Source organism: Bradyrhizobium sp. 61 (assembly GCF_023073075.1).
In the GTDB taxonomy this organism is placed as follows: Bacteria; Pseudomonadota; Alphaproteobacteria; order Rhizobiales; family Xanthobacteraceae; genus Bradyrhizobium; species Bradyrhizobium barranii.
Genome location: NZ_JADPIU010000014.1, coordinates 1 through 212378 on the forward strand (window position 1 = coordinate 1; position 212378 = coordinate 212378).

Annotated in this window: 182 protein-coding genes and 4 pseudogenes; 93 read left to right on the plus strand and 93 right to left on the minus strand. The window is 64.7% G+C overall.

All coding sequences use genetic code 11. The features are described from left to right. Positions 1-312 precede the first annotated feature (312 nt). Complete coding sequence (locus IVB46_RS06075) at positions 313-759, plus strand: SgcJ/EcaC family oxidoreductase (RefSeq protein ID WP_157790160.1); 447 nt, start codon at positions 313-315, stop codon at positions 757-759. Between the two features lie 205 nt (positions 760-964). On the opposite strand, the gene IVB46_RS06080 is transcribed toward IVB46_RS06075, so the two are convergent. From IVB46_RS06080 to IVB46_RS06090, 3 genes are all read right to left on the minus strand, one after another. Next, complete coding sequence (locus IVB46_RS06080; protein WP_247309134.1) at positions 965-2596, minus strand: alpha/beta fold hydrolase; 1632 nt, start codon at positions 2594-2596, stop codon at positions 965-967. Positions 2597-2746: 150 nt separating this feature from the next. Beyond that, positions 2747-3781 carry a neutral zinc metallopeptidase gene (locus IVB46_RS06085; RefSeq protein WP_247342314.1) on the minus strand — a complete coding sequence of 345 codons (1035 nt, stop codon included), beginning with the start codon at positions 3779-3781 and terminating at the stop codon, positions 2747-2749. 378 nt (positions 3782-4159) lie between these two features. Further along, positions 4160-4405, minus strand: a complete 246-nt coding sequence (locus IVB46_RS06090; protein WP_014493934.1) for an Lrp/AsnC family transcriptional regulator — start codon at positions 4403-4405, stop codon at positions 4160-4162. Positions 4406-4533: 128 nt separating this feature from the next. Here IVB46_RS06090 and thiD (IVB46_RS06095) point away from each other — a divergent pair, with 128 nt between their 5' ends. The 4 genes from thiD (IVB46_RS06095) (at position 4534) to IVB46_RS06110 (ending at position 8467) form a co-directional block, all read left to right on the plus strand. Next, complete coding sequence (gene thiD, locus IVB46_RS06095) at positions 4534-5334, plus strand: bifunctional hydroxymethylpyrimidine kinase/phosphomethylpyrimidine kinase (protein WP_071912115.1); 801 nt, start codon at positions 4534-4536, stop codon at positions 5332-5334. A 215-nt stretch (positions 5335-5549) separates the two neighbouring features. Beyond that, positions 5550-6362: a UDP-2,3-diacylglucosamine diphosphatase gene (locus tag IVB46_RS06100; protein WP_028153339.1), complete on the plus strand. Its 813-nt coding sequence runs from the start codon at positions 5550-5552 to the stop codon at positions 6360-6362. A 13-nt stretch (positions 6363-6375) separates the two neighbouring features. Next, entirely contained in the window at positions 6376-7419 is a 1044-nt protein-coding gene (locus tag IVB46_RS06105) for a glycosyltransferase family 1 protein (RefSeq protein WP_247309138.1), read from the plus strand. Between the two features lie 64 nt (positions 7420-7483). Further along, positions 7484-8467, plus strand: coding sequence for a threonine/serine dehydratase (locus tag IVB46_RS06110; protein WP_028153337.1), 984 nt, complete (start codon positions 7484-7486; stop codon positions 8465-8467). 275 nt (positions 8468-8742) lie between these two features. Here IVB46_RS06110 and IVB46_RS06115 read toward each other — a convergent pair whose 3' ends face one another. Beyond that, positions 8743-10542: a caspase family protein gene (locus tag IVB46_RS06115; protein WP_247309139.1), complete on the minus strand. Its 1800-nt coding sequence runs from the start codon at positions 10540-10542 to the stop codon at positions 8743-8745. 148 nt (positions 10543-10690) lie between these two features. On the opposite strand from IVB46_RS06115, the gene IVB46_RS06120 reads away from it, so the two are divergent. Beyond that, on the plus strand, positions 10691-10900 hold the full coding sequence (locus IVB46_RS06120) for an RbsD/FucU domain-containing protein (RefSeq protein ID WP_247309140.1): 210 nt from the start codon (positions 10691-10693) through the stop codon (positions 10898-10900). On the opposite strand, the gene IVB46_RS06125 is transcribed toward IVB46_RS06120, so the two are convergent. Then, positions 10893-11276 carry a glyoxalase gene (locus IVB46_RS06125; protein WP_247309141.1) on the minus strand — a complete coding sequence of 128 codons (384 nt, stop codon included), beginning with the start codon at positions 11274-11276 and terminating at the stop codon, positions 10893-10895. The two genes, IVB46_RS06120 and IVB46_RS06125, sit on opposite strands and share 8 nt — an antisense overlap. 149 nt (positions 11277-11425) lie before the next feature. On the opposite strand from IVB46_RS06125, the gene IVB46_RS06130 reads away from it, so the two are divergent. Both IVB46_RS06130 and IVB46_RS06135 read left to right on the plus strand, forming a co-directional pair. Beyond that, positions 11426-11785: a hypothetical protein gene (locus tag IVB46_RS06130; protein WP_247309142.1), complete on the plus strand. Its 360-nt coding sequence runs from the start codon at positions 11426-11428 to the stop codon at positions 11783-11785. A 126-nt stretch (positions 11786-11911) separates the two neighbouring features. After that, entirely contained in the window at positions 11912-12682 is a 771-nt protein-coding gene (locus IVB46_RS06135) for an SDR family oxidoreductase (protein WP_247309143.1), read from the plus strand. 219 nt (positions 12683-12901) lie between these two features. Here IVB46_RS06135 and IVB46_RS06140 read toward each other — a convergent pair whose 3' ends face one another. Then, positions 12902-14227 (minus strand): hypothetical protein, encoded by a 1326-nt coding sequence (locus tag IVB46_RS06140; protein ID WP_247309145.1) that lies wholly within the window; start codon positions 14225-14227, stop codon positions 12902-12904. Between the two features lie 75 nt (positions 14228-14302). On the opposite strand from IVB46_RS06140, the gene IVB46_RS06145 reads away from it, so the two are divergent. Further along, complete coding sequence (locus tag IVB46_RS06145; protein WP_247309147.1) at positions 14303-15499, plus strand: major facilitator superfamily domain-containing protein 6; 1197 nt, start codon at positions 14303-14305, stop codon at positions 15497-15499. Here the strand turns inward: IVB46_RS06145 and dgcA (IVB46_RS06150) are convergent. Continuing rightward, positions 15469-16464, minus strand: coding sequence for an N-acetyl-D-Glu racemase DgcA (gene dgcA / locus IVB46_RS06150; protein WP_247342319.1), 996 nt, complete (start codon positions 16462-16464; stop codon positions 15469-15471). The genes IVB46_RS06145 and dgcA (IVB46_RS06150) overlap by 31 nt on opposite strands. Positions 16465-16607: 143 nt before the next feature. On the opposite strand from dgcA (IVB46_RS06150), the gene IVB46_RS06155 reads away from it, so the two are divergent. Genes IVB46_RS06155 through IVB46_RS06165 form a run of 3 tightly spaced genes read left to right on the plus strand, consistent with a single transcriptional unit; the run spans position 16608 to position 19424 of the window. Then, positions 16608-17741 carry an ABC transporter permease gene (locus IVB46_RS06155; protein WP_247309151.1) on the plus strand — a complete coding sequence of 378 codons (1134 nt, stop codon included), beginning with the start codon at positions 16608-16610 and terminating at the stop codon, positions 17739-17741. A gap of 2 nt (positions 17742-17743) precedes the next feature. Next, the gene (locus IVB46_RS06160) at positions 17744-18526 is read left to right on the plus strand and encodes an ABC transporter ATP-binding protein (RefSeq protein ID WP_063982229.1); all 783 of its coding nucleotides are present in this window, start codon (positions 17744-17746) and stop codon (positions 18524-18526) included. 16 nt (positions 18527-18542) lie between these two features. Further along, positions 18543-19424, plus strand: a complete 882-nt coding sequence (locus IVB46_RS06165) for an MlaD family protein (protein ID WP_166090184.1) — start codon at positions 18543-18545, stop codon at positions 19422-19424. 179 nt (positions 19425-19603) lie between these two features. Here IVB46_RS06165 and IVB46_RS06170 read toward each other — a convergent pair whose 3' ends face one another. After that, the gene (locus IVB46_RS06170) at positions 19604-25312 is read right to left on the minus strand and encodes a negative regulator of septation ring formation (RefSeq protein WP_247342322.1); all 5709 of its coding nucleotides are present in this window, start codon (positions 25310-25312) and stop codon (positions 19604-19606) included. Between the two features lie 395 nt (positions 25313-25707). Between IVB46_RS06170 and IVB46_RS06175 the strand changes: the two genes are divergently transcribed. Together IVB46_RS06175 and IVB46_RS06180 are read left to right on the plus strand one after the other, a co-directional pair. Beyond that, positions 25708-26082 carry an Hpt domain-containing protein gene (locus IVB46_RS06175; protein WP_247309157.1) on the plus strand — a complete coding sequence of 125 codons (375 nt, stop codon included), beginning with the start codon at positions 25708-25710 and terminating at the stop codon, positions 26080-26082. Positions 26083-26248: 166 nt separating this feature from the next. Further along, complete coding sequence (locus tag IVB46_RS06180) at positions 26249-26569, plus strand: 2Fe-2S iron-sulfur cluster-binding protein (RefSeq protein WP_014493954.1); 321 nt, start codon at positions 26249-26251, stop codon at positions 26567-26569. A 15-nt stretch (positions 26570-26584) separates the two neighbouring features. On the opposite strand, the gene IVB46_RS06185 is transcribed toward IVB46_RS06180, so the two are convergent. Further along, positions 26585-27052: a thioesterase family protein gene (locus IVB46_RS06185; RefSeq protein ID WP_247309159.1), complete on the minus strand. Its 468-nt coding sequence runs from the start codon at positions 27050-27052 to the stop codon at positions 26585-26587. A 181-nt stretch (positions 27053-27233) separates the two neighbouring features. Here IVB46_RS06185 and IVB46_RS06190 point away from each other — a divergent pair, with 181 nt between their 5' ends. Continuing rightward, the gene (locus IVB46_RS06190) at positions 27234-28262 is read left to right on the plus strand and encodes an NAD(P)/FAD-dependent oxidoreductase (protein ID WP_247309161.1); all 1029 of its coding nucleotides are present in this window, start codon (positions 27234-27236) and stop codon (positions 28260-28262) included. Between the two features lie 107 nt (positions 28263-28369). Beyond that, on the plus strand, positions 28370-28981 hold the full coding sequence (locus IVB46_RS06195) for a DUF2147 domain-containing protein (protein WP_028148559.1): 612 nt from the start codon (positions 28370-28372) through the stop codon (positions 28979-28981). 115 nt (positions 28982-29096) lie between these two features. Here the strand turns inward: IVB46_RS06195 and IVB46_RS06200 are convergent, their stop codons facing one another. Further along, positions 29097-30197 (minus strand): hypothetical protein, encoded by a 1101-nt coding sequence (locus IVB46_RS06200; protein WP_247309163.1) that lies wholly within the window; start codon positions 30195-30197, stop codon positions 29097-29099. Positions 30198-30596: 399 nt separating this feature from the next. On the opposite strand from IVB46_RS06200, the gene IVB46_RS06205 reads away from it, so the two are divergent. Next, positions 30597-30953, plus strand: coding sequence for a hypothetical protein (locus IVB46_RS06205; RefSeq protein ID WP_175618040.1), 357 nt, complete (start codon positions 30597-30599; stop codon positions 30951-30953). Positions 30954-31063: 110 nt separating this feature from the next. Here the strand turns inward: IVB46_RS06205 and IVB46_RS06210 are convergent, their stop codons facing one another. Together IVB46_RS06210 and IVB46_RS06215 are read right to left on the minus strand one after the other, a co-directional pair. After that, positions 31064-33328 carry a TonB-dependent siderophore receptor gene (locus tag IVB46_RS06210; protein ID WP_247309165.1) on the minus strand — a complete coding sequence of 755 codons (2265 nt, stop codon included), beginning with the start codon at positions 33326-33328 and terminating at the stop codon, positions 31064-31066. A 267-nt stretch (positions 33329-33595) separates the two neighbouring features. Continuing rightward, a complete protein-coding gene (locus IVB46_RS06215) occupies positions 33596-34012 on the minus strand; it encodes a helix-turn-helix domain-containing protein (RefSeq protein WP_208087729.1) in 417 nt (138 codons plus the stop codon). Positions 34013-34171: 159 nt separating this feature from the next. Between IVB46_RS06215 and IVB46_RS06220 the strand changes: the two genes are divergently transcribed. Further along, positions 34172-35365 carry a major royal jelly family protein gene (locus IVB46_RS06220; RefSeq protein ID WP_247342325.1) on the plus strand — a complete coding sequence of 398 codons (1194 nt, stop codon included), beginning with the start codon at positions 34172-34174 and terminating at the stop codon, positions 35363-35365. A 48-nt stretch (positions 35366-35413) separates the two neighbouring features. Here IVB46_RS06220 and IVB46_RS06225 read toward each other — a convergent pair whose 3' ends face one another. The 3 genes from IVB46_RS06225 to IVB46_RS06235 form a co-directional block, all read right to left on the minus strand. Further along, positions 35414-35683, minus strand: coding sequence for a hypothetical protein (locus IVB46_RS06225; RefSeq protein ID WP_247309171.1), 270 nt, complete (start codon positions 35681-35683; stop codon positions 35414-35416). Positions 35684-35875: 192 nt separating this feature from the next. Further along, entirely contained in the window at positions 35876-37240 is a 1365-nt protein-coding gene (locus IVB46_RS06230) for a HAMP domain-containing sensor histidine kinase (RefSeq protein WP_247309173.1), read from the minus strand. Then, positions 37237-37917: a response regulator transcription factor gene (locus tag IVB46_RS06235; protein WP_071912145.1), complete on the minus strand. Its 681-nt coding sequence runs from the start codon at positions 37915-37917 to the stop codon at positions 37237-37239. The genes IVB46_RS06230 and IVB46_RS06235 overlap by 4 nt, the downstream gene beginning before the upstream one ends. Positions 37918-38265: 348 nt before the next feature. Here IVB46_RS06235 and IVB46_RS06240 point away from each other — a divergent pair, with 348 nt between their 5' ends. Then, positions 38266-39159 (plus strand): MipA/OmpV family protein, encoded by an 894-nt coding sequence (locus IVB46_RS06240; RefSeq protein WP_247309174.1) that lies wholly within the window; start codon positions 38266-38268, stop codon positions 39157-39159. Between the two features lie 6 nt (positions 39160-39165). Continuing rightward, the gene (locus IVB46_RS06245; protein WP_247309176.1) at positions 39166-39906 is read left to right on the plus strand and encodes a hypothetical protein; all 741 of its coding nucleotides are present in this window, start codon (positions 39166-39168) and stop codon (positions 39904-39906) included. Positions 39907-39923: 17 nt separating this feature from the next. Here the strand turns inward: IVB46_RS06245 and garD (IVB46_RS06250) are convergent, their stop codons facing one another. The 8 genes from garD (IVB46_RS06250) to IVB46_RS06285 form a co-directional block, all read right to left on the minus strand. Further along, entirely contained in the window at positions 39924-41465 is a 1542-nt protein-coding gene (gene garD / locus IVB46_RS06250; RefSeq protein ID WP_247309178.1) for a galactarate dehydratase, read from the minus strand. A 129-nt stretch (positions 41466-41594) separates the two neighbouring features. Further along, entirely contained in the window at positions 41595-43043 is a 1449-nt protein-coding gene (locus IVB46_RS06255; RefSeq protein WP_247342328.1) for an aldehyde dehydrogenase family protein, read from the minus strand. 19 nt (positions 43044-43062) lie between these two features. Further along, complete coding sequence (gene gudD / locus IVB46_RS06260) at positions 43063-44406, minus strand: glucarate dehydratase (RefSeq protein WP_247309182.1); 1344 nt, start codon at positions 44404-44406, stop codon at positions 43063-43065. A gap of 26 nt (positions 44407-44432) precedes the next feature. After that, complete coding sequence (kdgD, locus tag IVB46_RS06265) at positions 44433-45377, minus strand: 5-dehydro-4-deoxyglucarate dehydratase (RefSeq protein ID WP_247309184.1); 945 nt, start codon at positions 45375-45377, stop codon at positions 44433-44435. Between the two features lie 130 nt (positions 45378-45507). Next, positions 45508-46413 carry a LysR substrate-binding domain-containing protein gene (locus IVB46_RS06270; protein ID WP_063982246.1) on the minus strand — a complete coding sequence of 302 codons (906 nt, stop codon included), beginning with the start codon at positions 46411-46413 and terminating at the stop codon, positions 45508-45510. A gap of 122 nt (positions 46414-46535) precedes the next feature. Beyond that, positions 46536-47891 carry an MFS transporter gene (locus IVB46_RS06275; protein ID WP_247309186.1) on the minus strand — a complete coding sequence of 452 codons (1356 nt, stop codon included), beginning with the start codon at positions 47889-47891 and terminating at the stop codon, positions 46536-46538. A 381-nt stretch (positions 47892-48272) separates the two neighbouring features. Further along, entirely contained in the window at positions 48273-50222 is a 1950-nt protein-coding gene (locus tag IVB46_RS06280; RefSeq protein WP_247309191.1) for a hypothetical protein, read from the minus strand. A 90-nt stretch (positions 50223-50312) separates the two neighbouring features. Continuing rightward, positions 50313-51395: a YbhN family protein gene (locus IVB46_RS06285; RefSeq protein ID WP_247309192.1), complete on the minus strand. Its 1083-nt coding sequence runs from the start codon at positions 51393-51395 to the stop codon at positions 50313-50315. A 444-nt stretch (positions 51396-51839) separates the two neighbouring features. Here IVB46_RS06285 and IVB46_RS06290 point away from each other — a divergent pair, with 444 nt between their 5' ends. From IVB46_RS06290 to IVB46_RS06300, 3 genes are all read left to right on the plus strand, one after another. After that, the gene (locus IVB46_RS06290) at positions 51840-52346 is read left to right on the plus strand and encodes a ferritin-like domain-containing protein (RefSeq protein WP_247309193.1); all 507 of its coding nucleotides are present in this window, start codon (positions 51840-51842) and stop codon (positions 52344-52346) included. 141 nt (positions 52347-52487) lie between these two features. Continuing rightward, entirely contained in the window at positions 52488-53921 is a 1434-nt protein-coding gene (locus tag IVB46_RS06295; RefSeq protein WP_247309194.1) for an MFS transporter, read from the plus strand. A 104-nt stretch (positions 53922-54025) separates the two neighbouring features. Then, complete coding sequence (locus IVB46_RS06300; protein ID WP_247309195.1) at positions 54026-56425, plus strand: EAL domain-containing protein; 2400 nt, start codon at positions 54026-54028, stop codon at positions 56423-56425. 3 nt (positions 56426-56428) lie between these two features. On the opposite strand, the gene IVB46_RS06305 is transcribed toward IVB46_RS06300, so the two are convergent. Further along, entirely contained in the window at positions 56429-56863 is a 435-nt protein-coding gene (locus tag IVB46_RS06305) for a hypothetical protein (RefSeq protein WP_028148540.1), read from the minus strand. 79 nt (positions 56864-56942) lie between these two features. Between IVB46_RS06305 and IVB46_RS06310 the strand changes: the two genes are divergently transcribed. Both IVB46_RS06310 and IVB46_RS06315 read left to right on the plus strand, forming a co-directional pair. Next, positions 56943-57530, plus strand: a complete 588-nt coding sequence (locus IVB46_RS06310; RefSeq protein ID WP_247309196.1) for a hypothetical protein — start codon at positions 56943-56945, stop codon at positions 57528-57530. A 62-nt stretch (positions 57531-57592) separates the two neighbouring features. Further along, a complete protein-coding gene (locus tag IVB46_RS06315) occupies positions 57593-58192 on the plus strand; it encodes a YdcF family protein (protein WP_247342331.1) in 600 nt (199 codons plus the stop codon). 70 nt (positions 58193-58262) lie between these two features. Here IVB46_RS06315 and IVB46_RS06320 read toward each other — a convergent pair whose 3' ends face one another. Further along, on the minus strand, positions 58263-59606 hold the full coding sequence (locus IVB46_RS06320; RefSeq protein WP_014493975.1) for a PLP-dependent aminotransferase family protein: 1344 nt from the start codon (positions 59604-59606) through the stop codon (positions 58263-58265). Positions 59607-59791: 185 nt separating this feature from the next. On the opposite strand from IVB46_RS06320, the gene IVB46_RS06325 reads away from it, so the two are divergent. Next, the gene (locus IVB46_RS06325) at positions 59792-60028 is read left to right on the plus strand and encodes a DUF1127 domain-containing protein (RefSeq protein WP_071912174.1); all 237 of its coding nucleotides are present in this window, start codon (positions 59792-59794) and stop codon (positions 60026-60028) included. A 150-nt stretch (positions 60029-60178) separates the two neighbouring features. Here the strand turns inward: IVB46_RS06325 and IVB46_RS06330 are convergent, their stop codons facing one another. Both IVB46_RS06330 and IVB46_RS06335 read right to left on the minus strand, forming a co-directional pair. Beyond that, positions 60179-60604, minus strand: a complete 426-nt coding sequence (locus IVB46_RS06330) for a universal stress protein (RefSeq protein WP_071917342.1) — start codon at positions 60602-60604, stop codon at positions 60179-60181. A gap of 60 nt (positions 60605-60664) precedes the next feature. Beyond that, entirely contained in the window at positions 60665-61201 is a 537-nt protein-coding gene (locus IVB46_RS06335) for a histidine phosphatase family protein (RefSeq protein ID WP_247309197.1), read from the minus strand. A 93-nt stretch (positions 61202-61294) separates the two neighbouring features. On the opposite strand from IVB46_RS06335, the gene IVB46_RS06340 reads away from it, so the two are divergent. The 9 genes from IVB46_RS06340 (at position 61295) to IVB46_RS06380 (ending at position 74980) form a co-directional block, all read left to right on the plus strand. Beyond that, positions 61295-62731, plus strand: a complete 1437-nt coding sequence (locus tag IVB46_RS06340) for an FAD-binding oxidoreductase (protein ID WP_247309198.1) — start codon at positions 61295-61297, stop codon at positions 62729-62731. Between the two features lie 108 nt (positions 62732-62839). Further along, on the plus strand, positions 62840-63352 hold the full coding sequence (gene msrB, locus IVB46_RS06345) for a peptide-methionine (R)-S-oxide reductase MsrB (protein WP_247342334.1): 513 nt from the start codon (positions 62840-62842) through the stop codon (positions 63350-63352). Between the two features lie 291 nt (positions 63353-63643). Further along, positions 63644-65923: a flagellar hook-basal body complex protein gene (locus IVB46_RS06350; protein ID WP_247309199.1), complete on the plus strand. Its 2280-nt coding sequence runs from the start codon at positions 63644-63646 to the stop codon at positions 65921-65923. 34 nt (positions 65924-65957) lie between these two features. Continuing rightward, complete coding sequence (flgK, locus tag IVB46_RS06355; protein ID WP_247309200.1) at positions 65958-67841, plus strand: flagellar hook-associated protein FlgK; 1884 nt, start codon at positions 65958-65960, stop codon at positions 67839-67841. Positions 67842-67860: 19 nt separating this feature from the next. Then, positions 67861-69735: a flagellar protein gene (locus IVB46_RS06360; RefSeq protein WP_247342337.1), complete on the plus strand. Its 1875-nt coding sequence runs from the start codon at positions 67861-67863 to the stop codon at positions 69733-69735. A 72-nt stretch (positions 69736-69807) separates the two neighbouring features. Next, positions 69808-70590, plus strand: coding sequence for a hypothetical protein (locus tag IVB46_RS06365; RefSeq protein WP_247309202.1), 783 nt, complete (start codon positions 69808-69810; stop codon positions 70588-70590). Next, positions 70580-72229, plus strand: a complete 1650-nt coding sequence (locus IVB46_RS06370) for a hypothetical protein (RefSeq protein ID WP_247309203.1) — start codon at positions 70580-70582, stop codon at positions 72227-72229. Before IVB46_RS06365 ends, IVB46_RS06370 begins: the two co-directional genes overlap by 11 nt. Position 72230: 1 nt before the next feature. After that, positions 72231-73484 carry a hypothetical protein gene (locus tag IVB46_RS06375; protein ID WP_247309204.1) on the plus strand — a complete coding sequence of 418 codons (1254 nt, stop codon included), beginning with the start codon at positions 72231-72233 and terminating at the stop codon, positions 73482-73484. Beyond that, positions 73481-74980, plus strand: coding sequence for an aspartate aminotransferase family protein (locus IVB46_RS06380; protein WP_247309205.1), 1500 nt, complete (start codon positions 73481-73483; stop codon positions 74978-74980). The genes IVB46_RS06375 and IVB46_RS06380 overlap by 4 nt, the downstream gene beginning before the upstream one ends. Positions 74981-75059: 79 nt before the next feature. On the opposite strand, the gene flbT (IVB46_RS06385) is transcribed toward IVB46_RS06380, so the two are convergent. Next, the gene (flbT, locus tag IVB46_RS06385; protein WP_063982266.1) at positions 75060-75485 is read right to left on the minus strand and encodes a flagellar biosynthesis repressor FlbT; all 426 of its coding nucleotides are present in this window, start codon (positions 75483-75485) and stop codon (positions 75060-75062) included. Positions 75486-75808: 323 nt separating this feature from the next. Here flbT (IVB46_RS06385) and IVB46_RS06390 point away from each other — a divergent pair, with 323 nt between their 5' ends. The 3 genes from IVB46_RS06390 (at position 75809) to flaF (IVB46_RS06400) (ending at position 79923) form a co-directional block, all read left to right on the plus strand. Further along, positions 75809-77413, plus strand: a complete 1605-nt coding sequence (locus IVB46_RS06390; protein WP_247309206.1) for a flagellin — start codon at positions 75809-75811, stop codon at positions 77411-77413. 243 nt (positions 77414-77656) lie between these two features. Then, positions 77657-79264: a flagellin gene (locus IVB46_RS06395; RefSeq protein WP_071912196.1), complete on the plus strand. Its 1608-nt coding sequence runs from the start codon at positions 77657-77659 to the stop codon at positions 79262-79264. A gap of 290 nt (positions 79265-79554) precedes the next feature. Beyond that, positions 79555-79923, plus strand: a complete 369-nt coding sequence (flaF, locus tag IVB46_RS06400; protein WP_014493991.1) for a flagellar biosynthesis regulator FlaF — start codon at positions 79555-79557, stop codon at positions 79921-79923. Positions 79924-79976: 53 nt separating this feature from the next. Here the strand turns inward: flaF (IVB46_RS06400) and IVB46_RS06405 are convergent, their stop codons facing one another. The 4 genes from IVB46_RS06405 to IVB46_RS06420 form a co-directional block, all read right to left on the minus strand. After that, entirely contained in the window at positions 79977-80339 is a 363-nt protein-coding gene (locus tag IVB46_RS06405) for a hypothetical protein (protein WP_028148520.1), read from the minus strand. 158 nt (positions 80340-80497) lie between these two features. Continuing rightward, entirely contained in the window at positions 80498-80995 is a 498-nt protein-coding gene (locus IVB46_RS06410) for a hypothetical protein (RefSeq protein ID WP_247309207.1), read from the minus strand. Positions 80996-81006: 11 nt separating this feature from the next. Further along, a complete protein-coding gene (gene flgJ, locus IVB46_RS06415; protein ID WP_247309208.1) occupies positions 81007-81375 on the minus strand; it encodes a flagellar assembly peptidoglycan hydrolase FlgJ in 369 nt (122 codons plus the stop codon). After that, positions 81375-82499, minus strand: a complete 1125-nt coding sequence (locus tag IVB46_RS06420; RefSeq protein WP_028148517.1) for a flagellar basal body P-ring protein FlgI — start codon at positions 82497-82499, stop codon at positions 81375-81377. The genes flgJ (IVB46_RS06415) and IVB46_RS06420 overlap by 1 nt, the downstream gene beginning before the upstream one ends. 270 nt (positions 82500-82769) lie before the next feature. On the opposite strand from IVB46_RS06420, the gene IVB46_RS06425 reads away from it, so the two are divergent. Further along, a complete protein-coding gene (locus IVB46_RS06425; RefSeq protein ID WP_247309216.1) occupies positions 82770-83183 on the plus strand; it encodes a flagellar assembly protein FliX in 414 nt (137 codons plus the stop codon). A gap of 3 nt (positions 83184-83186) precedes the next feature. On the opposite strand, the gene IVB46_RS06430 is transcribed toward IVB46_RS06425, so the two are convergent. After that, positions 83187-83558, minus strand: a complete 372-nt coding sequence (locus tag IVB46_RS06430) for a helix-turn-helix domain-containing protein (protein WP_028148515.1) — start codon at positions 83556-83558, stop codon at positions 83187-83189. Positions 83559-83722: 164 nt separating this feature from the next. On the opposite strand from IVB46_RS06430, the gene IVB46_RS06435 reads away from it, so the two are divergent. Beyond that, a complete protein-coding gene (locus IVB46_RS06435) occupies positions 83723-84334 on the plus strand; it encodes an NAD(P)-dependent oxidoreductase (protein ID WP_247309218.1) in 612 nt (203 codons plus the stop codon). Between the two features lie 213 nt (positions 84335-84547). Further along, complete coding sequence (gene dksA, locus IVB46_RS06440; RefSeq protein ID WP_008554760.1) at positions 84548-84913, plus strand: RNA polymerase-binding protein DksA; 366 nt, start codon at positions 84548-84550, stop codon at positions 84911-84913. A 297-nt stretch (positions 84914-85210) separates the two neighbouring features. Here dksA (IVB46_RS06440) and IVB46_RS06445 read toward each other — a convergent pair. Beyond that, positions 85211-85608: pseudogene (locus tag IVB46_RS06445) on the minus strand (helix-turn-helix domain-containing protein). 93 nt (positions 85609-85701) lie between these two features. On the opposite strand from IVB46_RS06445, the gene IVB46_RS06450 reads away from it, so the two are divergent. Together IVB46_RS06450 and IVB46_RS06455 are read left to right on the plus strand one after the other, a co-directional pair. Continuing rightward, positions 85702-86730: an aldehyde reductase gene (locus IVB46_RS06450; protein ID WP_247309220.1), complete on the plus strand. Its 1029-nt coding sequence runs from the start codon at positions 85702-85704 to the stop codon at positions 86728-86730. A gap of 97 nt (positions 86731-86827) precedes the next feature. After that, a complete protein-coding gene (locus tag IVB46_RS06455) occupies positions 86828-87607 on the plus strand; it encodes a fumarylacetoacetate hydrolase family protein (RefSeq protein WP_247309222.1) in 780 nt (259 codons plus the stop codon). 147 nt (positions 87608-87754) lie between these two features. Here the strand turns inward: IVB46_RS06455 and flgH (IVB46_RS06460) are convergent, their stop codons facing one another. The 4 genes from flgH (IVB46_RS06460) to flgF (IVB46_RS06475) are packed head-to-tail and all read right to left on the minus strand — an operon-like array spanning position 87755 to position 91241. After that, the gene (flgH, locus tag IVB46_RS06460; RefSeq protein WP_063982276.1) at positions 87755-88519 is read right to left on the minus strand and encodes a flagellar basal body L-ring protein FlgH; all 765 of its coding nucleotides are present in this window, start codon (positions 88517-88519) and stop codon (positions 87755-87757) included. 3 nt (positions 88520-88522) lie between these two features. Continuing rightward, a complete protein-coding gene (gene flgA / locus IVB46_RS06465; RefSeq protein WP_247309224.1) occupies positions 88523-89665 on the minus strand; it encodes a flagellar basal body P-ring formation chaperone FlgA in 1143 nt (380 codons plus the stop codon). Positions 89666-89674: 9 nt separating this feature from the next. Beyond that, a complete protein-coding gene (flgG, locus tag IVB46_RS06470) occupies positions 89675-90463 on the minus strand; it encodes a flagellar basal-body rod protein FlgG (RefSeq protein ID WP_014494004.1) in 789 nt (262 codons plus the stop codon). Positions 90464-90479: 16 nt separating this feature from the next. Continuing rightward, on the minus strand, positions 90480-91241 hold the full coding sequence (gene flgF / locus IVB46_RS06475) for a flagellar basal-body rod protein FlgF (RefSeq protein ID WP_247309226.1): 762 nt from the start codon (positions 91239-91241) through the stop codon (positions 90480-90482). Positions 91242-91622: 381 nt separating this feature from the next. Here flgF (IVB46_RS06475) and fliL (IVB46_RS06480) point away from each other — a divergent pair, with 381 nt between their 5' ends. The 5 genes from fliL (IVB46_RS06480) (at position 91623) to IVB46_RS06500 (ending at position 95417) form a co-directional block, all read left to right on the plus strand. Next, positions 91623-92123, plus strand: a complete 501-nt coding sequence (gene fliL / locus IVB46_RS06480; RefSeq protein WP_247309228.1) for a flagellar basal body-associated protein FliL — start codon at positions 91623-91625, stop codon at positions 92121-92123. Positions 92124-92142: 19 nt separating this feature from the next. Beyond that, positions 92143-93345: a flagellar motor switch protein FliM gene (fliM, locus tag IVB46_RS06485; protein WP_063982279.1), complete on the plus strand. Its 1203-nt coding sequence runs from the start codon at positions 92143-92145 to the stop codon at positions 93343-93345. Then, entirely contained in the window at positions 93342-93788 is a 447-nt protein-coding gene (locus IVB46_RS06490) for a DUF6468 domain-containing protein (protein WP_063982280.1), read from the plus strand. The genes fliM (IVB46_RS06485) and IVB46_RS06490 overlap by 4 nt, the downstream gene beginning before the upstream one ends. A gap of 9 nt (positions 93789-93797) precedes the next feature. Beyond that, the gene (locus IVB46_RS06495; RefSeq protein ID WP_014494009.1) at positions 93798-94559 is read left to right on the plus strand and encodes a hypothetical protein; all 762 of its coding nucleotides are present in this window, start codon (positions 93798-93800) and stop codon (positions 94557-94559) included. A gap of 660 nt (positions 94560-95219) precedes the next feature. Beyond that, complete coding sequence (locus IVB46_RS06500) at positions 95220-95417, plus strand: hypothetical protein (protein WP_247309230.1); 198 nt, start codon at positions 95220-95222, stop codon at positions 95415-95417. Between the two features lie 21 nt (positions 95418-95438). Here IVB46_RS06500 and IVB46_RS06505 read toward each other — a convergent pair whose 3' ends face one another. Then, positions 95439-98852 carry a VCBS domain-containing protein gene (locus IVB46_RS06505; protein WP_247309232.1) on the minus strand — a complete coding sequence of 1138 codons (3414 nt, stop codon included), beginning with the start codon at positions 98850-98852 and terminating at the stop codon, positions 95439-95441. A gap of 371 nt (positions 98853-99223) precedes the next feature. Here IVB46_RS06505 and IVB46_RS06510 point away from each other — a divergent pair, with 371 nt between their 5' ends. The 5 genes from IVB46_RS06510 (at position 99224) to IVB46_RS06530 (ending at position 105351) form a co-directional block, all read left to right on the plus strand. Then, the gene (locus IVB46_RS06510; RefSeq protein WP_247309234.1) at positions 99224-99916 is read left to right on the plus strand and encodes a FecR family protein; all 693 of its coding nucleotides are present in this window, start codon (positions 99224-99226) and stop codon (positions 99914-99916) included. A 54-nt stretch (positions 99917-99970) separates the two neighbouring features. Continuing rightward, positions 99971-100834, plus strand: a complete 864-nt coding sequence (locus IVB46_RS06515; RefSeq protein WP_247342341.1) for a tetratricopeptide repeat protein — start codon at positions 99971-99973, stop codon at positions 100832-100834. Positions 100835-100870: 36 nt separating this feature from the next. Beyond that, on the plus strand, positions 100871-101065 hold the full coding sequence (locus tag IVB46_RS06520; protein ID WP_247309238.1) for a hypothetical protein: 195 nt from the start codon (positions 100871-100873) through the stop codon (positions 101063-101065). Positions 101066-101298: 233 nt separating this feature from the next. After that, positions 101299-105033 carry a tetratricopeptide repeat protein gene (locus IVB46_RS06525; protein WP_247309240.1) on the plus strand — a complete coding sequence of 1245 codons (3735 nt, stop codon included), beginning with the start codon at positions 101299-101301 and terminating at the stop codon, positions 105031-105033. Positions 105034-105114: 81 nt separating this feature from the next. Then, positions 105115-105351 (plus strand): hypothetical protein, encoded by a 237-nt coding sequence (locus IVB46_RS06530; protein ID WP_028148501.1) that lies wholly within the window; start codon positions 105115-105117, stop codon positions 105349-105351. Between the two features lie 162 nt (positions 105352-105513). Here the strand turns inward: IVB46_RS06530 and fliP (IVB46_RS06535) are convergent. Beyond that, positions 105514-106194, minus strand: a pseudogene (gene fliP, locus IVB46_RS06535) (flagellar type III secretion system pore protein FliP); the annotation flags it as partial. On the opposite strand from fliP (IVB46_RS06535), the pseudogene fliP (IVB46_RS06540) reads away from it, so the two are divergent. Then, positions 106185-106865: pseudogene (gene fliP / locus IVB46_RS06540) on the plus strand (flagellar type III secretion system pore protein FliP); the annotation flags it as partial. The pseudogenes fliP (IVB46_RS06535) and fliP (IVB46_RS06540) overlap by 10 nt on opposite strands. Positions 106866-107027: 162 nt before the next feature. Here the strand turns inward: fliP (IVB46_RS06540) and IVB46_RS06545 are convergent. The 5 genes from IVB46_RS06545 to IVB46_RS06565 all read right to left on the minus strand — a co-directional run bounded on the left by IVB46_RS06545 (position 107028) and on the right by IVB46_RS06565 (position 113155). Next, positions 107028-107264: a hypothetical protein gene (locus tag IVB46_RS06545; protein ID WP_028148501.1), complete on the minus strand. Its 237-nt coding sequence runs from the start codon at positions 107262-107264 to the stop codon at positions 107028-107030. An 81-nt stretch (positions 107265-107345) separates the two neighbouring features. Further along, entirely contained in the window at positions 107346-111080 is a 3735-nt protein-coding gene (locus tag IVB46_RS06550; RefSeq protein ID WP_247309240.1) for a tetratricopeptide repeat protein, read from the minus strand. Between the two features lie 233 nt (positions 111081-111313). Continuing rightward, positions 111314-111508 (minus strand): hypothetical protein, encoded by a 195-nt coding sequence (locus IVB46_RS06555; protein ID WP_247309238.1) that lies wholly within the window; start codon positions 111506-111508, stop codon positions 111314-111316. 36 nt (positions 111509-111544) lie between these two features. Further along, positions 111545-112408, minus strand: a complete 864-nt coding sequence (locus IVB46_RS06560) for a tetratricopeptide repeat protein (protein WP_247342341.1) — start codon at positions 112406-112408, stop codon at positions 111545-111547. 54 nt (positions 112409-112462) lie between these two features. After that, positions 112463-113155, minus strand: a complete 693-nt coding sequence (locus tag IVB46_RS06565) for a FecR family protein (RefSeq protein ID WP_247309234.1) — start codon at positions 113153-113155, stop codon at positions 112463-112465. 371 nt (positions 113156-113526) lie between these two features. Here IVB46_RS06565 and IVB46_RS06570 point away from each other — a divergent pair, with 371 nt between their 5' ends. After that, positions 113527-116940 (plus strand): VCBS domain-containing protein, encoded by a 3414-nt coding sequence (locus IVB46_RS06570; RefSeq protein ID WP_247309232.1) that lies wholly within the window; start codon positions 113527-113529, stop codon positions 116938-116940. 21 nt (positions 116941-116961) lie between these two features. Here IVB46_RS06570 and IVB46_RS06575 read toward each other — a convergent pair whose 3' ends face one another. The 5 genes from IVB46_RS06575 to fliL (IVB46_RS06595) form a co-directional block, all read right to left on the minus strand. Further along, positions 116962-117159 (minus strand): hypothetical protein, encoded by a 198-nt coding sequence (locus tag IVB46_RS06575; protein ID WP_247309230.1) that lies wholly within the window; start codon positions 117157-117159, stop codon positions 116962-116964. A gap of 660 nt (positions 117160-117819) precedes the next feature. Next, complete coding sequence (locus tag IVB46_RS06580; protein ID WP_014494009.1) at positions 117820-118581, minus strand: hypothetical protein; 762 nt, start codon at positions 118579-118581, stop codon at positions 117820-117822. A gap of 9 nt (positions 118582-118590) precedes the next feature. After that, positions 118591-119037 carry a DUF6468 domain-containing protein gene (locus tag IVB46_RS06585; protein ID WP_063982280.1) on the minus strand — a complete coding sequence of 149 codons (447 nt, stop codon included), beginning with the start codon at positions 119035-119037 and terminating at the stop codon, positions 118591-118593. Then, complete coding sequence (gene fliM / locus IVB46_RS06590; protein WP_063982279.1) at positions 119034-120236, minus strand: flagellar motor switch protein FliM; 1203 nt, start codon at positions 120234-120236, stop codon at positions 119034-119036. The genes IVB46_RS06585 and fliM (IVB46_RS06590) overlap by 4 nt, the downstream gene beginning before the upstream one ends. Positions 120237-120255: 19 nt before the next feature. Beyond that, entirely contained in the window at positions 120256-120756 is a 501-nt protein-coding gene (gene fliL, locus IVB46_RS06595; RefSeq protein ID WP_247309228.1) for a flagellar basal body-associated protein FliL, read from the minus strand. A gap of 381 nt (positions 120757-121137) precedes the next feature. Between fliL (IVB46_RS06595) and flgF (IVB46_RS06600) the strand changes: the two genes are divergently transcribed. Genes flgF (IVB46_RS06600) through flgH (IVB46_RS06615) form a run of 4 tightly spaced genes read left to right on the plus strand, consistent with a single transcriptional unit; the run spans position 121138 to position 124624 of the window. Continuing rightward, entirely contained in the window at positions 121138-121899 is a 762-nt protein-coding gene (flgF, locus tag IVB46_RS06600) for a flagellar basal-body rod protein FlgF (RefSeq protein ID WP_247309226.1), read from the plus strand. 16 nt (positions 121900-121915) lie between these two features. Beyond that, complete coding sequence (flgG, locus tag IVB46_RS06605; RefSeq protein ID WP_014494004.1) at positions 121916-122704, plus strand: flagellar basal-body rod protein FlgG; 789 nt, start codon at positions 121916-121918, stop codon at positions 122702-122704. A gap of 9 nt (positions 122705-122713) precedes the next feature. Then, on the plus strand, positions 122714-123856 hold the full coding sequence (gene flgA, locus IVB46_RS06610; protein ID WP_247309224.1) for a flagellar basal body P-ring formation chaperone FlgA: 1143 nt from the start codon (positions 122714-122716) through the stop codon (positions 123854-123856). 3 nt (positions 123857-123859) lie between these two features. Further along, positions 123860-124624, plus strand: a complete 765-nt coding sequence (gene flgH, locus IVB46_RS06615; RefSeq protein ID WP_063982276.1) for a flagellar basal body L-ring protein FlgH — start codon at positions 123860-123862, stop codon at positions 124622-124624. 147 nt (positions 124625-124771) lie between these two features. On the opposite strand, the gene IVB46_RS06620 is transcribed toward flgH (IVB46_RS06615), so the two are convergent. Both IVB46_RS06620 and IVB46_RS06625 read right to left on the minus strand, forming a co-directional pair. Next, positions 124772-125551 carry a fumarylacetoacetate hydrolase family protein gene (locus tag IVB46_RS06620; RefSeq protein WP_247309222.1) on the minus strand — a complete coding sequence of 260 codons (780 nt, stop codon included), beginning with the start codon at positions 125549-125551 and terminating at the stop codon, positions 124772-124774. Between the two features lie 97 nt (positions 125552-125648). Further along, the gene (locus IVB46_RS06625) at positions 125649-126677 is read right to left on the minus strand and encodes an aldehyde reductase (RefSeq protein WP_247309220.1); all 1029 of its coding nucleotides are present in this window, start codon (positions 126675-126677) and stop codon (positions 125649-125651) included. Positions 126678-126770: 93 nt separating this feature from the next. Here IVB46_RS06625 and IVB46_RS06630 point away from each other — a divergent pair. Beyond that, positions 126771-127168: pseudogene (locus IVB46_RS06630) on the plus strand (helix-turn-helix domain-containing protein). Between the two features lie 297 nt (positions 127169-127465). Here IVB46_RS06630 and dksA (IVB46_RS06635) read toward each other — a convergent pair. After that, positions 127466-127831 (minus strand): RNA polymerase-binding protein DksA, encoded by a 366-nt coding sequence (gene dksA / locus IVB46_RS06635; protein ID WP_008554760.1) that lies wholly within the window; start codon positions 127829-127831, stop codon positions 127466-127468. Positions 127832-128044: 213 nt separating this feature from the next. Further along, entirely contained in the window at positions 128045-128656 is a 612-nt protein-coding gene (locus IVB46_RS06640) for an NAD(P)-dependent oxidoreductase (protein WP_247309218.1), read from the minus strand. 164 nt (positions 128657-128820) lie between these two features. Here IVB46_RS06640 and IVB46_RS06645 point away from each other — a divergent pair, with 164 nt between their 5' ends. Further along, a complete protein-coding gene (locus tag IVB46_RS06645; protein ID WP_028148515.1) occupies positions 128821-129192 on the plus strand; it encodes a helix-turn-helix domain-containing protein in 372 nt (123 codons plus the stop codon). Positions 129193-129195: 3 nt separating this feature from the next. Here the strand turns inward: IVB46_RS06645 and IVB46_RS06650 are convergent, their stop codons facing one another. Then, positions 129196-129609, minus strand: a complete 414-nt coding sequence (locus IVB46_RS06650) for a flagellar assembly protein FliX (RefSeq protein ID WP_247309216.1) — start codon at positions 129607-129609, stop codon at positions 129196-129198. A 270-nt stretch (positions 129610-129879) separates the two neighbouring features. Here IVB46_RS06650 and IVB46_RS06655 point away from each other — a divergent pair, with 270 nt between their 5' ends. The 4 genes from IVB46_RS06655 to IVB46_RS06670 all read left to right on the plus strand — a co-directional run bounded on the left by IVB46_RS06655 (position 129880) and on the right by IVB46_RS06670 (position 132402). Further along, positions 129880-131004 carry a flagellar basal body P-ring protein FlgI gene (locus IVB46_RS06655; protein WP_028148517.1) on the plus strand — a complete coding sequence of 375 codons (1125 nt, stop codon included), beginning with the start codon at positions 129880-129882 and terminating at the stop codon, positions 131002-131004. Continuing rightward, positions 131004-131372, plus strand: a complete 369-nt coding sequence (gene flgJ / locus IVB46_RS06660; RefSeq protein ID WP_247309208.1) for a flagellar assembly peptidoglycan hydrolase FlgJ — start codon at positions 131004-131006, stop codon at positions 131370-131372. Before IVB46_RS06655 ends, flgJ (IVB46_RS06660) begins: the two co-directional genes overlap by 1 nt. A gap of 11 nt (positions 131373-131383) precedes the next feature. Beyond that, positions 131384-131881 carry a hypothetical protein gene (locus tag IVB46_RS06665; RefSeq protein ID WP_247309207.1) on the plus strand — a complete coding sequence of 166 codons (498 nt, stop codon included), beginning with the start codon at positions 131384-131386 and terminating at the stop codon, positions 131879-131881. A 158-nt stretch (positions 131882-132039) separates the two neighbouring features. After that, positions 132040-132402, plus strand: coding sequence for a hypothetical protein (locus tag IVB46_RS06670; RefSeq protein WP_028148520.1), 363 nt, complete (start codon positions 132040-132042; stop codon positions 132400-132402). A gap of 53 nt (positions 132403-132455) precedes the next feature. Here the strand turns inward: IVB46_RS06670 and flaF (IVB46_RS06675) are convergent, their stop codons facing one another. From flaF (IVB46_RS06675) to IVB46_RS06685, 3 genes are all read right to left on the minus strand, one after another. After that, positions 132456-132824 (minus strand): flagellar biosynthesis regulator FlaF, encoded by a 369-nt coding sequence (gene flaF, locus IVB46_RS06675; RefSeq protein WP_014493991.1) that lies wholly within the window; start codon positions 132822-132824, stop codon positions 132456-132458. A 290-nt stretch (positions 132825-133114) separates the two neighbouring features. Beyond that, entirely contained in the window at positions 133115-134722 is a 1608-nt protein-coding gene (locus IVB46_RS06680) for a flagellin (protein ID WP_071912196.1), read from the minus strand. 243 nt (positions 134723-134965) lie between these two features. After that, on the minus strand, positions 134966-136570 hold the full coding sequence (locus tag IVB46_RS06685; RefSeq protein ID WP_247309206.1) for a flagellin: 1605 nt from the start codon (positions 136568-136570) through the stop codon (positions 134966-134968). A 323-nt stretch (positions 136571-136893) separates the two neighbouring features. On the opposite strand from IVB46_RS06685, the gene flbT (IVB46_RS06690) reads away from it, so the two are divergent. After that, complete coding sequence (gene flbT / locus IVB46_RS06690) at positions 136894-137319, plus strand: flagellar biosynthesis repressor FlbT (RefSeq protein ID WP_063982266.1); 426 nt, start codon at positions 136894-136896, stop codon at positions 137317-137319. 79 nt (positions 137320-137398) lie between these two features. On the opposite strand, the gene IVB46_RS06695 is transcribed toward flbT (IVB46_RS06690), so the two are convergent. The 9 genes from IVB46_RS06695 to IVB46_RS06735 all read right to left on the minus strand — a co-directional run bounded on the left by IVB46_RS06695 (position 137399) and on the right by IVB46_RS06735 (position 151084). Next, positions 137399-138898 (minus strand): aspartate aminotransferase family protein, encoded by a 1500-nt coding sequence (locus IVB46_RS06695; protein WP_247309205.1) that lies wholly within the window; start codon positions 138896-138898, stop codon positions 137399-137401. Beyond that, positions 138895-140148: a hypothetical protein gene (locus tag IVB46_RS06700; protein ID WP_247309204.1), complete on the minus strand. Its 1254-nt coding sequence runs from the start codon at positions 140146-140148 to the stop codon at positions 138895-138897. The genes IVB46_RS06695 and IVB46_RS06700 overlap by 4 nt, the downstream gene beginning before the upstream one ends. 1 nt (position 140149) lies before the next feature. After that, entirely contained in the window at positions 140150-141799 is a 1650-nt protein-coding gene (locus IVB46_RS06705; RefSeq protein ID WP_247309203.1) for a hypothetical protein, read from the minus strand. Continuing rightward, entirely contained in the window at positions 141789-142571 is a 783-nt protein-coding gene (locus tag IVB46_RS06710) for a hypothetical protein (protein ID WP_247309202.1), read from the minus strand. The genes IVB46_RS06705 and IVB46_RS06710 overlap by 11 nt, the downstream gene beginning before the upstream one ends. 72 nt (positions 142572-142643) lie before the next feature. Beyond that, the gene (locus IVB46_RS06715) at positions 142644-144518 is read right to left on the minus strand and encodes a flagellar protein (protein WP_247342337.1); all 1875 of its coding nucleotides are present in this window, start codon (positions 144516-144518) and stop codon (positions 142644-142646) included. Between the two features lie 19 nt (positions 144519-144537). Beyond that, on the minus strand, positions 144538-146421 hold the full coding sequence (gene flgK / locus IVB46_RS06720; protein WP_247309200.1) for a flagellar hook-associated protein FlgK: 1884 nt from the start codon (positions 146419-146421) through the stop codon (positions 144538-144540). A gap of 34 nt (positions 146422-146455) precedes the next feature. Beyond that, positions 146456-148735 (minus strand): flagellar hook-basal body complex protein, encoded by a 2280-nt coding sequence (locus IVB46_RS06725; RefSeq protein WP_247309199.1) that lies wholly within the window; start codon positions 148733-148735, stop codon positions 146456-146458. 291 nt (positions 148736-149026) lie between these two features. Then, positions 149027-149539, minus strand: coding sequence for a peptide-methionine (R)-S-oxide reductase MsrB (gene msrB, locus IVB46_RS06730; RefSeq protein WP_247342334.1), 513 nt, complete (start codon positions 149537-149539; stop codon positions 149027-149029). Positions 149540-149647: 108 nt separating this feature from the next. Next, positions 149648-151084, minus strand: a complete 1437-nt coding sequence (locus IVB46_RS06735; protein ID WP_247309198.1) for an FAD-binding oxidoreductase — start codon at positions 151082-151084, stop codon at positions 149648-149650. Between the two features lie 93 nt (positions 151085-151177). On the opposite strand from IVB46_RS06735, the gene IVB46_RS06740 reads away from it, so the two are divergent. Beyond that, positions 151178-151714, plus strand: coding sequence for a histidine phosphatase family protein (locus IVB46_RS06740; RefSeq protein ID WP_247309197.1), 537 nt, complete (start codon positions 151178-151180; stop codon positions 151712-151714). A gap of 60 nt (positions 151715-151774) precedes the next feature. Then, a complete protein-coding gene (locus IVB46_RS06745; protein ID WP_071917342.1) occupies positions 151775-152200 on the plus strand; it encodes a universal stress protein in 426 nt (141 codons plus the stop codon). 150 nt (positions 152201-152350) lie between these two features. Here IVB46_RS06745 and IVB46_RS06750 read toward each other — a convergent pair whose 3' ends face one another. Further along, on the minus strand, positions 152351-152587 hold the full coding sequence (locus IVB46_RS06750) for a DUF1127 domain-containing protein (RefSeq protein WP_071912174.1): 237 nt from the start codon (positions 152585-152587) through the stop codon (positions 152351-152353). Between the two features lie 185 nt (positions 152588-152772). Between IVB46_RS06750 and IVB46_RS06755 the strand changes: the two genes are divergently transcribed. Then, positions 152773-154116, plus strand: coding sequence for a PLP-dependent aminotransferase family protein (locus IVB46_RS06755; protein ID WP_014493975.1), 1344 nt, complete (start codon positions 152773-152775; stop codon positions 154114-154116). A gap of 70 nt (positions 154117-154186) precedes the next feature. Here the strand turns inward: IVB46_RS06755 and IVB46_RS06760 are convergent, their stop codons facing one another. Then, positions 154187-154786, minus strand: coding sequence for a YdcF family protein (locus IVB46_RS06760; RefSeq protein WP_247342331.1), 600 nt, complete (start codon positions 154784-154786; stop codon positions 154187-154189). 62 nt (positions 154787-154848) lie between these two features. After that, positions 154849-155436 (minus strand): hypothetical protein, encoded by a 588-nt coding sequence (locus IVB46_RS06765; RefSeq protein WP_247309196.1) that lies wholly within the window; start codon positions 155434-155436, stop codon positions 154849-154851. A gap of 79 nt (positions 155437-155515) precedes the next feature. Between IVB46_RS06765 and IVB46_RS06770 the strand changes: the two genes are divergently transcribed. Continuing rightward, on the plus strand, positions 155516-155950 hold the full coding sequence (locus IVB46_RS06770) for a hypothetical protein (protein WP_028148540.1): 435 nt from the start codon (positions 155516-155518) through the stop codon (positions 155948-155950). Between the two features lie 3 nt (positions 155951-155953). Here the strand turns inward: IVB46_RS06770 and IVB46_RS06775 are convergent, their stop codons facing one another. The 3 genes from IVB46_RS06775 to IVB46_RS06785 form a co-directional block, all read right to left on the minus strand. Beyond that, positions 155954-158353 (minus strand): EAL domain-containing protein, encoded by a 2400-nt coding sequence (locus IVB46_RS06775; protein ID WP_247309195.1) that lies wholly within the window; start codon positions 158351-158353, stop codon positions 155954-155956. A 104-nt stretch (positions 158354-158457) separates the two neighbouring features. After that, the gene (locus IVB46_RS06780; RefSeq protein ID WP_247309194.1) at positions 158458-159891 is read right to left on the minus strand and encodes an MFS transporter; all 1434 of its coding nucleotides are present in this window, start codon (positions 159889-159891) and stop codon (positions 158458-158460) included. A 141-nt stretch (positions 159892-160032) separates the two neighbouring features. Beyond that, the gene (locus tag IVB46_RS06785) at positions 160033-160539 is read right to left on the minus strand and encodes a ferritin-like domain-containing protein (RefSeq protein ID WP_247309193.1); all 507 of its coding nucleotides are present in this window, start codon (positions 160537-160539) and stop codon (positions 160033-160035) included. 444 nt (positions 160540-160983) lie between these two features. On the opposite strand from IVB46_RS06785, the gene IVB46_RS06790 reads away from it, so the two are divergent. The 8 genes from IVB46_RS06790 (at position 160984) to garD (IVB46_RS06825) (ending at position 172455) form a co-directional block, all read left to right on the plus strand. After that, positions 160984-162066: a YbhN family protein gene (locus tag IVB46_RS06790; protein ID WP_247309192.1), complete on the plus strand. Its 1083-nt coding sequence runs from the start codon at positions 160984-160986 to the stop codon at positions 162064-162066. Positions 162067-162156: 90 nt separating this feature from the next. Beyond that, positions 162157-164106: a hypothetical protein gene (locus IVB46_RS06795; protein WP_247309191.1), complete on the plus strand. Its 1950-nt coding sequence runs from the start codon at positions 162157-162159 to the stop codon at positions 164104-164106. Between the two features lie 381 nt (positions 164107-164487). Beyond that, positions 164488-165843: an MFS transporter gene (locus IVB46_RS06800; RefSeq protein ID WP_247309186.1), complete on the plus strand. Its 1356-nt coding sequence runs from the start codon at positions 164488-164490 to the stop codon at positions 165841-165843. 122 nt (positions 165844-165965) lie between these two features. Continuing rightward, entirely contained in the window at positions 165966-166871 is a 906-nt protein-coding gene (locus IVB46_RS06805) for a LysR substrate-binding domain-containing protein (protein WP_063982246.1), read from the plus strand. Between the two features lie 130 nt (positions 166872-167001). Further along, complete coding sequence (gene kdgD, locus IVB46_RS06810; RefSeq protein WP_247309184.1) at positions 167002-167946, plus strand: 5-dehydro-4-deoxyglucarate dehydratase; 945 nt, start codon at positions 167002-167004, stop codon at positions 167944-167946. Positions 167947-167972: 26 nt separating this feature from the next. Next, positions 167973-169316, plus strand: coding sequence for a glucarate dehydratase (gene gudD / locus IVB46_RS06815; RefSeq protein ID WP_247309182.1), 1344 nt, complete (start codon positions 167973-167975; stop codon positions 169314-169316). A 19-nt stretch (positions 169317-169335) separates the two neighbouring features. Continuing rightward, positions 169336-170784, plus strand: coding sequence for an aldehyde dehydrogenase family protein (locus tag IVB46_RS06820; protein ID WP_247342328.1), 1449 nt, complete (start codon positions 169336-169338; stop codon positions 170782-170784). A 129-nt stretch (positions 170785-170913) separates the two neighbouring features. Then, a complete protein-coding gene (garD, locus tag IVB46_RS06825; protein ID WP_247309178.1) occupies positions 170914-172455 on the plus strand; it encodes a galactarate dehydratase in 1542 nt (513 codons plus the stop codon). Between the two features lie 17 nt (positions 172456-172472). Here garD (IVB46_RS06825) and IVB46_RS06830 read toward each other — a convergent pair whose 3' ends face one another. Both IVB46_RS06830 and IVB46_RS06835 read right to left on the minus strand, forming a co-directional pair. Beyond that, a complete protein-coding gene (locus IVB46_RS06830) occupies positions 172473-173213 on the minus strand; it encodes a hypothetical protein (protein WP_247309176.1) in 741 nt (246 codons plus the stop codon). Between the two features lie 6 nt (positions 173214-173219). Further along, the gene (locus tag IVB46_RS06835) at positions 173220-174113 is read right to left on the minus strand and encodes a MipA/OmpV family protein (RefSeq protein ID WP_247309174.1); all 894 of its coding nucleotides are present in this window, start codon (positions 174111-174113) and stop codon (positions 173220-173222) included. Between the two features lie 348 nt (positions 174114-174461). On the opposite strand from IVB46_RS06835, the gene IVB46_RS06840 reads away from it, so the two are divergent. From IVB46_RS06840 to IVB46_RS06850, 3 genes are all read left to right on the plus strand, one after another. Further along, positions 174462-175142, plus strand: a complete 681-nt coding sequence (locus tag IVB46_RS06840) for a response regulator transcription factor (RefSeq protein WP_071912145.1) — start codon at positions 174462-174464, stop codon at positions 175140-175142. Then, positions 175139-176503 (plus strand): HAMP domain-containing sensor histidine kinase, encoded by a 1365-nt coding sequence (locus IVB46_RS06845; protein ID WP_247309173.1) that lies wholly within the window; start codon positions 175139-175141, stop codon positions 176501-176503. The genes IVB46_RS06840 and IVB46_RS06845 overlap by 4 nt, the downstream gene beginning before the upstream one ends. Before the next feature lie 192 nt (positions 176504-176695). After that, the gene (locus tag IVB46_RS06850; protein ID WP_247309171.1) at positions 176696-176965 is read left to right on the plus strand and encodes a hypothetical protein; all 270 of its coding nucleotides are present in this window, start codon (positions 176696-176698) and stop codon (positions 176963-176965) included. A 48-nt stretch (positions 176966-177013) separates the two neighbouring features. Here IVB46_RS06850 and IVB46_RS06855 read toward each other — a convergent pair whose 3' ends face one another. After that, positions 177014-178207 carry a major royal jelly family protein gene (locus IVB46_RS06855; protein ID WP_247342325.1) on the minus strand — a complete coding sequence of 398 codons (1194 nt, stop codon included), beginning with the start codon at positions 178205-178207 and terminating at the stop codon, positions 177014-177016. A 159-nt stretch (positions 178208-178366) separates the two neighbouring features. Here IVB46_RS06855 and IVB46_RS06860 point away from each other — a divergent pair, with 159 nt between their 5' ends. After that, positions 178367-178783 carry a helix-turn-helix domain-containing protein gene (locus IVB46_RS06860; protein WP_208087729.1) on the plus strand — a complete coding sequence of 139 codons (417 nt, stop codon included), beginning with the start codon at positions 178367-178369 and terminating at the stop codon, positions 178781-178783. Positions 178784-179050: 267 nt separating this feature from the next. Continuing rightward, complete coding sequence (locus IVB46_RS06865; RefSeq protein ID WP_247309165.1) at positions 179051-181315, plus strand: TonB-dependent siderophore receptor; 2265 nt, start codon at positions 179051-179053, stop codon at positions 181313-181315. Positions 181316-181425: 110 nt separating this feature from the next. Here IVB46_RS06865 and IVB46_RS06870 read toward each other — a convergent pair whose 3' ends face one another. Further along, complete coding sequence (locus IVB46_RS06870; RefSeq protein ID WP_175618040.1) at positions 181426-181782, minus strand: hypothetical protein; 357 nt, start codon at positions 181780-181782, stop codon at positions 181426-181428. 399 nt (positions 181783-182181) lie between these two features. Between IVB46_RS06870 and IVB46_RS06875 the strand changes: the two genes are divergently transcribed. Then, on the plus strand, positions 182182-183282 hold the full coding sequence (locus tag IVB46_RS06875; protein WP_247309163.1) for a hypothetical protein: 1101 nt from the start codon (positions 182182-182184) through the stop codon (positions 183280-183282). Positions 183283-183397: 115 nt separating this feature from the next. On the opposite strand, the gene IVB46_RS06880 is transcribed toward IVB46_RS06875, so the two are convergent. Together IVB46_RS06880 and IVB46_RS06885 are read right to left on the minus strand one after the other, a co-directional pair. Further along, positions 183398-184009, minus strand: coding sequence for a DUF2147 domain-containing protein (locus tag IVB46_RS06880; protein WP_028148559.1), 612 nt, complete (start codon positions 184007-184009; stop codon positions 183398-183400). 107 nt (positions 184010-184116) lie between these two features. Further along, positions 184117-185145, minus strand: coding sequence for an NAD(P)/FAD-dependent oxidoreductase (locus tag IVB46_RS06885; RefSeq protein ID WP_247309161.1), 1029 nt, complete (start codon positions 185143-185145; stop codon positions 184117-184119). Positions 185146-185326: 181 nt separating this feature from the next. On the opposite strand from IVB46_RS06885, the gene IVB46_RS06890 reads away from it, so the two are divergent. After that, positions 185327-185794, plus strand: a complete 468-nt coding sequence (locus IVB46_RS06890) for a thioesterase family protein (protein ID WP_247309159.1) — start codon at positions 185327-185329, stop codon at positions 185792-185794. A gap of 15 nt (positions 185795-185809) precedes the next feature. Here the strand turns inward: IVB46_RS06890 and IVB46_RS06895 are convergent, their stop codons facing one another. Together IVB46_RS06895 and IVB46_RS06900 are read right to left on the minus strand one after the other, a co-directional pair. Next, entirely contained in the window at positions 185810-186130 is a 321-nt protein-coding gene (locus IVB46_RS06895; RefSeq protein WP_014493954.1) for a 2Fe-2S iron-sulfur cluster-binding protein, read from the minus strand. 166 nt (positions 186131-186296) lie between these two features. Further along, positions 186297-186671 carry an Hpt domain-containing protein gene (locus IVB46_RS06900; RefSeq protein WP_247309157.1) on the minus strand — a complete coding sequence of 125 codons (375 nt, stop codon included), beginning with the start codon at positions 186669-186671 and terminating at the stop codon, positions 186297-186299. A 395-nt stretch (positions 186672-187066) separates the two neighbouring features. Here IVB46_RS06900 and IVB46_RS06905 point away from each other — a divergent pair, with 395 nt between their 5' ends. After that, positions 187067-192775, plus strand: a complete 5709-nt coding sequence (locus IVB46_RS06905; protein WP_247309153.1) for a negative regulator of septation ring formation — start codon at positions 187067-187069, stop codon at positions 192773-192775. 179 nt (positions 192776-192954) lie between these two features. Here IVB46_RS06905 and IVB46_RS06910 read toward each other — a convergent pair whose 3' ends face one another. The 3 genes from IVB46_RS06910 to IVB46_RS06920 are packed head-to-tail and all read right to left on the minus strand — an operon-like array spanning position 192955 to position 195771. After that, on the minus strand, positions 192955-193836 hold the full coding sequence (locus IVB46_RS06910) for an MlaD family protein (RefSeq protein ID WP_166090184.1): 882 nt from the start codon (positions 193834-193836) through the stop codon (positions 192955-192957). Between the two features lie 16 nt (positions 193837-193852). Further along, positions 193853-194635 carry an ABC transporter ATP-binding protein gene (locus tag IVB46_RS06915; protein ID WP_063982229.1) on the minus strand — a complete coding sequence of 261 codons (783 nt, stop codon included), beginning with the start codon at positions 194633-194635 and terminating at the stop codon, positions 193853-193855. 2 nt (positions 194636-194637) lie between these two features. After that, positions 194638-195771 carry an ABC transporter permease gene (locus tag IVB46_RS06920; RefSeq protein ID WP_247309151.1) on the minus strand — a complete coding sequence of 378 codons (1134 nt, stop codon included), beginning with the start codon at positions 195769-195771 and terminating at the stop codon, positions 194638-194640. A gap of 143 nt (positions 195772-195914) precedes the next feature. On the opposite strand from IVB46_RS06920, the gene dgcA (IVB46_RS06925) reads away from it, so the two are divergent. After that, positions 195915-196910: an N-acetyl-D-Glu racemase DgcA gene (dgcA, locus tag IVB46_RS06925; RefSeq protein ID WP_247309149.1), complete on the plus strand. Its 996-nt coding sequence runs from the start codon at positions 195915-195917 to the stop codon at positions 196908-196910. Here the strand turns inward: dgcA (IVB46_RS06925) and IVB46_RS06930 are convergent. Beyond that, positions 196880-198076, minus strand: coding sequence for a major facilitator superfamily domain-containing protein 6 (locus IVB46_RS06930; protein ID WP_247309147.1), 1197 nt, complete (start codon positions 198074-198076; stop codon positions 196880-196882). The two genes, dgcA (IVB46_RS06925) and IVB46_RS06930, sit on opposite strands and share 31 nt — an antisense overlap. Positions 198077-198151: 75 nt before the next feature. Here IVB46_RS06930 and IVB46_RS06935 point away from each other — a divergent pair, with 75 nt between their 5' ends. Further along, a complete protein-coding gene (locus IVB46_RS06935; protein WP_247309145.1) occupies positions 198152-199477 on the plus strand; it encodes a hypothetical protein in 1326 nt (441 codons plus the stop codon). A gap of 219 nt (positions 199478-199696) precedes the next feature. On the opposite strand, the gene IVB46_RS06940 is transcribed toward IVB46_RS06935, so the two are convergent. Continuing rightward, positions 199697-200467, minus strand: a complete 771-nt coding sequence (locus IVB46_RS06940) for an SDR family oxidoreductase (RefSeq protein WP_247309143.1) — start codon at positions 200465-200467, stop codon at positions 199697-199699. A gap of 126 nt (positions 200468-200593) precedes the next feature. Further along, positions 200594-200953, minus strand: a complete 360-nt coding sequence (locus IVB46_RS06945) for a hypothetical protein (RefSeq protein ID WP_247309142.1) — start codon at positions 200951-200953, stop codon at positions 200594-200596. A gap of 149 nt (positions 200954-201102) precedes the next feature. On the opposite strand from IVB46_RS06945, the gene IVB46_RS06950 reads away from it, so the two are divergent. Then, the gene (locus tag IVB46_RS06950) at positions 201103-201486 is read left to right on the plus strand and encodes a glyoxalase (protein WP_247309141.1); all 384 of its coding nucleotides are present in this window, start codon (positions 201103-201105) and stop codon (positions 201484-201486) included. Here the strand turns inward: IVB46_RS06950 and IVB46_RS06955 are convergent. Further along, the gene (locus IVB46_RS06955; RefSeq protein ID WP_247309140.1) at positions 201479-201688 is read right to left on the minus strand and encodes an RbsD/FucU domain-containing protein; all 210 of its coding nucleotides are present in this window, start codon (positions 201686-201688) and stop codon (positions 201479-201481) included. The two genes, IVB46_RS06950 and IVB46_RS06955, sit on opposite strands and share 8 nt — an antisense overlap. Before the next feature lie 148 nt (positions 201689-201836). Between IVB46_RS06955 and IVB46_RS06960 the strand changes: the two genes are divergently transcribed. Continuing rightward, entirely contained in the window at positions 201837-203636 is a 1800-nt protein-coding gene (locus IVB46_RS06960) for a caspase family protein (RefSeq protein ID WP_247309139.1), read from the plus strand. Positions 203637-203911: 275 nt separating this feature from the next. Here the strand turns inward: IVB46_RS06960 and IVB46_RS06965 are convergent, their stop codons facing one another. From IVB46_RS06965 to thiD (IVB46_RS06980), 4 genes are all read right to left on the minus strand, one after another. Further along, positions 203912-204895 carry a threonine/serine dehydratase gene (locus IVB46_RS06965; RefSeq protein ID WP_028153337.1) on the minus strand — a complete coding sequence of 328 codons (984 nt, stop codon included), beginning with the start codon at positions 204893-204895 and terminating at the stop codon, positions 203912-203914. Between the two features lie 64 nt (positions 204896-204959). Continuing rightward, positions 204960-206003 (minus strand): glycosyltransferase family 1 protein, encoded by a 1044-nt coding sequence (locus IVB46_RS06970; RefSeq protein ID WP_247309138.1) that lies wholly within the window; start codon positions 206001-206003, stop codon positions 204960-204962. Positions 206004-206016: 13 nt separating this feature from the next. Then, complete coding sequence (locus IVB46_RS06975; protein ID WP_028153339.1) at positions 206017-206829, minus strand: UDP-2,3-diacylglucosamine diphosphatase; 813 nt, start codon at positions 206827-206829, stop codon at positions 206017-206019. Positions 206830-207044: 215 nt separating this feature from the next. Next, complete coding sequence (gene thiD / locus IVB46_RS06980) at positions 207045-207845, minus strand: bifunctional hydroxymethylpyrimidine kinase/phosphomethylpyrimidine kinase (RefSeq protein WP_071912115.1); 801 nt, start codon at positions 207843-207845, stop codon at positions 207045-207047. 128 nt (positions 207846-207973) lie between these two features. Here thiD (IVB46_RS06980) and IVB46_RS06985 point away from each other — a divergent pair, with 128 nt between their 5' ends. The 3 genes from IVB46_RS06985 to IVB46_RS06995 all read left to right on the plus strand — a co-directional run bounded on the left by IVB46_RS06985 (position 207974) and on the right by IVB46_RS06995 (position 211414). Further along, positions 207974-208219: an Lrp/AsnC family transcriptional regulator gene (locus IVB46_RS06985; RefSeq protein WP_014493934.1), complete on the plus strand. Its 246-nt coding sequence runs from the start codon at positions 207974-207976 to the stop codon at positions 208217-208219. A 378-nt stretch (positions 208220-208597) separates the two neighbouring features. Then, positions 208598-209632, plus strand: a complete 1035-nt coding sequence (locus tag IVB46_RS06990; protein ID WP_247342314.1) for a neutral zinc metallopeptidase — start codon at positions 208598-208600, stop codon at positions 209630-209632. A gap of 150 nt (positions 209633-209782) precedes the next feature. After that, complete coding sequence (locus IVB46_RS06995; protein WP_247309134.1) at positions 209783-211414, plus strand: alpha/beta fold hydrolase; 1632 nt, start codon at positions 209783-209785, stop codon at positions 211412-211414. Between the two features lie 205 nt (positions 211415-211619). Here the strand turns inward: IVB46_RS06995 and IVB46_RS07000 are convergent, their stop codons facing one another. After that, a complete protein-coding gene (locus IVB46_RS07000; RefSeq protein ID WP_157790160.1) occupies positions 211620-212066 on the minus strand; it encodes an SgcJ/EcaC family oxidoreductase in 447 nt (148 codons plus the stop codon). Between the last annotated feature and the right edge of the window lie 312 nt (positions 212067-212378).

A 212378-nucleotide genomic window follows, 5' to 3' on the forward strand; every position in this document is an offset into this window, starting at 1 on the left:
GATGTGGCGGCCAGGCGTTGACCACGGACAGAAGCATGAGTTCGGCGGCGTGACGTTCACTCGGGAGGCTTGACATCATCGGGCCCATTACAGAAGGGCGTGTATTCCTAAGGCGATAAATATCGCCCCATTAGGCCGCAGCCGCCGAGTGCCGTATTCATGTCCGCTATTGGAGAACAGGCTGACCAATTTCAAACGCCAACTCGTCGGACAGGGCAACGGTTTACGACCGCTACTGACCTTCCATACCTGTGGTGCAAGGCGAACGTTGTTCAAGTATGTTACAGAACTCGATGAAACCTGGAGGCTATGATGAAATTTCTGGCGCTGGCGTTTTGTTTCTTGTTTGGCGCTTCTGGAACGGTTGCGTTTGCGGGGCCTGCAGAAGAGGCCAACGCTGTGATCGATCAATGGTCAGCGACGTATAGTGCAAACGACCGCGACGCGCTCGTAGGTCTATACGCCCCCGACGCGGTTTTGCTTGGAACGACAAGCCCGGCAATTTCCGAAGGAACAGAGGGGATACGGAAATATTTTCAGGAATTGCCGGGAAGCGGTCGCAAGAACTCGATTGTCGAGATACGAACGCTCGTCCTCAGCGAGACATCCGTCTTGGGAATCGGATTTTACAATTTTGCTCGAGCTGCAGAGAACGATACACCCCGGCCATCACGCTTTACTTTCGTGCTTGTGAAGCGCGACGGTCGATGGATGATCGCGCACCACCATTCGTCACCGCTGTCGGCCGCGCGTCAGTAGCTGTCGGAATTTTGGGAGACATCCTGCAACGATAGCAAGCGAGTGCTCATGGCCGCTAACGGGCTCGGCCGCGGTTCGGACCGATGTCAGCTAAATGGCCCCAACTCGGACCATAAGTGGATCCGCCTTTGCGCCGCTGCCGAGCCATAGTGGACATCGAAGGGGACTGATCTACGCATCGCGATTTATGAAAACGCGCCCTAGTCTAGGGTATGTAGCGGAAGTACGCGGCTTTTTGGGGAGGCTCAGGGAAGCCCCGGATTTCAATTAGCCGTGGTGGAGGCTTGCCTTCCATAAGTAGTATCGCAAGATCGTTAAGCACATTTCGTGTTGTGGCGAACGTGTTATGATTTAGTCCGAACAGTTCATCTCCAATTAGACTGACATCAATCGTCCAAAGTCCAGGCAAAACAACTGGCCCGGCATCAGGTACATCTCCTGCGCGCGGGATACCTCCGGCAATACGCTTCGATAGCTGCAGGGCCTTGTCGTTCTTGGATGCGTAAAGTGTAAGCCCCTTAGTGACCTTTGCAACGCCGGAAATGTCTTGAACAAACATGTCTCGGTCCACATCGGGGGCGACCATAATCAGCTGCGCGATAGCCGTGGGTGATCGTGTCGCGGCGCTATTTGATAGGGCCTCAACTGCGATCAAGTTCCCCATACTGTGAGCTATCACATCGATGTCGTCATATCCGGCTTTGTAAAGATCGTCGATCACGCGAAGAAAGGCCGTGCGCGAAGCCAACGCGCTTTCTTTGTCATAGAGATAGTCCGCGATATCCCCGCGAGACGGCCATGAGAATAAGATTGTGGTGCCTCTGAACTGAAGATCCCAAGTTATCTGCGCTGCCCGGAAGACGGCGTCGCGGAATTTGGTATTGAAGCCATGGACAAACACGAGAGCCTTTTTCTTCTTCGTTGACGCTAGCGTTTTTATCCATTTCGCTTCGTCTGTTTTCTCGATGCTGCGAATAGTAAAATGCTTCGTTGGGTCAAGTGTGTCTCTTCTCAACTCAAATCCGAAGAGCTTAAGGCTCGGGGGCAATTCTATGTTTCCGATGTGGTGTCCTTCAGGCACCCGGACGCGAACGATCCCGACACTCAGATCAGGGTTGCGCTCGCCTGTGTAGCCGCTGACAGCGGTCCAGCCGTTTGAGCTGTAGACAGGAGGTCCGTCGCTTGTGAATGCGGGCTGGGGATGGCCTTCGACATCGGGGGGAGTGTCCGACTGTTTGCGGTTCGTTGCATAGAAAAACTCAACGATACGTGTGTCGATTCTGGAGTCTTGCGCTGCGCTTTCTACGGATTTGTCCGTATCTTTAGCCCCGCTCGCTGTACTTTGATTCCCTTTCTGAATCGCGCCGCCTTGGATATCCGGGTCTATTTTGGTGCCGCCGGGTTTAATCGTTGGCCTGATCGGGGCTGCTATCACGTCAAAAGGCGCGCGCCATGGCTCATCATCTGCCAGCGTGACGGGCCTAAACCTCTCGATAGAAATCCATTGAACTGAGTTGGAGTCAGTGAGGAACTTCCAGTAACTCTCATACCGTGTGTTCTGAATCAAAAAAGTCACGCTATTTGGTTCACGCTCGCGCTCCGCTGCCGATAGGCAGCCTCGTAGCCGGTCCGAAAAGCGAGCGTATCTCCCAACGAAATTTTTGGCAGCTTCCGGCTGAACAATTGCCGGCATTCGCTCTGGGGCCTTCCGCGAAAACGCTTCGCAAATTTGAAGGACGTCTCGCTCGGCGACGATCGGTTGCGCGTAGCTGCTCCCGAAGCCCGTTGCGAAAGCAATTGACCAAACAGCTAGGTATTTCAACCAATGCTGGGGCACGGCACTCCCCTCAAAATGAAAATGCAAGAGACCGGGCAGGCGTTCGTCGCGGAGTTTCTCTTCGTCCAGTGGGGGCTCCCCAGCGGGCCCCGCTCGGTAGTACGCAGTCGTCGTCGGACATCGGCTGTTGAGAGTCGGGAAGGTCGGGCCTCATTGCCGCGCTCCAGCAAAGGTGTTGCAGCTCTTCACCAATCCAGTCGCGTAACCGACATCGAACCAATGATGGCGCTGCGCAGCGCTGCCATGAGTGAACGAGTCAGGCACTACGTACCCCAAGGCACTTTTCTGCAGGGTGTCATTGCCTAGTGCTTCTGTCGTTCGAATTGCCGCTGCTATGTCGCTCGCGTTGACCTTCGCTTTCTCTTTAATTTTACGCGCCCAAATGCCGGCGAGACAATCGGCCTGCAATTCGAGACGAACTTGTAACCGGTTTCTCTCCGCCTCCGTTTCCATGCTCCCTTGAAGCTCGCGCACTTTTGGCATAATTCCCAGCAAGTTCTGAACGTGGTGTCCGATTTCGTGGGCTATCACATAGGCCTGAGGAAGTTGACAGTCGGCGCCGCTCGAATCGCAGGCGTGAAGGTCAGTCTGCATCTCTTGGAAGAACGAAAGGTCGAGGTAGACTTTCTGATCATCAGGACAATAGAATGGTCCCATGATTTTCTCGGCTAATCCGCAGGCCGCGTAGGTGGCGCTTGTGTACAGGACGAGACGGGGTGGCCGATAAGTTAGGCGATCGGATGCGAAGATTGCCTGCCAGACCTCCTCCGTGCTGCCCAGAACTCGCGAAACGAAGAGATACATTTTGTCGCGCGGTGCACCGGTCTGGTCGCCCGACTTCGCTGGAAGCTCAGCATAAAGCCACGCGGCTTGCGCGTCATCGCTACTCGTTGTTGCCGTGAATCCTTCACCGAATAGGCGAGCCCGCATGAAGCTGCCAACCTCGATCTGTTCAGTTTGAGCCACGCCATGACGTTGGTGCGGCCGGACGGTTATTGGCTCCTGATAGCCGACCGTCATTTCCGTCGGAGGATTAAAGACAACTGAACCCGGACCAATCTTGTCGACTTGGTTACGGAGGATGGCAGCGGGGTCTATCGCTGCTGGGCGAACCGCCCAGGCTAAGCCGTCTGTGCAAAGCACCCAGACAGCCACTGCTATCGAAACAAGCGGTCCTTTGGGCATTGCCGGCCCCCGGCGCTCACGATCCGTGCGAAAAGAGCATTCCAGGGTTGTATGTTCAATGAAATATTTCACACTTTGCGCGCGGCATAGGTGCAAGCGATCGGGCCGCCGAATTGTTCCTCCGCGGACCTAAGCGCGTGGGCTACGATGCAAAGGCCCCAACCACTTGGAGACTATCCGTTTTTTGACCGGACATTGGCGCGATGTCGACGCGGCCGTCATCGATGAAGCGCGTTGGGCCTTGCCAGTGCGAGAGGGTGTCGAGCGCTGGATGATGTGCGCGATGGTTAAAATCCGAAGAACTCACTTTGAGTACAATTGGTCCGCTGCGCTGTCTCGGAAGCGTACTTCCCATCCGGCCCTCTGTGAGTGCACACCCTAGCTCGCGCCAAACGCCTTGAAGGTGATGATGGTCAGGGTGTCCTGGATGCCCGGCAGCACCTGCACCTTCTCGTTGATGAAGTGGCCGATGTCGGTGTCCTTATCGACGTAGAACTTTACCAGCAAATCGTAATGGCCGGCCGTGGAGTAGATCTCGGAGGCGATCTCGGCTTCGGCAAGCGCGTTGGCGACCGTGTAGGACTGGCCGAGCTTGCATTTGATCTGGACGAAAAAAGGAACCATTGCAGTCACTCCGAAGCTTATCTGGCGGCTAATAGGCCAAAATCGGCCGGATTTAGCAAGCGAACTTGCGGGCCACCGGGGTGCGCGCTAGGACGGGCGATGGTCTCAAAAACGCGGAAAATCGCCCCATGACGACGCCCGTGGCGCTCACCATCGCCGGCTCCGATTCGAGCGGCGGCGCCGGCATCCAGGCCGACCTGAAGACCTTTGCCGCGCTCGGCGTCTATGGCGCCTCCGCGATCACGGCCCTGACCGCGCAGAACACGCGCGGCGTCACCGGCATCCACGCGGTGCCCGCCGACTTCGTCACCGCGCAGATCGATGCCGTGTTTTCCGATCTCGAGGTCGGCGCGGTGAAGATCGGCATGGTGGCGCAGGCCGCCAGCATCGATGCGATCGCAGCGGCGCTGTCGCGCTGGAAGCCCGAGCATATCGTGCTCGATCCCGTGATGGTCGCAACCTCCGGCGATCGCCTGCTCGCCGCGGAGGCGGTGGAAGCCCTGCGCAAGAAACTGATGCCGCTGGCGTCGGTGATCACGCCTAATCTGCCCGAGGCCGCGGCTCTGCTCGACGAGCCCGTCGCGACACGCGAGGCCGAGATCGAGAGCCAGGGACGCCGGCTGCTGGCGCTGGGCTGCCGCGCGGTCCTGATCAAGGGCGGGCACGGCGAGGGCGCCGAAAGCATCGACTATCTCGTCGAGGCCGAGAACACGATCGCGCTTGCGGCGCCGCGCGTCGCCACCCGCAACACCCACGGCACGGGGTGCTCGCTGTCCTCGGCCGTCGCGGCGGGGCTTGCCAGGGGCGAGGATCTCGAGCGCGCCGTGCGGAACGCCAAGGCCTGGATCAGCGCAGCGATCGCGGCCGCCGACCGCTTCAGCGTCGGCCACGGCCACGGGCCGGTCCATCATTTCCACAAATTTTACTGATCCGGGCCGCCAGCGGCGCGCGGGACCGCTGCCGTTAACCTGATCAGCCATCGGTTCCGGGGTCTTGCGGAGGCCGTTGCGGCGTCATGTCGCCTGATTGTCGCATGCGACTGATATTCGCGGGACGGGCGAGGCGAGGTTTGATTCGTATCCGAGGGTGCCTCAAAGGTTCATTGGTCATCCCCCTGTCACGGGATATTGTTACAGGCTGTCGCATGGGAAGTTACGATGTGAGTGACGAGAGCCCTGAAAGGCGCTTTCGCACGTTGTTCATCTCCGACGTTCATCTCGGAGCCCGCGGTTCTCAAGCCGACCTGCTGCTCGACTTCCTGCGATACCACGATGCCGACACGATCTATCTCGTCGGAGACATCGTCGACGGCTGGGCGCTGAAATCGAGCTGGCACTGGCCGCAATCGCATAACGACCTGGTCCAGAAGCTGCTGCGCAAGGCGCGCAAGGGCGCCAAGGTCATCTACATTCCCGGCAATCACGACGAGTTCCTGCGCAACTATTACGGCACGCATTTCGGCGGCATCGACGTGGTCGAGAACACCGTCCACACCGGCGTGGACGGCAAGCGCTATCTCGTTATCCACGGCGACATCTTCGACCTCGTGGTGCAGAACGCGCGCTGGCTCGCCCATCTCGGCGACAAGGCCTATGACTTCGCGATCCAGATGAATCGCTTCGTCAACTTCTTCCGGCGCATGTTCAAGGTGCCCTATTGGTCGCTGTCGCAATGGGCCAAGCAGAAGGTCAAGAACGCCGTCAACTATATCGGCGCGTTCGAGCAGGCGCTCGCCGCCGAGGCGCGGCGCCACGACGCCGACGGCGTGATCTGCGGCCACATCCACTACGCCGTGATCCGCGACGAGGGCGGCATCCGCTACATGAATTGCGGCGATTGGGTCGAGAGCTGCACGGCGCTGGTCGAGCATGACGACGGTCATTTCGAGATCATCACCTGGGCGGATCAGGCGCGGAAGCCGGCACAGGTCCCGCAGGTCGCAGCCAGAGCTGCATAACAAGGGCCCCTTGATGCGCATCCTGGTCGCGACCGACGCCTGGCACCCGCAAGTCAACGGTGTGGTTCGGACGCTGACCAAGCTCGCTGACGCCGCCAAGGGGCTCGACGTCGAGTTCACGTTCCTGACGCCGCAATCGTTCCGCACCTTCGCGATGCCGAGCTACCGCGACGTGCGGCTCGCCATGCCGCGCCCGGCGCGAATCGCGAAGCTGATCGAAGAGGCGCGCCCCGACAGCATCCACATTGCGACGGAGGGGCCGATCGGCCTGATGGTCCGCCGCTACTGCCGCCAGCGCAAGCTGCCGTTCACGACCAGCTTCCACACCCGCTTTCCCGAATATGTCCGCGCCCGCGTGCCGGTTCCGGAATCCCTGATCTGGCGGGCGCTGCGCCGATTTCACGCGCCCAGCCGCGCCGTGATGGCGGCAACGCCGGCGCTCGCCCGCGAGCTTGGCGAACGCGGCTTCGACAACGTCGTGCTGTGGCCGCGCGGCGTCGACACCAGCCTGTTCCACCCCCGTGGGATCGACCTCTGCCTGCCGGCGCCGGTGTTTCTCTCGGTCGGCCGGGTTGCGGTGGAGAAGAATCTCGAGGCGTTTCTCGATCTCGATCTGCCCGGCACCAAGGTGATCGTCGGCGACGGCCCGGCGCGGGTCGCACTGGAAGAAGCCTATCCGGATGCGATCTTCCTGGGCGAGAAGCACGGCGAGGCGCTGGCGGCAATCTATGCGGCGGCCGACGTGTTCGTGTTCCCCAGCAAGACCGACACGTTCGGCCTGGTCCTGCTGGAAGCGCTCGCCAGCGGCCTGCCGGTTGCGGCGTTCCCGGTGAAGGGCCCCCGCGACGTGATCGGCGATGCACCGGTCGGCGCCCTCGACCACGATCTGCGCAACGCCTGCTTCGCTGCGCTCGACGTGTCCCGGCAGGACTGCGTCGAATTTGCCGCCAATTACACCTGGGAGGCCTCGGCGAGGGCTTTCGTCGATAGCATCAGGGCGGTCGGAGCGGTGCTTCCAGGCAGGAATGGGGCGGAGCCGGTTAGTTTCGTAGCCTGAAAACCAAGGTTCATCGCGCGCAGGTGTCTTGCCCCGCGCCTCGTCCGGCGCGATAACATTAGGCATGACCGAACAGCTCCTCCCGATCGGCCCTGCCGATATCGATGCAGCAGCACGCGTGATCGCGCCCTTCGCCATCCGCACCCCGCTGTTGTCCTTTCCCGTGCTCAACGAGCGCGTCGGCGCAAAGGTCTTCCTGAAGCCGGAGATGCTCCAGCGCACCGGCTCCTTCAAGTTCCGCGGCGCCTTCAACAAGGTCGCCTCGATCCCGCAGGATAAGCGCGCCGGCGGCGTCGTCGCGTTCTCGTCCGGCAACCACGCCCAGGGCGTGGCGGCGGCTGCCAAGATCCTCGACATGCACGCGACCATCGTGATGCCCGCGGATGCGCCGCTGTCGAAGCGCGAGCGCACCAAATCCTATGGCGCCGAGGTGGTGCTGTACGATCGCGATCGCGACGACCGCGAGGCGATCTCGCGCGGCATCGCCGAGAAGCGCGGCGCGACGCTGGTCAGGCCCTATGACGATCCGTTCGTGATCGCGGGGCAGGGCACCGCAGGTCGCGAAATCGCGGAGGACATGGCTGCGCTCGGCCTCAGTCCCGACATCGTGGTGGCGCCGGCCTCCGGCGGCGGCCTGATCGCGGGTGTCGCCACGGCCGTGAAGGCGCGCTATCCGCTCGCCGAGATCGTGGTGGCCGAGCCCGAGGCGTTCGACGATCACGGCATTTCGCTGACCGCCGGCCACCGCGAGCCGCATGGGCCTGCGGGCCGCACCATCTGCGATGCGCTGATGGCCCTGATCCCCGGCGAGATGACCTTTGCGATCAACAGCAAGCTCTTGGCGCGCGGCGTGACGGCATCCGACAAGGAAGTCGGCGCTGCCGTGGCGTTTGCCTATCGCGAGTTGAAGCTCGTGGTCGAGCCAGGCGGTGCTGTCGGTCTTGCCGCGCTGCTTGCGGGACGTCTCGACGTCGCCGGGAAGAACGTCGTCATCGTGCTCTCCGGCGGCAATGTCGATGCGGATCTGTTTGCCGAACTGGTGGCCTGAGAGCGGTTTCCCCGTAGCCCATCCTTCGAGACGCCCGCTTCGCGGGCTCCTCAGGATGAGGTCGGAATGCGCGGCAGAAGTTTCAACCGGCACCGATGCTGATGAGCCTCATCCTGAGGAGACCGCGAAGCGGTCGTCTCGAAGGACGAGGCGCGCGCTCGGGCCGCGCCACGAGGTAAGGACTGGCTGCAGTCGAGCTGATCGTGTCTATTCCTCGGCATGAAGAAGGGGCAGAGCGTCACCGCTCCGCCCCTTTGTCGTTTCGCTTGTGGCGATCAGCGCATGAAGCCGCGGTGATTGTTGCCGCTGCCCATGGAGGGCGCCTGGTTCATCGACTGCCGGAAGTTGTTGCCGCCGTTGTTGACCACACGGTTGGTCGCATTGAATTGCGGGCGGTTGTTCTGCTGGTTGTTCTGGACCTGCACCTTGTTCACCGGGTTGTTGTTGAGCTTCACGCCGTTGTTGACGCGGATCGGGTTGTTCTGCGTCTGAACGACCGGCTTCGTATCGACAGTCGTGCCACCCTTGCCGACATTCACCGGCATGCTGACGATCTTGCCAGGCGTGCCTTTGGTCGTACCGTTATTATTGCTGCCGCCGCTCTGCGTATTGTTGGTCGCGGGCAGCGTCACGATCTTGCCCGTGCCGCCATTGGTGTTGGTCGGCGCAGGCAGGGTGACGATCTTGCCCGGGGTCTGCGACGGCGTGCCGTTCGGCTGGTTGTTGCCCGCCGGCAGGTTGACGACCTGACCGCCATTGCCGAGCTTGCCGATGACGTTGCTGTCCACCGGCTTCTGCACGACCGGCAGATTGCCATTCATCTGCCCACCGCCATTGCCCTGCTGCATCAGCGGCATGTATTTGGGCTGGCCGAGATTGCCGACCTTGAACGTCGGAGCAATGTTCTGCGGCGCCAGGAACTTGGTCGCCTGCATCAGGGGGATCAGCTTTGGCTGCACCTGGAGCTTCAGCGCGGATTGCGCATAGGAGCTGTTGCCGTAGCTGTCATAGAAGCTCTTGTAGCCGAGCGGGGAGTTCGCGAGCACCGCCTTGTGCCAGGCCTGCGTGATCAGCAGGTTCGAGAGCAGCCAGCGGATGTGGTCGCACAGCGGGTCGTGCGGGTACATCTGGATGAACTCCTGATAGTACTCCGGACGTCCCTCGGACACGACGTAGTCATAGGCCTGGCGCGTCGAACGGCTCGGCAGGTTGGAGGCCACCTGCACGACCGACGCATTCACCGGCGCGCGGGTGGCGGCGACGGCGGTGTCGCCGAAGAAGGTGAAGTCCGAGGTCAGCGACGAGCTTTCCCACGGGATCTGCGCGCCGCTGGTGGTCTGGTTCACTTCGAGGCGCACGCGCTTGAACAGCTGCTCGATCGGCACGTTGGGTTCGCGCGCGACGTTGAGGAAGGCCTGGGTGTAGGGGCTGTGGCCGTTGGTGCCGTCCTGTGCTTCCGCACCCGGCGCGGTCGAGTAGCCGACGATCGAGCCGTTCGGCGCATCGACGATGGCCAAGCCGCGGCCGGCGTCGTTGACATCAGGGAACGGATTGTTGCGGCAGGCATCGAGGATGACGATGCGCATGCGGCTTGGGATCGTCTCCAGCGTCGACATCACGTCGACCAGGCGCACTGAGTTGCTCACGAGCTCGGTGGGGTTCGAAACCTTGGCATCGACAGGAACGAGATAGTTCTCGCCGGCGAGCTGCACGCCGTGACCGGCGTAGTAGACCATGGCGACAGTGTTCGGACCCCGCGCGGAAACCTTGGCGGAAAAGTCCTGGACGACGCGGAGCATGTCGTTCTGGGTCAGGTCGGTCGCGGCGACCACCTCGAAGCCGGCGGAGTTCAGAAACTGCGCCATCGACTCCGCGTCATTGTCGGGATTTTGGAGCTGCGGCGCGTTCTTGTAGTTGGAATTGCCGATCACCAGCGCGAGCCGCTGCTCCGGCCCTTGCAGCGCGGTCGGGGCAGGCTGGGCCGGGGCGACTTGCGCGGAAGCAGGGCCGCAGGCGAAGCCGAACAGGCTTCCCACGAGGCTAGCCGTCATCAGGAAAGGCTTTAGGCGGAACATGGCGTGCTCCTCTGGCACTCATCTCGATGCGAGATTGGTTGCGAGGAAGCCTGGCCGCGTTCGAGCCCGTGGTCCGTGATCGCAATCACCGTGGTAAGCTGCGTGATCTGAATCACGCTTCGGAACCGATCCCGATCCGGTGCGCGTGATGGCGCCGGTCGACGATCCCGATCGCGTTCCCGACGTGCAGCGCGCGGTGCTGGCGGAAATCGAGCGCGCGGTTGGCCGCGCCGTCAGTCCCGGCAAGCTCTCGCGCCCGGAAATCTATCGCGCGGCGGCGGCGGGGTTTGGTGTCGTGCAGGTCGGCGACAGCAGGGGGTATGGATGCTTCCTGATCCGGAAGGGCGTGATCAGCTAGGGCGATGCATCAGCTCTGACGGCCAGCCGATCCTGACGAGAAGACCGTCAGGTCCGTTGATGCCCACCTCATACATCCCCCATTCGCGGTGACGCAGCACGCCACCGGGGCGGATGATCAGATCGTCCACGCGCGCGGCGATGGCCTCGACGTGGGGCGTGCGAATGAAGACGCCGAAGGGATTGTGCTCGGGCACGCGCCACGGGCCATCGCCGGCTTGCGTGAGATGCACCTCGCAGCCCCAACCGGTCATGATCACGTAGTCGGCGTCACCGCCCGCGCGCGCAAAGCCGAGGCGTTCCCAGAACGGAATCGCTGCGGCAAGGTCGTTGCTGGGAACGATGGCGAATGCGCCGACGGGCGGGGTTTCAGACATCCGCTCACTCCGGAATATGCAAATTTCACGCGCAGCCCTCATGCTGCGCTAAGCGAGCTTATCGGGAGAAGCCAATGAGTCGAAGCGGCGAAAAGTCTCGCACTCGGATTTGAATGGCCTTCTCGCAAGCGCCTGTCTATGGTCGGTTCATGTCGCGCCTTATGTGTCTATCTATTGCTGTCATCCTGTCCCTGCTGCCCGCCGTCGCGCCGGCTGCATCAGTTCAAAAACGCCCCAAACAGGCCTGGCATGGCTACGGCTTCCTGCCGGGCTATCGCCAGCCGCTGAGCAACAGCATTCCGCTCTACAAGCAGAAGGAAGCGATGCGGCGCCTGTCGCGCAGCGATCGCCGTCATTGGTACATCGATCCGGTCCCGCAGTATTACGGCTGGGATGGCGAATGGCGCTATTTCGGCCGGCCCGGCTTCGGCGGCGGCCGCTACAATGGCGGCAGCTTCGGTCCGTGCTGGACGCGGACCCCGATCGGCGCGGTCTGGAACTGCGGCTGATCGGCCTCGCATCGCTTCGTGCGACAGATTTCAATCGTAACCGAATCCGGTTCGGCTGAAACCGGGCTGTCTTTCCGGTGTCCTAGCTCTTGTCCGGACCTTGCGGTTTCGGATGGAGTTATTGGCATGAATGATCGGTTCAGGGATAAAGTCGTCATCGTTACCGGCGCCGGCAGCGGCATCGGCGCCGCAGCCGCAAGGCGCTTTCACGGCGAAGGCGCCATTGTCGTGCTGAACGGGCGCCGGGAGGTCAAGCTGGCTGAAGTCGCTGCCGAACTCGGCACCGATCGCTGCATGATCCGATCCGCCGACGTTTCGATCGTCGCAGATGTCGAGCGCCTGGTCGCCGACGTGGTCCTTCAATTCGGCAGGATCGACATTCTCGTCAACAATGCCGGGACGGGCGCACTGATCGATTTCCTGGGCTCGCCGGTCCAGCTGTGGCGAGATCTCTTCGCGGTCAATGTCGACGGTGTCCTCTACATGACGCGCGCCGCGCTTCCGCACCTGATCGAAAGCGGCGGCTCGATCGTCAACGTGTCGTCTCTCAGCGGGCTTGGCGGCGATCGGGGCTTGAGCTTCTACAACGCCACGAAGGGGGCCGTCAGCAATCTGACACGCAGCCTGGCGCTCGACTTTGGCCCGAGAGGCGTGCGCATCAATGCGGTGTGCCCATCATTGACCCTCACCGACTTGACGACGCCGATCATGGAGCAATATCCGGAATTGTTCGCGAAGCTGGTGGAACGTATCCCCCTGGGGCGCGGAGCCCGGTCCGAGGAAGTTGCGAGCGTCATCGCATTTCTCGCAAGCGACGACGCCAGCTTCGTGAATGGGGTGAACCTGCCGGTCGACGGCGGCGTCGACGCATCGACCGGGCAGGCCCCCTTCGCGTAGCGCGGTTAGGTTTGCGAGAGCACCCGTGCAACAGCCTGGGTCCCGGCTCTGCGCCGCAACGCGTGCGCGTTGCAGCTTGTCCGGGACACGAGAGAGGGTGCGGTGATTCACCTTGCTCCGTCATTGCGAGCGCAGCGAAGCAATCCAGAATCTCTCCGCGGAAAGACTCTGGATTGCTTCGCTGCGCTCGCAATGACGATGTGGAGAGCGCGCGCCCCCTTACGAGAAGAACGCGATCTTCTCGGCCTGGGTCATGCGGCGGATTGGCGCCATGGGGTCGTTGGCCGCCGCGCGGGGCTTTTGCAGGATGCCGCTGGCGAGGATGGTGGCGCCGAGCGAGGGCTCGGGCAAGGAGGCGGACAAGGGCGAGGGCATCGGAAGCGTCGCGGTCGGGGCAGCACCGAATGTCGCGGCGGCCGCCATGGCCGGGGCCGGCTGCTCCATCACTTCGGCGGCGGCCTCCGCAATGGCGTCGGTGAGGCGCGCGAGCGAGTCCATCGCGATCGGTGCGTCTTCGGCGGGCTCCTCCGCGACTGCGGTGACGGCCGGCTCGGCTGCGACCGGCTCCGGAAGCTCTGCTGCAATCGGGGCTGCGACCTCCGCGGCCATCGGCTCCGGAATGGCCGCTTCCAGCTCGACCGGTTCGGTGATCTCGTCGAACTCCGGATCGGGCGCGGCCATTTCCAGCGCGATGGCATCGAGTATGGCTTCGTCCTCGGCTTCCGCGGCCGCGTCGAGCGAGACCCCGTCAGTCACCTCTGTGAAGGCGGCGGCCTCTGCGACCTCCTCTTCGGGGCCGACGTGATTGCCGGCGATGAGCTCCGGCTCGGTGGCGACGTCGATTGCCTCCTCGCCAACGGCGCGTGCTTCGGCGACGCTGGCCTCGACCGCTGCTTCGGGCGCGGGAGTCGCTGCGATGTCCTGCGGCGCCTCCGTAAAAGCCACCGGTGCTTCGGTGGCCATCGCAGCAGGCGCGGGATGCACCGCCGCTTGCGGCGCTGTGTCGCCGTCACCATCAAGCTGCTCGACCCGATCCCTGAGCAAATCGAATGCGGCCTTGAGCTCGGCGCGGGGGTCGATGGTCGATAGCTGGCCGCAAGCGGCCTCGATGGAGGCGAGCTGCGAATCAATGAGATCGCAGATTCGCCCGTCGGCGCCGATCTCGCGCCAGCGCCAGGAGATCTCCTTGATGATGCGCACGCCGCGCGGAATCGGCGCGAGGCTGGCCTCGATCGCCGCAGGATCGAAGGCGGCGATCGCGATGGTCTCGGCTTCGCGGATGGCGCGGCGGATCTCGACCAGCGCCTCGGGCAGGCGATCCTCGACGACCGGTAGTCGCTGTGCCGCAAGGGTTTCTTCGATTTTCGCGACCGCATCGAGCACCATGCGGGTATCCGCATTGCGGTTGCGCTTGGCATATTCGCCGAGGAACCAGCGGCCGCGCGCGGTCTCCATGAAGGCTTCGCGGATCGCGTCGTAATCCTGCTCGTTCGGCTCGGCCGCACGGGCAGACATAGGCGAGAGGGCGAATGCTTCGTTGGCCATGACAATCTCGTCGCGCAAATCACTACGCGTTACTGTAACGATCACCACGATATCGACCGAATCGCAATTGGTTTGATGGCAGGCGAATCACAAATCCCCACGCAAGCCGCCGTGAAGCGGCGATTCGCCGTGAGTCTGGCGCTGTTCTATTCGGCGGTCTTCGCGGTGTCCGGCACGCATCTGCCGTTCTTTCCGCTCTGGCTGAAGGCGATCGGCATCGACGCAAGCTGGATCGGCCTCATCAATGCGCTGCCGGCGATCACGCGCTTCACCACGCTGCCGCAGATCACCGCCCTTGCCGAAAGACGACATGCCATTCGCGCCGGCATGATGGTGTCGGTGCTGGCAACCGCGATCGGGTTCACAGCGGTCGGCTTGCAGCAGCAGCCGCTGGCGCTGTTCCTGATCTATGCGCTGACCTGTATGATGTGGACGCCGACGACCCCGCTGACCGATGCCTATGCGCTGCGCGGCGTCGCCCGCTACGGGCTCGACTACGGACCGTTGCGGCTGTGGGGCTCGGCGGCCTTCGCCGCGGGCTCGCTCGCCTGCGGCTTTCTCGTCGACCACATCGCGGCGCGCGATCTGATCTGGATCATCGTCGCGTGGGCCGTCGTTGCGGTCGCCGCCAGCCTGCTGCTCCAGCCGCTCGACGATGTCAGGCGAAGGACGACGGAGACGCATGCCGGCAAGGCCTTGCTGCGCGATGGCGGCTTCTGGGCCGTCATCGCGTCGGCCGCGCTGATCCAGGGCAGCCACGTCGCCTATTACACGTTCTCGGCCATCAACTGGCAGCTCCATGGCTTCGGCGGGCTGACGATCGCGGGCCTCTGGACGCTGGGTGTGATCGCCGAGATCGTCGTCTTCGCGCTGTCGCCGCGGTTCTCGCTGCATCCGTCCACGCTGATCGCAATCGGCGGCGTGAGCGCCGTGGTGCGCTGGATCGTCACCGCGCAGGAGCCGCCGCTGGCGCTGCTCGTGATCGTGCAGCTCGGCCACGGCCTTACCTTCGGCATGACCATCGTCGGCACAATGAACCTTCTGGTGCAGCGCGTGCCATCGCATCAGATCGCGCGGGGGCAGGGCTATTATGCCGCGTGCAACGGGTTGCTGGGTGCAGCGACGTCGATCGCGTCAGGTGCGATCTACGCCCGCATCGGCGACAGCTTGTACTACGTCATGGCAGCGATGGCCGCGGCCGGCGCGCTCGTGATCTGGTCGGCGCGGCATCGGCTCAAGGCTCATCCCCAGAGCGAGGTATCAGGCGGATAGACCAGACTGTCGTCGTAGCGCAGCCCGTGATCGCGATCGCGCGCCAGCAGCAGTGGGCCGTCGAGATCGACGAAGCGCGCCTGCGGCGTCACCAGCATTGCGGGTGCCATCGACAGCGAGGTCGCGACCATGCAGCCGATCATGATCTCGAAGCCGAGCGCCTGCGCCGCGTCGGCCATCGCGAGCGCCTCGGTGAGGCCGCCGGTCTTGTCGAGCTTGATGTTCACGGCGTCGTAGCGCTCGCGGAGCGGCGCGAGCGAAGGGCGGTCATGCACGCTCTCGTCGGCGCAGACCGCGAGCGGCCGCTTGATCCGCGCCAGCGCGCCATCCTTCCCGGCCGGCAGCGGCTGCTCGACCAAGGTGACGCCGACGGCGTCGCAGGCGGCGAGATTCTGCTCCAGATTGGCCTCGGTCCAGGCCTCGTTGGCATCCACGATCAGTTCGGATTCGGGGGCGGCCTTGCGAACCGCCGCGATCCGCAGCGGATCGCCGTCGCCGCCGAGCTTGATCTTGAGCAATGGCCGGTGCGCGGCCCTGGCCGTCGCCGCCGCCATCGCCTCGGGGGTGCCCAACGAAATCGTGAAGGCGGTGGTGCGCTCGCCCGGCACCGGGCGGTCCAGCAGGTTCCAGGCCCGCAGGCCGGTCGCCTTGGCCTCGAGGTCGATCAGGGCGCAATCCAGCGCGTTACGGGCCGCTCCCGGCGGCATGGCGGCTTGCAGGGCCTCTCGCGAGAGGCCGCCCGCGACGGCCGCCTGCATGGCCTGGATGGCCGCAAGGGTCGCCTCGGGGGTCTCGCCATAGCGCGGATAGGGGACGCATTCGCCGCGGCCGGTGAGGCCGTTCCGGCTCACTTCGGCCACGACGGTCACGGCCTCGGTCTTGGCGCCCCGGCTGATGGTGAAACTGCCGGCGATGGGAAATCGCTCGATTCGCGCCGCGAGGGCCGGAACTTTGCTGGAAGTCATTTTGAACTCTGGCGAAATCTGAACCTGCTAGTTACCTCTAGCAACTAACATTAACCAGTTGGGGATACCTTCTCCGGGTAAGGGCGTGTGCACAACCATCTGATTCTATCCGTTTCTCGCGCCCCAGCACGGGAGCGGAGACCTTGAGCGGCGATCCGAAGCTGGAACGGATTGCCAAGGGCAACGCGCTGGCACTCTGCGCCACCGGAACCTGGACCGCGAGCTTCGCGCCGGTCCTGGAGCGGATGGTGGCTGACGCCGAGAAGCTCGCCGGCAGTTCGCAAAGCATCTTCATCGACGTCTCCGAGGTCGCCAAGCTCGACACCTTCGGCGCCTGGCTGATCGAGCGGCTGCGCCGCAGCCTGACCCAGGGCGCCGTCGAGGCGCAGATCGCGGGGCTCTCCGCCAATTATTCGAGCCTCGTGGACGAGGTGCGGCGGGTCAGGGCGACGCCGGTCGTCGACAGCAGCGCGGTCACCATCACCGGCATGCTGGAGCAGATCGGCCGGGCCATGGCCGGGGTCGCCGGCACGGTTGCGGGCCTCGTCGACATGCTCGGCGCGGTGCTCGCGGCGGGGTTTCGCGTGTTGATCCACCCGCGCTCGTTCCGCCTGACCTCGACCGTGCACCACATGGAGCAGGTCTGCTGGCGCGCGGTGCCGATCATCGTGCTGATCACGTTCCTGATCGGCTGCATCATCGCCCAGCAGGGCATTTTTCATTTCCGCAGGTTCGGCGCCGACATCTTCGTCGTCGACATGCTCGGCGTGCTGGTGCTGCGCGAGATCGGCGTCCTCCTGGTCGCGATCATGGTCGCGGGGCGCTCGGGCAGCGCCTACACGGCCGAGCTCGGCTCGATGAAGATGCGCGAGGAGATCGACGCGCTGCGCACGATGGGTTTCGACCCGATCGAGGTCCTGGTGCTGCCGCGCATGCTGGCGCTGGTGCTGGCGCTGCCGATCCTCGCCTTCCTCGGTGCCATGGCCGCGCTTTATGGCGGCGGCCTCGTCGCCTGGCTCTATGGCGGCGTCGATCCCGAAGCCTTCCTGCTGCGCCTGCGCGACGCCATCTCGATCGACCATTTCATCGTCGGCATCGTCAAAGCACCGGTGATGGCGGCCGTGATCGGCATCGTCGCCTGCGTCGAGGGGCTCGCCGTGCAGGGCAGCGCGGAATCTCTCGGACAGCACACCACGGCCTCCGTGGTGAAGGGCATCTTCTTCGTCATCGTCATGGACGGCGTGTTCGCCATCTTCTTCGCCTCGATCGGGATGTGACGATGGCGCAAGAAACTCAAAACGCGATTCAAGATCCGATCATCCGCGTTCGCGACATCACCGTGCAGTTCGGCGCGACGCGCGTGCTCGACGGCCTCAACCTCGACGTCAAGCGCGGCGAAATCCTCGGCTTCGTCGGCCCATCCGGTGCCGGCAAGTCGGTGCTGACGCGCACCATCATCGGCCTCGTGCCGAAGGTCGCGGGCTCCATCGAGGTGTTCGGCGTCGACCTCGATTCCTCCAGCACCTCGCAGCGCCGCAGCGTCGAGCGCCGCTGGGGCGTGCTGTTTCAGCAGGGCGCGTTGTTCTCCTCGTTGACCGTGCGGCAGAACATCCAGTTTCCGATGCGCGAATATCTCCGGGTCTCGCAGCGGCTGATGGACGAGATCACACTGGCCAAGCTCACCATGGTCGGGCTCAAGCCGGAAGTCGCGGATCGCTTTCCCTCGGAACTGTCGGGCGGCATGATCAAGCGCGTGGCGCTGGCGCGCGCGCTGTCGCTCGATCCGGATCTCGTGTTCCTCGACGAGCCGACCTCGGGCCTCGATCCGATCGGCGCCGGCGATTTCGACGAGCTGGTCAGGACGCTCCAGCGTACTTTGGGCCTGACCGTTTTCATGGTAACGCACGACCTCGACAGCCTTTACACAGCCTGCGACCGCATCGCCGTTTTAGGGAACGGTAAGATCATTGCGGCAGGGTCGATCGCCGACATGCAGGCCTCGCAGCATCCCTGGCTGAGACAATATTTCCACGGCAAGCGCGCCCGTGCGGTGATGGGCTGAGGTGCCGGAGTAGCTGATGGAAACGCGGGCCAATTACGTACTGATCGGATCGTTCACGCTGGCGGTGATCGCCGCGGCGATCGGCTTCGTGCTGTGGTTCCAGTCGCTGCACACCACCAAGCAGCGCAGCCCCCTGCGCGTCGTGTTCGAGGGCCCGGCGGCGGGCCTGCGCAACGGCGGCAGCGTCAACTTTAACGGTATCCGGGTAGGTGAGGTGGTCTCAGTGAAGCTCGACAACCCGCGGCGGGTTGTCGCACTCGCCATGGTCGAGAACAACACCCCGCTCCGCAAGGACACCCTGGTCGGCCTCGAATTCCAGGGCCTGACCGGCGTCGCCGCGATCTCGCTCAAGGGCGGCGAGGAGGCGGCGCCTCCGCCGCCGCTCGATGAGGACGGCATCCCGTCGCTGACGGCCGATCCCAACAAGCTCCAGGACGTCACCGAGGCGATCCGCGGCACGCTCCAGAACATCAACAAGATCGTCGCGGACAACCAGGAGTCGGTGAAGAACTCGCTGAAGAACCTCGAGACCTTCACCAACTCGCTCGCGCGCAACTCCGAGAAGATCGACGGCGTGATGGCCAAGGTCGACGGCGTCATGCACAAGGCCGACAGCCTCATGTTCGGCCTCAACACGCTCGCCGGCGGCAAGGACGGCGGCGAGCTGTTCCAGGCGGTGAAGTCGATCCGCGAGCTGGCCGAGGATTTCGACAAGCGCTCCGGCGCATTGATGACCGACGGCCGCCGCACGCTCGGCGACATCAGCCGCGCCGTGAACAATTTCGATCGCAACCCGACCCGCGTGCTGTTCGGCGCCAGCAACAGCGCGCCAGCGGCCGCGCCGCCGCCGGCCGAACCGCCGAGGCCGGCGCCCGCCGCGAGCGGCAGGCGGCAGTAGGCGTTTAGTACACGGACGTCACCTCGTCATTGCGAGCGTAGCGAAGCAATCCAGATCGTCTCCGCGGAAGCAGTCTGGATTGCTTCGTCGCAAGGACTCCTCGCAATGACGGGCTCAAATAAAAACGGAGGCCGTGAGGCCTCCGTTCTCATTCGCTATTCGTTGTCGCTACGGGCTGATCACCCGAGCCGACCCGCGGCGTGTGCGAGCAGGGTGTAGACCAGACCCGTCTCCGAGGTCAGGTGGCTGCGCAACTCCTGCGGACCACGGCCGTCGCGGGCGACTTCGTCGAGCAGACGCTCGAACTCGGCGACGTAGCGGTCGACCGTGCCCTTGAAGTTGCGGTCGGCGCGGTACTTGCGGGCGACCTCGTCAAAGGCCTTCTGGCCGGCGGGCGTGTAGAGGCGCTTGGTGAAGGCCTTGTTCTCGCCGCGCTGGTAGCGGTCCCACATCTCGGCGGCGAGGTTGCGGTCCATCAGGCGGCCGATGTCGAGCGACAGCGACTCCAGCGGATTGCTGCCACCCTGCGGAGCCTGCGGCTGCGGCGCGGGTGCCGCGCGGCCACGTGGGGCCTCACGTCCGGTCGGAGCACCCTGGTTGGCGTCCGTGCGGTTCAGGAGGTCCGACAGCCAGCCGTCGCGGCCCTGGTCGTTGCCCGCGGGCGCGACCGGCGGCGCTTCGGTGCGGCGCGAGGAGGCGGGCATGCCGAGGTCCGGCGGCGGCAGCGTCGAGGCGCTGCCGGTGTCGCGGCCGCGCGTCTCGGTGTTGCGCGTGCCGACGGCTGCCAGCAACGGCTCTTCCTGGCGCTGCGCGCTGGCGCGGCCCGTCGTGGAGACGTCGAGGCCACGGCCATGCTGGGCCACGATGCGGTTGAGCTCGGCGAGGGCCTCGATCTGGTCGACGATCACCTTGCGCATCTGCGCAGTGCTCTCGGCGGCCTCCTGCGGCATCTCGAGCACGCCGCGGCGCAGCTCGTTGCGGGTGGCTTCGAGCTCGTTGTGCATCTCGAACGCCATCTGCTTCATGCTGGAGACGAGGTTGGTGAACTTCTCGGTCGACTGCTTGAACATCGTATCCGCCTCGTCCGTGGTCTGGCGGTAGATGTCGTGCATGGCCTCGATGGTCTGGCGGTGCTCCTCCTCGGACGCCACGCGCACCGCCTCGAACTGGCGGGTGATCGCGGCGGAACCTGCGCCGGCGGTCTCCGCGACGACGCGGGCGATGTCGCGGGCACGCTCTTCGGCGGCTGCCAGCGATTCATCGAGCAGGCCGGTGAAGCGCGACAGACGCTGGTCGAGATCGGCCGTGCGCAGGTCGATGGTCGTGACGAGCGATTCCAGCGCCTGCTTGCGTTCGGCGAGGGAAGCGGTGGTGTTCTTGTTGCTCACCTCGACGACCTGCGCGGCCTCGACCAGCGCCTTGCCGTGCGCGTCGAACTGGGTCGACAGCTCGCCGAGGTCCTGCAGCGCCCGCGTGGTCTTCGTATTGAAGACGTTGAGCTGGTCTTCCAGGTTCTGCGTCGCAGCGCCGTTGCGCGAGGTGACGTCGTTCATCGCCGAGACGAAGTCGGCGACGCGCGTCACCAGCGCCCGCTCGAGCGAGTTGAGGTTGTCGTGCGCACCGGTCAGCACCTCCTGGAGCAGGATGTTGCCTTCGCGCAGACGCTCGAACAGGGCCACCGTGTCGGTACGCAGGATCTTGCTGGTCTCCTGCATCTCGGTGACGGCCGCAATCGAGACCTGGCGCGACTGGTCGATCGCCGAGCGGGAGGCCTGCTCGAGGTCCTTGAGCGACTTGCCGACCGCGCCCGTGGCCATCTCGCTCGCCGCGTTGATGGTGCGGGCGACTTCGGAGCCGTTGCCCATCATCGTCTGCGAGAACGCATGACCGCGTGTCTCGATCGACTTCAACGCATCCGAGTTGACGCGGTCGATGTCGAGCGTGAGCTGGCTGGTCTTCGAGCCGATCGCATCGACCAGCGCGCCGCGCTTGGAGTCGATCATGTTCGACAGACGGTCGGCCTGCTGCTGCACGTAGGTGACGATCTCGTCGGTCTTGCCGGTCATGGCCTGGCCGAAGCTGCTGCTGGCGGCGAGCACCGAACGCTCGACGTCGGCCGAGCTCGACTTGACGCGCGAGCTTGCCTCGTTGGAGGCGTTGATCAGCGCGTTCTGGGCGTTGAGCGCGCTGGTCTGGATGTCGTTGGTGGCGTTGGTCGTCGCCGTGCTCAATACGCGCTCGATCTCGGTCGAGATCGTGCGGATCTGGCTTGCGGCATCCGCCGACGTCGACGTCAGCGAGGTCTGCGCCTCACGCGCGCTGTTGAGGATGGTCGAGGCGGTGTCGGCGCCGACCGAGGTCAGCGTGCGCTCGATGTCCGTGGTCAGCGACTTGATCTGGCTTGCCGCGTCCGTCGAGGCGGTGATCAGCGTGCCCTGGGCCTCGCGCACGCCGCTGGTGAGCGCCTCGATGGTGGCGCCGCCGGCGGTCGCCAGCGCGCGCTGCATCTCGGCCGCCAGCGAACGGACCTGGCTGGTCTGTTCGGCCGAGACGGAGAGCAGGGTGCTCTGGGCGTCGCGGGCGCTGGTCGTGATCGTCTCGGCGGTCGACTGGCCGACCTGCGAGAGCGACCGATGCACTTCGACCGCGAGCGACTTGACCTGGGTCGCCGCATCCGAGGACGCGTTGACGAGCGTGGTCTGGGCTTCGCGGGCGCCGGTCATGATGGTCTCGGCCGTCGAGGTGCCGGCCATCGAGAGCGAGCGCTGCACGTCCGAGGACAGCGCCTTGATCTGGTTGGCGGTCTCGGTCGAGGCCGCGATCAGCGCGCTCTGCGCATCGCGGGCGCCGGCGGTGATCGATTCCGCCGTGGTGGCGCCGGCCAGCGACAGCGAACGCTGCACGTCGGCGGTGAGGGTCTTGACGTGGTTGGCCGCGTCCGAAGACGCCGTGACGAGCGTGGTCTGCACCTCGCGGGCGCCGGCCAGGATCGAGGCCGCGGTGGCAGAACCGGCCGCCGACAGCGTGCGTTCGACGTCGACCGCGAGCCCCTTGATCTGGTTGGAGGCATCGCCCGAGGCCGCGACCAGGGTCGACTGCGCCTCGCGGGCGCTGCTCAGGATCGAGTTCGCAGCACCGGTGCCGACCGCGGTCAGCGCGCGCTCGACCTCGGTGGAGGTCATCTTGAGCTGGGCGTTGACGTCGGAGGAGACCGTCATCAGCGACTGCTGGGCGGTGCGCGCACCGGTCTGGATCGTTTCGCTGGTGTTGACGACGAGGTTGGTGAGCGAGCGTTCGGCGTCCTCGACATGCGAGCGGATCGCGGTCGAGATCATCTCGGCGCGGGACATCATGTCCTCGCTGGCCTGACGGCCGCTGCTCTCGATGCGGCCGGCGACGGCTTCGACACGCGAGCCGAGCAGGTCCTCGAACTGCGCTACGCGCACGTCGATGTCGTTGGCGACCGAGCCGACCTTGGTCTCGATAGCCTGGTGGATGTCCTGGAAGCGCGCCGTGACCGTGTCGGTCAGGTGCGTGCTGCGGCCGTCGATCATCTCGGCGACGCCGGTGATGCGGCGGTCGACCGCCTCGATCGCCTGCGCGGTGCCGTCCGTGAGCGTCGAGGTCAGGAGGGTGAGGCGCGTGTCGATCGACTGCACGGCCTGCGAGGCGCCATTCGTCACCGCAGTCGTCAGGTAGGTGAGGCGCGTGTCGATGGATTCGAGCGCCTGCGAGGCGCCGCCCGAGAGCGTCGTCGTGAGGTGCGTCAGCCGCGTATCGATCGACTGGATGGTCTGCGATGCGCTATCGGTGAGCGAGGTCGCGAGATAGTTGAGGCGCGTATCGATCGTCTCGATGGCCTGCGATGCGCCGTCAGTGAGTGACGTCGTGAGGTGGGTGAGGCGGGAGTCGATCGACTGGATCGCCTGCGCGGCACCGTCGGTCAGCGACGAGGCGAGGGTGTTGAGGCGTCCGTCGATGGTTTCGGTCACCGACTTGGCGCGGGTGTCGAACGACTGTTCGAGCGCGGCGACGCGGCCGACGAGCTGGTCGTCGAAGGTCTTGATGTGGCCTTCGATCGTGCCGTCGAGGCTGACGATCTTGTCGTTCAGCGAGGCGTCGAGGTTGGTGACACGTTCGCCGACCGTGGTCTCGAACTGCACCAGGCGCTGGTCGAGCACGGCCGTGATCGCCCCGCCGTTCGAGGTGAAGCGGGTATCGAAATTGTCGACATAGGTCTTCAGGCTCTCGGCGATGTCCTGGGTGCGCTGGCCCATGCGATCGACGATATCACCGCCGAACGTCTTCACGGTGCGGTCGAACTCGGAGATGTGGCGGGTGATCAGCGCGCCGAGCGTGCCGGAGTCGCGGGCGAACCTCTCGACCAGCTCGGTGCCCTGGTTCTTCACCAGCTCGTCGAACGCGCTCATCTGCAGCGACAGCGAGTCGTGCGCGGTCTCGGTCTGGCTGACCACCTTGGCGACGAGCGTGTTGACGGTGGCGTCGAGCGCCTCGCTCGCCTTGTCGCCGGAGGTCATGATGTGGCCGGCGAGCCGGTTGCCGGCATCGTCGATCTTGGCGGAGAGGTCGTTGGAGCGTAGCTCGAGCTCGAGCAGCAGCGAGTCCGACGAATTCTTCAGGCTGTCGTGCACCTGCTCGGTGCGCTCGGAGATGCCATCGACGATCGCGGCGGAGCGCTGCTCGAACTCGCCGGTGATGCGGTCGATACGCTCGTTCAGCATCTCGTGGACGCGGTCGGCGAGGTCGACGAACTCGTCGTGGACGTGGCCGGTCTTGAAGTTGAGGCTGGTGGTCAGCCGCTCGCTGGCGTCGAGCACGGCGCGCGTGGTCTCGTTGCTGGCCTCCTCGAGGCGGTCGAGCAGGTCGCCGCCGCGCTCGCCGAGCGCGAGGATCATGTTGTCGCCGGCGTTGCTCAGTGCGCCCGTGATGTGGGCGCCGCGCTCTTCCAGCGCGCCGGTGATGCTCTTGGCGACCTCGTCGACGCGCGAGGCGATCGCGTCCGAGATCAGCGCGATGTCGTGGCGCAGATCGATCTGCACGCCGGAGATGGCGCTGCGGACCTGCTCGGCCTGGCCGACCAGATTGTCGCGCTGGTGCGCGATGTCCTGGAGCAGCGAGCGGATGCGCACTTCGTTGTCGGAATAGGCGCGCTCGAGCGCCGCAACCTCGTTGGCGACCAGCGTCTCGAGCTCGCCGGCGCGCGCGATGGCGCGCTCGATGCCGTCGCCCATCGCCGCGACCTCGCGGCGGATGGCCTGGCCGACGGTGACCATGGAATCGGACGCCGAGCCCTCGGGCTCGGAGAAGCGGATCGCGACCTGCGCCATCGCCTGCGCGATCATGCGCATTTCCTGGCCGCGCCAGACCAGGCTCGCCAGGAAGTAGAACAGCATGATCGGCGCGAAGAACATCGCGATCAGGCCGGCGATGACGAGCACGCCGCCGCTCTGGCCCATGGCAGCCTGGATCGAGGGCAGGAAGCCGACGGTGAGCGCGGCGCAGGCTGCGAGCCAGACGCCGGCGAAGATGGTGGCGAAGGTGTAGACGCTGCGGGCAGGGCGGCCCTTCTGAAGCGCCTGGAGCAACTGGCCGATGGTCTCGCGGTCGTCGTTGGCGGCACGGCGCGAGCTGCGCGGCTCCTCGATCGTATCGAACACGGTGGTGCGCTCGTTGGCGGCAGGACGCGGCTCGAAGGTCGGCTCGTCGAAGATCGGGGGAGCCGGCGGCCCCACCGGAGACGACGTTTCGTTGCGCATCGAGGCGTTGCGGCTGGTGTCCGCGGCCGTGTCGCTGATGTTCAGGGCTTCCTGGATCGCAGAAAGCGCAACTTCTGTCGGGTCTTTGACCTTTTTCGGAGTGTTCGCCATGTTCAGTCCGAGCCCTCGTTACTTGTACGCGTCCCCCCGCGAGCCCAGCGCGCTACGCAAGCCCACAGACCGGATCATGCCGCTTACGCGGATTCCCAGCCGTCCCCACCCGGACGGCTTGTCCGCCAATTTCCGCAACATCCTATTGGCAGAGCGTCGCGAATGAAATGCCCGGGATTAAGACAATCTTAATCATCGTTAACAGGATAGCGCCGTAACGCCTTAGCAATAAATGGAATTCTCCACCGGACTCGCCGGATTGCGGCAACTTTTCGTCAATAAACAGGCGGATTTGCGTAAAACGGCCCAAACACTTCGTTAACCATTTCCATGCTTCGGTGGGGGGAACTTGACCGCCGGATCGGCGGACATCGCGCGATGCCGGGGCCTGCGCCATGACGCCTGAACTGCAACGGATGGACTGGATGCCTTCGCCCCCGCTTGCACCCATCGACAGCCCGCTCGACCTCGATCACCTCGCGCGCATGACGCTCGGGGACACTGAGCTGGAACAGGAAGTGCTCGCGATGTTCGCCGAGCAGGCGGTCCGCCTGGTCGCGGCGATGGCAGCACTGCCGGCCGAGGCCGGCGCACTCGCCCACAAGCTCAAGGGCTCCGCGCGCGGAATCGGCGCCTTTGCGGTGGCTGATGCCGCAGCCAGCCTGGAGACCGCGGTCCGGACCGGCCATGGCCAGCCCCACGCCTTCGCCGCGTTGAAAGAGGCGGTGACCGAGGCTCGCGCCGCCATCGAGGCGATCCTGAAGCCCTAGGGCGACAAGGCGAGAAACCGCGCTCTAGTCTTTTGTTTTGACGCGTTTTCTTCCCGCGAAGCGGGATTCACGTCGCTTCAAAACCCTATGGCGCCGGGCGGATCGACCCGTTATAGGACAGCCCGGACCCTCCTTCATTCGCAACATCGCGGCAGCACGAGCACACATGGCCAAGATTAACTTTGTCGACCACAAGGGCGAAACCCGTACGGTGGAAGTCGAGAACGGCGCGACCGTGATGGAAGCCGCCATCCGCAACAGCATTCCCGGCATCGAGGCCGAATGCGGCGGTGCCTGTGCCTGCGCAACCTGTCACGTCTATGTCGACGAAGCCTGGCGCGAGAAGGTCGGCAGCCCGACGCCGATGGAAGAGGATATGCTCGATTTCGGTTTCGACGTGCGCCCGAACTCGCGGCTGTCCTGCCAGATCAAGGTCTCCGACGAACTCGACGGGCTCGTCGTGGCGACGCCGGAACGGCAGGCCTGATCGTCCCTCACTATACTAGACGCTCGGCGGCGCGACCTCGATACCGCGCTTGTGCCAGGGTCTGAGCTTCTCGATGATTTCAGCGGTGAGTGGTGCGGGCCGCCGCGTCGCCTCGTCGAGCATGACGCCGACCGACATCGCCGAGGCGATGCACTTTCCTTCCGAAAACACCACCTGTTCGAAGGTCACCGACGTCCGTCCCAGCTTGACCACGCCGAGGCCGAGCTCGATCTTGTTCGGCCAGTGCAGCTCGGCACGGAAATGGATGTCGAGCCGCACCATGATCCAGGCGAGGCCCGGCGGCGTCAGCCCGTATTCCGGGCTCTTCATCAGCGTGACACGGCCGGTCTCGAAATAAGTGGCGTAGACTGCGTTGTTGACGTGCTGGTTCGGATCGAGATCGCCGAAGCGGACATTGTCGCCGAGACGATAGGGATAGTCCTCCAGGCGCGGCGTCGTATCGAGGCGGCTTGGTGCGTTCACCGATTGATCTCCGTCATGTCGCATCCCGTTACAGCCCAGTTATCCTGACCCGGCAAGTGGGTGCGGCTGCGGGGTGCTCCCGCTTTTATGCCTTCCCTGATCCATCCCCGTTGGCTAGACAGGCAGGGTCACTTCTGCCCCCGGGCGGCGTCCAACCGATAACGATCGATAAAGAGACGACATGAGCGACGTGATCAAAACCGATGTGCTGATTATTGGCGCCGGCCCCTGTGGTCTGTTCGCCGCCTTCGAGCTTGGCCTTCTCGACATGAAGGCGCATTTCATCGACATCCTCGACAAGATCGGCGGCCAGTGCGCCGAGCTCTATCCGGAAAAGCCGATCTACGACATTCCCGGCATTCCGCACGTTTCGGGGCAGGGCCTCACCGACGCGCTGATGGAGCAGATCAAGCCGTTCCATCCGACCTTCCATCTCGGCGAGATGGTGGAGACGGTGGAGAAGATCGGCGATCCCTTGTTTCGCTGCACCACCGACGCGGGCAAGGTGTTCGAATGCAAGGTGGTGGTGATCGCGGCCGGCGGCGGCTCGTTCCAGCCCAAGCGCCCGCCGGTGCCGGGCATCGAGGCCTATGAAGGCACTTCGGTGCACTACGCCGTGCGCAAGATGGAGACGTTCCGCGACAAGAGCGTTCTGATCGTCGGCGGCGGCGATTCCGCGCTCGACTGGACGCTCAATCTGCATCCGCTCGCCAAGCGCATCACGCTGCTGCACCGACGCGACGATTTTCGCGCCGCGCCCCACAGCGTCGAGCAGATGCGCGCGCTGGTGGCCGACGGAAAGATGGATCTGCGGCTCGGGCAGGTCACTGCGCTGTCCGGCGCCGAGGGCAAGCTGACCGGCGCCACCGTCAAGGGCAACGACAACAGCGTGAGCGAAATTTCCTGCGATACCATGCTGCCGTTCTTCGGGCTGACCATGAAGCTCGGTCCGGTTGCGAACTGGGGTATCGCGCTCGAGAACAATCTGGTGCCGGTCGAGACGTCCGCGTTCGAGACCAACGTATCAGGCATCTTCGCCATCGGCGACATCAACACCTACCCCGGCAAGATCAAGCTGATCCTGTGCGGCTTCCACGAGGGCGCGCTGATGTCGCAAAAAGCCCATCGCTACGTCTATCCGGAGAAGCGGCTCGTGTTCCAATACACGACCTCGTCCTCCAGTCTGCAAAAGAAGCTCGGTGTCAACTGACGGCACCGGGTTCGGCAGGCAATGCCCCATGTTTCTGGTGCTGGAACCGTTCGCGAAATCGCCGTAGTCTGCGGCCATTGCAGTGGCGGCTTAGCAAGGTGATCATAATGCGGACTCTCTTTTCCAGCTTTCGGCTGCTCTCGCTCCTCGCGCTCGCTGTTGCGCTGACGCTTGGCGCGGTTGGGCCGGTAGCCGCACAGGCGCAGCAGCCAACCGCCGCGGGTCTTTGGCAGAAGATCGAGGACGGCAAGACGGTGGGATGGTTTCTCTTCGTCGACCACAACGGCATCTTCGAAGGCGTGATCGCAAAAACCTTTCCGCGCCCCGGCGACGACCCGAACGAGGTCTGTGCGAAATGCACCGATGATCGCAAGAACGCGCCGGTGCTCGGGCTCTCCTTCATCCGCGACATGAAGCGCGACGGCTTGAAGTATGATGGCGGCAACGTGGTCAATCCGCGCGACGGCAACATCTGGAAGGCCAAGATGTCGGTCAGCGCGGACGGGCAGACGCTGACCATGCGCGGCTTCCTCGGCATCTCCCTGTTCGGCAAGGACGAGACCTGGACGCGTCTTCCCGACGCCTACATCGCCCAGGTCGATCCTGCCATCGTCGCCAAATATCTTCCGGCACAGGCGACCGCCGCGACGACGAAGCCGGCGCCTGCGCCCGCAGCGAAGAAGGGCGGCGCGATGATGGCGCCCGCGCCGAAGCAGTAGGGCTCCTCCGTATCCTCGCGCTGTCTCTGGAATACTGGATCGCCCGATCAAGTCGGGCGATGACAGTTGAGTGCGTGGCCCGGGCGTGCCTCAGCAACGACGGTCTCGACGACCGTCAATACGTCCGTGCCTTCTTGCAGGGCGCGTAGAACGTGCCGTTGCCGGCGACGACCCGCTCGAGGCATTGCCGGGGATCGGTGATCTCGCCGTCGACCTGGAAATAATAGGCCTGCGATCCCAGGCTCAGGACGTAATGTCCCGGCGCAAGCTCGAGCCCTGAATCGCCGGTGTGAAGCTCGTACATCTCGGGCTTCCCCGGGATCGGCGACACCCGGAACGGATAGGCGAAGTTTCGGATCACCCCGACATCTTCTCCGCCGCCCAGATTTTTGCCTGCGGCGTCGGTCGAAAACTCCCTGGCGATCTTCGCGACGACCCGAACCTCGACGCGCTCCGGGATCACGTTCGCGGCGTCCCGCCGAAACACGATGAATTTGACGCGGCCGTTCGGCAGATGCGGGCGATCAGGCTTCTTGAACTCCGGTGAAATCGCGATGCGCATGTCCGGCGCCATCACGCCGGTCGCATTCAATTCCGCCAGCGATTTGTCGTCGATCAATGCGTAGATGCCGTAGTCGGTTGGCAATACGCGCGTCGGGGGAGGCGGGGCAGGGGTGACCATCTCCGGTTTGGCGACCGTGATCGTCGTCTCCGGCTTGGGCGATACCTGCGCGATCTCCGGGGCCTGGGACGAAATCTGCCGGCGCAGCGCGGCGATGTTGTCTCGCTGCGAGACGATCAGGATGACTGCGCCAACGGCAAGCAGGATGGCCGCCGTACGCTTGATCACCGGTAGAAGCGGGCCCGAGATCGCAGGCAGCTTGCTGCGGGATATCTCGATCCTCGATCGCAAGACGGTCGCGTCGCCGGACACCAGGAGACCGCCTGTCTCGGTCGCCTTTGACGACGTGAGCTGTTGTGACGGCAGGCGCTCCAGCGGCGCCTGGTCGCGCGAGAATTTTTCGACCTCCTCGATCGCGACCTCGAGCGCCCGCTTCATCTGGTCGATGTTCCTGGCGTCGGCGTAGGTGAACTGCTCCTGGAGCTTGTAGCGGGCGAGGTCGTAGACCATCTGCCGCCTGGCATCCGCGTCGTCCTTCACCGTCTCGAGCATGCGCGAAATCACGAGTGCAAACTGCACTTCGCTTGCGGGCAAGTCGGTCGGATCCTGCTGGCCAGGAAGCAACTCTCTCGAACTCATAGCGCTGACGGTCCAATGCCAGTCACGCCAACACCTGATTTCTCTAATTGAAACAGTTGATTAAACGATGCGGCCCGCGTCCGCGGCCGTTTCGTACACGTCCTCGCGGAACAAGGAAAGCCTCCAAAACGGCTGCGGCAAATTGCCGGCGCATTGGACATGCAGCACGTGCGCGCCGGCCGGGGCAAAACCGTGCGGCCGTAGTTCTCCGGAATGCGCGCTGGCGCCGGATTTGCATAGCTGTCGCAAAGCCGCTGGGGAGCGAGTCGCCGTCTCCACGCCTGCCGCCACCGTGCGGAAGGCGGACGGCGGTGTCTGTCCCTCGCGGCGCTGATTGCGATCCGCGGAGACGATATGCGACTTGCCAGACTATGTGCGGCGGCGCTGCTGGGGCCGATGGCGCTGCTTGCGACCTCGGCGCTGGCGCGCGACGACGGCCGCTATGCCAACTCGCCGCTAAAACCCTGGTTCGAGAGCCTGCACAGCAAATACGGGCAATGCTGCTCGGATGCCGACGGCTACGTCATAGCCGACGTCGACTGGGAATCCGATAGCGGCCACTACCGCGTGCGCATCGACGACGAATGGGTCGTCGTGCCCGACGGCGCGGTGATCACCGAGCCGAACAAGATCGGTCGAACCATGGTGTGGAAGCACTATGTCGACGGCCATCCCCGCGTGCGCTGCTTCATGCCCGGCAGCATGACCTAGCGGTCGTGGCTAAAGCGCGATGAGATTGGGATGAATCGTCATCGCGCTTTAGATTATTGTTTGAGCATGATCTTTGCGGAAAACCGCTACACACTTTTCCGGATCATGCTCTAGAATTTGTACGTCACGCTGCCGAGCAGCGTGCGGCCGATACCGAGAAAGCAGTCGCCGCCGATCCGGCAGGTGGTGAGGTGACGCTTGTCGAAGAGGTTGCTGGCATTGACCTGAAGTCGCCAGGGGCCGTTGTCATAGCGGACCATGGCGTCGAACAAAGTGTAGTCCGGCGTGCGGATGGTGTCGGTGCCGTCCCAGGATTGGCCGATGTAACGCACGCCGCCGCCAACGGTGACGCCCGGCAGGCCAAACCAGGCGAGGCGATATTTCGTCCATAGCGAGGCCTGGTGATCCGGTACGGTCTCGACATGCTTGCCGGCATTGTCGCCGCTCTCCACGCGGGCATCAATATAGGTGTAGGCGGCGATCAGGTCGAGATCCGGAGTCAGACTCGTGAGCACCTCGAGCTCGGCGCCACGGATACGGACCTTGCCGGTCTGAATCGAGAGCAGGGGATTGTCAGGATCGCTTGCCAGCCGGTTCTTCTCGGTGATGTCGTAGATCGCGCCGTTGATCGCATTGCGCGGTGTCGGATTGTACTTGAAGCCGAGCTCGACCATTTCGCCACGCTGAGGCGCGCATACGGTGGCACAGATTCCAGCGCCGAAGATCGGGTTGAACGATTGCGCGTAGGTGACGTAGGGCGTGACGCCGAACGGCAGTTCGTACATCAGCGCGGCACGGCCGGTTGTCGCCTGATAGTTCTCGACCGGAGATCCCTGCGTGTCACTCGTGACGTAGTCGTGGCGCAGGCCGAGGACCGCGAGCCACGGTCCGAGCCGCAACTGGTCCTGAGCGTAGAGGCCGAACTGGCTCTGACGGAGGTTCGGTTCGGGTGACATCGCCGGGGCGGTCACGCCGTTGTAGACCGGCGTGTAGAGATCGAAAGGTGTCGGGTCAGTAGCGAAGCCGGATTGCGCGCGCTCCCTGGCCTCGCGGTAGTCGGCCCCGAGCAACACCTTGTGTGCGACCGCCCCGGTCTGCAATTTCAGCTCGGCATTGCTGTCCGAGGTCAGGCTATCCTTGACCGTCTCGCGGCTCCATACGCTGCGTGCCACGGTGCGCCTGCTGGAATCGAGAAACGGATAGTTCGGATCGCTCGGATCGACAAAATTCAGATCCGGCCACATCGACCGATAAATACCTTCGACATGGGCGTAACGCAGATTCTGCCGGATCTTCAGGCCATCGCTGAAACTGTGCTCGAACAGGCTGCTGATCGCGCCGGTCTCGGTCTGGTATTTGTCAAAGCCAGGCTCGCTGGCAAAACGCTGCACCGGAATGAAGCCGTTGGGGCCGGGATAGAGCGTGCCCTCATGCGGCAGAAACGCCGTGGAGGACCCCGTGGTGTCCTTCTGATAGGTGCCGAGCACGGTCCAACTGGTGTTGTTGGTCGGCCGCCAGGTCAGCGACGGTGCGAGCACGATGCGGTCGTCCTTGACGTAGTCGGTCTGCATGTTGCTGTCGCGAAACACGCCGATGAAGCGATAGAGCCACTCGCCGTCCTTGGTCAGCTTACCCGTCGAGTCGAGCTGCACCTGCTTGCGGTTGAAGCTACCGTATTGGACGCCGATCTCATTGGCGGATTCGGCCTGGGGGCGCTTCGAGACCAGGTTCAACAGGCCTGCGGTCGAGGTGTCGCCGTAAAGCACCGAGGAGGGACCGCGCAGCACCTCGATGCGCTCCAGCGTATATGGCTCCGGCCGCCACTCATTGAAGTTCCAGGTGTTCACCACACGGGTGCCGTCGAGATAGATGTTCGGGTCCTGGCCGCGGATGCGCGGATAGTCGCCGCGCGAGTCCGCGCCGTAGGCGTCCGCGAACACGCCCGGCACGTAGCGCAGCGCATCCTGCACTGTGGTCGCGCCCTGGTCGATGATGCGGTCGGCGGTGACCACGGTGATCGACTGCGGCGTCTCGCGCAGCGGCGTATCGGTCTTCGTGCCGGTGCCGCTGCGGGTCGCGACGTAGCCGCGGACGGGGCCTGTCGCGGTCTCTGCGCCCGTGCTCGCGCCGGCCGCCTGTGTATCGACGTTCGACGATGCGCGCTCGGCCTGACGACGGCGGCTTGCCGCCTGTGCGGCCTGACGGGAGGGAGACGGACGTGTGCGCGCTGCCGGCCGCGACGATTGCTCGACCACGACGGCGGGCAATTCCTGCGACGATGATTGCGCCTCGGCCGGCACCGCATCCATCAGGCCTGCCAACAGCGGCAGCGCGCCGCCGATCAATCCTGCCGTCGTTCTGAGATATGTAGTCATTCGCGACCCCATCATTTGCGGGGCGGACGACTAACAAGCGCAGTCGATGGCTTGAAGTGCGGGAGGGGCGCAATGGTCCCTCAATCATCAGATTTGGAATTAGTATTTATATAAGTAGAGCGCGCGCCGCTTGATGGCGGCGCGCGGATGGCCTCATGTGAGGATGGAGAATCGTGTCTCGTCGCGGCGTAGGCCGACGCCGTCTTGATCGACGTGTGCGATTTACTTGCAGTCGCTGCAAGGCATCGTGGATACGCAGGAGCCCGCCTACGCGCGGCCTGCCGGCAGGCTCCGTCTGACCCGCGGCGAGAGCGAAACGGCGCCGTCGACCGCGCCGGCACGGGCCGCTTCCGTCGCGAGATACTGATTGCCCCATGTCCAGAGCATGCGAACGACCGGTTCGAGCGAGCGCCCAAGCGCCGTCAGGGAATACTCGACCCGCGGCGGGACCTCCGCATAGATCTCGCGGTGAATGAGGCCGTCCGCCTCGAGTTCGCGGAGCTGGCGCGTCAGCATGCGCTGCGTGATCCGGGACAGGCGCCGCTTGAGCTCGTTGAAGCGAATCGTATCGTCGAGCAGGTGATAGAGAATCACGCCCTTCCACTTGCCGTCGATCAGATCGAGGGTGGCCTCCACGGGGCATCCCACGGCACAATCATACGTCTTGCTGCCGAGCTTCTGCATGGTTCACTCCGTGATACTAGAGGACTGGCCTGTGCGTAATTGTCAGTCCCCAAATTAGCGCGCATCGTGGCTCTCGCAAAGATCGATATTGGCGAGGCGGTGATGAACGAGCGACCGCTTCGGCTCGCATTGGGTCTCTGCATTGAAATCCTGTGGCGGTTGCCGGCGCGGGCCGGGCGCATGCGCGCCGGAATAACCGTTGAAAACAAAGCGAGGGACCGGTGCGAAGGCGTGAGGAGAGGAATTCGACTTGTCATTTTTCTGTCGGCGGCAATCGTCACGGGCGCAGCCTGTGCGGAGAGCGGAGGCGGCAACGCGGAAATCTTCGCGAAGCTCCCTCAGTCGGTCGGCAACATTGCGTTTACGCCGGACAATCAGCTGATCTTCAGTCACCATCCATTCTTCAGTCCCGACGTTCGTGTGGCGCGGCTGACATCGCCGACGACGTTCGAGCCGTTTCCAAATGCGGAATGGAATACGCCACGAAAGGGCACCGATCAGTACCTGGATAACGTCCTGGGTCTTCGTTCCGACGAAAGCGGTGTCGTGTGGATCATCGACATGGGATTCCGGACGCAGATCACGCCGAAGCTGGTCGGCTGGAACACGCGCGCGAACAGGCTGGAGCGCATCTACTACATGCCGGAGCCCGTGACCGTGAAAGGCTCGCAGCCGCAGGACATCGTGATCGACCAGAAGAACCGGAAATTCTACATCGCCGACGAAAACATCGGGCCCGGTGGCGATGGCTCTCACGCTGCGATCATCGTCATCGACATGGATACGGGTGCCGCCCGGCGCGTGCTGGATGGCGATCGATCCACCGTCCCGGAAAATGTGCCGATCACCGTGGATGGCAATGATCTGACGGTGCCTGGCAAGGACGGCAAGCCTTCGCTCATCAAGGTCGGCTGCGACGGCATCACGATGGATGCCAGGTCCGAATGGGTCTATTTCGCGCCACTCAGCGGCCGGTCGCTGTACCGCATCAAGGCCACCGACCTCGGCAATGAGAAGCTGCCCGCCGAAGAGCTGAGCGCGCGGGTGGAACGCTACTCGGACAAGCCGAACAATGGCGGCCTGTCGATCGACTATGCGGGCAACATCTACCTGACTGCGGTCGAGACCAAATCGATTGGAATCATAGGAGCCGACCGGAAGTTTCGCACTTACCTGAGCGATCCGGACATGGTGTGGCCGGACGGGATTACTGCCTCTCCCGACGGGTACATGTACGTGTCCGCGTCTCAGGTCTCCGCAGCCGCCATGTTCCATGGCGGCAAGGCGGAAAACAAGACGCCGTATCTGATCTATCGGTTCAAGCCGATCGCTGCAGGCTATATCTCACGCTGACGGCGGGAGCTACGACCCCGGCAAGGGCAGCCGGGGTCAAAAACTGTCTCAGCGTTCTGCGCTCGTGGCGTTGGCGCTCGCCAGCCGCTTGACGCGCGGCGACAGCACCGACATCTGCGCGGGCGAGGCGGGCATGCCGGCGACGATCATCGCGGGCGCAATCGACTGCTCCTCGACCCCGGCGCCGCCGAGAACCTGCACTTGTGTCGTCGAAATCGGAAACGACTTCACTTCGTAAGAGGGAAGCTCGCCGGCAAATGCGTCGGCCGAGCTCACAATCATGGCGCCGGCAACGGCAATCATCGAAAGAACGCGCATTGGAAAATCTCCGTGGAAGATGGCAATCGGAGGTTTGGTCGCGGCGATACCGTGCCAGGTTCGCTTGCGTGCGAACATTCGACCGCCGCCGGCGGATCTATTTGATTGCATGATGCGACAGGCGTGAAACGCGGAAGAAGTTTTCCGCGCCAATGTTTCCGGACGGTTTCGCGGAAGGCTCGAAACGACTTGTCAGCCCGTTTGCAGATCGAGGTGCGGCGATCTGGTCGTCGCGGTGGCCTCGGAAAAGCGCAAGCTCATCGTCGTGCCGCGGCCCGGCGCGGAGGAGATGACCAACTCGCCGCCGTGCGCGGCCATGATCTCGCGGACGATCGACAGGCCGAGGCCGGCGCCGTCGCCCGCGCTGTTGCCGGTCTGAAATGGCTCGAGCAGCCTGTGCTCCGCACCGTCGGGCAGGCCCGCGCCGTCATCGTCGATCGAGATGTCGCCGCGGCTAACCGTCGCAACGATGCGCCGCGCACCATGGGCGTGGATGAGTGCGTTGCCGACGAGATTGGCAAGCGCACTGCGTACCGCGGCGTCGACGCCCTGCACCAGGAACGGACCTTCTTCGGCGTGCTCCAGCGCAAGCTCTATGTCGGCGTCCAGCGCCGAGGGGCTGAAATCGGCCAGCACGTCCAGCGTGATCTCGGCAAGATCGATCGGTCGCTTCTCGATCGCGTGATTTTGCAATCGCGCGAGGTCAAGCATGGCGGAGACCAGCGACGTCAAGCGGCGGACGTCGCGCACCAATTCCACCCTCAGCGCCGGCTCGGGCACGTCCTCGATTTTCGCGCGCAGCAGCGTGAGCGGCGTGCGCAGCTGATGGGCGGCGTTGCCGAGAAAGCGGCGTTGCATCCTGATGTAGGCGTCGATCTCGCCGAAGGCGCGGTTCAGCGCCGCGACCAGCGGCTTCAGCTCGGTGGGGACTTCGGACAGGGATATCAGGCCCTGCGGGGCCGATGGGTCGATCGCGAGCGCGCGACGCGCCACCCGTTCGATGCCGCGCGAGACGAAACGTGCGGCCAGCATTGAGCCGATGGCGACCGTCGCCGCAAAGGCCAGCGCCAGCGTGATGATCGCGAAAATGCTGCGGACAAGGAAGTTCCTTGCAATCCGGCCGAAGCGAACCTTGGGTTCGCCGACCATCATCGTAAGCTGCAACGGGCCCCGTTGCACGACGGCGAGACAAAAGGTGTTCTTCTGGTCGAGTGTGCTGAAGACGGACGAGCCGATCGGCCCGTGATAGGGAAACGCGAAGGGGAGGGTGGGCCGGCGTTCGCTCCCGTATTCGCTGACCAGATCGCCCGCGGACAAGACGTACCAGAGGTTCGGGCTGTCCGCTTTAAGCTCCTCGAGGGCGGGAGTCGGGCGTACCGTCAGGTTTTGCCCCTCGATCACCGTGGCGCGATCGAGAACGGCGACCACAATGCGGCAAGCCCTGAACTCGCGTTCCTCCATCGGGTAACGCCAGATGAAGACACCGAGCATGATCAGGAAGATCGTCGTCGCGGCGATGCCAAGCGACAGCGCAAACGTTCGGGCAATCGACGTCATCGCGGTGTTGCCAGCCGCAGGATGTAGCCGATGCCCCGCATGCTGCGGATCTCGACATCGCCGCCGAGCTCGGTCAGTTTCTTCCGCAAGCGCGAGACCTGCGCTTCGAGCGTGTTGGATTCGATCTCGTCGTCGAAGCCGTAGATCTCCTCGATCAGGGCGGCGCGGGTGATGACGCGGTCGCGGCGCATCAGGAGCGCTCCGAGGATCAGCGCCTCGCGCCGGCGCAGCAGGATTTTCGTGTCGGCGACCACCGCCTCGTTGCTGCCGAGATGCAGCTCGACATTGCCGAGCGACAGCACCGAGGGCGCGAGCTGCCGGGGGCGCCGCAACACAGCGCGCACCCGCGCAATGAGCTCCTGCGGCTCGAACGGCTTGCCGAGATAGTCGTCGGCGCCGCCATTGAGACCGTCGACGACATCCTCCTTGGCGTCCTTGGAGGTCAGCATGATGATCGCGGGACGGTCCGCCGATCGGCTCAGCGCCGTCACCACCTGGAGCGCATCTCCATCGGGCAGCATCCGGTCGATGATCGCGAGATCATATTTGAAATTGTCCAGCGCCTGACGGGCATCGGCAATCGAGCCGACGACGTCGACAATGCCGTGCAATTGTCCGAGCAGGCGGCTGACATAGGCGCCGATCTGCGGTTCGTCTTCGATTACGAGGGAGCGCACGGGACGTCCTTGACTCTGCTGGGGCAACAAGACCCTGAGCGTGACGCTCCCTGGCCGAAGTCTGGCGTTCCGGCTCGTGCGCAGGGTTCCCATTAAGGCAGCGAGCTTGGCGAATAAAAGGCAGGAACGCGGGCGCCGACCGGCCCTAGCGCGCAAAGTTTGGGAGCGTGAGCGCGGCCCGGCAATGTTCGGGCAATATTGATCCGGCGGCGCGCCCGGCATGCGCCGCGAATGGATCGGGGCGCTGCTTGCCCCTTGCAATCTTGGGGCAATTTTGCCGGACCACATGCTGTGGCTCCTAACCACACGAGTCGACCAGGCCAGCAAGGCCGGTCCGGGGCCCCGTAAATGAAGCATTTTGACGAAGCCGCTCTCGATCCTGCGGCGAGAGCGCAGCAAACCTTGCTGACCGCCTTCCTCGCCGCGTTCGGCGCGATCCTGGCAATCCCGCAGTCGGCATCGGCGCAGACGGCGTTCACACTGCCAGCCCCGCCGTTCGACGTGCCGATGCTGCCGTCACCTTCCGGCAACTGGACCGTCATGGTCGGCATCGGCGGAGAGTACACGCCGGATTTCGTCGGATCGAAGAACGGGAAGCTCATGCCGATCCCGATCTTCTCCATTCGCCGTGCCGGATCGGTCGACCAGTTTCGCGGGCCCCGCGACAGCGCCAGCATCGCGCTGCTCGACGTCGGCAATTTTCGCGCCGGCCCTGCGTTCAAATACGTCGCGTCGCGCAAGAGCGACAAATATGCCGAGCTGACCGGCCTTGGCGACGTCAAGGCCGCATACGAGCTCGGTGGGTTCGTCGAATATTTTCCGGTCGACTGGCTGCGCCTGCGCAGTGAATTGCGCCAGGGCATGGGCGGCCATACCGGCACGGTCGCCGATGTCTCCGCCGACGTCATCGTGCCGCTGATCCAAAGGCTCACGATCTCGGCCGGCCCGCGCTTCACCTGGAAAAGCACCAAGGCGACCGCGCCCTATTTCGGCGTCGACGCCACGCAGGCGATGGCGTCGGGACTGCCGATGTACGACGCTAGGGGCGGTGCGCATTCGGTCGGCTTCGGCAGCCAGATCTCCTATCGCATCAATCCGCAGTGGGAAGTCCATGCCTATGTCGAGTATGAGAAGCTGCTGGGCGACGCCGCAAACAGCCCGCTCGTGAAGCTGCGGGGATCGTCGAACCAGACGACGATCGGCCTCGGTGCGTCCTATTCGTTCGATTTCAGGATTCGATAGATCACCATGCGCCGCATTTCTTTTCTATGGGTTGGCCTGGCGGTCGCTTGCATCGCCCTCGGCGCGGCCGCCGCGTTCGAGACGCGCGCGACCCGGCTCCAGGCGATCAAGACCGTCGGCATCGTCTCGGCCATCGGCGAGGAGATGAGCCTGACGCAAGCCGGCCTGATTGCGCTCGGCAACGCCGGGCAAAGCCTCTCGATCAGCGCATGGGGGCTGGACGAGCTGATCGTCCAGCAGGCGACGAAGCTGCTCGGCGGACGCTTTCGCGTGCAGGCGGTGAGCTACCGGCGTGCGGCGTTTGCCGCGATCAGGGATTCGGCGGTTGCGCCCGTCAATCTCCTGCGCAGCGATCCGTTCAAGGAACTGGTTCGCAGCGATGTCGCGCCGCAGGGGTTGGATGCGTACATCGTCATCACCCGGGCCAGATCGAAGCTCGGCAACGGCCGCAACGTCGAGGGCATCGGGCTCGCCCAATATCGGACGCTGCTTGCGGACTACGGCCTGATCCACGCGCTCTACGAGGTGCGCGTGATCGACGGCAAGTCGTTCGACGTGATCGAGAAGCGGGCGGCCGCGCCGCTCGATAACACCGGAACCATGCGGCTCGCCGGACCCAGCGGGCCGATCGACGCGACGTTCGAGGGGCCGGCTGCGAGCGAACGGCTACGCGCGGCGATCACGGATCTCATCACGCGCAGCTTGCCCGTCACGCTGGGCGACATGCACCTGATCGACGGTCAGTGAGGCCGGTTGGCCCGGCCTCAGGTCACCGGCGCCGGATTGAACAGCGTGAGGTCGTTGTGGATGCCCCAGCGATCCGACCACGGCTTTGTGCGGCCACTGGCGACGTCGAGGATCAGGCGGAACAGGTCCCAGCCGGTTTCCTCGATGGTCTTCTCGCCGGTGGCGATGCCGCCGGCATCGAAATCGATCAGGTCCTTCCAGCGGCGCGCGAGCTCGGTGCGCGTCGCGACCTTGATGACGGGCGCAGCCGCCAGGCCATAGGGCGTGCCGCGGCCGGTGGTGAACACCTGCAGCGTCATGCCGGAGGCGAGCTGGAGCGTGCCGCAGATGAAGTCGGAGGCGGGTGTTGCCGCGAACAGCATGCCCTTCTGGGTCGCCTTCTCGCCGGGCGAGAGCACGCCGGTGATGGCGGACGAGCCGGATTTGACGATCGAGCCGAGTGATTTTTCGACGATGTTGGCGAGGCCGCCCTTCTTGTTACCGGGCGTGGTATTGGCGCTGCGGTCGGCGCCGCCGCGGGCGAGATAAGAGTCGTACCAGGCCATCTCGCGCACCAGCGCGCGGCCGACATCCTCGTTGATGGCGCGGCGCGTGAGCAGCTGGATCGCATCGCGGACCTCGGTGACCTCGGAGAACATCACGGTCGCGCCGGCACGCACCAGCAGGTCCGCCGCAAAGCCCAGCGCGGGGTTGGCGGTGACGCCGGAGAACGCGTCGCTGCCGCCGCATTGCAGGCCGATGACGAGGTCGGCGGCCGGGCAGGTCTCACGGGTGCGCTTGTTGAGGATCTTCAGGCGGGCCTCAGCCTGGGTCATGATCGCATCGACGATGGCGCCAAAACCGTCGAAAGCTTCGTCCTGCATACGCACGATGGCATCGCTGACGCCCTCCGGCACCAGTCGCTCGGGCGCGAGCTTTTCGCAGCCGAGACTGATGACCAGAATCTCGCCGCCGAAATTCGGGTTCTGCGCGATGTTCTGCAGCGTGCGGATCGGAACGACCGCATCGGGCGCATTGATGGCGACGCCGCAGCCATAGGCGTGCGTCAGCGGCACGACGTCGTCGACGTTCGGGTATTTCGGCAGCAGTTCGGCGCGGATGCGCTTCACGGCGTATTCCATCGTGCCCTTGACGCATTGCACGGAGGAGGAGATGCCGAGGATGTTCTTGGTGCCGACCGAGCCATCGGAGTTGCGAAAGCCTTCGAAGGTGAAGCCTTCGAGGGGCGGCAGCGGCGCGGGGACGGCGGTCGAGATTTCCAGCTTGTCGAGGGCAGGGGCCTCCGGCATGCGGATGCGCGCTTCGTCGACCCATTCGCCGGCCAGGATCGGCGACAACGCGTGGCCGATCACCTCGCCGTAGCGGATGATCGGTTGATCTTGCGCGATATCGACCAGCGCTGTCTTGTGCCCTTGCGGCACGAAGGCGCGCAGCGTCAGCCCGCTGGCGAAGCGGGAGCCGGCGGGAAGCCCGAAATCATTGACCACGATCGCGACATTGTCGCGCTCGTTGAGCTTGATGTAGCGTGGCTGCTCTTTCGCTGCGACGTCCTGGTCCATCTGCTTTGCCTCAGAAGCTGAAGTCGTAGGGTGGGCAAAGGCGCAACGCGCCGTGCCCACCCTGCTTCACACCGAACGTAAGCGGTGGGCACGCTTCGCTTTGCCCACCCTACGATATCTTCCCCGTGGTTAGCCCGGATAGGTATAGGCGGTCTTCACCGTGGTGTAGAACTCGCGCGCATAGGAGCCCTGCTCGCGGGCGCCGTAGCTCGAACCCTTCCGGCCGCCGAACGGCACGTGATAGTCGACGCCGGCGGTCGGCAGATTGACCATCACCATGCCGGACTCGCTGTTGCGCTTGTAGTGCGAGGCGTATTTCAGGCTGGAGGTGCAGATGCCGGAGGCGAGGCCGAACTCGGTGTCGTTGGAGATCGCCAGCGCTTCCTCGTAGTTCTTGGCGCGGATGACGGCGGCGACGGGGCCAAAAATCTCCTCGCGCGCGATGCGCATGTTGTTGTTGGCCTCGGTGAACAGCGCCGGCTGGAGGTAATGGCCGGGCGTCTCGCGCTTGAGCAGCTCGCCGCCGAAGGCGAGCTTTGCGCCTTCGTCCTGGCCGATCTTGATGTAGCGCAGGTCCTGGTCGAGCTGGCTCTGGTCAACGACGGGGCCGATATGCACGCCAGCCTTGAGCGCGTCGTCTACCGACAGGCCGCTCAGGCGCTCGGCCACAGCGGCAACGAAGCGGTCGTGGATGCCTTCGGTGACGATCAGGCGGGAGGAGGCGGTGCAGCGCTGACCGGTCGAGAAATAGGCGCCGTTGACGGCGACTTCGACGGCGGTCTTGAGGTCAGCGTCGTCGAGCACGACCAGCGGGTTCTTGCCGCCCATCTCGAGCTGGAACTTCTTCATCGGGTTCGACAGCACGCAGGCCTGCGCGATCTTGCGGCCGGTCTGCACCGAACCGGTGAAGGAGATCGCGGCCACATCCGGGTGATCGAGCAGGGTCTGGCCGACCACGGAGCCGGAGCCGACCACGAGGTTGAACACGCCGGCGGGAATGCCGGAGCGGGTGATGATCTCGGACAGCGCATGTCCCGAGCCCGGCACCAGCTCGGCGGGCTTGAACACCACGGTGTTGCCGTAGCAGAGCGCGGGCGCGATCTTCCAGGCGGGGATCGCGATCGGGAAATTCCAGGGCGTGATCATGCCGATGACGCCGACCGGCTCACGGGTGAGCTCGACGTCGAGACCGGGACGCACCGAGGCACCCTTTTCGCCGATCAGGCGCAGCGCCTCGCCGGCGAAGAATGCAAAGATCTGGCCGGCACGGGCGACCTCGCCGATGCCCTCGGGGAGCGTCTTGCCTTCCTCGCGGGCGAGCAGGCGGCCGAGCTCTTCCTTGCGGGCGAGGATTTCGAGAGAAATCTTGTTCAGCGCGTCATAGCGCACCTGCGGCGTCGACTGCGCCCAGGCGGGGAAGGCGGCCTTGGCTGCCGCGATCGCCTTCTCGGTCTGCGCCTTGTCGGCCTTGGCGTACTCGCCGACGAGATCGTTGGTGTTGGAGGGGTTGATGTTCTTGGTGACGCCGGAGCCGTCGACCCATTCGCCGCCGATGAAGTTCTTCAGGATCGCAGTCATGTAGTCCTCCGAGATTTTCTTAACGCACGAGGCAGGGACGCTTGTCGTCAAAGGTCCAGCCGGGGATCAGGTCCTGCATGGCAGTAGCGTCATCGCGGGCGCCGAGTCCATGCTTCTTGTAAAGCTCATGCGCGGTTTCGATGGCCGGGCGGTCGATTTCGATGCCCAGGCCCGGCCGCTCGGGCACGGCGATCTTGCCGCCCTTGATCTGGAGCGGCTCCTTGGTCAGCGCCTGGCCGTCCTGCCAGATCCAGTGGGTGTCGATCGCGGTGACCTTGCCGGGCGCGGCGGCGCCGACATGGGTGAACATCGCGAGCGAAATGTCAAAGTGATTGTTGGAGTGCGAGCCCCAGGTCAGGCCGTTGTCGCGGCAGGTCTGGGCGACGCGCACCGAGCCCTGCATGGTCCAGAAGTGGGGATCGGCCAGCGGAATGTCCACCGCGCCCAGGCGCAGCGCATGGGAGAGCTGGCGCCAGTCGGTCGCGATCATGTTGGTCGCGGTCGGCAGGCCCGTGGCACAGCGGAACTCGGCCATGATCTCGCGACCCGAGAAGCCGGCTTCGGCGCCGCAGGGATCCTCGGCATAGGCAAGAATGCCGTGCATGCCCTTGCAGAGGCTGATGGCCTCGTCGAGCGACCATGCGCCGTTGGGGTCGAGCGTGACGCGTGCGTCGGGGAAGCGTTTTGCGATGGCGGTGACGGCCTCGATCTCCTGCTCGCCGCGGAGCACGCCGCCCTTGAGCTTGAAGTCGGCGAAGCCATAGTGGTCGTGGGTGGCTTCCGCGAGCCGCACCACGGTCTCCGGCGTCATCGCCTCCTGGTGGCGCAGGTTGAACCATTCGGGCTTGCCGGTCTCGCCCTTGGTGTAATCGAGCTTCGACCTGCGCCGGTCGCCGACGAAGAAGAGATAGCCGAGCGTCTCGACGCTCTTGCGCTGCTGGCCTTCGCCGAGCAGCGCCGCTACGGGCAGGTTGAGGTGCTGGCCAAGCAAATCGAGCAGTGCGGACTCGATCGCCGTGACCGCATGGATCATCACGCGCAGGTCGAACGTCTGCTTGCCGCGGCCGCCGGCATCTCGGTCGGCGAACGCCGTGCGGGCGTCGGCAAGGATGTTGTTCATCGCGCCGACGGTCTTGCCGATCACGAGATCGCGGGCATCCTGGAGCGTCTGCCAGATCTTTTGCCCGCCCGGCACCTCGCCGACGCCGGTGTGTCCGGAATTATCGGTGAGGATGACGATGTTGCGGGTGAAGAACGGCGCGTGCGCGCCGCTCAGGTTGAGGAGCATGCTGTCGCGGCCCGCGACCGGGATCACCTGCATCGATGTGACGACCGGTGCGCCAGAAACCTCAGTCTGGGCCATCGCACGCTCCTCCCTGTTGTTGTCTGTTATTCTGCAGCTTGTTGTGACGATCGGATGGCGGGGAGATTCTTCACCAGTGCGGTCAGCTCCGCAACCTCCTGCTCGGTGAGATCGGTCAGCGGCGGGCGGACCGGGCCGGAATCGCGGCCGATCACGTTCATGCCGGCCTTGATGATCGAGACCGCATAGCCCTTCTTGCGGTTGCGGATTGCGATCAGCGGCAGGATGAAGTTCTTCAGGCCGGCATGGATCGTCTCATGGTCGCGCTTGCGCACCGCGGCGTAGAAGTTGGTGGCGAATTCCGGAACGAAATTGAACACGGCCGAGGAATAGGTCGTCACGCCCATGTCGAGATAGGGCAGTGCGAAGGTTTCCGCGGTCGGCAGGCCGCCGATATAGGTGAGGCGGTCGCCGAGCTTGGTGTAGACGCGGGTCATCAGCTCGATGTCGCCGATGCCGTCCTTGTAGCCGACGAGGTTCGGGCAGCGCTCGGCGAGGCGCGCCAGCGTATCGGGCTGCAGGATGGCGTTGTCGCGGTTGTAGACGATGACGCCGATCTTCACGGCGGCGCACACGGCTTCCACGTGGGCGGCAAGGCCGTCCTGCTCGGAATGGGTCAGATAGGGCGGCAGCAGCAACAGGCCGTCGGCGCCGGCCTTTTCCGCGCCGATCGCGATCTCGCGCGCGGTGGCGGTGCCGTAGCCGGTGCCGGCGAGCACGGGCACGCGGCCCTTGGTCTCGTCGACGGCGATCTTGACCACCTGCGGAACCTCGGTCGGCGTCAGCGAGAAGAACTCGCCGGTGCCGCCGGCGGCGAACAGGCCGGCAACGTCATAGCCGCACAGCCAGTCCATATTGGCGCGGTAGGTCGCCTCATCGAACGAATAGTCCGCCTTGAAGGGCGTGACGGGGAAGGACAGGAGGCCCGATCCGATCTTCTGGGCCATTTCCTGCGGGGTCATCTTGCTCATGGGCGCTGCTCCCTTAATTGCGTGTTGTGGAGGACGCGGGCCGAAGCCTGCGCGTCCATGCGCCGTTGTTTAGGAGACCGTTCGATGCGCGTCCAAGCCAAAGCCTATATCGACCGATGCGGATTGAGCATCAATCGTCCGCCACCTCCGCCGAGGACAATTCGCCGGCGATTTTGACCAGCGCGGAGAGCAGCGGATTCTCGTCGTCGCGGCGCCAGACCATGAACAACTCGACGGGAACGCGGGTGCGCAGCTTCAGCGGCCGCAGCCGCACGTCGGAGATCTTCAGGCTCGCGGCCGCGGCCGGCACGATGGCAAGGCCGAGGCCGGCGCGGACCATGGCGAGGATCGAATGGATCTGGCTCAGATGCTGCACATAGCGCGGAAGCACGTCGGCGCGGGTGAACAGCGCCACCAGGAGATCGTGGAAATATCGGCTCTCATAGGGCGAGTACATCACGAAGGGCTGGTCGTCGAAGTCCTTGATGGTGATGGTCTCGGCATTCGCCAGCGGATGCTTCTTCGGGATCGCGGCGAGCAGGGGTTCGGCGACGACACGGCGGCTGGCCACTTCGGGGCGCGCTATCGGCGGCCGCAACAGCCCGGCGTCGATCTGGCCGGAGCTGAGCGCCTCGAACTGATCACCGGACACCATCTCCTTCAGCGAGAAATCGACCTCGGGCAGCTTGGCGCGGCAGGCGGCGACGAGCTCCGGGAGGAAGCCGTAGGCGGCAGCCGCCGTGAAGCCGATTTTCAGCGAGCCGGTTTTGCCGAGCGCAATGCGGCGGGCGACCTGCGAGGCGCTTTCGGCGAGCTTCAGGATGCGCCGCGCCTCCGGCAGGAAGCTGCGCCCAGCCGGGGTCAGGCGCACCGAGCGGCTGGTGCGTTCGAGCAAGGGCGCGTCGATGATGTGCTCGAGCACCTGGATCTGCCGTGACAGCGGCGGCTGGGTCATGTTCAGCCGCGCGGCGGCGCGGCCGAAATGCAGTTCTTCGGCCACCGTGACGAAACAGCGGAGCTGGTTGAGGTCGAACATCGATACATGCCTTAGATGGATAAGGCGTTTCCCCGGCACTTCTAGCATCGATCATCCCCAAAACAAAGACGGCGGCTGAGGAGCCGCCGTTGAGTTGCCTGGTCAAGCTCCCGTGGGAGCCCTCAGGAGGAACGTTTGAGCACCACCCGCTCGATCTTGCCGACCACCACGAGATAGGCGAACGCGGCCACCAGCGCATTGGCGCCGACGAACAGCAGTGCGCCGCTGAATGAGCCGGTCGCGGCCAGGATGTAGCCGATCACGATCGGGGTGCTGATCGAGGAGAGGTTGCCGAAGGTGTTGAACAGGCCGCCGGAGACGCCGCCGGCTTCCTTGGGCGAGGTGTCGGAGACGACCGCCCAGCCGAGCGCACCGATGCCCTTGCCGAAGAAGGCGAGCGCCATGAAGCCGACCACAAGCGCCTGTCCGTCGACATAGTTGCAGGCGATGATCGACATCGACAGCAGCATGCCGCCGACGATCGGGATCTTGCGCGCCATCGTCAGTGAGCCGGTCTTGCGCAGAATGGCGTCGGAGATGACGCCGCCGAGCACGCCGCCGATGAAGCCGCACAGCGCGGGCAGCGTCGCGACGAAGCCGGCTTGCAGGATCGACAGGCCGCGCTCCTTGACGAGGTAGACCGGGAACCAGGTCAGGAAGAAATAGGTCAGCGTGTTGATGCAGTACTGGCCGAGATAGACGCCGAGCATCATGCGGTTGGAGAGCAACTGGCGGATGTGATCCCAGCCGGAGCCGGACTCGGGCGCACGCTCCTGCATCAGATCGTTTTTGGGCGCATCGAGATCGACCAGCGCGCCGCCTTCCTTGATGTAATCGAACTCGGCCTCGTTGATGCCGGGATGCTCCTTCGGGCCGTAGACGGTCTTGATCCAGACCAGGCCCATGATGACGCCGAGCCCACCCATCACGAAGAACACGAAGCGCCAGCCGTAATCATGCGCGATCCAGCCCATCAGCGGTGCGAAGATCACGGTGGCGAAATACTGCCCGGAATTGAAGAAGGCCGACGCGGTGCCGCGCTCATTGCCGGGAAACCAGGCCGCGACGATGCGGGCGTTGGCGGGGAACGAGGGCGCTTCCGCGACGCCGACGAGGAGGCGAAGTGCGAACAGCACGATGATGGCAGCGCCGGCGCTGAGGAAGCCGACCCAGCCTTGCATCATCGTGAACAGCGACCAGACGATGATGCTGAAGGCATAGACGAGGCGCGAGCCGTAGCGGTCGAGCAGCCAGCCGCCCGGCACCTGCGCCGCGACATAGGACCAGCCGAAGGCCGAGAAGATCCAGCCCATGGCGACGGGATCGAGATGAAGCTCCTTCGAGAGCGCGGGGCCCGCGATCGACAGCGTGGCGCGGTCGGCATAGTTCACGGTCGTGACCAGGAACAACATGGTCACGATGAACAGCCTGACGCGAGACCTCCTCACGTCCACTGCGGACGACACCACTGCGCTCATCACGCGCCTCCTTAGAACTCGAAATGTTTCCTCACTGCGACTCCTAGAGGCGCGCGCGGCAAAGTGTCCAAGTTCAAGGGAGTATCGATCGATGCCGTTTTTGGATCGATGGAACGGCAGGTGCGGGGAACGATCACGAGGTGACGAGAATGTGCGATCGTGATGCGCGAGGTCGTGCTCCGCACACCACTGGATTCCCCGCGACCCGGCTACGCCAAGGCTTCGCCGGGGCTTCAGTCTAGGGGCGCCGAAGCTTCAGCGTAGGCGGCAAGCGGGGAAACCAGTACGCCGCAGCCTCTCGATTCAATCACCGCTGTCACGGAGTACTGGATCGCCCGCCTTTGCGGGCGATGACAGCGCGTATGTGGGAGCAGTGTCGTGCTATTGCTGCGTGCCCAGCAGCGGCGCCAACAGGCCGCGCGTGACGCCGGGCGGCACGGCATCGAGGCCGAGCACGCTGCTCGCGGCCGGCAGTGCGGCGTCCGCCATCGCGGCGTGGCCTTCCGCGCTTGGATGCACGGCGCCGCCGTAGACGGCGGAGAGGACGCCCCAGGTGGCGTCGTGGATGTCGGTCGGTTGGCTCGCCGCCGGCAGGCCTTGCGGATAGGTCATCGCGGCAAAATAGCTGTCATTGGCATCGCGGATCCAGCGCGCGCGCGGCAGGTAGGCGCGATACTCCGAGGCGCCGCGGCCGCACAGCATCGGCTGGCTCGCCGCGCTCACGATATCGGGATTGAAGCTCTGGCCGTTCTCGGCGAAACACGTGCGGTCGAATTCGGGATCGTTGCCCGCATGGGCGCAGAAGCCGTGATCGGCGAACACTGCCTGGTGCGAGTCCACGAAGGTCATGCGATCGGCTTCGGGATCGCGGCACAGTGCGCCGCGCGTGCAGGTGGCGAGCCCCTTCAGCTGCGGCAGGAATTCGGTGTCGACGAAGGTCGAGACGCGAGCGAGGCGCTGCGGATCGGCGTTGAAGGACGGATGGATGTCGAACCCGGCGCGGCCGCCGCGGCAGGGCACGCCGCCATCGGCGAGCGCGGGATTGGCGTAGGAGACATAGACCACGTGCGAGAGGTCGCCGCCGACGAGCGGCTTCAGCGCCTCGCGCAGCTTGGCGAAATTCTGCGGCAGCTCGCGCGCCAGTGCATCGCGGGAATCGTCGACGCTCGCCATTACGCCGGAGCGGCGGAACAGCGCGCGCTCGGTCGCGGTGTCGACGATGACGTCGGCGACGAGGCCGGAGAAATAGACGTCGTTGGCGCCGACCGAGAGCAGCACGAGATCGAGCGTGCGGTCCGGCTGGCGCTTTTTCGCCGCGGTGAGCGCCTCACGCAGCTCGGCGACCTGGGCGTTCACGCTGGTGTTGCAGACGCCCGTCTTGCCGGGCGGGCATTCGCGGGCGCGCTGCGAGCCCAGCAGACCGTCGCCGATGCTGGCGCCGGTGCAGGCGAGTGGCAGAAAGGTCACCGCGATGTGGGTGTAGCGCACCGCGAGCGCGAGAGCCGTGCGGGCCTGGTAGCTGTAGAGCGAGCGGTGGCAGGGCGAGTTGAACCAGAGCGCGCCGTAATGCTGCCAGTTGGCGAGCGTGTCGGGTGCTTCGCAGGCGCGGCCACCTTTATAGCCGGCACGGCTCGGCCGGTAGTATTGCGCACCGGCGGTACCGAGATAGGAGCGGAAGCAGAAGCCTTCGTCCGACAGCGCCAGCGGCCGGTCGGGATTGCCTTCGCCGGAGGCGATGCTGTCGCCGAGCCCGGCGACGAAGATGTCGCGGACCTGGATCTCGGCCTGGACGCGCTGGGTCGGATCGGAGCCGGAGGAGACGTCGACGCTCGCGACCGTCTGCTTGCCGTAGCGGACGCGCAGGTTGATCGGCTCGGCGCAATCGAAAGTCGAGGTCTGCGGCCCGTCGCCGTCGTCGAACGACCAGGCGCAGGTGGCGCCGACCGGCACCGCGCCGGTCAGGCGCACGGTCACCGGATGGTCGGTCGGGGTGAGGTAATTCTCTTTGACGTTGTCGCGGGTGCAGGGCTGGTTGACCCGGCCTTGGAGGTCGATGCAGAGCCGGTTGACCATGTTGCGGGCCCAGCCGCGGCCCTCGCTCTGGAGCTCCAGCGACTGCTCGGCGGCGAGGATGCTGCGGTTACGCGCGTTCTCGACATGGAGCTGGAAGTCGCGCTCCTCGCGGAACAGGCGGAAGCGGTTGCGCACCTCCCAGGATATCTGCATCGCACCGGCGTTCTGCGCGGCGGCGCGCTCGAGCGGCAAAGACGTCAGAATCCCGGCAAGCAGCAGGAGGCCTGCGGGGAGGGTACGAAAGGAAAAAGGGATCATGGCCCGCGTGTTCAACGGCAAAGTTGAGGCGGAAATAAGAGAGCATTGCTGCCCCGCCCGCAACCTTTGTCTGACGGTCGCCCGCCCGCCTTACCGCTTGCTGGCCTGTCGCAACGACCGCTCGCGTTCCATCGCTGCTACCTGCTTGGGCAGGTTGCCTTGCGCGCAGGCCTCGGCCAGCCGCCGCCGCTCGTGCCAGGGCTCCACCACGTTCATCCAGAGCTCGCGCGCGCCCATGATGGAGATGGCGAGGCCGAACGGGATCACGAAATAGAGGATGCGGAAGACCAGCAGGGTCGCCAGAAGCTGCTCGCGGCCGAATTCGGGCAGCGCGACCAGCATGGCGACATCAAACACGCCGATCGAGCCGGGCGCGTGGCTGGCAAAGCCGATCAGCGTCGCCAGGATGAACACCACCGCCAGCGACATGAAGTCGATCGACGGATTGGCCGGCATCAGCAGGTACATCGCCGTGGCGCAGAAGCCGAGATCGACCACGCCGATCAGGATCTGGACCAGCGTCAGCGGCGCCGAGGGCAGCACCACTTTCCAGCCCTTCTGGCCGAGCTCGCGGCGCTTCTCGCCCATGCAGAGCCAGACCAGATAGGCGCCGATCGAGGCGAGGCCGCCGAGCCCGATCAGCCGGTTGATCGACGACGGCAGTTGATCCATCGATGAGGCGGCATCCGGATGGATGACCATGCCGATCGAGAGCACGAAGATGTTACCGAGCCAGAAGGTCAGGCCTGACAGGAAACAGATCTTCGCGACGTCGATCGCGTTCAGCCCGTAGTCCGAATAGATCCGGAAGCGGATCGCGCCGCCGGTAAAAACGGTGGCGCCGATGTTGTGGCCGATCGAATAGGACGTGAAGCTGGAGAGTGCTGCGATGCGATAGGGCACATGCTTCTTGCCGATCGTTCGCAGTGCAAAATAGTCGTAGAAGGTCAGCGTACAGAACGCGAAGACGACGCAGATCGCCGCCAGCCCGATATTCCCGCGGGGAATCTCGGTCAACGCGGTCAGGATGACGCCGGTATCGATGTCCTTGAGAGTGCGCGCAAGCGTTGTGATCGCGAAGGCGATGATGAAGACGCTCGCAGCAACACCGAGCCGTCGCCAGCCGATCCATCTCTTGAAGCCGCGCTTCAGCGCGGGCAGCAGTCCGTGCATTCATCCTCCCGGCGGGGGGCAAGACCGATCGGCCAGACATTGGCCGGTCGGGTGCGATCACTGCCCGAAATGGGCTTCGACCGCTAGGCATGGTGTAGCTCATTTAAGGCAAAAACAGCGACTTGTGCAGCCCTTGACAACGATAGGTTCTGCGTTCGACCGATAGGTTCTGCGGTGGACCGCCGCTTTTGTCATATGTGGTTCATATCGGGCGCGCGTTAAGCATATGAGTCGGGGCACCTGCCTGGAACGCGCGTCCGCATCTTGACATGATTTCGTGTCCGCCCGCAGTCGGCATTGTTCCAACGCAAGCGATGCGAGCTTTTTGGGAACGTCGGTACCGTGCGCCGGTTAGCGCTCCATCAGCAATCGAACATGGCGGAATCATCGGCTTTTCGTGCGAGCCGACGCCTCCGTGTTCCCGAAACCGCGAGGATCGGAACGATGGGACTGTTCACAAAAGACATCAAGACCATGAACGACCTGTTCGTGCACCAGCTTCAGGACATCTATTACGCCGAGCAGCAGCTTACCAAGGCGCTGCCGAGAATGGCAGATAAGGCCACCGATCCGCAGCTGAAGCAGGGCTTTTTGACGCACCTCGAAGAAACCAGGCAGCACGTCAAGCGGCTCGAGGAAGTGTTCAAGATGCACGGCGCGCAGGTGAAGGCGGTCGACTGCCCGGCCATCGACGGCATCATCGAGGAAGCCGACGAGACCGCCGGTGAAGTCGCCGACAAGGCGGTGCTGGACGCCGCCCTGATCAATGCGGCCCAGGCCGCGGAGCATTACGAGATCGTCCGCTACGGCAGCCTGATTGCCTGGGCCAAGCAGCTCGGCCGCAACGACTGCGCCACCGTGCTCGCCAAGACGCTGGAAGAAGAGAAGGCGACCGACAGGAAGCTGACCACGCTCGCCGAGAGCAAGGTCAACCGGCGCGCGGCGAGTTAGGGCCGGCGTTGCTGCGCAAGGCGTCGCGCGGTCATCCCGCGCGGCGCTCGCGTATGACGCATCCATCATTCGGTCATTGTCGAAACATGATGGCGGTCTGGAGGCGTATGTTTCGCATGGGGCTGCAACCGAGGCGGCAGCATGCGAGCCAGCACCATCAAATATGAACCCCTCGACGGCGGAGCCGCTGCGCAGCGTGCCGGCTCGCGCTTTGCGACATCCCTCACGCTTGCCGCGATGAGCCTCGGCTATGGCGTGGTCCAGCTCGACGTCACCATCGTCAACACCGCGCTGGATGCGATGGGCAAATCGCTCGGCGGCGGCGTCGCCGAGCTGCAATGGGTGGTCAGCGCCTACACCATCGCCTTTGCCGCCTTCATTCTGACCGCCGGTGCGCTCGGCGATCGCATCGGCGCCAAGCGCATCTTCATGGCGGGGTTCGCCATCTTCACCGCGGCCTCGCTCGCCTGCGCGATGTCGCCCAATGCGGCCGTGCTGATCGCAGCGCGGCTGGTCCAGGGGCTGGCGGCGGCGATCCTGGTGCCGAATTCCCTGGCGCTGCTCAATCATGCTTATGCGGACGACCGCGAGCGTGGCCGCGCCGTGGCGGTCTGGGCCGCCGGAGCGAGCCTGGCGCTGACTGCCGGTCCCTTCGTCGGCGGCGCGCTGATCACGCTGGTCGGCTGGCGCGCGATCTTCCTGGTCAACCTGCCGATCGGTCTTGCCGGCTTGTGGCTGAGCTGGCGCTACGCTAGCGAGACCACGCGGTCGCGCGCGCGCGAGATCGATCTGCCCGGCCAGCTCGCCGCGATCGCCGCGTTGGGCACGCTTGCCGGCGCGATCATCGAAGCTGGCGCGCTCGGCTGGAGCCATCCAGCCGTGATCGCAGCATTCGTTGCCTCAGCCGCATTCGCGGTGCTCTTCGTCTGGCGCGAGAGCCGCACCGTGCAGCCGATGCTGCCGCTGTCGCTGTTCCGTCACCGGCTGTTTACCCTGACCACGATCGTCGGCCTCCTCGTCAACATCGCGATCTACGGCCTGATCTTCGTGCTGAGCCTGTATTTCCAGAGGATCAACGGGCTGTCGGCCTGGTGGACCGGGCTCGCCTTCGTGCCGATGATGGGGGCGGTGCTGCCCGTCAACCTGCTGGCGCCGCGTGTGGCCGAGCGCATCGGCTCGTGCCCGACCATCGTGGTCGGCGCCTGTATCTCGGCGCTCGGCTGTCTCGGGCTGCTCTGGACCGAAGCCGGGACCAGCTACTGGGCGATCTTTGCGCAGATGATCGCGATCAGCGGTGGACTTGGCCTGCTGGTGCCGCCGCTGACCTCCACCTTGCTCGGCAGCATCGACAAGGCGCGCTCCGGCATCGCCGCCGGTGTCCTGAACGCGACGCGACAGACCGGCAGCGTGCTCGGCGTCGCGCTGTTCGGCTCGCTGGTGGCTTCGGACAGTGCATTCATGACGGGCCTTCACCAGTCGCTAATCATATCGGCGGCCGTCCTGCTGCTCGCCGCCGCCGTGATCGGCCTCGGCGCAAATGCACCTGACGCAAAGGCGCAAGGGCGCTCAATGTGAGCGATCCCACACATTCTCTGTTCACCATTCCCGAAACCGGCGCATAGCCGGTTACCGACTGTCCATCTCTGCCGGCTCTAGTGCGGTTGGAATAGGGGCCGGCAATGTATCAAGTTCTTTACTGCCTGACGGATCAGCATGATTGGCGTCTGGTCGCACTCGGCGGAGCGGTATGTCTGCTCGCCAGCGCGGCGGCGATCAGCCTGTTCCACCGCGCGCGTGCGGCGCGCGGGGGAGCTCGCGTATCGTGGGTCGCGCTTGATGCCGTTGTCGCCGGCGGCGGCATCTGGGCGACCCATTTCATCGCGATGCAGGCTTACGGTCCGGGTGCGGGCGGCGCTTACAACATTCCGTTGACGGTCCTGTCGCTGATCTTCGCGATCGCGGTCACCTTCATCGGGCTGAGCATCTCGGTGTCGGTGACGCGGGCGGGCCTGGTTGCGCTCGGCGGCGCCGTCGTTGGTGGCGGCGTTGCCGCCATGCACTACACCGGTATGATGGCGCTCGAGATTCCCGCGCACATCGGCTGGACGACCGGCACAGTGACGGTCTCGATCGTGCTCGGCATCGTCCTCGGGTCGCTTGCCCTGGTCGTTGCAGGGCGCCGCGACAGCCTTGCGGGCGCGCTCGGCGCGACTGTGCTGCTGACGCTTGCCATCGTCTCGCATCATTTCACCGCCATGGGCGCCGTGGAGCTGACGCCGGATCCTGCGGTCGTGATCAGCGGCCTGTCGATCCCGCCGGCCTCATTGTCGATCCTCACCGCCAGCGCCGCCGCTGCGATCATCGCGATCGCGCTCGCGGCGGCTCTGCTCGACCGCCGTGCCAAGGGCGAACTGGGACGCCAGCAGGTCGTGCTGGATACCGCGCTCGAGAACATGTCGCAGGGACTGTGCATGTTCGATGCGGACGGCAAGATCCAGCTCTTCAACGAGCGCTACGCAGCGTTGCTCGGCCGCACCGACATTCCGCTCGCCGGCCGCCTGCTCGTCGACGTGTTGCGGGAGGAGCAGGCCAAGGGCCAGTGGCAGGGCGATGCGGGCGAATTCTTCGCGCGCCTCGTGGTCGACGCGCGCGAGGGCCGCACGACCAGCCAGGTCGTCACCCGGTTGGGTCGCTCCATCCGCGTCGTCAACCAGCCGATGCAGGGCGGCGGCTGGGTCGCGACCTTCGAGGACATCACCGAATGGCTGGAGGCGCAGGCCAAGATCTCGCACATGGCGCGCCATGACGCGCTGACCAATCTGCCGAACCGCGTGCTGTTCCACGAGCAGCTCGAGCAGGGACTGGGCCGGGCGAAGTCGGGCGACCAGCTCGCGGTGCTGTGCCTCGATCTCGATCACTTCAAGGACATCAACGACTCGCTCGGCCATCCCATCGGCGATGCGCTGCTCAAGGAAGTCGGTCGCAGGCTGAAGGCCACTGTCGGCGCGAGCGACACCGTGGCGCGCCTCGGTGGCGACGAGTTCGCCGTGGTCCAGATCGGGCGCTCCGAGGAAGCCGCGGCGCGAGCCCTTGCCGGCCGCCTAGTCGAGGTGATCTCCGCGCCTTACGAGATCCACGACCATCAGATCGTGATCGGCGTCTCGATCGGCATCTCGCTGTCGCCGCAGGACAGCGATAATCCGGACGAGCTGTTGAAGAACGCCGACCTCGCGCTGTACCGCGCCAAGGCGGACGGCCGCGGTACCTATCGCTTCTTCGAGACCGGCATGGATGCGCGCGCGCAGGCGCGGCGGCTGCTGGAGATGGACTTGCGGGCGGCGTTGCTGCGCGACGAGTTCGAGGCGTACTACCAGCCGATCCGCGACGTCGCCAGCGGTCGCGTCGTCGCCTTCGAGGCGCTGTTGCGCTGGAACCATCCGCAGCGCGGCCTGATCGCCCCCATCAACTTCATTCCGGTGGCCGAGGAGACCGGCCTCATCGTCCAGCTCGGCGAGTTCGTGCTGCGCAGCGCCTGCAGTGACGCCGCCACCTGGCCGGACGATGTCGATGTCGCCGTCAACCTGTCGCCGGTGCAGTTCAAGAGTCAGAACCTGATCGCATCCGTGACCGATGCGCTGGCCGCCTCAGGGCTCGCAGCGCGGCGGCTCGAGCTCGAGATCACCGAATCGGTGCTGCTCCAGAACAGCGAGGCGACGCTGACCACCCTGCACGAGCTGCGCGCCATGGGCGTGCGGATCTCGCTCGACGATTTCGGCACCGGCTATTCGTCGCTGAGCTACCTGCGCAGCTTCCCGTTCGACAAGATCAAGATCGACCGCTCCTTCGTGTCGGAGCTTGCGACGCGCGAGGATTCCATGGCGATCATCCGCGCCGTGACCGGCCTCGGGCGCAGCCTCGGCATCGTCACCACGGCGGAAGGCGTCGAGAACGACGCGCAGCTCGAGCTGCTGCGGCGCGAGGGCTGCACCCAGGCGCAGGGCTATCTTTTCAGCAAGCCGCGGCCCGCATCTGATGTCGCGTTGATGCTGAACCGGCCGCGGCTGCTCGCCTCGGCCTGATGTCTAGCCGCGGCGTAGCGCGAAATGCGCGCCGCAAAACGCCATCACGGCGCCAAGACATAGCGCGGCCAGCCCGGCGAGCACGCCCGAGACGGACGGGATCGGGCTCGGCGCCGCGGCCACCTGGCCCGCACCGGCAAGCAGCAGCACGCCGACCGCGATCAGGAATTGCCGCATCCGCTGCGGGATCTGCCCGGAGACGGCGCTTTGCATCAATGTCGCCGTGAAATAGCCGCCGGAGAAACCGACCGTGGCAATCAACCACCAGGCGATCGCTGCGCCCGCGGGTATGAATTCGTGCGTGTCGGAATGCCAGAGCCCGCCGAGATCGAGCCCGTAGCGCGCGCCCAGCATGTGCACCGCGAGCGCGAGCAGCACTCCGGAGATCACGGCAGCGCCGAGAATCAGGCGGCGCGGAAAAAAGGTCGTCTCAGCCATGCCCCGCTTGTAGGATGGGCGAGGGCGATCGCGCAAGCCGATCGCAGGCGGGATTGCGCGGACGGGATTGATTGTGGGGATGCAGGTTTCGGGAGCGCAAGGCCCGTCGGTCACGAGCTACGCCTACAAGGCGTCGCTGATCGGCTCTGCGCATCGTTTCGAGCTGACGGACGCGGGCCTGTCCTGGCACATCGCCGGCCGCTCCGGCCTGTGGCGCTATGACGAGATCTCGGCGATCCGGCTGTCGTTTCGCCCGGTGTCGATGCAGCAGCACCGCTTTCGCGCCGATGTCAGCCACGCCGGCGGCGGCCGCATCAGGATCCTGTCGACGAGCTGGCAGACCGCGGCGCTGATGGCGCCGCAGGACAACGGTTTTCGCGATTTCATCATCGAATTGCACGCACGGATGGCCCAAGCCGGCAGCCGCGCCGAATTGACCGCAGGCCTCGGCCGCAAGACCTATGCGGCGGTGCTGGCCTTCCTGGCGGTGCTGACGGTGGCGATGACGGGGCTTCTGATCCGCGCGCTCATGATCGGGGAGTTCGCCGGCGCCCTGTTCATCATCGGCTTTGCCGCACTGTTCGCCTGGCAGGTCGGCGGCTTCGTGCGGCGCAACCAGCCGCACAGCTACAGCTTTGATCGTGTGCCGAAGGCGTTGCTGCCTTAGGTGCAATCGGCGGCAATCAAACGTGACTTCGCGCTCCTGCGCCGGTGTCGCATCGTGCTGTCATGCCAACCATGGATCGCAACAGGCGCCAGCCTACAGCGGATGAGATCGTCGAAATCAACCGCACGCATCTGATCGATACGCCGCTCCGGCCGGCCGATCTGTTGTTCATGTTCGGCACCCGCGAGGACGTTGGCTTGCGCGCCGACACCGCCGCGAGGCTGTGGCGCGAGGGCCTTTTCCGCTGGTCGATTGTCAGCGGTGGTGTGACGCCGGGCTCGGAGCAATCTGAGTGCACCATCATCAAGGCAGCGATGGTCGCGGCCGGCATTCCCGCGGACCTCATCCTCGAGGAACATCGCGCGATGAACACCGGCGAGAACGTGATCTTCTCGCTGCCGATCATTGATGCGGCGCTTGGGCTGCGAAACATCCGGAGCGTGATCTGCCTCGGCAACACCTGGACGGCGCGCCGCTACCCGATGACGCTGCACCGGCACTGGCCTGAAGCCGAGAAGATGCTGCTCACCGTCGACAGCTTTGCGACGCCGCGCGCGCTCTGGCACACCGATGTCGAGTTTCGCCGGCGTGTCCTGCACGAATGGGACAAGATCGAGCCGTACAAGGCGAGGGGCTTTATCGCGGAATGGCCGGCGGCCTGAGCGGCGAAGGGCCGGATCTTTGTCGCGACGCGTTTTCGAACCGGTATCACTTCGCTCGCAACGCTCTGGCTTACTCAGTCGAGTCGAAATCCTCTTCCTTGGTACCGAGCAGCGACACGAGCGTGCGCAGGCCGGAATCGAGCTGCTCGAGCGAGGGCGGGGCGAGCGCGAGCCGCACCGCGTTCGGTGCGTGTCCATGCGCAATTGCAAACGTCGAGGATGGCGTCAGTGCGATGCCGCGCCGGGCAGCTGCGGCGACGAAGGTCTGCGAGCGCCAGTGCGGCGGCAGTGTCAGCCAGAGATGATAGGAGCGGGCGTCGGCCGCGATCTGGTAGCCGGCAAGCAGCCTTGCCGCGGTCTGCTGCCGGCGCGCAGCGTCGATCCGTTTCAGCCGCGTCAGCTCGGCGACGGTGCCGTCGGCCATCAGCCGCTGCCCGGACGCCAGCGCATGGCCCGAGGCGATCCAGCCGCCGGTCCGGACCGCGCTCATCACGCTCTCGCGCAGATGCGGCGGGGTCACGAGGATGCCGAGCGCGAGGCCGGGTGCGACCTTCTTGGACAGGCTGTCGATCACGATGCAACGGTCCGGCCCGAGCGCTGCCAGCGGCGTGTCGTCGGCGAGGAAGCCGTAGACGGCGTCCTCGATGATGGTGAGATCGAGCTTCTCGGCGACGCGCATGATGTCGGCGCGCCGCGTCGCGTTCATGGTGACGCCGAGCGGGTTCTGGATGATGGGCTGAAGATACAGCGCCGACAGATGCGCTTCGCGATGCGCTTTCTGGATCGCATCGGGACGCGCGCCGTATTCGTCCATCGGAATCGGGACCAGCGTCACGCCGAGCCGGGCCGCGATGCTCTTGACGTAAGGGTAGGTCAGCGCCTCGACACCGCAGCGGCCGCCGGTGGGAACGAGGGCGGCGAGTGCGGCGGCGAGCGACTGCTTGCCGTTGGCGGTGAAGACGATCTGCTCGGCCTGCGGCGTGAAATCCTTGCGCGCGAGATAGGCGACGGCCGCATTGCGCGCGCTCTTGGTGCCGGTGCTGGTCGAGACGCGCAGGGCGGATTCGAGCGCATCGACGCGCTCGAGCCCGGCAAGGCTCTTGGCGATCATCGCCCATTGCTGCGGCAATAACGGATAATTGACCTCGAAATCGATCCGCGCGTCGCGCGGCTCGCTCAACGCCTCGACCTCGCGCTTGATGTCGCCGGAGATGAAGGTGCCGCGGCCGACCTCGCCGACGACGAGCCCGCGGCGAAGCAACTCCGTATAAACCCGGCTCGCGGTCGAGACCGCGATGCCGCGGTCATAGGCAAAGTTGCGCTGTGGCGGCAGCCGGTCGCCGGGCCTTAACGTGCCTTTAGTGATATCGGCCGCAATGGCATCGGCAAGCTTCACGTATTCGAACTTGGACATTATTGCACCGAGAGCAATGTTTTACTTGCTCCGAGTAGTGTACTGGAGCATTTAAGTTCCATCAAGTTCCGCGATTGAGCCGAGGAGAGCGAGAGCAATCTGACGGCAAATGAGGTGCAGGCGCTCACAGCGTCCGCGCCAACGGCACCTGCTTCGCTGCGCGGACAATAGGCCGGAGAAGAAAAATGACCACGATCTCGCAAACTGCCGGGCGGAGTTTACGCCCATCCTCGTCGGGCGGATTTTTCAGCACGCTCGCCAACGTCGCCCATGCGCTGTTCGACCGCCTGGAGCGCCGCTCTGCCGTCAAGACGCTGAACGAGCTCGACGACCACGCCTTGCGCGACATCGGGATCACGCGCAGCCAGATCGAGGACGCCGTCTACGGGCAGTTCAAGGCCGAGCTGACGCGGTATCTGTGAGTTTGTTCGGTCACCACGCCCGCAAGTCCGGGCGTGGTGACAATGCCTCCGCGTCGTCATTGCGAGCGGAGCGAAGCAATCCAGACTGCCACCGCGGAAAGACTCTGGATTGCTTCGCTACGTTCGCAATGACAGCGTTTGTTGTGGCGCTCAGTGCCTGACCACCAGCACCGAGCACTTGGCGTAGCGCACGACGTGCCCGGCATTGGAGCCGAGGAAATAGGTGCGCATCGCCGGCCGGTGCGAGGTCATCACAATCAGGTCGGCCTTCATGTGCATGGCCTCCTCCAGGATCTCATGATAGATGCCGCCCTGTCGCACCACGCTGGAAATGCGCCCCGTCTCGATGCCTGACTCCCGCGCGACGATGGCGAGCGCTTCCTCGGAGGTCTGGCGCTGCTGCTCGTCGAAATCGGCCGGGACGTATTCGGCGAGCATCACCGGCGTCATCGGCAGCACGTTGAGCAGTCGTATCGATCCGCTCCAGGTCTGCGACAGCGTTATCGCGGTCGCGAGCGCCGGCTTGGCCAGATCGGTGTCGGCGAGGTCGATGGGCACGAGGATGGACTTGAACATCTGCGCCTCCCAATTGACCAAGCTGGGATCAACCGGTCGAGACGGCGCGCCCCGCGCGTCTCAACCCGATCGAAGCAGCTTGGGGCTGACGAACAGCACCAGTTTGCCGCGGCGGTAGGCCACGTCACCCCAATCCTTGACGTCAAAGTCGAAGACCGCAAGCCCCGACGTGGGCAGATTGTGAGCGAGCGCCTTGGCGCCGGCCGGATCGCCGCCGCCCATCAGCATCAGCGCGGCCTCGTGCATGCCGGGATTGTGGCCCACCAGCAGCAACTGCTTCGGGTTGGCCGGAACGGTTGCAGTGCGAATGGATTCCAGGATCTGGGCGGGATCGGCGCCGTAGAGTTCGGGCAGGACCTCCACCTGCGGCGCTGCGACGCGGTCCTTCATCGTCTCCCAGGCAGTGTCCCAGGTCTGCCGGGCCCGGACGGCGTGCGACACCAGCACGGCCTTGGGGAAGGGGGGATGGGTGGCGAGCCAATCCCCGATCTGCGCGGCATCCTTGTGGCCGCGGTCGTCGAGGCGACGATCCTGGTCACGGCCGCTCGGCGCGTCAGTCTCGGTCTTGGCGTGACGCAGCAGCATCAAACGGCGCATGGCATTCTCGAATCGTTACGCGTCCAGAATAATCTACAGGCGCCGGTTGAGGACAAGGTGACAAGGGCCCGATCGGTCCTTTAAGGAAACGACATGAGCGAGACTTTCACAAGCGTATCCCAGGAAGAAGCCGGCTTTCGTGAACGCACGCGACTGTCGTTTGATCTCGACGCCGACATCTGCGTGATCGGGGCCGGGCTTGCCGGGCTCTCCATCGCGCTGGAGGCAGCCCGGCTCGGAGCCAGCGTCGCGGTGCTCGAGGGCCGCCATATCGGCTGGAACGCCTCCGGAAACCAGCTCGGCACAGTGATGCCTGGCTTTGCGCTGCCGCTCGCCGATTTGATCGAGCGCATCGGCTTCGAGGACGCGCGCGAATTGTGGACACTGGCGAAGGAGGGCGCCGAGTTCGTCCGGGCCAACGCCACCGAAGAGAACATGCCCGGCATTGGCCCGAGCGATGGCGTGCTGGAGGTCTCCAACGTCGATGCCGGCGACCGGCTGATCAGCCGGTTGCAGGTGCTCCACGAGGATTTCGACACGGAGGTCGAGGGCTGGCAGGTGGATCGCGTCCGCGAGGCGCTCAAGACCGACCGTTACTTCCACGGCGTCTATTATCCCCGGGCATTCCAGCTCGACGGCCGCAAATATGTGCACGGCCTCGCAGCGCTGGCGCGGCGAGCGGGAGCGCGCATATTCGAGGATACGCCGGTCGTCAGCATCGATCATTCCGGCATCCGCAAGCGCATCGTCACGCCCTCGGCGCGGCTGCGCGCCACCCACATCGTGCTCGCCGGCAACATCCACCTCGGAGCGCCCTTGAGGCGCCTGTCGGAGACGCTGCTGCCGGTCTGGCGCTATGCCGGGATTACCGCGCCGCTCGGCGAGCGCGTGCACGAGATCGTGGCGTTCACGGGATCGGTGATGGATTCCGACGGGGTCGACCATTTCCGTGTCGTCGACGGCGACCGCCTGATGTGGGAAAGCCCCGAGACCACCTGGGCCGCGCGTCCGCAGCGCTTTGCGGGCGCGGTCAGGCGGCGGATCAGATCGATTTTCCCCCAGTTCGGCGATGTCGAGATCACCGACATGTTCGGCGGCGTCACCGGCCAGACCGTGCACGGCATGCCGCAGATCGGCCAGTTGCGCAAAGGCCTGTGGGTGGCGAGCGGGTTCGGCCGCCAGGGCATGAACACCTCGGCCATGGCCGGGCAGCTGATCGCGCGCAGCATTTTGTGGGGTGACGAGCGCTGGAAGCTGTTCTCGCCGTTCGAGCTGGTCTGGGCGGGCGGCACGACCGGGCGGGTCGCGGGCCAATTGGTGGGAGTTTGGGGCAGGGCGAGTTCCGCCGCCGCAGGCTCGCTCGCCCGCTACCGCGAGCGTGCGCGGGTCAAGGACCGGGAACGCGAGGCGCGCCTCGCTGAAGCCAACCGGGCCGCCGGCACTGGTCCTCGCCGTCCGCCGCCCGGCGTCCGGCCGCGGCCGACCCCTCCGCCGAAACCTATGGCCGAGGATGTGGAACCGGCCTCGTAGGACCAGGGTGTCTCGCGATAAGTTGAGAAAAACCCCGCCCGGACGTGTAACGTCGGCCGTTAGAGCCCGTATCTCAGAGCGTGGACTCCCCCGCGCACGGAGAATCAGATGTTTGACCGCCGCATCCTGCTGACAACTGTTGCCGGCCTGTTCGGCCTTTCGGCCTTCCGCTGGTTGAGAGGAACGCCCGCCGAGGCTGGAGAGAAGGCCGCGCAAAAATTCGAGATCGAGAAGACGGACGCCGAGTGGCGCGCCCAGCTCACCCCGCAGCAATATGAAATCCTCCGTAAGGAGGGCACCGAGAGGCCAGGCTCCAGCCCGCTGCTCAAGGAACACCGCAAGGGCATCTTCGCCTGCGCCGGCTGCGACCTGCCGCTGTTCGCATCCGACACCAAGTTCGAGAGCGGCACGGGTTGGCCGAGCTTCTACCAGCCGATCGAAGGCAATGTCGGCAAGACGGAGGACCGTACCTTCGGCATGGTGCGCACCGAAGTGCATTGCCGGCGCTGCGGCGGCCATCTCGGCCACATCTTCGACGACGGTCCGAAGCCGACCGGATTGCGCTATTGCATCGACGGTTTCGGGCTCGTCTTCCACCCGGCCGCCGCGTCGGCAACGTAGGTCTCGCTGGAGTCATTCCGGAGCGATGCGTGATCATCGAATCCGGAATCTCGAGCTTCTCAGGTGCGCAATTGCGCACCTGAGTTCGGTGCTGCGGGCCGCCCCGGAATGACCCGATGCCCCGGCAATTGTTGCCGGCCCGGCAATTGTGCCCCGGTCATCGGACCGGGGCCTTCCCATTCAAGTCATTGATTTCCTGAGAATACCCGCATTGGCATAGCCCTTGCGACTGTCTCTTCCGACTGCGGCCATGGTCGACCGGCCGCCGAGATCGGATCTGGAGACAAAGTTATGGGTATCTTCGATGCAATGAACACCTCGGTGGGTGGCCTGCAGGCGCAGTCCTACGCGCTGCAGAACATTTCAGGCAACATCGCGAACTCATCCACCACCGGTTACAAGGGCATCGGCACCAGCTTCGTCGATCTCATCCCCGACGCCTCGGTCCCGAGCAAGCAGGTCGCGGGCGGTGTGACGGCCAACGCCAAGGCGACCATCACCACCCAGGGTACGATCTCGTCCTCCTCCGTCGCGACCAACATGGCGATCACCGGCGACGGCTTCTTCTCGATCCAGAAGGCGACTAACGTCGTCGACAACTTGCCGCAGTTCAGCGGCGTCACCTACTACACCCGCCGCGGCGACTTCCAGCTCAATTCCAACGGCAATCTCGTCAATGGCGCCGGCTACTACCTGATGGGTGTCACGGTCGACCCCAAGACCGGCAACCCGACCGGCAATGTGGCGTCCGTCCTGAAATTCCAGAACAACTTCATCCCGGCACAGGCGACAACCTCGATCCAGTACGCCGCGAACCTGCCGAGCGTGCCGAACACGGGGGCGAGCTCGACCGCGGCGAGCGGCACGCTGCTGGCGGCCGGCGGCCTGAACCCGTCCGATTTCGCCGCCAACCCGCTGATCGTCGGCACGCCGCCGCCGCCCTATTCGAATGCGACGGTCTCCGGCGCGGCGGCCACCGGCAATCTGCGCTCGGCCTATACGGCGACGACCGCTACTGGCTCGGTGGCACTGCTGGACAGCGCTTCGGCGGTGGCAACTGGCAGCACGTCTCTCGATGCGGGCTTGGCCACGCATCTCAACACCAGCCTTCTCACCAACCTGGCCGGCAAGTCGTTGACGGTCAACGGCCAAACAATCAACTTCGACAACACCGTCTCGGGCGTTTCGACGGTTGCGGGCCCCCCGGCGGTCACTACGGTTGGTCTGAAGTCGCCCACCAGCGCACTGATGTCGGATGTCCTCAGCGCGATCGCGTCTGGAGCCGGCGTTCCCGCCTCCAGCGTGACTATGAATGCCAGCGGCAACATCCAGATCACGACCAGCACCACGGCCGACGTGACGATCGGCGGCACTGCGGCAGGATTGCTCGGCGTCAGCAGCGTGACGCGCGGCGGTAACGTGCTGTCCACTCCCGCGATTACGAGTGGTACACAGCTCGGCGGCACCGCGACGCCCGGCGGGGCGGAAGTCCTCTCGACGCCCTTCGTGGTCGGCAACACGATCCAGGTCAACGGCACGGGAGCTGCCAATACGATCACCTTCGTGGCCTCCGGCGCTACCCCTCCGAACCAGATCAACATCACCGACTCCATAGCGACTCTGCTCAGCCAGATCGACACGCTCAGCGGAGCGAGCGGTTCTTCGATCAGCAACGGCGTGATCACCCTGAATACCGGTATCGCCAATCCCACCTTGACGGTGACGAGCCCCAACAACAGCAGCGCCTTCGCCGCGCTCGGCTTCACGTCGTCCATCTCCAAGAACCGCGGCGGTGGCGGCACTGCCGGCACCGGCGGCGTGATCGGCAACGACATCGCCACGTTCACCAAGGAATCGATCAGCGGCGGTGCGGTCACCGCCTACAACGCCGCGGGCACGCCGGTGAACCTGCAGCTGCGTTGGGCCAAGACCGACAGCGCCTCGCTGGGCACCGGCCATTCCGACACCTGGAACCTGTTCTACCAGACCGATCCGAATGCGACCGGCACGACGGTCGGCTGGGTCAACACCGGGCAGGCCTTCACCTTTGCTAGCGACGGCTCGCTGACCTCGCCGAGCGGATCGGGCATCACCATCAACAACGTCAGCGTCGGCGGCCAGTCGCTCGGCTCGGTCGCCTTCAACATGTCCTCGGGCGGGCTGACGCAATATGCCAGCACCAGCGGCGCGGTGACGATCAACACCATCACGCAGAACGGCTACGCCGCCGGTCAGCTCCGCTCGGTTGCCGTCAACAACAGCGGCCTCGTGGTCGGCACCTTCTCCAACGGCCAGAACCTCAACCTCGCCCAGGTGACGCTGTCGCACTTCAACGGCACCAATTACCTCAAGGCCCTCGACGGCGGCGCCTACGCCGCGACCGAACAGTCGGGCACAGCGATCGACGGCGCGTCGGGCAGCATCAGCGGCTCGTCGCTGGAAGGCTCGAACACCGACATCGCCGACGAATTCACCAAGCTGATCGTGACCCAGCAGGCCTATTCGGCCAACACCAAGGTGATCACGACAGCGAATTCGATGGTGCAGGATCTCTTGAACGTGTTGCGCTGATCGGCGCGTGACGTAACCAAAGGCGGCTAGTGATATGGGTTTGAGTTCAGCCCTCGCCAGTGCGATGAGCGGTCTGCGTGCCAACCAGGCCGCGCTCTCGATCGTCTCCTCGAACGTCGCCAACTCGCAGACGCCGGGTTACGTCGTCCAGAGGCCGAACCAGATCGAGGTCACCACCGGCGATTTCGGCTCGACGGCGATGACGACCGGCGTCAGCCGGGAGCTCGACACCTTTGTGCAGAACCAGCTGCGCACCGAGACCGGCGGCAGCGGTTACGCCGACCAGATGGCCAACATCCTGAAGCAGCTTCAGAGTGTCTACGGCACGCCCGGCAACAGCGGCACGCTCGAAACCGCGCTGAACAAATTCACCACGGCGTTGCAGGCGCTGTCGACCAGCGCCGGCTCGTCGTCGGCGCAGACGGTTGCCCTCGGCGCGGCGCAGGCGTTGGCGAAGCAGCTCAACGTCACCACCAACGGCATCCAGTCGCTGCGCTCCAACGTCGAGCAGGATCTCGGCACCTCGGCACAGCAGGCCAACGCGGCGATGCAGCAGGTCGCCGACATCAACACCAAGCTTCAGGGCTTGTCGGCAAACGACCCGTCCGCCGCGACGCTGATGGACCAGCGCGACCAGGCCATCAACACGCTGTCGAAATATGTCGACGTTCGCGTCACCACCGACGGTTCGAACCAGGCCAATATCTACACCACGACAGGCATCCAGCTCGTCGGCGCCGGGCTCGCCTCGCAATTCACCTTTGCCTCCGCCGGCGCGCTGTCGGCGACCTCGCTCTACAACGCCGACCCGGCCAAGTCGGGCGTCGGTGCGCTCAACATCAAGCTGCCGAACGGCTCGCAGCTCGACGTCGTCGCCAACAACGTGGTCTCCTCCGGCCAGATCGCGGCTGATCTCAAGCTGCGCGACCAGACGCTGGTGCAGGCGCAGAACCAGATCGACCAGCTCGCCGCGACGATGTCGAGCGCGCTGTCCGACAAGACCACGGCCGGCAGCACGGTGTCCGGCCCGCCGGCCGGATTCGATCTCGACCTTGCCGGTGCGCAGCCGGGCAATACGGTCAACATCACCTACAAAGACACGGCGACCAACACCCAGCGCCAGATCACGCTCGTCAACGTGACCGATCCGGCGGCGCTGCCGCTCCAGAACGCCACCAATGCCAACCCGATGCGGGTGGGCGTCAATTTCTCCGGCGGCATGAATGCGATCGCCGCTGCGCTCAACACCGCGCTCTCAGGTTCGCACCTGACGTTCTCCGCCGCTCCGTCGCCGGCGACGGCCACGACGCTGCGGGTGACCGATGACAATACCGGCCTTGCCCAGGTCAATTCGGCCTCGACCACCAAGACGATCTCGTCGCTGACCTCGGGCAGCCCGCAGCTGGCGGTGTTCACCGACGGCGGGCAGGCGCTCTACACCGGTGCGATCACCGCCTCGGGCTCGCAGATGACCGGCCTTGCCGGGCGCATCGCCGTGAACACGCAGCTGGTCAGCGATCCCACGCGGCTGTCCGTCTACAACACGTCGCCGGTGACGCCCGCCGGCGACACCACGCGCTCGGACTATCTCTATTCGCAGCTCACCAATGCGGTGTTTTCCTATTCGCCGACGACCGGCCTCGGCTCGGCGAACCAGCCCTTCACCGGCAGCGTCTCGAACTACCTCCAGCAGTTCCTGAGCGTCCAGGCCAACGCCTCGACCCAGGCCACCCAGCTCCAGCAGGGCCAGAGCGTCGTGGTCTCGACGCTCCAGGCCAAGTTCGACTCGACCTCCAGCGTCAATCTGGACTCGGAGATGTCGAACCTGATCCAGCTTCAGAATGCCTATGCCGCCAACGCCCACGTCATGTCGGTGGTGCAGAGCATGATGAACACGTTGATCCAGGCTCAAGTGTAACCAGTACAGGTTCTGAAAGATGTCGATCAGCAGCATCAACTACTCTTCGTCGGTCCTCGGCGCGCAGATCCGCAACATCAATCAGCAGCTCACCGACCTGTCGACGCAGCTCGCGACCGGCAAGCTGTCGCAGAACTATTCCGGGATGGGCACCAACGAGGGCTTTGCGATCGCCGGGCGCTCGCAGCTCTCCAACATCGCCGCCTATACCGACACGATCACGAACGTGAACGTGAACATCAACCTCGCCAATACCGCGCTCCAGTCGCTCACGACGATCCGCAACACGGTGCAGACCGGCTCCGCAAGCACCGCGCAGGATCTCAACGTCAACGGACAGACCGTCGTGCAGAACACAGCCGCTTCGCAGTTCGGTTCGATGGTCGGCGTTCTCAACACGCAGTCGGGCAACCGCTATCTGTTCTCCGGGACGGCGTTCAACACGCAGTCGGTTGCCAATGCCGGCGACATCATCAACGGCACGACCACGCAGGCGGGCTTCAAGACCGTCATGGCGGAACGCCAGGCCGCCGACCTCGGTGCCAACGGCATGGGACGGCTGGTGCAGACGCAGCCGACGCCGAGCTCGGTGCGGGTATCCGAGGACGTCGCCGGATCGCCGTTCGGAATGAAGATCGCGGCGGTGTCCTCGACGCTGACGGGTGCGACGGTCACCGGCCCGAGCGGCTCGCCGGTGTCGTTCTCGGTCGATCTCAACGGCCTCAACCCGAACGATGGCGACAAGCTGAGCGTCCAATTCACGCTGCCGGACGGCACCACCGGGCAGGTCGACCTGACCGCGTCCACGGCCACGCCAACGCCGATCGGCAGCTTCGCGATCGACGCGACGACTCCCGGCAACACCGCCACGAATCTTAACACGGCATTGAACACCGCGATCACGAAGCTCGCCAACACCTCGCTTGTCGCGGCATCCGCGATCACGGCCGGCGACAATTTCTTCAACACCGCAAGCTCCGCGATCGGTGCGCCCGTCAACAACCAGGCGGCCCCGCCGGCTCCGATCAGCGGAGCAACGGCGCTGTCCGGCGCGAGCCCCTCGAACTCGATCTCGCCGGGCTTCGGCGCCGGTGACACCATCACCGTGAACGGCACCACGCTGACCTTCGTTAATTCGGGCGCGACCGGCAACCAGCTCAATGTCGGCGACAGCATCCAGACGCTGATGAGGAAGATCGACCAGATCACGGGCACGTCGAAGCCTTCGACCGTGCATGGCGGCTCGATCACGATCAACACGGACGACGCGGCGAGCCTCAACATCACGACCTCGAACTCGGGCGCACTCAACGCGCTCGGCTTCGGCTCGACGCCGGTCACCGCGACGCAGCCGCCATTGCGCGTCGGTTCTTCACCGGCGAGTTCGGCGACGACGCTGGTCAACGGATCGGCCAATACCGTGAAATGGTACACCGGCAATGACGGGCCCGGCTCGCCGCGCTCCACGGCGATGGCGCGGGTCGATGATTCGGTCACGGTGCAATATGGCGCGCAGGCCAACGAGGACGCGATCCGCCAGCAATTGCAGGCGATCGCCGTGTTCGGGACGTTCTCGACCTCGCCGACCAGCCAGTATGCGGGCGGGCAGGTCTCCGCGCTGAGCCTGCGGGTGACGCAATCGCTGACGAAGCAGCCCGGCCAGCAGCATATCGAGGACATCCAAACGGACCTCGCGATGGCCCAGAACACGATGAAGGACGCAGGCACGCGCCAGACCCAGGCCAAGGCGCAGCTCCAGTCCATCATCGACCAGGCGGAATCGGCCTCGCCGGATCAGGTGGCGAGCGAGCTCTTGTCGCTCCAGAATGCGCTTCAGGCGTCCTACCAAGTTACCTCGAAACTCGCGCAGCTGTCGCTCGTCAAGTTCCTGTAACGGCGCATTAAGACGCCGTTAACCATGCCTCTTTACCTTTTGGTGAGGAGTTGAGCGGGGCGGGGGCCGTCGATGTCGGACAAGATGCAGCTGGTGGTGGCCACGCCGTGCTTCGGCGGGCAGGTCTCGAGCATTTATGCGAGCTCGATCTTCGCGCTCCAGCGCGCCGTGCACGGCATGTCCAATCTCGAGCTCAAGGTGCTCTTGCGCGACGGCGATGCGCTGATCACGCGCGCGCGGGCCAATCTGGCCGCGATGTTCCTCGACGATCCAAAAGCGACCCATTTCCTGTTCATCGACGCCGATATCGGCTTCAAGCCCGAGCAGGTGTTCCGGCTGATCGAATGCGGCGCGGATGTCGTCGCCGGCTGTTATCCGATCAAGCGGGTCAATTGGGACAAGGCGAGGCGGGCGATCGAGTCCGGCCGCACGGATGTGCCGGCGGCCGCGCTCGATTATGTGCTCGAGATCGAGGATCCCGACCGCATCGTGGTGGTCAACGGTTTTACCCGCGTGCGCTACGCCGGCACCGGCTTCCTGATGATCCGCCGCCACGTGCTGGAGGCGATGTGCCGCCATCCCAACTATGCCGGCCTGCAATTCTTCCGTGAGCATTCGCACGACACGCTGGCGGCGAGCCAGAACCGCTTCGCGCTGTTCGAATGCATGATCGATCCGGCGACGGGAACTTATCTTTCCGAGGACTTCGCCTTCTGCAAGCGCTGGACCGACATCGGCGGCGAGATCTGGGCCGACATCGAGAGCTCGCTGGATCACGTCGGGCCGTCGGTGTTCCACGGCGACATCGCCTCGCAATTCGCAGCCGCGCCCGCGGCAGCTGCCGATGCGGCGTGAGCCTTCCGGGATGAGCGCCGGCGCATCCGGTCTGTCAGTCCCCGAGCGCACATTCGACGGCGGCTCGCGCTACCGCCTGCGCGATCTCTTCACGCCATTGGACACGCTGCTCGTCTCCGGCGGAGATCCGCGGCTGGCGCTCGACGCAGAGGATCGCGTCAACGCCTATGGCTGCGCAGCCTCGCCGGAACCGGAGATCTGGAATTTCGCCTCCTCGACGGCATCGACGATCTCGCAACTCGCCTATGACCGCGCCGCGCTGGCGCGCGAAGAGCTGATGCACAGGTGCCTGTTCGACGAGGTCGAGATCGCCTTCGATGCGCGCTGCGAGGACATGCGCGAGGAGTTGCGCGGCCATCTCCAGCTCTCGCCGCGCGTCGACGTCGTGTTCTCGCCGTCCGGGACGGATTCTCAGCTCCACGCCCTGTTCCTGGCGCGTGCGGTGCTCGGCGCCCCGCCAGTGACGATCGTGGTCGGTGCCGACCAGACCGGTAGCGGCACGGCCCATACCGCGCGCGGTCACCATTTCAGCTCCATGACGGCGAGCGGCCTTGCCGTGCGCAAGGACGGCGCGGTTGCCGGACTCGCCGGCGCCAGCGTGACGTTGCCGCTGCTTCGGGCCGGGCCCGGGATCGCGATGCGCGCCGACACCGATGCCGCGGTGCTGGGTGCGATCGAAGCGACGATCGCGCAAGGTGCGCCCGTGCTGCTTCAGATCATGGATTCCTCGAAGCTCGGCTGGCACGCGCCGAGCGTGGCCTGTCTCGACGAGATCGCGCGGCGCTGGCCGCGCAAGGTTCAGGTCGTCGTCGACGCCTGTCAGGCGCTGCTCGGCCGCCGCCGGCTGCGCACCTATCTCGACCGCGGCTATATGGTGCTGATCACCGGCTCGAAATTCTTCGGCGGCCCTGCCTTCAGCGGCGCGCTGCTGGTGCCGAAAGGGTTTTCGCGGTCGCTCGACCGGATAGAGGGGATTGCGCCGGGCTTCTTCGACTATGCCGGCCGCTGCGATTGGCCGATGGCCTGGACGGCGCTGCGCTCACGCTTCGAGCGCCGGCCGAATTTCGGACAATGGCTGCGCTGGGAGGCGGCGCTCGCGGAGATCGGCAGCTACTACGCCGTGCCCGGAGCTTTCCGCGTCAGGGCGCTGGCCGAGCTTGCCGCCGGCATCGACGGCATGATTGCGCTGTCGCCGTCGCTTCAACCCGTTCCAACGGCGACCGAGAAGACTGCCGGGGACGACGAGGAGTTCGCGCACGCCACGATCTTTCCGTTCATGCTGCTGCGCGACGGCAAGCCGGTCTCGATTGCCGAGACCGGCGCCGTCCACCGGGCGCTGCGGCGTGACATGAACGTGGAGATCAGCGGCAGCGCGGCGGACCGGCAGATCGCCGTCCAGCGTAGCCTGATCGGCCAGCCGGTCCGGCTGGAGCGGCAGGACGATGCGCCGCAAGCCGTGCTGCGCCTCTGCGTCGGCGCCCGGCTCGTGACCGAGGCCTGGTCGCCGGATATGGCGCAGGCACGACGCAATGTGCAGCACCTGCTTGATCGCATCGCTCATGTCCTGGTGAAGATTGAGCTGCTGCTTGACCGCGGCGCAGCCGCAACCGCGCCGGAAAAGTCCGCCTTCGAGGTATGAGATGCAGCATCCAGTTTCCGCGCCGATCGGCGTGACCGTGCCGAACTATGCCGACCGCATCGGCTTTGCGCAGCTGACGCGCCAGGCGTTCGAAGGTGTCGATCTGCAGCCACTGCGCGATCAGCTCGTCACGCGGATCACGGAAGGAGCAGCGCACGCGGGCGAAGGCCTTGACCTATCGCTGATCGTCCAGCTACTCGGCGACAAGGCGGCGGGGCTGGCGATCCAGTCGGAGGTGCTGACCTTCCATCAATTGTTTCGCACGCCCGCTGCGGCTCCGAAGCCCGGCTTGCGCGTGCTCGCCCTTGCGGCCGACATCGACATGGGCGGCAACACGCCGATCGAATTCCTGCTCGAAGGCTCCGATTTCGAGCTGCTGACACTCTATGTGACCAAGGATGTCGGCTTGCCTGAAACGTTGCCCGATCACGACGTTGCCATCGTGGTTGCATCCGATTCCGAGGAATGCCGGGAAACGCTCGCCCTGATCGAAAAGGCTGCGCCGCACTGGCCGCGTCCGCTGCTCAATCGCCCCGATCTCATCGGCAACCTCGATCGCGACAAGCTGTATCGGCTGCTGGCGGGCATCGCTGGTCTCGAGATTCCATCAACCATCCACGCGACGCGCGCGCAATTGACGGATCTCGCGCAGGGCCGGGTCGCTTGCGAGGACATCGCCGGCGAATTACGCTTTCCGATGATCGCGCGGCCGCGCGGCACGCATGCCGGTGTCGGGCTCGCGAAGCTCGACGATGCGCCGGCACTCGCGGCCTATCTCTCCGAGCGCGAGGAGCAGGATTTCTTCGTCGCGCGCTTCGTCGATTATGCGAGCCCCGACGGGCTCTATCGCAAATATCGTCTCGCCATGGTCGACGGCAAGCCCTACGCCTGCCACATGGCGATCGCCGATCGCTGGGACATCTGGTATCTCAACGCCTACATGGCGTTCAGCGAGGAGAAGCGGGCTGAAGAGGCCGTCTTCATGCTGGACTTCGACCACGCCTTCGCCGCGCGCCACAAGGCCGCGCTCGACGAGATGAGCCGGCGCGTCGGCCTCGATTATTTCATCGTCGATTGCGCCGAGAACCAGAACCGCGAGCTGCTGGTCTTCGAAGCCGACAACACCGCCGTCGTGCACAACATGGATCCGCCGGTCGTGTTTCCGTACAAGCCGCCGCAGATGCTCAAGATCTTTGCCGCGTTCACGGCGATGCTGTCGCGGCACGCAGGAGAGGGCAAGGCGAGCGCAGCATGAACGAGATCATCCGCAACGCGCAAAGCTCCGTCGCGCAGGCTTCGCTCGATCCGCAGGACTGGAGAGAATTTCGCACGCTCGCCCATCGCATGCTGGACGAGACGATCGACGGCATCGCCAATGTTCGCGCGCGGCCGGTGTGGCAGCCGATTCCCGACGGCATCCGCGCGGCATTGAAGGCCGACGTGCCGCGCGAGGCGAGCGGCCTTGCCGATGTCTATCGCGAATTCGCCGAGCATGTCGCACCATATGCGACCGGCAATGTCCATCCCGGGTTCATGGGCTGGGTGCATGGCGGCGGCACCGCGGTCGGCATGCTCGCGGAGATGCTCGCAGCTGGCCTCAATGCCAATCTCGGCGGGCGCGATCACATGCCGATCGAAGTCGAGCGCCAGATCGTCGCGTGGATGCGGCGCCTGTTTGATTTCCCGGAGACTGCGAGCGGCATCTTCGTCACGGGCACGTCGATGGCCAATTTGATGGCGGTGCTGGTGGCGCGCACCGCTGCGCTCGGGACGCTGGCGCGGCAGCACGGCATCGGCAATGACGGCGCGCTGCTCACGGCCTACACGTCGCGGGCCGCGCATGGCTGTGTCTCCAGGGCGATGGACATCGCCGGGCTCGGCACCGATGCGCTGCGCAAGATCGATGTCGATGCCGATCATCGCATCGACGTCGCCGCGCTACGCGCGCAGATCGCTGTCGACCGCGAGGTCGGCTTCAAGCCGTTTCTCGTCGTCGCTTCCGCCGGCACGGTCGATATCGGCGCGATCGACGACCTCAAGGCCATCGCTGCGCTGTGCCGCGAGGAAGGAATCTGGTTTCACGTCGATGGCGCCTTCGGGGCGCTCGCGATCTTCTCGCCCGAGCTCGCGCCCATGCTAGGCGGCATCGAGCTCGCCGATTCCATTGCGCTCGACTTCCATAAATGGGGGCAGGTGCCCTACGACGCCGGCTTCCTGCTGGTGCGCGACGGCGAGCAGCACCGGCGGGCCTTTGCGCAGCCCGCGGCCTATCTGCGCCGCGAGGCGAGGGGCCTTGCGGCGGGTGCAGTCTGGCCCTGCGATCTCGGCCCCGACCTGTCGCGCGGCTTCCGCGCGCTGAAGACCTGGTTCACGCTGAAGACGTTCGGCACCGACCGGCTGGGTGCGGTGATCGCGCGAAGCTGCGCGCTGGCGAAGTATCTGGAGACGCGCGTGCTGGCCGAGCCGCGGCTGGAATTGCTGGCACCGGTGAACCTCAACATCGTCTGCTTCCGCTACCGCGCCGACGATGCGGTCAATCGCGAGATCGTCGCCGATGTCCAGGAGTCCGGCGTTGCGGCGCCCTCGAGCACGACGCTGGACGGCAGGTTCGCGATCCGCGCTGCCATCGTCAATCACCGTACCGACGAGACGGACATCGACGCGCTTGTGGCCGCGGTGCTGGAGTTCGGCGCGCGGCGGACCGGCGGTGGTCTGATTGAGGTCGAGGCGCCGCCGCTGGCGGCGCAGTGACCAAGCATGCAGCCCAAACGACAACGGCCCCGGAGATGATCCGGGGCCGTTGTCGTTTGGGCAGGCTGATGCGTGCCGATCAGGCGGCCGAGCTGACGTCGCCCTTGGGATGCGTCGCTTGGTACTGGTCCCGCAGCTTCTCTTCATAGGCGATCAGCTTGCGGGCATCCTTCAGCGCCCGGTAGAGATCGCCGCTCATGATGTTGTTGTTGATGCTTTCGATGATCGGCCAGGCGCTCGGCACCGCGGTGACGATGTCGCGCACCAGGTTGAAGTAGGTGCCGTGCTGGCTCTGCGGATCCGGCGAGATGTACATGAGCTGGACCGCGAGATAGACGAGCTTGGCCGGCGTGTCGGCGGTCTCCGGCGTGAGGATGTCGCGCTCGCGCAGGATCGGCACGTTCTCGCCGTCGATCAGGAGGCGGGCGCGCTGGTCGGTGTTGGTGATCACCGAATTGCCGACGATGATGCGTTCATGCGGTTTGAGCTCAACCTTGAGAGCCATGCCTGTTCTCCATCAACCCTTTTACAACGATCCGTCGCGGCGTTCGTGCGATGAGGGCGGTCGTTCGTGATTTGGAGCCGATCCTTGCGCAACATGGTTAACAGGTCGTAAACGACGGCGTCGGGGACGGAAAATGCAACAATTTCAAGGCCGATAGCGGCATGTCCTGCCGTCGGCCGCGGCCTCGAAGGGGGCTTCCGGCGTCGCGGCGAAAAAAGTGCGGGTTTCATTTCACGGATTGTTAGAGGCTTGGACGCACGGTCCGGCGGTCGTCTGATCAATTATGGTCAGATAGGACGCGTAGCTACCAGAAAGGTAACAGTATGTCCGTCGTTCTCTCCGCTTCGGTTCGTCAGAACCTGCTCTCCCTCCAGTCCACCGCTGACCTCCTCGCCACCACCCAGTCCCGTCTGTCGACTGGCCGCAAGGTGAACTCGGCTCTGGATAATCCCACCAACTTCTTCACCGCCCAGGGCCTTGATAACCGCGCCAGCGACATCGGCAATCTGCTCGATGGCATCGGCAACGGCGTTCAGGTTCTCCAGGCAGCCAACACCGGCATCACCTCGCTGCAGAAGCTGGTGGACAGCGCCAAGTCGATCGCCAACCAGGTGCTGCAGAGCCCGACGGGCTACTCCACCAAGTCGACCGTGACCTCGACCGCCATCACCGGCGCGACCGCCAGCAACCTGCTGGGTACCGCTTATACCAACAGCACCGTCGCCGGCACCGCCGTGCTGAACGACAACACCGGCACTGCGGTCAACATCACCGCTTCCACCCAGCTGGTTGGCACCGCGGGCGCGACGTCCGACGACCTTGCTACGGCCATCACCAACGGCTCGGTCCTGACGGTCAACGGCAAGAACATCACGTTCTCGACCGCGCAGACCACTTCGACCACCGACACCGCCGGCAACGTCACCATCGGCATTGGCACGGGCAGCACCTTGACGGTGCAGAGCGTGCTGAGCGCGATCGACGGCATCACCGGCACCGGCACCGCCTCGACCGTCGCGGCTGGTAAGCTCACGCTGAGCACCGGCACGACCTCGGATCTCACGATCGCGGGTTCGGGCAACGTGCTCGCCGCGCTCGGTCTCACCGCCGGCACGACCGCCCGCGTCCCGCCCGCCATCTCGGGCCAGACGCTGACGATCGCCGCCACCGGTGGCGGCACCGCGAGCAGCATCACCTTCGGCACCGGCGCTGGCCAGGTCAACACGCTGAACGGGCTCAATTCGGCGCTGGCGGCCAACAACCTGCAGGCCTCGATCGACTCGACCGGCGTGATCTCCATCACGACGACGAACGACGCGGCCTCCTCGACGATCGGCACGCTCGGCGGCTCGGCCTTTACCGCCACCGGTCCGTTCCACAGCGTTGCCATCGGGGCTCCGGTTGCCGATCCGACCTCGCAGACCCAGCGTGCTGGCCTGGTTGCGCAGTACAACAACGTGCTCGCGCAGATCAACACGACCGCGCAGGATGCCTCCTTCAACGGCGTCAACCTGCTCAACGGCGACACGCTGAAGCTGACGTTCAACGAAACCGGCAAGTCGACGCTGAGCATCACCGGTGTGACCTTCAACACCGCGGGTCTCAACATCTCGACCCTCGCCTCGGGCACCGACTTCCTGGACAACGCCTCGGCCAACAAGGTCCTGACCACGCTCAATGCCGCCAGCAGCACGCTGCGTTCGGAAGCATCGACGCTGGGTTCGAACCTGTCGGTCGTGCAGATCCGCCAGGACTTCAACAAGAACCTGATCAACGTCCTGCAGACCGGTTCGTCCAACCTGACGCTGGCCGACACCAACGAGGAAGCGGCCAACAGCCAGGCGCTGTCGACCCGCCAGTCGATCGCGGTCTCGGCGCTGTCGCTGGCCAACCAGTCGCAGCAGAGCGTGTTGCAGCTCCTGCGCTGATACGCGGCGAAAATCGTCAAACAAGGCATTACGGCGGGGCTTTTGCCCCGCCGTTTTTTGCGCGTGATGCGGCGTAAGCCGGGTTTCAGGGAACCCTGACCGGTTAATACCTTGTTAACCCTGTGGCTTAAGCCGCCATTAACCTTAATTTAAAGGAGTGCGTCTAGAACTAGACAAAAGCCCATTTGCCAGACCGGCGGGCTCCGATCCGTACGCGTCGCGCTCCAAGAGGAAGATCTGCCAATGTCCAACATCGTTCTCTCGGCATCAGTCCGCCAGAACCTGTTGTCGCTGCAGTCGACAGCCGACCTGCTCGCTACCACGCAAGGACGCCTTTCGACCGGCAAGAAGGTGAACACGGCGCTTGATAACCCCACCAACTTCTTCACCGCACAGGGGCTCGACAATCGCGCCAGCGACATCAGCAATCTCCTGGATGGCATCAGCAACGGCGTGCAGGTGCTGCAGGCCGCCAACACCGGCATCACCTCGCTGCAAAAGCTGGTCGACAGCGCCAAATCGATCGCCAGCCAGGTACTGCAGAGCCCGACGGGGTACTCGCCCAAATCCAACGTGACGTCGGCCGCGGTCCCCGGTGCGACCGCCAACAACCTGCTGGGCACGGCATACACCAACAACACGGTCACCGGCACCGTCGTCAACAATGACGATACGAGCGGCGCGGCGCCGATCACGGGCGCGACCAAGCTGGTCGGTACCGCCGGTGCAGGTTCGGACGATCTCGGTACGACCATCACCAACGGTTCGGTCCTGACTGTCGACGGCAAGACGATCACCTTCTCGACCGCGCAAACCACCTCGACCACCGACTCGTTCGGCAACGTCACGATCGGCATCGGTGCGGGCAGCACACTCACGGTGCAGTCGGTACTGAGCGCGATCGACGGCATCACGGGTACGGGCACGGCCTCGACAGTTTCCGGCGGCAAGCTCGTGCTCAGCACCGGCACGAGCCAGGATCTGGCGATCTCCGGCTCGGGCAACGTGCTCACGGCGCTCGGCCTCACTGCCGGCACCACCGCCCGCGTTCCGCCCCCGCTCAGCGGCAAGACGTTGACGATCGGTCCGACCGGCGGCGGCACCGCCACCAGCATCACCTTCGGTGCCGGCGTCGGGCAGGTTTCCACGCTCAATCAGCTCAACGCGGCGCTGGCGGCGAACAACCTGCAGGCGACGATCGACACGACCGGTCATCTCAACATCGTGACCTCCAACGACTCGGCGTCCTCGACGATCGGCGCAATCGGCGGCACGGCCGCGGCGAGCGGCCAGCCCTTCTATGGCCTGATCGCGCAGGCGCCCACCGTCGACCCGGATTCGCAAGCCACGCGCGCCAATCTGGTCGGGCAGTACAACAACGTGCTCGCGCAAATCAACACCACGGCGCAGGACTCTTCCTACAACGGCGTGAATCTGCTGAACGGCGATACGCTCAAGCTCGTGTTCAACGAAACCGGGCGTTCGACGCTGAACATTCAGGGCGTCACCTTCAACGACGCCGGCCTCAACCTTGCTCCCTTGACCTCGGGCGTTGATTTCCTGGACTCGAAATCGGCGAACGCCATTCTGACTTCGCTCAACTCGGCAAGCACCACGCTGCGTGCCGAGGCGTCGACGCTCGGTTCGAACCTCTCGATCGTGCAGATCCGTCAGGACTTCAGCAAGAACCTGATCAACGTGCTGCAGACCGGCTCGTCGAGCCTGACGCTTGCGGACACCAACGAGGAAGCGGCCAACAGCCAGGCGCTCTCGACGCGTCAGTCGATCGCAGTCTCCGCGCTGTCGCTCGCCAACCAGTCGCAGCAGAGCGTGCTTCAGCTCCTCCGCTAAGCGCGACGCTGACGTACACGATGAATCATTCAACGGCGAAGCCTAGGCTTCGCCGTTGTTTTGAGCGAGATCGCTAACTGTCGATTAGCTCAGATCAGCGCATGATGGATGCAATCGTTTACAGTGCGCGCACTCGGATTTAGCCTTGAGGTGAAGGTGGATGCCGCGACCCGTAATTGTCCGGAGATCGTCCGCACTCTCACGTAAGCAAATCTTAAGCGGTGCTGCCTAGGGTCGGGAAAGAAATCCTTAAGCCTGTACAACGGGCGAGGAAACCTCCAGGGTGATCGATGTCGAGTTCTGCTGCTTCGGCCTACGCGCGTGTAGCCACGACCACTGCGTCTCCTCGCGATATCGAGGCGCAGACGCTCCTGAAGGCCGCCAACAAGCTGCAGGACGCCATCAACAGCGCCGATCCCTTCAACGAGCAGACGACGCAGGCGTTGATGTTCAACCGCAAGCTCTGGACCATCTTCCTGAGCGAGGCGATGCGCGACACCAATCCGCAGCCGCTCGACGTTCGGCAGAGGATCGCCAACATCAGCGTGTTCGTGCTGAGCCAGACTGCAGCGCTGCTGATGAGCCCGCAGCTCGATCACTTCCGCCCGCTGATCGAGATCAATCGCAACATCGCCGCCGGTCTTTCGGGACGGTCGTAACGCGACCGATTCGAACGACCTCGATACGGCCGTCGCGACCCGCGGCGTGAACGTCAGGCGCTGCGATCGGTGCTGAGTGGACGCGGGGGCTCGGACTTCATGTCCAGTGCGTGGAAATAGGCGCGCCGCCGCAGCATCGCTTCATCCGGAAACTGATCGACAACCGCATCGGTCCTTTCGTTCACGACCTGGAACACGAAGGACGCGGCGGGCTGGTTGAAAACGACCTGGCGTGAAACGCTGTCGTTGGTGCTCTGCAAATCATTGCGCGCAGCCGCGCTCGTATCGCTCGCGGCGACCGTCTGGCTCACCGGCAAATCAGTTTGCACGGCCTCGTTCGCCGCCGCATTGGACGTCGTTATGATCTGCACGGGGGCCGGTATCCCCACCGGCCTGATGCTGAAATCTGTACTCATGGCAGCCTCCTGGTTGCCTTGTCTGAGTCAAATCCCAACCCCTCTCAATACGCAACCATGGAACACCAGGATTGAAGACCGGGTAAGCAAACGTGCCTAACCGCGCGACGATATCGCCGCGCGGTTTTTCGTAAAATTGCAGGGAGTTTTGCGCGCGCTCAGAGCGAGCGGCTGACCGCGAGCGGGGTGATGTGGCGTGGGCCCGGAGCCGCGCGGCGTCCCGCCGCCGTGTAGGTATTCGGCACGTTGCGCTTCTGGATCTCGGCGTTGACGCCGCGCACCACGCTCTCGGAGACGGCGTGTGCGGTCGCGAGCACGGTGAGATTGACCTGGAGCATCGCGCGGAACGCATCGTGGTGCCGATGCAGCGTCGAGAGCAGCTCGGGCGCGGATTTCGCGAGCTGGGCCTGGTTCGTCTTCAATTCGCTGACGGCGCTGACATAGTTTCGCGACAGCTCCTGCTTCTTGCTCTCGAGCGTCATCGCTTCGCGGACCTGGCCGGCGCGAACGAGCTCGGTCTCGCGCTCGACCAGTCCGAGCAGGGCGTTCATCGCATCCATCAGCTGCTCGGCGACCTTGCGCGCCTCGGTGTTGCCGGGGGCGGTGTTGGGGCGCTGCGCTTGCGCCGGCTGACGTGAGGCGTTGAAGTGGTTCATCTCGGTTGACCTTATGCCGTGCGGATCGTTTTCGCCTGCTGCATGATGAGGGTGCGGTAGACTTCTGTGGCGACGCCGACACCGCCGGCCTTGGCGAAGTTCTTGGAATATTGCTCGGTCAGCATCGAACGCCACACGCCGGTGCCCGGGGTGTCGCCGAACGGGCCTTCGCCCTTCAGGCCCGAGGTCATCTGCGAGAACATGCTGTTGAGGAACATCGCCTCGAAATCGGTGGCGGTCTTCTGCGCCTTCGACTGCTGCTGCGGCGAGACCTTCTGCAACGCGGCGGCGAGCTCGAAGTCGGGCCGGCCGTTGCGGCTTTCCACCGAGAAGGCCGGGGAGGTGACGACGTGCGGGGTATTGATCATGCTGGTCTGCATCACATCACCTCGATGTCGGCTTCGATCGCGCCGGCGGCCTTGATCGCCTGGAGGATGCTGATGAGGTCGCGCGGGCCGATGCCGAGGCCGTTGAGGCCGTCGACGAGCTGCTGAAGCGAGACGCCGTCCTTGACGACGGCGAACTTCTTGCCGTCCTCGACGACGCTAACGCCGGTGCGCGGCGTGACCACCGTGCGCCCGCGTGACAGCGGGTTGGGCTGGCTGACCTGCGGGCTCTCGGAGATGGTAACGGTGAGGTTGCCTTGCGCCACCGCGACGGTGGCGACGCGAACGTCGCGGCCCATCACGATGATGCCGCTGCGTTCGTCGATGACGATCTTGGCGGCGAGATCAGGATCGACCTGGAGCTGCTCGATCTCGGTGAGGAAGGCGACGACGTTGCCCTTGAACTCCGGCGGGATCGAAAGCTGCACCGTCGAGGGATCGATCGGCTCCGCGGTCTTGACGCCGAGATAGTCGTTGATCGCGGCCGCGATCCGCTTGGCGGTGGTGAAGTCGGCGTTTCGCAGCGCAAGCCGCACGTTCGGTAGCCGATTGAGCGCGAACTCGATCTCGCGCTCGATGATGGCGCCGTTGGCGATGCGGCCGACGGTCGGAACGCCGCGCACGATTTTCGCGGCTTCGCCTTCGGCCTGGAAGCCGGAGATCGCGAGCGAGCCCTGTCCGACCGCGTAGACATTGCCGTCGGCGCCGAGCAGGGGCGTGACCAGCAGGGTGCCGCCGCGCAGATCCTTGGCGTCGCCCAGCGCGGAGACGGTGACGTCCATGCGCGTGCCCTGGGTGGCGAAGGCCGGCAGATTGCCCGTGACCATCACGGCGGCGACGTTGCCGGTGCGGATGGTGGCGCCGCGGATGTTGACGCCCATGCGCTCGAGCATCGCTTGCAGCGACTGCTTGGTGAATGGGATGTTGTTGAGCGTATCGCCGGTGCCGTTGAGGCCGACGACGAGGCCGTAGCCGATGAGCTGGTTCTGCCGCACGCCCTCGATATTGGCGAGGTCCTTGATGCGCGACGTCGCGCTTGCGGACGTGACCGAGAGCGCCAGCGCTGACAGCGCGGCGCAGGCCACCCCAACAATCCTCACCCAACGAACGCCTGGCATCCTCTGCTCCCCGAGGCTCCTCACATCTCGGACCATCCTCGACACTCCCATGACGAGCTGGTCCGACGCTTTCCTTGCGAGTGCTGTGCCAACGCGGGGCAGCGGGGTTACGCGATTGAATAGGTTGAATAAACCTGTTTCCACCGGTGTCAGGGAGCGTTCTCCCTGAGGAGCGAAACTGCCGCCTCTCGGCAGATTTTGCCGGGCCGTTTACGCGCCGTTAACCATAAGACGGCGAAGGTAACGGCATCGATCACCCGGATTCCTGCGATGCGCATCTACGGACCGAACGGCACCACGCTTGGTACGCCGGCCAGCCAGGCCAGGCGGACGAGCTCCGGCACCTTCGTGCTGCCCGACACCTCGTCGGCTCAGGAGACGCGGGGCGCTGCCGCACCGAAGGCCGCCGCGAACATCGACGGGCTGCTCGCGCTGCAGGGCATCGAGGAAGATCCGGTCGAGCGCCGCAAGCGCTCGGTCGCCCGCGGCAGGACCGCGCTCGACGTGCTCGACGATCTCAAGATGGGACTACTGTCCGGCAATCTCGACGCCTCGACCGTGATGCGGCTGCGCGATGCCGCGGCGAACCTGAAATCGTCCTCGGGCGATCCCCGCCTCGATTCCTTGCTCTCCGAAATCGAGCTGCGCGTCGAGGTCGAACTGGCAAAGGCCGGGCAGGCGTAGCGCCTACGCCGCTTCATCCTTCTGCTGCGCGTCGTAGCGGCGCTGGGCGGCGAGCACGTCCTTCAGATTCTGCTCGGCCCAATCGCGCAGGGGATCGACGGCGGCCGCGAGCGTCACCCCGAGCTGCGTGATCGAATACTCCACCGTCACCGGTACGGTTGCGATGGCGTGACGCTTGATCAGGCCGTCGCGCTCGAGCGACTTGAGAACCTGGCTCAACATCTTCTGCGAAATGCCTTCAATCGTTCGGCGCAACTGATTGAAGCGCATCGGCTCCTCGCGCAGCAGCAGCAGGATCAGCACCGCCCATTTGTCGCCGACGCGGTCGAGGATCTGGCGCGTGGGGCAGTTCGCTGCATAGACGTCTGGCTTCATCGTCAACTCCTCACGATCCGTTTGGCCCCTTGCCGGCTCGCGCGCCGGTGACGGGTCCCGGTTACTCTTGCGTAATCAGGTAAGCACAAAGTGCTCTCTTAACACCAGCATCCTTTGCGATATCTAGTAACTGTTAGTTACCAAAAGAAGCAAAGGAGCCTTCCATGAAAATCGCAGTCGCCGGCGCCTCGGGCCGGGCCGGGTCGGAGATCACCAAGGAACTGTCGCGCCGCGGCCATGCGGTCACGGCGATCGCCCGGAACCCCGAGAAGATCGCGACCCTGCCGAACGTCACGTCCACCAAGGGCGACGTGCTCGACCAGGCCGGCCTTGCCAGGCTGTGGGCCGGGCACGACGTCGCCGTGAGTTCCGTGCACTTCCTGGCCAGCGACCCGCTCAAGCTGATCGGCGCGGCGAAGGCGTCCGGCGTTGGTCGCTACCTCGTTGTCGGCGGTGCCGGCAGCCTGGAAGTCGCTCCCGGCGTCAAACTGGTTACAACCCCCGGTTTTCCAGCCCAATACAAGGCCGAAGCGGAGGCGGGCGGGGCTTTCCTTGACCTGCTGCGACAGGAAAAGGACCTGAACTGGACCTTCATCTCGCCGTCGGCCCTCTTCATCGAGGGCGAGCGAACCGGCAAGTTCCGGCTCGGGACCGATCAGCTTCTCGCAGATGCGAACGGGAAAAGCTGGATCAGCTTCGCCGACTACGCCATTGCGCTCGCCGACGAGATCGAGCGACCGGCCCATCCGAGGCAGCGTTTCACGGTCGGTTACTAGGCCTTCGGCCGCCCCCGGGTTCTCCAGGATAAACCTTCCTGTGCAAGGGCTTGGGGGCGCTAACCGAACGATCAGGGAAATATTGTCTGTCACAGGAGGCCGCTATATAAGCCCGGCTTAACGGACCCCGTTCCGTTGCGAGTCGTTGCTTAGACAGATAGGCCGCCCTTGGAAAAGTTGAAAAACTACCGACCGACCGAAAAAGAGCCTTTCATGAACGACCGGCAGAAGGAGTACTTCCGTTTGAAGCTCCTCGCCTGGAAGGATGAGATCCTCAAAGAGTCCAAGCTCACGCTGCAGGCTCTGCAGGAGGAGAACGTGAACCACCCCGATCTCGCCGATCGGGCATCGTCCGAAACCGACCGCGCCATCGAACTCCGCGCCCGCGACCGCCAGCGCAAGTTGATCGCCAAGATCGACGCCGCGCTCCAGCGTATCGAGGACAACACCTACGGCTATTGCGAGGACACCGGCGAGCCGATCTCTCTGAAGCGGCTCGAAGCCCGGCCCATCGCGACGCTCTCGGTGGAAGCGCAGGAGCGCCACGAGAAACGCGAGAAGGTCTACCGCGACGAATAGAGTCCGAGCCGCAGCGATGCGGCTCTTTGTTTTTGGACGCACGGTGCTGCTTGAGCGCCGTGATCAGCATTTTGTCTGCCGCTTGCCGTGACGCGCATCAGCGCAGGCGCGATCGTGAAAAGTGAATCACGATCAATGGGCTGGAGTCACTTCCTCCGAGCTCACGTAAGTTCCGATGAGAAACAGCCTTCACTTCAGGTGCGGGAGGTTTTGCGAGTCGCATCAACGAGATCGACTCGAATGCTGAGGCAACGATCCGGCAGCCTCACACATCGCTGCAATCAGGCTTGGCTGCAATCAGGCTTGCTGCGACGCCACAAGGCGCGCATCGCCATAAAGCCTGGACCAGCTCAATATTTCCTTAAACGCCGGCAACAGGCCGTAGGCCGCATCCGTCAACTCGTACTCGACCCTCAACGGTTTCTCCGCGAAGACGGTTCGCGACACCAGGCCGTCCTGCTCAAGCTCGCGCAGCTGCGTGGTCAGCATGTGCTGGGTGATGCCGCCGATCGCTCGCCGCAACCACCGAAGCGAACGGCGCCGTTTGTCAGCGCGAACAGGATCTCCAGCTTCCACTTGCCGCCAAGCGCATGAATGGCCCGCTTGAAGTCGGCGAGCAGGGCAGGGTCGGGGTTGCAATCGCAGTCGCCGTCGCAAACGATGGTCAGGTTTTCCATACCGGTCTCGAAATCCATTCTACTTGTTCCCCGGGAGATAGTGACCAGATGCGGCCTTGAGCAGGGTGGCGGAACCAATTCGCCCGCCTGCGCAAGGAGGGGAATTCGGCAATGAGCATTGTTCTGGTCACCGGCGGGTCCGGCTTCGTCGGCATCCATGTTGTCCTGCAGCTTCTGGCCGCCGGCCATCAGGTGCGGACCACGGTGCGCCGCCCGGACCGGCAGGCCGACGTGCTGGCGATGTTGCGCGAGGGCGGGGCTGCGTCGCCCGAAAGCCTGTCCTTTTTCACCGCCGATCTCACCGCGGACGACGGCTGGCGCGAGGCCGTCGCCGGCTGCGATTACGTGCTCCATGTCGCCTCGCCATTGTCGACCAGTGTTCCCAAGGACGAGAACGAGATGATCATCCCGGCCCGCGACGGCACGCTGCGGGTGCTGCGTGCCGCACGCGAGGCCGGCGTCAGGCGGGCCGTCGTGACCTCGTCGCTGGGCGCGATCGGCTATGGCCATCCGGCGCGCGACAGGCCGTTCGACGAGACCGACTGGACCAATCTCGACGGCGCCGACGTGCAGCCCTACATCAAATCCAAGATGCTGGCCGAGCGGGCGGCCTGGGATTTCATTGCGCGCGAGGGCGGCGGGCTCGAATTGTCCGTCGTCAATCCCGCCGGCATTTTTGGCCCCGTACTGGGGCCGGACTTCTCCGGCTCGATCGAGATCGTCAAATCGCTGCTCGACGGCGCCATGCCGGCGGTGCCGCGGGTCTATTTCGGCGTGGTCGACGTGCGCGACGTGGCCGATTTGCACCTGCGCGCGATGACGGCGCCGGAGGCCAGGGGCGAGCGCTTCATCGCGGTCTCCGGCGAGACGATGTCGATCCTCGATATCGCCAGGGTGCTGCGGCGGGAACTCGGACCCAGGGCGCGCCGGGTTCCGCGGCTCCAGGCCCCGGACTGGCTGGTGCGGCTGGCCGCGAACCGGATTCCGCTGCTGCGCGCGGTCGTGCCGATGCTTGGGAGGGTTCGGCATTCCACCAGCGCCAAGGCGAGGTCGCTGCTTGGCTGGCAGGCCCGTTCCAACGACGAGGCGATCCTCGCGACGGCCGAAAGCCTGATCCGGCTCGGCCTCGTGAAGCGCTGAGGGCGCCCCGTGGGCCGTCCCTTGGCCCGCGCTTGTCACGCCGCGGCGGGGATGCTGAAGTGCCGACCTCAATTGCGTAGCGTGGGAGCCGGCGCCAATGGACAAGATTCTCAAAGCCGCAAAGGCGATTGCACTCGCGCGCCGTAACCGTGCGCCGCTCGCAGCCCTGGACCATCCGCCGGCTGACGAAGCCGAGGGCTATCAGGTCCAGCGCGCGCTGCACGATCTCCTGTTGCCGCATGTCGGGCCGCTGGTCGGCTACAAGATCGGCTGCACCAGTCAGGTGATGCAGGACTATATCGGCATCCCGCATCCCTGCGGCGGCAGCGTGTTCCAGAAGGGCGTGTACGAGAGCGGGGCCAAGCTCGCGGCTGCCGACTATGTCCGTGTCGGCGTCGAGTGCGAGATCGCGGTGCGATTGAAGCGCGACCTCGCCGCCGGCGAGGCGCCGTTCACGGCCGAATGGGTCGGCGAGGCCGTTGAGTTCTATCATCCCGCGATCGAGATCGTCGACGACCGCTATGTGAAGTGGGAGTCGATGGGTGCGCCGACGTTGATCGCCGACGATTTCTTCGCCGCCGGCTGCGTGCTGGGTGAGGCGGTGCCGCGCTCGTCGGTGCCGGATCTGAAGGCGGTCAAGGGCCGCGCCATCGTCAATGGCGAAGAGGTCAGCCACGGCACCGGCGCCGACGTGCTCGGCCATCCCCACAACGCACTCGCCTGGCTCGCCAACCACCTCGCCGCCGAAGGCAAGGGTCTGCACGCGGGGCAACTCGTGCTGACGGGCAGCCTGGTGAAAACGCTGTGGCTGAAGGCCGGCGACAAGGTGCGGATGGAGCTGGACGGGCTGGGGACGGTCGAGGCGGAGTTTACTTGAGGCTGCTACGGCAATCCCCGCCGTCAGTCGTACCAATCGGCTTTACAAAATACATGCGGCCCTCGCCAGGGGAGCTAGCGAGGGCCGCGTAGTACATCGTCGTTCGCGCCTAGGTTCGCGAACACGATGTGGGAGCTCGGGAGAGGCTTAGAAGGGCAACAGCACGTCCATGACCTGCTGACCGTAGCGCGGCTGCTGCACGTCCGTGATCTGGCCGCGGCCGCCATAGGCGATGCGGGCCTGTGCGATCTTGCTGGAATCGATGGTGTTGTCGCTCTGGATGTCTTCGGGGCGGACGATGCCGGCGACGATGAGCTCGCGGATCTCGTAGTTGACGCGGATCTCCTGCTTGCCTTCGACGACGAGGTTGCCGTTCGGCAGCACCTGGGTCACGACCGCGGCGACGTTGGTCTGCAAGGCCTCCGTGCGATTGACCGAGCCCTTGCCGTCGGCGGAGGATGTCGAGTCGGTGGTGAGAAGGCGGCCGGGCAGGATCTTGAGCGGCTGCGTGACCGTCTTGCTGCCGATGAAATCGGTAATCCCCGAATCCTCCTTGGCGGTTCGGCTGCGCTGGGTCTCGTTGGCGATGTTGGCCTTGTCGGTGATGTTCACGGTCACGGTCAGGAGGTCGCCGACATGGGTCGCGCGCTGGTCCTTGAAGAAGGCGCGGCTGCCGTTGCGCCACAATGAGTTCGGATTGTAGGAGGCGACTTCCGGCTTCGGCATCGGCATCTGCACCGGCTTGTAGCCGGGCTGCGTCGTCGGATTGTCGATCGCCGACAATTTCGGTTGCTCGCCGATCTGCGACAGGCGGTCGATCGAGGAGCAGCCGCTCGCCAGCGCGCAAACTGCCAGCAGCAGACCAGAGATCGCGACGCGACGAAGGCGGGAAGCCGAACTGAACCTGGACATGACTTACTCTGACTTGGCTGGAGCTTGCGGGACGCGAACTTGCGGAATATGGGCTTGGGCGATCTGAGCCGGAGACGCGGGGGCCTGGATCAGGCTCTGTGCGAGCGCAGCAGCAGCGGCCGCGGGGGTAGGCGTTTCGTCGCGCTTGAGCGAGGAGGTCTGCTCGACCGCGGGCGCCATCGGCGCGGACTGGCTCGCGCCCTGGATCGTCACCTGGCCGCGACCGGTGACAATGCCTGCCAGCGTGCGCTTGGTCTGGAGATTGAGCACGCTGACGGTGTCGCCCTCGGCGCCGCTTTCGAGCGCCTTGCCGCGCGTGGTGAGGTAGATCCCGGGGACCTGGTAGATGACGGTGACGCTCTGGTCGCGCGACACGAAGTCGGGCTTGACGATGTCGGCGACGCGGATCGGCATGCCCGCCCGCATCGGCCGGCGCAGCTGCATGCCGAGCGTGCGATCGCGCGAGGCGGGCTCGCCGGTGATTTCGGCCTTGGGCCGGCGCTCCAGCGCGATGTCGGAGGACTTCAGGAGATCGGCGCGGTCGATGTCGCGCGTCAGCACGGCCACTTCCACCGTCTCGATCGCGGTGCCGGTGAAGCGCAGCTTGGTCGGCGTCGGATTGTTGTCGTTGTTGATCTCGAAGGCGATGTCGAAACGGCCGTTGCGGGCGTCATAGCGGGTTGCGACTGGCTGGAGCGCACCGCTGTTGGAGGCGTCGAGCCGCATGTCGGCGACGCCGCGGTCGAACGTGACGGCGATGTTGGCGGCTTCCCCAAGGCCGAAGCGGCGCTCGAGCGCCGAGGCCACCGCGGTTTCGAGGTCCTTGTTGGCGAGCGTGCGGGCGAGGCGGGTGACCTGGACTTCCTTGATGTCGCCGGTCATCACGCCGATGACCTGTTTTGCGCGCAGCACCGACAGCACATGCGCGACCGGCAGCGCGCCGGTGGTGCCGAGATCGGGCGAGCGGTAGACCGGGATCAGCGCGGCCGAGCCGGCATTGTCGATGAGGTCGCCGACCCGCACCACGTCCGAGGTCACGGTGACGCTCGCGCGCAGCGTCGGCGCTGCGATGAAATCGTCGGCGGCCTGCGCCGGCAGCGCCAGCAGCAGGAGAGCGGAGATCGTGGCGAGGGTGGTGCGGATCATCGTCATACCTCAGCGGAACAACGCCGTGGTCGATTGCATCATCTGGTCGGCGGCGCTGATGACCTTGGCGTTCATCTCGTAGGCGCGCTGCGCGGCGATCAGGTCGCTCATCTCCGAGACGACGTCGACATTGGCCTGCTCCAGGCTGCCCTGCGTGACCTTGCCGTAGCCTTCGGAGTTCGCGGTGCCGTCCTGCGGCGGGCCGGAAGAGGGCGTCTCGACGAACTGATTGTTGCCGACGGGCTGGAGGCCCGCCTTGTTGATGAAGCGGGTCACGCCGATCTGGCCCTGAACGGCCGACGTCGACGAACCCGGCAGCGTCACCGAGACCTGGCCCTGCTCGTTGACGGCGAGGCCGGAGGCGTTGTTCGGGATGGTGATGGTCGGCTGCACCGGGTTGCCCTGCGCGGTGACGACGCGGCCCTGGTTGTCCATCTGGAAGGTGCCGTCGCGGGTGTACTGGAAGGTGCCGTCGGGCATCAGGATCTTGAAGAAGCCTTCGCCCGAGATCGCGAGGTCGAGATCGTTGCCGGTCTGCGACAGCGTGCCCTGCGTCATGCTGCGCGGCGTGCCGACGGTCTTGACGCCGCCGCCGATGTCGACGCCGACAGGCACGATGGTGCCCTGGTCCGAGGCCTGCGCGCCGACGCGGCGGACGTGCTCGTAGATCAGGTCCTGGAACGCCGCCGTCTGCTTCTTGAAACCGGTGGTGCGCAGGTTGGCGATGTTGTTGGAGATGACCTGGACGTTGAGTTCCTGGGCCGCCATTCCGGTCGCAGCGGTGTGGAGCGCTTGCATGTCAGTGATCCCCTAATCAGGCCGGAACGTCGGCGAGCTTCTCGATCGCCGATTTGTGGAGGTCGCTCTGCTGCTGAAGCAGGTTGGCGATGGCGGTGTAGCTGCGCATGACCTCGACCATGCGGCTCATCTCGCCGACCGAGTTCACGTTGGACTTCTCGACGTAGCCCTGGCGCACGGTCGACTTGGTGATGGCCTGCGGGGTCGCGGAGCCGACGTCGTAGAGGTTGGCGCCGAGCTTGGTCAGCTTCGCCGCATCGTCGAACGCAGCCATGCGGATCTTGCCGCGGATCGAGTCGGTCTTGGCGGTGCCCTCGAGTACCGTGACGGTGCCGTCGGGTGCGACATTGATGTCGTGGTCGGTGGGCTGGAAGGTGATCGGGCCGCCAGTGCCGAGCACGAGGTTGCCGTCGGAGGTGACGAGCTGGCCGGTGCTGTTGAGCGAGAATTTGCCGTCGCGGGTGTAGCGTTCGCCGCCATTGGCCTGCACCGCGAAGAACGCGTTGCCGTCGATCGCCATGTCGAGCGGGTTGTTGGTCGGCTCCATCGGCCCCTGGCCGACGTCGCGGAAGGTGCCGCGGTCCTGCACATAGGAGACCCGGCGGTCGGACGCGATGAAATTGTCCTCACGCGCGTTCGAGTTGAGAAATTCCTCGAACAGCGAATGGTCGGCCTTGAAGCCGTTGGTGTTGGCATTGGCGACGTTGTTGGCGATGACATCCATCTGCCGTTCCAACGTCATCTGCCGTGACAAGCCGATCAGAAGCGCGTTCTGCATCGGAAATCTCCCCTGAGTGAGCCCGCCACCTCGCTCTCCCAAGCGCCTTGGCCGACCCGTGAACAAGACCGCCGGGTTCTCCCAAACCCTCCGGCCTCGGTCCTCTCTCAGCGAAAGCCGTGCCAACTCGAAAAAATATGTAATTTCAATGTTTTGTCGATTTTTGAGGGGTGCGGGAAGGCGGCAGAAAGGTTCTGTTAGCCATGTTTGCCCGGCAGATTTTTCCTAGTGGAGGCCCAATCGAAAGATTCCGTTAACCATTATTACCGTAGCGTTTGCGTGTAAGAGGAGCGCACTGCGCTGGGGCATTTGTATCGCGTCACTGTCTGCCAGGAGGCTTCGCTCTTTCGACCCTTTATGAGATGAGCGAGCCTATCGACCATGGCAGACAATGAAGCGGAAGGCGGCGCAGCCGCCGAAGGCGCGGAAGCCGCTCCGCCGAAGAACAAGCTCAAGCTCATCATCATGGCCGTCGGTCTGCTCGCCGTCCTCGGTGGCGGTGCCGCGACCTGGTTCTTCTTCTTCCGTCATGGCGACGACGAGCATCACGCCGAGGCGGCGCCGCCGCCGAAGCCGCCGGCCTTCGTCGACGTGCCCGACATCATGGTCAACCTCGCCGGCGCGCCCGGCGAGCGCGTGCAATATCTCAAGCTCAAGGTCGTGCTGGAGCTGAAGGAAGAGAAGCAGATCGAGGCGATCAAGCCGACGATGCCGCGCATCACCGACATCTTCCAGACCTATGTGCGCGAGCTGCGCTCCTCCGACCTCAACGGCTCCGCCGGCGTCTTCCGCCTCAAGGAAGAGCTGACCAAGCGCGTCAATGCGGCGGTTTCCCCGATCCAGGTCAGCGCGGTGCTGTTCAAGGAAGTCGTGATCCAGTGAGCATGACGGGCTAGGGATCATGGCAGGCACCGACCAACCAGACCAGGATGCAATTGCCGCCCAATGGGAGGCCTCGCTTGATTCCGAGGATCCCGCGGAGGCCGCGAAGGCTGCTGCCGCAAACGAACTATCCGAGACCATGGCCCTGCAATGGGCGGCCATGGTCGAGGACGGCAGCCGCGATCTCGGCGCCGGCAAGAATTCCGGCGAGCGGGTGCTGTCGCAGGAGGAGATCGACAATCTTCTCGGCTTCGCGGTCGGCGACGTCACGCTCGACGACCATTCCGGCATTCGCGCGATCATCGATTCAGCGATGGTCTCCTACGAGCGTCTGCCGATGCTCGAAATCGTCTTCGACCGCCTGGTGCGGCTGCTGACGACCTCCTTGCGCAATTTCACCTCCGACAACGTCGAGGTCTCGCTCGACCGCATCACCTCGGTGCGCTTCGGCGACTACATGAACTCGATCCCGCTGCCGGCCGTTCTCTCGGTGTTCAAGGCCGAGGAGTGGGAAAACTTCGGCATGGCGGTGGTCGATTCCAGCCTGATCTATTCGATGATCGACGTGCTGCTCGGCGGTCGCCGCGGCGCCAGCCAGCTCCGCATCGAGGGCCGGCCCTACACCACGATCGAGACCGAGCTGGTCAAGCGGCTGGTCGAGGTGGTACTGGTCGACGCCGAGCAGGCGTTCCGGCCGCTGTCGCCGGTGACCTTCACGATCGACCGGCTCGAGACCAATCCGCGCTTCGCCGCGATCAGCCGTCCCGCCAACGCCGCGATCCTGGTGCGCCTGCGCATCGACATGGAAGATCGCGGCGGTAATATCGAGCTGCTGCTGCCTTACGCGACCATCGAGCCGATCCGGGGCGTCCTGCTCCAGATGTTCATGGGCGAAAAATTCGGCCGCGACACGATCTGGGAGGGCCATTTCGCCACCGAGATCAACCAGGCCGAGATCGCGGTCGATGCCGTGCTCTACGAGGCCGAAATCCCGCTCAAGCAGCTGATGCGGCTCAAGGTCGGCGACACCCTGCCGCTCGACATGCGCGCGGATGCCAACGTGACCGTGCGTTGCGGCGACGTCACTCTGACCGAGGGGCGGATGGGCCGGGTCGGCGACCGCGTCGCGATACGGGTGACGAAACCCCTGCGCAAGCCAAGTACGACACTTGCGATGTTCGAGAAGGTGGACGAGCAGAACAAGATGATGGAGGCCCCATGAACCACTCCCTGGGAATGGCGATCGAGACGCTGGTGGCTATCCTGCTGATGCTGACCATCGTTTACTGTGTCATGCTCAACAAGCGGCTGACGCGGCTGAAGGCGGACGAGCATTCGCTGAAGGCGGTCATCGGCGAGCTGATCACCGCCACCGAGATCGCCGAGCGCGCGATCGGCGGGCTGAAGCTCGCCGTGCGCGACGTCAACGAGAACCTCGGCAGCCAGCTGGCGGCGGCGACGCAGATGTCGGACCAGCTCTACAAGCAGCTCGGCGAAGCCGACAACGTGGTGCGGCGCCTGTCCAAGATTGCGATCGCCGCGCGCCCTGCGGCGAGCCCGGAAGCGGCCGCGGTGCCCGCGGCCAAGCCCTCATCGGCGAAGGCGGTGGCGGCTGCGGCCGAAGCCTTCTCCGAGCGCCGACGATCCAACGGCCTTGCGGCATAAAGTCAGGGTATGAAATCCTTTCGTAACATCCGCGTCATTCCAGTCGTCCTGGTCGCCGTCGCAGGGCTCGCCACGCTCAAGGTCGTGGGCCTCGTGATCAATGGCGGCTATGTCTTCGACTACCAGCCGAGCCAGATCAAGAAATCCTGGGCGCAGGAGAATCTGAACTTTCCGACGGGGCGGGAAGACCCCGATATCACGGGATCTACCCACGGCGCGCCGAAGGAGGCGCCGAAGCCCGCCGCGCCCGAGACCAAGCCCGAGGGCACCGTGGTCAAGATGGACGAGGCCCAGCCGCAGGTCTCGGCCTCCGAGCGCGCGATCCTGGAGCGCTTGCAGGCACGCCGCCAGGAGATCGAGTCCCGCCAGCGAGAGATCGACATCCGCGAGAGCCTGCTGAAGTCGGCCGAGAAGCGCATCGAAAACAAGGTCGAGGAGATGAAGGCGGTGGAATCCCGCATCTCCGCGACCCAGGCCGAGCAGAAGGCCGCCGAGGCCCAGCGCATGAAGGGCCTCGTGACCATGTATGAGGGCATGAAGCCCAAGGATGCCGCGCGGGTGTTCGACCGGCTCGAGATGGGCGTGCTGATCGAGATCGCCTCGCAGATCGCGCCGCGAAAGATGTCGGACATCATGGGAGTGATGTCGCCGGAGGCCGCCGAGCGGCTGACGGTCGAGATGGCCCGCCGGGCCAATGGCGGCGGCGATCAATCGGCCGCGGCCGGTGACCTCCCCAAGATCGACGGCAAGCCGACGCAAAAGCCGAATTGAAGGCTCCGGAGGCGCGGCGCGCTGCGGCAGCCTGCGCGCAATCGCGCGGTCGTTCGGCCTGTACGCGGCTGGACGCCTTGCGTGTCTAGTTCGCGAACCGCTGTTGAACCCTGGGACCCGTCGCGCTCAGCGGCTTCTCGACGGGAAGGAGGGTCTCGCAGTGCTGCCTGATCAGCGCAGCCTTCGTCGTGCGAGTCACGAGATGAAGGGTGCTGTGGCAGCAGGAACACTCGTATACCTTTAGTGCATAGCCCCGCGCAATTGGAAAGACGGCTACGACCGCTCTTGCCTGGCTACATACAATGCAGTTGGCTTCTCCGCTCATTGATTGCTCCCCCAAAAAAGTTGACCAATCGCATTCGCATCGCAATGATTACATTTGATTCAGAGTCGTTGATGGACCGCAACACCTCTGAGGTTGTGCGAGCCTACTCGGCAACCAAGTACGCAGATCAAACGCGCCGGGGAGTGGGGTGATCGCGAGCTTGATGTCTTTGCCGCAGGAAGCTCGTCGGCTCGCGTTGCAGGTGCAGCTGAAGCAAGCGGCATCTTCTGAGGCTGCGATGAGTTGACGCGTGCAACTGTGAACTGGAGTACAGTGGTGCTGGAGAGTTCGTCCTAGGCTCCCGCCATCGGCAATCAGCCGTGCGGGCGGAAGCCATGAATTACTCGTCCGTAGCAGAACGCGCAATCGAAGCCGTCAATCGGCTGCTCATCGCGGCGATGACGTTGGCCTGGACATCCGCGCTTGACCATCAGCATGCATTGCCGCCGCAAGAAGAGGATGGCGACATTGACGATGCTTGTCCCGATCGGGACAGCTCCGCCGCATCGGATGGCACGGGGAAACAACACTGAAGATCAATTGCCCTGCGGACATCACACGATCAGATCGTGCGGCACATGGGCGTGAGCTGAGCCTGCGCCGTGAGCCGGATCAATTTGCGGCGGGGACGGCTCAGGCATCGACGCCGCCCTGAATCCGTGGACGACGCCAGCATGTTCGTGATGACCGGACGGGTCCGAAGGATCGTCCCATCCTGCGCTGAGCTCTGAATGGTGGCCATGCAAAGCGCCATCCTTGATGGCGTAGGGTCCGGCCGCCGCGTGCCAGGGTGCGGGCGCAATGTCACCCGAACCGTCAGAGCCGTGCTGCTTGAAATGAAATGAGTCCCCGAGATGAACCGAAGCAACTCGAGGAAGGCCGTTCTCGGCTATCGGCTCCCCATGATGATGCTCGCGCAAGTGATTTTCGTGGTGTGACGTCTCGATGGAGTCTGGGCCGGACTCGATGCTTGGGTCGACCGTGGACGGTATGACCGGGCCGCTGTCCTTGGCGGCCACGCTCTCTGGAACGGGCGCGATCTCCTTGCCGTTGTCGAACGGTGTCAACTTGTCGAATACGAACCTATTCTCCGCGACTGCCGCGGGATGAAGCTGGTTGACGGGCTGCACGTGGCTCACCGCGGAGGCCACGTTCCCGCCGGTGGGCGCGTCCGATCGCGTGTTCGTATCGTCGGGCTGAACGAACTGGGTGTGCCCGACCCGGACAACCCGTTCGCAATCGGCATCGAATGTGCACCCGCTCGCCTTCGCAGCTTGCCCGGGCCCGTTTCCGTCGATCAGGGCGGCTCGCTCATGGACGGTTTCGCCTGATGAGGGGCTCGTCGCCGTCGTCGGGCTACCGGTCGCGTCGTTGCCCGCGCCCGGTTCCAGATTGGCCGGCGCGGCTGCCATCGCATGACCCGACGTTTCCAGCGCGAGCATGAAATCCGACGTCTGGACGGTGGAGAAGCCATCGAGATGGATTTCCACCAGACTGGAATCGCCGATGCTCAGGCTTTGATCCGTCGGATTGACGTACACGATGGTCTGGTTCGCCGAGCTGTCGTAGAGCCAGGCGATCGTATGTGCGGGCACCGTCGTGCTGGAGGGGTCGAGTGCCAGAACGGAGAGGGTGAGCGCGCCGAGCGCTATCAGGTCGCCCCGCTCAGAGTCTGCCTTGAAACCAGAGATGATATCAGGGCGCGCCGCACTGGAATTCGACGTCGAGGCAAAGACGAAATGATCGTCTCTGGAGCCGCCGGCAAGAAGGGTCTGTTCGTGCCCGTCGTGAGAGGTGTCGCGACCGCCGTTTGTGCCGATCTTGCCATGATCCGGACTTTCGCCGGAGGCGCCGATGCCATCCGTGTTCGCGTCATGGGTGCTCGCAGCCACCGTCGGACCGGCGGCAAAGGCTCTCGCAGCCGCATTGTCTTCGGGGGGCGCAGTGGCGTGGGGCGGATCGGCGGCATTGAGAGCTGCCGCGTGGCCGAAATGGTCGCGATCGTCGGCGCCGTGGATTGTGATGGCTATGGTCTGTTCCGTCCCATCGATGGTCGTGACCGTGAAGGTGTCGGTCAAAGTCTCGCAGGAAGGAAGCGCCTGCACGGCACAGTTGGTGGTGTCGAGCGTGTAGGTCCACACACCGGCGGCGGTCATCGTGAAAGCGCCGTAGCCGCCCGCGCTCCGTGTCGCACAAGTGACCGGCGTGAATGTGTTCGGCGTGTTGTCGACGTCGGTGTCAGTCAGTCTGCCGCTCGCCGTCGGCTTGCCGTGTTCCCTGCAATCGGGCTCGGTCACCGAGCCAGTGATGCAGCCGTGGATAATGGCCGGATCGTTCGTGCCGTGGATGGTGATCGTCACCACCTGCGCGGTGCCGTCGACGGTGGTCACGGTGAAGGTGTCGGTCAGGGTGTTGTGGGCGTTCAGCGCCTGGACGGCGCAATTGGTGTCATCGAGCGTGTAGGTCCAGACGCCGTCAGCCGTCATCCGGAAGCAGCCGTAACCGTGGTCGCTCGCCCTGGGCGAGGTCACCGGCGTGAAGCTGTCGGGAGTATTGTCGACATCCGTATCTGCAAGCTTGCCGGTCGCGATCGGAGTCCCGGGCTTCCAACACGCGGCTTCCGTCACGGTGCCGGTCGTCGTCCCGGAAATGATGGCAGCGTCGTTGGAGCCGTTGATCGTGATGGTAATCAACTGCGGGGTGCCGCCGATGCTGGTCACCGTGAAGGTGTCTGTCAGCGTCTTGCCGACGTTCAGAGCCTGCACTGCGCTGTTGGATTGATCGAGCGTGTAGCTCCAGACGCCGTCGGCGGTCATCGTAAAAGTGCCGTAGCCGTGCGCACTCTTCGTCGGGGAATTGACAGCCGCGAAAGTGTTGGCGGGGTCGTCGACGTCGATATCCGAAAGCTTGCCGGTTGTGACGGGTGGGCCGGTTGTGACAGGTGGGCCGGATGGGGCATTGGCGACGCCGCCGGATTCGATTGACAAGCCGGTCGTCGTGCCGGAGATGATCGCCGCGTCGTCGGCTCCGTTGATGTTGATCGTGAAGGCCTGTTGAGCCGAAAGCGACCCGTCGGACACGGTGATCACAAAGCTATCGGTGGTCGGCGTCTTCAGCGCGTTGATCGCGCCACTGTTGGGAACGAAGGCATAGGCGCCAGTCGAGCTGTTCAGATAAAGCGTGCCATAAGAGCTGGTCTTCGATACGTCGTAGATCGCTCCCTCCAGCGCCGTAGCGCCCGTAGCGCCTCCGCTGATGCCGAAAGTCAGCGCGGCGCTGGAGCTGCTGGCGCTGAAGGTTCCCCTCGTTGCGGCGAAGACGTCGAACGCGACCGTGTCGAGTTCAAGCGGGCCCGCCTGCACATTCAAGATCGGCGGCGTCCGCACGGGCGTGATGATGTCGGGCACCGTGACGATGATCGGCTGCAACGGCAGCAGTGCGCTTGGCGCCGCGGGCGCTATGAAATTGATCGGCTCCAGCGGCAGAGATTCGACGAACGGAGGCGTGCCGGACCCGTTCTTGCCAAATCCCTTCGAGAAATTTTCGAGCGCCTCCTGCTGGGCCACCCGCAGCTCCTCCATGCGGGTCGCGCTGTTGTCGAGCTGATTCACGGTAAGCCCGGAGCCGACCTTGCTCAGCACGACCGTTTGTCCGGGGTCCTCGACGATGATGTGCCGCGGGATTGATTCCTTGGTCGTGAGCTCGAACGTGCCGTGTGCAAAGTCCTTGTATGTAATCGTATCGTCGTCCAGGAACGTTGCGTTCGGGTCTGCGGCCCTGACCTCTTTGATCATCGAGAAGAGCAATGCCGTGAGCGACAGCATCCCGAAACGGCCGGCAGAGGCTCGCTCATGAGATTGAATAGCGGGTACATCAGGAGGATTGCTCTTCGCCGTCTTCACGCGGCGATGCAGGCCCGCAGCGGCTTCGCGCTCGCCCCCGTGCTCTGCAGTGGACGTGACGGCCATTTTTCAACCTCGATTGCCCTAGCGGTCGGCCTCAGGCGTCGCCCTATGCCGCCGCGTCTTGGCCGGCTTGCCGCGTCACGCGATCGGGAACAATTTTGTGCCGGCAACCTCAGCTATGCCCGCTAAAAAGTTGTCGTTTCTGAGAATTCCGCCCAGGCTGATCACGGCAGAATTGCTGACGTTTCGCCCGACGGTACCGCTTTCAGCGCTAAAAGCTGTTTGAAATTGCCTGGCGCGGATAGTGACTCTTTTGGACACGGCGATCAGCCATTCGGATTACCCCGGAATAACCATTTTGGCTGTCGTGGTTTGCTGTTGCTGGTCTGCCATTATCCCCGATGGCTTTCGTCGACGCTGTCGGAGCCGTTCGGATGCTCGAGGATCACATCTTCGAAAAGGAGGAAGCCATGGGCACTCGTGCAGCGATTGTTCTCGTGGCAGGTCTCGTCCTTGCGCTGGCCGCTTCGTCACCCCGCCCGGTTCAGGCGCAGGACGATTCTCCGCGGCGTGCCGTGCTGGACTCGTCGTCAAAGCCAATCGGGAAAGTTGTGACAGCCGATGGCTCGGTCATCATCGAGCATGCGGGCGCCGCCATTGTCCAGGCAAACGTCGGGGCCGAATCCATCCAGACGAAAGTCGGTGATCCCGTCTATTTGGGCGATGTGGTTCGAACCGGTGCCGACAGTCGGGTCGGCATCAATTTCGTCGATGGAACTTCGTTCAACTTGTCGAGCAACGCCCGCATGACATTGGACGAATACGTCTACGAGCCGGGTGGAAAGTCCAATTCGACAGCCTTCAACCTGACCAAGGGTACGTTCGTTTTTGTTGCCGGCCAGGTTGCGAAGACCGGCGACATGAAGATCGAAACGCCGGTCGCGACGATGGGCATTCGAGGCACCACACCTCACGTCGAAATCTCGGACGACGGAACCACCAGGTTTTCCACTCTGATCGAAGAGGGCAAGAACAAATATACGAAGAAGCCCGGCGCTGCGGGGACACGCCAACCCGAGCAAAAGGCCGAGCAAAGGCTCAATCTGAACATCTGCCGCGGCTGCTAGAGAATTGGTCCGAGCCCGTGCAATCGCCAGGTCTCAGAAGATCGGGAGCCTGACATGAAACCAGGATCCTCCGTTGCCGAAGGCGGACTGGCGCTTGTCGTCCTGATGTTGGTCGGCTTGCCGGTCGCGGCCCAGAACTCCAGCGTGAAGGACAGCTATCTCAGCAATATCGAACTGTGCAACGGGACGGGTACCACCTCGCTCGATGCCCGGATCGGTGCCTGCACGACTTTCATACAGGCGCGTCCAGATTCGTCGGCAGCTCTGGCAATCGCGTATAACAATCGCGGCAACGCCTACACGGCAAAGGGCGACTACGACAGCGCCATCAGCGACTTCGATCAGTCGATCGCACTCAATCCGACATACGCAAAGGCCTTCAACAACCGCGGCGTGGCTCACTTGAGGAGACGCGAATATGAGCTCGCGATCGAAGCCTTTGATGATGCGATCAAGCTCGATCCCGGCTATGGCGCTGCCTTCGTCAACCGCGCCGGAGCCTACCTGAAGAAAAACGACCACCAGCGCGCGGCGCATGATTACGACGAGGCAATCCGTCTCCAGCCCGCCTCGCGGGCGGCATGGAGCGGACGATGTTGGACCCGTGCGGTTCTCGGCGCCTCGCGAGAAGCGCTGGAGGATTGCGACAGAGCGCTTCAATCGGGATCGACCAGCGCTGCCGTGTACGACTCGCGTGGGCTGATCCACCTGAAGATGGGTGAGTTCGGTGCGGCGATCGATGACTACAATTCTGCCCTGCGAGCCGCCCCGGAATTGGCGAGCGCGCTTTTTGGCCGCGGCCTTGCCAAGCTGAAGCAAGGCGATGCGATCGGCGGAAAATCTGACATTTCGACTGCAAAGACAATTCAGAAGAACATCGGTGACGAGTTCGCGCGTTATGGCGTCGATTACGACTGAGTTGGCCCGGTAAGGCGGAAAGAATCGGAGGTGAATATGGATGCAAGGTTCGCGCTCATTCAAGCTCACGACGATAGCATTCGCCGCTATCAGCGGTTGTTGAACACACAGTTGACCGATCTCGAGCGTGAGTACATCGAGAGCCGAATCTCGGAAAAGCGATTGACCTTGCAGTCAATTCACGAAGCGCGAGGCAGGTTGAATGCCTTGCCGGCCAATCGCGGGGTTTGATTGGCATTCCTGACGGGTGCGAACGAAGGGGGGTGTTAACACCTCCTTAACCACTTGCTCTCCAGATTTCGAAGCACGAACGCCCGAGCCCGCAAGCAGGCGTCGCGACGCACTGTGCCGGGTGAATTCGTCATTATAGCATTAACAAGTCCTTAATTGGCAAAACCTACAGTCGACGGCACGGGCCGGCGCCAGTGCCGGCATGGACCGCCGAATTGGAAGAAACGCCGCCAATGGCGCAGAAGGCTGCCGCTGGATTTATGTCGCGAGCCCGCGCTTTGGCGCGAGGGCTGTCGCGTCATGTCCGCAAGGCACCCGCGCTGGCGGCCTGCCTGCTCATCGGACTCGGTGCGCCCGCCCGCGCCGCCGATGTGGTCCGGGGCGAGGCGACTTTCTCGGCCGGTGGCGGCTTTGCCCGTCTGGTGATCAAGCTCGGCGAGGACGTTCCCTCCGAGGTGACGACGGCCGGCTCCATTCTCATCATTCGCTTCGACCGGGCGGTCGACGTTCCCGTCGATCGCGTTCCGGAAGGTGCGCCCGACTACGTCAATTCTGCCCGCCGCGATCCCGACGGCAGCGCCATCCGCCTGTCGCTGGCGCGGCGCGTCACCGTCAACACCATGAACGCCGGCGAGCGCACCTTCATCGATCTCTTGCCGGAGGGCTGGAAGGGGCCGCCGCCAAGCCTGCCCATGGACGTGGTCAAGGAACTGGCCGAGCGTGCGCGTGTCGCCGAACGTGCCTTGCGCGCCCAGCGCGCCGCTGCCGAGACCAAGAAGCGACCGCAGATCCGCGTGCGCGCCTCGGTGCAGCCGACTTTCGTGCGCTTCGTATTCGAGATGCCCGACGGCGTCGGCGTGTCCTCCGTGCTCAACGAGCAGAAGCTGACGCTCGCGTTCAATGCCGGCCTCAATTTCGATCTGGCGGACGCCGTTGTCGCCGCGCCCCCGAATGTCGCCTCGATCAAGCAGAAGTCCGACATCGACCAGACCAGTGTCGAGATCGCGCTGATCGGCGATTCGGACGTGCACTCCTTCCGCGACGAGAAGAATTACGTCGTCGACATCTCCTTCCAGCCCGACAAGGGCAAGACCGCCGCGACGGCTGAGGCGGTGATCGCGCAGGCAAAGCCTGTGGCCCAAAGCCATGGACCGGCTCCGGACAAGCCGGCGGCCGAGAAGCCGAAGGAGGTCCATCGCGAGATCGCGCCGCCGACGTCCGAGACGATCGCGCGCGAAGCCAGGATCGAAGCCAAGCCCGAGGTGAAGCCGGAAGCTCCGGCGGCGATGCCGCCGGTCGAAGCACCGAAGCCTGCGCCGGCTCCCACAGCCGAAGCACCGCATGCTGCGGAACCGCCCAAGGACGTGTCGAAGCCTGCGGCGCCGGCAACGGAAGCTGTGGTCGCGCCCGTCAAGCCCGCGGTGTCCGAAGCGCCCAAGGAGGTCGTGAAGGAGGCTGCGAAAGAGCCGGTCAAGGAAAGCGTCAAGGCCGCACCTGCCGAGGCGCCGGCCGCGCCGCAGCCCACCGTGGCCAGCGTCGATGTCCGCCGCGACAGCGATGGCTTGCGCGTGATCTTCCCGCTTCAGGTGGCAACGCCTGCGGCGGCGTTCCGCCGCGGCGATACGGTGTGGCTGGTGTTCGATACGCCGAAGCCGATCGACGTCGAGGCGATCCGCAGCCGGGGCGGTGCGATGATCGGCGAGGTCGGCCGCATGCCGCTCGACAAGGGGCAGGCGGTCCGCATCCGTCTCACCCGGCCGCTGGTCTACTCGCTGACGAGCGAGGAGGTCGGCAAGGAGACCAATTGGCTCCTGACGCTCGCCGACAAGATCCAGGCGACGCCGCTGCCGCTGATGATGTCGCGCAACATCACCGACCCCGCGCTCGCCAATATCGCGATCCCCTTCGCCAATCCGGGCCTGTTGCACAAGCTGACCGATCCCGACGCCGGCGACACGCTCTATGTCGTCACCGGGCAGCGGCCGGTGCGCGGCTTCATCAAGCGGCAGGATCTCGTCGATCTCTCGCTGCTGGAATCCGCGCACGGCATCGCGATCCGGCCGAACTCCGACGAGGTCGGCGTCGAGGTCGGATCCGACAAGGTCATTCTCGGCAAGAAGGGCGGACTTACGCTGTCGCCGGTCGATATCTCCGCCGAGCGCGCGCCGACCGCGGTGCGGCCGGTCTTCAGTCCGGAAGGCTGGCGCAAGGGCCAGTCGGAGGACTTTTGGACGCGCCAGGGCAGTTTGATCACGGCGATCGCGGCCGTCGAGCCGGCACAGCGCTCGCTGCCGCGGCTCGATCTCGCGCAGTTCTACATGTCGCGCGCCATGTATCACGAAGCCAAGTCGGTGACCGACCTGATGCTGGCCGATCCCCTCAACAAGGAGGAGAGCGGCGCGCTCATCATGCATGCGATCGCGAACATCTTGATCGGCCGGCCAGCGCAGGGCTTGAAGGACCTCGCCAATCCCGTGATCGGCAACAGCCACGATTCCCAGCTCTGGAAGGCGCTCGCCTATGCGCGCCAGGGCAAGTGGGCGGATGCGCGCGAGAAGTTCAAGAACGTCGAATTCGCCATCGCCTCGCTGCCGATCGACATCCAGCGCATCGTGACGATAGAGGCGATGCGCGCTTCGCTCGAGGTGAAGGATTATGCCGGCGCCTCCAAGCGCCGCAGCGAGATCGAGGTGGTCGGCATATCGCCAGAGGCGGCGCCCGGTTTCGCCGTGCTGCGCGGCCGGCTCGCTGAGGCGCTCGGCCACGACAAGGACGCGCTCGACGACTACAAGTTCGCGGTTGCCTCGAACGATCGTCAGGCGGCGGCCGAGGCCAAGCAGCTCGAAGTGGCGCTGCGGCAGAAGCGCGACGAGATCAGCAAGGAAGACGCGCTGCGTGAGCTCGAGACGCTGTCGATGACCTGGCGGGGCGACTCGATCGAGGTCAAGACGCTCCAGATGCTGTCGCAGATGTATGCCGAGAACGGGCGCTACCGGGACGCGCTCAGGGCGGCGCGCACCGCGACAAGGCTCCAGCCGAACGCCGAGGCCTCGCGTCAGGCGCAGGACCTCGCCTCCGACCTGTTCACGCAGATCTTCCTGGGGCCCAAGGGCGACGAGCTGCCGCCGGTCGAGGCGCTCGGGATGTTCTACGAGTTCCGCGAGCTGACGCCGATCGGCCGCCGCGGCGACGAGCTGATCCGCCGCCTTGCCGACCGTCTCGCCTCGATCGACCTGCTCGACCAGGCCGCCGAGCTGTTGCAGTACCAGGTCGACCATCGCCTCGAAGGCGCAGCCCGCGCCCAGGTCGCCGCGCGCCTGTCCATGATCTACCTCGCCAACCGCAAGCCCGACATGGCGATCTCGGCGCTGCGCGCGAGCCGTATCAGCGATCTCTCTGGCGAGCTGCGGCAGCAGCGGCTGCTGCTGGAGGCGCGCGCGCAAAGCGACGTCGGCCGCCACGATCTCGCGCTCGACATCGTCTCCAACGTTTCCGGACGCGAGGTGCTCCGCCTGCGCTCCGACATCTTCTGGGCGGCGCGGCGCTGGCGCGAATCCGCCGAGCAGATCGAGCTCTATTACGGCGACCGCTTCCGCGACTTCAAGCCGCTCAACGCGGTGGAGAAGAGCGACATCATCCGCGCTGCCGTCGGCTATGCGCTTGCCGACGATTCGATCGGCCTGTCGCGCTTCCGCGAGAAATATGCGCCGCTGATGAGCGAGAGTGCGGACCGGGTCGCCTTCGACATCGCGAGCAAGCCGGCAGCGTCCTCCAGCGCCGAATTCGCCGAGATCGCCAAGCTTGCTGCCAGTGTCGACACACTCGACGGCTTTCTGCGCGAGATGAAGCAGCGCTTCCCCGATGCCACCGCTCGCGCGCCGGCCTCGCCGCAAGCCAAGGACGAGGCCGACCACACCGGCTCGCTGCCCACGATCCCCGTCGTGCGGCAGATCAAGATGACGCGGTAGGAACCCTGCTACCACGAGGCCTCTCGACAGGTGCCCGTTGAAGCGGCAACCTGCGCGTCTTCATGCCGGGAGAGCGTCGATATGAGCAAGCCTGCCAAGACCGAAGCCGAACTCATCGCCATGGCGCGGGCCGAATTGAAGGTCCATGCCGATGGTCCGGATGACCTCGTCATCTCGATCGTCCGCGACGGCGACAGCTGGGAATTCCGCGCCGATGCCGACCAGGCCGCGACGGATAAGCCGGGCTTCCCCGAAAGCGTCGCCATGCTGGTGCAGATCGGCGATCACCTCAGCAAGCAGTATGACGTGAAGGGGTAGGGGCGCTGTCGACGCCGTCTCACTGTACGCCACGTTCTCGGTGTCATCGCCCGACTTGATCGGGCGATCCAGTATTCCAGAGACCGCAGTGATGAAATCGAAAGGCCGCGGCGTACTGGATGCCTCGGTCAAGCCGGGGCATGACAGCGGATGGAGCCGCAGTTATCCGCCCCCGTAACTCTGCACCAGGCTTCCCGCCACCAGCGACCAGCCATCGACCAGCACGAAGAAGATCAGCTTGAACGGTAGCGAGATCGTTGCGGGCGGCAGCATCATCATGCCCATCGACATCAGCACGGAGGCGACGACGAGGTCGATGATCAGGAAGGGGAGAAACAGCAGGAAGCCGATCTCGAAGGCGCGCTTCAACTCGGAGATCATGAAGGCGGGGACGAGGATGCGCAGGGCGAGGTCATCCGGCGTGGCCGGCGGCGGCTCCCCGGAGAGATCCAGGAACAGCTTGAGGTCCTTCTCGCGCACGTTCTTCTGCATGAAGCCGCGCAAGGGGACGGAAGCGCGCTGGAGTGCGTCCTCGACGCCAAGCTGGTTGGCGACGAGCGGGCGGATGCCCTCGTCGTAGGACTTCTGCAGGACAGGTCCCATCACGAAGAAGGTGAGGAACATCGCGAGCGCGATGATCACCGAGTTCGGCGGCGCGGTCGCCGTGCCCATCGCGGTGCGCAGCAGCGACAAGACGACCACGATGCGCGTGAATGACGTCATCATGATCAGGATCGACGGCGCGATCGACAGCACCGTGAGCAGCGCGATGAGCTGGATCGCGCGCTCGGTGACGCCGCCCCCCTGACCGCCGAGATTGATGCTGATGTCCTGCGCATGCGCAGGACATCAGCATCAATCTCGGCGGTCAGGGGGGCGGCGTCACCGAGCGCGCGATCCAGCTCATCGCGCTGCTCACGGTGCTGTCGATCGCGCCGTCGATCCTGATCATGATGACGTCATTCACGCGCATCGTGGTCGTCTTGTCGCTGCTGCGCACCGCGATGGGCACGGCGACCGCGCCGCCGAACTCGGTGATCATCGCGCTCGCGATGTTCCTCACCTTCTTCGTGATGGGACCTGTCCTGCAGAAGTCCTACGACGAGGGCATCCGCCCGCTCGTCGCCAACCAGCTTGGCGTCGAGGACGCACTCCAGCGCGCTTCCGTCCCCTTGCGCGGCTTCATGCAGAAGAACGTGCGCGAGAAGGACCTCAAGCTGTTCCTGGATCTCTCCGGGGAGCCGCCGCCGGCCACGCCGGATGACCTCGCCCTGCGCATCCTCGTCCCCGCCTTCATGATCTCCGAGTTGAAGCGCGCCTTCGAGATCGGCTTCCTGCTGTTTCTCCCCTTCCTGATCATCGACCTCGTCGTCGCCTCCGTGCTGATGTCGATGGGCATGATGATGCTGCCGCCCGCAACGATCTCGCTACCGTTCAAGCTGATCTTCTTCGTGCTGGTCGATGGCTGGTCGCTGGTGGCGGGAAGCCTGGTGCAGAGTTACGGGGGCGGATAACTGCGGCTCCATCCGCTGTCATGCCCCGGCTTGACCGAGGCATCCAGTACGCCGCGGCCTTTCGATTTCATCACTGCGGTCTCTGGAATACTGGATCGCCCGATCAAGTCGGGCGATGACACCGAGAACGTGGCGTACAGTGAGACGGCGTCGACAGCGCCCCTACCCCTTCACGTCATACTGCTTGCTGAGGTGATCGCCGATCTGCACCAGCATGGCGACGCTTTCGGGGAAGCCCGGCTTATCCGTCGCGGCCTGGTCGGCATCGGCGCGGAATTCCCAGCTGTCGCCGTCGCGGACGATCGAGATGACGAGGTCATCCGGACCATCGGCATGGACCTTCAATTCGGCCCGCGCCATGGCGATGAGTTCGGCTTCGGTCTTGGCAGGCTTGCTCATATCGACGCTCTCCCGGCATGAAGACGCGCAGGTTGCCGCTTCAACGGGCACCTGTCGAGAGGCCTCGTGGTAGCAGGGTTCCTACCGCGTCATCTTGATCTGCCGCACGACGGGGATCGTGGGCAGCGAGCCGGTGTGGTCGGCCTCGTCCTTGGCTTGCGGCGAGGCCGGCGCGCGAGCGGTGGCATCGGGGAAGCGCTGCTTCATCTCGCGCAGAAAGCCGTCGAGTGTGTCGACACTGGCAGCAAGCTTGGCGATCTCGGCGAATTCGGCGCTGGAGGACGCTGCCGGCTTGCTCGCGATGTCGAAGGCGACCCGGTCCGCACTCTCGCTCATCAGCGGCGCATATTTCTCGCGGAAGCGCGACAGGCCGATCGAATCGTCGGCAAGCGCATAGCCGACGGCAGCGCGGATGATGTCGCTCTTCTCCACCGCGTTGAGCGGCTTGAAGTCGCGGAAGCGGTCGCCGTAATAGAGCTCGATCTGCTCGGCGGATTCGCGCCAGCGCCGCGCCGCCCAGAAGATGTCGGAGCGCAGGCGGAGCACCTCGCGTCCGGAAACGTTGGAGACGATGTCGAGCGCGAGATCGTGGCGGCCGACGTCGCTTTGCGCGCGCGCCTCCAGCAGCAGCCGCTGCTGCCGCAGCTCGCCAGAGAGATCGCTGATACGGCTCGCGCGCAGCGCCGAGATCGCCATGTCGGGCTTGCGGTTGGCGAGGTAGATCATGGACAGGCGCGCGGCGACCTGGGCGCGGGCTGCGCCTTCGAGGCGATGGTCGACCTGGTACTGCAACAGCTCGGCGGCCTGGTCGAGCAGGTCGATCGAGGCGAGACGGTCGGCAAGGCGGCGGATCAGCTCGTCGCCGCGGCGGCCGATCGGCGTCAGCTCGCGGAACTCGTAGAACATCCCGAGCGCCTCGACCGGCGGCAGCTCGTCGCCCTTGGGCCCCAGGAAGATCTGCGTGAACAGGTCGGAGGCGAGGTCCTGCGCCTGACGCGAGGCCTCGGCGTTCGGCTGGAGCCTTGTCGCGGTGCGCGCCGCCCTGAGCGCGTCCCGGTAGCGCCCGTTCTCGGCATACATCTGCGACAGCATCTGGAGCGTCTTGACCTCGATCGAGTCGCCCCGCCAGGTCATCGACAGCGTCTCGAGCTCACGCAGCGCGTCTTCCTTGCTGATCTCGTCGCGCTTCTGCCGCAGCGCCACTTCGAGCTGCTTGGCCTCGGCCGCCGCCTGACGATCGTTCGAGGCAACCGCGAACTTGTAGTCGTCGAGCGCGTCCTTGTCGTGGCCGAGCGCCTCAGCGAGCCGGCCGCGCAGCACGGCGAAACCGGGCGCCGCCTCTGGCGATATGCCGACCACCTCGATCTCGCTGCGGCGCTTGGAGGCGCCGGCATAATCCTTCACCTCGAGCGAAGCGCGCATCGCCTCTATCGTCACGATGCGCTGGATGTCGATCGGCAGCGAGGCGATGGCGAATTCGACGTTCTTGAACTTCTCGCGCGCATCCGCCCACTTGCCCTGGCGCGCATAGGCGAGCGCCTTCCAGAGCTGGGAATCGTGGCTGTTGCCGATCACGGGATTGGCGAGGTCCTTCAAGCCCTGCGCTGGCCGGCCGATCAAGATGTTCGCGATCGCATGCATGATGAGCGCGCCGCTCTCCTCCTTGTTGAGGGGATCGGCCAGCATCAGGTCGGTCACCGACTTGGCTTCGTGATACATGGCGCGCGACATGTAGAACTGCGCGAGATCGAGCCGCGGCAGCGAGCGCTGTGCCGGCTCGACGGCCGCGATCGCCGTGATCAAACTGCCCTGGCGCGTCCAAAAGTCCTCCGACTGGCCCTTGCGCCAGCCTTCCGGACTGAAGACCGGCCGCACCGCGGTCGGCGCGCGCTCGGCGGAGATATCGACCGGCGACAGCGTAAGTCCGCCCTTCTTGCCGAGAATGACCTTGTCGGATCCGACCTCGACGCCGACCTCGTCGGAGTTCGGCCGGATCGCGATGCCGTGCGCGGATTCCAGCAGCGAGAGATCGACGAGATCCTGCCGCTTGATGAAGCCGCGCACCGGCCGCTGCCCGGTGACGACATAGAGCGTGTCGCCGGCGTCGGGATCGGTCAGCTTGTGCAACAGGCCCGGATTGGCGAAGGGGATCGCGATATTGGCGAGCGCGGGGTCGGTGATGTTGCGCGACATCATCAGCGGCAGCGGCGTCGCCTGGATCTTGTCGGCGAGCGTCAGGAGCCAATTGGTCTCCTTGCCGACCTCCTCGCTCGTCAGCGAGTAGACCAGCGGCCGGGTGAGACGGATGCGGACCGCCTGCCCCTTGTCGAGCGGCATGCGGCCGACCTCGCCGATCATCGCACCGCCCCGGCTGCGGATCGCCTCGACGTCGATCGGCTTCGGCGTATCGAACACCAGCCACACCGTATCGCCGCGGCGGAACGCCGCCGCAGGCGTTGCCACCTGAAGCGGGAAGATCACGCGCAAGCCATCGCTGTCGCGGCGGACATCGACGCTGGCCACGGTGGGCTGCGGCGCGGCCGGCGCCTCGGCAGGTGCGGCCTTGACGCTTTCCTTGACCGGCTCTTTCGCAGCCTCCTTCACGACCTCCTTGGGCGCTTCGGACACCGCGGGCTTGACGGGCGCGACCACAGCTTCCGTTGCCGGCGCCGCAGGCTTCGACACGTCCTTGGGCGGTTCCGCAGCATGCGGTGCTTCGGCTGTGGGAGCCGGCGCAGGCTTCGGTGCTTCGACCGGCGGCATCGCCGCCGGAGCTTCCGGCTTCACCTCGGGCTTGGCTTCGATCCTGGCTTCGCGCGCGATCGTCTCGGACGTCGGCGGCGCGATCTCGCGATGGACCTCCTTCGGCTTCTCGGCCGCCGGCTTGTCCGGAGCCGGTCCATGGCTTTGGGCCACAGGCTTTGCCTGCGCGATCACCGCCTCAGCCGTCGCGGCGGTCTTGCCCTTGTCGGGCTGGAAGGAGATGTCGACGACGTAATTCTTCTCGTCGCGGAAGGAGTGCACGTCCGAATCGCCGATCAGCGCGATCTCGACACTGGTCTGGTCGATGTCGGACTTCTGCTTGATCGAGGCGACATTCGGGGGCGCGGCGACAACGGCGTCCGCCAGATCGAAATTGAGGCCGGCATTGAACGCGAGCGTCAGCTTCTGCTCGTTGAGCACGGAGGACACGCCGACGCCGTCGGGCATCTCGAATACGAAGCGCACGAAAGTCGGCTGCACCGAGGCGCGCACGCGGATCTGCGGTCGCTTCTTGGTCTCGGCAGCGGCGCGCTGGGCGCGCAAGGCACGTTCGGCGACACGCGCACGCTCGGCCAGTTCCTTGACCACGTCCATGGGCAGGCTTGGCGGCGGCCCCTTCCAGCCCTCCGGCAAGAGATCGATGAAGGTGCGCTCGCCGGCGTTCATGGTGTTGACGGTGACGCGCCGCGCCAGCGACAGGCGGATGGCGCTGCCGTCGGGATCGCGGCGGGCAGAATTGACGTAGTCGGGCGCACCTTCCGGAACGCGATCGACGGGAACGTCGACCGCCCGGTCGAAGCGAATGATGAGAATGGAGCCGGCCGTCGTCACCTCGGAGGGAACGTCCTCGCCGAGCTTGATCACCAGACGGGCAAAGCCGCCACCGGCCGAGAAAGTCGCCTCGCCCCGGACCACATCGGCGGCGCGGGCGGGCGCACCGAGTCCGATGAGCAGGCAGGCCGCCAGCGCGGGTGCCTTGCGGACATGACGCGACAGCCCTCGCGCCAAAGCGCGGGCTCGCGACATAAATCCAGCGGCAGCCTTCTGCGCCATTGGCGGCGTTTCTTCCAATTCGGCGGTCCATGCCGGCACTGGCGCCGGCCCGTGCCGTCGACTGTAGGTTTTGCCAATTAAGGACTTGTTAATGCTATAATGACGAATTCACCCGGCACAGTGCGTCGCGACGCCTGCTTGCGGGCTCGGGCGTTCGTGCTTCGAAATCTGGAGAGCAAGTGGTTAAGGAGGTGTTAACACCCCCCTTCGTTCGCACCCGTCAGGAATGCCAATCAAACCCCGCGATTGGCCGGCAAGGCATTCAACCTGCCTCGCGCTTCGTGAATTGACTGCAAGGTCAATCGCTTTTCCGAGATTCGGCTCTCGATGTACTCACGCTCGAGATCGGTCAACTGTGTGTTCAACAACCGCTGATAGCGGCGAATGCTATCGTCGTGAGCTTGAATGAGCGCGAACCTTGCATCCATATTCACCTCCGATTCTTTCCGCCTTACCGGGCCAACTCAGTCGTAATCGACGCCATAACGCGCGAACTCGTCACCGATGTTCTTCTGAATTGTCTTTGCAGTCGAAATGTCAGATTTTCCGCCGATCGCATCGCCTTGCTTCAGCTTGGCAAGGCCGCGGCCAAAAAGCGCGCTCGCCAATTCCGGGGCGGCTCGCAGGGCAGAATTGTAGTCATCGATCGCCGCACCGAACTCACCCATCTTCAGGTGGATCAGCCCACGCGAGTCGTACACGGCAGCGCTGGTCGATCCCGATTGAAGCGCTCTGTCGCAATCCTCCAGCGCTTCTCGCGAGGCGCCGAGAACCGCACGGGTCCAACATCGTCCGCTCCATGCCGCCCGCGAGGCGGGCTGGAGACGGATTGCCTCGTCGTAATCATGCGCCGCGCGCTGGTGGTCGTTTTTCTTCAGGTAGGCTCCGGCGCGGTTGACGAAGGCAGCGCCATAGCCGGGATCGAGCTTGATCGCATCATCAAAGGCTTCGATCGCGAGCTCATATTCGCGTCTCCTCAAGTGAGCCACGCCGCGGTTGTTGAAGGCCTTTGCGTATGTCGGATTGAGTGCGATCGACTGATCGAAGTCGCTGATGGCGCTGTCGTAGTCGCCCTTTGCCGTGTAGGCGTTGCCGCGATTGTTATACGCGATTGCCAGAGCTGCCGACGAATCTGGACGCGCCTGTATGAAAGTCGTGCAGGCACCGATCCGGGCATCGAGCGAGGTGGTACCCGTCCCGTTGCACAGTTCGATATTGCTGAGATAGCTGTCCTTCACGCTGGAGTTCTGGGCCGCGACCGGCAAGCCGACCAACATCAGGACGACAAGCGCCAGTCCGCCTTCGGCAACGGAGGATCCTGGTTTCATGTCAGGCTCCCGATCTTCTGAGACCTGGCGATTGCACGGGCTCGGACCAATTCTCTAGCAGCCGCGGCAGATGTTCAGATTGAGCCTTTGCTCGGCCTTTTGCTCGGGTTGGCGTGTCCCCGCAGCGCCGGGCTTCTTCGTATATTTGTTCTTGCCCTCTTCGATCAGAGTGGAAAACCTGGTGGTTCCGTCGTCCGAGATTTCGACGTGAGGTGTGGTGCCTCGAATGCCCATCGTCGCGACCGGCGTTTCGATCTTCATGTCGCCGGTCTTCGCAACCTGGCCGGCAACAAAAACGAACGTACCCTTGGTCAGGTTGAAGGCTGTCGAATTGGACTTTCCACCCGGCTCGTAGACGTATTCGTCCAATGTCATGCGGGCGTTGCTCGACAAGTTGAACGAAGTTCCATCGACGAAATTGATGCCGACCCGACTGTCGGCACCGGTTCGAACCACATCGCCCAAATAGACGGGATCACCGACTTTCGTCTGGATGGATTCGGCCCCGACGTTTGCCTGGACAATGGCGGCGCCCGCATGCTCGATGATGACCGAGCCATCGGCTGTCACAACTTTCCCGATTGGCTTTGACGACGAGTCCAGCACGGCACGCCGCGGAGAATCGTCCTGCGCCTGAACCGGGCGGGGTGACGAAGCGGCCAGCGCAAGGACGAGACCTGCCACGAGAACAATCGCTGCACGAGTGCCCATGGCTTCCTCCTTTTCGAAGATGTGATCCTCGAGCATCCGAACGGCTCCGACAGCGTCGACGAAAGCCATCGGGGATAATGGCAGACCAGCAACAGCAAACCACGACAGCCAAAATGGTTATTCCGGGGTAATCCGAATGGCTGATCGCCGTGTCCAAAAGAGTCACTATCCGCGCCAGGCAATTTCAAACAGCTTTTAGCGCTGAAAGCGGTACCGTCGGGCGAAACGTCAGCAATTCTGCCGTGATCAGCCTGGGCGGAATTCTCAGAAACGACAACTTTTTAGCGGGCATAGCTGAGGTTGCCGGCACAAAATTGTTCCCGATCGCGTGACGCGGCAAGCCGGCCAAGACGCGGCGGCATAGGGCGACGCCTGAGGCCGACCGCTAGGGCAATCGAGGTTGAAAAATGGCCGTCACGTCCACTGCAGAGCACGGGGGCGAGCGCGAAGCCGCTGCGGGCCTGCATCGCCGCGTGAAGACGGCGAAGAGCAATCCTCCTGATGTACCCGCTATTCAATCTCATGAGCGAGCCTCTGCCGGCCGTTTCGGGATGCTGTCGCTCACGGCATTGCTCTTCTCGATGATCAAAGAGGTCAGGGCCGCAGACCCGAACGCAACGTTCCTGGACGACGATACGATTACATACAAGGACTTTGCACACGGCACGTTCGAGCTCACGACCAAGGAATCAATCCCGCGGCACATCATCGTCGAGGACCCCGGACAAACGGTCGTGCTGAGCAAGGTCGGCTCCGGGCTTACCGTGAATCAGCTCGACAACAGCGCGACCCGCATGGAGGAGCTGCGGGTGGCCCAGCAGGAGGCGCTCGAAAATTTCTCGAAGGGATTTGGCAAGAACGGGTCCGGCACGCCTCCGTTCGTCGAATCTCTGCCGCTGGAGCCGATCAATTTCATAGCGCCCGCGGCGCCAAGCGCACTGCTGCCGTTGCAGCCGATCATCGTCACGGTGCCCGACATCATCACGCCCGTGCGGACGCCGCCGATCTTGAATGTGCAGGCGGGCCCGCTTGAACTCGACACGGTCGCGTTCGACGTCTTCGCCGCAACGAGGGGAACCTTCAGCGCCAGCAGCTCCAGCGCCGCGCTGACTTTCGGCATCAGCGGAGGCGCTACGGGCGCTACGGCGCTGGAGGGAGCGATCTACGACGTATCGAAGACCAGCTCTTATGGCACGCTTTATCTGAACAGCTCGACTGGCGCCTATGCCTTCGTTCCCAACAGTGGCGCGATCAACGCGCTGAAGACGCCGACCACCGATAGCTTTGTGATCACCGTGTCCGACGGGTCGCTTTCGGCTCAACAGGCCTTCACGATCAACATCAACGGAGCCGACGACGCGGCGATCATCTCCGGCACGACGACCGGCTTGTCAATCGAATCCGGCGGCGTCGCCAATGCCCCATCCGGCCCACCTGTCACAACCGGCCCACCCGTCACAACCGGCAAGCTTTCGGATATCGACGTCGACGACCCCGCCAACACTTTCGCGGCTGTCAATTCCCCGACGAAGAGTGCGCACGGCTACGGCACTTTTACGATGACCGCCGACGGCGTCTGGAGCTACACGCTCGATCAATCCAACAGCGCAGTGCAGGCTCTGAACGTCGGCAAGACGCTGACAGACACCTTCACGGTGACCAGCATCGGCGGCACCCCGCAGTTGATTACCATCACGATCAACGGCTCCAACGACGCTGCCATCATTTCCGGGACGACGACCGGCACCGTGACGGAAGCCGCGTGTTGGAAGCCCGGGACTCCGATCGCGACCGGCAAGCTTGCAGATACGGATGTCGACAATACTCCCGACAGCTTCACGCCGGTGACCTCGCCCAGGGCGAGCGACCACGGTTACGGCTGCTTCCGGATGACGGCTGACGGCGTCTGGACCTACACGCTCGATGACACCAATTGCGCCGTCCAGGCGCTGAACGCCCACAACACCCTGACCGACACCTTCACCGTGACCACCGTCGACGGCACCGCGCAGGTGGTGACGATCACCATCCACGGCACGAACGATCCGGCCATTATCCACGGCTGCATCACTGGCTCGGTGACCGAGCCCGATTGCAGGGAACACGGCAAGCCGACGGCGAGCGGCAGACTGACTGACACCGACGTCGACAACACGCCGAACACATTCACGCCGGTCACTTGTGCGACACGGAGCGCGGGCGGCTACGGCGCTTTCACGATGACCGCCGCCGGTGTGTGGACCTACACGCTCGACACCACCAACTGTGCCGTGCAGGCGCTTCCTTCCTGCGAGACTTTGACCGACACCTTCACGGTCACGACCATCGATGGGACGGAACAGACCATAGCCATCACAATCCACGGCGCCGACGATCGCGACCATTTCGGCCACGCGGCAGCTCTCAATGCCGCCGATCCGCCCCACGCCACTGCGCCCCCCGAAGACAATGCGGCTGCGAGAGCCTTTGCCGCCGGTCCGACGGTGGCTGCGAGCACCCATGACGCGAACACGGATGGCATCGGCGCCTCCGGCGAAAGTCCGGATCATGGCAAGATCGGCACAAACGGCGGTCGCGACACCTCTCACGACGGGCACGAACAGACCCTTCTTGCCGGCGGCTCCAGAGACGATCATTTCGTCTTTGCCTCGACGTCGAATTCCAGTGCGGCGCGCCCTGATATCATCTCTGGTTTCAAGGCAGACTCTGAGCGGGGCGACCTGATAGCGCTCGGCGCGCTCACCCTCTCCGTTCTGGCACTCGACCCCTCCAGCACGACGGTGCCCGCACATACGATCGCCTGGCTCTACGACAGCTCGGCGAACCAGACCATCGTGTACGTCAATCCGACGGATCAAAGCCTGAGCATCGGCGATTCCAGTCTGGTGGAAATCCATCTCGATGGCTTCTCCACCGTCCAGACGTCGGATTTCATGCTCGCGCTGGAAACGTCGGGTCATGCGATGGCAGCCGCGCCGGCCAATCTGGAACCGGGCGCGGGCAACGACGCGACCGGTAGCCCGACGACGGCGACGAGCCCCTCATCAGGCGAAACCGTCCATGAGCGAGCCGCCCTGATCGACGGAAACGGGCCCGGGCAAGCTGCGAAGGCGAGCGGGTGCACATTCGATGCCGATTGCGAACGGGTTGTCCGGGTCGGGCACACCCAGTTCGTTCAGCCCGACGATACGAACACGCGATCGGACGCGCCCACCGGCGGGAACGTGGCCTCCGCGGTGAGCCACGTGCAGCCCGTCAACCAGCTTCATCCCGCGGCAGTCGCGGAGAATAGGTTCGTATTCGACAAGTTGACACCGTTCGACAACGGCAAGGAGATCGCGCCCGTTCCAGAGAGCGTGGCCGCCAAGGACAGCGGCCCGGTCATACCGTCCACGGTCGACCCAAGCATCGAGTCCGGCCCAGACTCCATCGAGACGTCACACCACGAAAATCACTTGCGCGAGCATCATCATGGGGAGCCGATAGCCGAGAACGGCCTTCCTCGAGTTGCTTCGGTTCATCTCGGGGACTCATTTCATTTCAAGCAGCACGGCTCTGACGGTTCGGGTGACATTGCGCCCGCACCCTGGCACGCGGCGGCCGGACCCTACGCCATCAAGGATGGCGCTTTGCATGGCCACCATTCAGAGCTCAGCGCAGGATGGGACGATCCTTCGGACCCGTCCGGTCATCACGAACATGCTGGCGTCGTCCACGGATTCAGGGCGGCGTCGATGCCTGAGCCGTCCCCGCCGCAAATTGATCCGGCTCACGGCGCAGGCTCAGCTCACGCCCATGTGCCGCACGATCTGATCGTGTGATGTCCGCAGGGCAATTGATCTTCAGTGTTGTTTCCCCGTGCCATCCGATGCGGCGGAGCTGTCCCGATCGGGACAAGCATCGTCAATGTCGCCATCCTCTTCTTGCGGCGGCAATGCATGCTGATGGTCAAGCGCGGATGTCCAGGCCAACGTCATCGCCGCGATGAGCAGCCGATTGACGGCTTCGATTGCGCGTTCTGCTACGGACGAGTAATTCATGGCTTCCGCCCGCACGGCTGATTGCCGATGGCGGGAGCCTAGGACGAACTCTCCAGCACCACTGTACTCCAGTTCACAGTTGCACGCGTCAACTCATCGCAGCCTCAGAAGATGCCGCTTGCTTCAGCTGCACCTGCAACGCGAGCCGACGAGCTTCCTGCGGCAAAGACATCAAGCTCGCGATCACCCCACTCCCCGGCGCGTTTGATCTGCGTACTTGGTTGCCGAGTAGGCTCGCACAACCTCAGAGGTGTTGCGGTCCATCAACGACTCTGAATCAAATGTAATCATTGCGATGCGAATGCGATTGGTCAACTTTTTTGGGGGAGCAATCAATGAGCGGAGAAGCCAACTGCATTGTATGTAGCCAGGCAAGAGCGGTCGTAGCCGTCTTTCCAATTGCGCGGGGCTATGCACTAAAGGTATACGAGTGTTCCTGCTGCCACAGCACCCTTCATCTCGTGACTCGCACGACGAAGGCTGCGCTGATCAGGCAGCACTGCGAGACCCTCCTTCCCGTCGAGAAGCCGCTGAGCGCGACGGGTCCCAGGGTTCAACAGCGGTTCGCGAACTAGACACGCAAGGCGTCCAGCCGCGTACAGGCCGAACGACCGCGCGATTGCGCGCAGGCTGCCGCAGCGCGCCGCGCCTCCGGAGCCTTCAATTCGGCTTTTGCGTCGGCTTGCCGTCGATCTTGGGGAGGTCACCGGCCGCGGCCGATTGATCGCCGCCGCCATTGGCCCGGCGGGCCATCTCGACCGTCAGCCGCTCGGCGGCCTCCGGCGACATCACTCCCATGATGTCCGACATCTTTCGCGGCGCGATCTGCGAGGCGATCTCGATCAGCACGCCCATCTCGAGCCGGTCGAACACCCGCGCGGCATCCTTGGGCTTCATGCCCTCATACATGGTCACGAGGCCCTTCATGCGCTGGGCCTCGGCGGCCTTCTGCTCGGCCTGGGTCGCGGAGATGCGGGATTCCACCGCCTTCATCTCCTCGACCTTGTTTTCGATGCGCTTCTCGGCCGACTTCAGCAGGCTCTCGCGGATGTCGATCTCTCGCTGGCGGGACTCGATCTCCTGGCGGCGTGCCTGCAAGCGCTCCAGGATCGCGCGCTCGGAGGCCGAGACCTGCGGCTGGGCCTCGTCCATCTTGACCACGGTGCCCTCGGGCTTGGTCTCGGGCGCGGCGGGCTTCGGCGCCTCCTTCGGCGCGCCGTGGGTAGATCCCGTGATATCGGGGTCTTCCCGCCCCGTCGGAAAGTTCAGATTCTCCTGCGCCCAGGATTTCTTGATCTGGCTCGGCTGGTAGTCGAAGACATAGCCGCCATTGATCACGAGGCCCACGACCTTGAGCGTGGCGAGCCCTGCGACGGCGACCAGGACGACTGGAATGACGCGGATGTTACGAAAGGATTTCATACCCTGACTTTATGCCGCAAGGCCGTTGGATCGTCGGCGCTCGGAGAAGGCTTCGGCCGCAGCCGCCACCGCCTTCGCCGATGAGGGCTTGGCCGCGGGCACCGCGGCCGCTTCCGGGCTCGCCGCAGGGCGCGCGGCGATCGCAATCTTGGACAGGCGCCGCACCACGTTGTCGGCTTCGCCGAGCTGCTTGTAGAGCTGGTCCGACATCTGCGTCGCCGCCGCCAGCTGGCTGCCGAGGTTCTCGTTGACGTCGCGCACGGCGAGCTTCAGCCCGCCGATCGCGCGCTCGGCGATCTCGGTGGCGGTGATCAGCTCGCCGATGACCGCCTTCAGCGAATGCTCGTCCGCCTTCAGCCGCGTCAGCCGCTTGTTGAGCATGACACAGTAAACGATGGTCAGCATCAGCAGGATAGCCACCAGCGTCTCGATCGCCATTCCCAGGGAGTGGTTCATGGGGCCTCCATCATCTTGTTCTGCTCGTCCACCTTCTCGAACATCGCAAGTGTCGTACTTGGCTTGCGCAGGGGTTTCGTCACCCGTATCGCGACGCGGTCGCCGACCCGGCCCATCCGCCCCTCGGTCAGAGTGACGTCGCCGCAACGCACGGTCACGTTGGCATCCGCGCGCATGTCGAGCGGCAGGGTGTCGCCGACCTTGAGCCGCATCAGCTGCTTGAGCGGGATTTCGGCCTCGTAGAGCACGGCATCGACCGCGATCTCGGCCTGGTTGATCTCGGTGGCGAAATGGCCCTCCCAGATCGTGTCGCGGCCGAATTTTTCGCCCATGAACATCTGGAGCAGGACGCCCCGGATCGGCTCGATGGTCGCGTAAGGCAGCAGCAGCTCGATATTACCGCCGCGATCTTCCATGTCGATGCGCAGGCGCACCAGGATCGCGGCGTTGGCGGGACGGCTGATCGCGGCGAAGCGCGGATTGGTCTCGAGCCGGTCGATCGTGAAGGTCACCGGCGACAGCGGCCGGAACGCCTGCTCGGCGTCGACCAGTACCACCTCGACCAGCCGCTTGACCAGCTCGGTCTCGATCGTGGTGTAGGGCCGGCCCTCGATGCGGAGCTGGCTGGCGCCGCGGCGACCGCCGAGCAGCACGTCGATCATCGAATAGATCAGGCTGGAATCGACCACCGCCATGCCGAAGTTTTCCCACTCCTCGGCCTTGAACACCGAGAGAACGGCCGGCAGCGGGATCGAGTTCATGTAGTCGCCGAAGCGCACCGAGGTGATGCGGTCGAGCGAGACCTCGACGTTGTCGGAGGTGAAATTGCGCAAGGAGGTCGTCAGCAGCCGCACCAGGCGGTCGAAGACGATTTCGAGCATCGGCAGACGCTCGTAGGAGACCATCGCTGAATCGATGATCGCGCGAATGCCGGAATGGTCGTCGAGCGTGACGTCGCCGACCGCGAAGCCGAGAAGATTGTCGATCTCCTCCTGCGACAGCACCCGCTCGCCGGAATTCTTGCCGGCGCCGAGATCGCGGCTGCCGTCCTCGACCATGGCCGCCCATTGCAGGGCCATGGTCTCGGATAGTTCGTTTGCGGCAGCAGCCTTCGCGGCCTCCGCGGGATCCTCGGAATCAAGCGAGGCCTCCCATTGGGCGGCAATTGCATCCTGGTCTGGTTGGTCGGTGCCTGCCATGATCCCTAGCCCGTCATGCTCACTGGATCACGACTTCCTTGAACAGCACCGCGCTGACCTGGATCGGGGAAACCGCCGCATTGACGCGCTTGGTCAGCTCTTCCTTGAGGCGGAAGACGCCGGCGGAGCCGTTGAGGTCGGAGGAGCGCAGCTCGCGCACATAGGTCTGGAAGATGTCGGTGATGCGCGGCATCGTCGGCTTGATCGCCTCGATCTGCTTCTCTTCCTTCAGCTCCAGCACGACCTTGAGCTTGAGATATTGCACGCGCTCGCCGGGCGCGCCGGCGAGGTTGACCATGATGTCGGGCACGTCGACGAAGGCCGGCGGCTTCGGCGGCGGCGCCGCCTCGGCGTGATGCTCGTCGTCGCCATGACGGAAGAAGAAGAACCAGGTCGCGGCACCGCCACCGAGGACGGCGAGCAGACCGACGGCCATGATGATGAGCTTGAGCTTGTTCTTCGGCGGAGCGGCTTCCGCGCCTTCGGCGGCTGCGCCGCCTTCCGCTTCATTGTCTGCCATGGTCGATAGGCTCGCTCATCTCATAAAGGGTCGAAAGAGCGAAGCCTCCTGGCAGACAGTGACGCGATACAAATGCCCCAGCGCAGTGCGCTCCTCTTACACGCAAACGCTACGGTAATAATGGTTAACGGAATCTTTCGATTGGGCCTCCACTAGGAAAAATCTGCCGGGCAAACATGGCTAACAGAACCTTTCTGCCGCCTTCCCGCACCCCTCAAAAATCGACAAAACATTGAAATTACATATTTTTTCGAGTTGGCACGGCTTTCGCTGAGAGAGGACCGAGGCCGGAGGGTTTGGGAGAACCCGGCGGTCTTGTTCACGGGTCGGCCAAGGCGCTTGGGAGAGCGAGGTGGCGGGCTCACTCAGGGGAGATTTCCGATGCAGAACGCGCTTCTGATCGGCTTGTCACGGCAGATGACGTTGGAACGGCAGATGGATGTCATCGCCAACAACGTCGCCAATGCCAACACCAACGGCTTCAAGGCCGACCATTCGCTGTTCGAGGAATTTCTCAACTCGAACGCGCGTGAGGACAATTTCATCGCGTCCGACCGCCGGGTCTCCTATGTGCAGGACCGCGGCACCTTCCGCGACGTCGGCCAGGGGCCGATGGAGCCGACCAACAACCCGCTCGACATGGCGATCGACGGCAACGCGTTCTTCGCGGTGCAGGCCAATGGCGGCGAACGCTACACCCGCGACGGCAAATTCTCGCTCAACAGCACCGGCCAGCTCGTCACCTCCGACGGCAACCTCGTGCTCGGCACTGGCGGCCCGATCACCTTCCAGCCCACCGACCACGACATCAATGTCGCACCCGACGGCACCGTCACGGTACTCGAGGGCACCGCCAAGACCGACTCGATCCGCGGCAAGATCCGCATGGCTGCGTTCGACGATGCGGCGAAGCTGACCAAGCTCGGCGCCAACCTCTACGACGTCGGCTCCGCGACCCCGCAGGCCATCACCAAGTCGACCGTGCGCCAGGGCTACGTCGAGAAGTCCAACGTGAACTCGGTCGGCGAGATGAGCCGCATGGTCGAGGTCATGCGCAGCTACACCGCCATCGCCAACCTGCTTCAGCAGCAGAGCGACCTCCACAAATCGGCGATCGAGAAGCTCGCCGACGTTCCGGCCTGATTAGGGGATCACTGACATGCAAGCGCTCCACACCGCTGCGACCGGAATGGCGGCCCAGGAACTCAACGTCCAGGTCATCTCCAACAACATCGCCAACCTGCGCACCACCGGTTTCAAGAAGCAGACGGCGGCGTTCCAGGACCTGATCTACGAGCACGTCCGCCGCGTCGGCGCGCAGGCCTCGGACCAGGGCACCATCGTGCCTGTCGGCGTCGACATCGGCGGCGGCGTCAAGACCGTCGGCACGCCGCGCAGCATGACGCAGGGCACGCTGTCGCAGACCGGCAACGATCTCGACCTCGCGATCTCGGGCGAAGGCTTCTTCAAGATCCTGATGCCCGACGGCACCTTCCAGTACACCCGCGACGGCACCTTCCAGATGGACAACCAGGGCCGCGTCGTCACCGCGCAGGGCAACCCGGTGCAGCCGACCATCACCATCCCGAACAACGCCTCCGGCCTCGCCGTCAACGAGCAGGGCCAGGTCTCGGTGACGCTGCCGGGTTCGTCGACGTCGGCCGTTCAGGGCCAGATCGGCGTGACCCGCTTCATCAACAAGGCGGGCCTCCAGCCCGTCGGCAACAATCAGTTCGTCGAGACGCCCTCTTCCGGCCCGCCGCAGGACGGCACCGCGAACTCCGAAGGCTACGGCAAGGTCACGCAGGGCAGCCTGGAGCAGGCCAATGTCGACGTCGTCTCGGAGATGAGCGACCTGATCGCCGCGCAGCGCGCCTACGAGATGAACGCCAAGGTCATCAGCGCCGCCGACCAGATGATGCAATCGACCACGGCGTTGTTCCGCTGAGGTATGACGATGATCCGCACCACCCTCGCCACGATCTCCGCTCTCCTGCTGCTGGCGCTGCCGGCGCAGGCCGCCGACGATTTCATCGCAGCGCCGACGCTGCGCGCGAGCGTCACCGTGACCTCGGACGTGGTGCGGGTCGGCGACCTCATCGACAATGCCGGCTCGGCCGCGCTGATCCCGGTCTACCGCTCGCCCGATCTCGGCACCACCGGCGCGCTGCCGGTCGCGCATGTGCTGTCGGTGCTGCGCGCAAAACAGGTCATCGGCGTGATGACCGGCGACATCAAGGAAGTCCAGGTCACCCGCCTCGCCCGCACGCTCGCCAACAAGGACCTCGAAACCGCGGTGGCCTCGGCGCTCGAGCGCCGCTTCGGCCTTGGGGAAGCCGCCAACATCGCCGTCACGTTCGACCGCGGCGTCGCCGACATGCGGCTCGACGCCTCCAACAGCGGTGCGCTCCAGCCAGTCGCAACCCGCTATGACGCCCGCAACGGCCGTTTCGACATCGCCTTCGAGATCAACAACGACAACAATCCGACGCCGACCAAGCTGCGCTTCACCGGCACCGCGATCGAGACGGTGGAAGTGGCCGTGCTGACGCGCGACATCGACCGCGCCGATCTCCTGAAGTCCTCCGACATCGCGCTGGAGCGCCGGCCCAAGGCCGAAATCACCGGCGAGCCCGCCTCGCGCGATCGCACGCTCGGCATGCAGCTGCGCCGGCCGATGCGGGCGGGCATGCCGATCCGCGTCGCCGACATCGTCAAGCCCGACTTCGTGTCGCGCGACCAGAGCGTCACCGTCATCTACCAGGTCCCCGGGATCTACCTCACCACGCGCGGCAAGGCGCTCGAAAGCGGCGCCGAGGGCGACACCGTCAGCGTGCTCAATCTCCAGACCAAGCGCACGCTGGCAGGCATTGTCACCGGTCGCGGCCAGGTGACGATCCAGGGCGCGAGCCAGTCCGCGCCGATGGCGCCCGCGGTCGAGCAGACCTCCTCGCTCAAGCGCGACGAAACGCCTACCCCCGCGGCCGCTGCTGCTGCGCTCGCACAGAGCCTGATCCAGGCCCCCGCGTCTCCGGCTCAGATCGCCCAAGCCCATATTCCGCAAGTTCGCGTCCCGCAAGCTCCAGCCAAGTCAGAGTAAGTCATGTCCAGGTTCAGTTCGGCTTCCCGCCTTCGTCGCGTCGCGATCTCTGGTCTGCTGCTGGCAGTTTGCGCGCTGGCGAGCGGCTGCTCCTCGATCGACCGCCTGTCGCAGATCGGCGAGCAACCGAAATTGTCGGCGATCGACAATCCGACGACGCAGCCCGGCTACAAGCCGGTGCAGATGCCGATGCCGAAGCCGGAAGTCGCCTCCTACAATCCGAACTCATTGTGGCGCAACGGCAGCCGCGCCTTCTTCAAGGACCAGCGCGCGACCCATGTCGGCGACCTCCTGACCGTGACCGTGAACATCACCGACAAGGCCAACATCGCCAACGAGACCCAGCGCAGCCGAACCGCCAAGGAGGATTCGGGGATTACCGATTTCATCGGCAGCAAGACGGTCACGCAGCCGCTCAAGATCCTGCCCGGCCGCCTTCTCACCACCGACTCGACATCCTCCGCCGACGGCAAGGGCTCGGTCAATCGCACGGAGGCCTTGCAGACCAACGTCGCCGCGGTCGTGACCCAGGTGCTGCCGAACGGCAACCTCGTCGTCGAAGGCAAGCAGGAGATCCGCGTCAACTACGAGATCCGCGAGCTCATCGTCGCCGGCATCGTCCGCCCCGAAGACATCCAGAGCGACAACACCATCGATTCCAGCAAGATCGCACAGGCCCGCATCGCCTATGGCGGCCGCGGCCAGATCACGGACGTGCAGCAGCCGCGCTACGGTCAGCAGGTCATGGACGTGCTGTTGCCCTTCTAAGCCTCTCCCGAGCTCCCACATCGTGTTCGCGAACCTAGGCGCGAACGACGATGTACTACGCGGCCCTCGCTAGCTCCCCTGGCGAGGGCCGCATGTATTTTGTAAAGCCGATTGGTACGACTGACGGCGGGGATTGCCGTAGCAGCCTCAAGTAAACTCCGCCTCGACCGTCCCCAGCCCGTCCAGCTCCATCCGCACCTTGTCGCCGGCCTTCAGCCACAGCGTTTTCACCAGGCTGCCCGTCAGCACGAGTTGCCCCGCGTGCAGACCCTTGCCTTCGGCGGCGAGGTGGTTGGCGAGCCAGGCGAGTGCGTTGTGGGGATGGCCGAGCACGTCGGCGCCGGTGCCGTGGCTGACCTCTTCGCCATTGACGATGGCGCGGCCCTTGACCGCCTTCAGATCCGGCACCGACGAGCGCGGCACCGCCTCACCCAGCACGCAGCCGGCGGCGAAGAAATCGTCGGCGATCAACGTCGGCGCACCCATCGACTCCCACTTCACATAGCGGTCGTCGACGATCTCGATCGCGGGATGATAGAACTCAACGGCCTCGCCGACCCATTCGGCCGTGAACGGCGCCTCGCCGGCGGCGAGGTCGCGCTTCAATCGCACCGCGATCTCGCACTCGACGCCGACACGGACATAGTCGGCAGCCGCGAGCTTGGCCCCGCTCTCGTACACGCCCTTCTGGAACACGCTGCCGCCGCAGGGATGCGGGATGCCGATATAGTCCTGCATCACCTGACTGGTGCAGCCGATCTTGTAGCCGACCAGCGGCCCGACATGCGGCAACAGGAGATCGTGCAGCGCGCGCTGGACCTGATAGCCCTCGGCTTCGTCAGCCGGCGGATGGTCCAGGGCTGCGAGCGGCGCACGGTTACGGCGCGCGAGTGCAATCGCCTTTGCGGCTTTGAGAATCTTGTCCATTGGCGCCGGCTCCCACGCTACGCAATTGAGGTCGGCACTTCAGCATCCCCGCCGCGGCGTGACAAGCGCGGGCCAAGGGACGGCCCACGGGGCGCCCTCAGCGCTTCACGAGGCCGAGCCGGATCAGGCTTTCGGCCGTCGCGAGGATCGCCTCGTCGTTGGAACGGGCCTGCCAGCCAAGCAGCGACCTCGCCTTGGCGCTGGTGGAATGCCGAACCCTCCCAAGCATCGGCACGACCGCGCGCAGCAGCGGAATCCGGTTCGCGGCCAGCCGCACCAGCCAGTCCGGGGCCTGGAGCCGCGGAACCCGGCGCGCCCTGGGTCCGAGTTCCCGCCGCAGCACCCTGGCGATATCGAGGATCGACATCGTCTCGCCGGAGACCGCGATGAAGCGCTCGCCCCTGGCCTCCGGCGCCGTCATCGCGCGCAGGTGCAAATCGGCCACGTCGCGCACGTCGACCACGCCGAAATAGACCCGCGGCACCGCCGGCATGGCGCCGTCGAGCAGCGATTTGACGATCTCGATCGAGCCGGAGAAGTCCGGCCCCAGTACGGGGCCAAAAATGCCGGCGGGATTGACGACGGACAATTCGAGCCCGCCGCCCTCGCGCGCAATGAAATCCCAGGCCGCCCGCTCGGCCAGCATCTTGGATTTGATGTAGGGCTGCACGTCGGCGCCGTCGAGATTGGTCCAGTCGGTCTCGTCGAACGGCCTGTCGCGCGCCGGATGGCCATAGCCGATCGCGCCCAGCGACGAGGTCACGACGGCCCGCCTGACGCCGGCCTCGCGTGCGGCACGCAGCACCCGCAGCGTGCCGTCGCGGGCCGGGATGATCATCTCGTTCTCGTCCTTGGGAACACTGGTCGACAATGGCGAGGCGACATGGAGCACGTAATCGCAGCCGGCGACGGCCTCGCGCCAGCCGTCGTCCGCGGTGAGATCGGCGGTGAAAAAGGACAGGCTTTCGGGCGACGCAGCCCCGCCCTCGCGCAACATCGCCAGCACGTCGGCCTGCCGGTCCGGGCGGCGCACCGTGGTCCGCACCTGATGGCCGGCGGCCAGAAGCTGCAGGACAACATGGATGCCGACGAAGCCGGACCCGCCGGTGACCAGAACAATGCTCATTGCCGAATTCCCCTCCTTGCGCAGGCGGGCGAATTGGTTCCGCCACCCTGCTCAAGGCCGCATCTGGTCACTATCTCCCGGGGAACAAGTAGAATGGATTTCGAGACCGGTATGGAAAACCTGACCATCGTTTGCGACGGCGACTGCGATTGCAACCCCGACCCTGCCCTGCTCGCCGACTTCAAGCGGGCCATTCATGCGCTTGGCGGCAAGTGGAAGCTGGAGATCCTGTTCGCGCTGACAAACGGCGCCGTTCGCTTCGGTGGTTGCGGCGAGCGATCGGCGGCATCACCCAGCACATGCTGACCACGCAGCTGCGCGAGCTTGAGCAGGACGGCCTGGTGTCGCGAACCGTCTTCGCGGAGAAACCGTTGAGGGTCGAGTACGAGTTGACGGATGCGGCCTACGGCCTGTTGCCGGCGTTTAAGGAAATATTGAGCTGGTCCAGGCTTTATGGCGATGCGCGCCTTGTGGCGTCGCAGCAAGCCTGATTGCAGCCAAGCCTGATTGCAGCGATGTGTGAGGCTGCCGGATCGTTGCCTCAGCATTCGAGTCGATCTCGTTGATGCGACTCGCAAAACCTCCCGCACCTGAAGTGAAGGCTGTTTCTCATCGGAACTTACGTGAGCTCGGAGGAAGTGACTCCAGCCCATTGATCGTGATTCACTTTTCACGATCGCGCCTGCGCTGATGCGCGTCACGGCAAGCGGCAGACAAAATGCTGATCACGGCGCTCAAGCAGCACCGTGCGTCCAAAAACAAAGAGCCGCATCGCTGCGGCTCGGACTCTATTCGTCGCGGTAGACCTTCTCGCGTTTCTCGTGGCGCTCCTGCGCTTCCACCGAGAGCGTCGCGATGGGCCGGGCTTCGAGCCGCTTCAGAGAGATCGGCTCGCCGGTGTCCTCGCAATAGCCGTAGGTGTTGTCCTCGATACGCTGGAGCGCGGCGTCGATCTTGGCGATCAACTTGCGCTGGCGGTCGCGGGCGCGGAGTTCGATGGCGCGGTCGGTTTCGGACGATGCCCGATCGGCGAGATCGGGGTGGTTCACGTTCTCCTCCTGCAGAGCCTGCAGCGTGAGCTTGGACTCTTTGAGGATCTCATCCTTCCAGGCGAGGAGCTTCAAACGGAAGTACTCCTTCTGCCGGTCGTTCATGAAAGGCTCTTTTTCGGTCGGTCGGTAGTTTTTCAACTTTTCCAAGGGCGGCCTATCTGTCTAAGCAACGACTCGCAACGGAACGGGGTCCGTTAAGCCGGGCTTATATAGCGGCCTCCTGTGACAGACAATATTTCCCTGATCGTTCGGTTAGCGCCCCCAAGCCCTTGCACAGGAAGGTTTATCCTGGAGAACCCGGGGGCGGCCGAAGGCCTAGTAACCGACCGTGAAACGCTGCCTCGGATGGGCCGGTCGCTCGATCTCGTCGGCGAGCGCAATGGCGTAGTCGGCGAAGCTGATCCAGCTTTTCCCGTTCGCATCTGCGAGAAGCTGATCGGTCCCGAGCCGGAACTTGCCGGTTCGCTCGCCCTCGATGAAGAGGGCCGACGGCGAGATGAAGGTCCAGTTCAGGTCCTTTTCCTGTCGCAGCAGGTCAAGGAAAGCCCCGCCCGCCTCCGCTTCGGCCTTGTATTGGGCTGGAAAACCGGGGGTTGTAACCAGTTTGACGCCGGGAGCGACTTCCAGGCTGCCGGCACCGCCGACAACGAGGTAGCGACCAACGCCGGACGCCTTCGCCGCGCCGATCAGCTTGAGCGGGTCGCTGGCCAGGAAGTGCACGGAACTCACGGCGACGTCGTGCCCGGCCCACAGCCTGGCAAGGCCGGCCTGGTCGAGCACGTCGCCCTTGGTGGACGTGACGTTCGGCAGGGTCGCGATCTTCTCGGGGTTCCGGGCGATCGCCGTGACCGCATGGCCGCGGCGCGACAGTTCCTTGGTGATCTCCGACCCGGCCCGGCCCGAGGCGCCGGCGACTGCGATTTTCATGGAAGGCTCCTTTGCTTCTTTTGGTAACTAACAGTTACTAGATATCGCAAAGGATGCTGGTGTTAAGAGAGCACTTTGTGCTTACCTGATTACGCAAGAGTAACCGGGACCCGTCACCGGCGCGCGAGCCGGCAAGGGGCCAAACGGATCGTGAGGAGTTGACGATGAAGCCAGACGTCTATGCAGCGAACTGCCCCACGCGCCAGATCCTCGACCGCGTCGGCGACAAATGGGCGGTGCTGATCCTGCTGCTGCTGCGCGAGGAGCCGATGCGCTTCAATCAGTTGCGCCGAACGATTGAAGGCATTTCGCAGAAGATGTTGAGCCAGGTTCTCAAGTCGCTCGAGCGCGACGGCCTGATCAAGCGTCACGCCATCGCAACCGTACCGGTGACGGTGGAGTATTCGATCACGCAGCTCGGGGTGACGCTCGCGGCCGCCGTCGATCCCCTGCGCGATTGGGCCGAGCAGAATCTGAAGGACGTGCTCGCCGCCCAGCGCCGCTACGACGCGCAGCAGAAGGATGAAGCGGCGTAGGCGCTACGCCTGCCCGGCCTTTGCCAGTTCGACCTCGACGCGCAGCTCGATTTCGGAGAGCAAGGAATCGAGGCGGGGATCGCCCGAGGACGATTTCAGGTTCGCCGCGGCATCGCGCAGCCGCATCACGGTCGAGGCGTCGAGATTGCCGGACAGTAGTCCCATCTTGAGATCGTCGAGCACGTCGAGCGCGGTCCTGCCGCGGGCGACCGAGCGCTTGCGGCGCTCGACCGGATCTTCCTCGATGCCCTGCAGCGCGAGCAGCCCGTCGATGTTCGCGGCGGCCTTCGGTGCGGCAGCGCCCCGCGTCTCCTGAGCCGACGAGGTGTCGGGCAGCACGAAGGTGCCGGAGCTCGTCCGCCTGGCCTGGCTGGCCGGCGTACCAAGCGTGGTGCCGTTCGGTCCGTAGATGCGCATCGCAGGAATCCGGGTGATCGATGCCGTTACCTTCGCCGTCTTATGGTTAACGGCGCGTAAACGGCCCGGCAAAATCTGCCGAGAGGCGGCAGTTTCGCTCCTCAGGGAGAACGCTCCCTGACACCGGTGGAAACAGGTTTATTCAACCTATTCAATCGCGTAACCCCGCTGCCCCGCGTTGGCACAGCACTCGCAAGGAAAGCGTCGGACCAGCTCGTCATGGGAGTGTCGAGGATGGTCCGAGATGTGAGGAGCCTCGGGGAGCAGAGGATGCCAGGCGTTCGTTGGGTGAGGATTGTTGGGGTGGCCTGCGCCGCGCTGTCAGCGCTGGCGCTCTCGGTCACGTCCGCAAGCGCGACGTCGCGCATCAAGGACCTCGCCAATATCGAGGGCGTGCGGCAGAACCAGCTCATCGGCTACGGCCTCGTCGTCGGCCTCAACGGCACCGGCGATACGCTCAACAACATCCCATTCACCAAGCAGTCGCTGCAAGCGATGCTCGAGCGCATGGGCGTCAACATCCGCGGCGCCACCATCCGCACCGGCAACGTCGCCGCCGTGATGGTCACGGGCAATCTGCCGGCCTTCGCCACCCAGGGCACGCGCATGGACGTCACCGTCTCCGCGCTGGGCGACGCCAAGGATCTGCGCGGCGGCACCCTGCTGGTCACGCCCCTGCTCGGCGCCGACGGCAATGTCTACGCGGTCGGACAGGGCTCGCTCGCGATCTCCGGCTTCCAGGCCGAAGGCGAAGCCGCGAAAATCGTGCGCGGCGTTCCGACCGTCGGCCGCATCGCCAACGGCGCCATCATCGAGCGCGAGATCGAGTTCGCGCTCAATCGGCTACCGAACGTGCGGCTTGCGCTGCGAAACGCCGACTTCACCACCGCCAAGCGGATCGCGGCCGCGATCAACGACTATCTCGGCGTCAAGACCGCGGAGCCGATCGATCCCTCGACGGTGCAGCTTTCGATCCCGCCGGAGTTCAAGGGCAACGTCGTCGCCTTCCTCACCGAGATCGAGCAGCTCCAGGTCGATCCTGATCTCGCCGCCAAGATCGTCATCGACGAACGCAGCGGCATCATCGTGATGGGCCGCGACGTTCGCGTCGCCACCGTCGCGGTGGCGCAAGGCAACCTCACCGTTACCATCTCCGAGAGCCCGCAGGTCAGCCAGCCCAACCCGCTGTCACGCGGGCGCACGGTGGTCACGCCGCGCACCGGCGTTAGCGTCGTCGAGGACGGCAAGAAGTTCGCCGTCGTCAAGGACGGCGTCTCGCTTCAGCAGCTCGTCGACGGCCTCAACGGCCTCGGCATCGGCCCGCGCGACCTCATCAGCATCCTCCAGGCGATCAAGGCCGCCGGCGCGATCGAAGCCGACATCGAGGTGATGTGATGCAGACCAGCATGATCAATACCCCGCACGTCGTCACCTCCCCGGCCTTCTCGGTGGAAAGCCGCAACGGCCGGCCCGACTTCGAGCTCGCCGCCGCGTTGCAGAAGGTCTCGCCGCAGCAGCAGTCGAAGGCGCAGAAGACCGCCACCGATTTCGAGGCGATGTTCCTCAACAGCATGTTCTCGCAGATGACCTCGGGCCTGAAGGGCGAAGGCCCGTTCGGCGACACCCCGGGCACCGGCGTGTGGCGTTCGATGCTGACCGAGCAATATTCCAAGAACTTCGCCAAGGCCGGCGGTGTCGGCGTCGCCACAGAAGTCTACCGCACCCTCATCATGCAGCAGGCGAAAACGATCCGCACGGCATAAGGTCAACCGAGATGAACCACTTCAACGCCTCACGTCAGCCGGCGCAAGCGCAGCGCCCCAACACCGCCCCCGGCAACACCGAGGCGCGCAAGGTCGCCGAGCAGCTGATGGATGCGATGAACGCCCTGCTCGGACTGGTCGAGCGCGAGACCGAGCTCGTTCGCGCCGGCCAGGTCCGCGAAGCGATGACGCTCGAGAGCAAGAAGCAGGAGCTGTCGCGAAACTATGTCAGCGCCGTCAGCGAATTGAAGACGAACCAGGCCCAGCTCGCGAAATCCGCGCCCGAGCTGCTCTCGACGCTGCATCGGCACCACGATGCGTTCCGCGCGATGCTCCAGGTCAATCTCACCGTGCTCGCGACCGCACACGCCGTCTCCGAGAGCGTGGTGCGCGGCGTCAACGCCGAGATCCAGAAGCGCAACGTGCCGAATACCTACACGGCGGCGGGACGCCGCGCGGCTCCGGGCCCACGCCACATCACCCCGCTCGCGGTCAGCCGCTCGCTCTGAGCGCGCGCAAAACTCCCTGCAATTTTACGAAAAACCGCGCGGCGATATCGTCGCGCGGTTAGGCACGTTTGCTTACCCGGTCTTCAATCCTGGTGTTCCATGGTTGCGTATTGAGAGGGGTTGGGATTTGACTCAGACAAGGCAACCAGGAGGCTGCCATGAGTACAGATTTCAGCATCAGGCCGGTGGGGATACCGGCCCCCGTGCAGATCATAACGACGTCCAATGCGGCGGCGAACGAGGCCGTGCAAACTGATTTGCCGGTGAGCCAGACGGTCGCCGCGAGCGATACGAGCGCGGCTGCGCGCAATGATTTGCAGAGCACCAACGACAGCGTTTCACGCCAGGTCGTTTTCAACCAGCCCGCCGCGTCCTTCGTGTTCCAGGTCGTGAACGAAAGGACCGATGCGGTTGTCGATCAGTTTCCGGATGAAGCGATGCTGCGGCGGCGCGCCTATTTCCACGCACTGGACATGAAGTCCGAGCCCCCGCGTCCACTCAGCACCGATCGCAGCGCCTGACGTTCACGCCGCGGGTCGCGACGGCCGTATCGAGGTCGTTCGAATCGGTCGCGTTACGACCGTCCCGAAAGACCGGCGGCGATGTTGCGATTGATCTCGATCAGCGGGCGGAAGTGATCGAGCTGCGGGCTCATCAGCAGCGCTGCAGTCTGGCTCAGCACGAACACGCTGATGTTGGCGATCCTCTGCCGAACGTCGAGCGGCTGCGGATTGGTGTCGCGCATCGCCTCGCTCAGGAAGATGGTCCAGAGCTTGCGGTTGAACATCAACGCCTGCGTCGTCTGCTCGTTGAAGGGATCGGCGCTGTTGATGGCGTCCTGCAGCTTGTTGGCGGCCTTCAGGAGCGTCTGCGCCTCGATATCGCGAGGAGACGCAGTGGTCGTGGCTACACGCGCGTAGGCCGAAGCAGCAGAACTCGACATCGATCACCCTGGAGGTTTCCTCGCCCGTTGTACAGGCTTAAGGATTTCTTTCCCGACCCTAGGCAGCACCGCTTAAGATTTGCTTACGTGAGAGTGCGGACGATCTCCGGACAATTACGGGTCGCGGCATCCACCTTCACCTCAAGGCTAAATCCGAGTGCGCGCACTGTAAACGATTGCATCCATCATGCGCTGATCTGAGCTAATCGACAGTTAGCGATCTCGCTCAAAACAACGGCGAAGCCTAGGCTTCGCCGTTGAATGATTCATCGTGTACGTCAGCGTCGCGCTTAGCGGAGGAGCTGAAGCACGCTCTGCTGCGACTGGTTGGCGAGCGACAGCGCGGAGACTGCGATCGACTGACGCGTCGAGAGCGCCTGGCTGTTGGCCGCTTCCTCGTTGGTGTCCGCAAGCGTCAGGCTCGACGAGCCGGTCTGCAGCACGTTGATCAGGTTCTTGCTGAAGTCCTGACGGATCTGCACGATCGAGAGGTTCGAACCGAGCGTCGACGCCTCGGCACGCAGCGTGGTGCTTGCCGAGTTGAGCGAAGTCAGAATGGCGTTCGCCGATTTCGAGTCCAGGAAATCAACGCCCGAGGTCAAGGGAGCAAGGTTGAGGCCGGCGTCGTTGAAGGTGACGCCCTGAATGTTCAGCGTCGAACGCCCGGTTTCGTTGAACACGAGCTTGAGCGTATCGCCGTTCAGCAGATTCACGCCGTTGTAGGAAGAGTCCTGCGCCGTGGTGTTGATTTGCGCGAGCACGTTGTTGTACTGCCCGACCAGATTGGCGCGCGTGGCTTGCGAATCCGGGTCGACGGTGGGCGCCTGCGCGATCAGGCCATAGAAGGGCTGGCCGCTCGCCGCGGCCGTGCCGCCGATTGCGCCGATCGTCGAGGACGCCGAGTCGTTGGAGGTCACGATGTTGAGATGACCGGTCGTGTCGATCGTCGCCTGCAGGTTGTTCGCCGCCAGCGCCGCGTTGAGCTGATTGAGCGTGGAAACCTGCCCGACGCCGGCACCGAAGGTGATGCTGGTGGCGGTGCCGCCGCCGGTCGGACCGATCGTCAACGTCTTGCCGCTGAGCGGGGGCGGAACGCGGGCGGTGGTGCCGGCAGTGAGGCCGAGCGCCGTGAGCACGTTGCCCGAGCCGGAGATCGCCAGATCCTGGCTCGTGCCGGTGCTGAGCACGAGCTTGCCGCCGGAAACTGTCGAGGCCGTGCCCGTACCCGTGATGCCGTCGATCGCGCTCAGTACCGACTGCACCGTGAGTGTGCTGCCCGCACCGATGCCGATCGTGACGTTGCCGAACGAGTCGGTGGTCGAGGTGGTTTGCGCGGTCGAGAAGGTGATCGTCTTGCCGTCGACAGTCAGGACCGAACCGTTGGTGATGGTCGTACCGAGATCGTCCGAACCTGCACCGGCGGTACCGACCAGCTTGGTCGCGCCCGTGATCGGCGCCGCGCCGCTCGTATCGTCATTGTTGACGACGGTGCCGGTGACCGTGTTGTTGGTGTATGCCGTGCCCAGCAGGTTGTTGGCGGTCGCACCGGGGACCGCGGCCGACGTCACGTTGGATTTGGGCGAGTACCCCGTCGGGCTCTGCAGTACCTGGCTGGCGATCGATTTGGCGCTGTCGACCAGCTTTTGCAGCGAGGTGATGCCGGTGTTGGCGGCCTGCAGCACCTGCACGCCGTTGCTGATGCCATCCAGGAGATTGCTGATGTCGCTGGCGCGATTGTCGAGCCCCTGTGCGGTGAAGAAGTTGGTGGGGTTATCAAGCGCCGTGTTCACCTTCTTGCCGGTCGAAAGGCGTCCTTGCGTGGTAGCGAGCAGGTCGGCTGTCGACTGCAGCGACAACAGGTTCTGGCGGACTGATGCCGAGAGAACGATGTTGGACATTGGCAGATCTTCCTCTTGGAGCGCGACGCGTACGGATCGGAGCCCGCCGGTCTGGCAAATGGGCTTTTGTCTAGTTCTAGACGCACTCCTTTAAATTAAGGTTAATGGCGGCTTAAGCCACAGGGTTAACAAGGTATTAACCGGTCAGGGTTCCCTGAAACCCGGCTTACGCCGCATCACGCGCAAAAAACGGCGGGGCAAAAGCCCCGCCGTAATGCCTTGTTTGACGATTTTCGCCGCGTATCAGCGCAGGAGCTGCAACACGCTCTGCTGCGACTGGTTGGCCAGCGACAGCGCCGAGACCGCGATCGACTGGCGGGTCGACAGCGCCTGGCTGTTGGCCGCTTCCTCGTTGGTGTCGGCCAGCGTCAGGTTGGACGAACCGGTCTGCAGGACGTTGATCAGGTTCTTGTTGAAGTCCTGGCGGATCTGCACGACCGACAGGTTCGAACCCAGCGTCGATGCTTCCGAACGCAGCGTGCTGCTGGCGGCATTGAGCGTGGTCAGGACCTTGTTGGCCGAGGCGTTGTCCAGGAAGTCGGTGCCCGAGGCGAGGGTCGAGATGTTGAGACCCGCGGTGTTGAAGGTCACACCGGTGATGCTCAGCGTCGACTTGCCGGTTTCGTTGAACGTCAGCTTCAGCGTGTCGCCGTTGAGCAGGTTGACGCCGTTGAAGGAGGCATCCTGCGCGGTCGTGTTGATCTGCGCGAGCACGTTGTTGTACTGCGCAACCAGGCCAGCACGCTGGGTCTGCGAGGTCGGATCGGCAACCGGAGCCCCGATGGCAACGCTGTGGAACGGACCGGTGGCGGTAAAGGCCGAGCCGCCGAGCGTGCCGATCGTCGAGGAGGCCGCGTCGTTCGTCGTCGTGATGGAGATCACGCCGGTCGAGTCGATCGAGGCCTGCAGGTTGTTGGCCGCCAGCGCCGAATTGAGCCCGTTCAGCGTGTTGACCTGGCCAGCGCCGGTGCCGAAGGTGATGCTGCTCGCGGTGCCGCCACCGGTGGCGGCGATCGTCAGCGTCTGGCCCGAGATGGCGGGCGGGACGCGGGCGGTCGTGCCGGCGGTGAGACCGAGCGCGGCGAGCACGTTGCCCGAACCCGCGATCGTGAGATCCGAGGTCGTGCCGGTGCTCAGCGTGAGCTTACCAGCCGCGACGGTCGAGGCGGTGCCGGTGCCGGTGATGCCGTCGATCGCGCTCAGCACGCTCTGCACCGTCAAGGTGCTGCCCGTGCCAATGCCGATGGTGACGTTGCCGGCGGTGTCGGTGGTCGAAGTGGTCTGCGCGGTCGAGAACGTGATGTTCTTGCCGTTGACCGTCAGGACCGAGCCGTTGGTGATGGCCGTAGCAAGGTCGTCGGACGTCGCGCCCGCGGTGCCAACCAGCTGGGTGGAAGCGGTGATGTTGACCGCAGTGCCGGTGTTGTCGTTCAGCACGGCGGTGCCGGCGACGGTGCTGTTGGTATAAGCGGTACCCAGCAGGTTGCTGGCGGTCGCGCCGGTGATGGCGGTCGAGGTCACGGTCGACTTGGTGGAGTAGCCCGTCGGGCTCTGCAGCACCTGGTTGGCGATCGACTTGGCGCTGTCCACCAGCTTCTGCAGCGAGGTGATGCCGGTGTTGGCTGCCTGGAGAACCTGAACGCCGTTGCCGATGCCATCGAGCAGATTGCCGATGTCGCTGGCGCGGTTATCAAGGCCCTGGGCGGTGAAGAAGTTGGTGGGATTATCCAGAGCCGAGTTCACCTTGCGGCCAGTCGACAGACGGGACTGGGTGGTGGCGAGGAGGTCAGCGGTGGACTGGAGGGAGAGCAGGTTCTGACGAACCGAAGCGGAGAGAACGACGGACATACTGTTACCTTTCTGGTAGCTACGCGTCCTATCTGACCATAATTGATCAGACGACCGCCGGACCGTGCGTCCAAGCCTCTAACAATCCGTGAAATGAAACCCGCACTTTTTTCGCCGCGACGCCGGAAGCCCCCTTCGAGGCCGCGGCCGACGGCAGGACATGCCGCTATCGGCCTTGAAATTGTTGCATTTTCCGTCCCCGACGCCGTCGTTTACGACCTGTTAACCATGTTGCGCAAGGATCGGCTCCAAATCACGAACGACCGCCCTCATCGCACGAACGCCGCGACGGATCGTTGTAAAAGGGTTGATGGAGAACAGGCATGGCTCTCAAGGTTGAGCTCAAACCGCATGAACGCATCATCGTCGGCAATTCGGTGATCACCAACACCGACCAGCGCGCCCGCCTCCTGATCGACGGCGAGAACGTGCCGATCCTGCGCGAGCGCGACATCCTCACGCCGGAGACCGCCGACACGCCGGCCAAGCTCGTCTATCTCGCGGTCCAGCTCATGTACATCTCGCCGGATCCGCAGAGCCAGCACGGCACCTACTTCAACCTGGTGCGCGACATCGTCACCGCGGTGCCGAGCGCCTGGCCGATCATCGAAAGCATCAACAACAACATCATGAGCGGCGATCTCTACCGGGCGCTGAAGGATGCCCGCAAGCTGATCGCCTATGAAGAGAAGCTGCGGGACCAGTACCAAGCGACGCATCCCAAGGGCGACGTCAGCTCGGCCGCCTGATCGGCACGCATCAGCCTGCCCAAACGACAACGGCCCCGGATCATCTCCGGGGCCGTTGTCGTTTGGGCTGCATGCTTGGTCACTGCGCCGCCAGCGGCGGCGCCTCGACCTCAATCAGACCACCGCCGGTCCGCCGCGCGCCGAACTCCAGCACCGCGGCCACAAGCGCGTCGATGTCCGTCTCGTCGGTACGGTGATTGACGATGGCAGCGCGGATCGCGAACCTGCCGTCCAGCGTCGTGCTCGAGGGCGCCGCAACGCCGGACTCCTGGACATCGGCGACGATCTCGCGATTGACCGCATCGTCGGCGCGGTAGCGGAAGCAGACGATGTTGAGGTTCACCGGTGCCAGCAATTCCAGCCGCGGCTCGGCCAGCACGCGCGTCTCCAGATACTTCGCCAGCGCGCAGCTTCGCGCGATCACCGCACCCAGCCGGTCGGTGCCGAACGTCTTCAGCGTGAACCAGGTCTTCAGCGCGCGGAAGCCGCGCGACAGGTCGGGGCCGAGATCGCAGGGCCAGACTGCACCCGCCGCAAGGCCCCTCGCCTCGCGGCGCAGATAGGCCGCGGGCTGCGCAAAGGCCCGCCGGTGCTGCTCGCCGTCGCGCACCAGCAGGAAGCCGGCGTCGTAGGGCACCTGCCCCCATTTATGGAAGTCGAGCGCAATGGAATCGGCGAGCTCGATGCCGCCTAGCATGGGCGCGAGCTCGGGCGAGAAGATCGCGAGCGCCCCGAAGGCGCCATCGACGTGAAACCAGATTCCTTCCTCGCGGCACAGCGCAGCGATGGCCTTGAGGTCGTCGATCGCGCCGATATCGACCGTGCCGGCGGAAGCGACGACGAGAAACGGCTTGAAGCCGACCTCGCGGTCGACAGCGATCTGCGCGCGTAGCGCGGCGACGTCGATGCGATGATCGGCATCGACATCGATCTTGCGCAGCGCATCGGTGCCGAGCCCGGCGATGTCCATCGCCCTGGAGACACAGCCATGCGCGGCCCGCGACGTGTAGGCCGTGAGCAGCGCGCCGTCATTGCCGATGCCGTGCTGCCGCGCCAGCGTCCCGAGCGCAGCGGTGCGCGCCACCAGCACCGCCATCAAATTGGCCATCGACGTGCCCGTGACGAAGATGCCGCTCGCAGTCTCCGGGAAATCAAACAGGCGCCGCATCCACGCGACGATCTGGCGCTCGACTTCGATCGGCATGTGATCGCGCCCGCCGAGATTGGCATTGAGGCCAGCTGCGAGCATCTCCGCGAGCATGCCGACCGCGGTGCCGCCGCCATGCACCCAGCCCATGAACCCGGGATGGACATTGCCGGTCGCATATGGTGCGACATGCTCGGCGAATTCGCGATAGACATCGGCAAGGCCGCTCGCCTCGCGCGGCACGTCGGCCTTCAATGCCGCGCGGATGCCGTCGGGAATCGGCTGCCACACCGGCCGCGCGCGAACATTGGCGATGCCGTCGATCGTCTCGTCCAGCATGCGATGGGCGAGCGTGCGAAATTCTCTCCAGTCCTGCGGATCGAGCGAAGCCTGCGCGACGGAGCTTTGCGCGTTGCGGATGATCTCGTTCATGCTGCGCTCGCCTTGCCCTCTCCTGCGTGCCGCGACAGCATCGCCGTGAACGCGGCAAAGATCTTGAGCATCTGCGGCGGCTTGTACGGAAACACGACCGGCGGATCCATGTTGTGCACGACGGCGGTGTTGTCGGCTTCGAAGACCAGCAGCTCGCGGTTCTGGTTCTCGGCGCAATCGACGATGAAATAATCGAGGCCGACGCGCCGGCTCATCTCGTCGAGCGCGGCCTTGTGGCGCGCGGCGAAGGCGTGGTCGAAGTCCAGCATGAAGACGGCCTCTTCAGCCCGCTTCTCCTCGCTGAACGCCATGTAGGCGTTGAGATACCAGATGTCCCAGCGATCGGCGATCGCCATGTGGCAGGCGTAGGGCTTGCCGTCGACCATGGCGAGACGATATTTGCGATAGAGCCCGTCGGGGCTCGCATAATCGACGAAGCGCGCGACGAAGAAATCCTGCTCCTCGCGCTCGGAGAGATAGGCCGCGAGTGCCGGCGCATCGTCGAGCTTCGCGAGCCCGACACCGGCATGCGTGCCGCGCGGCCGCGCGATCATCGGAAAGCGTAATTCGCCGGCGATGTCCTCGCAAGCGACCCGGCCCTGCGCGAGATCCGTCAATTGCGCGCGCGTCGCGTGGATGGTTGATGGAATCTCGAGACCAGCGATGCCCGCCAGCAGCCGATACAGCTTGTCGCGATCGAGGTTGCCGATGAGATCGGGGCGATTGAGCAGCGGACGCGGCCAGTGCGGCGCAGCCTTTTCGATCAGGGCGAGCGTTTCCCGGCATTCCTCGGAATCGGATGCAACCACGATGGCAACGTCGTGATCGGGCAACGTTTCAGGCAAGCCGACATCCTTGGTCACATAGAGTGTCAGCAGCTCGAAATCGGAGCCTTCGAGCAGGAATTCGATCGGCGTGTTGCCGCCCATGTCGATGTCGGCCGCAAGGGCGAGCACGCGCAAGCCGGGCTTCGGAGCCGCAGCGGGCGTGCGAAACAATTGATGGAAGGTCAGCACCTCCGACTGGATCGCCAGCCCCGCCGCCTTGTCGCCGAGTAGCTGGACGATCAGCGATAGGTCAAGGCCTTCGCCCGCGTGCGCTGCTCCTTCCGTGATCCGCGTGACGAGCTGATCGCGCAGTGGCTGCAGATCGACACCTTCGAACGCCTGGCGCGTCAGCTGCGCAAAGCCGATGCGGTCGGCATAGTTCGGCACGGTCACGCCGATCGGCGCGGAAACTGGATGCTGCATCTCATACCTCGAAGGCGGACTTTTCCGGCGCGGTTGCGGCTGCGCCGCGGTCAAGCAGCAGCTCAATCTTCACCAGGACATGAGCGATGCGATCAAGCAGGTGCTGCACATTGCGTCGTGCCTGCGCCATATCCGGCGACCAGGCCTCGGTCACGAGCCGGGCGCCGACGCAGAGGCGCAGCACGGCTTGCGGCGCATCGTCCTGCCGCTCCAGCCGGACCGGCTGGCCGATCAGGCTACGCTGGACGGCGATCTGCCGGTCCGCCGCGCTGCCGCTGATCTCCACGTTCATGTCACGCCGCAGCGCCCGGTGGACGGCGCCGGTCTCGGCAATCGAGACCGGCTTGCCGTCGCGCAGCAGCATGAACGGAAAGATCGTGGCGTGCGCGAACTCCTCGTCGTCCCCGGCAGTCTTCTCGGTCGCCGTTGGAACGGGTTGAAGCGACGGCGACAGCGCAATCATGCCGTCGATGCCGGCGGCAAGCTCGGCCAGCGCCCTGACGCGGAAAGCTCCGGGCACGGCGTAGTAGCTGCCGATCTCCGCGAGCGCCGCCTCCCAGCGCAGCCATTGTCCGAAATTCGGCCGGCGCTCGAAGCGTGAGCGCAGCGCCGTCCAGGCCATCGGCCAATCGCAGCGGCCGGCATAGTCGAAGAAGCCCGGCGCAATCCCCTCTATCCGGTCGAGCGACCGCGAAAACCCTTTCGGCACCAGCAGCGCGCCGCTGAAGGCAGGGCCGCCGAAGAATTTCGAGCCGGTGATCAGCACCATATAGCCGCGGTCGAGATAGGTGCGCAGCCGGCGGCGGCCGAGCAGCGCCTGACAGGCGTCGACGACGACCTGAACCTTGCGCGGCCAGCGCCGCGCGATCTCGTCGAGACAGGCCACGCTCGGCGCGTGCCAGCCGAGCTTCGAGGAATCCATGATCTGAAGCAGCACGGGCGCACCTTGCGCGATCGTCGCTTCGATCGCACCCAGCACCGCGGCATCGGTGTCGGCGCGCATCGCGATCCCGGGCCCGGCCCGAAGCAGCGGCAACGTCACGCTGGCGCCGGCGAGTCCGGCAACCGCGCCGTCCTTGCGCACGGCAAGGCCGCTCGCCGTCATGGAGCTGAAATGGTGACCGCGCGCGGTATGGGCCGTGCCGCTACCGGTCTGGTCGGCACCGACCACGATCGTCACTGGCGGGGCGCCGAGCACCGCACGCGCCAGGAACAGGGCGTGGAGCTGAGAATCCGTCCCGGACGGCGAGAACACGACGTCGACGCGCGGCGAGAGCTGGAGATGGCCGCGCAACTCCTCGCGCATGTCCTCGCAGCGCGCATCGAAGGCGATCTCGACCTCGTCGAACAGGCACCTGTGCATCAGCTCTTCGCGCGCCAGCGCGGCGCGGTCATAGGCGAGTTGCGAGATCGTCGATGCCGTCGAGGAGGCGAAATTCCAGATCTCCGGTTCCGGCGAGGCTGCGCAGCCATAGGCGTTGACGCGATCCTCTGCGTCGAGCGCCAGCCGCGGATCTCCGCCGGAGACGAGCAGCGTGTCCAATGGCGTGAAGAGATCGCGCAGGCGGTAGCGCGAGCCGCCGTCGAATGTGCGCTCGGGGACTGACAGACCGGATGCGCCGGCGCTCATCCCGGAAGGCTCACGCCGCATCGGCAGCTGCCGCGGGCGCGGCTGCGAATTGCGAGGCGATGTCGCCGTGGAACACCGACGGCCCGACGTGATCCAGCGAGCTCTCGATGTCGGCCCAGATCTCGCCGCCGATGTCGGTCCAGCGCTTGCAGAAGGCGAAGTCCTCGGAAAGATAAGTTCCCGTCGCCGGATCGATCATGCATTCGAACAGCGCGAAGCGGTTCTGGCTCGCCGCCAGCGTGTCGTGCGAATGCTCACGGAAGAATTGCAGGCCGGCATAGTTGGGATGGCGGCACATCGCCTCCAGCACGTGGCGGCGGATCATCAGGAAGCCGGTGCCGGCGTAGCGCACGCGGGTAAAACCGTTGACCACCACGATGCGGTCGGGATCCTCGATCTCGAGCACATAATCGAGCGCGGCCGCCGGCACATCCGTGCGGCCGGACTCGATCGCCCGCCTCGCCTTGTCCCAATTGACCCGCTTGATCGGATAACAGCCGGCGACGACATCCGCGCCGCATTCGATCAGCCGGAACACCTGCTCGGGCTTGAAGCCGATATCGGCGTCGATGAACAGGAAATGGGTCGCTTTTGGATCGTCGAGGAACATCGCGGCCAGATTGGCCCGCGCGCGCGTGATCAGCGCATCGCCGTCGCGCAAGAGCACCTTGAGCTCGAGATTGGACATGCCGTGCACGGCGCGCTGGAGCGCGAAGATCGAGCTCGCATAAATGCTCGAGACCTGCCCGCCGAAGCACGGCGTGGCCACCACCAGCTGCATCTTGTCCGACATCGACGGCCCCCGCCCCGCTCAACTCCTCACCAAAAGGTAAAGAGGCATGGTTAACGGCGTCTTAATGCGCCGTTACAGGAACTTGACGAGCGACAGCTGCGCGAGTTTCGAGGTAACTTGGTAGGACGCCTGAAGCGCATTCTGGAGCGACAAGAGCTCGCTCGCCACCTGATCCGGCGAGGCCGATTCCGCCTGGTCGATGATGGACTGGAGCTGCGCCTTGGCCTGGGTCTGGCGCGTGCCTGCGTCCTTCATCGTGTTCTGGGCCATCGCGAGGTCCGTTTGGATGTCCTCGATATGCTGCTGGCCGGGCTGCTTCGTCAGCGATTGCGTCACCCGCAGGCTCAGCGCGGAGACCTGCCCGCCCGCATACTGGCTGGTCGGCGAGGTCGAGAACGTCCCGAACACGGCGATCGCCTGCAATTGCTGGCGGATCGCGTCCTCGTTGGCCTGCGCGCCATATTGCACCGTGACCGAATCATCGACCCGCGCCATCGCCGTGGAGCGCGGCGAGCCGGGCCCGTCATTGCCGGTGTACCATTTCACGGTATTGGCCGATCCGTTGACCAGCGTCGTCGCCGAACTCGCCGGTGAAGAACCGACGCGCAATGGCGGCTGCGTCGCGGTGACCGGCGTCGAGCCGAAGCCGAGCGCGTTGAGTGCGCCCGAGTTCGAGGTCGTGATGTTGAGGCTCGCCGCGTCGTCCGTGTTGATCGTGATCGAGCCGCCATGCACGGTCGAAGGCTTCGACGTGCCCGTGATCTGGTCGATCTTCCTCATCAGCGTCTGGATGCTGTCGCCGACATTGAGCTGGTTGCCGGTCGCGCCCGAATTAACGAAGGTCAGCGTGGTGCCGTTCACGGTGATGGTGTCACCGGCGCCGAAGCCCGGCGAGATCGAGTTCGAGGGGCTCGCGCCGGACAGCGCCGTTGCTCCGCTGATCGGAGCCGGCGGGGCCGCCTGGTTGTTGACGGGCGCACCGATCGCGGAGCTTGCGGTGTTGAAGAAATTGTCGCCGGCCGTGATCGCGGATGCCGCGACAAGCGAGGTGTTGGCGAGCTTCGTGATCGCGGTGTTCAATGCCGTGTTAAGATTCGTGGCGGTGTTGCCGGGAGTCGTCGCGTCGATCGCGAAGCTGCCGATCGGCGTTGGCGTGGCCGTGGACGCGGTCAGGTCGACCTGCCCGGTGGTGCCGTCCGGCAGCGTGAATTGGACGCTCAGCTTGTCGCCATCGTTCGGGTTGAGGCCGTTGAGATCGACCGAGAACGACACCGGCGAGCCGCTCGGGCCGGTGACCGTCGCACCCGTCAGCGTCGAGGACACCGCCGCGATCTTCATTCCGAACGGCGATCCGGCGACGTCCTCGGATACCCGCACCGAGCTCGGCGTCGGCTGCGTCTGCACCAGCCGTCCCATGCCGTTGGCACCGAGGTCGGCGGCCTGGCGTTCCGCCATGACGGTCTTGAAGCCCGCCTGCGTGGTCGTGCCGTTGATGATGTCGCCGGCATTGGCAACCGACTGCGTGTTGAACGCCGTCCCGGAGAACAGATAGCGGTTGCCCGACTGCGTGTTGAGAACGCCGACCATCGAACCGAACTGCGAAGCGGCTGTGTTCTGCACGACGGTCTGTCCGTTGACGTTGAGATCCTGCGCGGTGCTTGCGGAGCCGGTCTGCACCGTGTTGCGGATCGTCGTGAGCGACTGGAGCGCGGTATTGGCGAGGTTGATGTTCACGTTCACGTTCGTGATCGTGTCGGTATAGGCGGCGATGTTGGAGAGCTGCGAGCGCCCGGCGATCGCAAAGCCCTCGTTGGTGCCCATCCCGGAATAGTTCTGCGACAGCTTGCCGGTCGCGAGCTGCGTCGACAGGTCGGTGAGCTGCTGATTGATGTTGCGGATCTGCGCGCCGAGGACCGACGAAGAGTAGTTGATGCTGCTGATCGACATCTTTCAGAACCTGTACTGGTTACACTTGAGCCTGGATCAACGTGTTCATCATGCTCTGCACCACCGACATGACGTGGGCGTTGGCGGCATAGGCATTCTGAAGCTGGATCAGGTTCGACATCTCCGAGTCCAGATTGACGCTGGAGGTCGAGTCGAACTTGGCCTGGAGCGTCGAGACCACGACGCTCTGGCCCTGCTGGAGCTGGGTGGCCTGGGTCGAGGCGTTGGCCTGGACGCTCAGGAACTGCTGGAGGTAGTTCGAGACGCTGCCGGTGAAGGGCTGGTTCGCCGAGCCGAGGCCGGTCGTCGGCGAATAGGAAAACACCGCATTGGTGAGCTGCGAATAGAGATAGTCCGAGCGCGTGGTGTCGCCGGCGGGCGTCACCGGCGACGTGTTGTAGACGGACAGCCGCGTGGGATCGCTGACCAGCTGCGTGTTCACGGCGATGCGCCCGGCAAGGCCGGTCATCTGCGAGCCCGAGGCGGTGATCGCACCGGTGTAGAGCGCCTGCCCGCCGTCGGTGAACACCGCCAGCTGCGGGCTGCCCGAGGTCAGCGACGAGATCGTCTTGGTGGTCGAGGCCGAATTGACCTGGGCAAGGCCGGTATTGTCATCGGTCACCCGCAGCGTCGTGGCCGTCGCCGGCGACGGAGCGGCGGAGAACGTCAGGTGCGAACCTGAGAGCGCGGTGTTGAGCGCAGCGGCGATCGCATTCATGCCGCCGGAGAAATTGACGCCCACCCGCATCGGGTTGGCATTGGTGGCGTTCTGGAGCGGCAGCGCCGCCGGATCGGTCACGTTGACGAGCGTGATCTGGCGCTGGGTGTTGGTCGCCGTGTCTTTGTAGGTGATGTTGACCGTATTGCCCGGCTGCGCACCGGCAAGGTCGAGATCGAATCCGGCCGGCGGGCCGGACACCGTGCTGCCGGCCGTGGTCTTGTCGGACAGCGCGCTCGACATCGTCGCGGCGAGCTGGTCGATCTGGTTCTGCGCCTGCACCAGCGTCTGGTCGCGCAGCTTGAGATCAGCCGCGATCTGGCCGGAGGAGACCACGTTGTTGGCGACGACGTCGAGCTGCGAGCCGTTCGGCAGCTTGATGTTGAGCGCACCGACGCCCGACTTGGCCGGGTCGGCGTTGTAGAGCGAGGTCGCCGACAGCGCGCCGGCGGAGGCAAAGGTGAATTGCGAGGCGAGCCCGGCGCCGACGAGCTGGATGCCTGTCGTGGTGTAGATATTGGCCTGGTTCGAACCGTCGGTGGTGACGCGAACGTCGACATATTTCGACAGCGTGTTGATGGCCTGGTCGCGCTGGTCCATCAGCGTCGCGGCGGACGGGTCGTTTGCCGACAAGCCCTGAAGCTTGGTGTTGATGTCGGCGACCTGCTGCATCGCCGCGTTGGCCTGCTGTGCCGAGGTGCCGAGATCCTGCTCGACGTTGGAGCGCAGCGACTGGATGCCGTTGGTGGTGACGTTGAGCTGCTTCGCCAACGCCTGCGCCGCGCCGAGGGCAACCGTCTGCGCCGACGACGAGCCGGCGCTGGTCGACAGCGCCTGCAACGCCGTGGTGAATTTGTTCAGCGCGGTTTCGAGCGTGCCGCTGTTGCCGGGCGTGCCGTAGACACTCTGAAGCTGCTTCAGGATGTTGGCCATCTGGTCGGCGTAACCGCTGCCGCCGGTCTCGGTGCGCAGCTGGTTCTGCACAAAGGTGTCGAGCTCCCGGCTGACGCCGGTCGTCATCGCCGTCGAGCCGAAATCGCCGGTGGTGACCTCGATCTGGTTCGGCCTCTGGACGACGTAACCCGGCGTCTGCGAGTTGGCGACGTTCGAGGAGACGATCGAGAGCGCGGCCTGGTTGGCACGCAGACCGCTCATCGCACTGGCGAGGGCTGAACTCAAACCCATATCACTAGCCGCCTTTGGTTACGTCACGCGCCGATCAGCGCAACACGTTCAAGAGATCCTGCACCATCGAATTCGCTGTCGTGATCACCTTGGTGTTGGCCGAATAGGCCTGCTGGGTCACGATCAGCTTGGTGAATTCGTCGGCGATGTCGGTGTTCGAGCCTTCCAGCGACGAGCCGCTGATGCTGCCCGACGCGCCGTCGATCGCTGTGCCCGACTGTTCGGTCGCGGCGTAGGCGCCGCCGTCGAGGGCCTTGAGGTAATTGGTGCCGTTGAAGTGCGACAGCGTCACCTGGGCGAGGTTGAGGTTCTGGCCGTTGGAGAAGGTGCCGACCACGAGGCCGCTGTTGTTGACGGCAACCGAGCGGAGCTGACCGGCGGCGTAGCCGTTCTGCGTGATGGTGTTGATCGTCACCGCGCCGCTGGTGCTGGCATATTGCGTCAGCCCGCCCGAGGACATGTTGAAGGCGACCGAGCCGAGCGACTGGCCGCCGACGCTGACGTTGTTGATGGTGATGCCCGATCCGCTCGGCGAGGTCAGCGAGCCGTCGCTAGCAAAGGTGAAGGCCTGCCCGGTGTTGACCCAGCCGACCGTCGTGCCGGTCGCATTCGGATCGGTCTGGTAGAACAGGTTCCAGGTGTCGGAATGGCCGGTGCCCAGCGAGGCGCTGTCGGTCTTGGCCCAACGCAGCTGCAGGTTCACCGGCGTGCCCGCGGCGTTGTAGGCGGTGACCGCACCGCCGCTGATCGATTCCTTGGTGAACGTGGCGATGTCGTTGCCGATCACGCCGCCGGTGCCGGCAGTGCCGCCACCGCCGCGGTTCTTGGAGATGGACGACGTGAAGCCGAGCGCGGCGAAGGCGCTGCTGTTGTTGGGGCTCGTCACCGTCAAGGTGGGATTGGCGATACCGGTATTCAGGGTGATCACGCCGTTGCTGATCGAAGAACCGCTCGCTCCGCTGAGCGTGTCGATCTGGCTGAGCAGAGTCGCTATGGAGTCGGTGATGTTGATCTGGTTCGGAGGGGTAGCGCCGGAGGCCACGAAGGTGATCGTATTGGCAGCTCCCGTGCCGTTGACCTGGATCGTGTTGCCGACCACGAAGGGCGTCGAGAGGACTTCCGCCCCGCCGGGCGTCGCGGTGCCGCCGAGCTGTGTACCACTCGTAATCGCGGGAGTGGACAGCACGTTACCGCCGCGCGTCACGCTGCTGACGCCGAGCAATCCTGCCGCAGTGCCGCCGATCGTCACGTCGGCCGTGGTGCTGGTCGTGATCTGGATGTTGCCGCTGGCATTCATAGTCACGCTGGAGGCGGGAACGCCGGCTCCAGACGCGATCGCGCTGAGGACATCCGACATCAGTGCGCTGGTGGGCGACTTCAGACCAACCGTAGTGACCGCCGGGGGGCCCGCAACCGTCGAAACGCCCGAGACGGTGTTGTCGAAGTTGATTGTTTGGCCGTTGACCGTCAACGACTTGCCGGCCAGGTTGGTGAGAAGGCTGGTGTTGAGATGCGTGGCCAAGCCCGCATCGAGAGACGTGCTGCCAGTTGCCACCGCCGAAGCGCTGTCCAGCAGTGCCACCGAGCCAGTAGCGGTCGTCGCCGTATAGGCCGAGCGCAGATTGCCGGTGGCCGCCGCGCCGGAGACCGTCGCATTCGAATAGGGCGGCGGCGGCGTGCCGACGATCAGCGGGTTGGCGGCGAAATCGGACGGGTTCAGGCCGCCGGCCGCCAGCAGCGTGCCGCTCGCCGCGGTCGAGCTCGCCCCCGTGTTCGGCACGCTCGGCAGGTTCGCGGCGTACTGGATCGAGGTTGTCGCCTGTGCCGGGATGAAGTTGTTCTGGAATTTCAGGACGGACGCCACATTGCCGGTCGGGTTGCCGGTCTTGGGGTCGACCGTGACACCCATCAGGTAGTAGCCGGCGCCATTGACGAGATTGCCGTTGGAATTGAGCTGGAAGTCGCCGCGGCGGGTGTAGTAGGTGACGCCGCTGAACTGCGGCAAGTTGTCGACGACGTTAGTCGCCTTCTGGATCGAGAAGAAGCCGTCGCCGGTGATCGCCATGTTGGTCGCGACGGAGGAGGACGAGATCGTACCCTGGGTGGTGATGGTCGCCTTGGCGTTGGCCGTCACACCGCCCGCGACCTGCTTGCTCGGGACCGAGGCGTCGGGGATGAGATCGACGAAGCTGGTGCCGATGCCCTTGTAACCGGTGGTGGATGAGTTCGCGATGTTGCCTGAAATGTTCTGCAGCGCGTAGGACTGCGCCTGCAGGCCACCCACCGAGGTGTTCATTGCATCGAAGATACCCATAACTTTGTCTCCAGATCCGATCTCGGCGGCCGGTCGACCATGGCCGCAGTCGGAAGAGACAGTCGCAAGGGCTATGCCAATGCGGGTATTCTCAGGAAATCAATGACTTGAATGGGAAGGCCCCGGTCCGATGACCGGGGCACAATTGCCGGGCCGGCAACAATTGCCGGGGCATCGGGTCATTCCGGGGCGGCCCGCAGCACCGAACTCAGGTGCGCAATTGCGCACCTGAGAAGCTCGAGATTCCGGATTCGATGATCACGCATCGCTCCGGAATGACTCCAGCGAGACCTACGTTGCCGACGCGGCGGCCGGGTGGAAGACGAGCCCGAAACCGTCGATGCAATAGCGCAATCCGGTCGGCTTCGGACCGTCGTCGAAGATGTGGCCGAGATGGCCGCCGCAGCGCCGGCAATGCACTTCGGTGCGCACCATGCCGAAGGTACGGTCCTCCGTCTTGCCGACATTGCCTTCGATCGGCTGGTAGAAGCTCGGCCAACCCGTGCCGCTCTCGAACTTGGTGTCGGATGCGAACAGCGGCAGGTCGCAGCCGGCGCAGGCGAAGATGCCCTTGCGGTGTTCCTTGAGCAGCGGGCTGGAGCCTGGCCTCTCGGTGCCCTCCTTACGGAGGATTTCATATTGCTGCGGGGTGAGCTGGGCGCGCCACTCGGCGTCCGTCTTCTCGATCTCGAATTTTTGCGCGGCCTTCTCTCCAGCCTCGGCGGGCGTTCCTCTCAACCAGCGGAAGGCCGAAAGGCCGAACAGGCCGGCAACAGTTGTCAGCAGGATGCGGCGGTCAAACATCTGATTCTCCGTGCGCGGGGGAGTCCACGCTCTGAGATACGGGCTCTAACGGCCGACGTTACACGTCCGGGCGGGGTTTTTCTCAACTTATCGCGAGACACCCTGGTCCTACGAGGCCGGTTCCACATCCTCGGCCATAGGTTTCGGCGGAGGGGTCGGCCGCGGCCGGACGCCGGGCGGCGGACGGCGAGGACCAGTGCCGGCGGCCCGGTTGGCTTCAGCGAGGCGCGCCTCGCGTTCCCGGTCCTTGACCCGCGCACGCTCGCGGTAGCGGGCGAGCGAGCCTGCGGCGGCGGAACTCGCCCTGCCCCAAACTCCCACCAATTGGCCCGCGACCCGCCCGGTCGTGCCGCCCGCCCAGACCAGCTCGAACGGCGAGAACAGCTTCCAGCGCTCGTCACCCCACAAAATGCTGCGCGCGATCAGCTGCCCGGCCATGGCCGAGGTGTTCATGCCCTGGCGGCCGAACCCGCTCGCCACCCACAGGCCTTTGCGCAACTGGCCGATCTGCGGCATGCCGTGCACGGTCTGGCCGGTGACGCCGCCGAACATGTCGGTGATCTCGACATCGCCGAACTGGGGGAAAATCGATCTGATCCGCCGCCTGACCGCGCCCGCAAAGCGCTGCGGACGCGCGGCCCAGGTGGTCTCGGGGCTTTCCCACATCAGGCGGTCGCCGTCGACGACACGGAAATGGTCGACCCCGTCGGAATCCATCACCGATCCCGTGAACGCCACGATCTCGTGCACGCGCTCGCCGAGCGGCGCGGTAATCCCGGCATAGCGCCAGACCGGCAGCAGCGTCTCCGACAGGCGCCTCAAGGGCGCTCCGAGGTGGATGTTGCCGGCGAGCACGATGTGGGTGGCGCGCAGCCGCGCCGAGGGCGTGACGATGCGCTTGCGGATGCCGGAATGATCGATGCTGACGACCGGCGTATCCTCGAATATGCGCGCTCCCGCTCGCCGCGCCAGCGCTGCGAGGCCGTGCACATATTTGCGGCCGTCGAGCTGGAATGCCCGGGGATAATAGACGCCGTGGAAGTAACGGTCGGTCTTGAGCGCCTCGCGGACGCGATCCACCTGCCAGCCCTCGACCTCCGTGTCGAAATCCTCGTGGAGCACCTGCAACCGGCTGATCAGCCGGTCGCCGGCATCGACGTTGGAGACCTCCAGCACGCCATCGCTCGGGCCAATGCCGGGCATGTTCTCTTCGGTGGCGTTGGCCCGGACGAACTCGGCGCCCTCCTTCGCCAGTGTCCACAATTCGCGCGCGTCCTCGAAGCCGATGCGCTCGATCAAATCGGCGAGCGGCAGCGCAAAGCCAGGCATCACTGTGCCGAGCTGGTTTCCGGAGGCGTTCCAGCCGATATGGCGGCCCTCGAGCACCGCGACGCTGGCTCCGAGCCGGGCTGCCTCCAGCGCGATGGAGAGCCCGGCAAGCCCGGCCCCGATCACGCAGATGTCGGCGTCGAGATCAAACGACAGTCGCGTGCGTTCACGAAAGCCGGCTTCTTCCTGGGATACGCTTGTGAAAGTCTCGCTCATGTCGTTTCCTTAAAGGACCGATCGGGCCCTTGTCACCTTGTCCTCAACCGGCGCCTGTAGATTATTCTGGACGCGTAACGATTCGAGAATGCCATGCGCCGTTTGATGCTGCTGCGTCACGCCAAGACCGAGACTGACGCGCCGAGCGGCCGTGACCAGGATCGTCGCCTCGACGACCGCGGCCACAAGGATGCCGCGCAGATCGGGGATTGGCTCGCCACCCATCCCCCCTTCCCCAAGGCCGTGCTGGTGTCGCACGCCGTCCGGGCCCGGCAGACCTGGGACACTGCCTGGGAGACGATGAAGGACCGCGTCGCAGCGCCGCAGGTGGAGGTCCTGCCCGAACTCTACGGCGCCGATCCCGCCCAGATCCTGGAATCCATTCGCACTGCAACCGTTCCGGCCAACCCGAAGCAGTTGCTGCTGGTGGGCCACAATCCCGGCATGCACGAGGCCGCGCTGATGCTGATGGGCGGCGGCGATCCGGCCGGCGCCAAGGCGCTCGCTCACAATCTGCCCACGTCGGGGCTTGCGGTCTTCGACTTTGACGTCAAGGATTGGGGTGACGTGGCCTACCGCCGCGGCAAACTGGTGCTGTTCGTCAGCCCCAAGCTGCTTCGATCGGGTTGAGACGCGCGGGGCGCGCCGTCTCGACCGGTTGATCCCAGCTTGGTCAATTGGGAGGCGCAGATGTTCAAGTCCATCCTCGTGCCCATCGACCTCGCCGACACCGATCTGGCCAAGCCGGCGCTCGCGACCGCGATAACGCTGTCGCAGACCTGGAGCGGATCGATACGACTGCTCAACGTGCTGCCGATGACGCCGGTGATGCTCGCCGAATACGTCCCGGCCGATTTCGACGAGCAGCAGCGCCAGACCTCCGAGGAAGCGCTCGCCATCGTCGCGCGGGAGTCAGGCATCGAGACGGGGCGCATTTCCAGCGTGGTGCGACAGGGCGGCATCTATCATGAGATCCTGGAGGAGGCCATGCACATGAAGGCCGACCTGATTGTGATGACCTCGCACCGGCCGGCGATGCGCACCTATTTCCTCGGCTCCAATGCCGGGCACGTCGTGCGCTACGCCAAGTGCTCGGTGCTGGTGGTCAGGCACTGAGCGCCACAACAAACGCTGTCATTGCGAACGTAGCGAAGCAATCCAGAGTCTTTCCGCGGTGGCAGTCTGGATTGCTTCGCTCCGCTCGCAATGACGACGCGGAGGCATTGTCACCACGCCCGGACTTGCGGGCGTGGTGACCGAACAAACTCACAGATACCGCGTCAGCTCGGCCTTGAACTGCCCGTAGACGGCGTCCTCGATCTGGCTGCGCGTGATCCCGATGTCGCGCAAGGCGTGGTCGTCGAGCTCGTTCAGCGTCTTGACGGCAGAGCGGCGCTCCAGGCGGTCGAACAGCGCATGGGCGACGTTGGCGAGCGTGCTGAAAAATCCGCCCGACGAGGATGGGCGTAAACTCCGCCCGGCAGTTTGCGAGATCGTGGTCATTTTTCTTCTCCGGCCTATTGTCCGCGCAGCGAAGCAGGTGCCGTTGGCGCGGACGCTGTGAGCGCCTGCACCTCATTTGCCGTCAGATTGCTCTCGCTCTCCTCGGCTCAATCGCGGAACTTGATGGAACTTAAATGCTCCAGTACACTACTCGGAGCAAGTAAAACATTGCTCTCGGTGCAATAATGTCCAAGTTCGAATACGTGAAGCTTGCCGATGCCATTGCGGCCGATATCACTAAAGGCACGTTAAGGCCCGGCGACCGGCTGCCGCCACAGCGCAACTTTGCCTATGACCGCGGCATCGCGGTCTCGACCGCGAGCCGGGTTTATACGGAGTTGCTTCGCCGCGGGCTCGTCGTCGGCGAGGTCGGCCGCGGCACCTTCATCTCCGGCGACATCAAGCGCGAGGTCGAGGCGTTGAGCGAGCCGCGCGACGCGCGGATCGATTTCGAGGTCAATTATCCGTTATTGCCGCAGCAATGGGCGATGATCGCCAAGAGCCTTGCCGGGCTCGAGCGCGTCGATGCGCTCGAATCCGCCCTGCGCGTCTCGACCAGCACCGGCACCAAGAGCGCGCGCAATGCGGCCGTCGCCTATCTCGCGCGCAAGGATTTCACGCCGCAGGCCGAGCAGATCGTCTTCACCGCCAACGGCAAGCAGTCGCTCGCCGCCGCACTCGCCGCCCTCGTTCCCACCGGCGGCCGCTGCGGTGTCGAGGCGCTGACCTACCCTTACGTCAAGAGCATCGCGGCCCGGCTCGGCGTGACGCTGGTCCCGATTCCGATGGACGAATACGGCGCGCGTCCCGATGCGATCCAGAAAGCGCATCGCGAAGCGCATCTGTCGGCGCTGTATCTTCAGCCCATCATCCAGAACCCGCTCGGCGTCACCATGAACGCGACGCGGCGCGCCGACATCATGCGCGTCGCCGAGAAGCTCGATCTCACCATCATCGAGGACGCCGTCTACGGCTTCCTCGCCGACGACACGCCGCTGGCAGCGCTCGGGCCGGACCGTTGCATCGTGATCGACAGCCTGTCCAAGAAGGTCGCACCCGGCCTCGCGCTCGGCATCCTCGTGACCCCGCCGCATCTGCGCGAGAGCGTGATGAGCGCGGTCCGGACCGGCGGCTGGATCGCCTCGGGCCATGCGCTGGCGTCCGGGCAGCGGCTGATGGCCGACGGCACCGTCGCCGAGCTGACGCGGCTGAAACGGATCGACGCTGCGCGCCGGCAGCAGACCGCGGCAAGGCTGCTTGCCGGCTACCAGATCGCGGCCGACGCCCGCTCCTATCATCTCTGGCTGACACTGCCGCCGCACTGGCGCTCGCAGACCTTCGTCGCCGCAGCTGCCCGGCGCGGCATCGCACTGACGCCATCCTCGACGTTTGCAATTGCGCATGGACACGCACCGAACGCGGTGCGGCTCGCGCTCGCCCCGCCCTCGCTCGAGCAGCTCGATTCCGGCCTGCGCACGCTCGTGTCGCTGCTCGGTACCAAGGAAGAGGATTTCGACTCGACTGAGTAAGCCAGAGCGTTGCGAGCGAAGTGATACCGGTTCGAAAACGCGTCGCGACAAAGATCCGGCCCTTCGCCGCTCAGGCCGCCGGCCATTCCGCGATAAAGCCCCTCGCCTTGTACGGCTCGATCTTGTCCCATTCGTGCAGGACACGCCGGCGAAACTCGACATCGGTGTGCCAGAGCGCGCGCGGCGTCGCAAAGCTGTCGACGGTGAGCAGCATCTTCTCGGCTTCAGGCCAGTGCCGGTGCAGCGTCATCGGGTAGCGGCGCGCCGTCCAGGTGTTGCCGAGGCAGATCACGCTCCGGATGTTTCGCAGCCCAAGCGCCGCATCAATGATCGGCAGCGAGAAGATCACGTTCTCGCCGGTGTTCATCGCGCGATGTTCCTCGAGGATGAGGTCCGCGGGAATGCCGGCCGCGACCATCGCTGCCTTGATGATGGTGCACTCAGATTGCTCCGAGCCCGGCGTCACACCACCGCTGACAATCGACCAGCGGAAAAGGCCCTCGCGCCACAGCCTCGCGGCGGTGTCGGCGCGCAAGCCAACGTCCTCGCGGGTGCCGAACATGAACAACAGATCGGCCGGCCGGAGCGGCGTATCGATCAGATGCGTGCGGTTGATTTCGACGATCTCATCCGCTGTAGGCTGGCGCCTGTTGCGATCCATGGTTGGCATGACAGCACGATGCGACACCGGCGCAGGAGCGCGAAGTCACGTTTGATTGCCGCCGATTGCACCTAAGGCAGCAACGCCTTCGGCACACGATCAAAGCTGTAGCTGTGCGGCTGGTTGCGCCGCACGAAGCCGCCGACCTGCCAGGCGAACAGTGCGGCAAAGCCGATGATGAACAGGGCGCCGGCGAACTCCCCGATCATGAGCGCGCGGATCAGAAGCCCCGTCATCGCCACCGTCAGCACCGCCAGGAAGGCCAGCACCGCCGCATAGGTCTTGCGGCCGAGGCCTGCGGTCAATTCGGCGCGGCTGCCGGCTTGGGCCATCCGTGCGTGCAATTCGATGATGAAATCGCGAAAACCGTTGTCCTGCGGCGCCATCAGCGCCGCGGTCTGCCAGCTCGTCGACAGGATCCTGATGCGGCCGCCGCCGGCGTGGCTGACATCGGCGCGAAAGCGGTGCTGCTGCATCGACACCGGGCGAAACGACAGCCGGATCGCCGAGATCTCGTCATAGCGCCACAGGCCGGAGCGGCCGGCGATGTGCCAGGACAGGCCCGCGTCCGTCAGCTCGAAACGATGCGCAGAGCCGATCAGCGACGCCTTGTAGGCGTAGCTCGTGACCGACGGGCCTTGCGCTCCCGAAACCTGCATCCCCACAATCAATCCCGTCCGCGCAATCCCGCCTGCGATCGGCTTGCGCGATCGCCCTCGCCCATCCTACAAGCGGGGCATGGCTGAGACGACCTTTTTTCCGCGCCGCCTGATTCTCGGCGCTGCCGTGATCTCCGGAGTGCTGCTCGCGCTCGCGGTGCACATGCTGGGCGCGCGCTACGGGCTCGATCTCGGCGGGCTCTGGCATTCCGACACGCACGAATTCATACCCGCGGGCGCAGCGATCGCCTGGTGGTTGATTGCCACGGTCGGTTTCTCCGGCGGCTATTTCACGGCGACATTGATGCAAAGCGCCGTCTCCGGGCAGATCCCGCAGCGGATGCGGCAATTCCTGATCGCGGTCGGCGTGCTGCTGCTTGCCGGTGCGGGCCAGGTGGCCGCGGCGCCGAGCCCGATCCCGTCCGTCTCGGGCGTGCTCGCCGGGCTGGCCGCGCTATGTCTTGGCGCCGTGATGGCGTTTTGCGGCGCGCATTTCGCGCTACGCCGCGGCTAGACATCAGGCCGAGGCGAGCAGCCGCGGCCGGTTCAGCATCAACGCGACATCAGATGCGGGCCGCGGCTTGCTGAAAAGATAGCCCTGCGCCTGGGTGCAGCCCTCGCGCCGCAGCAGCTCGAGCTGCGCGTCGTTCTCGACGCCTTCCGCCGTGGTGACGATGCCGAGGCTGCGCCCGAGGCCGGTCACGGCGCGGATGATCGCCATGGAATCCTCGCGCGTCGCAAGCTCCGACACGAAGGAGCGGTCGATCTTGATCTTGTCGAACGGGAAGCTGCGCAGGTAGCTCAGCGACGAATAGCCGGTGCCGAAATCGTCGAGCGAGATCCGCACGCCCATGGCGCGCAGCTCGTGCAGGGTGGTCAGCGTCGCCTCGCTGTTCTGGAGCAGCACCGATTCGGTGATCTCGAGCTCGAGCCGCCGCGCTGCGAGCCCTGAGGCGGCCAGCGCATCGGTCACGGATGCGATCAGGTTCTGACTCTTGAACTGCACCGGCGACAGGTTGACGGCGACATCGACATCGTCCGGCCAGGTGGCGGCGTCACTGCAGGCGCTGCGCAGCACGAACTCGCCGAGCTGGACGATGAGGCCGGTCTCCTCGGCCACCGGAATGAAGTTGATGGGGGCGATCAGGCCGCGCTGCGGATGGTTCCAGCGCAACAGCGCCTCGAAGGCGACGACGCGACCGCTGGCGACGTCGCGGATCGGCTGGTAGTACGCCTCGAACTCGTCGCGCAGCAACGCCGCCCGCAAGTCCATCTCCAGCAGCCGCCGCGCCTGCGCGCGCGCATCCATGCCGGTCTCGAAGAAGCGATAGGTACCGCGGCCGTCCGCCTTGGCGCGGTACAGCGCGAGGTCGGCGTTCTTCAACAGCTCGTCCGGATTATCGCTGTCCTGCGGCGACAGCGAGATGCCGATCGAGACGCCGATCACGATCTGATGGTCGTGGATCTCGTAAGGCGCGGAGATCACCTCGACTAGGCGGCCGGCAAGGGCTCGCGCCGCGGCTTCCTCGGAGCGCCCGATCTGGACCACGGCGAACTCGTCGCCACCGAGGCGCGCCACGGTGTCGCTCGCGCCGACAGTGGCCTTCAGCCTGCGACCGACTTCCTTGAGCAGCGCATCGCCGATGGGATGGCCGAGCGAGTCGTTGATGTCCTTGAAGTGATCGAGATCGAGGCACAGCACCGCGAGCTGGTCGCCCGACTTCGCCCGGCCCAGTCCCTGCTCGAGCTGCTCGTGGAACAGCACGCGGTTCGGCAGATTGGTCAGCGCGTCATGGCGCGCCATGTGCGAGATCTTGGCCTGCGCCTCCAGCCATTCGGTGATGTCCTCGAAGGTCGCGACCCAGCCGCCGCCCTGCATCGGCTGGTTGACGACGCGGATGGAGCGACCCAACCGGGTGACGACCTGGCTGGTCGTGCGGCCCTCGCGCGCGTCGACCACGAGGCGCGCGAAGAATTCGCCCGCATCGCCCTGCCACTGGCCCTTGGCCTGCTCCTCCCGCAACACGTCGACGAGCAGGCGGCCGGCGAGCGGAATGTCGGTGCGGCCGAGCAACGCTGCGTAGCGCTCGTTGAAGAGCTGGATCTTGCCGTCCGCATCGAACATGCACAGTCCCTGCGACATGTTCTCGAGCGCGGTATCCAGCACGACCTGCTGGCGTCCCAGTTCGCCCTTGGCACGGCGGTCGAGCAGAGCCGCCGCGAGCGCGATCGCGATGATCGCAGCGGCGGCGCTGGCGGTGAGGATCGACAATGAGGCCGGCGGGATCGACAGGCCGCTGATCACGACCGCAGGATCCGGCGTCAGCTCCACGGCGCCCATGGCGGTGAAATGATGCGAGACGATGGCAAGCGTCAGCAGCACAGTCGCGCCGAGCGCGCCCGCAAGGCTGTCGCGGCGCCCTGCAACGACCAGGGCAAGCGACCCGAGGACGATGCCGAGCACGATCGAGACCGTCACTGTGCCGGTCGTCCAGCCGATGTGCGCGGGAATCTCGAGCGCCATCATACCGGTGTAGTGCATGGCGGCAACGCCGCCACCAACGACGGCGCCGCCGAGCGCAACCAGGCCCGCCCGCGTCACCGACACCGAGATGCTCAGCCCGATGAAGGTGACCGCGATCGCGAAGATCAGCGACAGGACCGTCAACGGAATGTTGTAAGCGCCGCCCGCACCCGGACCGTAAGCCTGCATCGCGATGAAATGGGTCGCCCAGATGCCGCCGCCGGCGACAACGGCATCAAGCGCGACCCACGATACGCGAGCTCCCCCGCGCGCCGCACGCGCGCGGTGGAACAGGCTGATCGCCGCCGCGCTGGCGAGCAGACATACCGCTCCGCCGAGTGCGACCAGACGCCAATCATGCTGATCCGTCAGGCAGTAAAGAACTTGATACATTGCCGGCCCCTATTCCAACCGCACTAGAGCCGGCAGAGATGGACAGTCGGTAACCGGCTATGCGCCGGTTTCGGGAATGGTGAACAGAGAATGTGTGGGATCGCTCACATTGAGCGCCCTTGCGCCTTTGCGTCAGGTGCATTTGCGCCGAGGCCGATCACGGCGGCGGCGAGCAGCAGGACGGCCGCCGATATGATTAGCGACTGGTGAAGGCCCGTCATGAATGCACTGTCCGAAGCCACCAGCGAGCCGAACAGCGCGACGCCGAGCACGCTGCCGGTCTGTCGCGTCGCGTTCAGGACACCGGCGGCGATGCCGGAGCGCGCCTTGTCGATGCTGCCGAGCAAGGTGGAGGTCAGCGGCGGCACCAGCAGGCCAAGTCCACCGCTGATCGCGATCATCTGCGCAAAGATCGCCCAGTAGCTGGTCCCGGCTTCGGTCCAGAGCAGCCCGAGACAGCCGAGCGCCGAGATACAGGCGCCGACCACGATGGTCGGGCACGAGCCGATGCGCTCGGCCACACGCGGCGCCAGCAGGTTGACGGGCAGCACCGCCCCCATCATCGGCACGAAGGCGAGCCCGGTCCACCAGGCCGACAGCCCGTTGATCCTCTGGAAATACAGGCTCAGCACGAAGATCAGGCCGTAGATCGCGATGTTGACGAGGAGGCCGACGATCGTGGTCAGGGTAAACAGCCGGTGACGGAACAGCGACAGCGGCAGCATCGGCTGCACGGTGCGGCTCTCGCGCCAGACGAAGAGCACCGCGAATGCGGCTGAGGCAACGAATGCTGCGATCACGGCTGGATGGCTCCAGCCGAGCGCGCCAGCTTCGATGATCGCGCCGGCAAGCGTGCCCAACGCGGCGATCGCGGCGAGCTGGCCGGGCAGATCGATCTCGCGCGCGCGCGACCGCGTGGTCTCGCTAGCGTAGCGCCAGCTCAGCCACAAGCCGGCAAGACCGATCGGCAGGTTGACCAGGAAGATCGCGCGCCAGCCGACCAGCGTGATCAGCGCGCCGCCGACGAAGGGACCGGCAGTCAGCGCCAGGCTCGCTCCGGCGGCCCAGACCGCCACGGCGCGGCCACGCTCGCGGTCGTCCGCATAAGCATGATTGAGCAGCGCCAGGGAATTCGGCACCAGGATCGCCGCCGCCAGCCCCTGGACCAGCCGCGCTGCGATCAGCACGGCCGCATTGGGCGACATCGCGCAGGCGAGCGAGGCCGCGGTGAAGATGGCGAACCCCGCCATGAAGATGCGCTTGGCGCCGATGCGATCGCCGAGCGCACCGGCGGTCAGAATGAAGGCGGCAAAGGCGATGGTGTAGGCGCTGACCACCCATTGCAGCTCGGCGACGCCGCCGCCGAGCGATTTGCCCATCGCATCCAGCGCGGTGTTGACGATGGTGACGTCGAGCTGGACCACGCCATAGCCGAGGCTCATCGCGGCAAGCGTGAGGGATGTCGCAAAGCGCGAGCCGGCACGCTGCGCAGCGGCTCCGCCGTCGAGGGGTTCATATTTGATGGTGCTGGCTCGCATGCTGCCGCCTCGGTTGCAGCCCCATGCGAAACATACGCCTCCAGACCGCCATCATGTTTCGACAATGACCGAATGATGGATGCGTCATACGCGAGCGCCGCGCGGGATGACCGCGCGACGCCTTGCGCAGCAACGCCGGCCCTAACTCGCCGCGCGCCGGTTGACCTTGCTCTCGGCGAGCGTGGTCAGCTTCCTGTCGGTCGCCTTCTCTTCTTCCAGCGTCTTGGCGAGCACGGTGGCGCAGTCGTTGCGGCCGAGCTGCTTGGCCCAGGCAATCAGGCTGCCGTAGCGGACGATCTCGTAATGCTCCGCGGCCTGGGCCGCATTGATCAGGGCGGCGTCCAGCACCGCCTTGTCGGCGACTTCACCGGCGGTCTCGTCGGCTTCCTCGATGATGCCGTCGATGGCCGGGCAGTCGACCGCCTTCACCTGCGCGCCGTGCATCTTGAACACTTCCTCGAGCCGCTTGACGTGCTGCCTGGTTTCTTCGAGGTGCGTCAAAAAGCCCTGCTTCAGCTGCGGATCGGTGGCCTTATCTGCCATTCTCGGCAGCGCCTTGGTAAGCTGCTGCTCGGCGTAATAGATGTCCTGAAGCTGGTGCACGAACAGGTCGTTCATGGTCTTGATGTCTTTTGTGAACAGTCCCATCGTTCCGATCCTCGCGGTTTCGGGAACACGGAGGCGTCGGCTCGCACGAAAAGCCGATGATTCCGCCATGTTCGATTGCTGATGGAGCGCTAACCGGCGCACGGTACCGACGTTCCCAAAAAGCTCGCATCGCTTGCGTTGGAACAATGCCGACTGCGGGCGGACACGAAATCATGTCAAGATGCGGACGCGCGTTCCAGGCAGGTGCCCCGACTCATATGCTTAACGCGCGCCCGATATGAACCACATATGACAAAAGCGGCGGTCCACCGCAGAACCTATCGGTCGAACGCAGAACCTATCGTTGTCAAGGGCTGCACAAGTCGCTGTTTTTGCCTTAAATGAGCTACACCATGCCTAGCGGTCGAAGCCCATTTCGGGCAGTGATCGCACCCGACCGGCCAATGTCTGGCCGATCGGTCTTGCCCCCCGCCGGGAGGATGAATGCACGGACTGCTGCCCGCGCTGAAGCGCGGCTTCAAGAGATGGATCGGCTGGCGACGGCTCGGTGTTGCTGCGAGCGTCTTCATCATCGCCTTCGCGATCACAACGCTTGCGCGCACTCTCAAGGACATCGATACCGGCGTCATCCTGACCGCGTTGACCGAGATTCCCCGCGGGAATATCGGGCTGGCGGCGATCTGCGTCGTCTTCGCGTTCTGTACGCTGACCTTCTACGACTATTTTGCACTGCGAACGATCGGCAAGAAGCATGTGCCCTATCGCATCGCAGCACTCTCCAGCTTCACGTCCTATTCGATCGGCCACAACATCGGCGCCACCGTTTTTACCGGCGGCGCGATCCGCTTCCGGATCTATTCGGACTACGGGCTGAACGCGATCGACGTCGCGAAGATCTGTTTCCTGTCAGGCCTGACCTTCTGGCTCGGTAACATCTTCGTGCTCTCGATCGGCATGGTCATCCATCCGGATGCCGCCTCATCGATGGATCAACTGCCGTCGTCGATCAACCGGCTGATCGGGCTCGGCGGCCTCGCCTCGATCGGCGCCTATCTGGTCTGGCTCTGCATGGGCGAGAAGCGCCGCGAGCTCGGCCAGAAGGGCTGGAAAGTGGTGCTGCCCTCGGCGCCGCTGACGCTGGTCCAGATCCTGATCGGCGTGGTCGATCTCGGCTTCTGCGCCACGGCGATGTACCTGCTGATGCCGGCCAATCCGTCGATCGACTTCATGTCGCTGGCGGTGGTGTTCATCCTGGCGACGCTGATCGGCTTTGCCAGCCACGCGCCCGGCTCGATCGGCGTGTTTGATGTCGCCATGCTGGTCGCGCTGCCCGAATTCGGCCGCGAGCAGCTTCTGGCGACCCTGCTGGTCTTCCGCATCCTCTATTTCGTGATCCCGTTCGGCCTCGCCATCTCCATCATGGGCGCGCGCGAGCTCTGGATGAACGTGGTGGAGCCCTGGCACGAGCGGCGGCGGCTGGCCGAGGCCTGCGCGCAAGGCAACCTGCCCAAGCAGGTAGCAGCGATGGAACGCGAGCGGTCGTTGCGACAGGCCAGCAAGCGGTAAGGCGGGCGGGCGACCGTCAGACAAAGGTTGCGGGCGGGGCAGCAATGCTCTCTTATTTCCGCCTCAACTTTGCCGTTGAACACGCGGGCCATGATCCCTTTTTCCTTTCGTACCCTCCCCGCAGGCCTCCTGCTGCTTGCCGGGATTCTGACGTCTTTGCCGCTCGAGCGCGCCGCCGCGCAGAACGCCGGTGCGATGCAGATATCCTGGGAGGTGCGCAACCGCTTCCGCCTGTTCCGCGAGGAGCGCGACTTCCAGCTCCATGTCGAGAACGCGCGTAACCGCAGCATCCTCGCCGCCGAGCAGTCGCTGGAGCTCCAGAGCGAGGGCCGCGGCTGGGCCCGCAACATGGTCAACCGGCTCTGCATCGACCTCCAAGGCCGGGTCAACCAGCCCTGCACCCGCGACAACGTCAAAGAGAATTACCTCACCCCGACCGACCATCCGGTGACCGTGCGCCTGACCGGCGCGGTGCCGGTCGGCGCCACCTGCGCCTGGTCGTTCGACGACGGCGACGGGCCGCAGACCTCGACTTTCGATTGCGCCGAGCCGATCAACCTGCGCGTCCGCTACGGCAAGCAGACGGTCGCGAGCGTCGACGTCTCCTCCGGCTCCGATCCGACCCAGCGCGTCCAGGCCGAGATCCAGGTCCGCGACATCTTCGTCGCCGGGCTCGGCGACAGCATCGCCTCCGGCGAAGGCAATCCCGACCGGCCGCTGGCGCTGTCGGACGAAGGCTTCTGCTTCCGCTCCTATCTCGGTACCGCCGGTGCGCAATACTACCGGCCGAGCCGTGCCGGCTATAAAGGTGGCCGCGCCTGCGAAGCACCCGACACGCTCGCCAACTGGCAGCATTACGGCGCGCTCTGGTTCAACTCGCCCTGCCACCGCTCGCTCTACAGCTACCAGGCCCGCACGGCTCTCGCGCTCGCGGTGCGCTACACCCACATCGCGGTGACCTTTCTGCCACTCGCCTGCACCGGCGCCAGCATCGGCGACGGTCTGCTGGGCTCGCAGCGCGCCCGCGAATGCCCGCCCGGCAAGACGGGCGTCTGCAACACCAGCGTGAACGCCCAGGTCGCCGAGCTGCGTGAGGCGCTCACCGCGGCGAAAAAGCGCCAGCCGGACCGCACGCTCGATCTCGTGCTGCTCTCGGTCGGCGCCAACGACGTCTATTTCTCCGGCCTCGTCGCCGACGTCATCGTCGACACCGCGACCGAGCGCGCGCTGTTCCGCCGCTCCGGCGTAATGGCGAGCGTCGACGATTCCCGCGATGCACTGGCGCGCGAGCTGCCGCAGAATTTCGCCAAGCTGCGCGAGGCGCTGAAGCCGCTCGTCGGCGGCGACCTCTCGCACGTGGTCTATGTCTCCTACGCCAATCCCGCGCTCGCCGATGGCGGCGTGCCCTGCCGCGGCGGCCGCGCCGGGTTCGACATCCATCCGTCCTTCAACGCCGATCCGCAGCGCCTCGCTCGCGTCTCGACCTTCGTCGACACCGAATTCCTGCCGCAGCTGAAGGGGCTCGCCACCTGCACGCGCGGCGCACTGTGCCGCGATCCCGAAGCCGATCGCATGACCTTCGTGGACTCGCACCAGGCAGTGTTCGCCGATCACGGCTTCTGCGCCCATGCGGGCAACGATCCCGAATTCGACCGCACGTGTTTCGCCGAGAACGGCCAGAGCTTCAATCCCGATATCGTGAGCGCGGCGAGCCAGCCGATGCTGTGCGGCCGCGGCGCCTCGGAGTATCGCGCCTACCTGCCGCGCGCGCGCTGGATCCGCGATGCCAATGACAGCTATTTTGCCGCGATGACCTATCCGCAAGGCCTGCCGGCGGCGAGCCAACCGACCGACATCCACGACGCCACCTGGGGCGTCCTCTCCGCCGTCTACGGCGGCGCCGTGCATCCAAGCGCGGAAGGCCACGCCGCGATGGCGGACGCCGCACTGCCGGCCGCGAGCAGCGTGCTCGGCCTCGATGCCGTGCCGCCCGGCGTCACGCGCGGCCTGTTGGCGCCGCTGCTGGGCACGCAGCAATAGCACGACACTGCTCCCACATACGCGCTGTCATCGCCCGCAAAGGCGGGCGATCCAGTACTCCGTGACAGCGGTGATTGAATCGAGAGGCTGCGGCGTACTGGTTTCCCCGCTTGCCGCCTACGCTGAAGCTTCGGCGCCCCTAGACTGAAGCCCCGGCGAAGCCTTGGCGTAGCCGGGTCGCGGGGAATCCAGTGGTGTGCGGAGCACGACCTCGCGCATCACGATCGCACATTCTCGTCACCTCGTGATCGTTCCCCGCACCTGCCGTTCCATCGATCCAAAAACGGCATCGATCGATACTCCCTTGAACTTGGACACTTTGCCGCGCGCGCCTCTAGGAGTCGCAGTGAGGAAACATTTCGAGTTCTAAGGAGGCGCGTGATGAGCGCAGTGGTGTCGTCCGCAGTGGACGTGAGGAGGTCTCGCGTCAGGCTGTTCATCGTGACCATGTTGTTCCTGGTCACGACCGTGAACTATGCCGACCGCGCCACGCTGTCGATCGCGGGCCCCGCGCTCTCGAAGGAGCTTCATCTCGATCCCGTCGCCATGGGCTGGATCTTCTCGGCCTTCGGCTGGTCCTATGTCGCGGCGCAGGTGCCGGGCGGCTGGCTGCTCGACCGCTACGGCTCGCGCCTCGTCTATGCCTTCAGCATCATCGTCTGGTCGCTGTTCACGATGATGCAAGGCTGGGTCGGCTTCCTCAGCGCCGGCGCTGCCATCATCGTGCTGTTCGCACTTCGCCTCCTCGTCGGCGTCGCGGAAGCGCCCTCGTTCCCCGCCAACGCCCGCATCGTCGCGGCCTGGTTTCCCGGCAATGAGCGCGGCACCGCGTCGGCCTTCTTCAATTCCGGGCAGTATTTCGCCACCGTGATCTTCGCACCGCTGATGGGCTGGATCGCGCATGATTACGGCTGGCGCTTCGTGTTCTTCGTGATGGGTGGGCTCGGCGTCATCATGGGCCTGGTCTGGATCAAGACCGTCTACGGCCCGAAGGAGCATCCCGGCATCAACGAGGCCGAGTTCGATTACATCAAGGAAGGCGGCGCGCTGGTCGATCTCGATGCGCCCAAAAACGATCTGATGCAGGAGCGTGCGCCCGAGTCCGGCTCCGGCTGGGATCACATCCGCCAGTTGCTCTCCAACCGCATGATGCTCGGCGTCTATCTCGGCCAGTACTGCATCAACACGCTGACCTATTTCTTCCTGACCTGGTTCCCGGTCTACCTCGTCAAGGAGCGCGGCCTGTCGATCCTGCAAGCCGGCTTCGTCGCGACGCTGCCCGCGCTGTGCGGCTTCATCGGCGGCGTGCTCGGCGGCGTCATCTCCGACGCCATTCTGCGCAAGACCGGCTCACTGACGATGGCGCGCAAGATCCCGATCGTCGGCGGCATGCTGCTGTCGATGTCGATCATCGCCTGCAACTATGTCGACGGACAGGCGCTTGTGGTCGGCTTCATGGCGCTCGCCTTCTTCGGCAAGGGCATCGGTGCGCTCGGCTGGGCGGTCGTCTCCGACACCTCGCCCAAGGAAGCCGGCGGCGTCTCCGGCGGCCTGTTCAACACCTTCGGCAACCTCTCCTCGATCAGCACCCCGATCGTGATCGGCTACATCCTGGCCGCGACCGGCTCATTCAGCGGCGCACTGCTGTTCGTCGGCGCCAATGCGCTGGTGGCCGCGTTCGCCTATCTCGTGGTGGTCGGCAAGATCGAGCGGGTGGTGCTCAAACGTTCCTCCTGAGGGCTCCCACGGGAGCTTGACCAGGCAACTCAACGGCGGCTCCTCAGCCGCCGTCTTTGTTTTGGGGATGATCGATGCTAGAAGTGCCGGGGAAACGCCTTATCCATCTAAGGCATGTATCGATGTTCGACCTCAACCAGCTCCGCTGTTTCGTCACGGTGGCCGAAGAACTGCATTTCGGCCGCGCCGCCGCGCGGCTGAACATGACCCAGCCGCCGCTGTCACGGCAGATCCAGGTGCTCGAGCACATCATCGACGCGCCCTTGCTCGAACGCACCAGCCGCTCGGTGCGCCTGACCCCGGCTGGGCGCAGCTTCCTGCCGGAGGCGCGGCGCATCCTGAAGCTCGCCGAAAGCGCCTCGCAGGTCGCCCGCCGCATTGCGCTCGGCAAAACCGGCTCGCTGAAAATCGGCTTCACGGCGGCTGCCGCCTACGGCTTCCTCCCGGAGCTCGTCGCCGCCTGCCGCGCCAAGCTGCCCGAGGTCGATTTCTCGCTGAAGGAGATGGTGTCCGGTGATCAGTTCGAGGCGCTCAGCTCCGGCCAGATCGACGCCGGGCTGTTGCGGCCGCCGATAGCGCGCCCCGAAGTGGCCAGCCGCCGTGTCGTCGCCGAACCCCTGCTCGCCGCGATCCCGAAGAAGCATCCGCTGGCGAATGCCGAGACCATCACCATCAAGGACTTCGACGACCAGCCCTTCGTGATGTACTCGCCCTATGAGAGCCGATATTTCCACGATCTCCTGGTGGCGCTGTTCACCCGCGCCGACGTGCTTCCGCGCTATGTGCAGCATCTGAGCCAGATCCATTCGATCCTCGCCATGGTCCGCGCCGGCCTCGGCCTTGCCATCGTGCCGGCCGCGGCCGCGAGCCTGAAGATCTCCGACGTGCGGCTGCGGCCGCTGAAGCTGCGCACCCGCGTTCCCGTCGAGTTGTTCATGGTCTGGCGCCGCGACGACGAGAATCCGCTGCTCTCCGCGCTGGTCAAAATCGCCGGCGAATTGTCCTCGGCGGAGGTGGCGGACGATTGATGCTCAATCCGCATCGGTCGATATAGGCTTTGGCTTGGACGCGCATCGAACGGTCTCCTAAACAACGGCGCATGGACGCGCAGGCTTCGGCCCGCGTCCTCCACAACACGCAATTAAGGGAGCAGCGCCCATGAGCAAGATGACCCCGCAGGAAATGGCCCAGAAGATCGGATCGGGCCTCCTGTCCTTCCCCGTCACGCCCTTCAAGGCGGACTATTCGTTCGATGAGGCGACCTACCGCGCCAATATGGACTGGCTGTGCGGCTATGACGTTGCCGGCCTGTTCGCCGCCGGCGGCACCGGCGAGTTCTTCTCGCTGACGCCGACCGAGGTTCCGCAGGTGGTCAAGATCGCCGTCGACGAGACCAAGGGCCGCGTGCCCGTGCTCGCCGGCACCGGCTACGGCACCGCCACCGCGCGCGAGATCGCGATCGGCGCGGAAAAGGCCGGCGCCGACGGCCTGTTGCTGCTGCCGCCCTATCTGACCCATTCCGAGCAGGACGGCCTTGCCGCCCACGTGGAAGCCGTGTGCGCCGCCGTGAAGATCGGCGTCATCGTCTACAACCGCGACAACGCCATCCTGCAGCCCGATACGCTGGCGCGCCTCGCCGAGCGCTGCCCGAACCTCGTCGGCTACAAGGACGGCATCGGCGACATCGAGCTGATGACCCGCGTCTACACCAAGCTCGGCGACCGCCTCACCTATATCGGCGGCCTGCCGACCGCGGAAACCTTCGCACTGCCCTATCTCGACATGGGCGTGACGACCTATTCCTCGGCCGTGTTCAATTTCGTTCCGGAATTCGCCACCAACTTCTACGCCGCGGTGCGCAAGCGCGACCATGAGACGATCCATGCCGGCCTGAAGAACTTCATCCTGCCGCTGATCGCAATCCGCAACCGCAAGAAGGGCTATGCGGTCTCGATCATCAAGGCCGGCATGAACGTGATCGGCCGCGATTCCGGCCCGGTCCGCCCGCCGCTGACCGATCTCACCGAGCAGGAGGTTGCGGAGCTGACCGCACTGGTGAAGAATCTCCCCGCCATCCGATCGTCACAACAAGCTGCAGAATAACAGACAACAACAGGGAGGAGCGTGCGATGGCCCAGACTGAGGTTTCTGGCGCACCGGTCGTCACATCGATGCAGGTGATCCCGGTCGCGGGCCGCGACAGCATGCTCCTCAACCTGAGCGGCGCGCACGCGCCGTTCTTCACCCGCAACATCGTCATCCTCACCGATAATTCCGGACACACCGGCGTCGGCGAGGTGCCGGGCGGGCAAAAGATCTGGCAGACGCTCCAGGATGCCCGCGATCTCGTGATCGGCAAGACCGTCGGCGCGATGAACAACATCCTTGCCGACGCCCGCACGGCGTTCGCCGACCGAGATGCCGGCGGCCGCGGCAAGCAGACGTTCGACCTGCGCGTGATGATCCATGCGGTCACGGCGATCGAGTCCGCACTGCTCGATTTGCTTGGCCAGCACCTCAACCTGCCCGTAGCGGCGCTGCTCGGCGAAGGCCAGCAGCGCAAGAGCGTCGAGACGCTCGGCTATCTCTTCTTCGTCGGCGACCGGCGCAGGTCGAAGCTCGATTACACCAAGGGCGAGACCGGCAAGCCCGAATGGTTCAACCTGCGCCACCAGGAGGCGATGACGCCGGAGACCGTGGTGCGGCTCGCGGAAGCCACCCACGACCACTATGGCTTCGCCGACTTCAAGCTCAAGGGCGGCGTGCTCCGCGGCGAGCAGGAGATCGAGGCCGTCACCGCCATCGCAAAACGCTTCCCCGACGCACGCGTCACGCTCGACCCCAACGGCGCATGGTCGCTCGACGAGGCCATCAGCCTCTGCAAGGGCATGCACGGCATTCTTGCCTATGCCGAGGATCCCTGCGGCGCCGAAGCCGGCTTCTCGGGTCGCGAGATCATGGCCGAGTTCCGCTGTGCCACGGGCCTGCCGACCGCGACCAACATGATCGCGACCGACTGGCGCCAGCTCTCCCATGCGCTGCGCCTGGGCGCGGTGGACATTCCGCTGGCCGATCCCCACTTCTGGACCATGCAGGGCTCGGTGCGCGTCGCCCAGACCTGCCGCGACAACGGCCTGACCTGGGGCTCGCACTCCAACAATCACTTTGACATTTCGCTCGCGATGTTCACCCATGTCGGCGCCGCCGCGCCCGGCAAGGTCACCGCGATCGACACCCACTGGATCTGGCAGGACGGCCAGGCGCTGACCAAGGAGCCGCTCCAGATCAAGGGCGGCAAGATCGCCGTGCCCGAGCGGCCGGGCCTGGGCATCGAAATCGACCGCCCGGCCATCGAAACCGCGCATGAGCTTTACAAGAAGCATGGACTCGGCGCCCGCGATGACGCTACTGCCATGCAGGACCTGATCCCCGGCTGGACCTTTGACGACAAGCGTCCCTGCCTCGTGCGTTAAGAAAATCTCGGAGGACTACATGACTGCGATCCTGAAGAACTTCATCGGCGGCGAATGGGTCGACGGCTCCGGCGTCACCAAGAACATCAACCCCTCCAACACCAACGATCTCGTCGGCGAGTACGCCAAGGCCGACAAGGCGCAGACCGAGAAGGCGATCGCGGCAGCCAAGGCCGCCTTCCCCGCCTGGGCGCAGTCGACGCCGCAGGTGCGCTATGACGCGCTGAACAAGATTTCTCTCGAAATCCTCGCCCGCAAGGAAGAGCTCGGCCGCCTGCTCGCCCGCGAGGAAGGCAAGACGCTCCCCGAGGGCATCGGCGAGGTCGCCCGTGCCGGCCAGATCTTTGCATTCTTCGCCGGCGAGGCGCTGCGCCTGATCGGCGAAAAGGGTGCCTCGGTGCGTCCCGGTCTCGACGTCGAGCTCACCCGTGAGCCGGTCGGCGTCATCGGCATGATCACGCCCTGGAATTTCCCGATCGCGATCCCCGCCTGGAAGATCGCGCCCGCGCTCTGCTACGGCAACACCGTGGTGTTCAAGCCCGCCGAGCTGGTGCCGGGCTCGGGACATGCGCTGTCCGAGATCATCACCCGCTCCGGCATTCCCGCCGGCGTGTTCAACCTCGTGGTCGGCTCCGGCTCCGTGGTCGGCCAGACCCTGCTCGATCACCCGGATGTGGCCGCGATCTCCTTCACCGGTTCGGTGCAGACCGGCCGCAAGATCGCGCAGGCCTGCGTGCTGTCGAACCCGATGAAGAAGTTCCAGCTCGAGATGGGCGGCAAGAACCCGCTGGTCGTGCTCGACGACGCTGACCTCAAGACCGCCGTCGAAGTCGCCGTCAACGGCGCCTATTTCTCGACCGGTCAGCGCTGCACCGCCTCCTCCCGCCTGATCGTCACCGAAGGCATCCACGACCGCTTCGTTGCCGCTGTGGCCGAGCGCCTGAGCGGCCTGTCGGTAGACGACGCGCTCAAGGCTGGCGTGCATATCGGCCCCGTCGTTGACCAGAGCCAGCTCGACCAGGACCTGCGCTACATCAAGATCGGCCAGGACGAAGGCGCAAAGCTCGCCTTCGGCGGCGAGCTGCTCAAGCGCGAGACGCCCGGCCATTACCTCCAGCCGGCGCTGTTCACCGAGGCCAACAACAACATGCGCATCGCGCGCGAGGAGATTTTTGGCCCCGTCGCCGCCGTCATCCGCGCCAAGAACTACGAGGAAGCGCTGGCGATCTCCAACGACACCGAGTTCGGCCTCGCCTCCGGCATCTGCACCTCCAGCCTGAAATACGCCTCGCACTACAAGCGCAACAGCGAGTCCGGCATGGTGATGGTCAATCTGCCGACCGCCGGCGTCGACTATCACGTGCCGTTCGGCGGCCGGAAGGGTTCGAGCTACGGCGCCCGCGAGCAGGGCTCCTATGCGCGCGAGTTCTACACCACGGTGAAGACCGCCTATACCTATCCGGGCTAACCACGGGGAAGATATCGTAGGGTGGGCAAAGCGAAGCGTGCCCACCGCTTACGTTCGGTGTGAAGCAGGGTGGGCACGGCGCGTTGCGCCTTTGCCCACCCTACGACTTCAGCTTCTGAGGCAAAGCAGATGGACCAGGACGTCGCAGCGAAAGAGCAGCCACGCTACATCAAGCTCAACGAGCGCGACAATGTCGCGATCGTGGTCAATGATTTCGGGCTTCCCGCCGGCTCCCGCTTCGCCAGCGGGCTGACGCTGCGCGCCTTCGTGCCGCAAGGGCACAAGACAGCGCTGGTCGATATCGCGCAAGATCAACCGATCATCCGCTACGGCGAGGTGATCGGCCACGCGTTGTCGCCGATCCTGGCCGGCGAATGGGTCGACGAAGCGCGCATCCGCATGCCGGAGGCCCCTGCCCTCGACAAGCTGGAAATCTCGACCGCCGTCCCCGCGCCGCTGCCGCCCCTCGAAGGCTTCACCTTCGAAGGCTTTCGCAACTCCGATGGCTCGGTCGGCACCAAGAACATCCTCGGCATCTCCTCCTCCGTGCAATGCGTCAAGGGCACGATGGAATACGCCGTGAAGCGCATCCGCGCCGAACTGCTGCCGAAATACCCGAACGTCGACGACGTCGTGCCGCTGACGCACGCCTATGGCTGCGGCGTCGCCATCAATGCGCCCGATGCGGTCGTTCCGATCCGCACGCTGCAGAACATCGCGCAGAACCCGAATTTCGGCGGCGAGATTCTGGTCATCAGTCTCGGCTGCGAAAAGCTCGCGCCCGAGCGACTGGTGCCGGAGGGCGTCAGCGATGCCATCGTGCGTATGCAGGACGAAGCTTTCGACGGTTTTGGCGCCATCGTCGATGCGATCATGACCCAGGCTGAGGCCCGCCTGAAGATCCTCAACAAGCGCACCCGTGAGACCTGCCCGGCCGCCGACCTCGTCATCGGCCTGCAATGCGGCGGCAGCGACGCGTTCTCCGGCGTCACCGCCAACCCCGCGCTGGGCTTTGCGGCGGACCTGCTGGTGCGTGCCGGCGCGACCGTGATGTTCTCCGAGGTCACCGAGGTCCGCGATGCGATCCAGCTGCTCACGCGCCGCGCCATCAACGAGGATGTCGGCCGCGCGCTGGTGCGCGAGATGGCCTGGTACGACTCTTATCTCGCCCGCGGCGGCGCCGACCGCAGCGCCAATACCACGCCCGGTAACAAGAAGGGCGGCCTCGCCAACATCGTCGAAAAATCACTCGGCTCGATCGTCAAATCCGGCTCGTCCGCCATCACCGGCGTGCTCTCGCCCGGCGAGAAGGCGACCCAGAAGGGCATGCTGTTCGCGGCAACACCCGCCTCCGACTTCATCTGCGGCACGCTCCAGCTCGCCTCCGGCATGACGCTGCAGGTGTTCACCACCGGCCGCGGCACGCCCTATGGCCTGGCGGCTGCGCCCGTCATCAAGGTCGCGACGCGCACCGAGCTCGCGCGCCGCTGGAAGGACCTGATCGATTTCGATGCCGGCGGCATCGCCACCGGCGAGAAGACCATCGAGGAAACCGGCTGGGACCTGTTCCGCCTGATCCTCGACGTCGCCAGTGGCCGCACAAAGCCGTGGTCGGATCGCTGGGGCATCCACAACGACCTCACGCTGTTCAATCCGGCGCCGGTGACCTGAGGCCGGGCCAACCGGCCTCACTGACCGTCGATCAGGTGCATGTCGCCCAGCGTGACGGGCAAGCTGCGCGTGATGAGATCCGTGATCGCCGCGCGTAGCCGTTCGCTCGCAGCCGGCCCCTCGAACGTCGCGTCGATCGGCCCGCTGGGTCCGGCGAGCCGCATGGTTCCGGTGTTATCGAGCGGCGCGGCCGCCCGCTTCTCGATCACGTCGAACGACTTGCCGTCGATCACGCGCACCTCGTAGAGCGCGTGGATCAGGCCGTAGTCCGCAAGCAGCGTCCGATATTGGGCGAGCCCGATGCCCTCGACGTTGCGGCCGTTGCCGAGCTTCGATCTGGCCCGGGTGATGACGATGTACGCATCCAACCCCTGCGGCGCGACATCGCTGCGAACCAGTTCCTTGAACGGATCGCTGCGCAGGAGATTGACGGGCGCAACCGCCGAATCCCTGATCGCGGCAAACGCCGCACGCCGGTAGCTCACCGCCTGCACGCGAAAGCGTCCGCCGAGCAGCTTCGTCGCCTGCTGGACGATCAGCTCGTCCAGCCCCCATGCGCTGATCGAGAGGCTTTGCCCGGCGTTGCCGAGCGCAATCAGGCCGGCTTGCGTCAGGCTCATCTCCTCGCCGATGGCCGAGACGATGCCGACGGTCTTGATCGCCTGGAGCCGGGTCGCGCGCGTCTCGAACGCGGCGGCCGCGCCGAGGGCGATGCAAGCGACCGCCAGGCCAACCCATAGAAAAGAAATGCGGCGCATGGTGATCTATCGAATCCTGAAATCGAACGAATAGGACGCACCGAGGCCGATCGTCGTCTGGTTCGACGATCCCCGCAGCTTCACGAGCGGGCTGTTTGCGGCGTCGCCCAGCAGCTTCTCATACTCGACATAGGCATGGACTTCCCACTGCGGATTGATGCGATAGGAGATCTGGCTGCCGAAGCCGACCGAATGCGCACCGCCCCTAGCGTCGTACATCGGCAGTCCCGACGCCATCGCCTGCGTGGCGTCGACGCCGAAATAGGGCGCGGTCGCCTTGGTGCTTTTCCAGGTGAAGCGCGGGCCGGCCGAGATCGTGAGCCTTTGGATCAGCGGCACGATGACGTCGGCGGAGACATCGGCGACCGTGCCGGTATGGCCGCCCATGCCCTGGCGCAATTCACTGCGCAGGCGCAGCCAGTCGACCGGAAAATATTCGACGAACCCACCGAGCTCGTATGCGGCCTTGACGTCGCCAAGGCCGGTCAGCTCGGCATATTTGTCGCTCTTGCGCGACGCGACGTATTTGAACGCAGGGCCGGCGCGAAAATTGCCGACGTCGAGCAGCGCGATGCTGGCGCTGTCGCGGGGCCCGCGAAACTGGTCGACCGATCCGGCACGGCGAATGGAGAAGATCGGGATCGGCATGAGCTTCCCGTTCTTCGATCCGACGAAATCCGGCGTGTACTCTCCGCCGATGCCGACCATGACGGTCCAGTTGCCGGAAGGTGACGGCAGCATCGGCACGTCGAACGGCGGGGCTGGCAGTGTGAACGCCGTCTGCGCCGATGCCGACTGCGGGATTGCCAGGATCGCGCCGAACGCGGCGAGGAAGGCGGTCAGCAAGGTTTGCTGCGCTCTCGCCGCAGGATCGAGAGCGGCTTCGTCAAAATGCTTCATTTACGGGGCCCCGGACCGGCCTTGCTGGCCTGGTCGACTCGTGTGGTTAGGAGCCACAGCATGTGGTCCGGCAAAATTGCCCCAAGATTGCAAGGGGCAAGCAGCGCCCCGATCCATTCGCGGCGCATGCCGGGCGCGCCGCCGGATCAATATTGCCCGAACATTGCCGGGCCGCGCTCACGCTCCCAAACTTTGCGCGCTAGGGCCGGTCGGCGCCCGCGTTCCTGCCTTTTATTCGCCAAGCTCGCTGCCTTAATGGGAACCCTGCGCACGAGCCGGAACGCCAGACTTCGGCCAGGGAGCGTCACGCTCAGGGTCTTGTTGCCCCAGCAGAGTCAAGGACGTCCCGTGCGCTCCCTCGTAATCGAAGACGAACCGCAGATCGGCGCCTATGTCAGCCGCCTGCTCGGACAATTGCACGGCATTGTCGACGTCGTCGGCTCGATTGCCGATGCCCGTCAGGCGCTGGACAATTTCAAATATGATCTCGCGATCATCGACCGGATGCTGCCCGATGGAGATGCGCTCCAGGTGGTGACGGCGCTGAGCCGATCGGCGGACCGTCCCGCGATCATCATGCTGACCTCCAAGGACGCCAAGGAGGATGTCGTCGACGGTCTCAATGGCGGCGCCGACGACTATCTCGGCAAGCCGTTCGAGCCGCAGGAGCTCATTGCGCGGGTGCGCGCTGTGTTGCGGCGCCCCCGGCAGCTCGCGCCCTCGGTGCTGTCGCTCGGCAATGTCGAGCTGCATCTCGGCAGCAACGAGGCGGTGGTCGCCGACACGAAAATCCTGCTGCGCCGGCGCGAGGCGCTGATCCTCGGAGCGCTCCTGATGCGCCGCGACCGCGTCATCACCCGCGCCGCCCTGATCGAGGAGATCTACGGCTTCGACGACGAGATCGAATCCAACACGCTCGAAGCGCAGGTCTCGCGCTTGCGGAAGAAACTGACCGAGCTCGGCGGCGATGTCGAGATCCGCAGCATGCGGGGCATCGGCTACATCCTGCGGCTGGCAACACCGCGATGACGTCGATTGCCCGAACGTTTGCGCTGTCGCTTGGCATCGCCGCGACGACGATCTTCCTGATCATGCTCGGTGTCTTCATCTGGCGTTACCCGATGGAGGAACGCGAGTTCAGGGCTTGCCGCATTGTGGTCGCCGTTCTCGATCGCGCCACGGTGATCGAGGGGCAAAACCTGACGGTACGCCCGACTCCCGCCCTCGAGGAGCTTAAAGCGGACAGCCCGAACCTCTGGTACGTCTTGTCCGCGGGCGATCTGGTCAGCGAATACGGGAGCGAACGCCGGCCCACCCTCCCCTTCGCGTTTCCCTATCACGGGCCGATCGGCTCGTCCGTCTTCAGCACACTCGACCAGAAGAACACCTTTTGTCTCGCCGTCGTGCAACGGGGCCCGTTGCAGCTTACGATGATGGTCGGCGAACCCAAGGTTCGCTTCGGCCGGATTGCAAGGAACTTCCTTGTCCGCAGCATTTTCGCGATCATCACGCTGGCGCTGGCCTTTGCGGCGACGGTCGCCATCGGCTCAATGCTGGCCGCACGTTTCGTCTCGCGCGGCATCGAACGGGTGGCGCGTCGCGCGCTCGCGATCGACCCATCGGCCCCGCAGGGCCTGATATCCCTGTCCGAAGTCCCCACCGAGCTGAAGCCGCTGGTCGCGGCGCTGAACCGCGCCTTCGGCGAGATCGACGCCTACATCAGGATGCAACGCCGCTTTCTCGGCAACGCCGCCCATCAGCTGCGCACGCCGCTCACGCTGCTGCGCGCGAAAATCGAGGACGTGCCCGAGCCGGCGCTGAGGGTGGAATTGGTGCGCGACGTCCGCCGCTTGACGTCGCTGGTCTCCGCCATGCTTGACCTCGCGCGATTGCAAAATCACGCGATCGAGAAGCGACCGATCGATCTTGCCGAGATCACGCTGGACGTGCTGGCCGATTTCAGCCCCTCGGCGCTGGACGCCGACATAGAGCTTGCGCTGGAGCACGCCGAAGAAGGTCCGTTCCTGGTGCAGGGCGTCGACGCCGCGGTACGCAGTGCGCTTGCCAATCTCGTCGGCAACGCACTCATCCACGCCCATGGTGCGCGGCGCATCGTTGCGACGGTTAGCCGCGGCGACATCTCGATCGACGATGACGGCGCGGGCCTGCCCGACGGTGCGGAGCACAGGCTGCTCGAGCCATTTCAGACCGGCAACAGCGCGGGCGACGGCGCCGGCCTCGGCCTGTCGATCGTCCGCGAGATCATGGCCGCGCACGGCGGCGAGTTGGTCATCTCCTCCGCGCCGGGCCGCGGCACGACGATGAGCTTGCGCTTTTCCGAGGCCACCGCGACGACCAGATCGCCGCACCTCGATCTGCAAACGGGCTGACAAGTCGTTTCGAGCCTTCCGCGAAACCGTCCGGAAACATTGGCGCGGAAAACTTCTTCCGCGTTTCACGCCTGTCGCATCATGCAATCAAATAGATCCGCCGGCGGCGGTCGAATGTTCGCACGCAAGCGAACCTGGCACGGTATCGCCGCGACCAAACCTCCGATTGCCATCTTCCACGGAGATTTTCCAATGCGCGTTCTTTCGATGATTGCCGTTGCCGGCGCCATGATTGTGAGCTCGGCCGACGCATTTGCCGGCGAGCTTCCCTCTTACGAAGTGAAGTCGTTTCCGATTTCGACGACACAAGTGCAGGTTCTCGGCGGCGCCGGGGTCGAGGAGCAGTCGATTGCGCCCGCGATGATCGTCGCCGGCATGCCCGCCTCGCCCGCGCAGATGTCGGTGCTGTCGCCGCGCGTCAAGCGGCTGGCGAGCGCCAACGCCACGAGCGCAGAACGCTGAGACAGTTTTTGACCCCGGCTGCCCTTGCCGGGGTCGTAGCTCCCGCCGTCAGCGTGAGATATAGCCTGCAGCGATCGGCTTGAACCGATAGATCAGATACGGCGTCTTGTTTTCCGCCTTGCCGCCATGGAACATGGCGGCTGCGGAGACCTGAGACGCGGACACGTACATGTACCCGTCGGGAGAGGCAGTAATCCCGTCCGGCCACACCATGTCCGGATCGCTCAGGTAAGTGCGAAACTTCCGGTCGGCTCCTATGATTCCAATCGATTTGGTCTCGACCGCAGTCAGGTAGATGTTGCCCGCATAGTCGATCGACAGGCCGCCATTGTTCGGCTTGTCCGAGTAGCGTTCCACCCGCGCGCTCAGCTCTTCGGCGGGCAGCTTCTCATTGCCGAGGTCGGTGGCCTTGATGCGGTACAGCGACCGGCCGCTGAGTGGCGCGAAATAGACCCATTCGGACCTGGCATCCATCGTGATGCCGTCGCAGCCGACCTTGATGAGCGAAGGCTTGCCGTCCTTGCCAGGCACCGTCAGATCATTGCCATCCACGGTGATCGGCACATTTTCCGGGACGGTGGATCGATCGCCATCCAGCACGCGCCGGGCGGCACCCGTATCCATGTCGATGACGATGATCGCAGCGTGAGAGCCATCGCCACCGGGCCCGATGTTTTCGTCGGCGATGTAGAATTTCCGGTTCTTCTGGTCGATCACGATGTCCTGCGGCTGCGAGCCTTTCACGGTCACGGGCTCCGGCATGTAGTAGATGCGCTCCAGCCTGTTCGCGCGCGTGTTCCAGCCGACCAGCTTCGGCGTGATCTGCGTCCGGAATCCCATGTCGATGATCCACACGACACCGCTTTCGTCGGAACGAAGACCCAGGACGTTATCCAGGTACTGATCGGTGCCCTTTCGTGGCGTATTCCATTCCGCATTTGGAAACGGCTCGAACGTCGTCGGCGATGTCAGCCGCGCCACACGAACGTCGGGACTGAAGAATGGATGGTGACTGAAGATCAGCTGATTGTCCGGCGTAAACGCAATGTTGCCGACCGACTGAGGGAGCTTCGCGAAGATTTCCGCGTTGCCGCCTCCGCTCTCCGCACAGGCTGCGCCCGTGACGATTGCCGCCGACAGAAAAATGACAAGTCGAATTCCTCTCCTCACGCCTTCGCACCGGTCCCTCGCTTTGTTTTCAACGGTTATTCCGGCGCGCATGCGCCCGGCCCGCGCCGGCAACCGCCACAGGATTTCAATGCAGAGACCCAATGCGAGCCGAAGCGGTCGCTCGTTCATCACCGCCTCGCCAATATCGATCTTTGCGAGAGCCACGATGCGCGCTAATTTGGGGACTGACAATTACGCACAGGCCAGTCCTCTAGTATCACGGAGTGAACCATGCAGAAGCTCGGCAGCAAGACGTATGATTGTGCCGTGGGATGCCCCGTGGAGGCCACCCTCGATCTGATCGACGGCAAGTGGAAGGGCGTGATTCTCTATCACCTGCTCGACGATACGATTCGCTTCAACGAGCTCAAGCGGCGCCTGTCCCGGATCACGCAGCGCATGCTGACGCGCCAGCTCCGCGAACTCGAGGCGGACGGCCTCATTCACCGCGAGATCTATGCGGAGGTCCCGCCGCGGGTCGAGTATTCCCTGACGGCGCTTGGGCGCTCGCTCGAACCGGTCGTTCGCATGCTCTGGACATGGGGCAATCAGTATCTCGCGACGGAAGCGGCCCGTGCCGGCGCGGTCGACGGCGCCGTTTCGCTCTCGCCGCGGGTCAGACGGAGCCTGCCGGCAGGCCGCGCGTAGGCGGGCTCCTGCGTATCCACGATGCCTTGCAGCGACTGCAAGTAAATCGCACACGTCGATCAAGACGGCGTCGGCCTACGCCGCGACGAGACACGATTCTCCATCCTCACATGAGGCCATCCGCGCGCCGCCATCAAGCGGCGCGCGCTCTACTTATATAAATACTAATTCCAAATCTGATGATTGAGGGACCATTGCGCCCCTCCCGCACTTCAAGCCATCGACTGCGCTTGTTAGTCGTCCGCCCCGCAAATGATGGGGTCGCGAATGACTACATATCTCAGAACGACGGCAGGATTGATCGGCGGCGCGCTGCCGCTGTTGGCAGGCCTGATGGATGCGGTGCCGGCCGAGGCGCAATCATCGTCGCAGGAATTGCCCGCCGTCGTGGTCGAGCAATCGTCGCGGCCGGCAGCGCGCACACGTCCGTCTCCCTCCCGTCAGGCCGCACAGGCGGCAAGCCGCCGTCGTCAGGCCGAGCGCGCATCGTCGAACGTCGATACACAGGCGGCCGGCGCGAGCACGGGCGCAGAGACCGCGACAGGCCCCGTCCGCGGCTACGTCGCGACCCGCAGCGGCACCGGCACGAAGACCGATACGCCGCTGCGCGAGACGCCGCAGTCGATCACCGTGGTCACCGCCGACCGCATCATCGACCAGGGCGCGACCACAGTGCAGGATGCGCTGCGCTACGTGCCGGGCGTGTTCGCGGACGCCTACGGCGCGGACTCGCGCGGCGACTATCCGCGCATCCGCGGCCAGGACCCGAACATCTATCTCGACGGCACCCGTGTGGTGAACACCTGGAACTTCAATGAGTGGCGGCCGGAGCCATATACGCTGGAGCGCATCGAGGTGCTGCGCGGTCCCTCCTCGGTGCTTTACGGCGACACCTCGACCGCAGGCCTGTTGAACCTGGTCTCGAAGCGCCCCCAGGCCGAATCCGCCAATGAGATCGGCGTCCAATACGGTAGCTTCAACCGCAAGCAGGTGCAGCTCGACTCGACGGGTAAGCTGACCAAGGACGGCGAGTGGCTCTATCGCTTCATCGGCGTGTTTCGCGACAGCAACATGCAGACCGACTACGTCAAGGACGACCGCATCGTGCTCGCACCGTCGCTGACCTGGCGGCCGACCAACAACACCAGTTGGACCGTGCTCGGCACCTATCAGAAGGACACCACGGGGTCCTCCACGGCGTTTCTGCCGCATGAGGGCACGCTCTATCCCGGCCCCAACGGCTTCATTCCGGTGCAGCGTTTTGCCAGCGAGCCTGGCTTTGACAAATACCAGACCGAGACCGGCGCGATCAGCAGCCTGTTCGAGCACAGTTTCAGCGATGGCCTGAAGATCCGGCAGAATCTGCGTTACGCCCATGTCGAAGGTATTTATCGGTCGATGTGGCCGGATCTGAATTTTGTCGATCCGAGCGATCCGAACTATCCGTTTCTCGATTCCAGCAGGCGCACCGTGGCACGCAGCGTATGGAGCCGCGAGACGGTCAAGGATAGCCTGACCTCGGACAGCAATGCCGAGCTGAAATTGCAGACCGGGGCGGTCGCACACAAGGTGTTGCTCGGGGCCGACTACCGCGAGGCCAGGGAGCGCGCGCAATCCGGCTTCGCTACTGACCCGACACCTTTCGATCTCTACACGCCGGTCTACAACGGCGTGACCGCCCCGGCGATGTCACCCGAACCGAACCTCCGTCAGAGCCAGTTCGGCCTCTACGCTCAGGACCAGTTGCGGCTCGGACCGTGGCTCGCGGTCCTCGGCCTGCGCCACGACTACGTCACGAGTGACACGCAGGGATCTCCGGTCGAGAACTATCAGGCGACAACCGGCCGTGCCGCGCTGATGTACGAACTGCCGTTCGGCGTCACGCCCTACGTCACCTACGCGCAATCGTTCAACCCGATCTTCGGCGCTGGAATCTGTGCCACCGTATGCGCGCCTCAGCGTGGCGAAATGGTCGAGCTCGGCTTCAAGTACAATCCGACACCGCGCAATGCGATCAACGGCGCGATCTACGACATCACCGAGAAGAACCGGCTGGCAAGCGATCCTGACAATCCCCTGCTCTCGATTCAGACCGGCAAGGTCCGTATCCGTGGCGCCGAGCTCGAGGTGCTCACGAGTCTGACTCCGGATCTCGACCTGATCGCCGCCTACACCTATATTGATGCCCGCGTGGAGAGCGGCGACAATGCCGGCAAGCATGTCGAGACCGTACCGGATCACCAGGCCTCGCTATGGACGAAATATCGCCTCGCCTGGTTTGGCCTGCCGGGCGTCACCGTTGGCGGCGGCGTGCGTTACATCGGCCAATCCTGGGACGGCACCGACACCATCCGCACGCCGGACTACACTTTGTTCGACGCCATGGTCCGCTATGACAACGGCCCCTGGCGACTTCAGGTCAATGCCAGCAACCTCTTCGACAAGCGTCACCTCACCACCTGCCGGATCGGCGGCGACTGCTTTCTCGGTATCGGCCGCACGCTGCTCGGCAGCGTGACGTACAAATTCTAGAGCATGATCCGGAAAAGTGTGTAGCGGTTTTCCGCAAAGATCATGCTCAAACAATAATCTAAAGCGCGATGACGATTCATCCCAATCTCATCGCGCTTTAGCCACGACCGCTAGGTCATGCTGCCGGGCATGAAGCAGCGCACGCGGGGATGGCCGTCGACATAGTGCTTCCACACCATGGTTCGACCGATCTTGTTCGGCTCGGTGATCACCGCGCCGTCGGGCACGACGACCCATTCGTCGTCGATGCGCACGCGGTAGTGGCCGCTATCGGATTCCCAGTCGACGTCGGCTATGACGTAGCCGTCGGCATCCGAGCAGCATTGCCCGTATTTGCTGTGCAGGCTCTCGAACCAGGGTTTTAGCGGCGAGTTGGCATAGCGGCCGTCGTCGCGCGCCAGCGCCGAGGTCGCAAGCAGCGCCATCGGCCCCAGCAGCGCCGCCGCACATAGTCTGGCAAGTCGCATATCGTCTCCGCGGATCGCAATCAGCGCCGCGAGGGACAGACACCGCCGTCCGCCTTCCGCACGGTGGCGGCAGGCGTGGAGACGGCGACTCGCTCCCCAGCGGCTTTGCGACAGCTATGCAAATCCGGCGCCAGCGCGCATTCCGGAGAACTACGGCCGCACGGTTTTGCCCCGGCCGGCGCGCACGTGCTGCATGTCCAATGCGCCGGCAATTTGCCGCAGCCGTTTTGGAGGCTTTCCTTGTTCCGCGAGGACGTGTACGAAACGGCCGCGGACGCGGGCCGCATCGTTTAATCAACTGTTTCAATTAGAGAAATCAGGTGTTGGCGTGACTGGCATTGGACCGTCAGCGCTATGAGTTCGAGAGAGTTGCTTCCTGGCCAGCAGGATCCGACCGACTTGCCCGCAAGCGAAGTGCAGTTTGCACTCGTGATTTCGCGCATGCTCGAGACGGTGAAGGACGACGCGGATGCCAGGCGGCAGATGGTCTACGACCTCGCCCGCTACAAGCTCCAGGAGCAGTTCACCTACGCCGACGCCAGGAACATCGACCAGATGAAGCGGGCGCTCGAGGTCGCGATCGAGGAGGTCGAAAAATTCTCGCGCGACCAGGCGCCGCTGGAGCGCCTGCCGTCACAACAGCTCACGTCGTCAAAGGCGACCGAGACAGGCGGTCTCCTGGTGTCCGGCGACGCGACCGTCTTGCGATCGAGGATCGAGATATCCCGCAGCAAGCTGCCTGCGATCTCGGGCCCGCTTCTACCGGTGATCAAGCGTACGGCGGCCATCCTGCTTGCCGTTGGCGCAGTCATCCTGATCGTCTCGCAGCGAGACAACATCGCCGCGCTGCGCCGGCAGATTTCGTCCCAGGCCCCGGAGATCGCGCAGGTATCGCCCAAGCCGGAGACGACGATCACGGTCGCCAAACCGGAGATGGTCACCCCTGCCCCGCCTCCCCCGACGCGCGTATTGCCAACCGACTACGGCATCTACGCATTGATCGACGACAAATCGCTGGCGGAATTGAATGCGACCGGCGTGATGGCGCCGGACATGCGCATCGCGATTTCACCGGAGTTCAAGAAGCCTGATCGCCCGCATCTGCCGAACGGCCGCGTCAAATTCATCGTGTTTCGGCGGGACGCCGCGAACGTGATCCCGGAGCGCGTCGAGGTTCGGGTCGTCGCGAAGATCGCCAGGGAGTTTTCGACCGACGCCGCAGGCAAAAATCTGGGCGGCGGAGAAGATGTCGGGGTGATCCGAAACTTCGCCTATCCGTTCCGGGTGTCGCCGATCCCGGGGAAGCCCGAGATGTACGAGCTTCACACCGGCGATTCAGGGCTCGAGCTTGCGCCGGGACATTACGTCCTGAGCCTGGGATCGCAGGCCTATTATTTCCAGGTCGACGGCGAGATCACCGATCCCCGGCAATGCCTCGAGCGGGTCGTCGCCGGCAACGGCACGTTCTACGCGCCCTGCAAGAAGGCACGGACGTATTGACGGTCGTCGAGACCGTCGTTGCTGAGGCACGCCCGGGCCACGCACTCAACTGTCATCGCCCGACTTGATCGGGCGATCCACTATTCCAGAGACAGCGCGAGGATACGGAGGAGCCCTACTGCTTCGGCGCGGGCGCCATCATCGCGCCGCCCTTCTTCGCTGCGGGCGCAGGCGCCGGCTTCGTCGTCGCGGCGGTCGCCTGTGCCGGAAGATATTTGGCGACGATGGCAGGATCGACCTGGGCGATGTAGGCGTCGGGAAGACGCGTCCAGGTCTCGTCCTTGCCGAACAGGGAGATGCCGAGGAAGCCGCGCATGGTCAGCGTCTGCCCGTCCGCGCTGACCGACATCTTGGCCTTCCAGATGTTGCCGTCGCGCGGATTGACCACGTTGCCGCCATCATACTTCAAGCCGTCGCGCTTCATGTCGCGGATGAAGGAGAGCCCGAGCACCGGCGCGTTCTTGCGATCATCGGTGCATTTCGCACAGACCTCGTTCGGGTCGTCGCCGGGGCGCGGAAAGGTTTTTGCGATCACGCCTTCGAAGATGCCGTTGTGGTCGACGAAGAGAAACCATCCCACCGTCTTGCCGTCCTCGATCTTCTGCCAAAGACCCGCGGCGGTTGGCTGCTGCGCCTGTGCGGCTACCGGCCCAACCGCGCCAAGCGTCAGCGCAACAGCGAGCGCGAGGAGCGAGAGCAGCCGAAAGCTGGAAAAGAGAGTCCGCATTATGATCACCTTGCTAAGCCGCCACTGCAATGGCCGCAGACTACGGCGATTTCGCGAACGGTTCCAGCACCAGAAACATGGGGCATTGCCTGCCGAACCCGGTGCCGTCAGTTGACACCGAGCTTCTTTTGCAGACTGGAGGACGAGGTCGTGTATTGGAACACGAGCCGCTTCTCCGGATAGACGTAGCGATGGGCTTTTTGCGACATCAGCGCGCCCTCGTGGAAGCCGCACAGGATCAGCTTGATCTTGCCGGGGTAGGTGTTGATGTCGCCGATGGCGAAGATGCCTGATACGTTGGTCTCGAACGCGGACGTCTCGACCGGCACCAGATTGTTCTCGAGCGCGATACCCCAGTTCGCAACCGGACCGAGCTTCATGGTCAGCCCGAAGAACGGCAGCATGGTATCGCAGGAAATTTCGCTCACGCTGTTGTCGTTGCCCTTGACGGTGGCGCCGGTCAGCTTGCCCTCGGCGCCGGACAGCGCAGTGACCTGCCCGAGCCGCAGATCCATCTTTCCGTCGGCCACCAGCGCGCGCATCTGCTCGACGCTGTGGGGCGCGGCGCGAAAATCGTCGCGTCGGTGCAGCAGCGTGATGCGCTTGGCGAGCGGATGCAGATTGAGCGTCCAGTCGAGCGCGGAATCGCCGCCGCCGACGATCAGAACGCTCTTGTCGCGGAACGTCTCCATCTTGCGCACGGCGTAGTGCACCGAAGTGCCTTCATAGGCCTCGATGCCCGGCACCGGCGGGCGCTTGGGCTGGAACGAGCCGCCGCCGGCCGCGATCACCACCACCTTGCATTCGAACACCTTGCCCGCGTCGGTGGTGCAGCGAAACAAGGGATCGCCGATCTTCTCCACCGTCTCCACCATCTCGCCGAGATGGAAGGTCGGATGGAACGGCTTGATCTGCTCCATCAGCGCGTCGGTGAGGCCCTGCCCCGAAACGTGCGGAATGCCGGGAATGTCGTAGATCGGCTTTTCCGGATAGAGCTCGGCGCACTGGCCGCCGATCTTGTCGAGGATGTCGATGAAATGCGCCTTCATGTCGAGAAGGCCAAGCTCGAAGGCGGCGAACAGACCACAGGGGCCGGCGCCAATAATCAGCACATCGGTTTTGATCACGTCGCTCATGTCGTCTCTTTATCGATCGTTATCGGTTGGACGCCGCCCGGGGGCAGAAGTGACCCTGCCTGTCTAGCCAACGGGGATGGATCAGGGAAGGCATAAAAGCGGGAGCACCCCGCAGCCGCACCCACTTGCCGGGTCAGGATAACTGGGCTGTAACGGGATGCGACATGACGGAGATCAATCGGTGAACGCACCAAGCCGCCTCGATACGACGCCGCGCCTGGAGGACTATCCCTATCGTCTCGGCGACAATGTCCGCTTCGGCGATCTCGATCCGAACCAGCACGTCAACAACGCAGTCTACGCCACTTATTTCGAGACCGGCCGTGTCACGCTGATGAAGAGCCCGGAATACGGGCTGACGCCGCCGGGCCTCGCCTGGATCATGGTGCGGCTCGACATCCATTTCCGTGCCGAGCTGCACTGGCCGAACAAGATCGAGCTCGGCCTCGGCGTGGTCAAGCTGGGACGGACGTCGGTGACCTTCGAACAGGTGGTGTTTTCGGAAGGAAAGTGCATCGCCTCGGCGATGTCGGTCGGCGTCATGCTCGACGAGGCGACGCGGCGGCCCGCACCACTCACCGCTGAAATCATCGAGAAGCTCAGACCCTGGCACAAGCGCGGTATCGAGGTCGCGCCGCCGAGCGTCTAGTATAGTGAGGGACGATCAGGCCTGCCGTTCCGGCGTCGCCACGACGAGCCCGTCGAGTTCGTCGGAGACCTTGATCTGGCAGGACAGCCGCGAGTTCGGGCGCACGTCGAAACCGAAATCGAGCATATCCTCTTCCATCGGCGTCGGGCTGCCGACCTTCTCGCGCCAGGCTTCGTCGACATAGACGTGACAGGTTGCGCAGGCACAGGCACCGCCGCATTCGGCCTCGATGCCGGGAATGCTGTTGCGGATGGCGGCTTCCATCACGGTCGCGCCGTTCTCGACTTCCACCGTACGGGTTTCGCCCTTGTGGTCGACAAAGTTAATCTTGGCCATGTGTGCTCGTGCTGCCGCGATGTTGCGAATGAAGGAGGGTCCGGGCTGTCCTATAACGGGTCGATCCGCCCGGCGCCATAGGGTTTTGAAGCGACGTGAATCCCGCTTCGCGGGAAGAAAACGCGTCAAAACAAAAGACTAGAGCGCGGTTTCTCGCCTTGTCGCCCTAGGGCTTCAGGATCGCCTCGATGGCGGCGCGAGCCTCGGTCACCGCCTCTTTCAACGCGGCGAAGGCGTGGGGCTGGCCATGGCCGGTCCGGACCGCGGTCTCCAGGCTGGCTGCGGCATCAGCCACCGCAAAGGCGCCGATTCCGCGCGCGGAGCCCTTGAGCTTGTGGGCGAGTGCGCCGGCCTCGGCCGGCAGTGCTGCCATCGCCGCGACCAGGCGGACCGCCTGCTCGGCGAACATCGCGAGCACTTCCTGTTCCAGCTCAGTGTCCCCGAGCGTCATGCGCGCGAGGTGATCGAGGTCGAGCGGGCTGTCGATGGGTGCAAGCGGGGGCGAAGGCATCCAGTCCATCCGTTGCAGTTCAGGCGTCATGGCGCAGGCCCCGGCATCGCGCGATGTCCGCCGATCCGGCGGTCAAGTTCCCCCCACCGAAGCATGGAAATGGTTAACGAAGTGTTTGGGCCGTTTTACGCAAATCCGCCTGTTTATTGACGAAAAGTTGCCGCAATCCGGCGAGTCCGGTGGAGAATTCCATTTATTGCTAAGGCGTTACGGCGCTATCCTGTTAACGATGATTAAGATTGTCTTAATCCCGGGCATTTCATTCGCGACGCTCTGCCAATAGGATGTTGCGGAAATTGGCGGACAAGCCGTCCGGGTGGGGACGGCTGGGAATCCGCGTAAGCGGCATGATCCGGTCTGTGGGCTTGCGTAGCGCGCTGGGCTCGCGGGGGGACGCGTACAAGTAACGAGGGCTCGGACTGAACATGGCGAACACTCCGAAAAAGGTCAAAGACCCGACAGAAGTTGCGCTTTCTGCGATCCAGGAAGCCCTGAACATCAGCGACACGGCCGCGGACACCAGCCGCAACGCCTCGATGCGCAACGAAACGTCGTCTCCGGTGGGGCCGCCGGCTCCCCCGATCTTCGACGAGCCGACCTTCGAGCCGCGTCCTGCCGCCAACGAGCGCACCACCGTGTTCGATACGATCGAGGAGCCGCGCAGCTCGCGCCGTGCCGCCAACGACGACCGCGAGACCATCGGCCAGTTGCTCCAGGCGCTTCAGAAGGGCCGCCCTGCCCGCAGCGTCTACACCTTCGCCACCATCTTCGCCGGCGTCTGGCTCGCAGCCTGCGCCGCGCTCACCGTCGGCTTCCTGCCCTCGATCCAGGCTGCCATGGGCCAGAGCGGCGGCGTGCTCGTCATCGCCGGCCTGATCGCGATGTTCTTCGCGCCGATCATGCTGTTCTACTTCCTGGCGAGCCTGGTCTGGCGCGGCCAGGAAATGCGCATGATCGCGCAGGCGATGGCGCAGGTCGCGATCCGCTTCTCCGAGCCCGAGGGCTCGGCGTCCGATTCCATGGTCACCGTCGGCCAGGCCATCCGCCGCGAGGTCGCGGCGATGGGCGACGGCATCGAGCGCGCCATCGCGCGCGCCGGCGAGCTCGAGACGCTGGTCGCCAACGAGGTTGCGGCGCTCGAGCGCGCCTATTCCGACAACGAAGTGCGCATCCGCTCGCTGCTCCAGGACATCGCGCACCAGCGCGACAATCTGGTCGGCCAGGCCGAGCAGGTCCGCAGCGCCATCTCCGGCGTGCAGATCGATCTGCGCCACGACATCGCGCTGATCTCGGACGCGATCGCCTCGCGCGTCGACGAGGTCGCCAAGAGCATCACCGGCGCGCTGGAAGAGCGCGGCGCCCACATCACGGGCGCACTGAGCAACGCCGGCGACAACATGATCCTCGCGCTCGGCGAGCGCGGCGGCGACCTGCTCGACCGCCTCGAGGAGGCCAGCAACGAGACCACGCGCGCCGTGCTCGACGCCAGCGAGCGGCTGACCACCAGCCTCAACTTCAAGACCGGCCACGTCCACGACGAGTTCGTCGACCTCGCCGACCGCGTCCACGAGATGCTGAACGAGCGTATCGACCGCATCACCGGCGAGTTCGAGCAGCGCTCCGCCGCGATCGTCGATGGCATCTCCGAGCGCACCGAGCAGGTGCACGACAGCCTGAAGAATTCGTCGGACTCGCTGCTGCTCGAGCTCGAGCTACGCTCCAACGACCTCTCCGCCAAGATCGACGATGCCGGCAACCGGCTCGCCGGCCACATCATGACCTCCGGCGACAAGGCGAGCGAGGCGCTCGACGCCACCGTCAACACGCTCGTCGCCAAGGTGGTCAGCCAGACCGAGACCGCGCACGACTCGCTGTCGCTGCAGATGAGCGCGTTCGACGAGCTGGTGAAGAACCAGGGCACCGAGCTGGTCGAGAGGTTCGCCCGCGACTCCGGCACGCTCGGCGCGCTGATCACCCGCCACATCTCCGAGTTCGACCGCACCGTGAAGACGTTCGGCGGTGATATCGTCGATCGCATGGGCCAGCGCACCCAGGACATCGCCGAGAGCCTGAAGACCTATGTCGACAATTTCGATACCCGCTTCACCTCGAACGGCGGGGCGATCACGGCCGTGCTCGACCAGCGCCTGGTGCAGTTCGAGACCACGGTCGGCGAACGTGTCACCAACCTCGACGCCTCGCTGAACGACAAGATCGTCAGCCTCGACGGCACGATCGAAGGCCACATCAAGACCTTCGACGACCAGCTCGTCGGCCGCGTCGCCGCGCTCGAACAGTCGTTCGACACCCGCGCCAAGTCGGTGACCGAAACCATCGACGGACGCCTCAACACCCTCGCCTCGTCGCTGACCGACGGTGCCGCGCAGGCGATCCAGTCGATCGACTCCCGCCTCACCCACCTCACGACGTCACTCACTGACGGCGCATCGCAGGCCATCGAGACGATCGATACGCGCCTCAACTATCTCGCGACCTCGCTCACCGATAGCGCATCGCAGACCATCCAGTCGATCGATACGCGGCTGACGCACCTCACGACGACGCTCTCGGGCGGCGCCTCGCAGGCGCTCGAATCCATCGACACGCGCCTCACCTACCTGACGACTGCGGTGACGAATGGCGCCTCGCAGGCCGTGCAGTCGATCGACACGCGCCTCACCCTCCTGACCTCGACGCTCACGGACGGCACCGCGCAGGCGATCGAGGCGGTCGACCGCCGCATCACCGGCGTCGCCGAGATGATCGACGGCCGCAGCACGCACCTGACCGACACGGTCACGGCGCGCTTCCAGGACATCCACCAGGCTATCGAGACCAAGGTCGGCTCGGTCGCCAACGACATCGACGTGCGCGTAGCGCAGTTCGAGGACCTGCTCGGCTCGCGTGTCGAAGCCGTCGCCGGCCGCATCGAGAGCAGCGGCCGTCAGGCCAGCGAGGACATGATGTCCCGCGCCGAGATGATCTCGACCGCGATCCGCTCGCATGTCGAGGACGCCGAACGCTCGCTCACCAACCTCGTCGTCAACACCAGCGAAACGATCCAGACCGGTGCGCGCACCGCCCAGCAGTCGCTGATGACGGTCTCCTCCGACGTCAACGCCCAGCTCAAGATGACCTCCACCGAGGTCGAGCGCGCGCTGACCGCGGTCGGCACCGGTGCTGCGAACTCGATCCTGAGCAGCGCCCGCGAGGCGCAGTCGACCCTGGTCGCGGCCTCGGGCGATGCCTCCAACCAGATCAAGGGGCTCGCGGTCGACGTCGAACGCACGCTGTCGGCGGCCGGTTCTGCCACCGCGGCCTCGATCCTGGCCGGCGCCCGCGAGGTGCAGACCACGCTCGTCACGGCGTCTTCGGACGCGGCCAACCACGTCAAGACCCTCACCGCCGACGTGCAGCGTTCGCTGTCGCTGGCCGGCGCCACCACGGCGGAATCGATCACCGCCGGCGCCCGCGATGCGCAGAGCGCGCTGATCGCGGCCTCGACCGAGACCGCCAACCAGATCAAGGCGCTGTCCTCGGACGTGCAGCGCTCGCTCTCGATGGCCGGCACCTCGACGGCCGAGACCATCATGACCGGCGCCCGCGAAGCCCAGACCACGCTCGTCAACGCGTCCTCGGATGCGGCGACCCAGGTCAAGTCGCTCGCGGTCGAAGTGCATCGGTCGCTCTCGCAGGTCGGCCAGTCGACCGCCGAGACGATCACGACCAGCGCCCGCGACGCCCAGAGCACCCTGCTCTCCGTCTCGGCCGAACAGACCAGCCAGGTCCGTTCGCTGGCGGCCGAGATGCAGCGCGCGCTGGCGACCGCCGGCGGCGCCACCATCGAGGCGCTCACCAGCGGCGTGCGCGAGGCCCAGGGCACGCTGATCACCGCCTCGACGGACGCGGCAAGCCAGATCAAGTCGCTGACCACGGACATCGAGCGCACGCTGACCTCGGTCGGCGCCGACACCGCCTCGACCATCCTCAACAGCGCGCGTGAGGCGCAGACCTCGCTGACGTCGACGTCGGCGGATGCCGCAAGCCAGATCCGCACGATCTCGACCGAGATCGAGCGCGTATTGAGCACGGCGACGACCAACGCCACCAACGACATCCAGACCAGCGCGCTCAACGCCCAGAACGCGCTGATCAACGCCTCCAACGAGGCAAGCTCGCGCGTCAAGTCGAGCTCGGCCGACGTCGAGCGTTCGGTGCTCGCCGCCAGCAGCAGCTTCGGCCAGGCCATGACCGGCAAGACCGACGAGATCGTCACCTACGTGCAGCAGCAGGCCGACCGTCTGTCGAACATGATCGACTCCAAGCGCGGCGCGCTGGTCGATGCGATCGGCTCGAAGACCAGCCAGCTCACGCTCGACATCGACCGCGTCACCTCGGATGCGTTGAAGTCGATCGAGACACGCGGTCATGCGTTCTCGCAGACGATGATGGGCAACGGCTCCGAAGTCGCCCGCACCATCAACGCGGCGAGCGAGATGGCCACGGGCGCGGTCGGCAAGTCGCTCAAGGACCTCGAGCAGGCCTCCCGCTCGGCGATCGACCAGTCGCGCCAGGTCTCGATTGCGGCCGTCACCGAGATGCAGGAGACCAGCAAGATCCTGCGTACCGACACGGTGGCCCTGTTCGAGCGTCTGCGCGAAGGCAACATCCTGCTCCAGGAGGTGCTGACCGGTGCGCACGACAACCTCAACTCGCTCGAGCGGGCGCTGGTGACGCGCGTCGCCGACTTCGTCTCGGCGATGAACGACGTCACCTCGCGCAACGGCGCTGCGACGCAGAACCTGGAAGACCAGCTCAACGTCTTCAATACGAAGACCACGCGGGCGCTGCAGGACCTCGGCGAGCTGTCGACCCAGTTCGACGCGCACGGCAAGGCGCTGGTCGAGGCCGCGCAGGTCGTCGAGGTGAGCAACAAGAACACCACCGCTTCCCTCGCCGAACGCAAGCAGGCGCTGGAATCGCTCGTCACGACCATCGACCTGCGCACGGCCGATCTCGACCAGCGTCTGTCGCGCTTCACCGGCCTGCTCGATGAATCGCTGGCAGCCGCCGAAGAGCGTGCCCGCGACATCGCCCGCGTCGTCGCGGAGACCGCCGGCGCAGGTTCCGCCGCGATCACCCGCCAGTTCGAGGCGGTGCGCGTGGCGTCCGAGGAGGAGCACCGCCAGACCATCGAGGCCATGCACGACATCTACCGCCAGACCACGGACGAGGCGGATACGATGTTCAAGCAGTCGACCGAGAAGTTCACCAACCTCGTCTCCAGCATGAAGCAGATGGCGTTCGAGATGCACAACGAGCTCGAAGCCACCCGCAACGAGCTGCGCCGCGGCGTGCTCGAGATGCCGCAGGAGGCCGCCGAGAGCACTGCGCAGATGCGCAAGGTGATCGTCGACCAGATCGAGGCCCTCGCCGAGCTCAACCGCATCGTGGCCCAGCATGGCCGTGGCCTCGACGTCTCCACGACGGGCCGCGCCAGCGCGCAGCGCCAGGAAGAGCCGTTGCTGGCAGCCGTCGGCACGCGCAACACCGAGACGCGCGGCCGCGACACCGGCAGCGCCTCGACGCTGCCGCCGCCGGACCTCGGCATGCCCGCCTCCTCGCGCCGCACCGAAGCGCCGCCGGTCGCGCCCGCGGGCAACGACCAGGGCCGCGACGGCTGGCTGTCGGACCTCCTGAACCGCACGGACGCCAACCAGGGTGCTCCGACCGGACGTGAGGCCCCACGTGGCCGCGCGGCACCCGCGCCGCAGCCGCAGGCTCCGCAGGGTGGCAGCAATCCGCTGGAGTCGCTGTCGCTCGACATCGGCCGCCTGATGGACCGCAACCTCGCCGCCGAGATGTGGGACCGCTACCAGCGCGGCGAGAACAAGGCCTTCACCAAGCGCCTCTACACGCCCGCCGGCCAGAAGGCCTTTGACGAGGTCGCCCGCAAGTACCGCGCCGACCGCAACTTCAAGGGCACGGTCGACCGCTACGTCGCCGAGTTCGAGCGTCTGCTCGACGAAGTCGCCCGCGACGGCCGTGGTCCGCAGGAGTTGCGCAGCCACCTGACCTCGGAGACGGGTCTGGTCTACACCCTGCTCGCACACGCCGCGGGTCGGCTCGGGTGATCAGCCCGTAGCGACAACGAATAGCGAATGAGAACGGAGGCCTCACGGCCTCCGTTTTTATTTGAGCCCGTCATTGCGAGGAGTCCTTGCGACGAAGCAATCCAGACTGCTTCCGCGGAGACGATCTGGATTGCTTCGCTACGCTCGCAATGACGAGGTGACGTCCGTGTACTAAACGCCTACTGCCGCCTGCCGCTCGCGGCGGGCGCCGGCCTCGGCGGTTCGGCCGGCGGCGGCGCGGCCGCTGGCGCGCTGTTGCTGGCGCCGAACAGCACGCGGGTCGGGTTGCGATCGAAATTGTTCACGGCGCGGCTGATGTCGCCGAGCGTGCGGCGGCCGTCGGTCATCAATGCGCCGGAGCGCTTGTCGAAATCCTCGGCCAGCTCGCGGATCGACTTCACCGCCTGGAACAGCTCGCCGCCGTCCTTGCCGCCGGCGAGCGTGTTGAGGCCGAACATGAGGCTGTCGGCCTTGTGCATGACGCCGTCGACCTTGGCCATCACGCCGTCGATCTTCTCGGAGTTGCGCGCGAGCGAGTTGGTGAAGGTCTCGAGGTTCTTCAGCGAGTTCTTCACCGACTCCTGGTTGTCCGCGACGATCTTGTTGATGTTCTGGAGCGTGCCGCGGATCGCCTCGGTGACGTCCTGGAGCTTGTTGGGATCGGCCGTCAGCGACGGGATGCCGTCCTCATCGAGCGGCGGCGGAGGCGCCGCCTCCTCGCCGCCCTTGAGCGAGATCGCGGCGACGCCGGTCAGGCCCTGGAATTCGAGGCCGACCAGGGTGTCCTTGCGGAGCGGGGTGTTGTTCTCGACCATGGCGAGTGCGACAACCCGCCGCGGGTTGTCGAGCTTCACTGAGACCACCTCACCTACCCGGATACCGTTAAAGTTGACGCTGCCGCCGTTGCGCAGGCCCGCCGCCGGGCCCTCGAACACGACGCGCAGGGGGCTGCGCTGCTTGGTGGTGTGCAGCGACTGGAACCACAGCACGAAGCCGATCGCCGCGGCGATCACCGCCAGCGTGAACGATCCGATCAGTACGTAATTGGCCCGCGTTTCCATCAGCTACTCCGGCACCTCAGCCCATCACCGCACGGGCGCGCTTGCCGTGGAAATATTGTCTCAGCCAGGGATGCTGCGAGGCCTGCATGTCGGCGATCGACCCTGCCGCAATGATCTTACCGTTCCCTAAAACGGCGATGCGGTCGCAGGCTGTGTAAAGGCTGTCGAGGTCGTGCGTTACCATGAAAACGGTCAGGCCCAAAGTACGCTGGAGCGTCCTGACCAGCTCGTCGAAATCGCCGGCGCCGATCGGATCGAGGCCCGAGGTCGGCTCGTCGAGGAACACGAGATCCGGATCGAGCGACAGCGCGCGCGCCAGCGCCACGCGCTTGATCATGCCGCCCGACAGTTCCGAGGGAAAGCGATCCGCGACTTCCGGCTTGAGCCCGACCATGGTGAGCTTGGCCAGTGTGATCTCGTCCATCAGCCGCTGCGAGACCCGGAGATATTCGCGCATCGGAAACTGGATGTTCTGCCGCACGGTCAACGAGGAGAACAACGCGCCCTGCTGAAACAGCACGCCCCAGCGGCGCTCGACGCTGCGGCGCTGCGAGGTGCTGGAGGAATCGAGGTCGACGCCGAACACCTCGATGGAGCCCGCGACCTTCGGCACGAGGCCGATGATGGTGCGCGTCAGCACCGACTTGCCGGCACCGGATGGGCCGACGAAGCCGAGGATTTCGCCGCGCTTGACGTCGAGGTTGAGGCCGTCGAGCACGCGCGTCGCGCCGAACTGCACGGTGATGTCGCGAACGCGGATGATCGGATCTTGAATCGCGTTTTGAGTTTCTTGCGCCATCGTCACATCCCGATCGAGGCGAAGAAGATGGCGAACACGCCGTCCATGACGATGACGAAGAAGATGCCCTTCACCACGGAGGCCGTGGTGTGCTGTCCGAGAGATTCCGCGCTGCCCTGCACGGCGAGCCCCTCGACGCAGGCGACGATGCCGATCACGGCCGCCATCACCGGTGCTTTGACGATGCCGACGATGAAATGGTCGATCGAGATGGCGTCGCGCAGGCGCAGCAGGAAGGCTTCGGGATCGACGCCGCCATAGAGCCAGGCGACGAGGCCGCCGCCATAAAGCGCGGCCATGGCACCGAGGAAGGCGAGGATCGGCAGCGCCAGCACCAGCGCCAGCATGCGCGGCAGCACCAGGACCTCGATCGGGTCGAAACCCATCGTGCGCAGCGCGTCGATCTCCTCGCGCATCTTCATCGAGCCGAGCTCGGCCGTGTAGGCGCTGCCCGAGCGCCCCGCGACCATGATCGCGACCAGGAGGACGCCGATCTCGCGCAGCACCAGCACGCCGAGCATGTCGACGACGAAGATGTCGGCGCCGAACCTGCGGAAATGAAAAATGCCCTGCTGGGCGATGATGCAGCCGATCAGGAACGTGATCAGCACGATGATCGGCACCGCGCGCCAGCAGACCTGCTCCATGTGGTGCACGGTCGAGGTCAGGCGGAACGAGCGCGGGTGGATCAACACGCGAAACCCCGCCGCGAGCACCGCGCCGAGCATGTCGACGAGGCCCGCAACCGTGCCGGCGACCCCGGCCATGGCCCGGCCGATCTGCTCCAGCATGCCGGTGATGGTGACCGCGCTGCTGTCGACGACCGGCGTCGCCCTGACCCGCCGCACCTCGTCCACGAGGCTCGAATAATTGGCGGAGAGCCCCGCGATCTGCGCCTCGACGGCGCCCTGGGTCAGGCTGCGGCGCAGCCGCTCGATCAGCCAGGCGCCGAAGGTGTCGAGCTTGGCGACCTCGGAGACGTCGATGAAGATGCTTTGCGAACTGCCGGCGAGCTTCTCGGCGTCAGCCACCATCCGCTCCAGGACCGGCGCGAAGCTCGCGGTCCAGGTTCCGGTGGCGCAGAGTGCCAGCGCGTTGCCCTTGGCAATCCGTTCCAGCTTCGGATCGCCGCTCAAGGTCTCCGCTCCCGTGCTGGGGCGCGAGAAACGGATAGAATCAGATGGTTGTGCACACGCCCTTACCCGGAGAAGGTATCCCCAACTGGTTAATGTTAGTTGCTAGAGGTAACTAGCAGGTTCAGATTTCGCCAGAGTTCAAAATGACTTCCAGCAAAGTTCCGGCCCTCGCGGCGCGAATCGAGCGATTTCCCATCGCCGGCAGTTTCACCATCAGCCGGGGCGCCAAGACCGAGGCCGTGACCGTCGTGGCCGAAGTGAGCCGGAACGGCCTCACCGGCCGCGGCGAATGCGTCCCCTATCCGCGCTATGGCGAGACCCCCGAGGCGACCCTTGCGGCCATCCAGGCCATGCAGGCGGCCGTCGCGGGCGGCCTCTCGCGAGAGGCCCTGCAAGCCGCCATGCCGCCGGGAGCGGCCCGTAACGCGCTGGATTGCGCCCTGATCGACCTCGAGGCCAAGGCGACCGGCCTGCGGGCCTGGAACCTGCTGGACCGCCCGGTGCCGGGCGAGCGCACCACCGCCTTCACGATTTCGTTGGGCACCCCCGAGGCGATGGCGGCGGCGACGGCCAGGGCCGCGCACCGGCCATTGCTCAAGATCAAGCTCGGCGGCGACGGCGATCCGCAGCGGATCGCGGCGGTTCGCAAGGCCGCCCCCGAATCCGAACTGATCGTGGATGCCAACGAGGCCTGGACCGAGGCCAATCTGGAGCAGAATCTCGCCGCCTGCGACGCCGTCGGCGTCACCTTGGTCGAGCAGCCGCTGCCGGCCGGGAAGGATGGCGCGCTGGCGCGGATCAAGCGGCCGCTCGCGGTCTGCGCCGACGAGAGCGTGCATGACCGCCCTTCGCTCGCGCCGCTCCGCGAGCGCTACGACGCCGTGAACATCAAGCTCGACAAGACCGGCGGCCTCACCGAGGCGCTCGCGATGGCCGACGCGGCGCAGGCGCTCGGCTTCGAGATCATGATCGGCTGCATGGTCGCGACCTCGCTGTCGATGGCACCCGCAATGCTGGTGACGCCGCAGGCGCGCTTCGTCGATCTCGACGGCCCACTGCTGCTGGCGCGCGATCGCGATCACGGGCTGCGCTACGACGACAGTCTGGTCTATCCGCCTGATACCTCGCTCTGGGGATGAGCCTTGAGCCGATGCCGCGCCGACCAGATCACGAGCGCGCCGGCCGCGGCCATCGCTGCCATGACGTAGTACAAGCTGTCGCCGATGCGGGCGTAGATCGCACCTGACGCGATCGACGTCGCTGCACCCAGCAACCCGTTGCACGCGGCATAATAGCCCTGCCCCCGCGCGATCTGATGCGATGGCACGCGCTGCACCAGAAGGTTCATTGTGCCGACGATGGTCATGCCGAAGGTAAGGCCGTGGCCGAGCTGCACGATCACGAGCAGCGCCAGCGGCGGCTCCTGCGCGGTGACGATCCAGCGCACCACGGCGCTCACGCCGCCGATTGCGATCAGCGTGGACGGATGCAGCGAGAACCGCGGCGACAGCGCGAAGACGACGATCTCGGCGATCACACCCAGCGTCCAGAGGCCCGCGATCGTCAGCCCGCCGAAGCCATGGAGCTGCCAGTTGATGGCCGAGAACGTGTAATAGGCGACGTGGCTGCCCTGGATCAGCGCGGCCGACGCGATGACGGCCCAGAAGCCGCCATCGCGCAGCAAGGCCTTGCCGGCATGCGTCTCCGTCGTCCTTCGCCTGACATCGTCGAGCGGCTGGAGCAGCAGGCTGGCGGCGACCGCAACGACGGCCCACGCGACGATGATCCAGATCAGATCGCGCGCCGCGATGTGGTCGACGAGAAAGCCGCAGGCGAGCGAGCCCGCGGCGAAGGCCGCCGAGCCCCACAGCCGCAACGGTCCGTAGTCGAGCCCGTAGCGGGCGACGCCGCGCAGCGCATAGGCATCGGTCAGCGGGGTCGTCGGCGTCCACATCATACAGGTCAGCGCATAGATCAGGAACAGCGCCAGCGGCTGCTGCTGCAAGCCGACCGCTGTGAACCCGATCGCGGTTGCCAGCACCGACACCATCATGCCGGCGCGAATGGCATGTCGTCTTTCGGCAAGGGCGGTGATCTGCGGCAGCGTGGTGAAGCGCGTGATCGCCGGCAGCGCATTGATGAGGCCGATCCAGCTTGCGTCGATGCCGATCGCCTTCAGCCAGAGCGGAAAGAACGGCAGATGCGTGCCGGACACCGCGAAGACCGCCGAATAGAACAGCGCCAGACTCACGGCGAATCGCCGCTTCACGGCGGCTTGCGTGGGGATTTGTGATTCGCCTGCCATCAAACCAATTGCGATTCGGTCGATATCGTGGTGATCGTTACAGTAACGCGTAGTGATTTGCGCGACGAGATTGTCATGGCCAACGAAGCATTCGCCCTCTCGCCTATGTCTGCCCGTGCGGCCGAGCCGAACGAGCAGGATTACGACGCGATCCGCGAAGCCTTCATGGAGACCGCGCGCGGCCGCTGGTTCCTCGGCGAATATGCCAAGCGCAACCGCAATGCGGATACCCGCATGGTGCTCGATGCGGTCGCGAAAATCGAAGAAACCCTTGCGGCACAGCGACTACCGGTCGTCGAGGATCGCCTGCCCGAGGCGCTGGTCGAGATCCGCCGCGCCATCCGCGAAGCCGAGACCATCGCGATCGCCGCCTTCGATCCTGCGGCGATCGAGGCCAGCCTCGCGCCGATTCCGCGCGGCGTGCGCATCATCAAGGAGATCTCCTGGCGCTGGCGCGAGATCGGCGCCGACGGGCGAATCTGCGATCTCATTGATTCGCAGCTCGCCTCCATCGAGGCCGCTTGCGGCCAGCTATCGACCATCGACCCCCGCGCCGAGCTCAAGGCCGCATTCGATTTGCTCAGGGATCGGGTCGAGCAGCTTGATGGTGACGGCGACACAGCGCCGCAAGCGGCGGTGCATCCCGCGCCTGCTGCGATGGCCACCGAAGCACCGGTGGCTTTTACGGAGGCGCCGCAGGACATCGCAGCGACTCCCGCGCCCGAAGCAGCGGTCGAGGCCAGCGTCGCCGAAGCACGCGCCGTTGGCGAGGAGGCAATCGACGTCGCCACCGAGCCGGAGCTCATCGCCGGCAATCACGTCGGCCCCGAAGAGGAGGTCGCAGAGGCCGCCGCCTTCACAGAGGTGACTGACGGGGTCTCGCTCGACGCGGCCGCGGAAGCCGAGGACGAAGCCATACTCGATGCCATCGCGCTGGAAATGGCCGCGCCCGATCCGGAGTTCGACGAGATCACCGAACCGGTCGAGCTGGAAGCGGCCATTCCGGAGCCGATGGCCGCGGAGGTCGCAGCCCCGATTGCAGCAGAGCTTCCGGAGCCGGTCGCAGCCGAGCCGGCCGTCACCGCAGTCGCGGAGGAGCCCGCCGAAGACGCACCGATCGCGATGGACTCGCTCGCGCGCCTCACCGACGCCATTGCGGAGGCCGCCGCCGAAGTGATGGAGCAGCCGGCCCCGGCCATGGCGGCCGCCGCGACATTCGGTGCTGCCCCGACCGCGACGCTTCCGATGCCCTCGCCCTTGTCCGCCTCCTTGCCCGAGCCCTCGCTCGGCGCCACCATCCTCGCCAGCGGCATCCTGCAAAAGCCCCGCGCGGCGGCCAACGACCCCATGGCGCCAATCCGCCGCATGACCCAGGCCGAGAAGATCGCGTTCTTCTCGTAAGGGGGCGCGCGCTCTCCACATCGTCATTGCGAGCGCAGCGAAGCAATCCAGAGTCTTTCCGCGGAGAGATTCTGGATTGCTTCGCTGCGCTCGCAATGACGGAGCAAGGTGAATCACCGCACCCTCTCTCGTGTCCCGGACAAGCTGCAACGCGCACGCGTTGCGGCGCAGAGCCGGGACCCAGGCTGTTGCACGGGTGCTCTCGCAAACCTAACCGCGCTACGCGAAGGGGGCCTGCCCGGTCGATGCGTCGACGCCGCCGTCGACCGGCAGGTTCACCCCATTCACGAAGCTGGCGTCGTCGCTTGCGAGAAATGCGATGACGCTCGCAACTTCCTCGGACCGGGCTCCGCGCCCCAGGGGGATACGTTCCACCAGCTTCGCGAACAATTCCGGATATTGCTCCATGATCGGCGTCGTCAAGTCGGTGAGGGTCAATGATGGGCACACCGCATTGATGCGCACGCCTCTCGGGCCAAAGTCGAGCGCCAGGCTGCGTGTCAGATTGCTGACGGCCCCCTTCGTGGCGTTGTAGAAGCTCAAGCCCCGATCGCCGCCAAGCCCGCTGAGAGACGACACGTTGACGATCGAGCCGCCGCTTTCGATCAGGTGCGGAAGCGCGGCGCGCGTCATGTAGAGGACACCGTCGACATTGACCGCGAAGAGATCTCGCCACAGCTGGACCGGCGAGCCCAGGAAATCGATCAGTGCGCCCGTCCCGGCATTGTTGACGAGAATGTCGATCCTGCCGAATTGAAGGACCACGTCGGCGACCAGGCGCTCGACATCTGCGACGATCGAAACGTCGGCGGATCGGATCATGCAGCGATCGGTGCCGAGTTCGGCAGCGACTTCAGCCAGCTTGACCTCCCGGCGCCCGTTCAGCACGACAATGGCGCCTTCGCCGTGAAAGCGCCTTGCGGCTGCGGCGCCGATGCCGCTGCCGGCGCCGGTAACGATGACGACTTTATCCCTGAACCGATCATTCATGCCAATAACTCCATCCGAAACCGCAAGGTCCGGACAAGAGCTAGGACACCGGAAAGACAGCCCGGTTTCAGCCGAACCGGATTCGGTTACGATTGAAATCTGTCGCACGAAGCGATGCGAGGCCGATCAGCCGCAGTTCCAGACCGCGCCGATCGGGGTCCGCGTCCAGCACGGACCGAAGCTGCCGCCATTGTAGCGGCCGCCGCCGAAGCCGGGCCGGCCGAAATAGCGCCATTCGCCATCCCAGCCGTAATACTGCGGGACCGGATCGATGTACCAATGACGGCGATCGCTGCGCGACAGGCGCCGCATCGCTTCCTTCTGCTTGTAGAGCGGAATGCTGTTGCTCAGCGGCTGGCGATAGCCCGGCAGGAAGCCGTAGCCATGCCAGGCCTGTTTGGGGCGTTTTTGAACTGATGCAGCCGGCGCGACGGCGGGCAGCAGGGACAGGATGACAGCAATAGATAGACACATAAGGCGCGACATGAACCGACCATAGACAGGCGCTTGCGAGAAGGCCATTCAAATCCGAGTGCGAGACTTTTCGCCGCTTCGACTCATTGGCTTCTCCCGATAAGCTCGCTTAGCGCAGCATGAGGGCTGCGCGTGAAATTTGCATATTCCGGAGTGAGCGGATGTCTGAAACCCCGCCCGTCGGCGCATTCGCCATCGTTCCCAGCAACGACCTTGCCGCAGCGATTCCGTTCTGGGAACGCCTCGGCTTTGCGCGCGCGGGCGGTGACGCCGACTACGTGATCATGACCGGTTGGGGCTGCGAGGTGCATCTCACGCAAGCCGGCGATGGCCCGTGGCGCGTGCCCGAGCACAATCCCTTCGGCGTCTTCATTCGCACGCCCCACGTCGAGGCCATCGCCGCGCGCGTGGACGATCTGATCATCCGCCCCGGTGGCGTGCTGCGTCACCGCGAATGGGGGATGTATGAGGTGGGCATCAACGGACCTGACGGTCTTCTCGTCAGGATCGGCTGGCCGTCAGAGCTGATGCATCGCCCTAGCTGATCACGCCCTTCCGGATCAGGAAGCATCCATACCCCCTGCTGTCGCCGACCTGCACGACACCAAACCCCGCCGCCGCCGCGCGATAGATTTCCGGGCGCGAGAGCTTGCCGGGACTGACGGCGCGGCCAACCGCGCGCTCGATTTCCGCCAGCACCGCGCGCTGCACGTCGGGAACGCGATCGGGATCGTCGACCGGCGCCATCACGCGCACCGGATCGGGATCGGTTCCGAAGCGTGATTCAGATCACGCAGCTTACCACGGTGATTGCGATCACGGACCACGGGCTCGAACGCGGCCAGGCTTCCTCGCAACCAATCTCGCATCGAGATGAGTGCCAGAGGAGCACGCCATGTTCCGCCTAAAGCCTTTCCTGATGACGGCTAGCCTCGTGGGAAGCCTGTTCGGCTTCGCCTGCGGCCCTGCTTCCGCGCAAGTCGCCCCGGCCCAGCCTGCCCCGACCGCGCTGCAAGGGCCGGAGCAGCGGCTCGCGCTGGTGATCGGCAATTCCAACTACAAGAACGCGCCGCAGCTCCAAAATCCCGACAATGACGCGGAGTCGATGGCGCAGTTTCTGAACTCCGCCGGCTTCGAGGTGGTCGCCGCGACCGACCTGACCCAGAACGACATGCTCCGCGTCGTCCAGGACTTTTCCGCCAAGGTTTCCGCGCGGGGTCCGAACACTGTCGCCATGGTCTACTACGCCGGTCACGGCGTGCAGCTCGCCGGCGAGAACTATCTCGTTCCTGTCGATGCCAAGGTTTCGAACCCCACCGAGCTCGTGAGCAACTCAGTGCGCCTGGTCGACGTGATGTCGACGCTGGAGACGATCCCAAGCCGCATGCGCATCGTCATCCTCGATGCCTGCCGCAACAATCCGTTCCCTGATGTCAACGACGCCGGCCGCGGCTTGGCCATCGTCGATGCGCCGAACGGCTCGATCGTCGGCTACTCGACCGCGCCGGGTGCGGAAGCACAGGACGGCACCAACGGCCACAGCCCCTACACCCAGGCCTTCCTCAACGTCGCGCGCGAACCCAACGTGCCGATCGAGCAGCTGTTCAAGCGCGTGCGCCTCGAAGTGAACCAGACCACCAGCGGCGCGCAGATCCCGTGGGAAAGCTCGTCGCTGACCTCGGACTTCACCTTCTTCGGCGACACCGCCGTCGCCGCCACCCGCGCGCCGGTGAATGCGTCGGTCGTGCAGGTGGCCTCCAACCTGCCGAGCCGTTCGACGCGCCAGGCCTATGACTACGTCGTGTCCGAGGGACGTCCGGAGTACTATCAGGAGTTCATCCAGATGTACCCGCACGACCCGCTGTGCGACCACATCCGCTGGCTGCTCTCGAACCTGCTGATCACGCAGGCCTGGCACAAGGCGGTGCTCGCGAACTCCCCGCTCGGCTACAAGAGCTTCTATGACAGCTACGGCAACAGCTCCTATGCGCAATCCGCGCTGAAGCTCCAGGTGCAGCCAAAGCTGATCCCCCTGATGCAGGCGACCAAGTTCCTGGCGCCGCAGAACATTGCTCCGACGTTCAAGGTCGGCAATCTCGGCCAGCCCAAATACATGCCGCTGATGCAGCAGGGCAATGGCGGTGGGCAGATGAATGGCAATCTGCCGGTCGTGCAGAAGCCGGTGGACAGCAACGTCATCGGCAAGCTCGGCAATGGCGGTCAGGTCGTCAACCTGCCGGCGGGCAACAACCAGCCGAACGGCACGCCGTCGCAGACCCCGGGCAAGATCGTCACCCTGCCTGCGCCGACCAACACCAATGGCGGCACGGGCAAGATCGTGACGCTGCCCGCGACCAACAATACGCAGAGCGGCGGCAGCAATAATAACGGTACGACCAAAGGCACGCCTGGCAAGATCGTCAGCATGCCGGTGAATGTCGGCAAGGGTGGCACGACTGTCGATACGAAGCCGGTCGTTCAGACGCAGAACAACCCGATCCGCGTCAACAACGGCGTGAAGCTCAACAACAACCCGGTGAACAAGGTGCAGGTCCAGAACAACCAGCAGAACAACCGCCCGCAATTCAATGCGACCAACCGTGTGGTCAACAACGGCGGCAACAACTTCCGGCAGTCGATGAACCAGGCGCCCTCCATGGGCAGCGGCAACAATCACCGCGGCTTCATGCGCTGATCGCCACAAGCGAAACGACAAAGGGGCGGAGCGGTGACGCTCTGCCCCTTCTTCATGCCGAGGAATAGACACGATCAGCTCGACTGCAGCCAGTCCTTACCTCGTGGCGCGGCCCGAGCGCGCGCCTCGTCCTTCGAGACGACCGCTTCGCGGTCTCCTCAGGATGAGGCTCATCAGCATCGGTGCCGGTTGAAACTTCTGCCGCGCATTCCGACCTCATCCTGAGGAGCCCGCGAAGCGGGCGTCTCGAAGGATGGGCTACGGGGAAACCGCTCTCAGGCCACCAGTTCGGCAAACAGATCCGCATCGACATTGCCGCCGGAGAGCACGATGACGACGTTCTTCCCGGCGACGTCGAGACGTCCCGCAAGCAGCGCGGCAAGACCGACAGCACCGCCTGGCTCGACCACGAGCTTCAACTCGCGATAGGCAAACGCCACGGCAGCGCCGACTTCCTTGTCGGATGCCGTCACGCCGCGCGCCAAGAGCTTGCTGTTGATCGCAAAGGTCATCTCGCCGGGGATCAGGGCCATCAGCGCATCGCAGATGGTGCGGCCCGCAGGCCCATGCGGCTCGCGGTGGCCGGCGGTCAGCGAAATGCCGTGATCGTCGAACGCCTCGGGCTCGGCCACCACGATCTCGGCGAGCGGATAGCGCGCCTTCACGGCCGTGGCGACACCCGCGATCAGGCCGCCGCCGGAGGCCGGCGCCACCACGATGTCGGGACTGAGGCCGAGCGCAGCCATGTCCTCCGCGATTTCGCGACCTGCGGTGCCCTGCCCCGCGATCACGAACGGATCGTCATAGGGCCTGACCAGCGTCGCGCCGCGCTTCTCGGCGATGCCGCGCGAGATCGCCTCGCGGTCGTCGCGATCGCGATCGTACAGCACCACCTCGGCGCCATAGGATTTGGTGCGCTCGCGCTTCGACAGCGGCGCATCCGCGGGCATCACGATGGTCGCGTGCATGTCGAGGATCTTGGCAGCCGCCGCCACGCCCTGGGCGTGGTTGCCGGACGAGAACGCGACGACGCCGCCGGCGCGCTTATCCTGCGGGATCGAGGCGACCTTGTTGAAGGCGCCGCGGAACTTGAAGGAGCCGGTGCGCTGGAGCATCTCCGGCTTCAGGAAGACCTTTGCGCCGACGCGCTCGTTGAGCACGGGAAAGGACAACAGCGGGGTGCGGATGGCGAAGGGCGCGATCACGCGTGCTGCTGCATCGATATCGGCAGGGCCGATCGGGAGGAGCTGTTCGGTCATGCCTAATGTTATCGCGCCGGACGAGGCGCGGGGCAAGACACCTGCGCGCGATGAACCTTGGTTTTCAGGCTACGAAACTAACCGGCTCCGCCCCATTCCTGCCTGGAAGCACCGCTCCGACCGCCCTGATGCTATCGACGAAAGCCCTCGCCGAGGCCTCCCAGGTGTAATTGGCGGCAAATTCGACGCAGTCCTGCCGGGACACGTCGAGCGCAGCGAAGCAGGCGTTGCGCAGATCGTGGTCGAGGGCGCCGACCGGTGCATCGCCGATCACGTCGCGGGGGCCCTTCACCGGGAACGCCGCAACCGGCAGGCCGCTGGCGAGCGCTTCCAGCAGGACCAGGCCGAACGTGTCGGTCTTGCTGGGGAACACGAACACGTCGGCCGCCGCATAGATTGCCGCCAGCGCCTCGCCGTGCTTCTCGCCCAGGAAGATCGCATCCGGATAGGCTTCTTCCAGTGCGACCCGCGCCGGGCCGTCGCCGACGATCACCTTGGTGCCGGGCAGATCGAGATCGAGAAACGCCTCGAGATTCTTCTCCACCGCAACCCGGCCGACCGAGAGAAACACCGGCGCCGGCAGGCAGAGGTCGATCCCACGGGGGTGGAACAGGCTGGTGTCGACGCCGCGCGGCCACAGCACGACGTTGTCGAAGCCGCGTTCGCCAAGCTCGCGGGCGAGCGCCGGCGTTGCCGCCATCACGGCGCGGCTGGGCGCGTGAAATCGGCGCAGCGCCCGCCAGATCAGGGATTCCGGAACCGGCACGCGGGCGCGGACATATTCGGGAAAGCGGGTGTGGAAGCTGGTCGTGAACGGCAGCTTGCGCTGGCGGCAGTAGCGGCGGACCATCAGGCCGATCGGCCCCTCCGTCGCAATGTGGATGCTGTCGGGGCGCGCCTCTTCGATCAGCTTCGCGATTCGCGCCGGGCGCGGCATGGCGAGCCGCACGTCGCGGTAGCTCGGCATCGCGAAGGTGCGGAACGATTGCGGCGTCAGGAACGTGAACTCGACGTCGAGCCCCTTGGCGGCGTCAGCGAGCTTGGTCAGCGTCCGAACCACACCGTTGACTTGCGGGTGCCAGGCGTCGGTCGCGACCAGGATGCGCATCAAGGGGCCCTTGTTATGCAGCTCTGGCTGCGACCTGCGGGACCTGTGCCGGCTTCCGCGCCTGATCCGCCCAGGTGATGATCTCGAAATGACCGTCGTCATGCTCGACCAGCGCCGTGCAGCTCTCGACCCAATCGCCGCAATTCATGTAGCGGATGCCGCCCTCGTCGCGGATCACGGCGTAGTGGATGTGGCCGCAGATCACGCCGTCGGCGTCGTGGCGCCGCGCCTCGGCGGCGAGCGCCTGCTCGAACGCGCCGATATAGTTGACGGCGTTCTTGACCTTCTGCTTGGCCCATTGCGACAGCGACCAATAGGGCACCTTGAACATGCGCCGGAAGAAGTTGACGAAGCGATTCATCTGGATCGCGAAGTCATAGGCCTTGTCGCCGAGATGGGCGAGCCAGCGCGCGTTCTGCACCACGAGGTCGAAGATGTCGCCGTGGATAACGAGATAGCGCTTGCCGTCCACGCCGGTGTGGACGGTGTTCTCGACCACGTCGATGCCGCCGAAATGCGTGCCGTAATAGTTGCGCAGGAACTCGTCGTGATTGCCGGGAATGTAGATGACCTTGGCGCCCTTGCGCGCCTTGCGCAGCAGCTTCTGGACCAGGTCGTTATGCGATTGCGGCCAGTGCCAGCTCGATTTCAGCGCCCAGCCGTCGACGATGTCTCCGACGAGATAGATCGTGTCGGCATCGTGGTATCGCAGGAAGTCGAGCAGCAGGTCGGCTTGAGAACCGCGGGCTCCGAGATGAACGTCGGAGATGAACAACGTGCGAAAGCGCCTTTCAGGGCTCTCGTCACTCACATCGTAACTTCCCATGCGACAGCCTGTAACAATATCCCGTGACAGGGGGATGACCAATGAACCTTTGAGGCACCCTCGGATACGAATCAAACCTCGCCTCGCCCGTCCCGCGAATATCAGTCGCATGCGACAATCAGGCGACATGACGCCGCAACGGCCTCCGCAAGACCCCGGAACCGATGGCTGATCAGGTTAACGGCAGCGGTCCCGCGCGCCGCTGGCGGCCCGGATCAGTAAAATTTGTGGAAATGATGGACCGGCCCGTGGCCGTGGCCGACGCTGAAGCGGTCGGCGGCCGCGATCGCTGCGCTGATCCAGGCCTTGGCGTTCCGCACGGCGCGCTCGAGATCCTCGCCCCTGGCAAGCCCCGCCGCGACGGCCGAGGACAGCGAGCACCCCGTGCCGTGGGTGTTGCGGGTGGCGACGCGCGGCGCCGCAAGCGCGATCGTGTTCTCGGCCTCGACGAGATAGTCGATGCTTTCGGCGCCCTCGCCGTGCCCGCCCTTGATCAGGACCGCGCGGCAGCCCAGCGCCAGCAGCCGGCGTCCCTGGCTCTCGATCTCGGCCTCGCGTGTCGCGACGGGCTCGTCGAGCAGAGCCGCGGCCTCGGGCAGATTAGGCGTGATCACCGACGCCAGCGGCATCAGTTTCTTGCGCAGGGCTTCCACCGCCTCCGCGGCGAGCAGGCGATCGCCGGAGGTTGCGACCATCACGGGATCGAGCACGATATGCTCGGGCTTCCAGCGCGACAGCGCCGCTGCGATCGCATCGATGCTGGCGGCCTGCGCCACCATGCCGATCTTCACCGCGCCGACCTCGAGATCGGAAAACACGGCATCGATCTGCGCGGTGACGAAGTCGGCGGGCACCGCGTGGATGCCGGTGACGCCGCGCGTGTTCTGCGCGGTCAGGGCCGTGATCGCGGAGGCGCCATAGACGCCGAGCGCGGCAAAGGTCTTCAGGTCGGCCTGGATGCCGGCGCCGCCGCTCGAATCGGAGCCGGCGATGGTGAGCGCCACGGGCGTCGTCATGGGGCGATTTTCCGCGTTTTTGAGACCATCGCCCGTCCTAGCGCGCACCCCGGTGGCCCGCAAGTTCGCTTGCTAAATCCGGCCGATTTTGGCCTATTAGCCGCCAGATAAGCTTCGGAGTGACTGCAATGGTTCCTTTTTTCGTCCAGATCAAATGCAAGCTCGGCCAGTCCTACACGGTCGCCAACGCGCTTGCCGAAGCCGAGATCGCCTCCGAGATCTACTCCACGGCCGGCCATTACGATTTGCTGGTAAAGTTCTACGTCGATAAGGACACCGACATCGGCCACTTCATCAACGAGAAGGTGCAGGTGCTGCCGGGCATCCAGGACACCCTGACCATCATCACCTTCAAGGCGTTTGGCGCGAGCTAGGGTGTGCACTCACAGAGGGCCGGATGGGAAGTACGCTTCCGAGACAGCGCAGCGGACCAATTGTACTCAAAGTGAGTTCTTCGGATTTTAACCATCGCGCACATCATCCAGCGCTCGACACCCTCTCGCACTGGCAAGGCCCAACGCGCTTCATCGATGACGGCCGCGTCGACATCGCGCCAATGTCCGGTCAAAAAACGGATAGTCTCCAAGTGGTTGGGGCCTTTGCATCGTAGCCCACGCGCTTAGGTCCGCGGAGGAACAATTCGGCGGCCCGATCGCTTGCACCTATGCCGCGCGCAAAGTGTGAAATATTTCATTGAACATACAACCCTGGAATGCTCTTTTCGCACGGATCGTGAGCGCCGGGGGCCGGCAATGCCCAAAGGACCGCTTGTTTCGATAGCAGTGGCTGTCTGGGTGCTTTGCACAGACGGCTTAGCCTGGGCGGTTCGCCCAGCAGCGATAGACCCCGCTGCCATCCTCCGTAACCAAGTCGACAAGATTGGTCCGGGTTCAGTTGTCTTTAATCCTCCGACGGAAATGACGGTCGGCTATCAGGAGCCAATAACCGTCCGGCCGCACCAACGTCATGGCGTGGCTCAAACTGAACAGATCGAGGTTGGCAGCTTCATGCGGGCTCGCCTATTCGGTGAAGGATTCACGGCAACAACGAGTAGCGATGACGCGCAAGCCGCGTGGCTTTATGCTGAGCTTCCAGCGAAGTCGGGCGACCAGACCGGTGCACCGCGCGACAAAATGTATCTCTTCGTTTCGCGAGTTCTGGGCAGCACGGAGGAGGTCTGGCAGGCAATCTTCGCATCCGATCGCCTAACTTATCGGCCACCCCGTCTCGTCCTGTACACAAGCGCCACCTACGCGGCCTGCGGATTAGCCGAGAAAATCATGGGACCATTCTATTGTCCTGATGATCAGAAAGTCTACCTCGACCTTTCGTTCTTCCAAGAGATGCAGACTGACCTTCACGCCTGCGATTCGAGCGGCGCCGACTGTCAACTTCCTCAGGCCTATGTGATAGCCCACGAAATCGGACACCACGTTCAGAACTTGCTGGGAATTATGCCAAAAGTGCGCGAGCTTCAAGGGAGCATGGAAACGGAGGCGGAGAGAAACCGGTTACAAGTTCGTCTCGAATTGCAGGCCGATTGTCTCGCCGGCATTTGGGCGCGTAAAATTAAAGAGAAAGCGAAGGTCAACGCGAGCGACATAGCAGCGGCAATTCGAACGACAGAAGCACTAGGCAATGACACCCTGCAGAAAAGTGCCTTGGGGTACGTAGTGCCTGACTCGTTCACTCATGGCAGCGCTGCGCAGCGCCATCATTGGTTCGATGTCGGTTACGCGACTGGATTGGTGAAGAGCTGCAACACCTTTGCTGGAGCGCGGCAATGAGGCCCGACCTTCCCGACTCTCAACAGCCGATGTCCGACGACGACTGCGTACTACCGAGCGGGGCCCGCTGGGGAGCCCCCACTGGACGAAGAGAAACTCCGCGACGAACGCCTGCCCGGTCTCTTGCATTTTCATTTTGAGGGGAGTGCCGTGCCCCAGCATTGGTTGAAATACCTAGCTGTTTGGTCAATTGCTTTCGCAACGGGCTTCGGGAGCAGCTACGCGCAACCGATCGTCGCCGAGCGAGACGTCCTTCAAATTTGCGAAGCGTTTTCGCGGAAGGCCCCAGAGCGAATGCCGGCAATTGTTCAGCCGGAAGCTGCCAAAAATTTCGTTGGGAGATACGCTCGCTTTTCGGACCGGCTACGAGGCTGCCTATCGGCAGCGGAGCGCGAGCGTGAACCAAATAGCGTGACTTTTTTGATTCAGAACACACGGTATGAGAGTTACTGGAAGTTCCTCACTGACTCCAACTCAGTTCAATGGATTTCTATCGAGAGGTTTAGGCCCGTCACGCTGGCAGATGATGAGCCATGGCGCGCGCCTTTTGACGTGATAGCAGCCCCGATCAGGCCAACGATTAAACCCGGCGGCACCAAAATAGACCCGGATATCCAAGGCGGCGCGATTCAGAAAGGGAATCAAAGTACAGCGAGCGGGGCTAAAGATACGGACAAATCCGTAGAAAGCGCAGCGCAAGACTCCAGAATCGACACACGTATCGTTGAGTTTTTCTATGCAACGAACCGCAAACAGTCGGACACTCCCCCCGATGTCGAAGGCCATCCCCAGCCCGCATTCACAAGCGACGGACCTCCTGTCTACAGCTCAAACGGCTGGACCGCTGTCAGCGGCTACACAGGCGAGCGCAACCCTGATCTGAGTGTCGGGATCGTTCGCGTCCGGGTGCCTGAAGGACACCACATCGGAAACATAGAATTGCCCCCGAGCCTTAAGCTCTTCGGATTTGAGTTGAGAAGAGACACACTTGACCCAACGAAGCATTTTACTATTCGCAGCATCGAGAAAACAGACGAAGCGAAATGGATAAAAACGCTAGCGTCAACGAAGAAGAAAAAGGCTCTCGTGTTTGTCCATGGCTTCAATACCAAATTCCGCGACGCCGTCTTCCGGGCAGCGCAGATAACTTGGGATCTTCAGTTCAGAGGCACCACAATCTTATTCTCATGGCCGTCTCGCGGGGATATCGCGGACTATCTCTATGACAAAGAAAGCGCGTTGGCTTCGCGCACGGCCTTTCTTCGCGTGATCGACGATCTTTACAAAGCCGGATATGACGACATCGATGTGATAGCTCACAGTATGGGGAACTTGATCGCAGTTGAGGCCCTATCAAATAGCGCCGCGACACGATCACCCACGGCTATCGCGCAGCTGATTATGGTCGCCCCCGATGTGGACCGAGACATGTTTGTTCAAGACATTTCCGGCGTTGCAAAGGTCACTAAGGGGCTTACACTTTACGCATCCAAGAACGACAAGGCCCTGCAGCTATCGAAGCGTATTGCCGGAGGTATCCCGCGCGCAGGAGATGTACCTGATGCCGGGCCAGTTGTTTTGCCTGGACTTTGGACGATTGATGTCAGTCTAATTGGAGATGAACTGTTCGGACTAAATCATAACACGTTCGCCACAACACGAAATGTGCTTAACGATCTTGCGATACTACTTATGGAAGGCAAGCCTCCACCACGGCTAATTGAAATCCGGGGCTTCCCTGAGCCTCCCCAAAAAGCCGCGTACTTCCGCTACATACCCTAGACTAGGGCGCGTTTTCATAAATCGCGATGCGTAGATCAGTCCCCTTCGATGTCCACTATGGCTCGGCAGCGGCGCAAAGGCGGATCCACTTATGGTCCGAGTTGGGGCCATTTAGCTGACATCGGTCCGAACCGCGGCCGAGCCCGTTAGCGGCCATGAGCACTCGCTTGCTATCGTTGCAGGATGTCTCCCAAAATTCCGACAGCTACTGACGCGCGGCCGACAGCGGTGACGAATGGTGGTGCGCGATCATCCATCGACCGTCGCGCTTCACAAGCACGAAAGTAAAGCGTGATGGCCGGGGTGTATCGTTCTCTGCAGCTCGAGCAAAATTGTAAAATCCGATTCCCAAGACGGATGTCTCGCTGAGGACGAGCGTTCGTATCTCGACAATCGAGTTCTTGCGACCGCTTCCCGGCAATTCCTGAAAATATTTCCGTATCCCCTCTGTTCCTTCGGAAATTGCCGGGCTTGTCGTTCCAAGCAAAACCGCGTCGGGGGCGTATAGACCTACGAGCGCGTCGCGGTCGTTTGCACTATACGTCGCTGACCATTGATCGATCACAGCGTTGGCCTCTTCTGCAGGCCCCGCAAACGCAACCGTTCCAGAAGCGCCAAACAAGAAACAAAACGCCAGCGCCAGAAATTTCATCATAGCCTCCAGGTTTCATCGAGTTCTGTAACATACTTGAACAACGTTCGCCTTGCACCACAGGTATGGAAGGTCAGTAGCGGTCGTAAACCGTTGCCCTGTCCGACGAGTTGGCGTTTGAAATTGGTCAGCCTGTTCTCCAATAGCGGACATGAATACGGCACTCGGCGGCTGCGGCCTAATGGGGCGATATTTATCGCCTTAGGAATACACGCCCTTCTGTAATGGGCCCGATGATGTCAAGCCTCCCGAGTGAACGTCACGCCGCCGAACTCATGCTTCTGTCCGTGGTCAACGCCTGGGCGGCTGACC

Excerpts from the sequence above, each read along its gene's own strand:
- IVB46_RS06075 (WP_157790160.1), top strand. The coding sequence starts at position 313 with ATGAAATTTCTGGCGCTGGCGTTTTGTTTCTTGTTTGGCGCTTCTGGA.
- IVB46_RS06085 (WP_247342314.1), bottom strand. The coding sequence starts at position 3,781 with ATGCCCAAAGGACCGCTTGTTTCGATAGCAGTGGCTGTCTGGGTGCTT.
- IVB46_RS06090 (WP_014493934.1), bottom strand. The coding sequence starts at position 4,405 with ATGGTTCCTTTTTTCGTCCAGATCAAATGCAAGCTCGGCCAGTCCTAC.
- thiD (WP_071912115.1), top strand. The coding sequence starts at position 4,534 with ATGACGACGCCCGTGGCGCTCACCATCGCCGGCTCCGATTCGAGCGGC.
- IVB46_RS06100 (WP_028153339.1), top strand. The coding sequence starts at position 5,550 with ATGGGAAGTTACGATGTGAGTGACGAGAGCCCTGAAAGGCGCTTTCGC.
- IVB46_RS06105 (WP_247309138.1), top strand. The coding sequence starts at position 6,376 with ATGCGCATCCTGGTCGCGACCGACGCCTGGCACCCGCAAGTCAACGGT.
- IVB46_RS06110 (WP_028153337.1), top strand. The coding sequence starts at position 7,484 with ATGACCGAACAGCTCCTCCCGATCGGCCCTGCCGATATCGATGCAGCA.
- IVB46_RS06115 (WP_247309139.1), bottom strand. The coding sequence starts at position 10,542 with ATGTTCCGCCTAAAGCCTTTCCTGATGACGGCTAGCCTCGTGGGAAGC.
- IVB46_RS06120 (WP_247309140.1), top strand. The coding sequence starts at position 10,691 with ATGGCGCCGGTCGACGATCCCGATCGCGTTCCCGACGTGCAGCGCGCG.
- IVB46_RS06125 (WP_247309141.1), bottom strand. The coding sequence starts at position 11,276 with ATGTCTGAAACCCCGCCCGTCGGCGCATTCGCCATCGTTCCCAGCAAC.
- IVB46_RS06130 (WP_247309142.1), top strand. The coding sequence starts at position 11,426 with ATGTCGCGCCTTATGTGTCTATCTATTGCTGTCATCCTGTCCCTGCTG.
- IVB46_RS06135 (WP_247309143.1), top strand. The coding sequence starts at position 11,912 with ATGAATGATCGGTTCAGGGATAAAGTCGTCATCGTTACCGGCGCCGGC.
- IVB46_RS06140 (WP_247309145.1), bottom strand. The coding sequence starts at position 14,227 with ATGGCCAACGAAGCATTCGCCCTCTCGCCTATGTCTGCCCGTGCGGCC.
- IVB46_RS06145 (WP_247309147.1), top strand. The coding sequence starts at position 14,303 with ATGGCAGGCGAATCACAAATCCCCACGCAAGCCGCCGTGAAGCGGCGA.
- dgcA (WP_247342319.1), bottom strand. The coding sequence starts at position 16,464 with ATGACTTCCAGCAAAGTTCCGGCCCTCGCGGCGCGAATCGAGCGATTT.
- IVB46_RS06160 (WP_063982229.1), top strand. The coding sequence starts at position 17,744 with ATGGCGCAAGAAACTCAAAACGCGATTCAAGATCCGATCATCCGCGTT.
- IVB46_RS06165 (WP_166090184.1), top strand. The coding sequence starts at position 18,543 with ATGGAAACGCGGGCCAATTACGTACTGATCGGATCGTTCACGCTGGCG.
- IVB46_RS06170 (WP_247342322.1), bottom strand. The coding sequence starts at position 25,312 with ATGGCGAACACTCCGAAAAAGGTCAAAGACCCGACAGAAGTTGCGCTT.
- IVB46_RS06175 (WP_247309157.1), top strand. The coding sequence starts at position 25,708 with ATGACGCCTGAACTGCAACGGATGGACTGGATGCCTTCGCCCCCGCTT.
- IVB46_RS06180 (WP_014493954.1), top strand. The coding sequence starts at position 26,249 with ATGGCCAAGATTAACTTTGTCGACCACAAGGGCGAAACCCGTACGGTG.
- IVB46_RS06190 (WP_247309161.1), top strand. The coding sequence starts at position 27,234 with ATGAGCGACGTGATCAAAACCGATGTGCTGATTATTGGCGCCGGCCCC.
- IVB46_RS06195 (WP_028148559.1), top strand. The coding sequence starts at position 28,370 with ATGCGGACTCTCTTTTCCAGCTTTCGGCTGCTCTCGCTCCTCGCGCTC.
- IVB46_RS06205 (WP_175618040.1), top strand. The coding sequence starts at position 30,597 with ATGCGACTTGCCAGACTATGTGCGGCGGCGCTGCTGGGGCCGATGGCG.
- IVB46_RS06210 (WP_247309165.1), bottom strand. The coding sequence starts at position 33,328 with ATGACTACATATCTCAGAACGACGGCAGGATTGATCGGCGGCGCGCTG.
- IVB46_RS06215 (WP_208087729.1), bottom strand. The coding sequence starts at position 34,012 with ATGCAGAAGCTCGGCAGCAAGACGTATGATTGTGCCGTGGGATGCCCC.
- IVB46_RS06225 (WP_247309171.1), bottom strand. The coding sequence starts at position 35,683 with ATGCGCGTTCTTTCGATGATTGCCGTTGCCGGCGCCATGATTGTGAGC.
- IVB46_RS06230 (WP_247309173.1), bottom strand. The coding sequence starts at position 37,240 with ATGACGTCGATTGCCCGAACGTTTGCGCTGTCGCTTGGCATCGCCGCG.
- IVB46_RS06240 (WP_247309174.1), top strand. The coding sequence starts at position 38,266 with ATGAAGCATTTTGACGAAGCCGCTCTCGATCCTGCGGCGAGAGCGCAG.
- IVB46_RS06245 (WP_247309176.1), top strand. The coding sequence starts at position 39,166 with ATGCGCCGCATTTCTTTTCTATGGGTTGGCCTGGCGGTCGCTTGCATC.
- garD (WP_247309178.1), bottom strand. The coding sequence starts at position 41,465 with ATGGACCAGGACGTCGCAGCGAAAGAGCAGCCACGCTACATCAAGCTC.
- IVB46_RS06255 (WP_247342328.1), bottom strand. The coding sequence starts at position 43,043 with ATGACTGCGATCCTGAAGAACTTCATCGGCGGCGAATGGGTCGACGGC.
- gudD (WP_247309182.1), bottom strand. The coding sequence starts at position 44,406 with ATGGCCCAGACTGAGGTTTCTGGCGCACCGGTCGTCACATCGATGCAG.
- kdgD (WP_247309184.1), bottom strand. The coding sequence starts at position 45,377 with ATGAGCAAGATGACCCCGCAGGAAATGGCCCAGAAGATCGGATCGGGC.
- IVB46_RS06270 (WP_063982246.1), bottom strand. The coding sequence starts at position 46,413 with ATGTTCGACCTCAACCAGCTCCGCTGTTTCGTCACGGTGGCCGAAGAA.
- IVB46_RS06275 (WP_247309186.1), bottom strand. The coding sequence starts at position 47,891 with ATGAGCGCAGTGGTGTCGTCCGCAGTGGACGTGAGGAGGTCTCGCGTC.
- IVB46_RS06280 (WP_247309191.1), bottom strand. The coding sequence starts at position 50,222 with ATGATCCCTTTTTCCTTTCGTACCCTCCCCGCAGGCCTCCTGCTGCTT.
- IVB46_RS06285 (WP_247309192.1), bottom strand. The coding sequence starts at position 51,395 with ATGCACGGACTGCTGCCCGCGCTGAAGCGCGGCTTCAAGAGATGGATC.
- IVB46_RS06290 (WP_247309193.1), top strand. The coding sequence starts at position 51,840 with ATGGGACTGTTCACAAAAGACATCAAGACCATGAACGACCTGTTCGTG.
- IVB46_RS06295 (WP_247309194.1), top strand. The coding sequence starts at position 52,488 with ATGCGAGCCAGCACCATCAAATATGAACCCCTCGACGGCGGAGCCGCT.
- IVB46_RS06300 (WP_247309195.1), top strand. The coding sequence starts at position 54,026 with ATGTATCAAGTTCTTTACTGCCTGACGGATCAGCATGATTGGCGTCTG.
- IVB46_RS06305 (WP_028148540.1), bottom strand. The coding sequence starts at position 56,863 with ATGGCTGAGACGACCTTTTTTCCGCGCCGCCTGATTCTCGGCGCTGCC.
- IVB46_RS06310 (WP_247309196.1), top strand. The coding sequence starts at position 56,943 with ATGCAGGTTTCGGGAGCGCAAGGCCCGTCGGTCACGAGCTACGCCTAC.
- IVB46_RS06315 (WP_247342331.1), top strand. The coding sequence starts at position 57,593 with ATGCCAACCATGGATCGCAACAGGCGCCAGCCTACAGCGGATGAGATC.
- IVB46_RS06320 (WP_014493975.1), bottom strand. The coding sequence starts at position 59,606 with ATGTCCAAGTTCGAATACGTGAAGCTTGCCGATGCCATTGCGGCCGAT.
- IVB46_RS06325 (WP_071912174.1), top strand. The coding sequence starts at position 59,792 with ATGACCACGATCTCGCAAACTGCCGGGCGGAGTTTACGCCCATCCTCG.
- IVB46_RS06330 (WP_071917342.1), bottom strand. The coding sequence starts at position 60,604 with ATGTTCAAGTCCATCCTCGTGCCCATCGACCTCGCCGACACCGATCTG.
- IVB46_RS06335 (WP_247309197.1), bottom strand. The coding sequence starts at position 61,201 with ATGCGCCGTTTGATGCTGCTGCGTCACGCCAAGACCGAGACTGACGCG.
- IVB46_RS06340 (WP_247309198.1), top strand. The coding sequence starts at position 61,295 with ATGAGCGAGACTTTCACAAGCGTATCCCAGGAAGAAGCCGGCTTTCGT.
- msrB (WP_247342334.1), top strand. The coding sequence starts at position 62,840 with ATGTTTGACCGCCGCATCCTGCTGACAACTGTTGCCGGCCTGTTCGGC.
- IVB46_RS06350 (WP_247309199.1), top strand. The coding sequence starts at position 63,644 with ATGGGTATCTTCGATGCAATGAACACCTCGGTGGGTGGCCTGCAGGCG.
- flgK (WP_247309200.1), top strand. The coding sequence starts at position 65,958 with ATGGGTTTGAGTTCAGCCCTCGCCAGTGCGATGAGCGGTCTGCGTGCC.
- IVB46_RS06360 (WP_247342337.1), top strand. The coding sequence starts at position 67,861 with ATGTCGATCAGCAGCATCAACTACTCTTCGTCGGTCCTCGGCGCGCAG.
- IVB46_RS06365 (WP_247309202.1), top strand. The coding sequence starts at position 69,808 with ATGTCGGACAAGATGCAGCTGGTGGTGGCCACGCCGTGCTTCGGCGGG.
- IVB46_RS06370 (WP_247309203.1), top strand. The coding sequence starts at position 70,580 with ATGCGGCGTGAGCCTTCCGGGATGAGCGCCGGCGCATCCGGTCTGTCA.
- IVB46_RS06375 (WP_247309204.1), top strand. The coding sequence starts at position 72,231 with ATGCAGCATCCAGTTTCCGCGCCGATCGGCGTGACCGTGCCGAACTAT.
- IVB46_RS06380 (WP_247309205.1), top strand. The coding sequence starts at position 73,481 with ATGAACGAGATCATCCGCAACGCGCAAAGCTCCGTCGCGCAGGCTTCG.
- flbT (WP_063982266.1), bottom strand. The coding sequence starts at position 75,485 with ATGGCTCTCAAGGTTGAGCTCAAACCGCATGAACGCATCATCGTCGGC.
- IVB46_RS06390 (WP_247309206.1), top strand. The coding sequence starts at position 75,809 with ATGTCCGTCGTTCTCTCCGCTTCGGTTCGTCAGAACCTGCTCTCCCTC.
- IVB46_RS06395 (WP_071912196.1), top strand. The coding sequence starts at position 77,657 with ATGTCCAACATCGTTCTCTCGGCATCAGTCCGCCAGAACCTGTTGTCG.
- flaF (WP_014493991.1), top strand. The coding sequence starts at position 79,555 with ATGTCGAGTTCTGCTGCTTCGGCCTACGCGCGTGTAGCCACGACCACT.
- IVB46_RS06405 (WP_028148520.1), bottom strand. The coding sequence starts at position 80,339 with ATGAGTACAGATTTCAGCATCAGGCCGGTGGGGATACCGGCCCCCGTG.
- IVB46_RS06410 (WP_247309207.1), bottom strand. The coding sequence starts at position 80,995 with ATGAACCACTTCAACGCCTCACGTCAGCCGGCGCAAGCGCAGCGCCCC.
- flgJ (WP_247309208.1), bottom strand. The coding sequence starts at position 81,375 with ATGCAGACCAGCATGATCAATACCCCGCACGTCGTCACCTCCCCGGCC.
- IVB46_RS06420 (WP_028148517.1), bottom strand. The coding sequence starts at position 82,499 with ATGCCAGGCGTTCGTTGGGTGAGGATTGTTGGGGTGGCCTGCGCCGCG.
- IVB46_RS06425 (WP_247309216.1), top strand. The coding sequence starts at position 82,770 with ATGCGCATCTACGGACCGAACGGCACCACGCTTGGTACGCCGGCCAGC.
- IVB46_RS06430 (WP_028148515.1), bottom strand. The coding sequence starts at position 83,558 with ATGAAGCCAGACGTCTATGCAGCGAACTGCCCCACGCGCCAGATCCTC.
- IVB46_RS06435 (WP_247309218.1), top strand. The coding sequence starts at position 83,723 with ATGAAAATCGCAGTCGCCGGCGCCTCGGGCCGGGCCGGGTCGGAGATC.
- dksA (WP_008554760.1), top strand. The coding sequence starts at position 84,548 with ATGAACGACCGGCAGAAGGAGTACTTCCGTTTGAAGCTCCTCGCCTGG.
- IVB46_RS06450 (WP_247309220.1), top strand. The coding sequence starts at position 85,702 with ATGAGCATTGTTCTGGTCACCGGCGGGTCCGGCTTCGTCGGCATCCAT.
- IVB46_RS06455 (WP_247309222.1), top strand. The coding sequence starts at position 86,828 with ATGGACAAGATTCTCAAAGCCGCAAAGGCGATTGCACTCGCGCGCCGT.
- flgH (WP_063982276.1), bottom strand. The coding sequence starts at position 88,519 with ATGTCCAGGTTCAGTTCGGCTTCCCGCCTTCGTCGCGTCGCGATCTCT.
- flgA (WP_247309224.1), bottom strand. The coding sequence starts at position 89,665 with ATGATCCGCACCACCCTCGCCACGATCTCCGCTCTCCTGCTGCTGGCG.
- flgG (WP_014494004.1), bottom strand. The coding sequence starts at position 90,463 with ATGCAAGCGCTCCACACCGCTGCGACCGGAATGGCGGCCCAGGAACTC.
- flgF (WP_247309226.1), bottom strand. The coding sequence starts at position 91,241 with ATGCAGAACGCGCTTCTGATCGGCTTGTCACGGCAGATGACGTTGGAA.
- fliL (WP_247309228.1), top strand. The coding sequence starts at position 91,623 with ATGGCAGACAATGAAGCGGAAGGCGGCGCAGCCGCCGAAGGCGCGGAA.
- fliM (WP_063982279.1), top strand. The coding sequence starts at position 92,143 with ATGGCAGGCACCGACCAACCAGACCAGGATGCAATTGCCGCCCAATGG.
- IVB46_RS06490 (WP_063982280.1), top strand. The coding sequence starts at position 93,342 with ATGAACCACTCCCTGGGAATGGCGATCGAGACGCTGGTGGCTATCCTG.
- IVB46_RS06495 (WP_014494009.1), top strand. The coding sequence starts at position 93,798 with ATGAAATCCTTTCGTAACATCCGCGTCATTCCAGTCGTCCTGGTCGCC.
- IVB46_RS06500 (WP_247309230.1), top strand. The coding sequence starts at position 95,220 with ATGAATTACTCGTCCGTAGCAGAACGCGCAATCGAAGCCGTCAATCGG.
- IVB46_RS06505 (WP_247309232.1), bottom strand. The coding sequence starts at position 98,852 with ATGGCCGTCACGTCCACTGCAGAGCACGGGGGCGAGCGCGAAGCCGCT.
- IVB46_RS06510 (WP_247309234.1), top strand. The coding sequence starts at position 99,224 with ATGCTCGAGGATCACATCTTCGAAAAGGAGGAAGCCATGGGCACTCGT.
- IVB46_RS06515 (WP_247342341.1), top strand. The coding sequence starts at position 99,971 with ATGAAACCAGGATCCTCCGTTGCCGAAGGCGGACTGGCGCTTGTCGTC.
- IVB46_RS06520 (WP_247309238.1), top strand. The coding sequence starts at position 100,871 with ATGGATGCAAGGTTCGCGCTCATTCAAGCTCACGACGATAGCATTCGC.
- IVB46_RS06525 (WP_247309240.1), top strand. The coding sequence starts at position 101,299 with ATGGCGCAGAAGGCTGCCGCTGGATTTATGTCGCGAGCCCGCGCTTTG.
- IVB46_RS06530 (WP_028148501.1), top strand. The coding sequence starts at position 105,115 with ATGAGCAAGCCTGCCAAGACCGAAGCCGAACTCATCGCCATGGCGCGG.
- IVB46_RS06545 (WP_028148501.1), bottom strand. The coding sequence starts at position 107,264 with ATGAGCAAGCCTGCCAAGACCGAAGCCGAACTCATCGCCATGGCGCGG.
- IVB46_RS06550 (WP_247309240.1), bottom strand. The coding sequence starts at position 111,080 with ATGGCGCAGAAGGCTGCCGCTGGATTTATGTCGCGAGCCCGCGCTTTG.
- IVB46_RS06555 (WP_247309238.1), bottom strand. The coding sequence starts at position 111,508 with ATGGATGCAAGGTTCGCGCTCATTCAAGCTCACGACGATAGCATTCGC.
- IVB46_RS06560 (WP_247342341.1), bottom strand. The coding sequence starts at position 112,408 with ATGAAACCAGGATCCTCCGTTGCCGAAGGCGGACTGGCGCTTGTCGTC.
- IVB46_RS06565 (WP_247309234.1), bottom strand. The coding sequence starts at position 113,155 with ATGCTCGAGGATCACATCTTCGAAAAGGAGGAAGCCATGGGCACTCGT.
- IVB46_RS06570 (WP_247309232.1), top strand. The coding sequence starts at position 113,527 with ATGGCCGTCACGTCCACTGCAGAGCACGGGGGCGAGCGCGAAGCCGCT.
- IVB46_RS06575 (WP_247309230.1), bottom strand. The coding sequence starts at position 117,159 with ATGAATTACTCGTCCGTAGCAGAACGCGCAATCGAAGCCGTCAATCGG.
- IVB46_RS06580 (WP_014494009.1), bottom strand. The coding sequence starts at position 118,581 with ATGAAATCCTTTCGTAACATCCGCGTCATTCCAGTCGTCCTGGTCGCC.
- IVB46_RS06585 (WP_063982280.1), bottom strand. The coding sequence starts at position 119,037 with ATGAACCACTCCCTGGGAATGGCGATCGAGACGCTGGTGGCTATCCTG.
- fliM (WP_063982279.1), bottom strand. The coding sequence starts at position 120,236 with ATGGCAGGCACCGACCAACCAGACCAGGATGCAATTGCCGCCCAATGG.
- fliL (WP_247309228.1), bottom strand. The coding sequence starts at position 120,756 with ATGGCAGACAATGAAGCGGAAGGCGGCGCAGCCGCCGAAGGCGCGGAA.
- flgF (WP_247309226.1), top strand. The coding sequence starts at position 121,138 with ATGCAGAACGCGCTTCTGATCGGCTTGTCACGGCAGATGACGTTGGAA.
- flgG (WP_014494004.1), top strand. The coding sequence starts at position 121,916 with ATGCAAGCGCTCCACACCGCTGCGACCGGAATGGCGGCCCAGGAACTC.
- flgA (WP_247309224.1), top strand. The coding sequence starts at position 122,714 with ATGATCCGCACCACCCTCGCCACGATCTCCGCTCTCCTGCTGCTGGCG.
- flgH (WP_063982276.1), top strand. The coding sequence starts at position 123,860 with ATGTCCAGGTTCAGTTCGGCTTCCCGCCTTCGTCGCGTCGCGATCTCT.
- IVB46_RS06620 (WP_247309222.1), bottom strand. The coding sequence starts at position 125,551 with ATGGACAAGATTCTCAAAGCCGCAAAGGCGATTGCACTCGCGCGCCGT.
- IVB46_RS06625 (WP_247309220.1), bottom strand. The coding sequence starts at position 126,677 with ATGAGCATTGTTCTGGTCACCGGCGGGTCCGGCTTCGTCGGCATCCAT.
- dksA (WP_008554760.1), bottom strand. The coding sequence starts at position 127,831 with ATGAACGACCGGCAGAAGGAGTACTTCCGTTTGAAGCTCCTCGCCTGG.
- IVB46_RS06640 (WP_247309218.1), bottom strand. The coding sequence starts at position 128,656 with ATGAAAATCGCAGTCGCCGGCGCCTCGGGCCGGGCCGGGTCGGAGATC.
- IVB46_RS06645 (WP_028148515.1), top strand. The coding sequence starts at position 128,821 with ATGAAGCCAGACGTCTATGCAGCGAACTGCCCCACGCGCCAGATCCTC.
- IVB46_RS06650 (WP_247309216.1), bottom strand. The coding sequence starts at position 129,609 with ATGCGCATCTACGGACCGAACGGCACCACGCTTGGTACGCCGGCCAGC.
- IVB46_RS06655 (WP_028148517.1), top strand. The coding sequence starts at position 129,880 with ATGCCAGGCGTTCGTTGGGTGAGGATTGTTGGGGTGGCCTGCGCCGCG.
- flgJ (WP_247309208.1), top strand. The coding sequence starts at position 131,004 with ATGCAGACCAGCATGATCAATACCCCGCACGTCGTCACCTCCCCGGCC.
- IVB46_RS06665 (WP_247309207.1), top strand. The coding sequence starts at position 131,384 with ATGAACCACTTCAACGCCTCACGTCAGCCGGCGCAAGCGCAGCGCCCC.
- IVB46_RS06670 (WP_028148520.1), top strand. The coding sequence starts at position 132,040 with ATGAGTACAGATTTCAGCATCAGGCCGGTGGGGATACCGGCCCCCGTG.
- flaF (WP_014493991.1), bottom strand. The coding sequence starts at position 132,824 with ATGTCGAGTTCTGCTGCTTCGGCCTACGCGCGTGTAGCCACGACCACT.
- IVB46_RS06680 (WP_071912196.1), bottom strand. The coding sequence starts at position 134,722 with ATGTCCAACATCGTTCTCTCGGCATCAGTCCGCCAGAACCTGTTGTCG.
- IVB46_RS06685 (WP_247309206.1), bottom strand. The coding sequence starts at position 136,570 with ATGTCCGTCGTTCTCTCCGCTTCGGTTCGTCAGAACCTGCTCTCCCTC.
- flbT (WP_063982266.1), top strand. The coding sequence starts at position 136,894 with ATGGCTCTCAAGGTTGAGCTCAAACCGCATGAACGCATCATCGTCGGC.
- IVB46_RS06695 (WP_247309205.1), bottom strand. The coding sequence starts at position 138,898 with ATGAACGAGATCATCCGCAACGCGCAAAGCTCCGTCGCGCAGGCTTCG.
- IVB46_RS06700 (WP_247309204.1), bottom strand. The coding sequence starts at position 140,148 with ATGCAGCATCCAGTTTCCGCGCCGATCGGCGTGACCGTGCCGAACTAT.
- IVB46_RS06705 (WP_247309203.1), bottom strand. The coding sequence starts at position 141,799 with ATGCGGCGTGAGCCTTCCGGGATGAGCGCCGGCGCATCCGGTCTGTCA.
- IVB46_RS06710 (WP_247309202.1), bottom strand. The coding sequence starts at position 142,571 with ATGTCGGACAAGATGCAGCTGGTGGTGGCCACGCCGTGCTTCGGCGGG.
- IVB46_RS06715 (WP_247342337.1), bottom strand. The coding sequence starts at position 144,518 with ATGTCGATCAGCAGCATCAACTACTCTTCGTCGGTCCTCGGCGCGCAG.
- flgK (WP_247309200.1), bottom strand. The coding sequence starts at position 146,421 with ATGGGTTTGAGTTCAGCCCTCGCCAGTGCGATGAGCGGTCTGCGTGCC.
- IVB46_RS06725 (WP_247309199.1), bottom strand. The coding sequence starts at position 148,735 with ATGGGTATCTTCGATGCAATGAACACCTCGGTGGGTGGCCTGCAGGCG.
- msrB (WP_247342334.1), bottom strand. The coding sequence starts at position 149,539 with ATGTTTGACCGCCGCATCCTGCTGACAACTGTTGCCGGCCTGTTCGGC.
- IVB46_RS06735 (WP_247309198.1), bottom strand. The coding sequence starts at position 151,084 with ATGAGCGAGACTTTCACAAGCGTATCCCAGGAAGAAGCCGGCTTTCGT.
- IVB46_RS06740 (WP_247309197.1), top strand. The coding sequence starts at position 151,178 with ATGCGCCGTTTGATGCTGCTGCGTCACGCCAAGACCGAGACTGACGCG.
- IVB46_RS06745 (WP_071917342.1), top strand. The coding sequence starts at position 151,775 with ATGTTCAAGTCCATCCTCGTGCCCATCGACCTCGCCGACACCGATCTG.
- IVB46_RS06750 (WP_071912174.1), bottom strand. The coding sequence starts at position 152,587 with ATGACCACGATCTCGCAAACTGCCGGGCGGAGTTTACGCCCATCCTCG.
- IVB46_RS06755 (WP_014493975.1), top strand. The coding sequence starts at position 152,773 with ATGTCCAAGTTCGAATACGTGAAGCTTGCCGATGCCATTGCGGCCGAT.
- IVB46_RS06760 (WP_247342331.1), bottom strand. The coding sequence starts at position 154,786 with ATGCCAACCATGGATCGCAACAGGCGCCAGCCTACAGCGGATGAGATC.
- IVB46_RS06765 (WP_247309196.1), bottom strand. The coding sequence starts at position 155,436 with ATGCAGGTTTCGGGAGCGCAAGGCCCGTCGGTCACGAGCTACGCCTAC.
- IVB46_RS06770 (WP_028148540.1), top strand. The coding sequence starts at position 155,516 with ATGGCTGAGACGACCTTTTTTCCGCGCCGCCTGATTCTCGGCGCTGCC.
- IVB46_RS06775 (WP_247309195.1), bottom strand. The coding sequence starts at position 158,353 with ATGTATCAAGTTCTTTACTGCCTGACGGATCAGCATGATTGGCGTCTG.
- IVB46_RS06780 (WP_247309194.1), bottom strand. The coding sequence starts at position 159,891 with ATGCGAGCCAGCACCATCAAATATGAACCCCTCGACGGCGGAGCCGCT.
- IVB46_RS06785 (WP_247309193.1), bottom strand. The coding sequence starts at position 160,539 with ATGGGACTGTTCACAAAAGACATCAAGACCATGAACGACCTGTTCGTG.
- IVB46_RS06790 (WP_247309192.1), top strand. The coding sequence starts at position 160,984 with ATGCACGGACTGCTGCCCGCGCTGAAGCGCGGCTTCAAGAGATGGATC.
- IVB46_RS06795 (WP_247309191.1), top strand. The coding sequence starts at position 162,157 with ATGATCCCTTTTTCCTTTCGTACCCTCCCCGCAGGCCTCCTGCTGCTT.
- IVB46_RS06800 (WP_247309186.1), top strand. The coding sequence starts at position 164,488 with ATGAGCGCAGTGGTGTCGTCCGCAGTGGACGTGAGGAGGTCTCGCGTC.
- IVB46_RS06805 (WP_063982246.1), top strand. The coding sequence starts at position 165,966 with ATGTTCGACCTCAACCAGCTCCGCTGTTTCGTCACGGTGGCCGAAGAA.
- kdgD (WP_247309184.1), top strand. The coding sequence starts at position 167,002 with ATGAGCAAGATGACCCCGCAGGAAATGGCCCAGAAGATCGGATCGGGC.
- gudD (WP_247309182.1), top strand. The coding sequence starts at position 167,973 with ATGGCCCAGACTGAGGTTTCTGGCGCACCGGTCGTCACATCGATGCAG.
- IVB46_RS06820 (WP_247342328.1), top strand. The coding sequence starts at position 169,336 with ATGACTGCGATCCTGAAGAACTTCATCGGCGGCGAATGGGTCGACGGC.
- garD (WP_247309178.1), top strand. The coding sequence starts at position 170,914 with ATGGACCAGGACGTCGCAGCGAAAGAGCAGCCACGCTACATCAAGCTC.
- IVB46_RS06830 (WP_247309176.1), bottom strand. The coding sequence starts at position 173,213 with ATGCGCCGCATTTCTTTTCTATGGGTTGGCCTGGCGGTCGCTTGCATC.
- IVB46_RS06835 (WP_247309174.1), bottom strand. The coding sequence starts at position 174,113 with ATGAAGCATTTTGACGAAGCCGCTCTCGATCCTGCGGCGAGAGCGCAG.
- IVB46_RS06845 (WP_247309173.1), top strand. The coding sequence starts at position 175,139 with ATGACGTCGATTGCCCGAACGTTTGCGCTGTCGCTTGGCATCGCCGCG.
- IVB46_RS06850 (WP_247309171.1), top strand. The coding sequence starts at position 176,696 with ATGCGCGTTCTTTCGATGATTGCCGTTGCCGGCGCCATGATTGTGAGC.
- IVB46_RS06860 (WP_208087729.1), top strand. The coding sequence starts at position 178,367 with ATGCAGAAGCTCGGCAGCAAGACGTATGATTGTGCCGTGGGATGCCCC.
- IVB46_RS06865 (WP_247309165.1), top strand. The coding sequence starts at position 179,051 with ATGACTACATATCTCAGAACGACGGCAGGATTGATCGGCGGCGCGCTG.
- IVB46_RS06870 (WP_175618040.1), bottom strand. The coding sequence starts at position 181,782 with ATGCGACTTGCCAGACTATGTGCGGCGGCGCTGCTGGGGCCGATGGCG.
- IVB46_RS06880 (WP_028148559.1), bottom strand. The coding sequence starts at position 184,009 with ATGCGGACTCTCTTTTCCAGCTTTCGGCTGCTCTCGCTCCTCGCGCTC.
- IVB46_RS06885 (WP_247309161.1), bottom strand. The coding sequence starts at position 185,145 with ATGAGCGACGTGATCAAAACCGATGTGCTGATTATTGGCGCCGGCCCC.
- IVB46_RS06895 (WP_014493954.1), bottom strand. The coding sequence starts at position 186,130 with ATGGCCAAGATTAACTTTGTCGACCACAAGGGCGAAACCCGTACGGTG.
- IVB46_RS06900 (WP_247309157.1), bottom strand. The coding sequence starts at position 186,671 with ATGACGCCTGAACTGCAACGGATGGACTGGATGCCTTCGCCCCCGCTT.
- IVB46_RS06905 (WP_247309153.1), top strand. The coding sequence starts at position 187,067 with ATGGCGAACACTCCGAAAAAGGTCAAAGACCCGACAGAAGTTGCGCTT.
- IVB46_RS06910 (WP_166090184.1), bottom strand. The coding sequence starts at position 193,836 with ATGGAAACGCGGGCCAATTACGTACTGATCGGATCGTTCACGCTGGCG.
- IVB46_RS06915 (WP_063982229.1), bottom strand. The coding sequence starts at position 194,635 with ATGGCGCAAGAAACTCAAAACGCGATTCAAGATCCGATCATCCGCGTT.
- dgcA (WP_247309149.1), top strand. The coding sequence starts at position 195,915 with ATGACTTCCAGCAAAGTTCCGGCCCTCGCGGCGCGAATCGAGCGATTT.
- IVB46_RS06930 (WP_247309147.1), bottom strand. The coding sequence starts at position 198,076 with ATGGCAGGCGAATCACAAATCCCCACGCAAGCCGCCGTGAAGCGGCGA.
- IVB46_RS06935 (WP_247309145.1), top strand. The coding sequence starts at position 198,152 with ATGGCCAACGAAGCATTCGCCCTCTCGCCTATGTCTGCCCGTGCGGCC.
- IVB46_RS06940 (WP_247309143.1), bottom strand. The coding sequence starts at position 200,467 with ATGAATGATCGGTTCAGGGATAAAGTCGTCATCGTTACCGGCGCCGGC.
- IVB46_RS06945 (WP_247309142.1), bottom strand. The coding sequence starts at position 200,953 with ATGTCGCGCCTTATGTGTCTATCTATTGCTGTCATCCTGTCCCTGCTG.
- IVB46_RS06950 (WP_247309141.1), top strand. The coding sequence starts at position 201,103 with ATGTCTGAAACCCCGCCCGTCGGCGCATTCGCCATCGTTCCCAGCAAC.
- IVB46_RS06955 (WP_247309140.1), bottom strand. The coding sequence starts at position 201,688 with ATGGCGCCGGTCGACGATCCCGATCGCGTTCCCGACGTGCAGCGCGCG.
- IVB46_RS06960 (WP_247309139.1), top strand. The coding sequence starts at position 201,837 with ATGTTCCGCCTAAAGCCTTTCCTGATGACGGCTAGCCTCGTGGGAAGC.
- IVB46_RS06965 (WP_028153337.1), bottom strand. The coding sequence starts at position 204,895 with ATGACCGAACAGCTCCTCCCGATCGGCCCTGCCGATATCGATGCAGCA.
- IVB46_RS06970 (WP_247309138.1), bottom strand. The coding sequence starts at position 206,003 with ATGCGCATCCTGGTCGCGACCGACGCCTGGCACCCGCAAGTCAACGGT.
- IVB46_RS06975 (WP_028153339.1), bottom strand. The coding sequence starts at position 206,829 with ATGGGAAGTTACGATGTGAGTGACGAGAGCCCTGAAAGGCGCTTTCGC.
- thiD (WP_071912115.1), bottom strand. The coding sequence starts at position 207,845 with ATGACGACGCCCGTGGCGCTCACCATCGCCGGCTCCGATTCGAGCGGC.
- IVB46_RS06985 (WP_014493934.1), top strand. The coding sequence starts at position 207,974 with ATGGTTCCTTTTTTCGTCCAGATCAAATGCAAGCTCGGCCAGTCCTAC.
- IVB46_RS06990 (WP_247342314.1), top strand. The coding sequence starts at position 208,598 with ATGCCCAAAGGACCGCTTGTTTCGATAGCAGTGGCTGTCTGGGTGCTT.
- IVB46_RS07000 (WP_157790160.1), bottom strand. The coding sequence starts at position 212,066 with ATGAAATTTCTGGCGCTGGCGTTTTGTTTCTTGTTTGGCGCTTCTGGA.